225 protein-coding genes and 5 pseudogenes (1 of these 230 running past the window's edge) are annotated in these 224,789 nt (G+C 65.6%); 143 read left to right on the forward strand and 87 right to left on the reverse strand.

Features of this window, described 5'->3' with window-relative positions:
* The first annotated feature begins 223 nt into the window (after positions 1-223).
* Entirely contained in the window at positions 224-757 is a 534-nt protein-coding gene (locus tag EDM04_RS00005; RefSeq protein WP_123619146.1) for an HNH endonuclease family protein, read from the forward strand.
* Between the two features lie 386 nt (positions 758-1,143).
* Here the strand turns inward: EDM04_RS00005 and EDM04_RS00010 are convergent, their stop codons facing one another.
* On the reverse strand, positions 1,144-2,310 hold the full coding sequence (locus EDM04_RS00010; RefSeq protein WP_123619147.1) for an ISH3 family transposase: 1,167 nt from the start codon (positions 2,308-2,310) through the stop codon (positions 1,144-1,146).
* A gap of 47 nt (positions 2,311-2,357) precedes the next feature.
* A pseudogene (locus tag EDM04_RS00015) lies at positions 2,358-2,594 on the reverse strand (response regulator); the annotation flags it as partial.
* Positions 2,595-2,962: 368 nt separating this feature from the next.
* Here EDM04_RS00015 and EDM04_RS18345 point away from each other — a divergent pair.
* The 3 genes from EDM04_RS18345 to EDM04_RS18665 all read left to right on the forward strand — a co-directional run bounded on the left by EDM04_RS18345 (position 2,963) and on the right by EDM04_RS18665 (position 4,611).
* Positions 2,963-3,115 (forward strand): hypothetical protein, encoded by a 153-nt coding sequence (locus EDM04_RS18345; RefSeq protein WP_164471053.1) that lies wholly within the window; start codon positions 2,963-2,965, stop codon positions 3,113-3,115.
* Positions 3,108-3,788: a resolvase gene (locus EDM04_RS00020; RefSeq protein ID WP_123619148.1), complete on the forward strand. Its 681-nt coding sequence runs from the start codon at positions 3,108-3,110 to the stop codon at positions 3,786-3,788. The genes EDM04_RS18345 and EDM04_RS00020 overlap by 8 nt, the downstream gene beginning before the upstream one ends.
* A 385-nt stretch (positions 3,789-4,173) precedes the next feature.
* Positions 4,174-4,611 carry a helix-turn-helix domain-containing protein gene (locus EDM04_RS18665; protein WP_206424398.1) on the forward strand — a complete coding sequence of 146 codons (438 nt, stop codon included), beginning with the start codon at positions 4,174-4,176 and terminating at the stop codon, positions 4,609-4,611.
* Between the two features lie 31 nt (positions 4,612-4,642).
* Here the strand turns inward: EDM04_RS18665 and EDM04_RS00030 are convergent, their stop codons facing one another.
* The 3 genes from EDM04_RS00030 to EDM04_RS00040 are packed head-to-tail and all read right to left on the reverse strand — an operon-like array spanning position 4,643 to position 6,327.
* Positions 4,643-4,915, reverse strand: coding sequence for a hypothetical protein (locus tag EDM04_RS00030; RefSeq protein ID WP_123619149.1), 273 nt, complete (start codon positions 4,913-4,915; stop codon positions 4,643-4,645).
* Positions 4,908-5,519, reverse strand: a complete 612-nt coding sequence (locus EDM04_RS00035; protein WP_164471054.1) for a hypothetical protein — start codon at positions 5,517-5,519, stop codon at positions 4,908-4,910. Before EDM04_RS00035 ends, EDM04_RS00030 begins: the two co-directional genes overlap by 8 nt.
* Before the next feature lie 31 nt (positions 5,520-5,550).
* A complete protein-coding gene (locus EDM04_RS00040) occupies positions 5,551-6,327 on the reverse strand; it encodes a hypothetical protein (protein ID WP_123619151.1) in 777 nt (258 codons plus the stop codon).
* 93 nt (positions 6,328-6,420) lie between these two features.
* On the opposite strand from EDM04_RS00040, the gene EDM04_RS00045 reads away from it, so the two are divergent.
* Both EDM04_RS00045 and EDM04_RS00050 read left to right on the forward strand, forming a co-directional pair.
* Positions 6,421-7,197 (forward strand): ParA family protein, encoded by a 777-nt coding sequence (locus EDM04_RS00045; protein ID WP_123619152.1) that lies wholly within the window; start codon positions 6,421-6,423, stop codon positions 7,195-7,197.
* Positions 7,190-7,639 carry a hypothetical protein gene (locus EDM04_RS00050; protein ID WP_123619153.1) on the forward strand — a complete coding sequence of 150 codons (450 nt, stop codon included), beginning with the start codon at positions 7,190-7,192 and terminating at the stop codon, positions 7,637-7,639. The genes EDM04_RS00045 and EDM04_RS00050 overlap by 8 nt, the downstream gene beginning before the upstream one ends.
* Positions 7,640-7,944: 305 nt before the next feature.
* Here EDM04_RS00050 and EDM04_RS00055 read toward each other — a convergent pair whose 3' ends face one another.
* Positions 7,945-8,544: a GNAT family N-acetyltransferase gene (locus EDM04_RS00055; RefSeq protein WP_123619154.1), complete on the reverse strand. Its 600-nt coding sequence runs from the start codon at positions 8,542-8,544 to the stop codon at positions 7,945-7,947.
* 344 nt (positions 8,545-8,888) lie between these two features.
* Here EDM04_RS00055 and EDM04_RS00060 point away from each other — a divergent pair, with 344 nt between their 5' ends.
* From EDM04_RS00060 to EDM04_RS00070, 3 genes are all read left to right on the forward strand, one after another.
* Positions 8,889-10,703, forward strand: coding sequence for an ISNCY-like element ISH7A family transposase (locus tag EDM04_RS00060; protein ID WP_123619690.1), 1,815 nt, complete (start codon positions 8,889-8,891; stop codon positions 10,701-10,703).
* 505 nt (positions 10,704-11,208) lie between these two features.
* Positions 11,209-13,707: a cation-translocating P-type ATPase gene (locus EDM04_RS00065; protein WP_123619155.1), complete on the forward strand. Its 2,499-nt coding sequence runs from the start codon at positions 11,209-11,211 to the stop codon at positions 13,705-13,707.
* Between the two features lie 165 nt (positions 13,708-13,872).
* Positions 13,873-14,058: a hypothetical protein gene (locus tag EDM04_RS00070; protein WP_123619156.1), complete on the forward strand. Its 186-nt coding sequence runs from the start codon at positions 13,873-13,875 to the stop codon at positions 14,056-14,058.
* A 145-nt stretch (positions 14,059-14,203) separates the two neighbouring features.
* Here the strand turns inward: EDM04_RS00070 and EDM04_RS00075 are convergent, their stop codons facing one another.
* The 6 genes from EDM04_RS00075 to EDM04_RS00100 all read right to left on the reverse strand — a co-directional run bounded on the left by EDM04_RS00075 (position 14,204) and on the right by EDM04_RS00100 (position 21,642).
* Positions 14,204-15,406: a hypothetical protein gene (locus EDM04_RS00075; protein ID WP_233139213.1), complete on the reverse strand. Its 1,203-nt coding sequence runs from the start codon at positions 15,404-15,406 to the stop codon at positions 14,204-14,206.
* 146 nt (positions 15,407-15,552) lie between these two features.
* On the reverse strand, positions 15,553-16,710 hold the full coding sequence (locus tag EDM04_RS00080) for a multicopper oxidase domain-containing protein (RefSeq protein ID WP_123619157.1): 1,158 nt from the start codon (positions 16,708-16,710) through the stop codon (positions 15,553-15,555).
* 164 nt (positions 16,711-16,874) lie between these two features.
* Positions 16,875-17,447, reverse strand: coding sequence for a CPBP family intramembrane glutamic endopeptidase (locus EDM04_RS00085; protein WP_198951588.1), 573 nt, complete (start codon positions 17,445-17,447; stop codon positions 16,875-16,877).
* Positions 17,448-17,610: 163 nt separating this feature from the next.
* The gene (locus tag EDM04_RS00090) at positions 17,611-18,546 is read right to left on the reverse strand and encodes a cation diffusion facilitator family transporter (protein ID WP_123619158.1); all 936 of its coding nucleotides are present in this window, start codon (positions 18,544-18,546) and stop codon (positions 17,611-17,613) included.
* A gap of 50 nt (positions 18,547-18,596) precedes the next feature.
* On the reverse strand, positions 18,597-21,227 hold the full coding sequence (locus EDM04_RS00095; protein ID WP_123619159.1) for a heavy metal translocating P-type ATPase: 2,631 nt from the start codon (positions 21,225-21,227) through the stop codon (positions 18,597-18,599).
* Between the two features lie 109 nt (positions 21,228-21,336).
* Complete coding sequence (locus EDM04_RS00100) at positions 21,337-21,642, reverse strand: plastocyanin/azurin family copper-binding protein (protein WP_321166838.1); 306 nt, start codon at positions 21,640-21,642, stop codon at positions 21,337-21,339.
* A 408-nt stretch (positions 21,643-22,050) separates the two neighbouring features.
* On the opposite strand from EDM04_RS00100, the pseudogene EDM04_RS00110 reads away from it, so the two are divergent.
* Together EDM04_RS00110 and EDM04_RS00115 are read left to right on the forward strand one after the other, a co-directional pair.
* Positions 22,051-23,583 (forward strand): annotated as a pseudogene (locus EDM04_RS00110) (heavy metal translocating P-type ATPase); the annotation flags it as partial.
* A gap of 403 nt (positions 23,584-23,986) precedes the next feature.
* Positions 23,987-25,573 carry a transposase gene (locus EDM04_RS00115; RefSeq protein WP_123619160.1) on the forward strand — a complete coding sequence of 529 codons (1,587 nt, stop codon included), beginning with the start codon at positions 23,987-23,989 and terminating at the stop codon, positions 25,571-25,573.
* A gap of 326 nt (positions 25,574-25,899) precedes the next feature.
* Here the strand turns inward: EDM04_RS00115 and EDM04_RS00120 are convergent, their stop codons facing one another.
* Entirely contained in the window at positions 25,900-26,694 is a 795-nt protein-coding gene (locus EDM04_RS00120; protein WP_074878682.1) for a winged helix-turn-helix domain-containing protein, read from the reverse strand.
* 702 nt (positions 26,695-27,396) lie between these two features.
* Between EDM04_RS00120 and EDM04_RS00125 the strand changes: the two genes are divergently transcribed.
* The 21 genes from EDM04_RS00125 to EDM04_RS00225 all read left to right on the forward strand — a co-directional run bounded on the left by EDM04_RS00125 (position 27,397) and on the right by EDM04_RS00225 (position 47,522).
* Positions 27,397-28,719, forward strand: coding sequence for a transposase (locus EDM04_RS00125; RefSeq protein ID WP_123619161.1), 1,323 nt, complete (start codon positions 27,397-27,399; stop codon positions 28,717-28,719).
* A gap of 195 nt (positions 28,720-28,914) precedes the next feature.
* Positions 28,915-30,003 carry a hypothetical protein gene (locus EDM04_RS00130; protein WP_123619162.1) on the forward strand — a complete coding sequence of 363 codons (1,089 nt, stop codon included), beginning with the start codon at positions 28,915-28,917 and terminating at the stop codon, positions 30,001-30,003.
* Positions 30,000-31,661, forward strand: a complete 1,662-nt coding sequence (locus EDM04_RS00135) for a S8 family serine peptidase (protein ID WP_123619163.1) — start codon at positions 30,000-30,002, stop codon at positions 31,659-31,661. Before EDM04_RS00130 ends, EDM04_RS00135 begins: the two co-directional genes overlap by 4 nt.
* Complete coding sequence (locus EDM04_RS00140; protein ID WP_123619164.1) at positions 31,661-32,497, forward strand: hypothetical protein; 837 nt, start codon at positions 31,661-31,663, stop codon at positions 32,495-32,497. The genes EDM04_RS00135 and EDM04_RS00140 overlap by 1 nt, the downstream gene beginning before the upstream one ends.
* Before the next feature lie 140 nt (positions 32,498-32,637).
* Positions 32,638-33,399 carry a class I SAM-dependent methyltransferase gene (locus EDM04_RS00145; protein ID WP_123619165.1) on the forward strand — a complete coding sequence of 254 codons (762 nt, stop codon included), beginning with the start codon at positions 32,638-32,640 and terminating at the stop codon, positions 33,397-33,399.
* A gap of 284 nt (positions 33,400-33,683) precedes the next feature.
* Positions 33,684-34,640, forward strand: a complete 957-nt coding sequence (locus EDM04_RS00150) for a hypothetical protein (RefSeq protein ID WP_123619166.1) — start codon at positions 33,684-33,686, stop codon at positions 34,638-34,640.
* Between the two features lie 3 nt (positions 34,641-34,643).
* Entirely contained in the window at positions 34,644-34,910 is a 267-nt protein-coding gene (locus EDM04_RS00155; protein ID WP_123619167.1) for a hypothetical protein, read from the forward strand.
* A gap of 233 nt (positions 34,911-35,143) precedes the next feature.
* The gene (locus EDM04_RS00160; protein WP_123619168.1) at positions 35,144-35,809 is read left to right on the forward strand and encodes a hypothetical protein; all 666 of its coding nucleotides are present in this window, start codon (positions 35,144-35,146) and stop codon (positions 35,807-35,809) included.
* Positions 35,806-36,117: a hypothetical protein gene (locus EDM04_RS00165; RefSeq protein WP_123619169.1), complete on the forward strand. Its 312-nt coding sequence runs from the start codon at positions 35,806-35,808 to the stop codon at positions 36,115-36,117. Before EDM04_RS00160 ends, EDM04_RS00165 begins: the two co-directional genes overlap by 4 nt.
* Positions 36,114-36,731, forward strand: coding sequence for a hypothetical protein (locus EDM04_RS00170; RefSeq protein ID WP_123619170.1), 618 nt, complete (start codon positions 36,114-36,116; stop codon positions 36,729-36,731). The genes EDM04_RS00165 and EDM04_RS00170 overlap by 4 nt, the downstream gene beginning before the upstream one ends.
* Positions 36,731-37,036, forward strand: coding sequence for a hypothetical protein (locus tag EDM04_RS00175; protein WP_123619171.1), 306 nt, complete (start codon positions 36,731-36,733; stop codon positions 37,034-37,036). The genes EDM04_RS00170 and EDM04_RS00175 overlap by 1 nt, the downstream gene beginning before the upstream one ends.
* Positions 37,027-37,971 (forward strand): hypothetical protein, encoded by a 945-nt coding sequence (locus EDM04_RS00180; RefSeq protein WP_123619172.1) that lies wholly within the window; start codon positions 37,027-37,029, stop codon positions 37,969-37,971. Before EDM04_RS00175 ends, EDM04_RS00180 begins: the two co-directional genes overlap by 10 nt.
* Positions 37,968-38,219: a hypothetical protein gene (locus EDM04_RS00185; RefSeq protein ID WP_123619173.1), complete on the forward strand. Its 252-nt coding sequence runs from the start codon at positions 37,968-37,970 to the stop codon at positions 38,217-38,219. Before EDM04_RS00180 ends, EDM04_RS00185 begins: the two co-directional genes overlap by 4 nt.
* Complete coding sequence (locus tag EDM04_RS00190) at positions 38,219-38,497, forward strand: hypothetical protein (RefSeq protein ID WP_123619174.1); 279 nt, start codon at positions 38,219-38,221, stop codon at positions 38,495-38,497. Before EDM04_RS00185 ends, EDM04_RS00190 begins: the two co-directional genes overlap by 1 nt.
* A 126-nt stretch (positions 38,498-38,623) precedes the next feature.
* Positions 38,624-38,932, forward strand: a complete 309-nt coding sequence (locus EDM04_RS00195; RefSeq protein WP_123619175.1) for a hypothetical protein — start codon at positions 38,624-38,626, stop codon at positions 38,930-38,932.
* Positions 38,933-39,021: 89 nt separating this feature from the next.
* Entirely contained in the window at positions 39,022-39,669 is a 648-nt protein-coding gene (locus tag EDM04_RS00200; RefSeq protein WP_123619176.1) for a hypothetical protein, read from the forward strand.
* Entirely contained in the window at positions 39,669-40,709 is a 1,041-nt protein-coding gene (locus tag EDM04_RS00205) for a hypothetical protein (protein ID WP_123619177.1), read from the forward strand. The genes EDM04_RS00200 and EDM04_RS00205 overlap by 1 nt, the downstream gene beginning before the upstream one ends.
* Entirely contained in the window at positions 40,706-42,133 is a 1,428-nt protein-coding gene (locus tag EDM04_RS00210; protein WP_123619178.1) for a hypothetical protein, read from the forward strand. The genes EDM04_RS00205 and EDM04_RS00210 overlap by 4 nt, the downstream gene beginning before the upstream one ends.
* The gene (locus tag EDM04_RS00215) at positions 42,133-44,118 is read left to right on the forward strand and encodes a hypothetical protein (protein WP_123619179.1); all 1,986 of its coding nucleotides are present in this window, start codon (positions 42,133-42,135) and stop codon (positions 44,116-44,118) included. Before EDM04_RS00210 ends, EDM04_RS00215 begins: the two co-directional genes overlap by 1 nt.
* A 24-nt stretch (positions 44,119-44,142) precedes the next feature.
* Positions 44,143-46,572: a hypothetical protein gene (locus tag EDM04_RS00220; protein ID WP_123619180.1), complete on the forward strand. Its 2,430-nt coding sequence runs from the start codon at positions 44,143-44,145 to the stop codon at positions 46,570-46,572.
* Positions 46,572-47,522, forward strand: a complete 951-nt coding sequence (locus EDM04_RS00225; protein WP_123619181.1) for a minichromosome maintenance protein MCM — start codon at positions 46,572-46,574, stop codon at positions 47,520-47,522. Before EDM04_RS00220 ends, EDM04_RS00225 begins: the two co-directional genes overlap by 1 nt.
* Positions 47,523-47,898: 376 nt before the next feature.
* Here EDM04_RS00225 and EDM04_RS00230 read toward each other — a convergent pair whose 3' ends face one another.
* On the reverse strand, positions 47,899-49,257 hold the full coding sequence (locus tag EDM04_RS00230; RefSeq protein WP_241154824.1) for a hypothetical protein: 1,359 nt from the start codon (positions 49,255-49,257) through the stop codon (positions 47,899-47,901).
* Between the two features lie 306 nt (positions 49,258-49,563).
* Here EDM04_RS00230 and EDM04_RS00235 point away from each other — a divergent pair, with 306 nt between their 5' ends.
* Positions 49,564-51,033, forward strand: a complete 1,470-nt coding sequence (locus EDM04_RS00235; protein ID WP_123619183.1) for a lipopolysaccharide biosynthesis protein — start codon at positions 49,564-49,566, stop codon at positions 51,031-51,033.
* A gap of 162 nt (positions 51,034-51,195) precedes the next feature.
* Here the strand turns inward: EDM04_RS00235 and EDM04_RS00240 are convergent, their stop codons facing one another.
* Positions 51,196-51,450 carry a hypothetical protein gene (locus EDM04_RS00240; protein WP_123619184.1) on the reverse strand — a complete coding sequence of 85 codons (255 nt, stop codon included), beginning with the start codon at positions 51,448-51,450 and terminating at the stop codon, positions 51,196-51,198.
* Positions 51,451-52,373: 923 nt separating this feature from the next.
* Between EDM04_RS00240 and EDM04_RS00245 the strand changes: the two genes are divergently transcribed.
* Positions 52,374-53,633 (forward strand): Cdc6/Cdc18 family protein, encoded by a 1,260-nt coding sequence (locus EDM04_RS00245; RefSeq protein ID WP_123619185.1) that lies wholly within the window; start codon positions 52,374-52,376, stop codon positions 53,631-53,633.
* Between the two features lie 104 nt (positions 53,634-53,737).
* Positions 53,738-54,427 (forward strand): N-acetyltransferase, encoded by a 690-nt coding sequence (locus EDM04_RS00250; protein WP_123619186.1) that lies wholly within the window; start codon positions 53,738-53,740, stop codon positions 54,425-54,427.
* Here EDM04_RS00250 and EDM04_RS00255 read toward each other — a convergent pair whose 3' ends face one another.
* The gene (locus EDM04_RS00255) at positions 54,428-54,655 is read right to left on the reverse strand and encodes a hypothetical protein (protein WP_123619187.1); all 228 of its coding nucleotides are present in this window, start codon (positions 54,653-54,655) and stop codon (positions 54,428-54,430) included.
* 321 nt (positions 54,656-54,976) lie between these two features.
* Here EDM04_RS00255 and EDM04_RS00260 point away from each other — a divergent pair, with 321 nt between their 5' ends.
* From EDM04_RS00260 to EDM04_RS00290, 7 genes are all read left to right on the forward strand, one after another.
* Positions 54,977-55,429, forward strand: a complete 453-nt coding sequence (locus EDM04_RS00260; protein ID WP_123619188.1) for a hypothetical protein — start codon at positions 54,977-54,979, stop codon at positions 55,427-55,429.
* Positions 55,422-55,841: a hypothetical protein gene (locus tag EDM04_RS00265; RefSeq protein ID WP_123619189.1), complete on the forward strand. Its 420-nt coding sequence runs from the start codon at positions 55,422-55,424 to the stop codon at positions 55,839-55,841. The genes EDM04_RS00260 and EDM04_RS00265 overlap by 8 nt, the downstream gene beginning before the upstream one ends.
* Positions 55,828-56,085 carry a hypothetical protein gene (locus EDM04_RS00270; RefSeq protein ID WP_123619190.1) on the forward strand — a complete coding sequence of 86 codons (258 nt, stop codon included), beginning with the start codon at positions 55,828-55,830 and terminating at the stop codon, positions 56,083-56,085. Before EDM04_RS00265 ends, EDM04_RS00270 begins: the two co-directional genes overlap by 14 nt.
* Before the next feature lie 40 nt (positions 56,086-56,125).
* A complete protein-coding gene (locus EDM04_RS00275; RefSeq protein ID WP_123619191.1) occupies positions 56,126-56,350 on the forward strand; it encodes a hypothetical protein in 225 nt (74 codons plus the stop codon).
* Between the two features lie 770 nt (positions 56,351-57,120).
* Complete coding sequence (locus tag EDM04_RS00280) at positions 57,121-57,702, forward strand: DUF5806 family protein (protein WP_123619192.1); 582 nt, start codon at positions 57,121-57,123, stop codon at positions 57,700-57,702.
* Positions 57,692-58,312: an HNH endonuclease gene (locus EDM04_RS00285; RefSeq protein WP_123619193.1), complete on the forward strand. Its 621-nt coding sequence runs from the start codon at positions 57,692-57,694 to the stop codon at positions 58,310-58,312. The genes EDM04_RS00280 and EDM04_RS00285 overlap by 11 nt, the downstream gene beginning before the upstream one ends.
* A 299-nt stretch (positions 58,313-58,611) precedes the next feature.
* Positions 58,612-59,913, forward strand: a complete 1,302-nt coding sequence (locus tag EDM04_RS00290) for a site-specific recombinase (protein WP_123619194.1) — start codon at positions 58,612-58,614, stop codon at positions 59,911-59,913.
* A gap of 492 nt (positions 59,914-60,405) precedes the next feature.
* Here EDM04_RS00290 and EDM04_RS00300 read toward each other — a convergent pair whose 3' ends face one another.
* The 8 genes from EDM04_RS00300 to EDM04_RS00335 all read right to left on the reverse strand — a co-directional run bounded on the left by EDM04_RS00300 (position 60,406) and on the right by EDM04_RS00335 (position 65,033).
* Positions 60,406-61,551: an ISH3 family transposase gene (locus EDM04_RS00300; protein WP_123619196.1), complete on the reverse strand. Its 1,146-nt coding sequence runs from the start codon at positions 61,549-61,551 to the stop codon at positions 60,406-60,408.
* A gap of 25 nt (positions 61,552-61,576) precedes the next feature.
* Complete coding sequence (locus tag EDM04_RS00305; RefSeq protein ID WP_123619197.1) at positions 61,577-61,903, reverse strand: hypothetical protein; 327 nt, start codon at positions 61,901-61,903, stop codon at positions 61,577-61,579.
* The gene (locus tag EDM04_RS00310; RefSeq protein WP_123619198.1) at positions 61,875-62,360 is read right to left on the reverse strand and encodes a hypothetical protein; all 486 of its coding nucleotides are present in this window, start codon (positions 62,358-62,360) and stop codon (positions 61,875-61,877) included. Before EDM04_RS00310 ends, EDM04_RS00305 begins: the two co-directional genes overlap by 29 nt.
* A 1-nt stretch (position 62,361) precedes the next feature.
* The gene (locus tag EDM04_RS00315) at positions 62,362-62,883 is read right to left on the reverse strand and encodes a DUF4065 domain-containing protein (protein WP_123619199.1); all 522 of its coding nucleotides are present in this window, start codon (positions 62,881-62,883) and stop codon (positions 62,362-62,364) included.
* A 106-nt stretch (positions 62,884-62,989) separates the two neighbouring features.
* A complete protein-coding gene (locus EDM04_RS00320; RefSeq protein ID WP_123619200.1) occupies positions 62,990-63,466 on the reverse strand; it encodes a hypothetical protein in 477 nt (158 codons plus the stop codon).
* Positions 63,467-64,405: a hypothetical protein gene (locus EDM04_RS00325; RefSeq protein WP_123619201.1), complete on the reverse strand. Its 939-nt coding sequence runs from the start codon at positions 64,403-64,405 to the stop codon at positions 63,467-63,469. It abuts the gene before it with no gap.
* Positions 64,406-64,657, reverse strand: coding sequence for a hypothetical protein (locus EDM04_RS00330; protein ID WP_123619202.1), 252 nt, complete (start codon positions 64,655-64,657; stop codon positions 64,406-64,408). It abuts the gene before it with no gap.
* Between the two features lie 127 nt (positions 64,658-64,784).
* On the reverse strand, positions 64,785-65,033 hold the full coding sequence (locus tag EDM04_RS00335) for a winged helix-turn-helix domain-containing protein (protein ID WP_123619203.1): 249 nt from the start codon (positions 65,031-65,033) through the stop codon (positions 64,785-64,787).
* A gap of 642 nt (positions 65,034-65,675) precedes the next feature.
* On the opposite strand from EDM04_RS00335, the gene EDM04_RS00345 reads away from it, so the two are divergent.
* The 5 genes from EDM04_RS00345 (at position 65,676) to EDM04_RS00365 (ending at position 75,214) form a co-directional block, all read left to right on the forward strand.
* Positions 65,676-68,276: a PD-(D/E)XK nuclease family protein gene (locus EDM04_RS00345; RefSeq protein WP_123619204.1), complete on the forward strand. Its 2,601-nt coding sequence runs from the start codon at positions 65,676-65,678 to the stop codon at positions 68,274-68,276.
* Positions 68,273-71,209 carry an exodeoxyribonuclease V subunit beta gene (locus EDM04_RS00350; RefSeq protein WP_123619205.1) on the forward strand — a complete coding sequence of 979 codons (2,937 nt, stop codon included), beginning with the start codon at positions 68,273-68,275 and terminating at the stop codon, positions 71,207-71,209. Before EDM04_RS00345 ends, EDM04_RS00350 begins: the two co-directional genes overlap by 4 nt.
* Before the next feature lie 188 nt (positions 71,210-71,397).
* Positions 71,398-71,640: a hypothetical protein gene (locus EDM04_RS00355; protein ID WP_123619206.1), complete on the forward strand. Its 243-nt coding sequence runs from the start codon at positions 71,398-71,400 to the stop codon at positions 71,638-71,640.
* Positions 71,641-73,107: 1,467 nt separating this feature from the next.
* Entirely contained in the window at positions 73,108-73,746 is a 639-nt protein-coding gene (locus EDM04_RS00360) for a class II aldolase/adducin family protein (protein ID WP_241154825.1), read from the forward strand.
* A gap of 49 nt (positions 73,747-73,795) precedes the next feature.
* Positions 73,796-75,214, forward strand: coding sequence for a rhamnulokinase family protein (locus tag EDM04_RS00365; protein WP_241154826.1), 1,419 nt, complete (start codon positions 73,796-73,798; stop codon positions 75,212-75,214).
* A gap of 27 nt (positions 75,215-75,241) precedes the next feature.
* Here EDM04_RS00365 and EDM04_RS00370 read toward each other — a convergent pair whose 3' ends face one another.
* Positions 75,242-76,015 carry an SDR family NAD(P)-dependent oxidoreductase gene (locus EDM04_RS00370; RefSeq protein WP_123619209.1) on the reverse strand — a complete coding sequence of 258 codons (774 nt, stop codon included), beginning with the start codon at positions 76,013-76,015 and terminating at the stop codon, positions 75,242-75,244.
* A 136-nt stretch (positions 76,016-76,151) separates the two neighbouring features.
* Here EDM04_RS00370 and dgoD point away from each other — a divergent pair, with 136 nt between their 5' ends.
* Positions 76,152-77,303 (forward strand): galactonate dehydratase, encoded by a 1,152-nt coding sequence (dgoD, locus tag EDM04_RS00375; protein WP_123619210.1) that lies wholly within the window; start codon positions 76,152-76,154, stop codon positions 77,301-77,303.
* Positions 77,304-77,354: 51 nt separating this feature from the next.
* Entirely contained in the window at positions 77,355-78,386 is a 1,032-nt protein-coding gene (locus EDM04_RS00380) for an NAD(P)-dependent alcohol dehydrogenase (RefSeq protein WP_123619211.1), read from the forward strand.
* Between the two features lie 75 nt (positions 78,387-78,461).
* Here the strand turns inward: EDM04_RS00380 and EDM04_RS00385 are convergent, their stop codons facing one another.
* Positions 78,462-79,226, reverse strand: coding sequence for an IclR family transcriptional regulator (locus EDM04_RS00385; RefSeq protein ID WP_123619212.1), 765 nt, complete (start codon positions 79,224-79,226; stop codon positions 78,462-78,464).
* Positions 79,227-79,503: 277 nt separating this feature from the next.
* Between EDM04_RS00385 and EDM04_RS00390 the strand changes: the two genes are divergently transcribed.
* The 9 genes from EDM04_RS00390 to EDM04_RS00430 all read left to right on the forward strand — a co-directional run bounded on the left by EDM04_RS00390 (position 79,504) and on the right by EDM04_RS00430 (position 89,371).
* Positions 79,504-80,526, forward strand: coding sequence for a zinc-dependent alcohol dehydrogenase family protein (locus EDM04_RS00390; protein WP_123619213.1), 1,023 nt, complete (start codon positions 79,504-79,506; stop codon positions 80,524-80,526).
* Between the two features lie 48 nt (positions 80,527-80,574).
* On the forward strand, positions 80,575-82,014 hold the full coding sequence (locus tag EDM04_RS00395; protein WP_123619214.1) for an extracellular solute-binding protein: 1,440 nt from the start codon (positions 80,575-80,577) through the stop codon (positions 82,012-82,014).
* Positions 82,015-82,059: 45 nt separating this feature from the next.
* A complete protein-coding gene (locus EDM04_RS00400; protein WP_123619215.1) occupies positions 82,060-83,004 on the forward strand; it encodes a carbohydrate ABC transporter permease in 945 nt (314 codons plus the stop codon).
* Positions 83,004-83,888, forward strand: coding sequence for a carbohydrate ABC transporter permease (locus tag EDM04_RS00405; protein WP_123619216.1), 885 nt, complete (start codon positions 83,004-83,006; stop codon positions 83,886-83,888). The genes EDM04_RS00400 and EDM04_RS00405 overlap by 1 nt, the downstream gene beginning before the upstream one ends.
* Before the next feature lie 97 nt (positions 83,889-83,985).
* Entirely contained in the window at positions 83,986-85,161 is a 1,176-nt protein-coding gene (locus EDM04_RS00410; RefSeq protein WP_123619217.1) for an ABC transporter ATP-binding protein, read from the forward strand.
* A gap of 11 nt (positions 85,162-85,172) precedes the next feature.
* Complete coding sequence (locus EDM04_RS00415; RefSeq protein WP_123619218.1) at positions 85,173-86,438, forward strand: AGE family epimerase/isomerase; 1,266 nt, start codon at positions 85,173-85,175, stop codon at positions 86,436-86,438.
* A 14-nt stretch (positions 86,439-86,452) separates the two neighbouring features.
* Positions 86,453-87,397, forward strand: a complete 945-nt coding sequence (locus EDM04_RS00420) for a mannonate dehydratase (protein WP_241154827.1) — start codon at positions 86,453-86,455, stop codon at positions 87,395-87,397.
* 39 nt (positions 87,398-87,436) lie between these two features.
* Complete coding sequence (locus tag EDM04_RS00425) at positions 87,437-88,321, forward strand: NAD(P)-dependent oxidoreductase (protein ID WP_123619219.1); 885 nt, start codon at positions 87,437-87,439, stop codon at positions 88,319-88,321.
* A gap of 6 nt (positions 88,322-88,327) precedes the next feature.
* A complete protein-coding gene (locus EDM04_RS00430; RefSeq protein WP_123619220.1) occupies positions 88,328-89,371 on the forward strand; it encodes a lactonase family protein in 1,044 nt (347 codons plus the stop codon).
* An 846-nt stretch (positions 89,372-90,217) separates the two neighbouring features.
* Here the strand turns inward: EDM04_RS00430 and EDM04_RS00435 are convergent.
* Positions 90,218-90,637 (reverse strand): thioredoxin family protein, encoded by a 420-nt coding sequence (locus EDM04_RS00435; protein WP_123619221.1) that lies wholly within the window; start codon positions 90,635-90,637, stop codon positions 90,218-90,220.
* 135 nt (positions 90,638-90,772) lie between these two features.
* Here EDM04_RS00435 and EDM04_RS00440 point away from each other — a divergent pair, with 135 nt between their 5' ends.
* From EDM04_RS00440 to EDM04_RS00460, 5 genes are all read left to right on the forward strand, one after another.
* Positions 90,773-91,690 carry a PLP-dependent cysteine synthase family protein gene (locus EDM04_RS00440; protein ID WP_123619222.1) on the forward strand — a complete coding sequence of 306 codons (918 nt, stop codon included), beginning with the start codon at positions 90,773-90,775 and terminating at the stop codon, positions 91,688-91,690.
* Between the two features lie 68 nt (positions 91,691-91,758).
* Positions 91,759-92,160 carry a hypothetical protein gene (locus EDM04_RS00445; RefSeq protein WP_123619223.1) on the forward strand — a complete coding sequence of 134 codons (402 nt, stop codon included), beginning with the start codon at positions 91,759-91,761 and terminating at the stop codon, positions 92,158-92,160.
* On the forward strand, positions 92,160-92,729 hold the full coding sequence (locus tag EDM04_RS00450; RefSeq protein WP_123619224.1) for an MOSC domain-containing protein: 570 nt from the start codon (positions 92,160-92,162) through the stop codon (positions 92,727-92,729). Before EDM04_RS00445 ends, EDM04_RS00450 begins: the two co-directional genes overlap by 1 nt.
* A gap of 75 nt (positions 92,730-92,804) precedes the next feature.
* Entirely contained in the window at positions 92,805-93,977 is a 1,173-nt protein-coding gene (locus EDM04_RS00455; RefSeq protein WP_123619692.1) for an MFS transporter, read from the forward strand.
* Positions 93,978-94,074: 97 nt separating this feature from the next.
* On the forward strand, positions 94,075-94,857 hold the full coding sequence (locus EDM04_RS00460; RefSeq protein ID WP_123619225.1) for a PHP domain-containing protein: 783 nt from the start codon (positions 94,075-94,077) through the stop codon (positions 94,855-94,857).
* A gap of 613 nt (positions 94,858-95,470) precedes the next feature.
* On the opposite strand, the gene EDM04_RS00465 is transcribed toward EDM04_RS00460, so the two are convergent.
* Entirely contained in the window at positions 95,471-95,740 is a 270-nt protein-coding gene (locus EDM04_RS00465) for a hypothetical protein (protein WP_123619693.1), read from the reverse strand.
* A gap of 286 nt (positions 95,741-96,026) precedes the next feature.
* Here EDM04_RS00465 and EDM04_RS00470 point away from each other — a divergent pair, with 286 nt between their 5' ends.
* The 5 genes from EDM04_RS00470 (at position 96,027) to EDM04_RS00490 (ending at position 99,162) form a co-directional block, all read left to right on the forward strand.
* On the forward strand, positions 96,027-96,431 hold the full coding sequence (locus tag EDM04_RS00470; RefSeq protein WP_123619226.1) for an abortive infection protein: 405 nt from the start codon (positions 96,027-96,029) through the stop codon (positions 96,429-96,431).
* Between the two features lie 71 nt (positions 96,432-96,502).
* Positions 96,503-96,805 carry a hypothetical protein gene (locus EDM04_RS00475; protein ID WP_123619227.1) on the forward strand — a complete coding sequence of 101 codons (303 nt, stop codon included), beginning with the start codon at positions 96,503-96,505 and terminating at the stop codon, positions 96,803-96,805.
* Between the two features lie 94 nt (positions 96,806-96,899).
* Positions 96,900-97,820, forward strand: coding sequence for a DNA adenine methylase (locus EDM04_RS00480; protein WP_123619228.1), 921 nt, complete (start codon positions 96,900-96,902; stop codon positions 97,818-97,820).
* Between the two features lie 77 nt (positions 97,821-97,897).
* The gene (locus EDM04_RS00485; protein WP_004046580.1) at positions 97,898-98,347 is read left to right on the forward strand and encodes a universal stress protein; all 450 of its coding nucleotides are present in this window, start codon (positions 97,898-97,900) and stop codon (positions 98,345-98,347) included.
* Positions 98,347-99,162, forward strand: coding sequence for a DUF63 family protein (locus tag EDM04_RS00490; protein WP_123619229.1), 816 nt, complete (start codon positions 98,347-98,349; stop codon positions 99,160-99,162). Before EDM04_RS00485 ends, EDM04_RS00490 begins: the two co-directional genes overlap by 1 nt.
* A 14-nt stretch (positions 99,163-99,176) precedes the next feature.
* On the opposite strand, the gene EDM04_RS00495 is transcribed toward EDM04_RS00490, so the two are convergent.
* The 9 genes from EDM04_RS00495 to EDM04_RS00535 form a co-directional block, all read right to left on the reverse strand.
* Positions 99,177-99,659, reverse strand: coding sequence for a DUF456 domain-containing protein (locus EDM04_RS00495; protein WP_123619230.1), 483 nt, complete (start codon positions 99,657-99,659; stop codon positions 99,177-99,179).
* Positions 99,660-99,732: 73 nt separating this feature from the next.
* Positions 99,733-100,314, reverse strand: a complete 582-nt coding sequence (locus EDM04_RS00500) for a DUF2150 family protein (protein ID WP_123619231.1) — start codon at positions 100,312-100,314, stop codon at positions 99,733-99,735.
* Positions 100,315-100,466: 152 nt separating this feature from the next.
* Complete coding sequence (locus tag EDM04_RS00505) at positions 100,467-101,324, reverse strand: TatD family hydrolase (protein WP_123619232.1); 858 nt, start codon at positions 101,322-101,324, stop codon at positions 100,467-100,469.
* A 129-nt stretch (positions 101,325-101,453) separates the two neighbouring features.
* Positions 101,454-102,308, reverse strand: coding sequence for a class I SAM-dependent methyltransferase (locus EDM04_RS00510; protein WP_123619233.1), 855 nt, complete (start codon positions 102,306-102,308; stop codon positions 101,454-101,456).
* Entirely contained in the window at positions 102,305-102,709 is a 405-nt protein-coding gene (locus EDM04_RS00515) for a 6-carboxytetrahydropterin synthase (protein WP_123619234.1), read from the reverse strand. Before EDM04_RS00515 ends, EDM04_RS00510 begins: the two co-directional genes overlap by 4 nt.
* Before the next feature lie 76 nt (positions 102,710-102,785).
* The gene (locus EDM04_RS00520) at positions 102,786-103,793 is read right to left on the reverse strand and encodes a zinc-binding alcohol dehydrogenase (protein ID WP_123619235.1); all 1,008 of its coding nucleotides are present in this window, start codon (positions 103,791-103,793) and stop codon (positions 102,786-102,788) included.
* On the reverse strand, positions 103,793-104,557 hold the full coding sequence (locus EDM04_RS00525) for a GTP cyclohydrolase IIa (protein WP_241154830.1): 765 nt from the start codon (positions 104,555-104,557) through the stop codon (positions 103,793-103,795). Before EDM04_RS00525 ends, EDM04_RS00520 begins: the two co-directional genes overlap by 1 nt.
* Positions 104,558-104,632: 75 nt before the next feature.
* On the reverse strand, positions 104,633-105,487 hold the full coding sequence (locus EDM04_RS00530; protein ID WP_123619237.1) for a CDP-alcohol phosphatidyltransferase family protein: 855 nt from the start codon (positions 105,485-105,487) through the stop codon (positions 104,633-104,635).
* A complete protein-coding gene (locus tag EDM04_RS00535; protein WP_123619238.1) occupies positions 105,484-107,514 on the reverse strand; it encodes an aldo/keto reductase in 2,031 nt (676 codons plus the stop codon). The genes EDM04_RS00530 and EDM04_RS00535 overlap by 4 nt, the downstream gene beginning before the upstream one ends.
* A 70-nt stretch (positions 107,515-107,584) precedes the next feature.
* On the opposite strand from EDM04_RS00535, the gene EDM04_RS00540 reads away from it, so the two are divergent.
* Positions 107,585-108,700: a glycosyltransferase gene (locus EDM04_RS00540; RefSeq protein ID WP_123619239.1), complete on the forward strand. Its 1,116-nt coding sequence runs from the start codon at positions 107,585-107,587 to the stop codon at positions 108,698-108,700.
* 25 nt (positions 108,701-108,725) lie between these two features.
* The gene (locus tag EDM04_RS00545; RefSeq protein WP_123619240.1) at positions 108,726-109,094 is read left to right on the forward strand and encodes a hypothetical protein; all 369 of its coding nucleotides are present in this window, start codon (positions 108,726-108,728) and stop codon (positions 109,092-109,094) included.
* Between the two features lie 42 nt (positions 109,095-109,136).
* Here the strand turns inward: EDM04_RS00545 and EDM04_RS00550 are convergent, their stop codons facing one another.
* Both EDM04_RS00550 and EDM04_RS00555 read right to left on the reverse strand, forming a co-directional pair.
* The gene (locus EDM04_RS00550) at positions 109,137-109,661 is read right to left on the reverse strand and encodes a metal-dependent hydrolase (RefSeq protein ID WP_123619241.1); all 525 of its coding nucleotides are present in this window, start codon (positions 109,659-109,661) and stop codon (positions 109,137-109,139) included.
* A gap of 98 nt (positions 109,662-109,759) precedes the next feature.
* Positions 109,760-110,161: a DUF5830 family protein gene (locus EDM04_RS00555; protein WP_123619242.1), complete on the reverse strand. Its 402-nt coding sequence runs from the start codon at positions 110,159-110,161 to the stop codon at positions 109,760-109,762.
* 116 nt (positions 110,162-110,277) lie between these two features.
* On the opposite strand from EDM04_RS00555, the gene EDM04_RS00560 reads away from it, so the two are divergent.
* From EDM04_RS00560 to EDM04_RS00570, 3 genes are all read left to right on the forward strand, one after another.
* On the forward strand, positions 110,278-111,561 hold the full coding sequence (locus tag EDM04_RS00560; RefSeq protein ID WP_123619243.1) for a tRNA pseudouridine(54/55) synthase Pus10: 1,284 nt from the start codon (positions 110,278-110,280) through the stop codon (positions 111,559-111,561).
* A gap of 54 nt (positions 111,562-111,615) precedes the next feature.
* Positions 111,616-112,317, forward strand: a complete 702-nt coding sequence (locus tag EDM04_RS00565; RefSeq protein WP_123619244.1) for a universal stress protein — start codon at positions 111,616-111,618, stop codon at positions 112,315-112,317.
* 153 nt (positions 112,318-112,470) lie between these two features.
* A complete protein-coding gene (locus EDM04_RS00570) occupies positions 112,471-112,959 on the forward strand; it encodes an Lrp/AsnC family transcriptional regulator (protein WP_123619245.1) in 489 nt (162 codons plus the stop codon).
* Positions 112,960-113,002: 43 nt separating this feature from the next.
* On the opposite strand, the gene EDM04_RS00575 is transcribed toward EDM04_RS00570, so the two are convergent.
* The gene (locus EDM04_RS00575; RefSeq protein ID WP_123619246.1) at positions 113,003-114,019 is read right to left on the reverse strand and encodes an amidohydrolase family protein; all 1,017 of its coding nucleotides are present in this window, start codon (positions 114,017-114,019) and stop codon (positions 113,003-113,005) included.
* Positions 114,020-114,163: 144 nt separating this feature from the next.
* A complete protein-coding gene (locus EDM04_RS18350) occupies positions 114,164-114,310 on the reverse strand; it encodes a hypothetical protein (protein ID WP_164471055.1) in 147 nt (48 codons plus the stop codon).
* A gap of 192 nt (positions 114,311-114,502) precedes the next feature.
* On the opposite strand from EDM04_RS18350, the gene EDM04_RS00580 reads away from it, so the two are divergent.
* The 6 genes from EDM04_RS00580 (at position 114,503) to trpG (ending at position 122,636) form a co-directional block, all read left to right on the forward strand.
* Positions 114,503-116,005 (forward strand): proton-conducting transporter membrane subunit, encoded by a 1,503-nt coding sequence (locus EDM04_RS00580; protein ID WP_123619247.1) that lies wholly within the window; start codon positions 114,503-114,505, stop codon positions 116,003-116,005.
* Positions 116,002-118,479: a DUF2309 domain-containing protein gene (locus tag EDM04_RS00585; protein ID WP_123619248.1), complete on the forward strand. Its 2,478-nt coding sequence runs from the start codon at positions 116,002-116,004 to the stop codon at positions 118,477-118,479. The genes EDM04_RS00580 and EDM04_RS00585 overlap by 4 nt, the downstream gene beginning before the upstream one ends.
* Positions 118,480-118,607: 128 nt before the next feature.
* Complete coding sequence (gene trpD / locus EDM04_RS00590) at positions 118,608-119,672, forward strand: anthranilate phosphoribosyltransferase (protein ID WP_123619249.1); 1,065 nt, start codon at positions 118,608-118,610, stop codon at positions 119,670-119,672.
* Positions 119,672-120,316, forward strand: a complete 645-nt coding sequence (locus EDM04_RS00595) for a phosphoribosylanthranilate isomerase (RefSeq protein ID WP_123619250.1) — start codon at positions 119,672-119,674, stop codon at positions 120,314-120,316. Before trpD ends, EDM04_RS00595 begins: the two co-directional genes overlap by 1 nt.
* Entirely contained in the window at positions 120,313-122,031 is a 1,719-nt protein-coding gene (gene trpE / locus EDM04_RS00600) for an anthranilate synthase component I (RefSeq protein ID WP_123619251.1), read from the forward strand. Before EDM04_RS00595 ends, trpE begins: the two co-directional genes overlap by 4 nt.
* Positions 122,028-122,636, forward strand: a complete 609-nt coding sequence (trpG, locus tag EDM04_RS00605; RefSeq protein WP_123619252.1) for an anthranilate synthase component II — start codon at positions 122,028-122,030, stop codon at positions 122,634-122,636. The genes trpE and trpG overlap by 4 nt, the downstream gene beginning before the upstream one ends.
* A 31-nt stretch (positions 122,637-122,667) precedes the next feature.
* On the opposite strand, the gene EDM04_RS00610 is transcribed toward trpG, so the two are convergent.
* The 4 genes from EDM04_RS00610 to EDM04_RS00625 all read right to left on the reverse strand — a co-directional run bounded on the left by EDM04_RS00610 (position 122,668) and on the right by EDM04_RS00625 (position 125,566).
* Positions 122,668-123,360, reverse strand: coding sequence for a molybdenum cofactor biosynthesis protein B (locus EDM04_RS00610; RefSeq protein ID WP_123619253.1), 693 nt, complete (start codon positions 123,358-123,360; stop codon positions 122,668-122,670).
* 74 nt (positions 123,361-123,434) lie between these two features.
* Entirely contained in the window at positions 123,435-123,851 is a 417-nt protein-coding gene (locus EDM04_RS00615; protein WP_123619254.1) for a hypothetical protein, read from the reverse strand.
* Between the two features lie 124 nt (positions 123,852-123,975).
* Positions 123,976-124,164 (reverse strand): hypothetical protein, encoded by a 189-nt coding sequence (locus EDM04_RS00620; protein WP_123619694.1) that lies wholly within the window; start codon positions 124,162-124,164, stop codon positions 123,976-123,978.
* 160 nt (positions 124,165-124,324) lie between these two features.
* Positions 124,325-125,566, reverse strand: a complete 1,242-nt coding sequence (locus tag EDM04_RS00625; protein ID WP_123619255.1) for an NAD(P)/FAD-dependent oxidoreductase — start codon at positions 125,564-125,566, stop codon at positions 124,325-124,327.
* 174 nt (positions 125,567-125,740) lie between these two features.
* Here EDM04_RS00625 and EDM04_RS00630 point away from each other — a divergent pair, with 174 nt between their 5' ends.
* The 3 genes from EDM04_RS00630 to EDM04_RS00640 all read left to right on the forward strand — a co-directional run bounded on the left by EDM04_RS00630 (position 125,741) and on the right by EDM04_RS00640 (position 128,057).
* Complete coding sequence (locus tag EDM04_RS00630) at positions 125,741-126,337, forward strand: DUF6149 family protein (protein WP_123619256.1); 597 nt, start codon at positions 125,741-125,743, stop codon at positions 126,335-126,337.
* Positions 126,338-126,420: 83 nt separating this feature from the next.
* The gene (locus tag EDM04_RS00635) at positions 126,421-127,461 is read left to right on the forward strand and encodes an AI-2E family transporter (protein WP_123619257.1); all 1,041 of its coding nucleotides are present in this window, start codon (positions 126,421-126,423) and stop codon (positions 127,459-127,461) included.
* Positions 127,462-127,523: 62 nt separating this feature from the next.
* Positions 127,524-128,057, forward strand: a complete 534-nt coding sequence (locus EDM04_RS00640) for a TspO/MBR family protein (RefSeq protein WP_123619258.1) — start codon at positions 127,524-127,526, stop codon at positions 128,055-128,057.
* A 31-nt stretch (positions 128,058-128,088) separates the two neighbouring features.
* On the opposite strand, the gene EDM04_RS00645 is transcribed toward EDM04_RS00640, so the two are convergent.
* Entirely contained in the window at positions 128,089-128,697 is a 609-nt protein-coding gene (locus EDM04_RS00645; protein WP_123619259.1) for a GNAT family N-acetyltransferase, read from the reverse strand.
* 83 nt (positions 128,698-128,780) lie between these two features.
* On the opposite strand from EDM04_RS00645, the gene EDM04_RS00650 reads away from it, so the two are divergent.
* The 3 genes from EDM04_RS00650 (at position 128,781) to EDM04_RS00660 (ending at position 132,034) form a co-directional block, all read left to right on the forward strand.
* Positions 128,781-129,356: a class I SAM-dependent methyltransferase gene (locus EDM04_RS00650; RefSeq protein ID WP_123619260.1), complete on the forward strand. Its 576-nt coding sequence runs from the start codon at positions 128,781-128,783 to the stop codon at positions 129,354-129,356.
* Positions 129,357-129,486: 130 nt separating this feature from the next.
* The gene (locus EDM04_RS00655) at positions 129,487-130,491 is read left to right on the forward strand and encodes a sulfurtransferase (RefSeq protein WP_206424400.1); all 1,005 of its coding nucleotides are present in this window, start codon (positions 129,487-129,489) and stop codon (positions 130,489-130,491) included.
* A gap of 205 nt (positions 130,492-130,696) precedes the next feature.
* Positions 130,697-132,034, forward strand: a complete 1,338-nt coding sequence (locus tag EDM04_RS00660) for a sodium:proton antiporter (RefSeq protein ID WP_123619261.1) — start codon at positions 130,697-130,699, stop codon at positions 132,032-132,034.
* Positions 132,035-132,596: 562 nt separating this feature from the next.
* On the opposite strand, the gene EDM04_RS00665 is transcribed toward EDM04_RS00660, so the two are convergent.
* The gene (locus EDM04_RS00665) at positions 132,597-133,634 is read right to left on the reverse strand and encodes an NAD(P)/FAD-dependent oxidoreductase (RefSeq protein ID WP_123619262.1); all 1,038 of its coding nucleotides are present in this window, start codon (positions 133,632-133,634) and stop codon (positions 132,597-132,599) included.
* A 75-nt stretch (positions 133,635-133,709) separates the two neighbouring features.
* A complete protein-coding gene (locus EDM04_RS00670; RefSeq protein WP_241154832.1) occupies positions 133,710-134,330 on the reverse strand; it encodes a universal stress protein in 621 nt (206 codons plus the stop codon).
* A gap of 317 nt (positions 134,331-134,647) precedes the next feature.
* On the opposite strand from EDM04_RS00670, the gene EDM04_RS00675 reads away from it, so the two are divergent.
* Complete coding sequence (locus tag EDM04_RS00675) at positions 134,648-135,970, forward strand: MFS transporter (RefSeq protein ID WP_123619263.1); 1,323 nt, start codon at positions 134,648-134,650, stop codon at positions 135,968-135,970.
* A 61-nt stretch (positions 135,971-136,031) separates the two neighbouring features.
* Here EDM04_RS00675 and EDM04_RS00680 read toward each other — a convergent pair whose 3' ends face one another.
* On the reverse strand, positions 136,032-136,895 hold the full coding sequence (locus tag EDM04_RS00680) for a hypothetical protein (RefSeq protein WP_206424401.1): 864 nt from the start codon (positions 136,893-136,895) through the stop codon (positions 136,032-136,034).
* Positions 136,896-137,048: 153 nt separating this feature from the next.
* Between EDM04_RS00680 and EDM04_RS00685 the strand changes: the two genes are divergently transcribed.
* Both EDM04_RS00685 and EDM04_RS00690 read left to right on the forward strand, forming a co-directional pair.
* Positions 137,049-137,798: a molybdopterin-binding protein gene (locus EDM04_RS00685; protein ID WP_123619264.1), complete on the forward strand. Its 750-nt coding sequence runs from the start codon at positions 137,049-137,051 to the stop codon at positions 137,796-137,798.
* Positions 137,799-137,881: 83 nt separating this feature from the next.
* A pseudogene (locus EDM04_RS00690) lies at positions 137,882-137,992 on the forward strand (histidine kinase); the annotation flags it as partial.
* A 34-nt stretch (positions 137,993-138,026) separates the two neighbouring features.
* Here EDM04_RS00690 and EDM04_RS00695 read toward each other — a convergent pair.
* Positions 138,027-139,274, reverse strand: a complete 1,248-nt coding sequence (locus EDM04_RS00695; protein ID WP_123619265.1) for an AGE family epimerase/isomerase — start codon at positions 139,272-139,274, stop codon at positions 138,027-138,029.
* Positions 139,275-139,574: 300 nt separating this feature from the next.
* Between EDM04_RS00695 and EDM04_RS00700 the strand changes: the two genes are divergently transcribed.
* From EDM04_RS00700 to EDM04_RS00715, 4 genes are all read left to right on the forward strand, one after another.
* Positions 139,575-140,834, forward strand: a complete 1,260-nt coding sequence (locus EDM04_RS00700) for a 4Fe-4S ferredoxin N-terminal domain-containing protein (RefSeq protein WP_123619266.1) — start codon at positions 139,575-139,577, stop codon at positions 140,832-140,834.
* Positions 140,831-142,156: an NrfD/PsrC family molybdoenzyme membrane anchor subunit gene (nrfD, locus tag EDM04_RS00705; protein ID WP_123619267.1), complete on the forward strand. Its 1,326-nt coding sequence runs from the start codon at positions 140,831-140,833 to the stop codon at positions 142,154-142,156. The genes EDM04_RS00700 and nrfD (EDM04_RS00705) overlap by 4 nt, the downstream gene beginning before the upstream one ends.
* Positions 142,153-142,479, forward strand: coding sequence for a hypothetical protein (locus EDM04_RS00710; protein ID WP_123619268.1), 327 nt, complete (start codon positions 142,153-142,155; stop codon positions 142,477-142,479). Before nrfD (EDM04_RS00705) ends, EDM04_RS00710 begins: the two co-directional genes overlap by 4 nt.
* 105 nt (positions 142,480-142,584) lie before the next feature.
* Positions 142,585-143,736 carry an Mrp/NBP35 family ATP-binding protein gene (locus EDM04_RS00715; RefSeq protein WP_123619269.1) on the forward strand — a complete coding sequence of 384 codons (1,152 nt, stop codon included), beginning with the start codon at positions 142,585-142,587 and terminating at the stop codon, positions 143,734-143,736.
* Positions 143,737-143,780: 44 nt separating this feature from the next.
* On the opposite strand, the gene EDM04_RS00720 is transcribed toward EDM04_RS00715, so the two are convergent.
* Positions 143,781-144,716, reverse strand: coding sequence for an alpha/beta hydrolase (locus EDM04_RS00720; RefSeq protein WP_123619270.1), 936 nt, complete (start codon positions 144,714-144,716; stop codon positions 143,781-143,783).
* Positions 144,717-144,846: 130 nt separating this feature from the next.
* Here EDM04_RS00720 and EDM04_RS00725 point away from each other — a divergent pair, with 130 nt between their 5' ends.
* Positions 144,847-146,214 (forward strand): MFS transporter, encoded by a 1,368-nt coding sequence (locus tag EDM04_RS00725; RefSeq protein ID WP_123619271.1) that lies wholly within the window; start codon positions 144,847-144,849, stop codon positions 146,212-146,214.
* A 523-nt stretch (positions 146,215-146,737) separates the two neighbouring features.
* On the opposite strand, the gene EDM04_RS00730 is transcribed toward EDM04_RS00725, so the two are convergent.
* The 4 genes from EDM04_RS00730 to EDM04_RS00745 all read right to left on the reverse strand — a co-directional run bounded on the left by EDM04_RS00730 (position 146,738) and on the right by EDM04_RS00745 (position 149,352).
* A complete protein-coding gene (locus EDM04_RS00730; protein WP_123619272.1) occupies positions 146,738-147,649 on the reverse strand; it encodes a DUF106 domain-containing protein in 912 nt (303 codons plus the stop codon).
* A 112-nt stretch (positions 147,650-147,761) separates the two neighbouring features.
* On the reverse strand, positions 147,762-148,385 hold the full coding sequence (locus EDM04_RS00735) for an adenylate kinase (RefSeq protein ID WP_123619273.1): 624 nt from the start codon (positions 148,383-148,385) through the stop codon (positions 147,762-147,764).
* Positions 148,386-148,435: 50 nt separating this feature from the next.
* Positions 148,436-148,987, reverse strand: a complete 552-nt coding sequence (locus tag EDM04_RS00740) for a GNAT family N-acetyltransferase (protein ID WP_123619274.1) — start codon at positions 148,985-148,987, stop codon at positions 148,436-148,438.
* Positions 148,984-149,352 carry a universal stress protein gene (locus EDM04_RS00745; RefSeq protein ID WP_123619275.1) on the reverse strand — a complete coding sequence of 123 codons (369 nt, stop codon included), beginning with the start codon at positions 149,350-149,352 and terminating at the stop codon, positions 148,984-148,986. Before EDM04_RS00745 ends, EDM04_RS00740 begins: the two co-directional genes overlap by 4 nt.
* Positions 149,353-149,530: 178 nt before the next feature.
* Between EDM04_RS00745 and EDM04_RS00750 the strand changes: the two genes are divergently transcribed.
* Both EDM04_RS00750 and EDM04_RS00755 read left to right on the forward strand, forming a co-directional pair.
* Entirely contained in the window at positions 149,531-150,301 is a 771-nt protein-coding gene (locus EDM04_RS00750; RefSeq protein ID WP_123619276.1) for a DUF5806 family protein, read from the forward strand.
* A 2-nt stretch (positions 150,302-150,303) separates the two neighbouring features.
* The gene (locus EDM04_RS00755; protein WP_123619277.1) at positions 150,304-151,839 is read left to right on the forward strand and encodes an ATP-binding protein; all 1,536 of its coding nucleotides are present in this window, start codon (positions 150,304-150,306) and stop codon (positions 151,837-151,839) included.
* 39 nt (positions 151,840-151,878) lie between these two features.
* On the opposite strand, the gene EDM04_RS00760 is transcribed toward EDM04_RS00755, so the two are convergent.
* Together EDM04_RS00760 and EDM04_RS00765 are read right to left on the reverse strand one after the other, a co-directional pair.
* Complete coding sequence (locus tag EDM04_RS00760; RefSeq protein WP_123619278.1) at positions 151,879-152,766, reverse strand: hypothetical protein; 888 nt, start codon at positions 152,764-152,766, stop codon at positions 151,879-151,881.
* A gap of 97 nt (positions 152,767-152,863) precedes the next feature.
* On the reverse strand, positions 152,864-153,451 hold the full coding sequence (locus tag EDM04_RS00765) for a YfcE family phosphodiesterase (RefSeq protein ID WP_123619698.1): 588 nt from the start codon (positions 153,449-153,451) through the stop codon (positions 152,864-152,866).
* Between the two features lie 174 nt (positions 153,452-153,625).
* Here EDM04_RS00765 and EDM04_RS00770 point away from each other — a divergent pair, with 174 nt between their 5' ends.
* Positions 153,626-154,825, forward strand: coding sequence for a multicopper oxidase domain-containing protein (locus tag EDM04_RS00770; RefSeq protein WP_123619279.1), 1,200 nt, complete (start codon positions 153,626-153,628; stop codon positions 154,823-154,825).
* A 43-nt stretch (positions 154,826-154,868) separates the two neighbouring features.
* Here the strand turns inward: EDM04_RS00770 and EDM04_RS00775 are convergent, their stop codons facing one another.
* Entirely contained in the window at positions 154,869-155,291 is a 423-nt protein-coding gene (locus EDM04_RS00775) for a MoaD/ThiS family protein (RefSeq protein ID WP_123619280.1), read from the reverse strand.
* Positions 155,292-155,469: 178 nt separating this feature from the next.
* On the opposite strand from EDM04_RS00775, the gene EDM04_RS00780 reads away from it, so the two are divergent.
* Entirely contained in the window at positions 155,470-157,758 is a 2,289-nt protein-coding gene (locus EDM04_RS00780; protein ID WP_123619281.1) for a nitric-oxide reductase large subunit, read from the forward strand.
* Between the two features lie 7 nt (positions 157,759-157,765).
* Here EDM04_RS00780 and EDM04_RS00785 read toward each other — a convergent pair whose 3' ends face one another.
* The 6 genes and pseudogenes from EDM04_RS00785 to EDM04_RS00810 all read right to left on the reverse strand — a co-directional run bounded on the left by EDM04_RS00785 (position 157,766) and on the right by EDM04_RS00810 (position 162,241).
* A complete protein-coding gene (locus EDM04_RS00785) occupies positions 157,766-158,203 on the reverse strand; it encodes a CBS domain-containing protein (protein ID WP_123619282.1) in 438 nt (145 codons plus the stop codon).
* Between the two features lie 736 nt (positions 158,204-158,939).
* Entirely contained in the window at positions 158,940-159,335 is a 396-nt protein-coding gene (locus tag EDM04_RS00790; protein WP_123619283.1) for a hypothetical protein, read from the reverse strand.
* Between the two features lie 72 nt (positions 159,336-159,407).
* Positions 159,408-159,705, reverse strand: a pseudogene (locus EDM04_RS00795) (DUF6516 family protein).
* 132 nt (positions 159,706-159,837) lie between these two features.
* Positions 159,838-160,593, reverse strand: coding sequence for an amino acid ABC transporter ATP-binding protein (locus EDM04_RS00800; protein ID WP_123619284.1), 756 nt, complete (start codon positions 160,591-160,593; stop codon positions 159,838-159,840).
* Positions 160,590-161,312, reverse strand: a complete 723-nt coding sequence (locus EDM04_RS00805) for an ABC transporter permease (RefSeq protein ID WP_123619285.1) — start codon at positions 161,310-161,312, stop codon at positions 160,590-160,592. The genes EDM04_RS00800 and EDM04_RS00805 overlap by 4 nt, the downstream gene beginning before the upstream one ends.
* Positions 161,309-162,241: a substrate-binding domain-containing protein gene (locus tag EDM04_RS00810; protein WP_123619286.1), complete on the reverse strand. Its 933-nt coding sequence runs from the start codon at positions 162,239-162,241 to the stop codon at positions 161,309-161,311. The genes EDM04_RS00805 and EDM04_RS00810 overlap by 4 nt, the downstream gene beginning before the upstream one ends.
* A gap of 208 nt (positions 162,242-162,449) precedes the next feature.
* Between EDM04_RS00810 and EDM04_RS00815 the strand changes: the two genes are divergently transcribed.
* Both EDM04_RS00815 and EDM04_RS00820 read left to right on the forward strand, forming a co-directional pair.
* Positions 162,450-163,250 (forward strand): TOBE domain-containing protein, encoded by an 801-nt coding sequence (locus tag EDM04_RS00815; protein WP_123619287.1) that lies wholly within the window; start codon positions 162,450-162,452, stop codon positions 163,248-163,250.
* A gap of 64 nt (positions 163,251-163,314) precedes the next feature.
* Positions 163,315-163,560 (forward strand): hypothetical protein, encoded by a 246-nt coding sequence (locus EDM04_RS00820; protein WP_123619288.1) that lies wholly within the window; start codon positions 163,315-163,317, stop codon positions 163,558-163,560.
* Positions 163,561-163,662: 102 nt separating this feature from the next.
* Here the strand turns inward: EDM04_RS00820 and infB are convergent, their stop codons facing one another.
* Positions 163,663-165,456: a translation initiation factor IF-2 gene (infB, locus tag EDM04_RS00825; protein WP_123619289.1), complete on the reverse strand. Its 1,794-nt coding sequence runs from the start codon at positions 165,454-165,456 to the stop codon at positions 163,663-163,665.
* Positions 165,457-165,675: 219 nt separating this feature from the next.
* Between infB and EDM04_RS00830 the strand changes: the two genes are divergently transcribed.
* Positions 165,676-165,921, forward strand: coding sequence for a PRC-barrel domain-containing protein (locus EDM04_RS00830; RefSeq protein ID WP_123619290.1), 246 nt, complete (start codon positions 165,676-165,678; stop codon positions 165,919-165,921).
* Positions 165,921-166,379, forward strand: coding sequence for an NOB1 family endonuclease (locus EDM04_RS00835; protein WP_123619291.1), 459 nt, complete (start codon positions 165,921-165,923; stop codon positions 166,377-166,379). Before EDM04_RS00830 ends, EDM04_RS00835 begins: the two co-directional genes overlap by 1 nt.
* A gap of 40 nt (positions 166,380-166,419) precedes the next feature.
* On the opposite strand, the gene uppS is transcribed toward EDM04_RS00835, so the two are convergent.
* Complete coding sequence (uppS, locus tag EDM04_RS00840; protein WP_123619292.1) at positions 166,420-167,430, reverse strand: polyprenyl diphosphate synthase; 1,011 nt, start codon at positions 167,428-167,430, stop codon at positions 166,420-166,422.
* A gap of 64 nt (positions 167,431-167,494) precedes the next feature.
* Between uppS and lwrS the strand changes: the two genes are divergently transcribed.
* The 4 genes from lwrS (at position 167,495) to EDM04_RS00860 (ending at position 169,568) form a co-directional block, all read left to right on the forward strand.
* Positions 167,495-167,860, forward strand: a complete 366-nt coding sequence (gene lwrS / locus EDM04_RS00845) for an LWR-salt protein (protein ID WP_123619293.1) — start codon at positions 167,495-167,497, stop codon at positions 167,858-167,860.
* Between the two features lie 92 nt (positions 167,861-167,952).
* Positions 167,953-168,606: an HAD family hydrolase gene (locus EDM04_RS00850; protein WP_123619294.1), complete on the forward strand. Its 654-nt coding sequence runs from the start codon at positions 167,953-167,955 to the stop codon at positions 168,604-168,606.
* 100 nt (positions 168,607-168,706) lie between these two features.
* Positions 168,707-169,045 carry a PadR family transcriptional regulator gene (locus EDM04_RS00855; RefSeq protein ID WP_123619295.1) on the forward strand — a complete coding sequence of 113 codons (339 nt, stop codon included), beginning with the start codon at positions 168,707-168,709 and terminating at the stop codon, positions 169,043-169,045.
* Positions 169,046-169,070: 25 nt separating this feature from the next.
* Complete coding sequence (locus tag EDM04_RS00860) at positions 169,071-169,568, forward strand: CopG family ribbon-helix-helix protein (protein ID WP_123619296.1); 498 nt, start codon at positions 169,071-169,073, stop codon at positions 169,566-169,568.
* Positions 169,569-169,587: 19 nt separating this feature from the next.
* Here the strand turns inward: EDM04_RS00860 and EDM04_RS00865 are convergent, their stop codons facing one another.
* Positions 169,588-170,535, reverse strand: a complete 948-nt coding sequence (locus EDM04_RS00865) for a rhomboid family intramembrane serine protease (protein WP_123619297.1) — start codon at positions 170,533-170,535, stop codon at positions 169,588-169,590.
* Between the two features lie 9 nt (positions 170,536-170,544).
* Positions 170,545-172,806: an AAA family ATPase gene (locus EDM04_RS00870; protein ID WP_123619298.1), complete on the reverse strand. Its 2,262-nt coding sequence runs from the start codon at positions 172,804-172,806 to the stop codon at positions 170,545-170,547.
* Positions 172,807-172,889: 83 nt separating this feature from the next.
* Between EDM04_RS00870 and endA the strand changes: the two genes are divergently transcribed.
* Entirely contained in the window at positions 172,890-174,077 is a 1,188-nt protein-coding gene (gene endA, locus EDM04_RS00875; protein WP_123619299.1) for a tRNA-intron lyase, read from the forward strand.
* 27 nt (positions 174,078-174,104) lie between these two features.
* On the opposite strand, the gene EDM04_RS00880 is transcribed toward endA, so the two are convergent.
* A complete protein-coding gene (locus tag EDM04_RS00880) occupies positions 174,105-175,943 on the reverse strand; it encodes a bacterio-opsin activator domain-containing protein (RefSeq protein ID WP_123619300.1) in 1,839 nt (612 codons plus the stop codon).
* A gap of 346 nt (positions 175,944-176,289) precedes the next feature.
* On the opposite strand from EDM04_RS00880, the gene EDM04_RS00885 reads away from it, so the two are divergent.
* The 6 genes from EDM04_RS00885 (at position 176,290) to EDM04_RS00910 (ending at position 184,493) form a co-directional block, all read left to right on the forward strand.
* Positions 176,290-177,333: a 4Fe-4S dicluster domain-containing protein gene (locus EDM04_RS00885; RefSeq protein WP_186313354.1), complete on the forward strand. Its 1,044-nt coding sequence runs from the start codon at positions 176,290-176,292 to the stop codon at positions 177,331-177,333.
* 4 nt (positions 177,334-177,337) lie between these two features.
* The gene (gene nrfD / locus EDM04_RS00890; protein WP_123619301.1) at positions 177,338-178,609 is read left to right on the forward strand and encodes an NrfD/PsrC family molybdoenzyme membrane anchor subunit; all 1,272 of its coding nucleotides are present in this window, start codon (positions 177,338-177,340) and stop codon (positions 178,607-178,609) included.
* Positions 178,606-181,863, forward strand: coding sequence for a molybdopterin-dependent oxidoreductase (locus EDM04_RS00895; RefSeq protein ID WP_123619302.1), 3,258 nt, complete (start codon positions 178,606-178,608; stop codon positions 181,861-181,863). Before nrfD (EDM04_RS00890) ends, EDM04_RS00895 begins: the two co-directional genes overlap by 4 nt.
* Before the next feature lie 68 nt (positions 181,864-181,931).
* Positions 181,932-182,609 carry a molecular chaperone TorD family protein gene (locus EDM04_RS00900; protein ID WP_123619700.1) on the forward strand — a complete coding sequence of 226 codons (678 nt, stop codon included), beginning with the start codon at positions 181,932-181,934 and terminating at the stop codon, positions 182,607-182,609.
* A gap of 11 nt (positions 182,610-182,620) precedes the next feature.
* Complete coding sequence (locus EDM04_RS00905; RefSeq protein WP_186313353.1) at positions 182,621-183,703, forward strand: Mrp/NBP35 family ATP-binding protein; 1,083 nt, start codon at positions 182,621-182,623, stop codon at positions 183,701-183,703.
* Positions 183,704-183,890: 187 nt separating this feature from the next.
* Positions 183,891-184,493, forward strand: coding sequence for a hypothetical protein (locus EDM04_RS00910; RefSeq protein WP_123619303.1), 603 nt, complete (start codon positions 183,891-183,893; stop codon positions 184,491-184,493).
* A gap of 13 nt (positions 184,494-184,506) precedes the next feature.
* Here the strand turns inward: EDM04_RS00910 and serS are convergent, their stop codons facing one another.
* The 3 genes from serS to EDM04_RS00925 form a co-directional block, all read right to left on the reverse strand.
* The gene (gene serS / locus EDM04_RS00915; RefSeq protein WP_123619304.1) at positions 184,507-185,877 is read right to left on the reverse strand and encodes a serine--tRNA ligase; all 1,371 of its coding nucleotides are present in this window, start codon (positions 185,875-185,877) and stop codon (positions 184,507-184,509) included.
* 73 nt (positions 185,878-185,950) lie between these two features.
* A complete protein-coding gene (locus EDM04_RS00920) occupies positions 185,951-186,190 on the reverse strand; it encodes a hypothetical protein (RefSeq protein ID WP_123619305.1) in 240 nt (79 codons plus the stop codon).
* 93 nt (positions 186,191-186,283) lie between these two features.
* Complete coding sequence (locus EDM04_RS00925) at positions 186,284-186,811, reverse strand: hypothetical protein (protein ID WP_123619306.1); 528 nt, start codon at positions 186,809-186,811, stop codon at positions 186,284-186,286.
* Between the two features lie 116 nt (positions 186,812-186,927).
* On the opposite strand from EDM04_RS00925, the gene EDM04_RS00930 reads away from it, so the two are divergent.
* Complete coding sequence (locus tag EDM04_RS00930; protein WP_123619307.1) at positions 186,928-188,274, forward strand: dihydroorotase; 1,347 nt, start codon at positions 186,928-186,930, stop codon at positions 188,272-188,274.
* Here the strand turns inward: EDM04_RS00930 and EDM04_RS18730 are convergent.
* Positions 188,208-188,579 (reverse strand): annotated as a pseudogene (locus EDM04_RS18730) (RNA-guided endonuclease TnpB family protein); the annotation flags it as partial. The gene EDM04_RS00930 and the pseudogene EDM04_RS18730 sit on opposite strands and share 67 nt — an antisense overlap.
* Positions 188,580-188,786: 207 nt before the next feature.
* Complete coding sequence (locus EDM04_RS00940) at positions 188,787-190,193, reverse strand: ATP-binding protein (protein ID WP_123619308.1); 1,407 nt, start codon at positions 190,191-190,193, stop codon at positions 188,787-188,789.
* 174 nt (positions 190,194-190,367) lie between these two features.
* Here EDM04_RS00940 and EDM04_RS00945 point away from each other — a divergent pair, with 174 nt between their 5' ends.
* From EDM04_RS00945 to EDM04_RS00955, 3 genes are all read left to right on the forward strand, one after another.
* Entirely contained in the window at positions 190,368-190,964 is a 597-nt protein-coding gene (locus EDM04_RS00945) for an NUDIX domain-containing protein (protein WP_123619309.1), read from the forward strand.
* An 83-nt stretch (positions 190,965-191,047) separates the two neighbouring features.
* The gene (locus tag EDM04_RS00950) at positions 191,048-191,803 is read left to right on the forward strand and encodes a DUF2064 domain-containing protein (RefSeq protein ID WP_123619310.1); all 756 of its coding nucleotides are present in this window, start codon (positions 191,048-191,050) and stop codon (positions 191,801-191,803) included.
* An 87-nt stretch (positions 191,804-191,890) separates the two neighbouring features.
* Positions 191,891-192,361 carry a DUF5812 family protein gene (locus EDM04_RS00955; protein ID WP_123619311.1) on the forward strand — a complete coding sequence of 157 codons (471 nt, stop codon included), beginning with the start codon at positions 191,891-191,893 and terminating at the stop codon, positions 192,359-192,361.
* Between the two features lie 28 nt (positions 192,362-192,389).
* Here EDM04_RS00955 and EDM04_RS00960 read toward each other — a convergent pair whose 3' ends face one another.
* Positions 192,390-192,737, reverse strand: coding sequence for a hypothetical protein (locus tag EDM04_RS00960; RefSeq protein WP_123619312.1), 348 nt, complete (start codon positions 192,735-192,737; stop codon positions 192,390-192,392).
* 165 nt (positions 192,738-192,902) lie between these two features.
* Between EDM04_RS00960 and secF the strand changes: the two genes are divergently transcribed.
* From secF to EDM04_RS00975, 4 genes are all read left to right on the forward strand, one after another.
* The gene (gene secF, locus EDM04_RS00965) at positions 192,903-193,784 is read left to right on the forward strand and encodes a protein translocase subunit SecF (RefSeq protein WP_123619313.1); all 882 of its coding nucleotides are present in this window, start codon (positions 192,903-192,905) and stop codon (positions 193,782-193,784) included.
* On the forward strand, positions 193,784-195,373 hold the full coding sequence (locus tag EDM04_RS00970) for a preprotein translocase subunit SecD (RefSeq protein ID WP_123619314.1): 1,590 nt from the start codon (positions 193,784-193,786) through the stop codon (positions 195,371-195,373). The genes secF and EDM04_RS00970 overlap by 1 nt, the downstream gene beginning before the upstream one ends.
* Before the next feature lie 91 nt (positions 195,374-195,464).
* Complete coding sequence (locus EDM04_RS18900; RefSeq protein WP_277424132.1) at positions 195,465-195,596, forward strand: hypothetical protein; 132 nt, start codon at positions 195,465-195,467, stop codon at positions 195,594-195,596.
* Positions 195,593-196,327, forward strand: a complete 735-nt coding sequence (locus EDM04_RS00975; RefSeq protein ID WP_123619315.1) for a TMEM165/GDT1 family protein — start codon at positions 195,593-195,595, stop codon at positions 196,325-196,327. Before EDM04_RS18900 ends, EDM04_RS00975 begins: the two co-directional genes overlap by 4 nt.
* A gap of 32 nt (positions 196,328-196,359) precedes the next feature.
* On the opposite strand, the gene rnhB is transcribed toward EDM04_RS00975, so the two are convergent.
* Positions 196,360-197,076, reverse strand: coding sequence for a ribonuclease HII (gene rnhB, locus EDM04_RS00980; RefSeq protein ID WP_123619316.1), 717 nt, complete (start codon positions 197,074-197,076; stop codon positions 196,360-196,362).
* Positions 197,077-197,141: 65 nt separating this feature from the next.
* Complete coding sequence (locus EDM04_RS00985; RefSeq protein ID WP_123619317.1) at positions 197,142-197,513, reverse strand: 30S ribosomal protein S8e; 372 nt, start codon at positions 197,511-197,513, stop codon at positions 197,142-197,144.
* A 153-nt stretch (positions 197,514-197,666) separates the two neighbouring features.
* Here EDM04_RS00985 and EDM04_RS00990 point away from each other — a divergent pair, with 153 nt between their 5' ends.
* From EDM04_RS00990 to EDM04_RS01010, 5 genes are all read left to right on the forward strand, one after another.
* The gene (locus tag EDM04_RS00990) at positions 197,667-198,050 is read left to right on the forward strand and encodes a helix-turn-helix domain-containing protein (protein ID WP_123619318.1); all 384 of its coding nucleotides are present in this window, start codon (positions 197,667-197,669) and stop codon (positions 198,048-198,050) included.
* The gene (locus tag EDM04_RS00995; protein WP_123619319.1) at positions 198,047-198,325 is read left to right on the forward strand and encodes a hypothetical protein; all 279 of its coding nucleotides are present in this window, start codon (positions 198,047-198,049) and stop codon (positions 198,323-198,325) included. Before EDM04_RS00990 ends, EDM04_RS00995 begins: the two co-directional genes overlap by 4 nt.
* 93 nt (positions 198,326-198,418) lie before the next feature.
* Positions 198,419-199,120: a helix-turn-helix domain-containing protein gene (locus tag EDM04_RS01000; protein ID WP_123619320.1), complete on the forward strand. Its 702-nt coding sequence runs from the start codon at positions 198,419-198,421 to the stop codon at positions 199,118-199,120.
* A gap of 68 nt (positions 199,121-199,188) precedes the next feature.
* Positions 199,189-199,734: a DUF1684 domain-containing protein gene (locus EDM04_RS01005; protein WP_123619321.1), complete on the forward strand. Its 546-nt coding sequence runs from the start codon at positions 199,189-199,191 to the stop codon at positions 199,732-199,734.
* Positions 199,735-200,440: 706 nt separating this feature from the next.
* On the forward strand, positions 200,441-200,953 hold the full coding sequence (locus EDM04_RS01010) for a hypothetical protein (RefSeq protein ID WP_123619322.1): 513 nt from the start codon (positions 200,441-200,443) through the stop codon (positions 200,951-200,953).
* A 25-nt stretch (positions 200,954-200,978) separates the two neighbouring features.
* Here the strand turns inward: EDM04_RS01010 and EDM04_RS01015 are convergent, their stop codons facing one another.
* A complete protein-coding gene (locus tag EDM04_RS01015) occupies positions 200,979-202,016 on the reverse strand; it encodes a succinylglutamate desuccinylase/aspartoacylase family protein (protein ID WP_123619323.1) in 1,038 nt (345 codons plus the stop codon).
* 170 nt (positions 202,017-202,186) lie between these two features.
* Between EDM04_RS01015 and EDM04_RS01020 the strand changes: the two genes are divergently transcribed.
* A complete protein-coding gene (locus EDM04_RS01020; RefSeq protein WP_206424402.1) occupies positions 202,187-203,542 on the forward strand; it encodes a RimK/LysX family protein in 1,356 nt (451 codons plus the stop codon).
* A 51-nt stretch (positions 203,543-203,593) separates the two neighbouring features.
* Here EDM04_RS01020 and EDM04_RS01025 read toward each other — a convergent pair whose 3' ends face one another.
* On the reverse strand, positions 203,594-204,244 hold the full coding sequence (locus EDM04_RS01025; protein WP_123619324.1) for a hypothetical protein: 651 nt from the start codon (positions 204,242-204,244) through the stop codon (positions 203,594-203,596).
* A 76-nt stretch (positions 204,245-204,320) separates the two neighbouring features.
* Here EDM04_RS01025 and EDM04_RS01030 point away from each other — a divergent pair, with 76 nt between their 5' ends.
* Together EDM04_RS01030 and EDM04_RS01035 are read left to right on the forward strand one after the other, a co-directional pair.
* On the forward strand, positions 204,321-205,070 hold the full coding sequence (locus tag EDM04_RS01030; RefSeq protein ID WP_123619325.1) for a helix-turn-helix domain-containing protein: 750 nt from the start codon (positions 204,321-204,323) through the stop codon (positions 205,068-205,070).
* A 49-nt stretch (positions 205,071-205,119) separates the two neighbouring features.
* Complete coding sequence (locus tag EDM04_RS01035) at positions 205,120-205,332, forward strand: hypothetical protein (RefSeq protein ID WP_123619326.1); 213 nt, start codon at positions 205,120-205,122, stop codon at positions 205,330-205,332.
* A 4-nt stretch (positions 205,333-205,336) separates the two neighbouring features.
* On the opposite strand, the gene EDM04_RS01040 is transcribed toward EDM04_RS01035, so the two are convergent.
* Entirely contained in the window at positions 205,337-205,672 is a 336-nt protein-coding gene (locus EDM04_RS01040; RefSeq protein ID WP_123619327.1) for a hypothetical protein, read from the reverse strand.
* 102 nt (positions 205,673-205,774) lie between these two features.
* Here EDM04_RS01040 and EDM04_RS01045 point away from each other — a divergent pair, with 102 nt between their 5' ends.
* Together EDM04_RS01045 and EDM04_RS01050 are read left to right on the forward strand one after the other, a co-directional pair.
* Positions 205,775-207,655 (forward strand): ATP-binding protein, encoded by a 1,881-nt coding sequence (locus EDM04_RS01045; RefSeq protein WP_123619328.1) that lies wholly within the window; start codon positions 205,775-205,777, stop codon positions 207,653-207,655.
* 97 nt (positions 207,656-207,752) lie between these two features.
* Positions 207,753-208,205 carry a universal stress protein gene (locus tag EDM04_RS01050; RefSeq protein WP_123619329.1) on the forward strand — a complete coding sequence of 151 codons (453 nt, stop codon included), beginning with the start codon at positions 207,753-207,755 and terminating at the stop codon, positions 208,203-208,205.
* A 28-nt stretch (positions 208,206-208,233) separates the two neighbouring features.
* Here the strand turns inward: EDM04_RS01050 and EDM04_RS01055 are convergent, their stop codons facing one another.
* Complete coding sequence (locus tag EDM04_RS01055) at positions 208,234-208,521, reverse strand: transcriptional regulator (protein ID WP_123619330.1); 288 nt, start codon at positions 208,519-208,521, stop codon at positions 208,234-208,236.
* Between the two features lie 169 nt (positions 208,522-208,690).
* Here EDM04_RS01055 and EDM04_RS01060 point away from each other — a divergent pair, with 169 nt between their 5' ends.
* Entirely contained in the window at positions 208,691-209,413 is a 723-nt protein-coding gene (locus EDM04_RS01060; protein ID WP_123619331.1) for a DUF4013 domain-containing protein, read from the forward strand.
* Between the two features lie 71 nt (positions 209,414-209,484).
* On the opposite strand, the gene EDM04_RS01065 is transcribed toward EDM04_RS01060, so the two are convergent.
* The 4 genes from EDM04_RS01065 to EDM04_RS01080 form a co-directional block, all read right to left on the reverse strand.
* The gene (locus tag EDM04_RS01065) at positions 209,485-209,961 is read right to left on the reverse strand and encodes a 50S ribosomal protein L11 (protein ID WP_123619332.1); all 477 of its coding nucleotides are present in this window, start codon (positions 209,959-209,961) and stop codon (positions 209,485-209,487) included.
* Positions 209,962-210,352: 391 nt separating this feature from the next.
* Complete coding sequence (locus EDM04_RS01070) at positions 210,353-211,729, reverse strand: MFS transporter (RefSeq protein WP_123619703.1); 1,377 nt, start codon at positions 211,727-211,729, stop codon at positions 210,353-210,355.
* Between the two features lie 27 nt (positions 211,730-211,756).
* The gene (locus EDM04_RS01075; protein WP_123619333.1) at positions 211,757-212,524 is read right to left on the reverse strand and encodes a TetR/AcrR family transcriptional regulator; all 768 of its coding nucleotides are present in this window, start codon (positions 212,522-212,524) and stop codon (positions 211,757-211,759) included.
* 134 nt (positions 212,525-212,658) lie between these two features.
* Positions 212,659-212,853, reverse strand: coding sequence for a cold-shock protein (locus EDM04_RS01080; protein WP_004046659.1), 195 nt, complete (start codon positions 212,851-212,853; stop codon positions 212,659-212,661).
* A gap of 154 nt (positions 212,854-213,007) precedes the next feature.
* Here EDM04_RS01080 and sdhC point away from each other — a divergent pair, with 154 nt between their 5' ends.
* The 6 genes from sdhC to EDM04_RS01110 all read left to right on the forward strand — a co-directional run bounded on the left by sdhC (position 213,008) and on the right by EDM04_RS01110 (position 217,757).
* A complete protein-coding gene (sdhC, locus tag EDM04_RS01085) occupies positions 213,008-213,436 on the forward strand; it encodes a succinate dehydrogenase, cytochrome b556 subunit (RefSeq protein WP_123619334.1) in 429 nt (142 codons plus the stop codon).
* Between the two features lies 1 nt (position 213,437).
* Positions 213,438-213,812, forward strand: coding sequence for a succinate dehydrogenase (locus EDM04_RS01090; protein ID WP_123619335.1), 375 nt, complete (start codon positions 213,438-213,440; stop codon positions 213,810-213,812).
* 3 nt (positions 213,813-213,815) lie between these two features.
* The gene (locus tag EDM04_RS01095) at positions 213,816-214,706 is read left to right on the forward strand and encodes a succinate dehydrogenase/fumarate reductase iron-sulfur subunit (RefSeq protein ID WP_123619336.1); all 891 of its coding nucleotides are present in this window, start codon (positions 213,816-213,818) and stop codon (positions 214,704-214,706) included.
* A 52-nt stretch (positions 214,707-214,758) separates the two neighbouring features.
* Complete coding sequence (locus EDM04_RS01100; RefSeq protein ID WP_123619337.1) at positions 214,759-216,588, forward strand: FAD-binding protein; 1,830 nt, start codon at positions 214,759-214,761, stop codon at positions 216,586-216,588.
* A 220-nt stretch (positions 216,589-216,808) separates the two neighbouring features.
* Positions 216,809-217,036, forward strand: coding sequence for a TrmB family transcriptional regulator (locus EDM04_RS01105; RefSeq protein ID WP_123619338.1), 228 nt, complete (start codon positions 216,809-216,811; stop codon positions 217,034-217,036).
* A gap of 85 nt (positions 217,037-217,121) precedes the next feature.
* Positions 217,122-217,757 carry a uracil-DNA glycosylase family protein gene (locus EDM04_RS01110; protein WP_123619339.1) on the forward strand — a complete coding sequence of 212 codons (636 nt, stop codon included), beginning with the start codon at positions 217,122-217,124 and terminating at the stop codon, positions 217,755-217,757.
* A gap of 31 nt (positions 217,758-217,788) precedes the next feature.
* Here the strand turns inward: EDM04_RS01110 and EDM04_RS01115 are convergent, their stop codons facing one another.
* Positions 217,789-218,988 (reverse strand): NAD-binding protein, encoded by a 1,200-nt coding sequence (locus tag EDM04_RS01115; RefSeq protein WP_123619340.1) that lies wholly within the window; start codon positions 218,986-218,988, stop codon positions 217,789-217,791.
* 131 nt (positions 218,989-219,119) lie between these two features.
* Between EDM04_RS01115 and EDM04_RS01120 the strand changes: the two genes are divergently transcribed.
* The 6 genes from EDM04_RS01120 (at position 219,120) to EDM04_RS01145 (ending at position 224,254) form a co-directional block, all read left to right on the forward strand.
* Positions 219,120-220,406, forward strand: a complete 1,287-nt coding sequence (locus tag EDM04_RS01120) for a potassium channel family protein (protein ID WP_123619341.1) — start codon at positions 219,120-219,122, stop codon at positions 220,404-220,406.
* Between the two features lie 35 nt (positions 220,407-220,441).
* Entirely contained in the window at positions 220,442-221,800 is a 1,359-nt protein-coding gene (locus tag EDM04_RS01125; RefSeq protein WP_123619704.1) for a cation:proton antiporter regulatory subunit, read from the forward strand.
* A 23-nt stretch (positions 221,801-221,823) separates the two neighbouring features.
* Positions 221,824-222,111 (forward strand): ubiquitin-like small modifier protein 1, encoded by a 288-nt coding sequence (locus EDM04_RS01130; protein ID WP_123619342.1) that lies wholly within the window; start codon positions 221,824-221,826, stop codon positions 222,109-222,111.
* Positions 222,112-222,171: 60 nt separating this feature from the next.
* Entirely contained in the window at positions 222,172-223,272 is a 1,101-nt protein-coding gene (locus EDM04_RS01135) for a deoxyhypusine synthase (protein WP_123619343.1), read from the forward strand.
* A 569-nt stretch (positions 223,273-223,841) separates the two neighbouring features.
* Entirely contained in the window at positions 223,842-224,042 is a 201-nt protein-coding gene (locus EDM04_RS01140; RefSeq protein ID WP_123619344.1) for a hypothetical protein, read from the forward strand.
* Between the two features lie 5 nt (positions 224,043-224,047).
* Positions 224,048-224,254 carry a hypothetical protein gene (locus EDM04_RS01145; protein ID WP_123619345.1) on the forward strand — a complete coding sequence of 69 codons (207 nt, stop codon included), beginning with the start codon at positions 224,048-224,050 and terminating at the stop codon, positions 224,252-224,254.
* 37 nt (positions 224,255-224,291) lie between these two features.
* Here EDM04_RS01145 and EDM04_RS01150 read toward each other — a convergent pair whose 3' ends face one another.
* Positions 224,292-224,789: the end of an MsnO8 family LLM class oxidoreductase gene (locus EDM04_RS01150; RefSeq protein ID WP_123619346.1), read on the reverse strand. It continues 537 nt past the right edge of the window; the window shows 498 of its 1,035 coding nt (coding positions 538-1,035); its start codon lies beyond the right edge, outside the window; it ends in the stop codon at positions 224,292-224,294.

The following is a 224,789-nucleotide window of genomic DNA, read 5'->3' on the forward strand; positions in this document are numbered from 1 at the left end:
CTCAGAGGGAAACAGTGTAGTGAGTCGACGCATAATTCGAGATGAGGAGTCCTTGTCGTGCACAGACTGGACTTCCTCATTCCTTCCGAAAGATGCCTCGATAAGCCGCCGCTATCTCGCGGTTTCTCGCTTAACTAAAGACAGATGCCAGTGGCTCTGTACGTCGATTCTTAATGGGACATTCTCTGTTGGTCGAGGAGCCATCGAACGAGCACGGTCGCTGATGCAGACTGCACCTGCTATGACGTTCCCCGGGGATGAGATTCACCGCGAACTCCGAAGCGATGGTCGAGTCTCTAGATTCGACCGTGACTTACTGGAACTGCAACTCGATGGCCTTGAGTACGGGAGTCGAAAGACCTTCTCGTTCCTCTCACTACTCTACCACCCTGGACCAGCTCGAAGCAATACTCGCCACGATGTCGACCATATCTTCCCGCAGGACCAGTTCGATACGGAAACGCTAGTTCGGGATTACGGGCTAGACCCTGTTGAGGCAGAACGATATGCGGAACTCAAGGACCGAGTCGGTAATCTCCAGTTGCTTAATGAGAATGAGAATCGCTCGAAAGGCGGCCAGTCATTCCTCGATTGGCTCGAATCTCAGGATGATTCTTACTTTGAGAAGCACCATATCCCGCAAGACGAGGGCCTCTACAGGTTAGAGAAATTCCCCGAGTTCATTGAAAAGCGCGAAGAACTAATCATCGAAGACCTACTTGATAAATTCGGTCCCAAGGAGAGCCAGGACGCGTAATCTCGACCGAGCAGTATCATTAATATCGTGACAGCCATCCGATTAGATGGCGATTTTCAATGACTGATGCACCATTAGCACCGCGCCGACCGATGGATGACAACAAGGGATTAGGCGAGGGAATGACCAGTGTCGACATCTACTGTCACCGCCAGTACAAAGGCCAATGGCAACAAGAAGCCGACGAACAAGGCCTAAGCTCAGTACCTCACAAAGCATCCTCAGCTAGCTGTTTCTGAAGCCTGAGTTCTGTGGTGGAGCGGTTGTGCTGGGTGGTCTTGACGAGAAGATCGTCGACGAACCGACGGAGAGCTGTCGCTGTCGGCGGCGGCTGCCGCCGACGCGACAGCGTCGCCACTCCTGGCGGAGGCTAGCCCGGTCGGAGATTAGCGAGTAAACCGGTCGTCTGGTGGTCGGTTTGCGGGGACGGCCCGACGCGTCGCGAGGGCCGTCCACGCTGCCCGTTGAATCATGTTGATGAACTCCTTGAACGACCACTTCCAGAGGCGACGCCCTCCACGGCGGGGCGTCGCCACGTACTCCCAGTGTAAATACCGCCAGACGTTCTGTAACAACAAGCTCACCACGACGTACAGCAGCCGTACGACCGGATTTTGTGTCGAGGTCGTCGCAATACTTTGCTCGGAGAGTCGGTAGCTGGCCTCGATACCAAAGCGTTTCGCGTAGTGGTATCGAGCGTCTCGTGGTGAATTGATGAACGGCGCGTCAGCGGCGTAGCCGTGACGCGCCACTCCATGTTCGTCGTACCGTCCGTTTTGGTACGTACAGTCGATGTAGACGGGAAACTCGACGGTCCAGCTGTGACCGTCGAGTTTCGCCGTCATGTCGTGTTGAATCACGCGACTCCAGCCTTCCGAGAGTTCTTGCTTGATCGTCTGTCCCCAGCGGACGATCGGCATGACGTAGGCGTGGTTGTGTGCCTGAAGCAGCGTCAAACACTTGCTGTCGTAGAATTCGCGGTCAAGAAAGACGGCCTTGACCTCGAGGTCAAGGCCGTCGAGGATACCGAGAAACTCTGCGAGGACACTGCTGGCGGTGTCGCCGTCTTCGAGACGGCGCACCGCCAGCGTGTAGCGTTTGTTCTTCACACGCGCGTAGAGTGTGGCGTAGGCGTGGAACGCAGTCGTTCCACGCTTCGCTTGTGAGTGATACAAGCCGTCTGTCCCATCTTCGTCGCCGTAGTAGGGCCGCAGGTGGAGGTCTGAAACGACCTCCACCTGCTGGGGAAGGACGTCGAGGACGTCCTTCTGAAGGAGCGCGTTTCCGACTTGTTCGAGCGTCTCAAGATCGAACTTGGTGCGGAGATGGTAGAGAACCGAATTTTCGTGGGGAGCATCTTCGCTTTTCTCACAGAGCGTTGAGACCGAGGTCCCGTCGGCGCACGCGCCGACGAGGACCTCGTAGATGTCTTCAGCATCGAGTTCAGCGTTTTCAGCGAGTGTGAGGGCAACTTCCTCGTCAAGGGAGTTGACGAGGAAGTTAAGAAGCTGGTCCTCGTGAATTTCACCGTCTGCTTGCTTGGTATTAGACACACCTTCAGCAAGCAGACGTCTCAACTAACCGGCTTTGTGATGTACTGAGGATAGTTCTCTCGGACAGATTTGAGAAACTCGATACCGTTCTGTGTAGGCATATCGTAGTCGGAGACGATACAGTCGAACTCGCCAGAAGAGAGATGTTCTAGCCCCTCACTGGCACTCGTCGCCGTCGTGACGGTGAAGCTATCATCCTCGCGTTTCAGAAACTCCGCAGTTAACTCAGCGAAGTCTGGTTCATCGTCGACATGAAGCACGTGGATGCTTGCTTCACTGTTCATGGACGACTACAATAATGGCTGGATAATAACACTATCCAAGCATTTCTAGAGACAGAAATTCAGAGGGTTGCTGACACGCGGCATTTCACCGGGATAACGGCGGAAACTCGACGGCACAGCCGACACTCGCTGACTCCGTTAGCTTTTGCGTAGCACATTGTTGATAGACTGCGGTCTTTCGGTTTGCGGTACATGAATCAAATTGGGAGTTCACGGTAGCGATGCTTAGAAGGTCGATTAGTTCCCCGCTCAACTAGCCACGACTGTACCAACGATCTCCTACAGAAGAGCGATCGTACAGGAAACGGGGGTTTTCTGAACACCTACATTAGAACTAAGTTTAGGCCTAACTATAGACCTATACAGAGATGGCAAAAACGCGAGTCAGTCAGGGGGCGAACGGCCAGTACAAAGTGACGGTGCCGAAGGGACTCGCAGAGGCGATGGAACTCGATGGGAAACGGCTTGAGTGGAAGGTCAAGTCTGGGAGTTCGTTAGAGGTGACCGTGGTCGATGAGTAGATCCCTCGTCTGGATCCGAAAGTCGAAGGGAGATGATGACGACATCGGCCTCGAAGAACAGCGGGAGGTCGTGCCAGGTCTCGCTGCTGAGTTGGCCGACGAGGTGGAGAGGCTTGATCTCGGGGTCCACACTGGTTTTTCGACGATGACCCGCGATGACGAGTCGGGCCTACTCGACCAGAACGAGCGCGTCACCGAGCGCATCGACGAGCTGCGGTCTGGTCGATTCGACTACTTGGTCGCACTCGACGATCGCCGAGTTTGCCGTGACGAGTACCTACGCGTGATTCAATACGCCGCCGGACGGGGTAACACCGAAATCGTCTACGTCGGTGAGGTCAACGAAGACGATCTCACCTTCGATCTCAAAAGAAGAATCGAACGCGACACCAAAGAGGAGGAGATCGAAAAGTCTCGCCGCGCGATCGAGCGGCGCAAAGAGCAGGGGTACGACCACGGCCGACCGCGGTTTGGGATGACCTACGACGCGAACGGCCACTACCAGGTACCCGGTGAAGAGTTCGATACGGTGACGGAGATTTTCCAACTTGACAACGCCGGGAAGAGCCGCCGGGAGATCGCGGACGAAGTCGATGTCCCGGTGTCGACGGTACAGAACGTTCTCGACCGTCGCGAGTGGTACGTAGAGCGTGAACAGATGGCTGAAATATAGCCTTTACGAGCCGAGCCTACGGACAACCGTGTGAAACCACGTCTCAATGCGAGCAGTTTAGATTTCCAGACCGTGATTTGTAGTCGAATACCGGATTCTAACACACCCAGAGACGGCTTTATTGAAATCCGTGGTCGCTGATCGTTCGCTGACGACGTACTGACTCTATAGAAACGCTGCTACTCCATGAGAGCGTGAAACAAGACATGGGGCGCAAGAGACCGACCAGTATTCTGTGCTTCAGAGCACGTCGTGCTGACTGGTCCGTGTGCGAAAGAAGCCGAGTCATGGGCGCTACAGTCCGGATACCGCGGAGCGCGGCATCCGGGAAAGCCCGAATAGGTGAATCTCTACTTCACACACTGGCGTCCCGGGAGAACCAACCATGTACCTCGAAATCGATGTGCTCCGAGAGGAGTACCAAGTCAACCCCCGGCGCATCCGTGATGCCACGGGGTTGGAGCAGCAGCGGGTGAACGACGCCCTCAACGCGCTCGAAAATGCCGGGTGGGTAGAGAAGCCTGCGCGCGGACTCTACCGGCTCGTGTACGACGGCAACAGGTACATCGAGAGGAGATCCACCACGTTGATCATGCCTGAGTCCGGGGCGTGTGGCGTCGCTTCCAACGGTGCTCTCCTCGTCGACGTCGACGGCAAGACGTTGTGTACGAGCTGCGCCGACGGCCACTGCGAGCGTTGCGGGACGGCGACCGGGCACACGACGATCGCTGGCACCTTCGTCTGCCGGAATTGTCAGCATGTCGCTCACGGGCAGGACACGACGCGAGAGGACGGTCAGGGAGCGCTCGGTGACTTTTCTTAAATAGGCCGCTTCTCTAGTGCCAACCCGCAATCTATTCTTGAAGCTTTCCGAGTTGCTGCTTGCTGTCTACCAAACTCCTCAGTAACACAGGTGTTACTGATGAAATGAGTAAGACGAACAGTAATATAAGCAAAATACCAGTAACGAGTGCTGAGTCCCCGAATGGGACTTTTGCCCCCGCAAAGGTGACTTCAAATATGAATGGGATTGCCGCTTGTACCTCAGACTCAGCAACAAAAACGACGATGAGTGCGGCTACAAGCACATCGAGAACAACCTCGGTGTAAAACCAGCTATCAGCCATCGTTGAGCGCAATTCCGCGATTGAATGACCACACAAAGAATCCAGCTGTCAGCACTAAGATAGTGACAACTGTAATCAGCTGGTAGGCTACTGCCAAAGCGATTGCGGCTACGAGCGACACAATTGCGCCAGTGATCATAGCCCCGCGGTAGAGGAAATCTACCGTATGTAGGTTGATTTGGCTTGATTGTATCGCGCTCTCCATGTCAGATACAGACTTCTCAAGTGATGTAACTCTTTCTTCGAAGGTAGACTCAACCGTCTCTAATCTGCTTGCCGTCTCGTCTATACTCTGTGTAGCTGCTTCAACATCGCGCATGTCCTCATCTATGTTCTCAATACGAGAGAAGGCATTAGCGATTTTGTCCTGGTTTTGTTCTACTTCTGACTCGAGCATCCCAACACGAATTTCCGTTTCTTTTCCTCGCTGTATGTCTTGAACTAACTCGTCGAGCGTTGGTACATCGACATCTGCCCCCCTCCTCTTTTCATTTGGTAACTCACCAATTCCGTGTGGTCTGGGTCCAGCGGTGTTTTGACTTCCTTCAGTCTCGTTAACTCCGAATCCCATCGCCGCTTTCGCAGTGTTTTCAGATCCATCCATGCCAGAAGTCCGGATCCTACGTTGCTTGTTTTCACCCATCGTTAGCTACCTCTCCATCTTCTGAGTCTCCATCTCCAAGCAGTTCCTCTCGAGTAAGCAGATCGACGTCCATATCACTCTCTTTGACAGCCTCTTCGAAAGCAAAGACGTGCTGTCGAATCTGATTCAAACGATCTATATCCATGATTTCGTCTATGTCTACGTCGGGGCTTACTGCTGCTTGGAAGATCTCCCTAATGAAGTGTTCAACAAGAACCCAGTCAGAGAATGGTGAAGAGTCTATTTCAACTTCGTCTCTGCGGTCTATTGTAACAAAATGCTTATGTTTAACACTACCTTCATCAAAAAGACGCTCTGTTCGGATAAAACTCCACCAGTGCTTACCCTGTGTGTGGTAGAAGTTGAGCCGCTGTAGCTCTGAACCGTAGTCTAATATTAAACCAATTATAAAATCTTGAAATTCTTTTGAAGGGTCTTCTTGATCAATTAGCTCTACCATCCCGGCGTCCTTCATGATTAGGGTGTGAACGAGGGCAACGGTAGCATTAGTGAGGTCATCCCAATCATCCTCATCAAAATCATCGGTTGCGGGTGATGACGAGATTGCTATCTCTAAATTACTGAAAATGTGATTGGGCGAATTGTATGTTTGAGGGTCATCAAGAGCAGACTGGATTGCCTTCTCAATCTGCTCTTTTCGCTCTACAATTATGTGTTCATGAGCAACCAAATTTTCAACATTCTGTGATGGATCCTCCGCGGAGAATAACACGTTATCGTCGCGATCGACGTCGCGTGAGTTAGTCATACACTGATGTCAGTCGCTATTCAAGTGAAAGTTTCTGTGGTTTGATCGTCTGACGTACTTTTATCCTTGCGTGCTTTGAACGCAACTCGTTCCATGAAGTCATTCGCTGTCGCGAATCAGAAAGGGGGTGTCGCCAAGACGACCAACACGATCAACCTCGCTGGCGCGCTCGCCGACCGGGGGCACGACGTGCTCGCCGTCGACGCCGACCCGCAAGGGTATCTGACCAACACGCTCGGCTTCCGCGATGCGTACGCCGCGGACCCACCGTCGCTGTACTCGCTGTTCAACAGCCCACACGAGCACGACGCCGACGAGGTCATCCTCGAACACGCGGAGTTCGACGTGCTTCCCTCGAACGTGGACATGTTCAAACTGGAGCAGAATCTCATCGCAAGCGGCCGCCGGCCACGCCAGCGCCTCGAGGACGTCTTCGACGATCTCGGTGGCTACGACTACGTCTTCGTCGACGCTCCGCCGTCTCTCGGGCCGATCAACGACAACGTCCTCCTCGCGTGCCGGAACCTGCTCATCCCGGTGGAGGCCGCGGAGTCGTCGATGCTCGCGCTCGAACACCTCCTCAACCAGATCGAGTCGCTCGAACGCGACTACGACGTCCAACTGCGAGAGCAGGCTGTGCTCATCTCGAACGTGAACTACCCGCTCGACAACGAGCAGCGGGAGGCGATCGACTGGTTCGGCGAGACGTTCGAGGGGCGGTGCCCCGTGTTCGAGATTCGGAAGCGCGCCGCGATCAAGCGCACCCTGAACAACGGCGGGTCACTGTTCAGTGATGACGCCGAGGAGTGTGACATGCGGGCTGTGTACGAGGACGTCGCCGCGACGCTCGTGGAGGTCGCCAATGACTGACGACGACCAGAAGAGCGACCTCTCCGAGCGGTTCCGCGGTCGGTTCGACGACCCGACTGACGACCAGGAGGAAGAGGAGCTCGACGAGACGGAAGAGCGAGATGAAACTCACGCCACGCAGTCAGAGCAGTCCGAGCGTTCCATTCCCGAAAAGACTTCAAAGAACGCAAAGAACGAGATGAACGCCATGCGAGTAAAGAACGTCAAGGAGTCATGGAGCGCAACCAGCGTCTACCTCCCAGAGTTCCTCGACCGACAGCTCACAACCACGTACAAGCACGCCGATCTCGAGTTCGAGGAGGAGTTCGGGCGGTCGCTACAGAAGACACGCTACTACTACCCGCTACTCGTCGCGCTAGGCATGGAACGCATTGAAGAAATGGAAGCCCATGAACTCCAAGAACGCATTGAAGACTTGGAAGCCAATGCGGGTGAGGAGTAGCATCCTTTCCTCAGCCTGTTGAGATGCGCTTAGTCGGCATCTAACTCACACAAGAGACGCTTCTCCACCGTCTGCCTGTTGAGAAGCGCAACCGATGACGTGTTGCGAAGATAGGGAATAATGCACAGGTCTGACGACGATCACTCGTAGGATTGAGTGGCCTCGCGTACCCCTGCTCACAAGTGGATAGCCTGATTTTATCAGAATAATGGGAGAATTTGTTTCCGCTAGCAGGGCTCTGTTGAAATCCTCTTCTTTAGAGAATTGTTCGCGTGAATCTACTGCACACTACACGTGCGTATTGATTAGATGTCGAAGTATGTCTCTGCTCTTTTCAGAATGTGTTCAAGCTTGGGCGACCCTCGGATGGCAGTTAATGGCTGCGGTGGTTCCGGACCGGATGGGTGATCTGCCAGTTGTCGATACCACCACTGGACGTCGTGCCACTCTCCCTGTTTGTAGCCAACTGTGGGAAACGTACCAACCGGTTCGAACCCTATTCGCTTGTGTAACTTCACGCTTGCAGGATTCGGAAGCGTCACGACTGCGTACACGTTATAATATCCTTGCTCCTTCAGAGTCTCCAAGAGGGAGGTGTACAGCGCGGTTCCGATACCCGATTGGTGAGCGTCTTCAGCGACGTATACCGTCAGTTCAGCCGTCCATGCATACGGCGGGGTTGACCGTAACGAACTCGCAGTTGCGTATCCGAGAATTTCGTCTTCGTCTGTCTCGCAAACGAACCACGGATACTTGCGGAGAGTCGTCTTGATCCGCTCCGCCATCTCTGTAGTCGTTGGCGGTTCAACTTCAAACGAAATTGGTGTCGATTCGACGAAAGGGGCGTAGATAGAACGGATAGATGGTGCATCTTCCGGAGTGGCTAATCGGAGCTGGTATTCCATGTTCGAAGAATTTACACGCGACCACTGTATATCCTGTACTTATCGGTGTAACAGTATCGATAGAAGGGGAATGCGAACGGTTGGATGATACCCTCACTACCGGTAAGAGGTGTAGCGGATCAACGAATAGCGTACCCCCAGTAAGCGAATGCTTTTATGCCAAAACGCCAGAATTGACAGTAGTGTCACAGACGGCGCGTCCGCCCGCAAATTCCCGGTGGAAGTGGCTCGGTCCAACGAAGAATATCGAGAGTGCCAGCTACGAATCCACACCAAGAGATTACCCCGTAGACGGCCTCTACGGCTCTGACGACGGCACTCTCGTCCGCGCGGCCTCATTCGATATGACGTTCCGCGAGATGGTGGACGGCGCACTCAAAACCTACCCCCGCGAACAACAAGTCCGCCATAACCGCTCGGTCACGTTAGAGGACCTCGTCACTGAAGTGCCCGTCTCGTACCTCCGGTTCTACGACGAGTACGACCACGATCAGGGCCACCCGAAACCCTGGGGTGCCGTCTTCCGCGCGCACGTCCTCCGATGCGTCAAAGGCTGGAAGAACGCGACCGCGCTCCATCGCTACCTGAAACAGCAGCCGTTTCTCTGCACGCAGTTGGGCTTCAAAGACATTCCCGACCAGTCCACACTCTACCGCGCGTGGGACGACCGTCTCGAAGATGTCCACGACGCAGTACGAGACGCCGCCGAGGTCGTCGTGGACATCGCCCGCTACCACGACATCCCCGCGCCCGAACCCGAGTTCCTCCCCGATCAGCCAACCGATACGGTGACGAACTCAAAGAGCAAGGACACGCTCGCCCGTGAGAATGCCCGTGAGGTCTGGAAGGGCGCGAAGCCCATCGTCGAGGACGCCTTCCATCTGGACCGTAGCGACAACGCCTCGATTCCCGAGGGCGCGTTCTGGGAGCAACAGTCCTACCTCGGAATGCGAACGGATATGCACCCGAACGACGGCGCACAGTCCTTCGCTGCGGACTCCACCCGCAGAAAGACGCCATCAGGCGACTCCCACCGGTTGCAGACGAAGACGCTCGGCGTTGAGCGCATTCGGACGATGCTCCGGGAGACTGGCCGGACGCTTGTTGCGCGAGCGAAATCGAAGGATAAGATGGGGCGCAAGCAGATGACGGCCATCGACTTCACGAAGGGCAACCCGTGGAGCGGCCACGTTGAACGCGATAGCAGCGGACAGAATCAGGAGCCGTGGATTCTCGGCTACAAGGGCGATGACGGGCCGTTCTTCCAGTGGGCAGTCATCAAACTCGTCGGCCACGACGTCCCGCTGATCCTTGATGCCGTCCCGGTTGTTCGTGGTCGGAAGCGAGCGGATATCGTAGACGATCTCCTCGAAGGCGCGACCGACATCGTCCCTGGACTCGATTTGGTGATGATGGACCGCGAGTTCGCCCCGGACGGCGTCAAAGACGTCTGCGAGACGCACGACGTCCACTACCTCAACCCCGGTGTCGTCCGGTCCAGCAGCGACCACGAACACCAGATCGCTAAGCTTGCCAGTGAAGACAAAGACTTCGATGTCATCGAGCAGGAGCGCTTGGACGACGGTCCGACGCGGAAGGCGGTTTACCTCCCGAAGCGCGAGTGGGAACGTGAGGACGAAGACAACGACGGGACGGATGTGACGATCCGACAGGAACTCATCGAGGACTTCGAGGACGTCGGCAACACGACGCCGCTCTCGGAGGACCGCGACGGCGACTCGCCGCTGAGCAACCTTCTCAATGAGGTCGCCGAAGAGGAGGAGATCGACGAGCCAGCGCGGGTCGAAGCGCCGACCCTGCCCTTTGAGACGAATCTCCCGTGGGTGGATGTCGATCCCGCCGACCAGCAGGAGATGAAACACCAGATTGGGCGACTGATGGCCCGATACAAGCGGCGTTGGGGTATCGAGAACGGCTTCAAGAAACTGAAGACGTTCCTCGCAGAGACGCAGTCGCCCGACCACCGGTTCCGGTACTTCAACTTCGCGTTCGCCTGCGTGCTGTACAACTGCTGGCGACTTGTGGACATCCTCGTGCAGTTGGAACTGTACGGCGAGATCGGCGATCAGCCGGCAGTGTCCTCGAACTCGTTCCTGACGTTCGCCAAGAAAAGCTACGGCCTCGACCCGCCCGACTAACTCTCTCATTCCTCTGGGCTTGCTCGGTCGTGAGCGGCAGCGCTGTCCTAAACGCCGATTTTCCACTGGATTTGTGAGCGCTATCCGACAGGTTCCTCAGAAGCGCGTTCCGAGATTTGCTCGGCTATTTCTTTCAAACATATATCGGTGAATCCTATGCATCATGGACCTATCCTCGCAACATCCACAATCTCGGAGGATAGATTTGATGCGTGCCTTCGTTTCGTTATTAAAACATACTATTATTTATGCTTTTTGAGTCCTCCCATATAGTATAATATCGACAGGATGTACTGCATAGGCGTGGATATCATCGATCGACACGATATTTACTACAGAGTGTGTCTGAGTAGGAGAGAGCAACAACGACATAAACACGACCTGCGTACCGAAGTATAAGCGATTGATACTCTACCACTTGACCACTTTGGGAAACAAAGGGTGTACCATCATCTCTATTTATATCGATCTGATATCAGACAGACGGACTCACCGATACTGAGATATGACTGGCAACTGTGACTTGTGTGGTCGTGTGATTCAATCTTCCACATTCGAGACTGTTAGTGAGCGGTCATTCTGTTCAAGTGGGTGCCAAGATGTGTACACGACGCTTGGAGTTCCCGATTCCCTCGATACCACCCAGACAACTGAGAACGGGATCGACCAAGAGGAAGACGCGGTTCCTACTGATCAGCATCGTTCTCGGACGTTTCTCCGGATCGACGGCATGTACTCCGCGACGTGTGAGGCGTATCTTGAATCTCTCGCCGAGAAACAAGAGGGAGTGACCAGTGCCGAGGCGAGTTACGTCACGGAGACGATCCGAGTTGAACACGATCCAGACACTGCTTCGAAGGAATCGTTGCGCGAGGCGTTGAGCACTCTGGGGTACACGGCGTATCTCCGTGAGGATGCCTCATCAGACGTGGGAGAGGCCGGTGGCACGACACGTCGATCACGGGAGATGGGTGGGATTCGAAAGCGCCGAGACGACCAGCTCTTGGGGATGCGATACTCCGTTGGGTTCCTCTTCGGTGCGTTTCTGTTGGTCCCATACGTTGCGATCCTCTATCCAGCGCAGCTCGCGTCGATTTTCGACTGGCAAGTGCTCGAAATATTTGAGGGCGCATTTCGGTTAGACAGCCAAGGGGCATTCGTATTCCTCCGACTGTATTTCGTGATGACTGGTATCATTCTCGTCTTTACCGGTCTGCCAGTGTTGCGTGGCGCGTATATCAGTCTCAAAATGCGACGCCCGAACACCGACCTGTTGGTCGCACTCACCGCCGTCAGCGCGTACGCGTACAGCACGGCTGCCGTTATCCTCGGGCAAAACGACATTTTCTATGATCTCGCGATCATCGTCACGGCCGCGGTTACCGCGATGGTATTCTACGAATCGTCAATCAAACAGCGGGCACTTGATCGTCTCACTGAGCTCACCATATCACAGGTCGAGAGTGCACGAACGTACGACTCGGACGGAGAGACTGAGGAAGTTCGCGTGGAGAATCTCAATACAGGGGATATCGTGCTCGTTCGACAGGGCGAACGTGTTCCAATAGACGGTGAACTGGTTGAAGACAGCTGTACCGTCGACGAAGCGATCGTGACAGGTGAATCGCTTCCGGTGCTCAAACGCGCCGGAGACGACGTGATCGGGGGGTCGATCGTGACGGACGGTGCAGCGTTGGTCCGTGTCGGCCCAGACGTAACGAGTAGTATCGACCGGATAACGACCGCCGTCTGGGACCTACAGAGCGCGACTCACGGCGTCCAACGCCACGCCGACCAACTCGCGTCGTACGCTGTCTTCCTCGTCGTTGGAGCCGCTGTCGCGGTCGGCGGCGTCGGTGTACTCGCATTCGGGATTGGCCTGCCAGATGCCGTCCTCCTCGCGCTGTTGATCATCCTTGCTGGCTCGCCGTGGGCCCTCGGACTTGCGACGCCCCTGTCGGTCGCGAAGAGCCTCTCCAGTGCGCTCCGGCGCGGGATCATCATCTTCGACGAAACAGTCTTCGAACGGCTCCGCGATGTCGACATCGTCGTCTTCGATAAGACGGGGACACTCACAACCGGAGAGATGGAGGTGATCGAAGCGGACGCGCCTCCCGAGTTACTCGACGCCGTCGCCGCACTCGAACAACGGGCGTCACACCCCGCCGCGAACGCTATCACGACGGCGTTCGCCGGGAGTGACGATGGCGACGCCGCAGCGGCTCAGCCGGACTCGGGAGATGACGCGGTCGGAACGGAAGGCGTCGGTCAGATACGCGAGTTCACGAACCATCGGTCGGGTATCGAAGGCGTGATCGGCGACACGTCGTACCTCGTCGGGAACCTCGATCTATTCGCAGAACAGGGGTGGACCGTTAACGACGACATCCGGTCTCGGGTCGCCGACGCTCAGGGATTCGGACAGCTTCCGGTCGTCGTCGGTCGCGACGGGACAGCAGAGGGGCTGATCGTCGTCGGGGACGAGCCGCGAGAGGGCTGGGACGACACCGTCTCTCGGCTCGGGGAACGAGGCACGGAGATCGTCGTCCTGACCGGCGACGACGAGGAGGCGACAGACTTCTTCAAGCGACACGACGCCGTGACGCACGTCTTTGCGACGGTTCCGCCGGAGGGGAAGACGGCGACGATCCGGCGGCTCAAATCTGATGGGCAGGTCGCGATGGTCGGTGACGGTACCAACGACGCGCCGGCGCTCGCCGCCGCCGACCTCGGCATCTCGCTGGGCGGCGGGACGGCGTTGGCCGCCGACGCCGCCGATGTTGCGATCGTCGACGACGACATCCGCTCCGTCGAAACCGCCTTCGACCTCGCGGGAGCGGCTCGCCGTCGCGTGAAACAGAACAATCTCCTCGCGTTCTCCTACAACGGTATCGCGCTCGCGGCGTTGGCCGTCGGGTTCTTCAATCCGCTGACGGCAGCGGCCGCGGTCATTGCCGGTGGTGGGTTGATCGCGGTAAACACTCGACGGAAGCTAATCGGATAGGGGGTACGACCTCCAAACGAGCGCGGATCCGAGCCGTCTCACCGACATGGATTGAGGGTGGCTATCACGGTGCGCGCATCGTCGATCTGACTGTCGAGGTCGCAACCCGGCACCTCACCGGTTCTGTTTCTTAACGACTATCCTTGTCTAGACACTACTACGACCATGGAGCTCGACTTTACACGTTCGGTGGTTCCGCTTGCCACGATCGTCACTCTCGCAACGGTCGCGCTAACCGCAGTGATGGCACCTTCGACCGTTTTTATGATGGTTCTTCCCTCGATGATCGCGTTCTCGGTGGTCGCGTACTTCCTCGGGATGAAACACGGCGAATTCCGCGCTAGTCCGTAGCGGTCCTGTCCGGTATCGTTCCAAGCTCACAGCGTCCGTCCGTCTGAAGCGTCCTGATTCGGGTTACTACGTCCGGTGGTCCGCACTTCGTTTCAACAAAACTTGATGAGCGACCAGCAACCGAGGATCAACGTGGCCGGGATGTTTACTCGGTGACTCCCGCACTGAGCTCAGACGCGTCCTGCCGGACGGGTGTCGGGGAGTCGATCGAATACACGAGCGTTCCGGTGAACAGTGCGATGCTCCCTAACAGGAATATCGAACTGAGCGGCGACGCTGAATCGACGAAGATCCAGTATATTGGTGCCGCGATCGTCGGGCCGGCCGCGATGACAGCGACTTGGGAGACGAGGGGGCCACAACACCCACACGTACACGCACCGACGACCGTCGCCGTCCCGGCCGTACTCTGTGTCGCTCCCGCCTGCTGATCGAGACGCCACGAGTGAGCGACGGCGGCCGCGTTCAACCCCACGAGGACGCCGAGGAGTCCGAGCACGATGACTACACCGGGAGAGATAGCGATGAAAAACGGAACGTCGGGGAGCAGGACCTCGAGGGTGGGCCATCGCACGATCTGATACAGTACGTTCAGGACCGCCACGGTCGTCTCTTGCGGAGCGCCCTCCTCACTAAAGAAGGATAGGTATCCCGTCGTCGCCATAAAGAAGAGGCTCACCATGGCTCCGACGCTGAATCCGAACCGACGCGCCACCGGATCCCGAAGGATCGTCGACAGTGCCGTGCCAACGTCGTTCCAGAGGATGTAGCCGACGAGTAGTGGTGTCGCGAGGACGATCCCGTACCCGATCGGGTTGGTGTAGCCGCTGAATCCGGGCAGTAGATACGGGTACAGTATCCAGCCACCGAGCAGCATGCCGAGAGCCATGTACCGGGGACGTGTCGTCCATCGCACGAGTCCGGTGACGAAACTCGCGACCACGACTAGCAGGCCGGTTCCGATCGCGAGCGGCTGATACCACGACCGCGGGAACGGCATCGAGTCCGCCTGATACGTCGGATCCGGGGCCAGGCCTTCGAAGATGATCGCGCCGGCGATAGCAACACCGATGCCGACCGCAATTCCGTATAGAGCGGTTCTCGGCGAGACCCGCCCCCTTCGCTTGAGGAGGATGAGCGTACCGACTACGAGAGCACCGATACCAGCGATCGCCAACCCGTGCGATTGTGAGAGTCCCGACGATTCAGCGCCACCGTGGGCCGAAACTGTCGGGATCAGAGAAAGGAGACTGATCCCGACAGCAACCAAGACGAGTAGGCGGAGCGACCTTCGTCGAGGTTTCGGTCTGTCAGCACCAGCGCCCCCTTTTCCGCCTTTCTGGGTCATTGCGAGGGGTTAGTGACTCACACACAATTATCTGTCTCTCTCGTTCCCCCCGAGACGGACCTCGTGACTGCCCTCAGAGTCTGTATATGCGTGGAACCGTCCTGTAGAGTTCTTCGGGACGGTTCAGAAGTCCGTGTCAGATCGCGTCAGTTCGGTTCGTAGCCGGCGTACTCCATGAGCTGACTGAAGATGTCCGAGTCCATGACGGAGCGGTACACCACGCCGGTAAGCATGCCGCCGGGGTAGAACGACCCATTCATCACGTGGTTGACCTTGTGGCAGTGCATGAGGTAGATCCCGGGGTCCGCGTCGGCCGTGAACTCGATCGTGTGCCGTTCCGCGGGGGCGATGTTCGTGACGTCGATGTCGTGTCTGGCGGCTTCCGGAACGACCCCGCCGTCCTTTTCGACGCGCTGGAAGCGATGGTTGTGGATGTGCATCGGGTGCGACATGTACCCGCCGTTGACGAGGTGTACGCGGACCAAATCGCCTTGATCGACGATGATCGGCGACCCCTGTTCGGGGTGGAGCGTCCGGGGCGCGCTCTTCCCGTTGACGGTGAAGACGTCCGGCGTCCGCGAGGTCGTGTCGTACGTGAAGTTCCCCTCGCCGCCCCACTTCTTCGGGATCCGCGAGTCCCAGTCTTTGATCGTCATGAAGTACTCCCGGTCCGCCGGTTCGTAGCCCTCGGGATCGACCCGGAAGATCCCGTACATCCCCATATCGATGTGGCGGTGGGTCTGGAGGTGGCAGTGATACAGGTGCGTCCCCGGAACGTTCGCCGGAATCTCATAGGTGTGCTTCTCGCCCGCGGGGACTTTGATCCCGGTCGACGTCGGGACGCCGTCGTTCTTCCACGACTTGGTGACGCCGTGGAAGTGGATCGTGTGCGGCCGGCGCCCGTTCGTGTTGTCGAGCGTCACCTCCATGTCGTTCCCCTCGGTCGTCCGGAGGATCGGACCCGGGACGCTCGGGTCGTGGTCGTCGGCCTGCCACGCCCAGACGCGGGGGAACTCGACCGGCCCGCCCATCGAATCGAGCGGGTGGACGGCGTGTCGCGCCGGCTGCGTCCCCATCGTCACTGACCCGCCCTGCTCGTCGACGTTGACGACTGTCGGAGGGCTGGTGTAGGGGAGATCTGACGAAGATGTCTGTGCCTCGTTCGGAGTGTTCGTGGCCGCCGTCGGCGCGTTAATCGTCTTCGACGAACAACCCGCCAACGCCGATACGCCCGTCACGCCGGTCGCAGCAAGAAATTCTCGCCGGGACAGTCCGGTTCCGGGGGCACCGAAAGGTGTCATCATGGTTCATTCGACACATTGGGCTGTCGCGACAAACGAGGACTGCAGAATCCCTGTTTTTGAGAAGGCAAGCGAATATGTTCGACAACAATCGGACGGGTTTCACAAGCAAACTAAGGGTTTGCTGTCGAAAGAACTGAGATCTGAGACCCACAGATAGCAAACAGTTACATTCCACCTGTTGCCGTCAGATACGCGCTCGTGAATTGAATCGCATTGTACGCACCGTGAATCAGAGTCGGAACAACGAGGTTATCGGTGTACTCGTAGGTCGCACCGAGTACCAGAGCTAGAACGAATGCGATACCGACGTACACGAGCTTCCCTTCTCCACTCAACGAGAAGAGATGGATCGATGCGAAGAGGGCGCTCGCAAGAACGATTGCACGGGTTGGATGTAGCGTTTCTCGGAGTGTCCCCTGAACCAGTCCTCGGTATAACAGCTCTTCGCCCGGACCGACTAGCAGAAACGATAGAGGAATGAGAATTAGAAAGGCTGTCGGATTTTGCTGACCAACTGTTACTACTTGGTTTTCTGCTGATTCCAGTCCGAGCGAGGAGATAACGCGTGATGAGACAATGAGTAATCCGAGGAGTGTACCTACCCCCCCGATGGTTACAGCAACATCTCGCCTGTCCGGAATCGAAAGCGAAACGAATTCGAAGTCGAGATTTCGGAATCTGAGATAGAGGATTGAGAGCCCTCCGAATGTCACCCCCTGTAACAAGATCGTGCTCATTACGAGGCGCAACGATGGACGAGCGGTTACATCGACCCCGAATGCGCCCAGCAGTGCGGCAACGGTGGTGACAATTACCGACCCAATAACCGTTGAGCCGTACGTGAGCCCAACTGCACTCCCGACAGACTGAATCCGTGTCGTTATTTCTGTCATTTGAAAATCAGTGGTTGTGACTCGTGTTGTCGGCAGTCTCCGGGTCCCTCTCCATCTCACCCACTAGTTCGACGGTTGCGTGATCGATTCCATGGTCGGAAAGAAGCTGATGGACGCGAGAGCGGATCGCCTGATGTTGGTCTAGTGATGTGGGCTCATACTGAAGGCGCACTGTCGCTACGGTCAACTGACTACATACTTGCCAGACGTGTATGTCGTCGACGTCTTCAACGCCATCGACAGCTGTCAGTTCATTTCGAAGTTTATCGGGTGAGATAGGGCTCCGTTCTAAGAGGATTGAGGTGCTTCCGCGGAGTACCTTTCCTGCCGAAACGAGCACTAACACGCCGATGAGGATGGCAGCCACCGGGTCGGCGACAGGTAAATCGAACGTGACGACGGCGAGTGTCGAAATGATCACCGCGACTGATCCACCGGCATCGCCGAGAAGGTGATAGAATGCGCCGCGCTCGTTGAGGCTCATCTCGCCCCCTTGTACGATATAGACCGATCCCAAGTTGACAAGCAAGCCGCCGACGGCGATGATCAGCGTCATTGTCGGATCGATCTCAACCGGGTCCAGGAACCGTTGATACGATTCCCACAGGATGTACCCGACCATCGGAACGAGCAGTATCCCGTTGAGAAACGCAGCAACCGGCTCCAGTCGATGGAGTCCGTACGACCACTCAGCACCGCCTTCGAATCGTTCCGCGGTGTAGCTCGCGCCGAACGCCATTGCGTACGCAAGCATGTCGAATAGCATGTGGAGCGCATCGCTGATGAGAGCGACCGAACCGAAGAGGAGCCCACCAGCCAATTCGGCAAGGAAGCCAAGGAAATTGACGACCGCTACGAGGGCAAGTCGGCGCGTACTGCTGCCTGTTTCGGTTGTTAGTTCATATTCTCCCGTCTCTTCGTGAGCATGCCCGTGTTGACTCATACGTTTTGATCTGATAAATTCGTAATGTCCGGTATTACGACTCTCAAGCGTCAGTTGTTCTCTGTCTCCGGTTCGACGCGAGAGAGTCGCATTGCGTTCCCGGTCACGGCCATCGTCATCCCCGCGTCGCCGGCGAGGACGGCGAGCCAGATGGGGACGTACCCGAACGGAACCGCGAGAGCAAGTCCGGCTTTGACACCGAGGCTGGCCCAGATATTCTGCCGGATGACGCCGTTTGCGTCGTTCGCGAGCTCGTAGAGATACGGGAGCTTTGCGAGGTCGTCACCCATCAGCGCGATGTCGGCCGTCTCCAACGCGGTGTCCGTCCCGGCCGCGCCCATCGCAATACCCACCGTTGCCGTCGCGAGCGCCGGGGCGTCGTTGATCCCATCACCGACCATCGCGACGCCCTCGTGTTCCTCGATGAGCTCCTCGACGGCAGCCACTTTTTCGTCGGGGAGCAGTTCTGCCCGGTACTCGTCGACTCCGACTTGGTCGGCGATCGCGCGAGCAGTTCGCTTGTTGTCGCCGGTCAGCATGACCGTCCGTGAGACGCCGAGATCTCTGAGTCGAGCGATCGTTCGCGCTGCTTCGGGACGGATCTCGTCGGCCACGGCGACGATACCTTCCAGTTCGTCTTCAGTGCCGACGAGGATGACCGTCTTCCCTTCCGATTGAAGCTTCGGAACCGTCTCTTCGAGCAGATCAAGGCAGTTGTTCCGGTCACAGATCTGCCGGGCAGTCTGCCTGACGACACCCCCGCCGGTCGTCGCATGGACGTGTGAGAGATCGAAACCTAACTCCTCGAACAGCCCCGGCTTCCCGGCGAAGTGCGGCGTGCCGCCGAGATCGGCACGCACTCCCTTTCCGGTGATGCTTTCGAAGTCATCGATATCGCGCTCGTCGACCCCCATACTGCCGGCTTCAGCGACGATTGCCTCGCCGATGGGATGTTCGCTCCGCTGTTCGAGCCCACGCGCACACCGGAGGACATCTTCTTCGGAATTTTCGTTCAGTGGAACAACGTCGGTGACGGTGAGCTCCCCTTTCGTGAGCGTCCCGGTCTTGTCGAACGCGACGACGTCGACGCTCCCCATCGCTTCGAGGTGGTTGCCGCCCTTGATCAGGACCCCGTTCTTAGCAGCGCTCGTGATCCCCGACACCACGGAGACGGGCGTCGAGATGACGAACGCACACGGGCAGGCGAGTACGAGGAGTGTCAGCCCGTAGACGACGGCCGTCGGCCACGTGGTTCCGAGGGCGTACGGGCTCCCCACTGTCGTCAAGACCGCGAAGGCGACGACGACCGGTGTGTAGTACGCCGAGAAGCGCTCGACGAACTGCTCACGCTCGGTCTTGTTTGACTGAGCGTCTTCGACCATCTCCACGATACGCGAGAGCGTGTTATCGCCGGCCTCGGAGGTAACCTCCACCTCGAGATACCCCTCTTCGTTGATCGTACCGGCGTACACCTCGTCTCCCATCGCCTTGTCGACGGGCACGCTTTCGCCCGTGATGGGCGCCTGATTGACTGCGCTTTCACCGTCGACGACGGTCCCGTCGAGTGGGATCTTCTCGCCCGGTTTCACGACGACGACGTCACCGACAGCGACCTCGTCGACTGGAACCGTCTCCGTACTACTGTCTCGCTTGACGGTCGCTTCGTCCGGCGAGAGGTCCATCAACTCCTGGAGCGAGTTCCGGGCGCGATCCATCGAGTACCGCTCCAGCAGCTCGGCGATGCTAAACAGGAACGCGAGGGTGGCGGCCTCGAAGTAAAGCGCTTCACCGAAGGCGAGGCTCGCGACCAGCGCCCCGAGGATAGCCACCGACATCAAAAAGTCGATATCGAGGTTCAGATTCCGCGCCGAGTAGTAGCCGTTGCGAAGGATCTCTTGACCCCCGAAGGCGACGGCGACAAGGAACAGTCCGTCGGCAACGAACAGCTCTGTGCCGAGAAGGCTCGCAATCTGTCCGTTCTGCCCAGTGAGGAAGAATTCAAGGAGCAAACCGAGAGCAACGAACCCACCGCTGATCCACGTCTTGAGTGCCCGCGGACTCACCCAGATGCTCTCGCGTTCCTCGGTCGCGTTCTGACCTTCGGACTCGTCGCTCGAACTGTCTGTAACCTCGTATCCAGCACGTTCGATAGCACTGATTATCTCGGCTTCTCCGGCCTCCGAAGAATCGTACGTGACAACGACGGTTCCGTTCGTTGGCCGGGTTTTATACGCTGTAACTCCAGCTTTGTCGAGTGACTTTTCGATCTTACCCGCACACGAGGGGCAGTCCATCTCGGGAACCGTAAATTTCGTCGTTATCTCGTCGACGTCTTCGATGGTGTATCCCGCCTTTTCGACCCGATCAGCTATCTCGGTAGCGCTGGTTTGCTCGCTGTCGTATGAGACTGTCAACGTTCCCGTCGTCACTTGCGGGTCGATGCTGTTGATACCGTCCAGTTTTTCGACGCTGTTCTCAACTTTTCCTGCACACGAGGGACAGTCCATCTCCGGAACCGAGAGCTGTGCAACATTCCCTTGTCCGTGTGGTGGGGAGGTGTCATCGACATCCCTTGTATGCTGAGTGGACTCGTGACTATGCTGAGATCCCTCTTCGTGCGTGTGGGTTCGATTCGGTGGTTCGCCACGTTTGTCGTGGGAATCATCGTCAGGTGGGGTCATTACTCGCCGCTTGCCGCTACAGATTTATTAAATCTACTGCGATAAATGCTCCCTATTATGTTAAGAATTAATAAATACCATGTATTGAGTTATTAATATTCCCGTCAGATCATCTCACTCGAACTGTCCCGACCATTCCAGAACTCTCATGCGGAATACAACAGTACCCGTACGTTCCGGGTTGATCGAACGTGTGCTCGTAGTTCTCCCCCGGGGCGATGAGTCCCTCAGTAACCCGGTTCCTCGCAGCACGCTCTGACTCGAAGCCACCACTTGCGAAGTACACGGCCTCGGCAGGAATCTCGTCTTCGTACGCTGTGACCGTGTGCTGGATGTCGCTCTCGTTCGTCCACGTCACTGTCCCTTCGGTTTCGATCGTCGCAGTCTTCGGCTCGAACGTGTGATCGTCGGGCATCGTGACGGTCAGGCTCGACGATGCCTGCCCGCTCAAACATCCAGCGGTGCTCAGCGTCGCCAAGACGGCAGTACTGAGTCGCAATACCGTCCGTCGATTGTAGAATTTGAGTGTCATTGGAACAGAGATGGGTGGTGCCTATCAGAGCGCCACGAAGAGGTCGGTCACGTACATCACGCCGAGGCCGAGCAGGAACGCAAGCAGGTTCGTGGCGCTGGCCACGCGACCGCCTGCATCCCGAACCATTCCCGCGATCTCCCAGTTGACCTGTAAGATTGCGCCAACCCCGATCGCGAGGAAGAAGGCGCCGATCGTCGGCGAGTACGCGAGACTACCGATCCAACCGCCGAGGATGACGGGGGCACCGGCGATGACGCCGAGCGCAGCGAAGTGCTTGAACGACGGGCGCTCTCCGCGGGCGACCTCGTACTCGTCCGACCCGGCGCGAGCGTGCCCGCCGACGGCGTCGTCGAGGAGGGCGGTTCTGACGTCAACGAGTCGATGATCACGGGCGAGTCGAAACCGGTCTCGAAGGAGCCTGGCGACGAGGTCATCGGCGGCACCATCAACGGCGACGGCAGTCTCCGCGTCCGTGTTGGCGCGACGGGCGAGGAGACGACGCTCGCGGGCATCATGCGGCTCGTCGAGGAAGCCCAGCAGAGCAAGTCGAAGACCCAGGTGCTGGCCGACCGCGCGGCCGGCTGGCTGTTCTACGTCGCTCTCGGGGCGGCAGTCGTGACCGCAATCGCGTGGACGGTCGCGGTCTCGTTCGACGTGACCGTCATCGAGCGCGTCGTCACGGTACTCGTCATCGCCTGCCCACACGCCCTTGGACTCGCCATCCCGCTGGTCGTCGCGATCAACACCTCCCTGGCGGCGCGCAACGGGATGCTCGTTCGCGACCGCATCGCGATGGAGGACGCACGGAAACTGGACGCCATCATCTTCGACAAGACGGGGACGCTCACCGAAGGCGAGCACGGCGTCGTCGATATGGCGACCGTCGACGGCGTCGACGAGGACAACGCGCTCGCACTGGCGGCAGCTGTCGAGAGTGACTCCGAACACATGATCGCGCGAGCCATCCGCGAGGCAGCTGGCGAGCGTGATCTCAGTGCCCCCGATGCATCCAGCTTCGAGGCAATCAAAGGGCGAGGGGTCCGGGCGAACGTCGACGGCAACGAGGTGTACGTCGGCGGTCCGAATCTGCTCTCACAGCTCGATAGCGAGGTTCCGGGCCACCTCCAGCGGTTCGCTGACGATGCGGGAGAGAACGCCCAGACGGTGGTGTATCTTGTTCGTGACGGAGAGTTGATCGCCGCGTTCGCGATGGCCGACGTGATCCGCGAGGAGAGTTTCCGCGTCGTCGACGCCCTCCACGATCTGGGCATCGAGGTAGCGATGCTGACTGGCGACTCCCAGGACGTCGCCAACGCTGTCGCCGACGAACTGGGCATCGACACGGTGTTCGCGGAAGTCCTCCCCGAAGACAAGGACAAGAAAGTCCAGGAACTCCAGGACCAGGGGAAGCTCGTGGGGATGGTCGGCGACGGTGTGAACGATGCGCCGGCGCTGACGCGAGCCGACGTCGGTATCGCGATTGGGAGCGGCACCGACGTTGCTGTCCAATCGGCTGACGTCATCCTCGTTCAGAACAACCCGATGGACGTCGTTCGGCTGGTAAAACTGAGCAAGGCGAGCTACCGGAAAATGCAGGAAAACATCGTCTGGGCGGCCGGCTACAACATCTTCGCGATTCCGCTCGCAGCAGGCGTACTGGCTCCGATCGGGATTCTGCTGTCACCCGCTGTGGGCGCACTCCTGATGTCGCTGAGTACGGTTATCGTCGCCATCAACGCGCAACTGCTCCGCCGGGTGGATCTATCCATCCCCGAGCTTCCAGGAGTGACACCATCCACTAGCGCCCAAACTGTAGACTGAAACTCTGCCTGATCACTTTAGGAGGGGTTTTCGATTGCATACGGTTGGTATTCGGAATCAGAAAATCGGTGCAGTTTGGATAGATGGCACTCTTCAAACCGATTTAACGGGTTATAGATGCCAGTTTTCCCACTTACGCCGCGCCTCTTCTTGAGAAGCTGGTTGTCCTCACACGAGTTATCTCAGCATAGTTGATTCCAGAATCTCCCGACCAGTTTCTCACCCTCAACGTCGAGCAGGRTGATTGAGTCAYCATCAATGAAGGTGTTAGCTATGAGTGAACGAAGCGTAGCTGCGAGACTTACAGAGTACTTGTTTGTGCTGACCGATTCAACAGCAGCGGTTCCTGCGCAAAGAGGATGGGATCGCGCCGCTTGTGTGACTGGCTGATGGGATAGCTCACATGACTTCTCAGGAGCACCGATTGACCGACGCCTACCTTGTCGGGTTGACACTCACAGAGGCACTCAAAGCCGATCAGTCCCTCTGCACGGCTCTTCGAACTCTGGAGGGGCCGTTCGATTCGCTCAATGACGGCTACCCAGAGTGGCATCCAGCACCGCACTTGTTCGAGGGGATGGTACGCTTGTTACTCTACCGCGAACTCACTGGCGAAAGCTACCGTTCGCTCGCCCAGTATCCCGAACTCGCAGTTGTCATCGACTTGGAGAAAATCCCCGACGAATCGGTGCTCTCGCGGACCTGGCGTAACCGGTTCGACGAGGCGACCCGGGAGTTCGTCACCACAGCCGCCCACTACGTCATCAAGGAAGTCCATGATCGCGACATCTCAGCGCCAGAGGTGCGGCCTAAGGCAGAGATCGTCGACGATGAGCAAGAAGCTGCAGACCCAGTAGAAGACAAATCCTTCTCACAGGAGGAGATCATCCAGACGACGCGCCTCGCGCGTGATCACGCCTTTGGTCACTTCGACTCTGGTCGGGCGTCGAACGCCTCGTACGAGGACACACAATTCTTTGAGCTACAGACGTTCATGGGGATGGTCCACTGTGGAACTGCGCAGGGAGAGACTCGCTTCCAATATCGCCATGGCGAAGAGTACAGCCCCCATGGTGATACCCACCTCCGCGCCGTCAAGCAGTTCGATCCCGAAGAACTCGTGAACGGATTCAACGAGACAACAGATCGCTTGCTCTCCGTGATCGCCTCGGAAGCATCCTTTCGAAGGCCAGTCACCGCGGCAATCGATATCACAACTATTCCCTATTACGGAGAGGTCGAAGGAATGCCGATGGTCAGCGGGACCAAGGATAGAGACGGTCGAGCGTTCAAATTTGCGACGCTCTCGATCATCGGGCAGAACATTCCGCTCGTTCTCGCGGTCGAACCAGTGCGAGAGAGTTCTGAGTGGGATGAGAACTCGTCGAATCAGATTCATCGCACTGTGCGACGGCTCGTTCAACGAGCGAAAGAACACGTTCCGATCGAGACAGTACTCTGTGACCGAGAGTTTGACTCGATACAAGTGTTCCAGACGCTCTCAAATCTCGATGTGAACTACCTCATTCCGAAGCGGGTCTCCAGCTCCGAACGGGATGTACTTGAACAAATGGAGGAAGACGACCAAGAGGTGGCTGTTGAGTCGGCTTCTGTCCATGTGGAATCTGGATCGCATCCAATGCGGCTCCTGTACGTGCCGTCGACGAGTGGTGAGGGGACGGCCGTCTTCGCGACGAATCTCCGAGTCGATCCGGAGGAAGCCGAGTCGTTCTGTCAGCGCTACAGCCGCCGGTGGCAGATCGAGAGTGAGTACAAATCGATCAAAGGTGACTTTCTCGCCAAGACCTCCTCGAAAGATTACCGTGTTCGATTGTTCTACTTCGTGTTCGCGGTCCTCTTGTACAATATCTGGCGGCTGACCGACTTCCTGCTGAAAGCAGGTGTCGACGGAGAGATGGACTATGCACCTGTGATTACTGCGGGTGAGTGTGTTGAGCTCGTTGTCTCGGCGTTGATTCCACACGACTAATCGGCTGAGCTCTCGCTGGGTCCGCCGCTCAAGAGTGACAACCGTATTCAGCAGCGCCAAAATCCACGCAATTTCGTATGCTCGTCCGGCAGTTCGAGAGCAAGAATTCAAAACCGATGCCTGATCGGTGAGGATCACCACGACTTGATGGCGATTTGATCCGAAACTAGCCTATCCTCCGAAACTGTGAACTTCCACAATCTCGGAGGATGGAATTGATGCGTGCCTTCTATACAGAGATATAGAAAACGAATAGAAATTGGAAATTGATTTTTTTCTTAGTAATCCGTTTCAGCGAACACTAAGTGTGACTACGGGATTTCCCGTTACCGTATCCCTTTGGGACCTCCACGAAGGAAAATTTCCTCTGCATCTCGCTCAACCGAATCATACTGTTCTGTCGCCCACTCAACCGCAGTCTTAGTATCATTCAGCATACAGCCCTGAATTCCTTGTTCCGTGTAAACGACGACACCGACCTCCGTTTCATCCGCTATCCATAGCCCAAACGTCCACGGAATCGTCCCGCGAAACAACGTAACGCTCGGTTTGTCTAACGCATCTTTCGTCTCCTGTGGATTCAGTTCGTATAATCGGTCGAATACGTCTCCATCGAGCACCAACTCCAGTGTAGCAGAATCATCTGTGACTGCTGCCTCGTAGAACTCAGTCGCTGAGCCTGCGAGCGCCTTCGGGACTAGCCCTCGGACGACAGATGCTCCGCGGACTGAGCAAAGCATTACATCGAGGACTGCATCGGGAACACTGCTCTCGGCAATATGCGCAGTTGATCCCGGAAGAAACGCTTCACCGATGGGGGTCTCGGTGGGGAGCGCAGCGAGGATCGGTGCTGCGTCGGCGAGGTCGGTGAGGAACGAGGCGTACTCGTCGTGTTTGCGATATGCACACACCCCGGCGGCGGTTGCGTGCCATTCACCGTCCTGGTACTCAACGAGGTATGCGTCAGCGAGCGAGCGTAACACTCGATCAATCGTCGAGCGCGAACAGTCGAACAATTCGGTAAGGTCGCGTTTTGAGCGTGGCGCCGCGGTGAGGACACGGAGAAAACCCGACCGGTCTGCGATGAGCGCTTCAAAATCGGCGGGATCGGGTTGTTTCATTAGCGGGTTCTAGTAGCGTGAGCGTATTCAGTTCTGGGGAGGTCAATTGGCTGTACTTGAACCATATTAGCGGTTTGTGTACAGCTTGAGGGGGACCCTCAGTAAGTGAGGGGGGTGGGAGTAGTCTGGGAGGGGTACTCATCAATTAACATGAATACAAGCCGCGAAAGAATGGCAAGTGGTGTGTTACCATGGAAAACCAGACTCCGACCCAGACCAGTACCAAGCCGAACTGAACGACGCTGTCGATGATGGTGGTGGTTGTACCGAGACGTGGGAAAAATTGTCGGATATACGGAGTAGTCCCGATCCGCGCCCAGGTGTTGACCGCCGGACAGTTCTAAAGATTGGATCTCTGGGAATCGCTACAACGCTCGTGCCGGGAGTTGCCACTGCAGACAATAAAAAGGATCTTGGTGATGGAAGCGATAGCACTAACGGCGAACGAGAGGTTGTCATTCAACGACTGGCCGGGAAACGTCGTAGAGAAGCAGTTGACGACGCGCTGGGTAACAGCGATGTTCAGCAGCTCCTGAATGATGCCGCCTCTGGAGCCTGTCCGAAAAACATCCACTATCATGCTGCTCGAAGGCCTCTCCAGTTGAAACCTCTCCCAAATATTAACTAGGCAGAACCCGTCTACTGCGTAAGATTCCACCCGTGACGTCCAACTTCATCCGATACGATCAAGACCAGCAACACTTGCTGCCAAAGGACCTCTCGGAGTGGGTCGCTGAGGATAGTCTCGAACGATTCGTCTCCGACACTATCGACTACCTCGACGAGCAGGACCGGCTGGAGCCATTTTACCCAGTGGAAACCGACGAGAACCGGGGCAGACCGCAGTTTCATCCAGTTATGCTGCTCAAAGTCCTGGTCTTCGCCTACGCTCAGGGTATTCGTAGCTCCCGGAAAATCGACCGCCTGCTCGAACGTGATGTCGCCTTCCGTTTTCTCGCCGCGAACCAACAGCCCGACTTTCGTACCATCAGCAACTTTCGCAAGGATCATCGCCAGGACTTCAAGCACCTCTTCGTCGAGATTCTCCAGTTGTGTCGGCAGGCCGGGATGGCACAGATGGGCGAAGTCGCGCTTGATGGCCGCCGCGTCCAGGGTGACGCCGCCCTCGATCAGAACCGAACGAGAGCCCAGATCGAAGCGGAGATTCAGGAAGTCCTCGACGAGGCTGCCGAAGTTGATGAAGAAGAGGACGAAGAGTACGGTCCAGAGAACCGCGGCGACGAACTGCCCGAGGAACTTCAGGACAAAGAAAGTCGTCTGGAACGGCTGCGTGAGGCGAAAGCAAAACTCGACGACATAGAGCAGGAGCAGAAAGACGAACAGGCCGAGAAGATTCGTCAGCGAGAACAGGAAGAAGCGGAGTCAGGCGAAACGTTGCGAGGCCGGAAGCCCACGCCACCTGAAGAGATCGAACTCGACGAGGATACCAAGGCGAACATGACCGACCCGGAGAGTCAGACGATGAAAAGTTCCGACGGCTGGAAGCAGGGCTACAACGGTCAGGCGATGGTGGATTGTAACTCACAGGTGATCGTCGCTCAAGACGTCACGACCGACGCCAACGACACACAGCAACTCGAACCGATGCTAGATGAGTGCGAGGCGGTGATTGACGAGACTCCGTCGAAACTGCTGGCGGACGCGGGCTACTGGAGTGAAGCGAACGCTGCGCTCGAAGATGAGCAGACGGAGCTGTACATCGCCACAACGAAGGGCTGGAAACGGCGCAAGGAACTGCGAGAGAACGGGCCACCACGTGGCCCGATTCCCGATTCAGCTGGGCCAAAGGAGCTGATGGAACGGAAATTGCGGACGAAACGGGGCAGAGACATCTATCGCAAACGCGGTCAAAGCGTGGAGCCGGTGTTTGGTCAGCACGTGAATCGTGGGTTGGATCGGTTCATGTTGCGTGGGAAAGACGGGGCAGCGGCGGAGTGGTCGCTGTTCTCGGCGACGCACAACCTCTTGAAGCTCTGGCGGACACGGTGGGAGTCGGCTGGCTGATCGATTCGGTACAATCGGTCGGGCGATTTGGAGAGAACTCCGTTTTCCTCAGAGATCCATTTCAAACGAGGCGATGAGTGATCTAATTAGAGTGGGCGAGATTCGGTTTTCTTAGACGGGCTCGAAGGCTCGCTGGAATCCGGAGACCCCACCTCTGGATTTGAAGATGGTAAGGCGAGCGCCACGATCCCGTGGATGGGTGACATCGATCCGGACGCCGTATCCGTAACGGCTCACTACCCGAGCCTCGGTATTAGTCAGCCGGTCCCAGATGAGTACATCTCGGTGAGCAAGCGTATCGGCCGCGGTGACGAGGTCGAGATCGCTGGATACCCAGTCCCAGAAGACGCTGCGAGTGTCAACTTCGGCGTCACCGTAAGTGGTGAGGACGGCGAAACAGTGGGTGACACGCGCGTTGGAGCGAGAAACCCCGACTTCACCGGGGACTTCCTGCATCTGAAATCCATGCGAGTGAGCACGCTCCGCCCAGGGGCGAGCGAGGAGGTAAAGATCACGCCCCGTGTCAGTGAACAGTCGGCACTGATCGATTCGATCAGCGCGAACGTCACCGGCCCGAGCGGACAGGACATCACTACGTACTCCACAGATAACGGTGAGGGGGTTTCCTTCACAACTGATGGCGTAGGCTCTCATCGCGTTCAGTTTGACATCACGGACCAGTCCGGTAACACTTGGAGCGAAACTCTCCGAGTGAAGGCCCATGATGAAGACGTGAACCAACCGCCGAGCGTTCGGATCCGAGAGGGCTTTACTGGAACGTTCGCAGTAGTGAGCGATGGGATGGACGACGGAAGTGTGAGAACTGATGAAGGTGCGGTCAGCATTTCCGGCGTTGCTGATTCGGAGGACATCCCGAACACTGTCCACTATTACGGAAGCGAGATCTCCAACAAACACCCGTCGACCACGCTGAATGTGATGAAATCCTCGGATGGCGAGCCACAGTCGATCCGGAAGCACGTCACCGTGTTCTATCACACCGCCAGTCTTCCGTCCGGTACAATCGTTTACCGCAACGGAGATCAGCCGCTAAAGGTGGATGGAACAACCGCCTACGGGGATATCCGCTGCCCAGAGGAGAATGATGGTTGCACGGTCGAAACGTACACCGACGCGAGCGGGTCCGTTGACATGACCGTGAACACGAACCCCGACATCGTCGAACGAACCCTTTACTGGGTCCGTCTGAACACGCCGGTGGAGCTCCCGATTCTGACCATTACCCCGACCGCCGGGGGAGTGAAAGGGGGTGTCGCAGCATGAGAGGCCGCTTCCAGATGGCCTTCTCGGTTGTATTCGCGGTCCTGATGGTGACGGCGGCTGTCGGTCCTGCTGTCGCACAATCCGGCAGTCCGGGCGATCGAGTGAGTCCCCGAGCCTCAGACGCGGTCGGAACATTCGGATACGATGTTCCGGATGAAGTGGTCAGCTATGGAGCAGGTGCGAACCCTGGAATGTTCGTCTCCGTGGAATCCAGCGAGGACTTAGAATCGCTTGAATCGTGGGCGGACGCGTCTCAGGAACGCACGGTGATAACGCGCTACAACTCATCAAACACCATTCTTCTCGCCGCACCGATGGACCACGTCGGACACACGTTCGACAGTGTGGACCGATGGCTTCCTGGTGGGGAACCCACGCTGATGTCGCTCGGGTACGTCACTGGACTGTCCTTCGACTTGAACGTGGAGAACGCGAAGCCGATCCGAGATCTCCATAGCGCGGACTCGTTCACTGCTCCACGCGGCGCGTGGTGGGCAGAAGCAACCACGTCTGGGGAATACAACGCAGATCCTTTCGCGTGGAGTGAGGATGCGAACCAGACCGAGCTCGCTCGCGTGGGCGAGTTAGTCGGTGCTGATGACGTGTCGGCTACCGGTGCTGGAGTTGACGTGGCCGTAATCGACAGCGGCGTGAACTTCGCGAACGGCGAGTTGTTTGGAAATGGCACGTCAGGGTCGGATTTTCGCGTCGCGGACGCTCACGACTTCGTCGAGAACGAATCCACGAACCTGTCGTTCAGCCGCGAAAATCTGCCTGACGAGCTCGAGGCAGTAAACGACTCGAACGGGCACGGGTCGTGGGTTGCGAGCTCGATTCTGAACGCGGAGTCCGGGATCGCGCCCGAAGCCGATCTGATGGCGTACCGGGCTCTGAACGCCGATGGTCAAGGCGAGACCTCGGACATTCGCAACGCCATTTCTCGAGCGGATCGCGAGGGCGCAGACATCATCGTGATGTCTCTCGGCTCTCCGGTCTACTCAGACGCGATGGCGAACGAGCTCCGCCGGGCGCTGTCAGCGGACGGAAACGTGACCGGCGCGTTTGTGGCTGTTGGAAACAGTTACACGACCACGCGATACGTTGCGAGTCCAGGCGACGTCGACCGTGTAATCGGTGTTAGTGCGACCAACGGTGCGAATGCGTCAGAGGCCAAGAAAGCCTACTTCGCGAACACCGGCCCGGATACAGGCGTCGACGGCTCTGGCTCCGGTGAACACGACACTCGCGGTGCGCAACCTGATACCGCTGCTCCCGGCATGAAAATCACTGCACCCGTGGCTGACACGGACGGGAACCTCAAGAACCGAACTCTGTCCGGGACGTCGATGGCCGCACCCATCGCGGGCGGTGTGGGCGCGCTTCTGTTGGACGCAGACTCCGGGCTGGTTGGAAAACCGATCGAGTTCCACACTCGGATCGTAGACTCGGGCGCTCACACGCCGAACATCGGCATCACGGAATCGCGCGGCGGAATGGTAAACGCAACTCGAGCAATCAACGGATGGAACAACACTGACGCGCCGGATCGTGACCTGAACCCGGACACTCAGGGGCGAGATGACGCGAACCGGATCCTTGCCGGTGATATCGGGATGCAAATGGCCCGAATCAGCGAGTGGTCAGGGTGGATCGCCTAATGGCCTCGCCCGGGAGCCAGTCTGTTTCCAGTTCCAGCGAAACAGGCTCAAACCTCTTTGATGAGCGGCGCGTCACACGGCGTGACGCGGTCGCGAAAGCTGGGAAGGCGCTCACGGGCGGCATGGGTATTCTCGCCGTGTCCGGCTCGGCGACGGCGTCTCACGGGGATACAAAACCGGACCACGTAACGATCAGCGAAGACATCGGGTGGTTGAGTTATTACTCACCTATGTTGGACCTTCGGCACGTTCCTATCGAGAATCACCCGCAACTCCTCGGATGGCGGTTCAGTTCCCCCGAATACGAAACCGAAGTGGGCGTCTACATGGCCGAGTACGCGGTCCAAGATGACGTTCTGACGTTGACGTCGCACGCGGGCGACCACGAGTTCGTGTACGTATTTGTAGACCGGGAGACGGGCGAAGTCGACCACGTAGCGTACACTGCCTACCACTGGTTACAAGGTTACGTCACGAACCCGAACGTAAACACCGAGGACGGCGGCGCTCACCCAACGCTGATGGTCGCACCGACGTACCACAACTACGTCCCACAGTCCAGCGCGACCTCGAGCTCGATCCTCCTGGACGTTGATTCGTTAGGAGACCCCGGCGAGAGAACAGGCCCGCTGTATCAGTGGCTCTCGAACGGCGGAGAGAGTTCTCTCGCAACGGGCGCAGTCCACGAGCCATGGAACCTATCTCGACATGGCACAATGACTGATTGGTGGTCTCGAGAGGGAATCAGTGCGGTGAATTACTGGATCGTACAGGCGTGGGCCACGATCGGAATTCGTGGCGCCGACTTTGCGGATCGAGGTGATCGAGATTTATGACAAATCCAAAACCAATCTTGGAGGGAATACCATCTCTCAAATGGTGGCTGTCCGGTGGTATGCCTCCGCCTCTACACAACACGATAGAAATAGATGTATAGAAAGAGCTTATAAAGTAACAACTGATAGGTTTCCAGAAGATGCTATCTGTAACGCAGAAAATCAACAGAATTAGAGAACTTTATCAAAAGGGTGGAGTCGGTGAAGTAAGTAGTGGGATACGGAGATTCATTGCGTACCGCAAATATGTGGTTGCCACATGGTGGATCTTCAGAACGTCAGACGACAACACGGAGGCATACCGTCGATTGATGAAATACCGAATCGAGAACTTCGGTCCTGATGAATCAGTCGGTGGTTTTGAAGACGACATCGGGCAGCTGCAATTCGACTTCCTGAAGCGTCAAGGATTGTCCCCAAGTGATACTCTCCTCGATCTCGGGTGTGGTGTTCTTCGAGGAGGTCGATTCTACATCCCCTACCTCGAGCAAGGGAACTACATCGGGATGGACATCTCTCCAGATGCCATTGAAGAGGGGAAGAAGATCGTGGGCCATGAGATTGAGAAAAAGCAACCTCAATTCTACGTAAACGACGATCTCAAGTTCGCTGACGTTGCGGAAGAAGCGGACTACATCATCGCCCAAAGCGTGTTTTCACACCTCCCAAAAGAAGATATCCGCGAATGCTTCACCCACCTACACCGCGTTCTCGATACTGATGGTGTGTTCTACGCCACGTTCTCGGACGAAGAAGACGACCGAGACAAGAATTTCGCATATCCAAATGGCGAGCTCATCGATTTGGCCGAGGACTGTGGCCTGAACGCCACACTACTCACACTCGAGGAATATCCTCATCCATACGGTCAACGGATGCTTGAGATCAGTCTTCAAAACTGATACGGTAAACCTGATCGGCTGACTGTTCGTAAGACCCACCAACCGATTTCGATTCCTTCCCTGCGACCCGCAAACTACGGAGTAACCACCAATAGACCAATGTTCAGCATTAGCTATGGCGGGAGGGATAGACCACCGCCGCCCGTTCCACCCCCTTTCCCTTCTGACCAAACGACTGACGTATCGCTATCAAACAACCCGATTCCTGATTCAACATGTTCAACACCAAAACTAAGAGCGTCTTGCTCGCACTTGTGATGCTGGTTGCTGCCGTCAGCGGGGCCATGGCAGCCGCATCCTACGACAACGAAACGACATCGACTTCGACCACCAGCGATCTCGTGGGCGGTGAGACTGTCACCGACCTCGATAACTCCAGCGTCAACAAGACGCTTGAAGTACAGAGCGATAACGCAACCAGCGGCGACGACTTCACGCTGAAGTTCGCAGTCAACGACGCCGACTCCGACCAGGACGGCGAGGTCATCTACGAGACCGGCGATTCTTGGACGGCGACGAACGAGACTGAGGGCTACTACAACTACACCTTCGACCACGCGACCGTCTTCAAGAACCTCGAACGAGACGCCGGTGAGAACGTCACGCTCGACGTTCGGACGGTCGTCAACGAGTCCGAGACGAGCGAGGAGGTCGCGGAGATCCAGATCTACGCGCAGAACGATCAGAACAGCGCAGTCGGCGTTGTCGGTGATGGCGACTCCGGACTGTCGCTGGCTGACTCCGGATCTGCCTACTCGTTCAGCCTCCCGTTCACAAACAGCAGTGACGAGGCTGGTGCCGCACAGGCAAGCGAGGACGTCGGCGTCAACGCGACGAACACGACGACAGTTCGACTCGAGCTCTCGAACGCGTCTGCGAGTGACGCGGGGAGTGCGGCAATCTCCGAGCTCGAGACCGGAGCCTACGCGGCGAGCAGCTACGGTCAGTTCGATGGTCAGTTTGTCCCGGTCTTCGTCGACTCGGCTGACGCCGAGTGGCTCGACACGGAGACGGACACCTACGCGACGATCGACTCCGAAGGCGACACGATCACCTACCACAACGTCAACGAGGCGGTGGATGAGGACGGTACGGTGACCGCCAAGGCCACGGTCAACGACAACGCTGGCTTCATCCAGGCGTGGAACACGCTGGGTAACTACGACATCGGGAGTGGCGAGCGTGTGAGCCTCGCGATCGATTCGCTCGACACGAACGGCACTCCGTTCGACGACGAATAACCCATGAGCCAGCGCAAACAAGCACTGGAGCGCGTGTGGACGTTTCTCTGGCAGACTGTCGTCGGTTGGGTCATTCTGCTGGTCACGATGTTCATCGCGACGATCTGGGCGATCATCGACATCATCTGGCAATTCGTCTCGGGTCGAAATGACCTGAGCGAGAATTCAACGGCGGCAGTCTGGGTCTCGAGGGTCCTCAGTTGGAACACCGACCAGACCATCTTCGTCTTCACCGGCGGCGGTGACGGCGGCTGGCGTCCACTTCCGTAGCATCTGACTCAGCGAAGGCATAGCTCTCGATCAACCACCCGTCTTGGAGCGTACAACATGTGCGACCGGGTTCGACTCCCGGTACGGGCTTGCCCGCCTGCGGTCGCGCAGGCGGCTTACCCCTACCCGCACCCTTCGTGACTATTCCACTGTTCAATTCTGTGGGTGGTCAATCCGGGCTTCATACACAATGACACAACACAATCACACCGCAGATAACGGAGGTAGCTGAGATGCGACGAACGATCGCGCTGCTGCTCGTTGGCGTCGTCATCATCGCCGGCGTCGCAGCGCCGGCCGCCGCCCAGAGCGACTCAACGGATGATGGGCTCGTGAGCGAGCTCTTCGGCTCGACCGGGCAGTCAATCGTCGATCAGGTACGAGACGACCCGATCGGCTTCGCACAGAACGTGGTTGCGGCCGCCAGCGGTGCGGCGAGCTCTGCTAACCCGTTCGGAGGCGCGGATCGAACACCCGCCGAGTGTGCGGCAGACATCCAGACAGAGATCAACGACAACAACGCAGCGTACGCGACGTACCTCAACGACCGCGTCGAGGCGAACGCGTCGCGTGACGTCGTCGCGATCCACTGCTCGAAGGAGACACGCGATGGCTTCAGCACTGACGTCATCACGGAGACGGTCTACCTCACGGCGACCGTCAACAACAGCACCGACCCGTACACGTACGAGAACCTCTCTGTCGTCAACGAGACCTCGATGACAGTCGACGAGGAGGTGACGCTTACGGACTCTGCGACGACCGACGGCCCGGACGATCTCGTCGAGTTCCGGAAGGAGTACGTGTCGAAAAACGAAACGCCGCCGCGTAACTACTTAGCCCGCATCGGCGGGAAGTACGGGAACGACGTGAGCGGCACGTTCGACTTCCTCCAATGAGTAGTCAGAAAGGTTGGCACGGCGAGCCCGAGCGCCACCGAGAGGCACAGCTCCGAGCGATGGAGCGCCGGGATCAGACGTACAGGCGAAACGCGTCGAAGGCGATGAAGGACGCCGCGGGTGAACTGAAAGACACACCACCGAACCCCCTCCGGATCCTCTGGGAGCTCGGCGTCGCGAGTGGCTACCTGCTTCTGAGCCTCGCGGCCGTGGTTTGGTATCTACTCGTGGCGCTCGCCGGGATCGTGACGGTCTCGCTCAAATGGATCGGCGACAAGCTGGCCCAAGCATGGGGTCGCCTCCGATGACGGGTGAGCCGGTCGATCCCGCGAACGCGGGCCGCCAGATGCGGCGAGAACACGGCTGGGCGAAGACGCAGGTGCTTCTCCTGCGTGCGTACCTCGGGATGCTCGTCCAGGCCGACTCGTGGGGCCAGCGTGCGAAGCTCCTGATCTGGTCGGTCCTCTACGGGACACTCGCCGTAATCGCGATCGGCGTGTGGGCGGCCGTCGCGACGGGGCGACTCGCGTGGCGCGTGACGAGGTGGACCTGGAAGCAGATATCCGGGCTTGCGAGGAGCACGTACAGATATTTCGCGGAATTCCAGTTCGACGACGTCCTGCCACCTTCGATCCGAGACCTGATCAACTTCGTCTTCCAGATGATCCCGAGGGCGTTCGGGCTTCGGAGTACGAGCCGTCGTGAACAGATCAACGCGAACGCTGTCCTGATCGGTGTCACGTTTCTCACCGGGTTCTTGACGGGAGGACTCGCGTGGACGTTCATCGCGGTCTGGGCGGCATTGCTCCTGTTCGCGTGGTTTTTCCGAGGGACGCCGGCGGGAGAGTCGTACTGGCGACGGCTCCGCAGTCGGTTCCCGGTCGCGGACGACTATGACATCCCGTTCTGGAGGTCCGAATAATGCTCGACGGAATGAAACTCAGACGGAAAGCACAGCAAGGTGAACGCGTGGGCTGGCGGATCGCCGCCAGACTCGTCTTCGTGGCGCTGGTGGTCGGGCTCGCACTGATCGCTGCTGCCTCGAACTCGTTTTTAATCGCGATCTTCGCGGCGGTCATGCTCGGGCTACTCATCCGGTCGATCCTCCCCAGTAAACGGATACAGACGTGGGCACGAGGCTACGCGACAGGAGAGGCCGGCGATCGCTGGCGACGCCGCTGGCAGAACACAATCGACTGGCTCGTCGGAGTGATACCATGGAAATAGTCCCCTCGGTTGCAGTCGTTGGGATCATCGCCGTGCTGCTGATCTCGGCGACGGCCTCGGGAGCTCTCGCGGCCTCGACGACCGACGCCAACACGGCATCCCAGTACAGCGTAGAAGACACCTGCCAGACCGAAATCGCACACGACGCGTTTCGAGCTCACAACCAGACGGTTTCCAAGCTCCAAAACGAATCGAAAGCACAGTCGACCGTAGACAACACGCGCGTCACGGTCGCAGAAACATCTGGTTTCTACCGCGTCACTGGAGAGAACCCGAACGGGTACTGTGTGGGGATAACAGTTCAGGTGAGCGAAGACGCGATGCCGGCGGCGAAGATCCCCGGCAGCATCGAGTCGAACGACGGAAACCACTCTGCGACGTGGGATGCGATCCACGACTTCAACACCTCGGAGACGTACACCGAGGTGACGTTCGTCCTACCGCCAGATACGACGGCCACGTTCGCGCCCTCGGAGGCGCGCGTCCTCTCGCTGTCGTGGGCATCGGAACGAACAGAAAAGGCTCAAAGCGTCGCTGATCGACTCACAGAACGGTTCTTCGATAAAGACCTCGAGCAACGGCAGTACACGCTCAGCCCAGACAACGAACAGGAGGTAACTGTGCCGCTCAAGAACCCGAACACAGACGAACAGGTCGACGAGTGGCAGGCGATGTATACCACCGATGACGAACAATCGTGGAATACACTCACTCGTGAAAGCTCTGAGAAGGTCTACATCACGGAGTCGGACGAACAGCAGGTCACGTTCCGGTTTAACGATCCGGAGGCCGAGGTACGCTTTACCGCAAACCCGAACTTCAGAGAGAAGACGGAACACGAGGTTCGTGAATACCTCTCTGGCATTCCGGACCTGTTCTCTGACGGGTCAGAGCAGAGCTTCGACGCCCCGATCGCAGGGGTGACGGCGACATGAGGCCGCTTTACGTGATCGGGCTCGGCTTGATCGGGCTCGTGATGCTGCCGGCACTTCTCGCCGGCGGCGGCTTCATCGTCGCGATCCTCCTGGTCGTAGCAATCGCGGCGATCTTCTTCGGCGGTCCTGCCGCGTACGACCTCTACAAGACGAAGAACCTCGGAGCAAACGGCGGGATGCAGGCCCGTGACCTGATCGCAGGCCGCGGTGATGGAGATACCAGCGACTTCGAGAGGGAGGACAACTGATGAACGTACTACTCGGTCTTGTTGGCTTCCTTCTCGCGCTCTTCGTCGGAGAGCTGCTCTATCGCTGGCGTGAAGAACCCGCCCGATTTTGGGGCAACCTTTCACAGGCGTTCTACGCGCTTGTCGGGATCGTCCTCTTCGGGCTGATCCTGATGGGCACAGACGGGCCGATGTTCTATGCGGTACTCATTCTCATCGTGAGTTACATGTGGTTGTTCCGTGTGCGCTTCGCGGACGCCAGATACGACATTCGAGCGATGCTCGGTGATGCAGATTGATGGGAACCCAGACTGCTGAGGCCGAACTCGGCCCCACGGCGGGCGATTCTCTTAACGAGCGACGTTATAACGATGCTACAACTCTGCTACAACGGCCACTCAATCCCCCGAGAGGAGGACAGACAGATGAGTGGATGTGAGTTTCTGACCCCGACATCGAACCGTCGGGGGCTCCAACTCTACTTTCCGATTAGCATGGCGACGGACACGACGCTCGATATCGAGGCCGGAAGTGAGGTCCTCACGCAGATAACGCCCTCTGGCGGGCTCCTCTTGACCCCGTCGGACGCAATCGAGGATCAGTTCCCGCAGCGCGTGCCGGCGCCGTCGTCGACGGAGTACGACGCCGCCGTCGACGCTGCTGATATCACGACCCACTCAGTCCCGTCTCGAGACGAGCTCATCGACGAGACGCAACCTCAAACGAACCCGTAGACTCAACCAATGAAACAGACAGAATCCACGACGAGCGACAGCTACCGACGAACCCGACACCAGACTGAGACTGACGGTGGTGACTGACAGTGTCAGCGCCTTCCCCGTCCTACGGAGATGACTCCGGGACCGACCTCAGCTCTCGGCGACAGCAACTCGACTACATCCGTGAGGAGCTACTGAAGTACCGACCAGACATCCACGACGAAGAACTCCGGGAGGCGGTCTCGGAGTGGTTGATCGACGCATCAGACGTGCCTACTGCTACCGCGCGGGAGTACATCTCTTCGGAGCTTACCTCACTGCGCCGCGATAACGCGATGCGGATTAAACCCGGCGTCCGATCGCCCGAAGAGGCGTTCCCCGAGGAGTGCTCGGACTGCGAGTATTACGGTAGTGCGTGTCCGGTGTTGACGGACACGACGGAGGTAGATCGTCGGAACCGTATCATGGACCAGACTCAAGATCCGGACACGCTTCGCTACCTTCTCCGCGAGTACGCAGTCGACAATTCGTGCGATGTCCTCCTCGATCGGCTCGAGGACCTGAGCCAAGACTACGGCCCGCTACTCCGACGCGGGCAACTCCTGTTGATGCGCGTCGAGAACATCATCCTCCACGATGACGAGAGCGAGGCCGTGAAGCGAGCCATCGCGAACGAGGAAGCACTGGCTGGCGCCGTCTCGAGAGAGGAGCTTGACCGTCTCAAGAACGGTCACGACGGAGGGGATGACTGATGGCAAGTATCGAACGGATCGCCCTCGCTGCGGCGATCGCGCTACTGTTCCTCGTCGTCATCGCCTACTTCGCACGGCGCTATCTCAGTAAGGGAGAAACGAACCAGGAGAGCTCACGCGAGCGCGCAGAGCACGAAGCGGAGCAACAGGACTACTCGCTCCCACTTCGCTCAAAGTTCGGCCAGATGCAGCGGCCAACGCAGTTCATGCTGCTGGGGGCCTGTCTCGTCGGGTTCATCGTGACGTACGAGGTCTACTCGTTCGCGAAGACTGGTTCGCCGACGCAGATATGGTACGCTCAGCAGACGCAACTCATTCTCGCGGCCATGCTCACGTCTGTGGGAGCGATCGCGTACGAGCGGAAACGCAACCGTGGCGAGGGAGAGGCCCACATCAAGTTCGAGGACGACAAGGGCGAACTCCAGACGAAGAAGACGATCTACTTCAACACCGACGACATCGCCGAGACGGAAGACGGGACGGTTATCCACGAGTACAGCCGAAACCGAATCTTCGGTCTCTACCGTCGTGCGAAGGCGATCGTCGAGGACCGTGAGCTACGACAGGCGGCAGTGTTCAGGCCCCCGGACGATAAGATCGGTCACCTCGTTCCCGAACACGCGACGTGGCTCGACGACCAGACTGTCGAGTGGCGGACGAAAGGCGACCGAGTCCATAAGGCGGAGGGAAAACCCTTCGACTACCGATACAAGCCGCCGTTCACGCTGTCGAGGCGGGAGTATCGGCAGGTTCAGAACGATAACGAGATGCTCCGCGACGAGCGGCGAATGCTCGAAACGCGGATCGCCAACCTCCAAGATCAACTCAAAACGATCGAGGGCGACCTCGAGCGTGCTCGCGAGCAGAACTTCGAGGAGGTTCTTGCGCAGATCAAAGACATGAGCGATATCTTAGGAAACAGCCACGAGACACAAGTCGTTGAACAGCACGAAGACGTCGGGCGTTCCAGCCGTAGCAACGGCGAGACGCCGGAAGCACTCGCAGACGGAAGCAACTCCGGACCTGGAGGGAATCGATGACTGACACCCGTGCCCGCAGCGTCACGCTCGTCGTGCTCGGCCTGCTGGTGCTGGCGTCCGTCACGATGGCAGCGCCGGCCGCGGCCGCGAGCTCTTCACCGGCGCCGTCGGCGGGAGCGGTCGATACAGTTGCCGTGGAGAGCATCGAGACTGATGTCGCGATGCAGACCAACGAGACGAACAATACGACGGCAACAACGAACCCTGACCGGCCGAGTTTGGCCGAGCGATCGCGAATCGCACCTGTCGATATCGGCGCCGAATACGCATCCATCACCGCCAAACAGGAGGCTGACGGCTACAACGTGGTCGGCGAGTTCGCGATCTTCTCGGTGACCGAGGAGGTCGAAGCAGCTCGCATCCAGCAGCCGGGTGCGGAAGTGCGCGTGCTTGATGGTGGACAGACCATCCAGGTTGACTTCGCTGAGGACGCAGCACCGCCGGACGGCGAGAGCCTGTTCACGATCAAGCTCTTCTACACCGACGGCTCTGAGCGGTCGGTCAGCCTCTACGCGTCGGACACGAACCAGATCGTCGCCTCGGCGGAACTACAAGAGATGTCGACGTTCCTCCGAAGCGTGCGCAGCGACGCGGAAGCCAACGGCTACGAAACGACGACCGAGGGCATTCGCGCCTACTACGAGGACACGAAGGAGCAGGCAGAGATCTTCTCGAACCTACTCGGTCCCGAGCTCGCTGCCTTCTTCGCGGTGATCGTGACGGCCTCGCAGTCGTCACTGTTCATCGCGTTCGTCGGCGTCGTGATAATCCTCACCGCCCGCTACATCTACACCACGCACGGTCACAAGATCCGTGCCAAGAAGAACGCCGGGAACGCGGCCAAGGACAAGCGCGAGAAGTACCAGCGGTTCTACGAAGAGCAGCGCGAAGCGGCGGCCGAGGAGCCGCTGTCCTCGATCGACGAGATCGGCGGTCGCGATATCCTGTGGAACGACCGCTTCGGCGTGTCGACGGTCAAGCAACTTGCCGATCTTGCGGCTGTCGGCGACCCACAGCGTGACGAGAGTGGGAACATCATCATGGCCGATCCGGAGACTGATGATGTTGACCCGCTTACGGACGCGAATGGTGACGTACTCACTGACAAGAACGGAGATCCGATCGGTCCGCCGAAGCTCCGACACCACGGTGTCAGTGACCTCGTCGACGCCGAGGCGCTCACGAGTACGTGGCTCGAGCCGATCCTTCGGAGCGGCTATCTGACTGAAGACGAGGCGCTGGTTCACCTCAAGTACGTACTGAAGCGGATGAGCGCACACTACGGGCAGCGAGAGTACGATGACGCACTCGGACAGATACAGCAGCTCATCTCGGACCGGAACAGCGGCACCGACATCACCTACGCTGAGTCCGATCGTGGGAGTGGATACAGCGGCGGCACGGCGACTGGAGGGGACGACTGATGGATAAACCCAAAGAGTACCTCGGCAGCGCACGCGAGTCCACAGCGGATAGACTCGGCAGCGCACGCGACTCGACGGCGGACACACTCGATTCGACGGCCGCATACCTCGAATCCGCAACCCCGAGCGTGACCTTACGAGAGTGGGTCGAACGCGCGATCATGCGTCTCGGTGGAGGTAGCTACCGACTCCGGCTCCGACTCGCGGTGCTCCTCACGGCCGTTCTCGGAATGGTGTTCTTGGCGGCGATCGGCGCCTTCTTCTCGTCGAGCATGGAACTGGCGGCGGACTCCGAGCCCATGCTGACGTTCGTCGCGAGGTTGATGACGAACTTCTGGGCGTGGGGTATGCTGTTCCTGCTCGGTGCGCTCTTCTACGCGAAGATGACCGGGCGGATGATGGCTCGAGAAGCGGCTTCAGAAACGCGCTTTTCGGTCCGTACGGTGCGGCGGCTCGCCGCCGAGGCGCGGACGACGAACGGGACGATCCCGATCGACGGGACGACCGACCACTCGAAAGACCAACTCAAGGCGAAGCTGCTCCGAGCGTTCAGCGGCGAGCTCGATCTCGACGGAGACACTGTCGCTGAAGAGTCGGTGATCGACACCGAGAGTCGAAGCGTCGAGACGCCGGGGCTACCAGAACCGGACTTCGGCGGTGCGCTGGTGGAGGCTGGTGATGGCGATGTAGAGGACACAACCGATGAGGATGACGATACCGCCACTCCAAAGGAGGAGTCGAAACATATCGATCGGGACGCCCTGTACGAAGCGGTCGGTGTCGATCCGCTGAACGCAAAACTCTCTGGATGGGGAGAAGAGGACGTCAACGACATCACCGAGGCGATGCTCTTTGACGGAGCGTGTAAGGGGTTCGATGTCGCAGAGGCGCTCTCCGCGGCTGATACAGACGCCGAGGTTCCAGCACCACCGGACCCGAAGGATGCGGTCGTTCACGGCCTCACGCGTGACGAGGACGGCAACCTTGTCGCGGATACGGAGTCGGAACCCACCGAGTTGGTGCCGTACGAGGGTGAGGATGCGACCGATACTGATGAGACCGACGTCGACGAGCCGACGACGGTAAGCATCGCGACCCGGCTGAAGCGTGGGATCCAGACGCTACGGATGGACCTCGCGACGGGACTCAACGTTTCCGAGCTCGCATATCGGTTCGGGATCCCGGCTTCTCTCACTGCCATGCTGATCGTCGTGCTGAACCAGACGCTCTGGTTCAGCGTGTGGGTCTACCCGATCATCATCGCGGTCTCGACCCTCGTCGGCGGAGTCTACTACACTGGCTACAAATGGCGGCAGCATCGGCGTCTCGAATCCCTCCGGCACGAGACCGAGGCCGCAAGCTGGAACACGGTTCGCGTCCTCGCGAAGCGTGTCGAAACAGAGGAGATTACCGTCTACATGGCGTGGATGTCTGGGAAGCGATACGCAGACTACGACAAGGCCCGCCTCGCGAACAAACTCGCCGGCCGCTGGCACCAGTTCCTCAACTCGGGCGAGTGTTACCCCGCGATTCAGGAGAAGTTCCACCGCGACATCCGGACGTACGACCCCGCGCTGTACTACACCGAGTACGGTGACGAGGAAGACGGCCGCGCGGCGATCTACGACGATATCGTTCGCGAAGTCAAGCAAGCGCGTGATCCTGCGGGCATCGTACCGAAGGATCAACTCGCCGAGCGGGTGATGAATCGCGACTTCGGACTCGGGCACGACCCCGATCTGATCGCCGAGTGCTACGAAGATCTCTACCCTGAAGTGCTCGCCGAGCACGATGTCGACCTCGAGGACACCGATGGCAACGAGAAGACGGTGACCATCGTTCACCTTCGCTCGCGACGGATCGAGCCTGAGCTCGCGAAGCTCCGAACGCAGTTCGCTGCCTCCGTCTCCGCCGACGACGAGGGGGGCTACATGCTCCCGGATGCCGAACAGCCCCACATTCCGTGGGTCGACACCGGTGCGTAGGCAGCACTACCACAATTATCACAAATGCAAGTATCCAGCGACAGCGTCGACATTCAGGCGCGCGATGACGGGAGTATCGACGATACAGTTGAGGGGCTCCTTCGAGAGAAGCGACGGAAACGACAGCAGAAAGAGGACCTCAACGTCGAGGCAGAAGTCCGAGATCACCTGACGATCGCGAAGGAGGTCCTCGCCGAAGACAGCGAAGCGGCAAGCGAGGTCCTCGGAGAACTTCACGAACTCCTTTGGGAGGACGACGATGTCGAGGTCGTGATCGACCGTCGGGAGTCACTCCTCGAAGACAACACGGAGCTATCGGCTCGGGAGGCGACGAGCATCCGCTCGCAGTTCCGGCGTCACACCCGGCTTCGAGAGACCGGGAACCGCTCTCCGGACCCCGAGACCGAGTACAAGGTACTCTTGAACGTCGCGAAGGCGCTCAACTACTACTCGTCGGTCACGGAGATGACGCCGTACGCGCCGGTGACGATGGAGACGATCGACGAGCCGGGCTCGGAGAAGACGGAGAACCCGACGCCGGTCGGTCGGCGCCGGCTGAAGGCGGCGACGTCGCTTTCGACCGAGGACGCGGCCGTCGAGATCCCACACCAGTCGTGCGACCACATCCTGTGCGTCGCGCTCCCGCGCTCGGGCAAGGACTCGACGCTCGCGAGCATCGGGATGAACCTCTGGAACGAGCACGGCTACAAATACATCTCCATCTTCGACGACGGTCGGATGGAGACGCCGATGATCTCGATCCCGAACGACGACCCCGGCATCCGGTCGAACCTCGACCGGCTCGACCAAGACCCGAAGGCGTTCGACTCGGAGGTGTTCGTCCCGGCGATGCAGGGCGTCCCCGACACGCTCCCGAACAACTTTCGGGAGTTCACGATCGGCGTCGATAGCCTTACGCCCCACCTCATCTTGCGCCTCTCCGGCGTCAACACGAGTGACGAGACTGCGGAAGACCGCATCGAGCAGGCGCTCCAAGAGACGCTCGAGAACTCGGGCGGCATCCCTGAGCTCGTCGGACGGATCCAAGAGAAGGCCGGCAACCAGAACGCGACGATTGAGTGGACCGAGCAGGCCCAGAACGGCTCCCAAGAGACCTACACCGCTCACTACGAAATGGAGCGGTCGAAGGCGCTCAACAAGGCGGCTGCCCGACTCTCGAAACTCGCAGGGGACGGTCTCATCGCGAGCGCTGCCGCCGAGACGAACATCTCGATGCGGGATGTCGTCGCCAACCAGGAGCAAGCCGCTGTCCTCTGCTGTAACTTTATCGCGGACGGTCAGGAGTCGATCAAGTACACGATCATCGATCTGTGGCTCCGGCTCGTCTACAAGGTCAGGGACGAGTACCCGCGGCTCCCTCGGGTTGCGCTTGAGATTCGCGAGCTCAAGGACATCGCACCCTCAAAGCTCGGCGACGCCCGGTACAAAGAGCAGGTCAAGTCACTCCGGCAGACGCTCTTCACGCTCTCGACTCGGGGCGGGTCGCGGCGTATCCTACTGCTCGGGTCGACACAGAAGCTCAACGACGTTTACAAGCCAGTCCGGTCGAACATGGCGACGAAGATCCTTCTCCGACTCGGCGAGGAGGGGATCGAGACGCTCGATAACTCCTACCACTTCGGCCACGAGCAGAAGCGGCAACTCTCGGAGTTCAGCGTCGGCTGGGGGATGCTGATCGCAGGCGGCGAGAAAAAGTGGCCGATCGAGTGGCGCGGAGCTCCCTGCGGCCTCGGCCTCGGAGACCAGCACTGGCTCGACCGGTTCGGAACGGCCCGCGGCGCCCGCGTCCGGCAGAGCGAGTCCGACCGGTGGACCGATCGGCACGCCGGCGAGGACTGGTGGGTACATGTCCCGGACGCGAGTGTTCATCCGGGCGATACCTCGCCTGAGATCGGCGACACCTACAGCGAGTGGTATCTCCTCGAGTCAGACTTCCCCGACGAGATGGAACCAGACGACGTCGACGCAGAGGCCGTTGAGGAGGCGCTTGCGGAGCGCCGGGAGTATAACACTCCATCGGACATCGCACTCTCCGAAACGCTCTCCTCGGACAAGCGGCGCCGGTTGTCGATGCGCTCGGCCGATGGAGACGGCAGCGAAAACGTTGAGGCGGTACTCGACCGCCACGGACTGCCGCCGGAGCTCCGTCGCTGGGTCATCACGAAGGCGGGAGAGATACGTAAGGCGCCCACACGTCAGAAGCTCGCTGAGGCCGTCCATGTGATCGGTAGCTACGACGACCTTCACACGTACTCCGACATCGGCGAACACCTCTCGTACAGTGCGTCGACGTTTGCCAACTACATCTCGGAGGAAGACACGCCGCTCTCACCGTGCGTCACCAAAGACGGGAAGGCGTACGTCCTCACTGAGGTCGGTAAAGCCGCTCTCGACGCCGACTGGGACGTGATTATTGAGGCGATACAAGACTGATGGTCAACGAAGAACAAATGAAATCGGCCTTCAACGCGCTGTATACTGGCGCGTACGAGGGCGATTCTCAAGAAGCAGAACAGTCAGACGGGAACGTATCGATCCGGATCCAATGGTCCGATCTCGAGGCCGTCGACGAGGAGGTCGCGCAGTACACGCTGAAAAAACCCTCTGCCGTCAAAGAGTGCGCTGAGGATGTCCTCTCCAATTCGATCCAGAAAATCGAGAGCAACCTCCATGTCCGGTTCCACGATCTCCCGGACTCGCGCTCGCTTCGCGTCAGCGACTTGCGCGCATCGCACCTGGGCGAGCTCGTCTCGATCAGCGGGAAGGTCGTCGACGCCGAGAAGGTACAGCCGTTTCTGAAGAAGGGTGCGTTCAATTGCCAGCGGTGCGGAACACTGACGTATCTCCCGCAGACATACGGCGATATCAGGGAACCGGTTGAGTGTCCGGGGTGCGAAACCTCTGGACCGTTCGGGGTCATCCAACGCCACTCTGACATCATCGACTTCAAGTGCGTCATCCTGAAGACGACGAACACGAATCTGGAAGACCCGCCAGTACTCCCGATCTACCTCCTCCATGATCTTGTCGAGACCGTCGGTGAGGGCGACGAAGTGAGTGTTGCCGGCTCGTACAACATCCACCCGATGAGCCGACAGAAAGAGACTGAATTGAATACGTACGTCGAAGCGGTCGACATCGAGGTCGAGGAGTACGCCGAAGTCGATTCGGTCAACGCAGAGGACCTCACTGCGTACATCTACGAGGGCGTCAACAAGATGATGGAGACCGAAACCTCGTTCGGGGCCTCCCGTGACGACGTCGTCGAGTGGATAGGTGAGAAGTACGGCGTCCGTGAAACGGAGATTGAGAACCGAATCGACGAGCTCGTCGATGAAGATGGCGAGGATCTCAGCCAGCAGGCCGGCCAACTCATCAAGTGAGTTTTTCCAGCCTGTTCTCATTGGTTCCTTTCCCAATAGAATCGGCACTGTGAGCCCGACACAGGCGAACCTATGATACTCTGAGGAACTGTAACCGCACGTTCCGATTATCCCTGGCCCGCGCGCTACGTACCGCGTACACGTTAGAGACTCCACGACAAAGAAGAAATGGGTCAGGTGGACCGACACCGTGGCGTCCGCAGCCTGCGCCCATCTGTCCTTCACAGTACAACACAAAAGGTCGCCCACACCGGCGATACCGGTACCGATACCGTTACCGACATCGATATCGGAACCGGTACCCAAATCGATACCGAAACCGATACCGGGCGAAATAGCGGGTTAAATCGTCTCTAACTTCTATTACTGTCTCAGACTATTGTCCCTCTCGGTGGCGATCGATTCGTGCAACGTTCTCGACGTAGTCGCGATCCGTGTCGAAGAGTGGATCTTCGGGCAGTGACCCCTGCCCTTCCGGCGCCGAGACCTCGGGGAAGCACGTCTCCTCAACGGCTTGCGACGTCTCACGAAGCCACGAGCGAAACTCAGACTGATTTTTTAATTTGCGCAGTGACTCGAACGCCTCCGCCGCGGCCGTGTATTCCTCATTGAATCGATCGAGCCACACCCGTAACTCGTCGAGGTTGTCCTCGACGCCTGCCTCGTCGATCGCGGCGACGATCGCGTCGTGCGCGTCATTCTTCCATTGCTGGATCGCCTCGCGGTTCCGTTCGGGGAGCTCACGATCAACGTACGGTGTCACGCCGTCGCGGACGATTCGCTTGAAGTCTTCAGCCTTCTGCTCAAGCGCGTTCAACTCGCAGGCACCGGTTCCCTTTCGCTGCTCCCAGTCAGACACCAGGGTATCGTACGCGCGACCGCCAGTCCCCGTGTGACGAGACTCCTCGATCGGCTTTCGCGGTAGGCCGAGCTCGCGAATCTGCTCCGGCGTTACTGCGAGTTGTTCAACGACGACTCTGTGGGCGAGGTTACCGCGGATATCGAGCCACGATAGCTTCGAGCTCATGTTCGCTGCCATGTCGTCGCCCTTGGGGTCGTGGTCGGAGAGATAGAGCACGACGGCCGGCTTGTCCGCCTCGTTCACTCGCTGGACGAACTGGTGCGCGATAGTGAGTGAGAGATCCCCCTCGCCCTCCACGACGACATTCACACCCAGATCCTTCGCGAGCGTGTGGATGTATCCTGGTAGCGTTTTCTCACACCACAGTTCCACGTGATACGGCGACTGCTTCTGCCGGTCAAACCGAATCTGACTCGCGAGGTCGTCGACGATCCGGTCGGCCACGTACTCAGCAAAATCGTCCGTCTCCGCGTCGAAATCGAGCATGGCCTCCGCGTCCGGATCCGGGATCGCCGGCGTCGAGACACCCATCGGAATGGACACCTCGGCTGGGTCGACGGTGTCTTGATGGCCACCATATCGTGTGACAATTGTCTGATCATGCTTGTCGTCACGGACACCGTCTAAAGGCACGTATCCGAGGATTCTCGCGAGTACGGAAGCTTCCTCCAAGTAGTCGTAACACCGCTGTGTGTTCTGGTATATTGCCCACGAACAGTCGGTCGGTGGCTCGACATCGAGGTCGTTCATCGTGACATAGTAGTGAACACCGCGGGGATGGATCTCTTTCTCGTCGCGCCCGTCAACCGCTTCTTTCCACAATTCTGCGAACCACTCAGCCTTCGCATGGTCAGCGTCTGTCCCTCTGTACATGGGATCCCGTCGACGACTCTGAATCAAGAGATCCTCGGGCTCGACGTCGTATTCGCCAGCCTGCGACTTTATCCACTGGCGGAGTGACGATGGCTCACCGTTTTTAGACATAATCTACCCCTTTACGACATCTTTGAGATTCTCCTCGCATGTCTTGTAAAGGCCTTGAAGATGTGTATAAACCACCTATACCAACTAGGGACTCGCTTGTGTGAATCAAGAATGTTCGAGTGACAGCTACAGAACGGTGTGTTGAAGGCAACGCACTTTCTCGGTCAGGCTATCTACATCTGATACGGACCAAATATGTCCGAAAAGAGCAACCCAATAGACGTCAGTCTTGGTCAGGAGGCCCTTTCTGCAACAACAGCTAAAATAGCGTCAACAGTAGTCGGCTTCCTCGGGACTATCGTTTTTGCCAGAATCCTCGGCCCGACGGGATTTGGTGCCTTCTTTCTTCTCTTGACTATTTCGAATATTGCTATCCGCCCGCTTGTTGGGTGGGCGACAGCGTCGAAAAAACGCTTCTCAGAACGCAAAACCGAGCAACAACGGTCCGAAATTGTTGGCACACAATTCATTCTGACGGCGGTGTTCTCACTGGGTCTGCTAGGACTGTCTCTTGTAGGGGCAGAACGACTTATCGAATATACTGGCCTTGAGAATGCCCCGGTTTTGTTCGTGATGCTTGCAGCCACGAGTGGGCTGATGTCGATGCTAGAAGGGACGACCCAGGCACGTGGCAAAGTCGGTGTTACAACTTGGGCTGGAACACTTAGGGAAGGTATCGCGGTTCCAATCCAGATTGCGTTAGTTGTCTCTGGTCTCGGTGTCCTCGGGATGGTATTTGGACACGTATTTGCCTTACTGGCTACCATTCCTATCTTTCTCTATTACACGGATGCGGTCCCGTCTATGCCCTCCAGGGAGATCTTCGAGGACCTTTGGTCGTATGCAAGACATAGTATTCCGAACTCATTTATTGGAAAGATATACAATGATTTTGATATTATCTTGCTTGGTTTCCTGCTTTCCCCTGACGCAGTCGGACTCTACCAAGCTGCATTCAGAGTAGCGGCGCCGGCGACGTTCGTGAGCAACGCGTCGGCTTCGACGTTGCTGCCCCGCGTGAGCAATATCGTAGCCAGAGGGGAAGACCCTCGAGTCGACATTCGGAATACGGTCGCATATGCGAGCATTTTTGGATTCCCGATCGTGTTTGGTTCTCTCGCGGTTTCCGATAAGTTGATCGTCACGATCTATGGAAGCGATTTTGCTGGCGCCGTGCCACTCCTCATCGGACTTGCCATTCACAGTCTGTTCAGGACTCAGACACAGGTGTTGGGGAGTGTCGCGCGCGGTTTTGATCGGCCAGATGTTCTGACGCGGCTATCCTTGTTCGCGCTGGTAGTGAATATCCTACTCGGTGTAATACTTACACTCAAATTTGGCGCAATCGGGGTAGTGGTCGCGACTATCGTGGCCGAACTCATTCGATATGTAGGATTGGTTCAATTTACAAGGCAGCACGTTTCCTGGGAGTCTCTGTACCCACGGCCGATGATCGAGCAATTCGGAGCGTCGCTAATCATGTTCGGCGTGGTCATCGGCCTAAAAGAGGTACTTACGGTTGGCTCCGTCATCCGACTTGGTGTCGTGATTCTTGCCGGAGCGGCGATATACTTCGGAATCCTATTCGCGATCAGCGGCGAGCACCGGACGACGTTTCTGTCCGCGCTTGAAGGGTTTCTTGGGAGGCCCCTGCCAATGACCTAATACACACAATCGGGTAGGTTAGGAGTAGAAAGCATACCATAGCTATATCTGAGACTAAAACCGAAATCCTACGTTGTAGTAATCTACAGGTTCTCGCCCTACCCAACACGCCGTTTACTACCGTCTACACTCGCAAGCATCAGCGTTGTTGACGAGTTAGTCTCAGAGCCGAAGGGATTCTGTTGACCGAAGAGCCTGTTTCGGAGGACAAGCGCCGGGAGCATACATCGACGGACAGAAAAGCGCCGCGACGCGCCGACTTTGCGCGAGCAGCTCGTCGACGGTCGTCTCCCGGCCCATCTCCCGCTCGGCGGCGGCGATCGATTTGAGCCGCTCTGCGACGCCGGGAAAATCGGAGCCGTCGCTTACCAGCTCCGAGAATCGCACGTCATCGAGTGTGTCACGAGGATTATTCATTGGTGTTGTTACGTCGTCTCGAATACCGGTAAAATATGGCAGTGACAACTCTCACGCGAGTAACCGAACTGGCCTTTCGTGTGACACGAATGTCCAAAGTATTTATCATATAGAACCAGAAAAGCTTCGATGCGGCAACACAGCGTTGTCGCTCTGCCGGCACAACCCCCTTTACTGCCCTCATCTCGTGAGCGGCGCCGATCTCGATGAGTTCGCCGACCTCGGAGCCTCGGCTGTCGTCGGTGAAGCAAGACCAGTGCGGCGGACGTCGACGACGAGAAAAGCGCCGTCGACGCGTCGGCAGAAGCTTTGGGGGGTTGTGCCGGGAGCGACCCGTGGGCCGCGTGTCGATGTAGCCGTGTCGGGTAGTTAACCCTCAGCCTGATCCACGCTGGAAGTGAAAGTGGACGGGTGGTCGTCCTGTTCGAGACCCCACCCACCCCTCGTTCCTACTGTAAGCCGGCCTCGGTGTAGGGGCGAGAAAGAATCCATGGAGACAGTTGCTGCGGTCGATTCCTGCGGGTAGCGTTCGCGGGACGGCCGTTCGCTGCCAAATCACTCGCCGAAAGCCGCCTCGGCTTACCACTACACAGAAAGTGCGGTACGGTAGCAAACGACACATATTGTAATAAACATTGCGGGAAGAGTCGCGGTTCGGGATCGAGGCGGGTCCACCGCGATCGAGATACAGTCGGAACGAGGGGTGGGTGGGGGACAACGACTCGCGCCGGTCCGGCCGAGATACACTCGGAGCGAGGGGGGTGCGAGACACCGACTACCGGCACGATACAGTAGGAACGACGGGGGTGTACCCACGTTCCAACTGTACTCGTGTCCGGGATACGCCTACTGACGATACCTATTTCGTTAGGATACAGTTGGAGCGGGGTAGATATATGTAGGTGGACTTGAAAGGCATGGCTATGCCAGACGACGATCGTCCCTTCGCGGACGACGATCGAGACACGTCCGGCGGTGGCGACCCGCTGTTCGCCGAGGCGGGCGTGTTTAATCAGACGGAGCTGATCCGTCGCCCCGAACTACTCGAAATCTCTACCGTGCCGGGTAGCGACCGGATCGCCGGCCGCACCGAGGAGATTCAGTACGTCGCCAGAAACATCGGCCCGCTGGTGACCAACTCGGAACCGACGTCCACGATGATCTACGGGAAGACCGGGACGGGGAAGTCCCTCGTGAGCAAACACACCTCCCAGCGCGTCGTTCGTGAGGCTGAATCGCGTGGCACGAACATTGAGATGGTGTACGTCGATTGCGCGCAACACAACACGGAAGCGCAGGTGACCTCGAAGATCGCCCGCGAGTTGAACGAGCTCGCCGGCGAACCCGAGTCGATCCCGGTCACCGGGCTCGGGCCGTCGCATTACTACTCGTACATCTGGTCGCTACTGGACGAGCACGCAGATGGCGGGATCGTCATCCTCGACGAGATAGATCAGCTCTCTGACGACGGTGTCAACAACCTCCTGACGCAGTTTTCCCGAGCTGCGGAAAGCGGGAAGACGGATACGTATATCGGAGTCATCGGCATCTCGAACAAAGTCGAGTGGGGTAAAAAACTCAACTCTCGTGTCCTCTCGTCTCACGGAAACGAGGAGCACGTCTTTCCGCCGTACGACGCTGACCAACTCCGGAACATCCTCTACGCCCGCGAGGACGCGTTTCACGACGGCGCGCTCGCCTCCGAGGTCATCCCCCGGACGGCAGCGCTTGCGGCTCGCGAACACGGCGACGCCCGCAAGGCCGTCCGAATCTTGAAGAACGCCGGGAAGATCGCCGAACGCGAGGGCGCCGAACAGGTGGGGGAACGCCACGTCAACGAAGCGCAGACGAAAGCCGAGGTCGATCGCCTGCGTGAGCTCCTCGCGACCGACACACCGCACGCCCGGTACGTGCTCTTAGCACTCGCCGAACTGACGCAAAACACCGACGAGACGAAGTTTCGCACCACGCGTATCTACGACGCTTACGGAGAGGTGTGTGATCAGGAGGGCGCCGATCATCTCAAGATCGACCGTGTTCGCGACCTCCTCCGTGAACACGCCTTCAACGACACTGTCGAATCCGCACTGAAAAGCGGCGGCCGGGCCGGCGGGACGTACAAACAGCACCGGCTCCTGAAAGATCCGGAGGTCGTCGAGGAGTCGGTCAAACGGGAGATGTAGTCTCTCGGAGTTGTCGCGACCGGGCTTTTTGACCGCTGACCGGACAGTACCGGGTATGCGAGCACAACCCCCTACTCCGACCAGCGTCGCGAGCGGTGAGGCCGATGGGCGTTGACCACCCGACAGGAGCGACCGAGTCGATCGCCGTCGACGACCCGACTCGCCACGTCACCGTTCGCGAGGCCGCCGGCGAGCGCGACGCGTTCTATCTCGCGCACGTCTGGTCGCGGTGGTTTGGCACCGAGTACGAACATGGCCACCGGTACTCCTCCGGGCGCCTGCCGTACGCGCTCTGTTCCGTCGCCGGCTGGGAAGTCGACGCCGAACCGGAGCATCTCCACGGGTACGGTGTGGTCGCCGAGCACGACCCGCCCGATCGCGATGGACGCGTGCATGTCGGCGGCGGCCTCGTGACGATCGACACGGCCGCGGAGACAATCGACAATCTCCCGGACGGCAGGTTCGACGCGGACGCGCTAGTGGGCGAGCGCAACGCGTGGCTCTGGTTCGGCATCGTCGACGCCGCGTGGCGCGGGCTCGGGCTCGGTCGCCGGTTGTTCGAGGACCGACTCCAGTGGGCTCGCGATCAGGGCGCCGACATGGCGTTCGCGTACGGGTGGGAACATGACGGTCGGACGAGCCGGCCGCTGTTCGAGGACTTCGGGTTCGTCCCCGTGGAGCGCTTCGAGCGCCTGTACGAGGACGAGCGCGACGTGTGCCCTGCGTGCGGGGCGCTGCCCTCGAACGACCGGACGTGTACGTGCGCCGGCGTCGTGTGGGCGCGAGACCTGTAGCTACGCGTCGTCCTCTTTGTCCCCGGGCAGCCAGTACACCTCGTTGCGCTCGATGACGCGCCCCTCCTCGACGAGCTGATCGAGCGCGTCACTCAGGCCGCTCGTGTCCATTTGCCGGTTCCCCAGATTGATGCCGATTGCCGACTTCGGCATCCCGTTGTGGTGTTCGAGCACCCCGATGATGATCTCCGTCAACGGCTTTTCTGACGCGGGCGTGTGATCGCTCATATCGGGTTGTTTGGCTGGAGCAAAGAAAAACAGGTGGGCGACAACCTCTCGGCACCGGTATGCTTTTACGTTACTATATTATAGTAACATGCGAGCGCAGCGGGGAGACTCGCGGCGCGCAGGTGACCACACATGGACGAACCTACCGACGGCGGCGCCGTGACCAGTATTGCGGAACAACGAACCGTGCCTGATCGCCGGACGACTGACTGCCCCAACTGCCGGGGGACTGTTCGCGAACCCCGATCGGGAGACGCGTGGCTCTGTGACGACTGCGCCCGGCGCTGGCAGGCGTCAGACCTGCCGGGGGTAGACGAGTAGATGCCGAACCAACTGACCCACACCGGCGACGGGCTCGCCCTCCAAGTGACCAAACCCGTCCGGAGCGCCGGGCTCGTCGAGGAGGACGCCGACGGCGACACGACCCACCGCGCGTCGGTCGTCGCGTACGGCTTCGACGACGCGATCCTCGTGCTCGACCGCGACACCGACCGCGTCCCGATGGCCGACCGCGCCGAGCTGGTCGCGCTCGCAGCGCGCGAGACGGAGTCGATCCACCGCGGGATCGACACCCGGATTCAGTACTCCGGGAACGGCTACCGCGTGCAGGTGCCGGCCACGGGGACGGGGCTACAGTCCGGCGACGGGCTCCCGTGTCACGCCGCGCCCGGCCTCCTGGTCATGGCGCCGCTCGACGCCGGCGTTGGAACGCGACACCTCCTAGAGGCGCGCCGGACGCAGGCGCTCGATACTGAGGCCAGTGCCGATGAGTGAGAACAACACTGTCCTCTCACTCGAAGCGCACGGCGACGTTGATAACGCGACCACTGACGACGAGCCACCGTTGATGAAATCGCCGGAAGTAACGCTCGCCCGGCCGTCCGAAGATGACCATGTTGCGATCGTTCGGACCAACGCGCCGGTGTCGTTCTTGGCGATTTACGACCACGATGACCGCAAGAGTTTCAGTAGCGATCTCCACCCCTTGACGACCGGCGACGAACTACGCGAGTTCTGGCTTGACGCTGATCGGCTCACCACGGCAACCCACCTCCACGTCAACACTGACGACGGACGCAAGATCCCGGCACCCGAGATACACGTCGAGTACCGTGGGTGGCGTGGCCGCGTCGTAAAGCTACTTCGCGACTGGAAACGACGACTCCTGCCAGATGCCGACGACTGAGTACGACGCGCTCCTCGACCTGCTTGCCGCGCACCCCGGCGCCGATCGCGACGAGCTTCGTGAGCTGGCCGACGCCGCCGATCGTCTCGACACCGACGCCGTCGACGACCTCCTCGACAACGCGCTCGCTCGCGAGGACGCGCTCGAAGCGAACGAACACTACTGGGTCATGCGGACGGGGCGGTTCGCCCCGTCCGAGTACGACCACTCGCTAACGGGCGAGTGGCGGGACGACAGCCTGTAGGGCGGGGAAGCGTTTTGAGTCCGGCTTCTGTGGGGCATGTATGGGAGTCATCGTCTACGAGACCCCTGACGGCACGAATCGCGTTTCAACCCCCCTCAAACACGACGACGACCGGTCGGCGTGGAAACTCGATGTTTCTGAGGGCGGCGTCTCCGACGTGAGTGAGAACGCCGAAGACCTCCTGATCCCCGACCACCGCGTGTACTCTGTCGAACTGACGGACGCGGACAAGCCGGACGTTCCGAGCGGTTCTGGTACCTTCTAAGAAGATTCTACGCGGTCGCTCTTCGTTTCTCAAACACCCGGCCCGACCGCACGGACCGCGACTGCCCACCATGTACGATCCCATCCGCACGAGCGCTGGCAACGGCGTCGTCGGAGTTGCACCGCGACGCTTTCTGCCGGGTAAGAGGGGCTCGCTGTAGATCGTGGATCGCCACTCGTGACAGCGTTCCGGGCGCGTCGCCGGCGCCGTCGACGGCGAGTTTTCCCTCGACGTTGTTCCGGTCGCCTCGGTCGCGCGTCACTGACGGTCGCGGTACCAAGCCGCGGCGTCTCGTCGCGACGACGGGATTTCGAGACTACTGAGCGATTCGTCTTCGGTACTCCCCCGCGGCCGACGTGACCGCCGAGCGCACCGGACTGCTGGCTGATTGTGGGTCGTGTTGGTCGTGCTGGCCTACTACGGGCGCGTTTATCCAGAGGCCATCTACGTAGGTAAAAGGGATCAGTGACAACTCTACGGCGCTCTCGATCGGCACCCACCCCTTCACTTTCACTCCGGTTAACCGGGGGTTAAGGGGCGCCGGGGCGTCGGTGTAACTAAGGCGGGAAGTCGGCCACGAGAGCAGGATACTGGTCTCAGAATGGCCGCGGGCGCAGGAACGCCCCCGACCTGCCGCGCAAACGGCATGTGTACGAATTACCCCTCCGGTAAAGACAGTTCGGGTCGCCACCGCAGCGGTGGGTCCCGGAAGGCACAGTTCACGATCAGCGACGCCTCGGCCCGCAGTGCCGCGCTCGCAGGTGGTTCCGATGAGTGACGCCGAGCGCAGCGGCGGCGACGCGGACGGCGTCGACGACCAGCTCCCCAACCTCGACGAGCCGGGAAAGTACGAGCGATTCACCCGCATCGACAACGTCGAGTACGACGTTGCCAACGAGTTCCTTCGCGAGCACACGACGATCACGGCTCGCGAGTGGGCGATCGCGTGTCTCTGCCGCGACTTCGAGACCGAGACGGGCGTCCGGATGACGTTCATCGGCGAGAACCTTCCCGAATTGGTCCCGTTCATGACGGACACCTACTCGCCGCAGGCCGTGAATCAGGCGCGGTACTCGTACGACGAGAAAGCGCAGACGGCCGCCAATACGTTCTTCTACGCCGTCCTTTCGGGGCGGTATTCGATCGAGGAGATTGAAGCAATGGTCGAGGAAGCACGTGAGACGGCGGAGACACTGATTGAAGTCGAGACGGGCAACGCTCCGGAGGACAACCCGGAGGCCGACGACGCGGTCGCTGACGCTATGGCGAGCGTGTGGGAAGCGAGTCGCGCGCTCACCGAAGAGTTTGACGAGCCGACCGAACCCGAGGACGGAGGCGACCGTGCGGACTGATCGCGACGTGCGGAACGGGATCGCGTGGGGCTCGCCGTTCGACAATACCTGCGGCGAGTGCGCCCACGAGTGGCGTTCGCGTGGCGAGCCGGCGGCCTGCCCCGAGTGCGGCTCCTCGATGGACGCCGGCGAGTCGATCGACCTCTTCGCCGGCCTGCGGGACGTGACCGACGACGACCCGATCGCCGGCCTTCGTCGGGAACTGGAGCGCCGACAAGCCGATCCGAGCGCGAAAGGTCTCCCCGAGTTTACCGAGCGCGTCGCCCCGTGGGATCGCGATCTGCCGGCCGGTCGCTCGTACCGGGGCGGCGGTCACACGGGCGAGACGCGGTTGTGGAAGCGGCGACGCGAGCAGGCCCTCGAACGCGATAATCACCGCTGTCAGGTCTGTAGCATCCGGAACGCGCACCACGTAGAGTTCACCGGACAATCGCTGGAAGTCCACCATATCATCCCGAGAGACCGGTTCTCCAACCCCGACGACCGTCACGCGCTCTCGAACCTGATCACGGTTTGCTTCCAGTGTCACGCCGACGTGGAGGGGCTGTCTCGTGAGGAGCTTCGCGAGGTCGCCGAGCGAGAGGCGTGGCTCAAACCCTCGCGAGCCTAAGCGAGAGCGCCTGTATTCTATATTAGCGACATACGGTTTATGAGATTCTTGACCGGAGGTACGAACCGCCAGAACACCGAAATCGGGATTTCTGACGAAACAGTCCCGCAAATAGTCCCGAATACGTTACACCGTCTTACCTGAGTAAGACAGAGTAAGTTCTTAGTGACCCCCACCCGTGGCCTCAAACGAGGCAGATCCAGAACTATGGCCGACGCTTCCCCACACAGTCGCTCCAGCCGGAACGCCGCGTTCGCGGCGGTGTTCCGACGGCACAACCCCCACCCCTCGGAGGCTCAATGACGGGTCGCCGCTCCGTCGAGACGCCGATCGACGACACATTCACGAAGTACCTCACGGACAAGGGGAAGGGCGACGCCGGCGAGCAAGGCGCGTACCGAACTGACGCCGATCGCGAGCTGCATCGATTCCGTCGCTGGTGTCTCGGCAACACGTCCGACCCGGCGAACGCCTCTCCCCCGGAGTCATGGTCGGGCGTCGTCGACGGCGACACCGTCCGGTTCGTGGATCTTGATACGACGGTGTTCTCGGACTACGCGCGGTACCTCTCGACTGCCGGATACGCCGCTGGGACCGTGCTCACCTACTACGCCCACGTCGCGTCGTGGTGCGGGTGGGCGCACGCGCAGGGGTACATTCCGCGGCACTACGCTCGCGAGTCGGACGCCGAAGACCCGCTTCCCGAGAACGACGGCCGCCGACCGGGCGACCAGCAGGCGTGGGAACCGATCCACCGCGACCTGATCACGCAGTTTGTCGACCGCCGCGTCTCCGAGGCGTTCGACGCGCTCGGCGCGATCGAGGTCTCCCACGCCGACCGGGGCGACCCGGAGAGCGAGACGTGGCAGGCCAAACAGAAAGCGCGGTTCGAGGCCTACCAGCGGTGTCGCGAACAGGCGCTCGTGTACGTCGTTGCGTATACGGGCCTGCGCGGGTCGGAGTTCCTCTCGGCGCCGAAGGAGGACCGCGAGGGCCGCAACGGGATCCGATGGCGTGACGTGTCGTTCGCGGACAGCAGCGTGACGGTGTTCCGGAAGAGTCGCGAGTGGAAGGAGGCGTCACTCCCCGAGCCCGTCATCGGCCCGTTGAAGCGGTACGCCGAGGTGCTGGACGTACCGGAGTCGTGGCCGGTGTTCACGACGCTGCACCGTCCGTCGCTCGCGTCGCACGTCACCGGGGGGTTGGGTGACGCCGGCCTCGACGACGACGCGATCGAGCGCATCCGGGGTGGGGCGCCCGACCTGATCGTCGCCGCCGAGCACGACCTCGACGCGCCGAAGCCGCTCACCACTGATGGCGCCCGGTCCATCATGGAACGACTCTGGAACCATGACACGCTCGTCGACCGTCGCGACGAGCTGGACCTCTCACTCGACGGCGACTATCTCGAACTGCACGGCGGGCGTCGAGGCGTCGGGGAGGTGCTCGTTCGGCAGTTCGGCTACGCCGCAGCGGCGCGGTATCTCGACAACAGCGAGGAACAGGTGCGAGAGGCCTACCAGCATATCGAGGCCGCGGAACGCGCCGACATGGCGACCGAGGCGTTCTCCCAGACGGACAACCGGGTGAACGAGAAATGACCAATACAGTCCTCGATTCTGCGGGAGGGAGCGGGGTATTCAACACTACCGGCGACAATCCTCAGATGAATACTGAATGAGACGGAACGCTGTTCTCTCCGTAATCTGGTGCGCCATCCTCCTCGGCGGGCTCGTTGCTGGGGCGGCCCCTGTTTCTGGAGCTACCCAGCAGCCGACTTCGACGACAGCTCAAGCCGACCAGTGTGCCCCGGCGTACGACCGACTCAACGGCCGAACCGATCGTGACGGGCCGACTGTATCGATCGCCGCGACCGCGCCTTCCCCCGGTGTCGTCTCGTTAGAATACTCAGTCGATCACATCGACAGCTGCGTAATCTCGTCTGATGGCGATGAATCAGATGGAACTGGTCATGGAGCGTCTTCGAAGCGCTGGTGAGTGTGATCTTCAGGATGGACCGTCGCTGTCGGCGGCGCACTGCCGCCGACGCGACAGTGTCGCCACTCACGACCGCTATCTAAATCGGTGGACAGCTACCGGAAGAACCGGTTGTCGAGTGGCTGGTTCGCTGGAATGGACCTACGTACACCAAGCGCTGTCCAAGCGGCCCGCAGCACCATCTCACAGAACTCCGTGAACGACCACTGCCAGAGGCGGCGCCCCCCGTGGCGGGGCGCCGCCACGTACTTCCAGTGAAGATACCGCCAGCTGTTCTGGAGCAGCAGGCTCACCACAAACATCACCAGCCGTAGCCCAGCGTCCTGAGAACTGGTGAATGCGAGGCTCTGCTTGGCTAATCGGTAGCTCGACTCGATGCCGAAGCGCTTGCTGTAGTGTTCTCGGGCATCCCGTGGGGTGTCGATAAACGGCGCGTCAGCGGCGTAGCCGTGACGCGCCACCCCGTGTTCGTCGTATCGTCCCTGTTGGTAGACGCAGTCGATGAACACAGGGAACGTTACCTTGCCGGCGAGATCGTGTTCGATCTCGCGGCTCCAGCCGCTACTGAGTTCGTCTTGGATCGTTTCACCCCACTTGACGATCGGCATCACGTAGGCGTAGTTGTGCGTGGACAACAGCCCAAGACAGGTGCTGTTGTAGAATCCGCGATCGAGATAGACGGCCTTGACGCCGAGGTCAAGGCCGTCGAGGAGCTCGAGAAACTCACCAAGGACGTCGCTGGTGGTGTCGCCAGCGACAAGCTGGCGCACCGCCAGCGTGTACCGCTTGTTGCGTACCCGCGCGTACAGCGTCGCGTACGCGTGAAACGTCGTCGTTCCCCGTTTCGCCTGTGAGGAGTACAGCGCTTCCGTTTCGTCTTCATCGCCGTAGTAGGGGTCGAGGTGGAGGTCTGCACAGACCTCCACCGGTCGATCTGGAAGCGTCTCAAGCGTATCTCGTTGAAGTAGCGTGTCGCCAACCGCCTCAACGGAGTCAAGTTCGAACTGCTCGGTGAGATGTCCTCGGACGGTGTTGGCGTGTGGCGAGTCCTCGGTCGTTTCGCAGACGTGATTGATCGAGGTCCCGCCGGCGCTGGCGCCGGCGAGGACCTCGTACAACGTCTCTGTCGTGACCTTGACGTTCTCGTCGAGATCTATCGCAAGCTCTTCGTTGAGGCTGTTGACGACAAAATTAAGGAGGTGCTCTTCTTCTATCTCGCTGTCTGCTTCGGTAGCTTCCACACCCTTCCCAAGCAGACACTTTCACTCAAACCCGATGTGATCGACTGAAGTTACCATTCTTGGCAAGATGCCTCTCGACTGCCGGGTGAAGCTCATCAATGTAGTCGAAGTGCCATTGCTTGATACGGTCGTTGTCGCGGAAATCATTCCCAACTCTAAAATCCGGTAGAGTCGGTTCGATATAATACTCGACACCGTACTCGTCCTTCAAATTCTGGAGTCTGGCGGGAACAGCCTTCGTCGCGTGAGCGACCATTTTGCCTGAAACCAGAAGAGAGTCAAATGATTCAGCAGAGGTATCAAGGACCTCGTTGTCGCTGTAGTTATTGTACCGAACTGTCGCTTCTAACATGATTCTTAACTGTACTTATCACATTCTCCTTGCTACATAATTGTTTCCCTGTTTTACATGGTAATGAAATAAGTTCAACAGAGTTGCCAATCCCCATGAGACCAATCGATAGGTTAGATACCTCTTCAACAAGGTCTGAATCGATATCCTCCTCCCATACAGCTAAGAACGAATGATCGACAAAGTCCGTATTGCGGCTTGCTTGTTCGATTCCACGAACTATCTTCCCCGACTTTAGCTCAATGGCCATCGTTGAATCCCCGTTGATTGCAAGGATATCGATCGGATAACAGAAGATTCTCCCTTCAGTTACGTATTCAATATCCTGCTGATCAAGAAAATGAGTGAGAATTCCGAGTTGATACTTTTCAGGTACGTAGTAGGAATGAGACTCCTCCAGTTGTTCCGCCCAGAGTGATTCGTATTCGTTTTGTGATTTGAAGGAACTCGTACCCATACTATTGGCTCGTTGCTACGCTGCTATCTAATCCCAATTCAGTTAGGATTTCGGATTCAGCCGCAAATTCGGGATAAGTCCGGTAGACGTACTGCAGCAACTCACGCAGCGGCTGTTCGTTATACGTCTCTACGAGGTCCCGGAGTTCGTCATCGTATTCCGGCTCAAGCTGGTTCGACAGTTGAGCAGCGATCTTCTCACCCTTCGATGTGATCTGAAACGTCTTCTGACCGAGTTCGGAGTCTGCCATTGAAATTTCCGGCTCGTCCATGGGGTATGACGTGATCGCACCCATACTTAGGAGAAACTCGAGCTCGGTGTAGACGTTCTTAGAGAAGGGACCCATCTTATATGGAGCAAAGTTGAACGCGATGTCTTCTTCGTACTCTTGGAAAAATTCGGTCTCCTGTTCAATGAGGAATAGCAGCTTCTGTACCTTTGTGACTCCGTGAATCTCCCTCGCATGGTGAAATAGCAGAAACACCACGTCGGTGCGACGGTCGATCTCGTCAATTGGGGGCATAAATTTGGCTAGCTCGATGTTTCATTTGGTCCCGTATTAACGTTAGTAGTAGAGCAAAAGAGATTGTGTAGTCCCTCCGCTTGACTATAATTGGCGGATAAATACGCTACTCAGTATGATCTGAGACACAGTATTTCAGAATTATGTCTGTTAGATATAGTGAGATAAAACCAACTGAGACGAAGAAGAGTATCTCTGGAAGCACCCAATCCTTAGAAAAGCGCTCAAGCAGAAAGTACATGCTTACAGCCAGTAATACAACCCAAGGCAGAAACAATAGTATTGAGGCTCCTCTTTGAGTAATTTGCAAGCTGTTATCTAATTGATCATCACGGGGATCATCCCATTCGTCCGATACTTCCTCTCCCGTTCCTTCAGTACCACTATCTTTGTTAGACGCCAGAGAGCGGAGATGGTTAAACAACGCAGCACTAATTATTGATGCAGCAAGTGTAAGCCAAAAAAACAAATTCAATCCGTCACCTGATGCAATGAGGAGAAAAACATAGTTGACACCGGGGAGAAACGCAGCAATCTCAATATCCTCATTAAGTGTCTGGACCGCATCGCCTAGTAACGACATCTACAGGGTCTTATGCCAAACGCGTAGGAGGGACTGTCCATTTTCGTATTCCATCTTGATTTTTGCATTATGGTACTCGTTGATATACTCCTTCACATCGTGTACAGTCCTCCGCGCTCGATCTCCTTTTCCACGAATATCGATATATTCCAATGGAGCCAGATATTCATCAATATTAAGCGACTTACCCAGCATCTGGTCGTATATCTCTTTGTACGATGTCCCTGCTTCAACAAATACGACAAACGGTTTATTACAGACAAGTTCCTCAAAAGCATCCGCATATTCCGCATCCGACCAACCGTTGAGTTCAACTTGATTATGGTAGAGCTGCTGGAACAGACGATTGGTGTCAAAATATCCAGATGAACATAGACTTGCGATATTATACGCCTCTGGCCGTGAATGACCACGTTTCTCGTGGGCTTTCGCTGTCTGGCGCTTCCGTTTTCTTACTTCCCACTGTTCCATTGGGTTATTATCCTCCGCGACACGCAAGGCCATTCCCTGAATAAGTGGTTGACGAAACCGAGGCGGAATTTTTCCTTTATAAAAGCCAACAATTTTATTAACGCGTTCTTTACCAGATTTTCCCTTTACAGCCTCAGCAATGCCAGATACGGGAGATAGTGCGAATCCATTTGCCTCCTCCAGAAAATCATTCATCTTGTCATTCATTGCTACCCGTCTTTCGTAATCGATCTTCGCAGGGTCAACGACCAGACGAACTGTCCCATCTATTTTCCGGATTTCGGCCTCAGCGTCGCCTTCTACAGGACCCACATAAGGAGACTCATACGCTTCATCGTCAATAAGTTCCTCTAACGATCCACAGCGAGAAACTGGGCTCGATTTGCTACGATCAAGGCTCGGAATTTTGTCTCTTACACCCTTGACCGAATCGTCTATTAATCTTAAGAAGGGATCGTCATCATCCATTTATTTTCGGGGATCATCCCAACTTGAAGAATCAGTAAGATAGTTCACAATGTCAGAGATATCGTCGCGAATTGGTTCGACAGAACCGTGTGCGAGATAGCCAACATCATCAGCTTTGATCTTCTCACCAGAGGGAGAGGTCGCGATTTCTCCGGTCTCAATGTCGACAATGTAGCCGTTTTCTATTTCTTTTCCCAGCATTGGAAGAAACTCTTCCAAGCGATCGGGATCAATTGCGAATTCAGTGGACATTGGTGATTACCCCCATCCGAGTTTCCGGTTACACGTCATGATACGTCATACTGTTATAAACATGTTGTTGTATACAACAATCTTGTGAGATTTGTACCTACTGAAGCCTGTACTAGCGGTCAGGGCGTTACAATTCCTCGGCATTAATCTCACCTGCGAGGTACTCCCGACCTCGATCAGTAATCTCGTAATAGCCGCGTTTTGGTCTTTCTACAAGCCCATAATCTGTGAGTTCAGATAATCGTCGGCTTACATGGGTACGAGATTTGTCGATATTTTCGGCGATCACTGCCGGCGTGAAGCGAAATCCGCTTTCGAGAACTTCAAGGATGCGGTCGTCAGTTGGCATTTGCATCCAATCCGCCGGCTTTCGCATGGCCAACGTTCCTCAGAACAGCCGCATAGTCGTGTTGATACGATACTCTCCGGCCACTTATAAGTAGCATGAATGTAACTGATTAGTAGAAAATTTTAATACCCCCGAACCCACACCTGCCAGTCACGGACCCACTCGACCGTCGTCGACGACGCGCCGTGCCTGAAAAGGACGCGGGCCGCGTTGCTGGAACAGCCGGCCCGTATAGGGTTCCGTGCCCAAACACGAAATCCGTGCATATCGATTCATCACGAGAACCTGAAAATCCCTCCGAGAGGCGGCATCGACGCTGACTGACGACTACCCGGCAGCGCTCGCGACGCTGATCCGCGCCGATCGAGCGATCCACGACGTGGCGCAGACGACTCCGCGAGTTCCGCGGCGAGGTCGATCGCTACCCCGACGGCCGATGATCGACGCGACTGCCACCCCGTCCCGAACCACAGAAACCCGCACACGTCGTCGAGAGCGCGACCGACACCGCGCAACGACCCACCGACGACGACTGAGCGATCTACGTTCACATATTCCTGACAGTCACTATCTCGTACCCGAAGTCGAGGGGGTTGCCGAGAGAGATCGACGGCTGAGTGATCGGGAAACTCACCCAACGCTAAAGGTCCCGCCCGCTCCCCGTCTGGTGTGTCACTTCGAACCGCCCGATCGCTCGACGAGGTGTACGAGGCCGTCGAGTCGTACGACCTCGTCGTCACCGACGACGGGCCGCTGTCGCTGGCGTTGGACAACCGGATTCGCAGACCGCGGCTCGGTCGGCTCGCGGCGACCCCGCGAAGCCACGCGAGCGGCGAGTTGGTGCCGGAGAACGGCCGAGAGCTCTTCGTCCAGTTCCTCGAGGAGACTGAGTTGCCCTGGAAGTCGGCGGCCCGCGCGCTCGAACTGTGTACCGCGTGCTGGTCGGAGACGGGCGATCTCGAGCGGATTCTCGCGTATCCCGAGTTCGACACGGAGGCGATCCGCGAGGCGGTCGCGTTCCTCTCCGAGACCGAGAGCAGCTACGCCGCGGTCGAGGCCTCGTCGCTCCCCGACCACCTCGACGTGGCCGTCGTCGACGAGGGGCAGCTCAACGCCCTCGACCGGAGCTACCTCCCCGACGAGTACGACGCGGTGTCGTCGCTCGTCGACGAGGGGGAGGGGGAACCGCTCCCCACGCTCCACGTCTACCCGTCCGCGACGGCGATCGTCGACGCGGTCTTGGAGGCCATCGACGCGGAGAACGCCGCGGACGTCGGGGTCGTCGTCCCGACGGGGAGCCGGTACGCGTCGCTGATCGAGGCCGGGCTCGCGGCGCGGGGAATTCCGAAGCGGAGCGGAACGGAGTTCGCCGACGACCCGGCCGTCCGCGCGTTCTGCCGGCTCGTCGAGTCGGCGTTCGCCGGAACCGCTCAGCGGGTCGAAGAGCTCCGACCCGCGCTGTCGGCGGTCGGCGTTCACCCGCCGCGCTCGGTCGACGAACGACGGGTCGACGCGGTCTCCGGTGAGGACCTCGGAGGGTACGACGAGTTCCGTCGAGCGGTCGCGGAGGGCACGTTCCGCGACGCGCTCCGGGCGTTCGAGTCGGTGAGCGGGTCGTCCCCGACGGGGATGCGCGATCAGCTCGCGACGCTCGGCCTCCTCGACGACCCCCTCACGGAAGCCCGGTTCGCGGACGTCCGCTACTACCTGGAGGCGTTCGACGTTCCCGGGACCGGGGACGGCGCCGGAGACGGGGTCCTCCTCACCGGAGCGACGGAGACGGCGTACGTCGATCGACCGGTCGTGTTCTACCTCGGCGTCGGTCCGGACTGGGCGCGGTCGCCGCCAGCGTACCCCTGGATCGATTCGGCGGAGTTCCTCCGGCGGGACGTCCGCCGGTTCGAGCGGTTGCTCGGCAACGGCCGACAGCGGTACGTTCTCGTACAGGAGACGCGCGCCGGGGAGGACGTGCAGCCCTGCGTCTATCTGCGCCGGCTGCTCGACCGGGAGTTCGACTCGTTCACCGACCTCGACCACGTTCGCCACCGCGGCGAACCGGGAACCGAGCCCGACCGCCCCTTCACCGGACCGACCTCGGCGATCGCCGACGCCGAAACGGTCGAGACCGTGAGTCAGTCGCACCTCAACGCGCTGGCCAACTCTCCCCGAGACGCGTACTTCGATCGGCTCGTGGAGACGCCCGCCTCGCTGCCCATGGAACGCGGGCGGGTGCTGCACGAGGCGGCCGAGATCCACGTCGCGGACCCGACCGTGATCCCGGAGCGTCGCGAGGCGGTGCTCGACGCGATGTGCGAGCTCCTCGACCCGTATCTCGACGGGGCCCGACGCCCGGTTCAGCGGACGGAACTCGACGTCGGATTGGACGCGGTCGTCGAGACGCTCGATCGAGACCCGCCCGAAGAGGCCGCATACGAGACCTACGACGTCCGCGAGCGGGAGAACGAACTCGCGGAGGCGCTTGGCGTGGAGGCGAACTCGCCGCTCGCGGAGCGCTGGTTCGAGTCGCCCGCGGTCGGGGTGCACGGGTACGTCGACCTGCTCGCCGGTCCGACCGCGGTCGTCGACTACAAGACCGGCGCGGCGAAGGACGCCGGGGACCACCTCGCGGCCGCGTCCGTCGACCCGGTCGCCGACCGGCCCGATTTCCAGGCGCTGGTGTACCTCGCGAAACACCGCGAGGAACGTCCCGGAGAACGCCTCTCCATCCGGTTCGTCTACCTGCTGGACGACGATCACGTCGCCGCAGCGATCGCCGGCGACCCCCCGGTCCCCGAGGAGCGCGTCACGACGATCACCTACGTGCCCGCCTCGTTCGGCGAGTTCGTCGCCGGGCGCGAGGCGTTCGAGTCGGTGACGGACTACGCCGACTCCAACCCCCGGGTGAAGGCGCTCTCGAAGCTCGGATACGACGCGTACCGTCGGTTCTTCGAGGCGCACGAGCTGCCTCGCGAGGGCGTCGATCCGGAGCGCAGAGAGCGGGTGACCCGCGAGTTCGTCGCGTACGCCCAGGAGCGCGTCGGGGAGTACGCCTACGTCGAGGAGGGCTGTACGTCGGTGATCGACGACCTCGCGGACGCGCCCGAGGGGTACGTCCTCCGGAGCGACCTCGACGCGGTCGAGGCGTTCGTCGAGGACCGGATCGCCGAGTTGAACGCGTACCGGACGAGCAGGTTCCCCGTGGCGTTCCGTAACGACGGCCCGACGTGGGACCGCGTCGACCACCGCGACCTCATTCTCACGGACCGATGACCGACCTCACACCCAATCCGGCGCAGCGGCGGCTGATCGAGAACACCGAGGGCACCTACGTCGTGGACGCCGGCGCGGGGACGGGGAAGACCTTCGCGATCACCCGGCGGTACGCGCGGATCCTCGAAGCCGACGACGTGACGCCGGAGGACGTGCTCCTCGTCACGTTCACCCGGAACGCGGCGGGCGAGATGGTCGACCGGATCGCCCGGCAGTCCCCGTACGATCCGGCCCGACTACAGGACGCTCCGATCGACACGTTCCACGGGTACTGCTTCCGGTTGCTCAAACGATACGGGCACGACGCGCCGACCCACCTCGGCATCGACGAACGCGTTCCCGCGTCCCTGGAGCTCGTCGAGGACGAGGTCCGCGAGGCGGATCTGTTCCGGACGTTCATCGGGCAGTTCGCGGACCGACACCCCGAACACGAGGAGCGGTTCGCGGCGATGCGAAACCCCGGCGCGTTGCGGTCCCTCATCGCCGAGCTCGCGGCCAAGGGCGTCATTCCCGCGGCCGACGGGTGGTACCGCGGCGGCGACGAGCCGTTGAGCGGCGACCGCGAGGCGTTCTTCGAGGCGTTCGACGAGGCGAACGAGCCGAACGAGGGCGCGAACGGTCCGACCCAGTCCGACGCGCGAGCGGGGGTGAGCGACTGGGACGCAGTCGGATACGAACCCGACGCCCCGACGTCCGACGAGCTCGTCGGCTATCCCGCGATCGAGCGCGGTCCCGTCGAACGGGCGTTCGACGAGCCACGGGAGGAGCTCTTCGAGTTCGTCCGCGACGTGTATCACGAGTACCTCCGGTTCGCGCTGCGGCGGAACTACCTCACGCAGGGGCTGATGCTCGCGCTCGCGTTCGTCACGCTCTGTGACGACGCCGGCGTTCGCGAGGCGGTGCGCCACGACTACGTGATGGTCGACGAGTTCCAGGACACGAACGAGCTCCAGTTCAAGCTCACGCTGCTGCTCGCGGGAACGGATAACATCGCGGTCGTCGGCGACTGGAAGCAGAGCATCTACGGGTTCCAGTACACCAGCGTCGACAACATCCTCGAGTTCGACGAGCGGATCGCCGCCTACCGGGACGCGCTGAACCGAGACGCGGCTCGCGTCCCGTACTCCGTCGACGAGGTCGAGTCGATCACGCTCGCGACGAACTACCGCTCGACCGAGTCCCTCTTGGAGTTCGCCCCACAGACGCTGACGACGCCGGCGACGGGGAGCGAGCGCGTCGACCTCGACCGCGACGTCGAGCCGTTGGAGACGGCGCTCCGCGTCGACAACTCGCGGATCGAGGCGTTCACGCCGGCGGGGGAATCCGACGAAGAAGCCGCGGAAGGGGACGCCGACGAACTCGATCTGGTCTTAGATCGGCTCCAACACGTCGTCGGGAACCCGTCGTACGCCGTCGAACGGGACGCGGAACCGGCACCGACTCCGGAGCTGTCGGCCGAAGAGCGAACCGCGGCCGAGCGCGAGCGGCTGGCTCCCCCGGAGTACGGCGATATCGCCGTGTTCACCCGGACGCGGTCGTTCGCGCGGGACCTCATCGAGCGGGCCGCGGAGCGCGGCGTCCCGCTCGCGTACGAGGGCGGGATCGAGCTGTTCGACACCGACCAGGCGAAGCTCCTGCTCGCGTGGCTCCGGATCGCGGAGTCGGACGCCAGACGCGGGTGGGCCGTCGTTCTGGAGGAGGCCGGCTACGCGCTTCCGGACGCGAAGGCGGTCCTCGACGACGAGCGGGAGACGCCGGCGGAGATGCTCCGGTTCCGCGATCGGCTCCGGAACGCGGAGACCGTCGGGTCGTTCGCGCGGGTCGCGCTCGACCGCTACGGGTACGCGGGCCCGTTCGCCGACGCGCTCGTCGCGGAGCTCTCCGCCGCCCACGACGACTCGCTCGCGACGCGGTCCGACGCGATCGCGACGATCGAGTCGCACCTCGAGGCGGGGACGACCGTCGACGTGGACACGAACCCCGGCGGCGACTCGGCGACCCTACAGACGATCCACGGGGCGAAGGGGCTGGAGTACCCGATCGTCCTCCTCGCGAACGTCAACTACCGGGCGTTCCCCTCGTTCGGGCGACCCGGGTCGGGGCCGATACGGTTCGACGAGACGATCGGGCTCCGCCAGCGCCGCGTCTGCGCCGAACCCGGAGGCCGGCCCTACGTCCGCCCGAACTGGCGGTACGACCTGCTCACCGGCGTCCTACCGAGCGACTACGACGAGGAGCGTCGACTCCTCTACGTGGCCGTCACCCGGGCGAAGCGACACCTCCTCTTCACGGCCGGGCGCTCGCCCAGTCCGTTCTTCACGGAGCTGTTCGACGAGCCGACCGCCGTCGAGCCGGCCGTCAGGTCTACCGAGGAGCCCGCCGACGAGGACGAGCGCCTGACTCTCCGCGTGCCCGCGTCGAGATCGCCGCGGCGGATCGGCGTCCACGATCTCATGGACGACTCGGTCTACGACGAGGCCGAGGGGGGACGGGGCCCGGCGTTCGGGACCCGCGTCCACGACTTCGCGGAGGCGTACGTCGACGGCGAGGCCGTGACGCCGTCGAACGAGGACGAGCGGAACGTCCGCGACCTTCTCGACTCGCTTCCGGGCGAGCTCCGCGCGGAAGTCGACGCGTTCCTACCGATGGATCTCGGGGACGACGCACCCGTCACGATCGCCGGCGTCGTCGACCTCCTCGCCGTCACGGACGAGGCCGTCCGGATCGTCGACTACAAGACCGATCTCGGCCGGCACGCCGAGGGCGAATACCGGAAACAGCTGAGCGTCTACGCACGGGTCGTCGGCGACGTCTACCCGGACAGGGAGGTCACGACGAGCGTGTTCTACACGGCCGACGACGACCTCGTGGAGTTGGCACCGATCTCGATGGCGGAGGTCGGGGGGCTCGTTCGCGAGCGGCTTCGAGAGTGAGTGGTCGTTTGGGATCTTCGTACTCGAACTTCTCACTAGACAGGACGGCAAATACCGATTCTGGACGGCGTAGTGCCTCCGAAATATGGCATTCTCTCCGAAATCGGGGGCGACGTACAGACGCGAACCGCACTGAGAGCCCCGATCAGTCACACGCGCCCCGTCGTGTTCGAGGGGATCGGCGTCGTGTGACTCACCTCGCCACGGTCCCTCGACGCGGTTTACCCTTCGGCCTGCTGGCTTTCTTGGTACACCTGCCGCCGGAGAGGCTCTGTGAGCACTTCCTGCACTTCGTCGTCGTCCATGAACTCGACGCACAGCTCTCGGTTCTGGTCCATTCGATCTTCTACGCCAACGATGACGACCGTCGTGAGATCAACCCTCTCAGTAAATCGGGGCTCAAAGAGCCAGTCCGAACCCACAGAGAGTGATCTGTCTTGAGTGGCACTACAACCCCACTAGTGTTAACTAACAACATACCATTCTCTGGGGAACACACCTCCAGACGGAACGAACAACCTGTCTCTCAGGCGTAGTTTCGATCACCGCAACGGCGACACCGGTCGGATCGAGTTAGATTGTTGGAGCAAGAAGAAACGCAAGTCGTCGATGAAGCTCGATATCCAACTCTATCCAAATATATCAAAATTATATACATTTATGAATATTGGAGTGTCTGGTGCCGATAGCTATCGAACTACCGCACCTCGGTGGATACAGCAGACCGATCTGGAGCCGAAAGACCGTGCCAACCCGAATCACGCCACGGCCGATGAAACTGTGATTCGGCTACATTCTGATCGATCTTGGCTGTCGCCGCTGTGGGTTCAAAAATACAACTTTGGCCCTTATTCATCTGGATCTGGTTAGAAAATATCGCCATCTTTCGCTGTTTCTTTCAGAGATGCGCCAGAAACAGTAGGTCGACGATGTCGATGATCTCGTCGACAGAGCCACGTGATTCAAGCTGGCTTCCCAGTGTCACGAGATCCGATCTTAACCGTCACACATCCGAATCGAAACAGGATCGAAAACATAAGTAGTACTATAAAATGATAGAAAGGCCAGTTTGAATAAGTGATTAGCCATATCGACCCGAGACCCGTCGAAAATTAGTACGAGCGTTCGCCTTCACACGGAATCAGCTTATTTGACCACTACTGGATAGACAGACTAAGTCTGAAAGAAGAACTATAAGAGCTGGGTGGTGTGCTTTACAAAAGTATTGTTGTAATTGTATTCGAGATCATGGACAGATTGCGATCGACCCGGTTTCGTTCTGTCACCCTATTCAACTGTAGGATGGAACAGCAGCAGTTCCTATTGTTTTCCATAGAAAAACAGTGTATTGGCACTTTTGGCAATTACGTTGGCAAGTACGATATTACCCACAACGTCTGGCCATTTCCTTCATTTACTATGGTCCACTGGTATCTCACGTCTCTACTGTAGTGATGCTGCTATCGAGATCACTCCGATTTGTTTCATAGTAGAGAACGATTATGACCCATAGTAGTTAATTCAGCTCTCAATTTCGCGTATGAATTACTATCATTTATTTAGACTATGTTCTGACCCATCGCAATTCGATTGTTTTCTTTAGAAGAACACCAGTTCCGAAATCCCTCCTCACGGTTACTATTTGAATATAAATGTATGTTATCTGATTAGTGCCGGTGATTTAATGATAGACCAAAATTGTGCTAGAACTAGATCCAGTACTCACCAAACAAAACCCGTGGATCCGAATCTTGCTGTTGAGTGACTATCTCTGATTCAGCCATCAGAACGCAAGGCAATCAGCGAGATTCGACAGGCGCGACAGGATAACTTGCAAGATAACCCACGACCGCGAGACCACAGATCAGAGCATACAACCCGACATGACTTCACAAAATATGCCCCATTACGACACGCGTAGCGCTATCTGCCAGTACGGACGGAGCCTGCTGGAAGATGACTTAACGACCGGGACGGGAGGAAATATTAGCGCTCGTCTCACCGATGACCGAATCGCGATTAGTCCGTCCGGAGTTCCGTATTCGGAGATCGAGCCGTCAGATGTGATCGTCGTCAAAACTGACGGCACCGTGATCGAAGGAGCCGTGGAGCCGTCTTCGGAACTCCCGATGCACCTCTCCGTCTACAATCAACGACCAGACGTGGGTGGCGTCGTTCATACTCACTCTCCGTACGCGACGACGTTCGCTTCGCTCGGAGAAGAAATTCCAGCCTCCCACTACCTTCTCGCTTTCGCGGGCTCGAAGGTTCCCGTTGCCGAGTACGAAACACATGCGACGCAGGAGCTGGGTGATGCTGCAGTAGACGCCCTCAGTGAATCGTTCAATGCGACTCTCCTCCGGAACCACGGCGTTCTGACGGCTGACGGATCTCTTGATGAAGCGTACACGGTTGCATTGATGGTCGAGTACTGTGCTCGGATTCACCATCAGGCCCGTGCCATAGGCGAACCGGAAATCCTTCCCGACGAAGAGGTGGACAAAATCAAAACGAAACTCGAGAGCTATGGAGAGTAACGATAGCATGAACCACCTTGCTATCGATCTCGGCGCTAGTGGCGGGACAGTGAGCCTCGGAACGATAACGCCTTCAACGTTCGAGTTTCAAGAGGTCCACCGGTTCAACAACCGGCCAGTCGAGCAGGATGATCGATACGTCTGGGACGTTGATGCCCTCATCGATGGGATCGTCTCCGGAATTGAAGCTGCTACCGAGTTCGAATCGGAGATCGACACGGTCGGTATCGACACGTGGGGGCTTGATTTTGGACTCCTGGCTGACGGTGAGATGCTTCGAGATCCGATCTCGTATCGAGACCCCAAAGTAACGGAAACGCGTGAGTTACTGTTCGAACAGGTCGACCGAAAGCGGATATTCGAAGCGACTGGCATCTCCAATTGGGATACCCCGAATACGCTCTGGCAGTTCCATACACTTGCGCACAACGAACCGGAGTTGCTCGGCGAAGCGGACCGGTTACTCATGATGCCCCAGTTGCTGGCGACTCTCCTCGGTGGAAAGGCAACTGGGGAATCGACCGTCGCTTCCACCACCCAGATGGTTGACCCGGCCGATCGGGAATGGGCGACTGACCTGCTCGAGGAGCTGTCGTTGCCGACCGATATCCTCCCGGATCTCGAGGAACCCGGACAACGACTCGGTCCGCTCGACGCCACTGAGATCGATGGGCTCTCTTCCACACCCGAGCTCATCATGCCCGCCAGCCACGACACCGCATCCGCCGTCGCCGGACTCCCGCTCTCGGAGGACGCCGCCTTCCTGAGTACCGGCTCGTGGTTTATAATCGGCTGTGAGCAACCCGAGCCCATTCGGACCGATGGGGCGTTTAATTCGTCCGTCTCGAACGAGCTCGGGGCCGATGGGACGATTCGACTACTCAAGAACATCAACGGGTTCTTCTTGCTCGAGGAGTGCCGGGAGGCGTGGGCGGAGACGGACGTCTCAGCTGATTACGACGATCTCCTGTCCGCCGCCCGCGAAGCCCCCGCTCGATCGTCGCTCGTCGATCCCGACGCCGACGAATTCGGTATCGACGGGCAGATGCCGGAACAAATCCGCGCGTACTGTCGGAAAACGTCTCAGCCGATTCCGGATGGTCCCGGAGAAATCGTCCGCTGTATTCTCGAGAGTCTCGCAACCAAGGCCGCGTATGCACTCGATGAGCTGGAGGCTGTAGCTGACGGGGACTTTTCTTGTATCCACTTGGGAGGCGGCGGCGTGCGAAACGAGTTATTCTGCGAGCTGCTCGCGGATTCGACGGGCCTGCCGGTTATCGCCGGCCCAGTCGAGGCGACGGCGGTCGGAAATCTCCTCACGCAGGCCGTCGCAGTTGGAACTCTAGCAGATATCGAATCGGGGCGGAATCTGGTAGAAACGGAGTTCGGAGTGGTAACGTATGAACCCACCACGACAGACGGATGGGAACAAACGAAGCGCCGACTAGCCGAACTCACGGCCTCCTAGGTACATTCTCCACTTTCGGGTGTCGTCCTACCTGGATGTGTATCCTCCGTCCATCACGACCGTCGATCCGGTCATATACGACGATGCATTCGAAGCGAGATATCCGACCAGCTCACGAAGCTCTTCGGGACGGCCGAGCCGACCCATGGGCACGTTTTCCAGCCAGGTCTCCTCCATCTCCGGGTTCTCTTCGAGGACCTCGTCCACGAGCTCGGTCCGCATGTACCCCGGTGCGATCGCGTTCACTCGAACTCCGCGATCCCCCCACTCAACGGCCAACGACTTAGTCAGCATGGAGACGCCGGCTTTTGTGGTGTTGTAGCTGGCCTGTTTCTGCGGAACGTTCACGTCTATCCCCGACATCGACGCGATATTGACGATTCGTCCCCCGTCGCGGTTTAACATTTGTTGACCGACATGCTTCGCGCAGAGGAAGACGCCGTCAAGGTTGACGGCGACGACCCGCTGCCACGAATCGAGCGTGGTCTCTTCCGCCGGCGAGTTCTCAACGATACCTGCGTTGTTGACCAACACGTCGATCGGTCCGAGAGCGTCGGTGACCTCCTCGACCATGTTCTCGACGGACGTCTCATCCGTCACGTCGACCTCAGTAGCAATTACGTCGGTCTCGCCGTCGAACTCCGCGGCGGTCCGTTCCGCCTTTTCGACGTTTAGATCGGCAATTGCGACGTCTGCCCCCAATTCAGCAAGCCCGCCCGCCATCTCTTTACCGAGACCCTGTGCTGCACCCGTGACGATAGCCGTCTCTCCTTCCAGAGAGAATCGCTCTGGCAGACTCATGCGAACGCCGGGACAGTCTCAATCATTGGTTATAAATCTATGTCCTCACATAGAGACGGACTCTTTCTCGACACCTCCACTCTAAACGGCGGTCTAAACCCTGTATTTCAAATACTATCGTATATATGCAACAATCATGAATATCGTTGACTACGAACTATTCGCTGTTCCCCCGCGGTGGTTGCTCTTGAGGTTAGAAACGGACGAGGGAATCGTCGGGTGGGGAGAGCCCATCGTCCAGGGGAGGCTGGAAACGGTTCGAACCGCGGTATCAGAACTCGTGGAGGGACACCTCCTCCAAGAAAATCCGCTTCGGACGGCGTACCACTGGCAGAAAATGTATCAAAGCGCCTACTTCCGCGGAGGACCCGTGTTAATGAGCGCGCTCTCCGGTATCGATCAGGCCCTTTGGGACATAAAAGGGCGATATCACGACGTGCCCGTCCACGAGCTTCTCGGCGGACACGTCCGCGACCGAATGCTCGTGTACAAATGGATCGGCGGCAACAACGCCAACGAGCTCGCGCAAGTGTCCATCCAATGCAGGGAGCAGGGTTACCGGGCGTTCAAAACGAACCTGCCGAACGAAGTCTATCCGATATCGGCGCCCGTGCAGACCGATCAGATCGTCGATCAAGTCGCCGCGATCCGGAATACGGTCGGTGACGAAGCACTCGTCGGCTTCGACTTCCACGGCCGCGTCTCGAAGCCCACGGCGCTCAACCTCATACAGAAGCTCGAATCGTATAATCTAGCGTTCATCGATCAACCGTTGCCACCGGAACAGATAGACGGGTTCAAGACGCTCAGCGATCGCACCACGATCCCCCTATCGACGGGCGAGCGGCTCTATTCTCGCTACGATTTCAAACCGCTGTTCACGAACGACGCGGTCTCGATAATCCAACCGGACGTTTCTCACGTCGGTGGGATCACCGAGATGTCGAAACTCGCTTCGTTGGCCGAGGTCTTCGACGTGTCCGTCGTTCCGCACTGTCCGTTAGGTCCGGTCGCGCTCGCTGCGAGCCTTCAGGTCGGATTCAGCTCGCCGAGCGTCGTGCTCCAAGAGCAGGACCTCGAGGTTCACGATCCCGAATCGAGCCAGTGGCTCACCTACTTAGAGGATCCGACCGTGTTTGAGTTCGAAGACGGATACATTGAGCGGCTGACCGAGCCGGGTCTCGGCATCGAGGTCGATGAAGACGAGATTCGGAAGAAGGCCCAGACACACGTCAACTGGCACAGCCCGATTTGGCACCACGAGGACGGTAGCCTCGCCGAATGGTGATCTGACACCACCTCACAAACTTATTACTATCCGTCCGGAATAGGGTGCACGATGCGAACTGCAGTACTCACAGAGGCCCTTCAGTTCGAGCTAGAGAATCGTTCACAACCGTCACTCGGCGCGAACGATGTCTTGGTCGCGGTAAGAGACGTCGGGATTTGCGGGTCTGACGTCCACTATTACGAACACGGACGAATCGGTGACTACGTCGTCGAGAGCCCGATCGTGTTAGGCCACGAGAGCGCCGGTGAGGTCGTTGAAACGGGCGCGAACATATCCGGGCTCGAATCCGGGGATCGGGTCACTCTCGAACCCGGCGTGCCGTGCCGTCGGTGTGCGCACTGTAAACGCGGTGACTACCACCTCTGTGAGGAGGTCGAGTTTATGGCCACGCCCCCGCATGACGGGGCCTTTTCCGAGTTCGTCGCTTGGCCTGCGGATTACGTCTATGAGCTTCCAGAGACCGTCTCCACAAAGGAGGGGGCGCTCTGTGAGCCCCTTTCTGTCGGTATCCACGCTTGTCGCCGGGGTGACGTCGGGACGGGCGATTCAGTGCTCATTGCCGGGGCCGGTCCGATCGGATTGCTGGCGATGGAGACGGCCCGAGCCGCGGGCGCCACCGACGTGATCGTGACCGACGTCATCGATGCGAAGCTCGCATTTGCGGAAGAGCGCGGTGCGGATCGCACCGTTAACGTGGCGAACGAGTCGCTCCCTGAGGCCGTTGACGAGTATACTGATGGGACGGGCGTCGACGTGGTCATCGAGGCGTCCGGTGCGAAGCCGTCCGTCGAATCTACCCTCGATGTCGTTCGGCGAGGTGGAACGATCGTCCTCGTCGGACTCGCCGACGAGGCCACCGTTCCATTCGACGTCCTCGACGTAATTGACAACGAGCTCGATATCCACGGCTCATTTCGGTATAAGAACACGTACCAAGCAGCCGTCGACCTGCTAAAGACGGAGGCGGTTGACGTGGAGGGAATCATCGATTTCGAGAGTCCCCTCGAGGACATCGACGACGCCTTCCAGCGTGCCACGGAACCGGAGGTAGTGAAAGGTATGATCTCTTTCGACGCGTAATATTCTATAGAAGTAGGTATCTCCTCCGTGTGAGCCGATCTGGGTTTTCGGGTTCGTCGAGTTCGGGGTATCCAGTCATCCCGATAACTCGATCTCGATGGACTTCGCAGTACTGATGACTTGGCCGGTGATGTCTTCTTCGAGATACCTCCCACTCAGTCTTCCACTCGGTCCGCAGACCCCGATAGCCATCCGCGGCCCGCGCTCGTTTTGCTCGATCGCTGTGGCGACTCCGATCATGTCCGAGAATTGTTCGCCTCTGGAAAACGATATCCCGCTATCACGGATCGTCCGAAGTTCTGAATGGAGCGTTTCGGAGATCGTTATCGTTTCGTTGGTCAGCCGATTGAGCCCGTGTTCTTCGATGATATCGTCGACACGGTCCCTGTCCATGGAGGCGAGAATAGCCTTTCCGGGCGCATTGACGTGGAGTGGTATTTGGCTCCCACAGGTGTAATCGGGCATCCACGAATTCGTCCCCAACGCGATATAGACGCAGACGCCATGCCCGTTCTCCTCGATGAACAGCGTCGAAACTTCGCCAGTCACCCGGGCGAGGTTCTCCACGTGGTGTCTCACCTCCGTGAACTCGGTCAACCGTTTCCGCGCCCCTTCTCCGAGACTGAGTAATCCAAACGACGGTACGTATTTCCGGTCCTGTTTCTTCACGTAGCCCAGGTCAGAAAGCGTACTAAGGTGGGTGTACACGACTCCTTTCGATAGCCCAACTGCATCCGAAAGCTCGGTGACGCCCATCGGGTGGTCGGCGTTCAGTAAGCGATCCAAGATCTGGAACGAGTTGATCGTCGCTTGAACCCTTTTCCCGTTGTCCCCAGACATCTGTGCTTCGTGTGGACTAGTTACACACACATAGTTTTTGTTCTTCATCGCAAAACGCTGTCCTATTTTGAGATCTGTGATGGTCGTATAATTCCGTCATGAACGACCAAACGCCCCGTGTATCTAACGAATAATTATGTGCGTATAGATCGTTTTTCTCTAGCGAACAATCCTTTCCCTTCGATATCGGGTGTTTGAACCCCTCTACCTCTATAGTAGCGTTCCCGAGCAGTACATTTATATATGGGATTGTTGTGTCACGGGATGTCGCAGATCGATGAAAACTGCTACGCTAACTGACGCTCAAACGGTAACCATCGACGACGTGGAAAAGCCGGAACCCGATCCCGGCGAACTGCTCGTCGAAGTGCGCGTGTGCGGCGTCTGTACGACCGACTTGCACATGTACAGCGGCAACCTCACCGTCGATTATCCGCTGGTACCGGGCCACGAGAGCGCCGGTGAGGTCGTCGCGGTCGGTGGCGAAACGAACGACTTCCAGCCGGGAGACCGAGTAGCGATCAATCCGTCGGTCCCGTGTAACGAATGTCGGGCCTGTAAGTCCGGCCGTGAGAACCTCTGTCACGACCTCACGTCGATCGGCGGGGCGGCCACGCACATCATCGACGGTGCATTCGCGGAATACGTGACCGTCCCCGTCGGTAATGCCGAGCGGATCGGCGAGCTCGACTACCGGACGGCGTCGTTCGCGGAACCGCTCGGCTGCGTTATCAACGGGATCGACCAGACCGGTCTGTCCAGCGGTGAAACGGCCGTCGTCATCGGCGGGGGGTTCATCGGCCAACTGCTCGTCCAGATGCTCCGGGCGAGCGGCGCCGGGACGATCGTCCTCTCGGAACCGATCGCGGAGCGGCGCGAGCTCGGTCTCGAGGTCGGCGCCGACTACGTCGTGGATCCAACGGATGAGGACCTGTCAGCGGCCGTTTCGGATCTCGTCGATACCGTCGACATCGCCATCGAGGCCGTTGGATTTCCGGAAACGATCGAACAGGCCACGGACCTGGCGGGACCGGGAGGGCGCACACTCGTCTTCGGTATTCCACCCGAAGACGCCACCGTCGAAATCTCCCCGTCGAACCTCTTTTTCGACGAAAGAGAGATCGTCGGGAGCTACTCCCTCACGCCGGATGCGTTTGCGAGGGCGGTGACACTCCTTCAAAACGACCGGATCGACGTCGACTCGCTCGTTACCGACGAGTTCGAACTCGACGGGCTCGAGACGGCGTTCGAGGAGATGGAGTCCCGAGAGGGACTCAAAAAGGTAATATACCCGAACTAGTAGTATCAGACAGAACACAAACACACCGACGACACAACCACCACATCAATGACAAAAAAACTTGATCGGCGGAAGTTCATCGAAACGGCTGCAGGCACCGCACTGGCGACGAGCATTGCAGGCTGCACTCGCGGCGGCGAACAGGACAACAGCGGCGGAGATGGCAACAGCGGCGGAGATGGAAATTCGAGTGATGACGGGAGTGACGGCTCCGATGAACTCGCTATCCCGCTTGCGGAGTACGAGAACGCGGATATCGATTGGAGACAGTTCGAAGGCACGAAAGTCAACGTTAGCGCGGTCCAGCATCCGTGGGTTGATGCTATTCAGCCCGCGGTCCCCGTGTTTGAGGAGCTGACGGGAATCGATGTCGAGTGGAATATTCTTCCCGAACAGCAGTTCCGCACGCAGCGTCAGACAGACGTGAGTACTGGTGCTGGCCAGTTTGACGTCTTCTTCATGGACCAGGTTGTCAACCAGTTCCGGGAAGAGGGCTGGCTCCAGACGCTCGACGAGTTCTTCGATGACGAGAGCCTCTACGACGAGAGCTGGTGGAAACCGGACGATCTCTTCGAGTCCTCGCGACTGCAGGCTCACGGTGGCGGGTACACCGATCAGTGGACCGGGATTCCGATCACCGTCGAGGTGCAGACGCAGTTCTACCGGACGGACTTGTACGAGAAACACGGGCTCTCGGTCGCGGAGGACCTCGAGACCTTCGTCGAGAACGCGAAAACGATCCACGAAAACGAGTCCGAGGTCGTCGGTACCGTCGGTCGCGGCCAACAGGGGTACGGGATGAACATCTACATCCTCAACACCTTCCTTCGCCAGAACGGTGCCGAACTCTGGACCGACTTCCCAGACGATTCCGGCCTCGACACGGACGGAGTCATCAACGCGGCGGAGTGGTACACCGATCTGCTCCAGAGTTACGGTCCGGACGGAGCCTCCACGCAGAACTGGTCAGAGGTCCTGTCGACGATGCAGGAGGGGCGAGCCGGCCACATCGTCGCCGACGCGAACCTGTTCTGGCCCGACCTGACTGGCGAGGACTCGGACATGGGCGACTCGATCGGCATCGCGAAGGTCCCATCACCGGCCGACGGCGAGTTCGGACCGAACGCCTACAACTGGCAGATCTCGACGTCGAAGAACGCCGAGAACTCGGAACAGGGCTTCCTGTTCATGCTTTGGGCCTCCTCGCAGCCGACGAACACGTGGATGCACCTCGAGAACGAGGCCGCGTTTTCGGTGCGTCAGTCGGTCTGGGAGAACGACGAGTTCCGGTCCCGCGTCGGCGAAGACTTCGCACAGGTCACCCTCGAATCGCTCCAAGAGGCGAAGCCGGACCCGTTCGACCGCAAGTATCCCGAGTGGGGACAGCGCTACTCCGAAGAGCTCCAGCGAGCGATCAACGGCCAGATCTCGGCCGAAGAGGCGATGGTCCAGGCCGCGGAGAACGCCGAAGCCATCTACGACGAGTGACGTAGCCATGTCTGGTACCGCATACAAAAATTCGGTCACAGGCCAATGAGCACACCTGAACAAACCCAAAAAAAAACTGAGCCAACGCGGGAGGCGAGCAACGGTAGGCTGAGCCAGCTGTGGAACGACTACCTCCCGTACTGGTTCGTCGCACCGATGGTAGTGGTGATGGTGCTGATCACCTTCTTCCCCGGTGCGTACGACCTCTATCTCAGCGTCATCGCTGAGCCCACGGTGAACATCTTCGAGGCCGAATTCGTCGGCCTGAGTAACTACCGAACCGCGTTCTCGCGCGGCGGCGTGATCCACTCGTTCGGCATTACGATCACCGTGGTCGCGAGCGCCCTGTTGCTCGAGAGCCTCCTCGGGTTCTTCCTCGCGGCGCTCGTTAGCGGCGTGGATTCCTCCCGGATGAAGTCGTTCTACCGGGTCTTGTTCATCGTCCCGATGGCGGTCGCGCCCGTCTCGCTCGCGACGATCGGCCGCATTATGCTCAACAACGAGATCGGCGTCATTCCGTATCTGATAGAGGCGGCTACGCCGTTCTCCGCACCGGTGTTCCTCTCGGAGATCCCGCTGTTAACCGTGATTCTGCTGGACACGTGGAACTGGACGCCGTTCATGTTCATCATCTTCTACGCCGGCCTCTCCTCGGTTCCGAAAACGCTGATCGAGGCGTCGAAAGTTGACGGAGCGCCGCTGTGGCGGCGCTATATCCACATCATCATCCCGTACATGAAGCCGGTCGTCTTCGTCGCCGTCCTCATCCGGATGATCGACTTATTCCGCACCTTCGGCGTCGTCTACGGCCTGACCCAGGGCGGGCCGGGGACGGCGACGCAGCTCGTGAGCATCAACATCTACGAGCAGATGTTCATCAACAACGCACCGGGAGTCGCAGCGGCCATCGCGATCATCTACCTCGTCTTCGTGGTGGCGATCGCGAACATCGTCATCGCGAAGGTCGGCTTCGAGGGGGTGTGGGACTGATGGCGGCAGACGACGCGTCCTTCGACGCGGAGAACGGCTCCCAGCGGTTGGACAAGGACACGAAGGAGTCGCTCGTTCGAGTCGTTCGCCACGGCGTCCTCTTAGGCTGGTCGTTTGTCGTTCTGTTCCCGCTCTACTGGCTGGCGTCGATGTCGCTGAAACCGCCGGGAGTGGCGAACCAGCTTCCCCCCGAGTGGGTCTTCCTCCCGACGGTGTACAACTACATACAGCTTGTCCAAGACGGGGAGTTCCTCGCGGCGTTCGCCAACAGCCTCATCATGGTCGGAGCGTCGGTGATTCTCGTTCTGATCATCGGCGTGCCCGCCGCGTACGTCCTCTCGCGGTACGATCTCCCGATGGAGCGGGACATCCTCGTGTGGATCCTCTCCTCACGGATGCTCCCGCCGATCGCGGTCGTTCTCCCCTTCTTCGTCATCTTCCGGGCCCTGAACCTGTTCGACACCCGGATCGGCATGGTGTTCATGTACGTGAGCATCAACATCTCTCTGGTCGTGTGGGTGATGAAGGCGTTCTTCGACGGGATTCCCGAGACGCTCGAGGAGGCTGCTCGCGTCGACGGCGCGACGCAGTTCCAAGGGTTCACCAAGGTCGTTCTTCCGGCGGCGAAGCCGGGGATATTCTCGGTCGCCATTATCAGCTTCATCTTCGCGTGGATCGAGCTGCTCTTCGGCTTAGTGCTCACGAGCTTCGAGTCCGTCCCGGTGACGCTGTTCGTGTACTCGTTCATCGGGTCTCGATCCATCGAATGGGGGATGCTCGCGGCCGCCTCGATGGCGATGATCCTCCCCGTCGTCGTCTTCCTGATAGTGGTGAACAAGTACCTGGCGGCCGGCCTCAGCTTCGGTGTGGTGATCAAGGAATGAACACGCTTTCAACCGAGAACTCGGAACGCAACGGCGTACAGCCCGCTAACGAACCCCTTGCGGCGGGGATCAACGGCCGCACTACGGAGGGACACTAATGGCCCGAATTACGCTAGACGACGTGACGAAACGGTTCGGAGACGAAGGCGAGTCGATCATCGCCGTCGACGACGTCTCACTGGAGATGAAAGACGGCGAATTCATGGTCTTCGTCGGACCGTCGGGGAGCGGGAAATCGACGCTCATGCGGATCGTCGCCGGACTCGAAACGCAGAGCGAGGGCGACGTCCTCATCGATGACACGGTAGTCAACCAACTCGGGCCGCGTGCGCGGGACATCGCGATGGTGTTCCAGAACTACGCGCTGTACCCGAACATGACCGTCGAGGAGAACATGTCGTTCGGACTGAAGATGTCGACGGAGATGCCCGAAGACGAGATCGAAGAGACGGTTACGTCGACCGCGGAGATGATGGGCATCTCGGACTTGCTGGACAATAAACCGGGAGAGCTCTCGGGCGGCCAGCAACAGCGCGTCGCGCTCGGCCGCGCGATCGTCCGCGATCCGAACGTGTTCCTCATGGACGAGCCCCTGTCGAACCTCGACGCGAAGCTCCGAACGGAGATGCGGACGGAGATCAACCGCCTCCAACACGACCTCGGGGTGACCACGCTGTACGTCACACACGATCAGACCGAAGCGATGACGATGGGGGACCGTCTCGTCGTCCTGAACTACGGCGAACTCCAGCAGGTCGGAACCCCGCTCGAGTGTTTCTACCGGCCCGCCAACCGGTTCGTCGCGGGCTTTATCGGATCGCCGTCGATGAACTTTTTCGGCAGGAAGGTCGAGGATGACACGTTGCAGTGTGACGGCTTCGAGTACGAACTCACGGAGCCGATGCGCGAGAGCGTTGGCGATCACAAGCGAGTGGAGCTCGGTATTCGGCCGGAAGACGTGGAACTCCACGACTCGCCGGTCGACGGGAACGATTTCGAGGTCGTCGTCGACGTCGTCGAGCCGATGGGCAGTATCGCGTACGTGTATTGCCGGGCCGCCGGACAGGAATCGGACGAGACGTTCGTCGTCGAAGCGGACGGCAAGCGCGCGATCAGCGAAGATCAGTCGTTCTACGCACACATCCCCCCGATGGACGCCCACCTCTTCGACGTCGTCACCGGCGAAACGATCCATCAACGCGAGCTCGACGGGGACCTCGGGGTCACCGCCGACGAACGCGAACAGAGCGCCGACGTGAGCCCGAACTCGTAGCGTCAGTCACCATGAGCGATTTTACCGCGGCGAGCCACCGGGGCCGACTGCTCGCTACGCTCCGGGTACAGTACCCGGACGTGCTCGCTAGCAACGGGTTCCGGCTGCTCCATCCGACGTCGGGGGACCACTACACGGGGCGCCAGCGGCATCTGGTCGCGACGTGTCGGTCGATCTCGAACTTCGCCGTCGGATCCCTCGCAGACGGCCCGGAGTGGTGTCTCGACGCCGCGAAACACGGGATATCGTTCCTTCGACGGGCGCATCACGCGGCCGACGGAGAGGGGTACCATCTCGTCGCCGACGCGGACGGCGAGCCGGTCGACCGGACGCGATCGGCGTACGGTCACGCGTTCGTGCTCCTCGCGTACGCCCGCGCGACCGAGGCCGGAATCGACGGGGCCGAAGACCGCCTCGCGGCGGTCCACGAGTTGATCGAGGACCGGTTCCGCGACGAGGCCGGCATGCTCAGGAGCGACTGCTCGCCCGAGTGGGCCGAACGGGAGCCGTACCGCGGTCAAAACGCGAACATGCACGCCTGTGAAGCGTATCTCGCCGCCTACGAGGCCACTCGAGACGAAGCGTATCTCGATCGCGCACGCCACCTCGCACGCACGATCACGGTGGATCTCGCTGCCGAGACGGAGGGGTTGTTGTGGGAACACTACACCGCCGACTGGGACCACGACTTCGCGTACAACGCGGACGAACCACGGCACCAGTTCCGTCCGCCGGGATACCAGCCCGGTCACCACGCCGAGTGGGCGAAGTTCCTTGCACTGCTCGATCGGTACGACGACGGGACCACCGACGGTTCGGACGGGGACGCCTCCGCCTCTGCGGGGAGCTGGTACGCCCGCGCGTTGGAACTGTTCGAGGCCGCCGTTGACAACGGCTGGACCGACGGGGGGTTCGTGTACACTCACGACGAAGACGGGGAACCGATCGTGTCCGATCAATACGGCTGGACGCTGGCGGAGGCGATCGGGGCTTCGGCCGCGCTCACCGAACGGGCGCTCGCTCACGGCGACACCGACGCGGCCGAGTGGCTCCGCGATCGAAACCGAGAGTTCATCGAGTGCACCGACAGCTACCGAGGGCCTGCAGGGGTTTGGTACGAAAAGCGACTCCCGGCCGACGAGGGCGGGGAACCCGTCGCTCCGGACCCGCCGGGCGTCGAACCCGACTACCACCCTGTAAGCGCGTTCTACGAGTGCTGGCGCTCTACGCGGGACGTACAGTCTGACCAAACGGCTTATCCACACGGAAACAAATGACGAACCAGTCTGACATGGATCCGACCGTAATGCTCCCGCCGAAGCCGGACCGGCGGTGGACGATCGCAAAACAGCTCGGCTTAGACACCGCCGTCGTTCGGTTCTGGGGCGTCGACGACTGGTGGGAGTACGACACCCTCCAGCGAACGGTCACCCGCTTTTCTGACCACGGCCTCTCGCTGGACGTCGTCGAGGATCGTCCCCCGATGACGAAGACCGTGCTCGGGGAGGACGGTCGCGACGCGGAGATAGAGACCGTCAAAACGCTGATCGAGAACATGGGGCGGCTCGGGATCGACACCTACTGCTGGGTGTGGACGGAGAACCCGCTCGGCGTCATCCGCACGTCCGATTCGCTGCCCGGACGCGGGGACTCACAGCGCATCGGTTACGACCACGAGTGGATGGAGCGAGCTCCCGACCACGAGGCCGCCGACATCTCCGAAGCCGAACTGTGGGAGAACCTGGAGTACTTCCTCGACGAGGTCGTCCCCGTGGCCGAGGAGTACGGGGTCAACCTCGCACTCCACCCCGATGACCCGCCGACCTCGCCGGTCCGCGGGGTCCCGCGGATCGTCCAATCGGTCGACGATTACCGCCGGATCCTCGATCTCCACGACAGCGAGCGTCACGGGGTCACCTTCTGTCAGGGGAACTTCTCGGCGATGGCCGGCGACACGATCGAGGCGATCCGCGAGTTCGGCGACCGGATCCACTTCGTCCACTTCCGCGACGTCGAGGGCGACGAGCGAAACTTCGTCGAGACCTGGCACGACGAGGGGCCGACCGACATGAAGGCCGCCATCGAGGCGTACCGAGAGGTCGGCGTCGATGGACCGATCCGCCCGGACCACGTCCCGCGGATGGTCGGGGAACAGGACCGCGACGACGCCATGGCCGGCTACACGGACATGGGGCGGCTGTTCGCTATCGGGTACCTCAAGGGACTGCTGGAGTAGCACCGACTCGACGACCGCGAAATACGAACGACACAACCGATGACTCTCGACACGATCGCCGTCACGGGCGGTAACGGAAAAATCGGCGAAGCGATCCTCAACCACCTCTCCGATCACGGCTACGAGACGGCGAACATCTCTCGCGGGAAGCGACGCGAGGAGGTCTCGGACACCTACGTCACCACCGATTTACTCGACGCGGGCGAGACGTACGGCGCCGTCGCGAAGACGGACGCAGACGCCGTGATCCACATGGGGACGATACCGGACCCCTATCGCACACCGGACTTCCGCACCTACGAGAGCAGCGTGATGTCCGCAGCGCACGTGCTCGAAGCGGCCGACTCGCTCGACGTCGAGTCCGTCGTGCTCCCCTCCAGTATCAACGCGCTGGGGAGCGAACACCAGGCTCGGCCGGCGGACGTACGGTACCTCCCGATCGACGAAGCCCATCCGCGCACGCCCGACGACCCGTACGGGATCGCGAAGCACGCGATGGAAGTTACCGCCGACGGGTTCGGTCGCCGGCCCTCCTCCGACTTAACGATCGCGTCGCTCCGGTACCCGTGGGTCACGACCGACGAGGAGATGCGTGAGTATTTCGTAGAGCCGGATCGATCGCTGGAGGCGCTCCACGATGTGCATTCCGCGACCGGTCGGGACGTGCTGTTCTCGTACCTCGCGATCGAAGACGGAGCGCGGATCGCCCGGAAGGCCGCGGAAGCGGCGTTCGAGGGCCACGAAGTGTTCTGGGCGGTCGCGGGCGACACGACGGCCGACGCGCCGACTTCCGAGGTCGTCGACGAGTTCTTCCCAGAGGCGTCGGTCAACCAATCGTTTTCGGGACACGAGACGATCGTCGATCTCTCGAAGGGAAAGGAGCTGCTCGACTGGGAGCCCGAAATCAGCTGGCGGGACCTGTAACACCTCATGAGCGAGTCAACGCTTGCCGTCGTCGGATCATACACTCAAGAGGGAGGTGACGGGCTCTCCACGTACCGCGTTACCGGCGGATCGCTCACGTCGTGTGACTCCGCCTACGAGGAAAACCCCTCTTTCGTCGACAGCCATCCCACCGAGGACATCTTTCTGGCGGTGAACGAGCGGGAAGACGGATCGGCGGTCAGCTATCGCGTCGATCGGCGGGACGGGTCGCTTCACCGCCTCGATTCGACGGAGACCGGTGGGGCCGGCCCCTGCCACGTCGCAGTCGGTCCGCGCGGGGAGTACGCCGTCGTCTCGCACTACGATGGCGGTTCAGTCGGACTGTTGTCGGTTGCTCCGGACGGGTCGCTTGCGGGTCCGCTGCATGTGCGTGAACACGAGGGAACCGGTCCGAACACCGACCGGCAGACCGCCCCCCATCCACATTCAGCGTGGTTCGTCACTGACTCGCTCGTGTACGTCCCCGATCTCGGCGCCGATCGAGTGGTGGTCTACGAACTCGATCGAAACGCGGAGCGGCTCGATCCGCTGCCTGACGCGAGTTTCGACTGCCCACCCGGTTCCGGGCCGCGACACATCGCTTTCCACCCGTCCGAGCCCGTGGGGTATCTCGTGAACGAACTCCGTCCGTCCCTTTCGGTGCTCGATCTGTCCGAACCTGAGCGCCCCGCTATCGATCAAACCCACTCGACGCTGCCGGCGGCCGCGGACCCGACGGAGACGATAGCGGCGGACGTTCACGTCCATCCCGCTGGCACGCACGTGACGGTCTCGAACAGGGGCCACGACTCGCTCGCGACGTTCGCTGCGGAGCAATCACCGCTGGATCTCGTCCGTACCGATGTCACCGAAACCGGAGGAACGTGTCCGCGGAACTTCGCGATTCATCCGGACGGAACGCGGATCTACGTTTGTCATCTACAGAGCGATGACATCACACCGTTCACGGTCGATCCGAAGACCGGAGGCCCAGACAGGGCTGAAACACGGATAAAAGTCGGCGCTCCAGCCTGTCTTCACTTCATGTGATCGGATGGGTTCCTCTGAGTGAGAGGACGTCGCTAGAGTCCAGCAATCTGTAACTCCCTGAAGACCTTAATAGAGTCACCTCACGGTAGGCAGAGACAATCACTCGTCCCGATTCTGATCATCGACCCGTTCACCTACGAGCCAGAGAATCAGTCATGATCGTCTAATCATAATTCATAGATAATATACGATTCACAGATAATTTGGTGTTGAATGGGTTCCAACTTCCCTATTAACTGGCTACAGTAGAGCGATCGTTAGCTGAGAACTGATTCGGTTTCGGAACCCCCTGTCGTTTGTACGTCTGAGATTTGTCTTCCAACGAACCGGGTCACCGAACGCCCCATCGCATAGGTTTCGGATGTTTCGACTCTCATTCGCGGTTTCTCTCCCGGCGTTACAAATTATGGAAACCGGTGGTCAGTTTGCTATTTTTATAACAGAACTGTGTGGTATATACCAGATTTTCCAATCAATCACATGTGAAATCGGGGTCGTCTGCGACAATAGCGCTGAAGTGGACGGCTTCGTCGGCAGGAACGATCGCGTTATCCGGGTGGTGGTAACTGAAGCGTCAATTCCAACGGACGCCGGAGGTTCGGAGTCGTGATTCTGTCGTCGTCGGCCCCGCACTTATAAATATATGAAATCGAGTATATTCGGTGTGTTGTATTTCTACGGACACTTTCATGGCATCACGATTTCTCCGGCGATCGATTTGGAATCGGAGCGAGATTCGCGAGGATGTACCTGTGGGATTTCCGCCCGCATCGACGAGAATGCCGCGCATAAGACTCCACCCGGCGTCGTGCGGGTCGCTCCGGGCGAAACTGTTACCGAGCCGCCTCAGGCCCGAACGTCCACGCCTGCAAGCTCACGCGCGAGGAACTCCGCGATCGACACGTCCGCCTCCTCGACGAACCGCGCGACCTCCTCGCCGTCGGGAGTCACGACGACGACCGTCGGGATCAGCTCGATCCCGTACTCCTCGACGCCCTCGCCCTCCTTGCCGTCCGGGCCCTTCGTCACCGGGAACTCCTCGATCCGGTCGTCGGGGACGCCGGCCGCGTCGAGCGCCGCGCCGAACGCCGGCAGCTGTCGCTGACAGTCGCCGCACCAGTCGCCGCCCCACACCTTGAACCGGTAGTCGTGGCTCCCGAGCGCGTCGAGCACGGCGGGGTCGAGCTCGTCGGCGTCCGGGGAATCGGAGGCGTCGACGTCATCGGCGGCGTCGTCGAAGTCGGGATCGAGCGTTTCGAGCGTCATACCCGCACCTACGCCGGCGACGCTTGTAAACGCCGCGTCGGTGGCAACCGGTCGGCACGGGACCGGCGGGCGTCCCCCGGACGCGATTTGCCGGTGTCCGCGGGGCCTTTGGGTGGCGCTCCCCTCGGGTCGCACATGGACGACGACGCGTTGGCGACGCTCGGCTCGCCGCTCGTGCGGGTCGACTCGCCGCCGGCGACGACGGTGGCTGCGAAGGTCGAGTCGCGCAACCCGGGCGGCTCCGCGAAGGACCGCCCGGCGCTGTACATGGTCGAGGCCGCCGAGGAGGCCGGCGAGCTGACTCCCGGCGACGGGATCGTCGAGCCCACCTCCGGCAACACGGGCATCGGACTCGCGATGGTCGGCGCGGTGAAGGGGTACGACGTGACGCTCGTGATGCCGGAGGGCAAGTCGATCGAGCGCCGCCGGCTCATGCGCGCGTACGGCGCCGACGTGGAGCTCGTCGACGGCGACATCTCCGACGCCAAAGAGCGCGCAGACGCGCTCGAACGCGAGGATGGGACGGTCCAGCTCCGCCAGTTCGAGAACCCCGCGAACCCCCGCGCCCACTACGAGACGACCGGCCCCGAAGTCCTCGATCAGGTTGGCGACCGGGCCGTCGACGCCCTCGTCGCGGGCGTGGGGACGGGCGGTACTATCACCGGGGTCGGGCGGCGGCTCCGCGAGGCGTTCCCCGACGTGCGGATCGACGCGGTCGAGCCGAGCGACAACGCCGTCCTCTCCGGCGGCGAACCCGGCATCGACGAGTTCCAGGGGATGGGACCCGGATTCGTCGCGCCGAACCTCGACACGAGCCTGATCGACGAGGTGCATACGGTCGACATCGAGAGCGCGGAGGCGGAGTGCCGCCGGCTCGCGCGCGAGGAGGGGCTTCTCGTCGGGCAGTCGTCCGGCGCCTCCAACCTCGCGGCCACGGACGTCGCGGCCGAGCTCCGGGAGTCGGGCGACTTCGCCGGCGACGAGCCCCTCGTCGTCACCGTCTTCTGGGACAGCGGCGAGCGCTACCTCACCGCCGGCACCTTCGACGAGTAGCCGATCGACGATCCTCACGATTCGCTCGCGACCCGAACGTTGAGTACCAGCGGCCCCCTACTCGACCCGTGAGCACGCACGCCACGGCTTCCGCTGACGACCCCGACGACCCCGACGCGCCGGCCGCCGAGCCCTCCGCCCGACGCTTCGACGGTCCGTGGCTTCTCGTCCTCGCCGTCGCTACCGGTGGCTGGACGCTCCTTTACGCGCTCGACTGGGCACTGCTCTCGGCCGGCACCCCGGCCGGCGCCGCCGTCGCGTTCGCCCACGGCTACCTCCTCGCGCCGCTCGCGACCGCGGCGATCCTCCTCGATGCCCTGTCTCTGGACGAGCGCGGTGTCGCCGACTTCGGCCTTTTCAAATGGCTATACGCGCTGGGTTCGCTGGTCGCGCCCCCGGTCGCGGTCGTCTACTACGCGCACCGCGAGTGGCTGAAGCCGGGCGATCCCGCTCTCCTCGGAGGCCCCTGATGACGGACGACGACGCGGCGACCGGTACGGTCCGGAGCCTCGTCACCGCTCCCGAGAGCGGTGCCCCACCGGAACTCCGGGAAAGCGTGAGGGTCCACTCCGACGGGCTCGACGGCGACCGCTACCGGCTCGGCGAGGGCACCTTCCAGCTCGACGGCTGCGCGGTCACGCTCGTCGCCGCCGAGGCGCTCGACGCGGTGCGCGAGGAGACCGGAATCGACGTCTCTGACGGTCGCCACCGACGGAACGTCGTCGTCGAGGGGTTCGGAACGGGCATGGACGATTTGCTGGAGGCGACGGTCGCGGTCGGCGACGCCCTCCTCCGACCGACTCGCCGGCGACCTCCCTGCGCCCACGTCGAAGAGCTTGCGGGCGCAGACGGGCTGGCTACAGCCCTTCGAGACCGCGGCGGACTCTGTTGTGACGTGATCGAGCCCGGCCGCGTCGTCGTCGGCGACCCGGTGGCGGTCCGCGAGGCCGACCCTCGGACGGCGGGGGCCGCGATCGCGGAGCGGCTCAGGGAGGGAGCGTCCGACCGACGCCCTCGATCCGATTCGCACGGCGAGTGACCCTCGGCCGCGATGTCGTCCGGAACCGAAAGCGTTGACCCCGAACCGGACCGACGAGTCGCCAGTGACGACCGGATGAGCTGGGAGTACCGCCACACGGTGCTGTCGCTGTGTATGCTCGCGTTCCTCGTGACGTACTTCGCCCGGCTGGCGATCAGCCCCGTCGTCCCGCTCATCGTCGACGACTTCGCGGTGTCGAACACCGCCATCGGGGTCGCGCTCTCCGGGATGTGGCTGGCGTACGGCGCCGCCCAGTTCCCCTCGGGCGTCCTCGCGGACCGGTACGGCGAGCGGATCGTGATACTCGTCGCCGTCGGCGGCACCGCGGCGATGAGCGTCGTGCTCGCGCTCGCGCCGGTCTTCCCCGCGTTCGTGCTGGCGGCGGTACTGTTGGGCCTCGTCGCCGGCCTCCACTACGCAGTGGCGACGACGCTGCTCTCGCGGACCTTCGACGACATCGGCACGGCGTTCGGGCTCCACTCGGTCGGCGGGCCGCTCGCCGGGCTCGTGGCGCCGGTCGCCGCCGCGTGGGTCGGCTTCCGCTACGGCTGGCGGCCCGCGGTCGCGCTGGCCGCGCTGGTCGACGCGCCGGTGTTCCTGCTGTTCGCGTGGCGCGTCCGACCGACCGAGCCGCGGCGCCCCGACCAGCCGATGCGCGAGCGGTTCGCGCTCGCCCCGCTCGTCGAGCTCCTCTCGCGGCCGAGCGTCCTCCTGCCGCTGTTCGTCGCGATGACCGGGACGTACGTGGTCCAAGGCGTGATGTCGTTCCTCCCGACGTTCCTCGTGGAGTTCCGCGGGCTCTCGCCGTCGGTCGCCGCCGGGGTGTTCTCGGCCTTCTTCGTCGTCCGCGCCGTCGCGCAGGTGGGGCTCGGCCGGCTGTCGGACAGCGCGGGCCGCGACGCCGCCATCGGCGCGGCGATGCTCGCGGGTGCGGTCGGGACCGCCGCCTTCGTTCTCGCCCCCGGGATCGCGGGCGTCGCGGTCGCGGTTCCGCTGACCGGCGCCGGCGCGAGCTTCTTCTCGGCGATCGACCCGCGGTTCATGGACGCGCTCGGCGACGCGGAGCGCGGGGCGGGGTTCGGGCTCGTCCGCACCGTCTACACCGTGATCGGCTCCGCCGGCTCCGTCGGTGTCGGACTCGCGGCCGACCTGTTCGGCTGGGGCGTCTCCTTCGCGATCCTGGCGGCGCTGTTCGGCGTCACGTTCGCCGTGCTCGTCGCGAACTGGGCGCTCGGAACGGGCTACTGACGCGGGGACGCGAAGGATACTGACCGGAGGCGGCGGACTGTGAGACGAACTCACACCCGACCCGAAACTACGAGTCGGTCCGGGACGAACTCGGGGTGTGCACGACTACCACGTCCACTCGAACTACTCGGACGGCGCGTTCCTCAGCGGGATGGTGGACGCCGCCGCCGACGCGGGGGTCGAAGGGGTGGGTATCGCCGACCACTGCAACGTCTCGCCCGATCCGAGCGCGGAGCGGTTCAAGCGCGTGCTCGGCTTCAACCTCGACCTGACCTACGAGCGGCGGCGCGAGGCGATCGAGGCGGTCCGCGAGGACCCCGGCGTCGAGATCGACGTGTACGACGCCGTGGAGATGGACTACGACCCCGACCACGAGGGGGCGATCGCGGAGTTCCTCGCCGAGGCCGGGTTCGACTACGCGATCGGGAGCGTCCACGAGCTCGACGGCGCGAACGTCCACACCCGCCCGCACTTCGCCGACAAGCCGGCCGCGGAGCGACGGGAACTCGTCGACCGATACTTCGAGAAGCTGGTCGCGCTGATCGACTCGGAGCTGTTCGCGATCGCCGCGCACCCGGACCTGATCGAGCGCAACCCCCACCTCCGCGGGTTCGCGACCGAGGACCACTACGCCGCGGTCGTCGAGGCGTTTCGGAGCTCGCGGACGATCCCCGAGATCAACGCCGGTCGCCTGCTCGACGACTACGGCGAGTTTCACCCGGCGCCCGACTTCCTCGACCGGCTCGTCGACGCCGACCTCCGGGTGAGCGTCGGCACCGACAGCCACGCGCCGGCGGTCATCGCGCCCCGGTTCGACGAGATCGAGGCCGAGCTGGACCGGCGCGGGCTGGAGCCCGTTCGACCGGAGGAGATCCGTTGAAATCCGTAGCATGCGACACGTTCTAGCCGAGGTGCGGTCAGTATAGGAACGGTAGTGAGCGATGCCGGGAGTGGGTATCGCAGATCGGTGGCGGCGAGAGAGTATTTAAACAGTCGCGAGCGACGCCGACGATCGCTTATAAATGGGATGCGGTGGCGCGTGCCTCCGAGCGGCCGACAGGCCGCGAGGAGCACGCGCGAGGGAGCCCGCGGCCGCCTGTGGCGGCCGCGGCGAGGCTGGGGAGGTGTGAGGCTGTGCGGTTGGGTGGGATTCAAAGGGGCAGYCGCTGTGGGCGGCGCAGGGGACGCAAGCACCGCAACGAGGGAGCGAACACCGTGAGCGACCGAGTGAGGCGCGCAGCGAGCGTGCGCCGTCCACAGCGGCTGGGGCTTTGGAAGTGTTCACCCCAGAGTGGTCGATCACTTATAAACAGCCGACAGCAACGCCACTCGATCGCTTATAAACAACCACTCCACCATATCGATATACCCACTCCCGCTATCGATCAAAAAGGACCGTTCAGCGATCGATCATCTCGGCGGGAAAGGGTTGGAAAAAACGGAGTTCAGCCGAGGCGAAAAAGCGTGTTCGTTCGTCCGGTATCGACGCGTCGTTAGCTTCGGGTGAAGCGGTACTCGACCGTGCCCAGTCCCGGGAGGCTCACGCGGCCGACCGTCTCGCGGTCGACGTGGCGGGCGAGCGAGCGCGCGAAGATCGCGAGCGCGACGACGCCGGTCAGAGCGGCGAGCGAGGCGAGCGGGTACGCGGCCACGAGAACGCCCAGAGCGATGAGCGCGAGGAACGCGAGCGAGCCGCGGACGCTGCCGGCGGGCGAGGCGTTGGGCCCCGGCGATCGACCGGCGGCCGGGAGTCCGTCTTTCATCGGTTGCATGGATACGGGTAGGAGACGGGTCGATAAAAAACTTTCATATTACAAATATGTTTTGAGAATAGTTCACACACGACACTCATCCAGACGGTCTAAAACGGTCGTTAATGCGGTGTAACTGTTGGCATGGTAGCTGTTCGTACACTCGTAACAGATCTAGTAAGTGTGCCGCGCTCGGAGGTTATCGAGGCCGAAATCCGGTCCGAGGTGAGGGCGGAACGAAACCGATCCCACGTCGGCGATCGGAGGGCTTCTCTCGCTCGCTCGCCACGGTTCGTCCATGACCACGAGTCCGGCGGCCGGCGGACGAGGGAACGCCCCCTACTGGACGACGGTCCTCGTCGCCGCGCTGTACCTGCCGGCGTCGATCGTCGCCCGCGCGCTCGCCGACCCGGCGTACGCGGCCGGGCGGCGGGGCGTGCCCCGAGCGATCGTCGACGCGGCGGGCACCGTCCCAGCGATCGCCGTCGCCGGGGCGCTGTGGCTCACGGTCGCCGGCGGGTTCCTGTACGCCTTCGCCGCGGAGCTCGACGCGATGCGAACCCGGACCGCGTGGTCGCCGCCGGACAGGGGATACCTGATCCTCGCGGCCGGCTCCCTGCTGGCGCACCCGATTACGGGGGTTCCCTTCCTGTTCCTGCTCGTGCCCGGGTACACGCTTCACCGCGGGCTGCGAGTCAGATAACGGGACGTCGTCGACGCCCGCGGCCCGTACTTTTATTTCGACGCAATACGTCACGTAGATACGAACAGTCAATGTCAGTGACACACCACACACCCTCCGAGGGAACGGAGACGCTCTCGACGCCGGATCGACGCCGAGTCATCGCCGGGCTCGCGGACGAGACGGTCGAGACGGTCGCGGACCTGCGGGTTCGCGGACGAGTCGACGAGATCGCCGACGAGCTCCGCGAGATCCACCTCCCCGCCCTCGAAGCGGCCGGGTACATCGAGTGGGACCGGGAGGAGGGGACGATCGAGCCCGGACCGAACTTCGAGGAAGCGGCCGAGCACATCGACGACCTCCCGAACCCGGACGGGGAGCCCGCCGACGACTGACCCCGTCGGCGCGGGGGTCGCGCCCGTCTCACCGAATCCCTCCGCGTCGCGCCCGAGACGTTTTTACGCCCCGGCGGGCGACCCCAGACATCGCATGGCCGAGCCGATACTGAAGTGGGCCGGGGGGAAGCGGCAGCTCCTCGACGAGCTGTACGCCCGGTTCCCGGCGGCGTACGGCCGTTACCACGAGCCGTTCCTCGGCGGCGGCGCGGTGTTCTTCGACCTGGAACCGCCGGACGCGACGCTTAACGACGCGAACCCGCGGCTGGTGAACTTCTACGAGCGGGTGCGCGACGAGCCAGAGGCCCTGATCGAGCGGCTGGAGTCCTTCGACGACCCCGAGGCCGACCCGGATCCGGACCTCCCGTACGCCGACGAGACGGTCCGCGGCCGCGACGTGGAGAGCTACTACTACCAGCAGCGCGCGCGGTTCAATAAGCGTCCGTACGAGGGCGAGTTCGACCCCGTAGAGGAGGCCGCGCTCCTCTTGTACCTCAACCGCACCTGCTACAACGGGCTCTACCGCGAGAACGCCGACGGCGGGTTCAACGTCCCCGTGGGTCGGTACGCGAACCCCGACTGGGTCCAGCGCGAGCGGATCCGGCGCGCGAGCGACGCGCTCGCGGACGCGACGATCCGCAACGGCGACTTCGGGTACGTCCTCGACGCCGCGGATCCGGGCGATCTGGTCTACTTCGATCCCCCCTACGAGCCGATGAGCGCGACCGCGAGCTTCAACGAGTACAGCGCCGAGGGGTTCGACCGCGAGGACCAGCGCCGGCTGCTCGACGTCGCGGCCGCGCTCGACGAGGCGGGCGTGTGGGTCGTCCTCTCGAACAGCGGCGTGATGTACGAGCCGTACGCGGAGGCGGGCTTCCGCGTCGAGATCGAAGGGGCGACCCGCGCGATCAACAGCGACGCGGGGAACCGCGACGAGGTCGACGAGATCGTCGCCACCAACGTGCCGCCGGGGGAGCGGCGCGAGGCCGGACAGCGCGACCTCGCGGAGTTCTGAGGGGCGGGCTTTTTGTTCCCCATCGCGAGCGACCGCAGAGGGCGGGCTTTTTGCCCTCCCCCGCCGACGACCCGGGTATGACCGATCTCGACATCGACCTCGTCCTCGTGTCCGTGGACGGCAGCGAGGAGTCCCACGAGGCGGTCGACTACGCGATCGCCGTCGCCGCCGAGTACGGCGCGAGCGTCCACGCCTTATACGTGCTCGACGAGGACGTGGTCCGCGCCATCGACCACGGCGTGGTCGACGAGAGCGACGTGGCCGACGACACCGAGGCGTTCACCGACTCCGTGGCGCGGCGCGCGGAGGCGGCCGGCGTCTCCCACAGCAACTCCATCGCCTACGGGTTCTCCACGACGGTGAAGACGGTCCACCCCGGCAGCGTCGTGCTCGACACCGCGGAGGAGCTCGAGTCGGACTTCATCGTCGTCCCGCGCGAGCCCGTCTCCGGCGACCCCGGCGAGGTGCTCGGGAAGGCGGCCGAGTACGTCCTCCTGTACGCCAGCCAGCCCGTGCTGTCCGTCTGATGGCCGGCGGTCTCCCCTTCCTGCCGGCGGGAACGACGCTGCCGCCCGCGCCGTACCTGGTCGCCGTCCTGCTCGCGACCGCCGGGATCGTCGCCGCGCTCCGCCGGCGGCGCCCGCGAGTCACCGGCCGTCGCGTGCTCGCGCTCGCCCCGTGGATGGCGCTCGGCTCGGCGGCCCACGTCCTCTACGTCGTCGACGCGCTCCCGCCGCTCCTCTCCCCGCTCGCCGGCTCGCCGACCGTCTACCTCACGGTGGGGTCGATCGCGGGAGCGGCGTGGCTCGCCGCCGACGCCGCCCGCCCGGACCGGGTGGCGGAGACACTCGCGGTCGCCGGCGCGCTCTGCCTCGTCCCGGTCGTCGCGGTCGCGGTCTCGACCGGGCTCTCGCCGGCGGGCGCGCGCTGGTCGACGATTGCGCTCGCGCTCACGGTACCGATCGCCGGCGCCGTCTGGCTCGGCCTGACGCGGCTCCGGCCCGAGACCGCGATCACCGGCGGCGTCGGCGCGCTCGCGGTGTTCGGTCACGCGCTCGACGGCGTCTCGACCGCGGTGGGGACGACCCAGCTCGGCTTCGGCGAGCGGACGCCGGTCTCGCGGATCCTGCTGGAGCTCGGCGGCCTCCCGTCGCTCCCGGTGCTCGGCGAGGGGTGGCTGTTCCTGCTCGTGAAGCTCGCGGTCGCGAGCGCCGTCGTCTGGCTCTTCGCGGCGTACGTCCGGGAGACGCCCGCCGAGGGGTACCTCCTGCTCGGGTTCGTGGCCGCCGTCGGGCTCGGCCCCGCGGCGCACAACCTGCTGCTGTTCGCGGTCGCCGGGTGAGGAACGGGGCTGGATCAGATGACCGCCAGCGCGAACGCGACGGTGACGCCGGCGAGCAGGACGGCCTGTACGAACGCGCTGGCGAGGGCGCCGACGACCGCGTAGGTCGCCTGCCGAGCGGCCTCGCGCGTGTCGCCGTCGCGTTCGTTCAGCGCGGCGAGGAAGACGGTGCCGCCCAGTCCGACGACGAGCCCGATCGGGCCGAGCGGGATCAGGAGCGCGATCCCCACCAGCGTCCCGACGACGACGGTCCGGGTCGAGGCACCGCCGATCCGCCCGGAGACCATTCCCGACGCGAGGTCCGCGGCGGAGGCCAGAAGCGAGACGAGAACGAGCGCGAGCAGCACGGCGAGGCCCGGCTCTGTGAAGCCGGTGGTGTACGCGTACCCGACGACGGTCAGCGACGCGAGGACGCCGCCCGGCACGAGCGGGACGAACGAGCTGGCCGTCCAGACGACGAGCAGCGCGATCGCCAGTCCGGCCGCGAGAGAGGCCATACGAACCGGACGCTACGCGCGCTGAAAACACTTCACCTCGATCGACCCGGCGGGGGCGGGTCCGCCGCCGACGTCAGTCTTCTTCCTCGACGACTTCCGGGTCCTCGATGGCCGACTGCAGCGAGTCGAGCCCGTTCACCCACTCGGAGACGAGCCCGTACTCTAAGTCCTCGACGAGGTCGATGTCGAGGACCTCGCCGTCGATGACCCGGGTGCCGGCCTGCACGACGTAGCCGAGCGCGGCGTCGAGGTCGTCGTCGGCCTCGGCGTCGGCGGCCGCGCGCACGAACTCGCTCACGTCGCCCTCGACGACGCCGCCGACGACGTACTCCTCGGCCGCGTAGAAGACGGGGACGAGCGAGGTCTGGACGCCGTCGATCAGCATGACCTTGTCCTCGTCGTCGAACTCCACGTCGGCGAGCACGATGTCGCGGACGTCGCGGATCTCCTCGACCGCGCGGTCCTCGTCGATGCGCCCGTCGTCGAGCGCCGCGAGCACCTTCACGATCGCGATCGCGGCGTCGTCCTGAAGGTTCAAGAGGAGCCGCGCGGAGTCCTCGTTCTCGGGGTCTAAATCCTCTTCTTCGAGCCTGTCGAGCCAGTTTTGCCACCGTTCGTCGGTATAGAACGTTTCGACGGCGTCGTCGTCGGTCATGTCCCGTACGTCGCCCGGACTACTCAAATGCCTTTCCTATCGATCGCCGAGAGAGAGGACGTCTCACCCGCTCGACGGCGGGATTCGGGCGACGCGACTCGGGCGCCGCGACGCGGGCGGCGAGATTCGGGCGCCGCGACGCGGGCGGCGACTCACGCCTCCCGATCCAGCGTCGCCTCGGTGTCGATCCCGTAGACCGCGCGGGGAGTCTCGACGTGAGCCGTGCGGACCGCGTCGTCGTACCCCTCCTCCAGCAGCCAGCGGACGCGGCGCGGGACGGTCTTCGGACCCATCACCATCCCCGGCTTCTCCGGGTCGTCGACGAAGTCGGTCTCCATCAGGAACGGCTCGCCCGCCTCCGCCGCGCGCTCCAGCCGGTCCTTCTCGCTCATGACGCTCGGGGTCGGGCCCGCGAGCCGCCCCTCCGCGTAGTGTTTCACGACGTTCGTCGGGTCGAGCCCGGACTCCTCGGCGACGGCGGCCAGATCGGTGAGGTCCTCGCTCGCCTCGGTGTGCAGTTGGACGGCGCAGTCGAGCGCGGCGCCCAGCTCGAACGCGCGCCGCGTCACGGCGTTCGAGGCGTCCCAGACCGCGTCGCTCACGTCGTAGTGCGGGCGGCCCGACTTGAGCGCGAGCGCGTCGCCGTCGGCGACGAACTCGCTCGCGACCTCCAGCCCCCCGCACATCAGGTCGCGGGCGTCTTCGGGTGAGAGCCCCCGCTCGTCGACGAGCCGGCTGATCAGGCCGGGGTGAACGCCGAGCACCGGCCACGCCCGCCCCGGGAGGACCTCGTTCGCGTCCGCGACCGCGTCGAGCGTCTCCTCGAAGACCGGCCGGAAGTCGGCGGGCTCGTCGGGCTCGACCCCGAGGTGCCACGACGGTTTGTTCACCACGAGCAGGTGGGTACCGCCGAGCCGGACGAAGTCCTCGACGGCGTCGGTCCCGCGGCCGTGACGCGGGTCGAGGTGGAGGTGATTATCGAGCACCGGCGTGTCGAGGTCGTCGGTCATGCGTGAGGGAGGGGCCGGGCGACGGTTATAAACAACGGCTGCGGGCGTCGCGGCGTCGCGGCATCGCGATCCCCGCCGAGTGCCGCCGGTAGCGCTCAGTCGCCGGTAGCGCTCAGTCGCCGGTAGCGCTCAGTCGCCGCCGGGCGCGCGGTACAGGAGGTCGTACTGGTGCGCGACGTAGGTGAGCTCGCCGTCGCGTAACTGCCCGCGCCGGGATTCGACCCAGTCGTCGCCGCGGTCGACGTCGGCGTCCGCGAGCGCGTCGGCGACGAACTCGAGGATCCGTCCGAGGAAGTACGACTCGTCGGCGAGGTAGTCGCTCCCCCGGGGGCGGACGATCCAGTCGGAACTCGCCATCGCGAGGAGCGTCCCCGCTCGCCGTCGACACAGGTCGGCGAGGTGGCGCCCCGCGCGGACGTCCCGACCGGGTCGGGCGTCGATGGCCGCGTGGTACGCCCGTTCGGCCGCGCGGTCGGCCGGGTGGTCCGGCTGGAAGATGGTCCCGCCGTCGAAGGTTATCGGGAGGTACGCGAGCCCGCCGGGTCGGAGCGCCGATTCGGCGGCGTCGATCAGCGCTTCGGGATCGACGAGGTCGGCGAACGCCTGCGCGACGACGAGGTCGACCCCCGATTCCGCGCGGAGCGCCGCGAGCGCGTCGCCCGTCTCGAAGGCGGCGGTCAGGTCCCCCACCGAGACCGTTCCGTTGGCGACTCGCGCGTCGTACCCGCGGCGACGCAGCTCCCGGGGTCGCACGGCCCGAGCGAACTCGACGACGCCGGGGTCGCTGTCGACGCCGCGGTACGTCGCGGCGTCGACGCCCCACTCGAGCAGGGTCGGGACGGTGACGCCGGTCCCGCAGCCCGCCTCGACGACGCGCGGCGCCTCGGGGAGCGCGGCGAGCAGCCGGTCGCGCACCCGCGGCGAGCGGGCGCGCTCGTCGACCGACCGCTTGGCCTCCAGGTACCGCGTCGCCGCGTGGTTCATCGGTCGAGCGCGCGGCGGTGGCTGGCCCACGCGGAGTCGTCCTCCCAGACCCGGACGACGAGCTCCTCGGGGTTCGGATCGTCCATCGCGGCGGCGACCCGATCGCCGAACAGCCTCGCGAAGTGCTCGACGCTCGGATTCAGCCCCTCGAACTCCGGGAGGTCGTTCAACAGCGCGTCCCGATACCGCTCCTCGAGGTCGTCCAAGATCGACTCGACGGCGTCGATATCGACGAGGTAGCCGTACTCGCCGAGTTCGGGGCCGGCGAAGCGGACCTCCGCGGTAAACCGGTGGCTGTGGACCTCTCCCTCCGGCGGCTCCGGATCCGGAACCGTGAGGTAGTGCTGTGCGACGAACTCGCGCGTGACGGTCAGTCGGTACGGGTAGTGGGGGTCTGTCATGGTCGGTGTATGGCGCTTCGATGACCGGTGCGATCTCGGTTCGATGGCCGGTGCGGTCTCGGCCGATACCGGTCGATCAGTCGTAGGTGAGCAGCACCTGCAGGGGGTCGTCAGTCCGCTCGTGGAGCAGTCGGTAGGCCGTCTCGGCCTCGTCGAAGGGGACGCGGTGGGTCACGAGCGAGTCGAGGTCGAGGTCACCGAAACGCGACAGCGCGGTGTCCATCCGACGGCCCTTCGTCCACCGGCCGCGGGTCTCCGGGGCGAGCGTGCTGACCTGGCTGGACTCGACGGCGACGCGGCCGCGGTGGAAGTCGGTTCCCAACTCGACCGTCGCCTCCTTCTCGCCGTACCACGACCCGACGACGACGCGCCCGTCGTACCCCGCCGCGTCGATCGCGCCGTCGAGCGTTTCCGGGTGGCCGGACAGCTCGTAGACGAGGTCCGCCCCTCCGGGCTCGGGCCAGTCGGCGACGAGGCCGTCGACCTCGTCCGGCCGGACCGCGCGGTCTGCGCCCATGTCGACGGCGCGCTCGCGGCGCGAGGCGATGGGATCGACGGCGACGAGCCGGTCCAGCGGGAACGACGACAGGACGCCGACGGTGCAGAGCCCGATGACCCCGGCGCCGAAGACGACGACGCGCTCGCCGATCCGGGGGCGGCCGTCGAGGGCGAGCGAGGTCGCCGTCTCGACCGAGGGGGCCATGGCCATCGCCTCGGCGCTCACCCCGATCGGAACGGGGACGAGCGCGTCCGTCGCCGCCGCGAACCGCGACTCGTGGGGGTTGAACGCGAAGACGGTGCGGTCGAGCCACTCGTCGGCGACGGCGTCCCCGGTGGCGATCACGTCGCCGACGGCCGCGTACCCGTACTTCACCGGATACGAGAGGTCGCTGTCGAGCGCCTCCAGCGTCTCGTCGGCGGGGACGTCGGTCGGCGCCTCGCCGCGGTAGATGAGCAGTTCGGTCCCCGAGCTGATCGCCGAGACCCGCGTCTCGACGACGACCTCGTCGGCCGACGGCTCGACGGGCGTCCGCCGTCGGTCCACGGTTCGCGGTCCGGTGAAGTACAGCGACGTGCGGTCCATCAGTCGTCGGCGCTCACCCCGTCGAGGCCCTGGACGCGCGTCCCGGTCTCTCGGCAGACTTCGAGGGCCTCCTTGGCCCCCTGACCGGCCTCGTGGGCCGTTTCGCCGCGGCCGATCCCGACCTGTAACTCGGTTCCGGTCGCCTCGCGGACCCGCGAGACGGCGCGATCGAACGCGCCCGCGTCCAGGTCGGGACAGACGGCGATCACGTTGTCGCCGCCGACGAAGTGAGCGATGCTCTCGTGCGCGTCGCGCAGGTGGGTCGCGAGCTCCAGCGTCGCCCGCCGGACGGCGAGCGTCGCGTCGACGGCGTTCTCGCGGTCGGTGAGCGACCCGGTCGCGTCGATCACGTCGAAGTGCGCCACGGTCACGCCCTCGCGGGCGTCCGCGACGGCGTCCGCCTCGCCCGACGCGAACGCCTCGCGGCGGTCGGCCGACTGCGCGCTCCCGGCGGCCTGGAGCCGATCGCTCGCGAGGCCGAGCGCCGCGACCGGGGTGGCCGCGCGGCCGACGCCGACGCTGACCGTCACCGGGTAGCGGTTCCGGACGCGCCGCTGGAACCGGCGGTGGCTCTCCGTGTCGCGGCCATTTGTCACGGCGACCATGTTGTCGAATCGGTTGTAGAACGCGTAGCCGTCCCGCTCGCCGACGAACGAGGCGAAGTCGGCGTACAGGTCGGCCTGAAGCGACTGGAGGTCGGTCTCCCGACGGACGCTCGGCGTGACCGTCCACGGTCCGTACTCGTCGATCTGGACGAGCGCCATTTGTATCGCGTCTGTCACTGAATACGGATCATGGGGGTTGCTACCCCATTACTGTTCGGGCCGTTCGCGCGGGACTCAACCGTCGTCGTCGCCCGACGACAGGCGGCCCGAGACGACGAGGTAGTCCCGGGCGAACACCGCGAGCGACGGAGCGAGAACGACGGCCGCGAGCGGTCGCAGGGTCGCGGCCGGCAGGACCGGCGCGAGGGCGACCGAGATGAACGCCATCTGGACGCCGGCCAGCGGGCGACGGACCGCGCTCGGCGGGAGGTCGTACACCGGTCGCTCGCGGGCGCGGCGGTAGCCGCGCCCGGCCTTGAACAGGTAGCGAGCGGCCGACAGCGACAGGTACCAGACCGGGAGGCGGCCCCAGACGACGGCGACGACCGGCGCGACCAGGAACCCGAGCGTGTCGACGGCCATGTCGAGTCTCGCGCCGAGGACCGTCGTGCGGCCGCGCCGCCGCGCGACGGCGCCGTCCGCGAGGTCCAGCACGCAGCCGGTCCCGTAGCAGACGGCGGGCAACCAGGCCACCCGGCCCGCCGGTTCGACGGCCGCGAAGCCCGCGATCGCCGCGAACAGCCCGCCGCGGGCGACCGTCACGCCGTTCGCGACGCCGAGCGTGGCGTACGATCGCGGGCGTTCGACCTCGGTAACCGACCCTTCCTCGCTCGCCCCCGCCGCCGCGTCGCGACGGTTCGCATCGTGGTGGTTCGCGTCGAGGTGACGCCGGCAGAACCAGACGACGAACCCGCCGGCCGCGGCGGTCGGGACCGCCCACTGGACCGCGGCGCTGTCGGTCGGTCCGGGCAGCCGCGGTAGCGCGGGCGACGCGTCGAGGGCGACGCCGACGGCGATCAGCGCCGCCGCCAGCGCGACGGTGACGCCGCGCCACTGTCGGCGCAGCCGCGGTGACCGCCCGTCGGTCATCGTTCGAAATCGGGGTCGGCCAGCGACGCGAGACGCCCGCGATCCGCCGTCGAGAGATCGACACGCGTTGCCCCCAGGTTCTCGGCGACGTGCCCGAGATCGTTGCTCGCCGGGATCGGGACGACGCCGCGGTCGACCTGCCAAGCGAGCGCGACCTGCGCCGGGGTGGCGCCGCGGTCGGCGGCGACCTCGCGCAGAATCGGTTCGTCGAGGAGTCCGGGCGCCGAGAGCGGGGAGTGCGCCACGACGCGGATCCCCCGCTCGTGACACCACTCGACGAGCTCCCGCCGGGGCAGATACGGGTGCGACTCGACCTGGACGACCGCCGGGAGGACGTCGGCCGTCGCCGCGATGCGTTCGAGCTGGTCGACGTCGACGTTGCAGACGCCAATCGTCCGCGCGAGGCCGCGCTCGTGAACCTCCTCCAGCCGCGCCCACGTCTCCGTCAGGGACGCGTCGACCGTCTCCGGGTCGCCGTCGTCGTCCGTGGGGAACGCCAGCGCCTCCTGCTCCGCCGGGGGTCGGTCGGCCAAGTTCCGCAAGGGGCCCTGGTACGCCCAGGCGGTCGGCCAGTGGAGCATGTAGCAGTCGAGGGCGTCGACGCCGAGGGCCTCGAGGGTCCCCTCGCACGCCTCCGCCACGTGTTCGTGGTTCGTGTTCCAGACCTTGCTCGCGAGGAACAGCCCCTCGCGGTCCGGGCTTCCGGGCGCGTCGAGCAGGTCGCCGATCCGCGCTTCGTTGCCGTACAGCTCGGCGGAGTCCAGCAGTCGGTATCCGGCGTCCAGCGCGGTCGCGACCGAGTCCATGCGGTCGACGTACTCGCCGTCGCGGTACCGAGAGCAGCCGAACCCGACGGGCGGGAGCATGACCGCCGCCGCGCGGGACGCGCCGTCTCCCGCCGCGCGGGACGCGCCCTCGCCCGCCGTGCCGGCCGTCCCCCCGCGACGGGCGGACGACCGGTCGAGGCGGGGTCGGACCGGCGGCGGAGAGAGGTCGGGGGAGGCGACCCCGTGCGCGTCGACGGTCGCGGGCCCGCCGTCCGCGGCCGCGGACTCGACGGCGTTGCAGACGGCGACGACGTGGGCCGACCGCCGCGCGCTCGCGACCGGCCGGCGGCCGGACGCCACGGCGGCCGCGACGCGCGCTGGCCCGTCGACGTACCGTCTCTCCCGTCGCGGCGCCGGGTGCGGCGCGTCGACGTATTCGCGGCCGTTACCTCCCACTCTCACGGTGTCGGAGTCGGCGGCGAGCGCGCCGCTGTCCGCGAGGTAGATCGACCCGTCGTCGCCGTGGAGTTCGAGGCTGTTGAACTCGCGGCTCCGGTGGGGCGCGTACAGGCTCGCGGTGAGGCGGACCGTCGGCCCGGCCCGGAACTCCAGCGTGGCTTCGACGTGGCTGTCTCGTTCCGGCGTCTCGGTCTCGCGGTCGGGCCAGGGAGCGAGCCCGTCCGCGACTCTGACGCGTCCGACCGGTCCGAACCAAGAGACGAGGCAGTTCAGCGGGTAGACGGCGCCGTCGTACAGCGGCCCGACCGCCAGGAACGACGCCGGGTCGTCGTGCCACTCCGTGACCCGGCCGACGTGCGCGTGAGCGTAGCCGAGGCGGACCGGTCCGAGTCGCCCGTCGCCGAGCAGCCAGCGGGCGTGACGCTGCGCGTCGCAGCGGTGGTTGATCGGCGCGCAGGCCAGCGCCAGCCCGCGGCGTTCGGCGGTCGCGACGAGGTCGGCGGCCTCCTCGGCGTCGAGCGCGAGCGGCTTCTCGCTGAAGACGTGCCTGTCGGCCCGAAGGGCTCGTCGGCTCACCGACGCGTGGGCGCCGTGGCTCGTCAGGTTGACCACGAGGGGCGCCTCGACCTCGGCGAGCATCGCGCCGAGGTCCGCGTAGGCCGTCGCGTCGTGACGGTCCGCGAGGTCGTGCGCCCGGCCGGCGTCCAAGTCACACACCGCCGTCAGTTCCAGCCGCGACCCGTCGATCCCGGCCGCGTACCGGCGCGCGACCGAACCGGCGCCGACGAATGCGCATTCCATTGGCGGACCTTCGGCTAGACCGACAAAAGCGTACGGGAGGGATTAACACGAGGTAGCCCGTAATCGGTCCATGGCTCGGGTGGCGGTGTTGCACAACACGCTCGACTTCCAGGGGGGCGCCGACGCCGTCTGCCTCGCGACCTGCGAGGCGCTCGCGTCCGCGCACGACGTGACCCTCGTCACCGCCTCCGAGACGGAGCCCGCGGCCCTGGCCGACCGGTTCGGCTACGACCTCGACGGCGTGACGGTCCGCGTGCCGCCCGCCGGGCGGGCGGTCGCCCGGGCGCTGTCGGCCGCGGCCCCTCGGGTCGGACCGCAGCTGGCGGCTCGGAGCGCCTTCCTGCAGCGCTCGTTCGAGCGGATCGCCGACCGGTTCGACGTCGCGGTCAGCACCGCGAACGAACTCGACCTCCCGGTCCCGTCGGTCCAGTACGTCCACTACCCGCAGTTCCGGCTCGATCGGCTCCCCGACGGGGACCCCGGTCGCCTCGACCGGCTCTGGAGTCGCCTGTCCGCGCCCTCTGACGCCGCGCTCGCGGGTCCGGACGTGACGCTGCTCGCGAACTCCGCGTGGACCGCCGCCGTCGTCGACCGACTCTACGGCGCGCGCCCCGCGGTCGTCCACCCGCCCGTCGACCCCGTCGAGTGCGACACGGCGTGGGAGGACCGCGAGAAGGGGATCGTCGCGGTCGGTCGCCTCGCGCCCGATAAACGACTGCTCGACGCGATCCGCATCGTCGACGGGGTCCGCGAGCGCGGTCACCGCGTCCACCTCCACGTCGTCGGGTCGGCGCCGCGAGCCTACCGCGACTACGCCGCCCGGATCGCGGCCGCGGCCGCCGAGCGACCGCACGTCACCGTCGAGCGAGACGTCGACCGCGATCGGCTGGAGACGCTCCTGTGTACGCATCGCTACGGGCTCAACACGAAACCGGAGGAGCACTTCGGGATGTCCGTCGCCGAGTACGTCGCGGCGGGGATGGTCGCGTTCGCCCCCGACAGCGGCGGCCAGCGCGAGGTACTCGACGAGCGCGGGGACCGCCTGTTCGACTCCGTCTCCGACGCCGCGGATCTCGTGAGCAAGGCGGCGAGCGAGGGCGAACCGCCGTCGACCGCCCGCGACCGGTTCGCCCGCGACCGCTTCGGCGCGGCGCTCCGCGACGCCGTAAACCGAACCGTGGATTGAATAGACGCGTGCACCATAGGCCTCTATGTCAAACAATATCACGACCCAGTCGCGCGTCGAAACCGGATCGCTGTCGAGGCTGCATCTGATCGGAATCCTGCTGGCGGGGGTCTCCGGGGTGTTGCACCTCTACCTGGGCGCGCTCTTCGTCCCGAGCCCGATGGGGATATCGTTCGTCGTCGCCGGGATCGGCTTTCTGGCCGGTTGCGCGGCCGTCGTCGCGAACTACCGGCGGCCCCTCGTGTACCTCCTCGGGATCCCGTTCACGCTGGGGCAGGTCGTCGCCTGGTACGTCGTCAACGCGCCGGACTTCTCGGCGCTCGGGTACGTCGATAAGGCCGCACAGATCGGGCTGATCGCGGTGCTCGTGGTGCTCTACCGGCGCGAGTCCTGATCCCGTCGCAACTCTGTCGGCGCGGGGAGGGCCGATAGGGCGCTACCGATCGGCCTCGTCTCGGTCCGAGCACGGCTCGGGCCGCCGGGGCGGCGGGTCCCACAGCTCTCGGAGCGGACGGCCCGAGCGGACCGCCCGCAAGAGGGACACACCGACGACCGCCCAGAAGACGCATTCGAGGACGAACGACGGGGACCAGAGGTAGTAGACGAGGAACTCGCCCGGCGGCATCGCGAGCGGGTCCGGCGGGACGACGAGGGGCCAGCCGAGGAACAGCGCGTCGCCGGGGCGACCGTTGAGGACGACGTGGAGGGCGTCGAGGAACAGGTGCGAGCCCCACCCGACGGCGACCGCCCGACCGGCCGGGGACGCGAGCGCGACCGCGACGGCCGCCGGCGCGAGCAGCGCCGTGTGTCCCACTGTGTGATACAGGTCGACGACCCCGAGCGTGGCGAGCGGCTTGTCGACGAGGTCCGGGAGGGCGGCGCCGACGACGAGCCACGGGGCGGACAGCCGCGACCACCGGCCGAGGAGCGCCGCGGCGGCGAGGTGCGTCGGGAATAACATGGCGAACGGTAGGCTTACAGCACTCATCTCTCTTCCGCCGATCCCCGGCGGCGGGCGTCTCGGCTACACGATCGCGCGTTCGACGACGCCCGCGACGGCTACTCCGTCCCGGAGTCCTCGCCGTCGCCGTCCCGACCGGTCACCTTCCGGATACACGAGGAGCCGAAGGGGCCGAGTTCGCCGGCGTCGAGTTTCACGAAGTGACCGGTCGAGATCGTCGTCCCGCAGCGGCGGCACTCGAACGAACCCTCGCGCCGGACCACTTGGCTCTCGTAGTTCACGTACGTCCCGCCGCGTCGGACCCGGAGGCGGGCGTCCTCGCGCTCGACGACGCCGCGCTTCTCGGCGGCGTCGAGGATCTCGCGGGTGAGCGAGGGGCTCGTCGTCACCGTCTCGATCCGGTCGATCGCGTCCGGCAGCGCCAGCTCCTCGTGTTCGAGGTGGGCCAACAGCTCGACGCCGAGCTCCAGCTTCTCCTCGCGCGAGGCCGGCTCGTTCACGCCCGGCGAAACGACGCGGACCGCCTTAAGTCGGCCGGGAGCCCGCCGAGCGTCACGCAGCACTGGGCCGCTCACGATGTAGTAAGACAGTTACCACGGGGGACGCTGGGGACCGTATGGACGTACTCGATGTCGCGGCGCGGGCGACCGCGACGGGGCCGGTGTGCGACGCGTGTCTCGGCCGCCTCGTCGCCGACCGGAGCTTCGGGCTGTCGAACGCGGACCGGGGGTCGGCGCTGCGGACCGCGCTCGCGCTGCGCGACGACGAGGACCACGAGCCGGTCGAAACGGCCGACTGCTGGGTCTGCCAGGGGCGCTGTACCGAGTTCGACGAGTGGGCCGAACGCGCCGCGGAGGCGGTCGAAGGGGTCGAGTTCGCCACCTACAACGTCGGCACCCGCCCCCCGCCGCTGATCGAGGAGAACGAGGCGCTGCTCCGCGAGGAGGCCGGGCTCGACGACGACGCGGGCGAGCCGTTCAAATCGGAGTTCAACCGGGAGGTCGGCAAGCGGGTCGGCCGGCTCACGGACGCGGAGGTCTCCTTCGACCGGCCGGACGTGCAGTTCACGATCGATCTGGCCGAGGACGCGATCGACGCGAAGGTGAACTCCACGTTCGTGTACGGCCGGTATAAGAAACTGGAGCGCGACATCCCCCAGACCGAGTGGCCCTGCCGGGAGTGCAAGGGCTCGGGGCGGCAGGGCGCGGACCCCTGCGACCACTGCGGCGGCTCCGGCTACCTCTACGACGACAGCGTCGAGGAGTACACCGCGCCGATCGTCGAGGACGTGATGGACGGCACGGAGGCGACGTTCCACGGCGCGGGCCGCGAGGACGTGGACGCTTTGATGCTCGGCACCGGGCGCCCGTTCGTGGTCGAGGTCGAGGAGCCGCGTCGCCGTCGGGTCGACACCGACCGGCTGCAGCGCGACGTCAACGCGTTCGCCGACGGCGCCGTCGAGGTCGAGGGGCTCCGGCTCGCGACGTACGACACCGTCGAGCGCGTGAAGGAGCACGACGCCGCAAAGCGCTACCGCGCGCAGGTGGCGTTCGACGCCGACGTGGACGCCGACGCGCTCGCGGACGCGATCGCGGAGCTGGAGGGGACGACCGTCGAGCAGTACACCCCGAACCGGGTGGACCACCGGCGCGCGAGCATGACGCGCGAGCGCGACGTGTACGAGGCGACCGCCGAACTCGACGACCCGCGCCGCGCGACCGTCGAGATCCGCGGCGCCGGCGGGCTCTACATCAAGGAGCTGATCTCCGGCGACGAGGGCCGGACGGAGCCGAGCCTCGCCGGCCTGCTCGGCGTCGGGGCCGAGGTCACCGCGCTCGACGTGGTCGCCGTCGAGGGCGAATCGGAGCCGTTCGAGCGCGAGGAGTTCTTCCGGGACTGACACGTCCGGTTCGCGACCAACGGGATTTATCAGACGCACGTCTGACGGTAAGGCATGAACGGGAGCGACGCCGACGAGGGGAGCGGGGGCGGCGGAGCGACTGACGCGGGGGTCGACGGCGAGCCGAGTTCGGGCGACGCGACCGCCGGAACCGCGGGGCCCGACGCCGCGGTCGGCGAGCCGATCGTCGGGTCCGCCGTGGCGGAGGCGGTCTCGGCGGCGCCGGCCGCGGCCGACGCGACGCTGGAAGGCGCCGACCGCGCGGCCCGCCCGGACCGCGTCTCCTCGGTCCTCGTCGCCGTCGGACCGGGACCGCACTCGGGGGCGACCGTCGACGTGGCGCGGGAGATCGCGGACGCGACCGACGCGTGGCTCGAGCTGTTCCACGTCGTCCCCACCGACGACGCCCTCGCCGACGGCTCGGCGGGAACGGGGGAGAGCGACGCCGGAGACGCTCGACCCGAGGCCGGCGACCGCGACGAGTACGCCGCGGCCGGGGAACGCCTCCTCGACGCCGCCCGCGACCGCCTCGGCGGGTTCGACCGGGCCGACCGCTGGCTCGTCGAGGACCGGTCGGCCGCGGGCGCGATCGTCGAGCAGTCCCCGTACTACGACCTCGTCGTCGTCGGCGCCCCCACGACGGGGACCGTCGGGCGCTTCGTCTTCGGCTCCACGACAGACACGGTGGTCGACGACGCCGAGGTCCCCGTCGTCGTCGTCGAGGGAGACGGCGAGGCCGCCCTCGACGCGGCGTAGGTCCGGCGAGGTCCGATCGTCCCGCCCGCGCCATCCGAGAAGGCGCCCGCGCCACCCGAGAAGGCCCCCCGAGAAGGCCCCCGTCCGCTCGGCGTTTCCAGGAGTTCCACCCGATATACAACCATAAAGTGGCTATGCCACGGAGTCCCCGGTATGGCCGACGAAGCGATCGACGACGTTGACAGGGCGATCCTGTACGCGTTACAGCAGGACGCCCGAAACAGCTCGTCCGGAGACATCGCGGAGCGAACCGGCACGTCGGACAGCACCGTCCGCAAGCGCATCCAGCGCCTCGAGTCCGACGGGGTGATCAAGGGATACAGCGCCGAGGTCGACTACCAGCGGTCGGGGTATCCGCTCCGGATGCTGCTCTACTGCACCGCGTCGATCCCCGAGCGCGGCGAGCTGATCCCGGAGATCCTCGAGATCGACGGCGTCGTCTCGGTCCAGGAGCTTGTCACCGGCGAGCAGAACCTCCTCGTGACGGTGGTCGGCGAGTCGGACGACGACATCACGCCCGTGGCACAGGAGCTGCTCGACATGGGGCTCACCGTCGCCGACGAGGTCCTCGTGCGGAGCCACGAGACGACGCCGTTCGGGACGTTCGACGCCGAGACCGACTCGGATTCATCCCCGCGCTGAAGCGCGAGGCTTTCTCCTCGGTTCCCCGTAACCCGCGGTCGTGTTATATGACGACGCGGTCGACGTCGAGCGCGCTCGCGCGTCGGACGACCGCCCGCACCGGGTCCTCGGTGTCGGCCAGGTTGTTCGAGGCGCCGTCGAGGACGACGAGGGCCGCCCGGCGACCGGGCTCGATGACGCCGCAGTCGAGCCCCGCGATCTCGGCGCCGGCGGCGGTCGCCATCCGGAGCACCTCCCGGTCGGTCACGTCGAACCGCTTCGCCGCGTCCGCCATCTCGCGGAACATCGACGGGGAGTTCAACATGACGTTGTCCGTGCCGAGCGCGACCGTCGTGTGATCGAGCAGCTCGCGGATGGGCGGGTCGCCGACGCCGAGGACGGTGTTCGCGCGCGGACACACGGCGATCGGCACCGACTGCTCCGCGACGCGGTCGAGGTGCTCCGCCTCGGCGTGTACCATGTGGACGAGCAGGTCCGGGTCCAGGTCGAGCGCGGGGTGGATGTCGGTCGCGTTCGGCTCGCCGGCGTGGATGGCGAAGGGAACGCCGCGGTCCGCGCACGCGGCGCGCTCCTCGTCGAACCGGTCGTCGTTCGCGCCGGACGCGCCGTACCCGTCGGCGACGTCGAGGACGGCGGGGCCGTCGCTCCCGAAAATGAACGGGTCGACGTCGACGGGCGCCGCCGCCTCGCGGAGCGCCCGCGCTCCGGACGCCCCGTTCTCGCGGAAGTCCAGACAGGATATCGTGCCCGTCTGCCGCATGAACTCGAGCGTTCGGCGCATCGCCGACACGAGCTCGGCGCGGTCGGCAGCCGCCAGCCGTCGGTGTTTCAGGCTCTCCGGCGGCGCCACCGCCTCGTCGAGCGACAGCCCGACGGCCGCTTCCTTCGCGACGGAGTCCCCCAAGTGCGTGTGCGCGTTGACGAACGCGGGCACGACGATGTCGGTCGACTCCGTATCGGCCTCCTCGACGGCCTCGATCCGGCCGTCCTCGACGACGAGCCGGCCGCGCGTCGGCTCGAACGACTCCCCGGCGAGGACGGTACCCGTTATCTCCTCCATACCGACACTGCGGATCGGAGAACGATATGGTTTTCTGAACGCGGATATCGAACGCTCCGTGAACTCGATGGGGTTCGGCAGCGGATCGGCCGCGGAAACGTCGCTCCAGTTCTCTCCGTCGGACTTTCGGCCGCGCTCTCCCCTCTAACCCCCCTCCCTCTCCCCCCCTTCTCCTCTCCACTCTCTCTTCCTTCTCTTCTCCCCCCTTTCCTCCTTCTCCTCCTTCTCCTCTCCACTCTCTCTTCCTTCTCTTCTCCCCCCTTTCCTCCTTCTCCTCCTTCTCCTCTCCACTCTCTCCTCCTTCTCCTCCCTCCCCTTTCCTCCCAGTCGATAATTATAATGTTCTATAATGCGGTTATATCGAACGTTTTGTGAAGATAAACAGATTTAATACACAATCTGTTCTCTAAGTGGAGTAGAGACGACCAGTACCGGCCCGACGAGCTCGCGTCGGCTGCCGAGGGTGGTCGCACGGACTGAACGATGGCAGGACGCACCTCGAAACAGACGGTCGGAGCGCTCCCGGACGCGACGGCGGACTCGCCGTTCGCGCCCGTCGCACTCACGTGGCTCGTGTGGTCGCTGTTCGCCGCGAGCCTCGCGGCCCTCGTCGCCCGAGTCCGACTCGGGTTCGCCCCGGAGCTCCCCGGCGTGTTCGCCGTCGACGGACTGACCGTCCTGCTGTGGGTCGTCGTCGCCTTCTTCGCCGGCGTCGTCCTCAGCTACTCGCGCCGCTACATGGCGGGAGACGCCCACGAGACGGAGTTTTCCCTCGCCGTGTCCGGGTTCGCGGCGATCGTGATGACGCTCGTCGCGGCCGACCACGTCGTCCTGTTCGGGCTCCTGTGGCTGGCGATGGGCCTCGTGATGGCGGAGCTGATCGGCACCGTCGACGAGTGGGAGCAGGCGCGGACGGCCGCGTCGGTCGCCCGGCGGTACTTCGTCGCCAGCAGCGCGCTCCTCGGCGTCGCGCTGGCGGCGCTCTGGTGGGCGACCGGCGCGACGACGATATCCGGCGTCGCCGCGAACGCCGACGCCCTCGGCGGTCCGGTGTGGCTCGTCGCCGCCGTCGCGCTCGTGCTCGCGGCGATGATCCAGTCCGCCTTGGTCCCGTTCCACGGCTGGCTGCTCTCCTCGATGACCGCCCCGACGCCCGCGTCGGCGCTGATGCACGCCGGGTTCGTCAACGCGGGCGGGGTTCTCCTGCTCCGGTTCGCGCCCGTCGTCACCGTCGACGGCACACTCATGCTCGCGATCGTCGCGGTCGGCGCGACCAGCGCCCTCCTCGGAAAGCTCCTCAAGGCCACCCGCCCGGACGTGAAGAGCAAGCTCGCCTGCTCGACGGTGGGGCAGATGGGATTCATGATCATGCAGGCCGGGCTCGGGTTCTTCGGGGCCGCGATCACCCACCTCGTCCTGCACGGGTTCTACAAGGCGTACCACTTCCTCGGTGCGGGCGGCGAGGTCGAGCGGACGACCCCGGGGAAGAAGGCGGGACGCTCGACCGGCGGTTCCGGCCTCGTCGACGTCGTCGTGACGCTGGCGACCGGGCTGGCGGGCGGCGCGGCCTTCGTCCTGCTGACGGGGAAGGGAGCGAGCGCCGACACCGGGCTCCTGCTCGCCCTGTTCGTGACGTTCACGACCCTCCACGCGGCGCGCGGCACGGTCCGGAACGCGTCGCTTCCGGCGTCGGTCCGCTACGGCGCGGTCCCACTCGTGTTCCTCCCGGCCATCGCCGTGTACGCGCTCGTCTACGAGGCGATCTCGGCGGTCCTGTCCGGGCTTCCGGTCGTCACGGCCCCGACCGAACTGAGCGCGCTCCACGCCCTCGTGGCCGCCGTCTTCCTCGCCGCGTACGTCGCGATCGAGGCGGGCGTCCACGAGCGCAGCCGGCGGCTCTACGTCGCGCTGCTGAACGCGGGCCAGCCCTCGCCCGACACCCTGCTGACGAACGCGGAGGAGTACGACGACGGAGGAGTCCAATGAGCACCGAATCCACCATCGACGACGCGACCATCCAAGACGGCATCGACAGCGCGGCGAAGACGGTCGGCTCGGTCTGGCCGATCCACTCGTTCGTGACGGCCAACCCCCTCTCGGGGTTCGAGGACGTGCCGTTCGGCGAGGCGGTGACGCAGGCGGCCGACCTACTCGGCGGCCGCGGTTACCCGAGCTGCGAGACGTTCCGCGCGGCGCTCGACGACGGGCGGATCGACCGCGAGACGCTCGAGTCGGAGCTCGCCGACCGCGGCTACGACGCCGATCCGGAGGCCCTGATCGAGCGTCTGGACGCTGACACCGAGCCGGAGACGCCGGATCGCGAGGCCGACGCCGACGCCGAGCGGGTCGACCGCGTGCTGACGAAGTGGCTGTCGGCCTTCCTCGACGAGGGACACGCCAAGTGGTCGATGCCGAACCGCGACGAGGGGTTCTACGCCGCCTTCCGCGGGGTGGCCGCACACGATAGCGAGATCCCCGACGGGGTCGCCGAGTCGCTCCCCGAGAGCCCGATCGAGGCCATCGAGGACGCCTTGGAGTCGTACCCGGAGAGCCAGCGGGTGCCCGTCTTCGAGGAGCAGCTGGCGGCGCTTCCGGGATGGACCGGCCTCGTCAAGCAGCGCGTCGACGACGAGGGGGCGTGGCAGTCGGCCCACCCGATCACGCTGGCGGACTACCTCGCGGTCCGGCTCGCGCTCTGCGACGGGTTCGGGGTCGACGTCGAGCCGTCCGTCGGTCCCGGCACCGCCGACCTCGACCCGGCCGACGAGATCGCCGAGGCGTTCCTGAGCGCGTGGGAGGCGAGCTACCGGTCCGCGGTCGTCGACCGCGTCGCCGCCGAGAGCCGGGAGCTGGCCGACGAGCGGTCTGCGGTCGAGAGCGGGGACTCCGGTCGGCCCGACGCGCAGCTGGTGTTCTGTATCGACACCCGCTCGGAGGTGATCCGGCGTCACGTCGAGGCGACGGGCGACTACGAGACCCACGGCTACGCCGGCTTCTTCGGCGTCCCGATGGAGTATCAGGGGTACGACGCGGAGGCGTCGGTCGACGCCTGTCCGCCCATCCTCGACGCGCAGCACCGGGTCAGCGAGGTCCCGACCGACGGGGGCGCCAAAGAGCGTCACGACCGGTGGTCGAGCGTCCGCGAGGCCGCGGGCGAGGTGGTCTCGAAGCTGAAGACGAACCCCGCCAGCGCCTTCGGCTTCGTCGAGAACGCCGGGAGCGGCTACGGGCTGGCGCTCGCGGCCCGCACGCTCGTGCCCGGCCGCGTCCGCGATCTGTTGACCACCGCCGACGACGCGGCGCCCGACGGACGCGAGTTCTGCGAGCCGACCGTTCAGCACCAGCACACCCACGCCGACGGGCTCCCGGTGGGCCTGACCCGCGAGGAGAAGGTCGAGTACGCCGCGACCGCCTTCGAGCTGATGGGGTGGACGGAGTTCGGTCGGCTCGTCGTGTTCACGGGCCACGCGAGCGAGACGGCGAACAACCCCTACGACTCCAGCCTCGACTGCGGCGCGTGCGCCGGCAGCCCCGGCGGCCCGAACGCCCGCGTCTTGGCCGAGATCTGCGCCGACCCCGACGTGCGGGCGGCGCTGCGCGACCGCGGCTTCGAGATCCCCGAGGACACCGTCTTCCTCGCCGGCGAGCACAACACGACGACCGACGAGATCGAGGTCTACGGCGACGCGCCCGAGAGCCACGCTGACGACCTCGACCGGCTGCGCGCCGACCTCGACATCGCCCGCGAGAACGCGACCGCCGAGCGCGTCGAGTCGATGGGCGGCGACCCGTCTGAGGGCGTCGCCGAGGCCGAGCGTCGCGCCGCCGACTGGGCCGAGACGCGTCCCGAGTGGGGGCTGGCGGGCAACGCCGGCTTCGTCGTCGGTCCGCGCGAGCTGACGAGCGACCTCGACCTCGACGGCCGCGCGTTCCTCCACTCGTACGACTGGTCGACCGACCCCGAGGGCGACGCGCTGGAGGGGATCCTCGCGGGGCCGATGGTCGTCACCCAGTGGATCAACGCCCAGTACTACTTCTCGACCGTCGACAACGCGGTTTACGGGAGCGGGTCGAAGGTGACGCAGAACCCCGTCGGCAACGTCGGCGTCTACCAGGGCAACGGCGGCGACCTGATGACCGGCCTCCCGCTCCAGTCGCTGATGGCCGCCGCGGACGAGCCGTACCACCAGCCGCTCCGGCTCTCGACGGTCGTCCACGCGCCGGTCGAGCGCGTCACCGACGCCCTGGCCGGCCTCGAGGAGGTCGTCCAACTGCTGGACAACGACTGGCTCTCGCTGACGGTCGTCGACCCGACGCGGGAGCACCGCGCGTTCGAGTACGAGCGCGACTTGGCGTGGCGGCCGCTCTCCGAGTCGTCCGCCCCCGAGCCGGAGTCGCCGGAACCGGAGGCGCCGACCGCTCCCGAGCGCGAGCCCGCGCCCGCGACCGCGGACGACTGATACGGTCTCAAGATTTCTCGTCCCGCGATCTTCCTCGCCGCGTGCTATCGGTTCGCAGGCCGGCGACAGCGTTATACCGATGTACATACTTGTACATCACAACGCGAAACACTACATCGGTGTACACAATGAATATCAACGACACGGTCGAGCACGTGACGGAGGGGGCGGATCTGACGGTCGACGAGGCGCGCGAGGCCGCGCGGCTCGTCTTCGAGGAGGCGACCGAGGCGCAGATCGGCGCGCTGCTCGCCGCGCTCCGCGCGAAGGGTGAGACCGAGGCGGAGATCGCGGGGTTCGCACAGGGGATGCGCGACGCCGCCCGGACGATCGAGCCCGACCGGGAGCCGCTCGTCGACACCTGCGGGACCGGCGGCGACGACTACGACACGATCAACGTCTCGACGACGAGCGCGATCGTCGCGGCGGGCGCGGGCGTGCCGATCGCCAAGCACGGCAACTACTCGGTGTCCTCCTCCTCCGGGAGCGCCGACGTGCTGGAGGTCGCGGGCGCCGACGTGGAGGCCGAGCCGCCGGCGGTCGAGGAGGCGATCGAGGACGACGGGATCGGGTTCATGCTCGCGCCCGTCTTCCACCCGGCGATGAAGGCCGTCATCGGCCCGCGCAAGGAGCTCGGGATGCGGACGATCTTCAACGTGCTCGGCCCGCTCACGAACCCCGCGGGCGCCGACGCGCAGGTGCTCGGCGTGTACGACCCGGATCTCGTCCCCCTCATCGCGCGGTCGCTCGCGCACATGCCCGTCGAGCGCGCCCTCGTCGTTCACGGCGCGGGGATGGACGAGATCGGGATCCATTCGGAGACGGTCGCCGCCGAGGTCGAGGGCGACGAGGTGCGGGAGTTCACGATTACGCCCGAGGACTTAGGGCTCGACCGTGCCCCGATCGAGGACGTCGCGGGCGGGACGCCCGAAGAGAACGCCGCCGACCTGCGGGGGATCGTCGACGGCTCCGTGACGGGCCCCAAACGCGACCTCATCCTCGCGAACGCCGGCGCGGCGATCTACGTCGCCGGCGAGGCCGACACGCTGGCGGCGGGCGTCGAGCGCGCGGCCGACGCGATCGACTCCGGCGCGGCCGCGACGAAATTCGCGGCGCTGTGCGGCGACGGGGAGGCGGCCGAGGGCGGCGAAGCGGCCGTCTCGACGACCGCCGCCCCGGAGGACGACGACTGATGGCGCGGGTGAAGATCTGCGGGCTCACGCGCGGCGCGGACCTCCGGGCCGCGGTCGACGCCGGCGCCGACGCGGTGGGCGTCATCTCCGAGGTACCGGTCGACACCCCTCGCGAGGTCGACCCGGCGACGGCGGCGGAGCTGCTCGCCGACGTGCCGCCGTTCGTCACCGCGACGCTCGTCACCATGCCCGAGTCGGCCGAGCGCGCGGTCGAGCTCCTGCGGACGGTCACGCCGGACGCCGTCCAGCTCCACGGCGAGTGGACGCCCGACGAGATCCGATTCATTCGCGCGGAGACCGAGCGGAAGGTGCTGCTCGCGGTCGACGCCGACGACCCGGCGCGCGCCGAGGAGTTCGACCGGGTCGTCGACGCGCTCGTGATCGACTCGACCGACGACTCCGGCGCGGGCGGGACCGGCGAGACCCACGACTGGGAGCGGGCCGGCGACCTCGCCGACCGGCTCACCTCGCCGGTGGTCCTCGCCGGCGGGCTGACGGCCGACACCGTCGCCGAGGCGGTCCGCGCCGCCGACCCGTTCGCGGTCGACGTGGCCTCCGGCGTCGAGCTGTCCGACGGGCGGAAGGACCACAACGCGGTGGCCCGGTTCGTGGCGAACGCGGGCCGGGAGATGGAGCTGGCATGACCGACCGCGACGACGCCGGAGAGGCCGATTCCGCGGGATCGGTCGACCCAGTTCTCGACCGCTCGAAGGCCGAGTTCGTCGAGCTCGCGGCCGACGCCGAGAGGCCGGTCGTGGTCCGCGCGTCCGCGTCGCTGGACGCCGACGTGACTCCCCTCGCGGCGTACGCGACGCTGGTTGGCGAGGGGCCGTACGGGTTCCTCTTAGAGTCCGGCGAGAAGGTCGCCTCCAGCGACCCCGACGGGGCGTTCACCGCCGACGGCGACGCCGACAAACACGCGCGCTACTCGTTCGTCGGCTACGACCCCGAGGCGATCGTCTCGGTCCACCCCGACCGGACGGACGTGACGCGATTGGGTCCGGCGGCGGAGTTCGTCGGGAACGAGTCCGGAGGCGATCTGGGCCCCGACGCCGGCGACGCGATCGACCGGATCCGCGCGGCGTTCCCGGACGTGAGCCTGCGCGGCTTCCCCGACACGGACCGGCAGATCCTCTCCGGGGGCTTCGTCGGCTTCCTCGCGTACGAGGCCGTCTACGACCTCTGGCTAGAGGAGGTCGGCGTCGACCGCCCCGAGACCGAGTTCCCGGACGCCGAGTTCGCGTTAACGACCCGGACCGTCGTCTTCGACGACAAGGAGGGGACCGTCGAACTCGTCTTCACCCCCGTCGTCGGCGTCGACGACGACCCCGCGGTCGTCTACGACGACCTCGTGAGCGAGGCGGAGCGGGTCGGCGCCGAGCTCCGCGAGGCCGCGCCGCCGGAACCGGACGGGATCCGCGTGGACGACGAGTCCGCCGACCCCCGCGACGAGTACGAGGAGGCGGTTCGGACCGCCAAGCGGCACGTCCTCGACGGCGACATCTACCAGGGCGTGATCTCGCGGAGCCGCGAGCTCCGCGGCGAGGTCGACTCGCTGGGGCTGTACGCGGCGCTCCGCGAGGTGAACCCCTCGCCGTACATGTACGTCCTGCGCCACGACGACCGCAGCATCGTCGGCGCGAGCCCCGAGACGCTGGTGTCGGTGCGGGGCGACCGGGTCGTCTCGAACCCGATCGCGGGCACCTGTCCCCGCGGGACGAGCCCGGTCGAGGACCGCCGACTCGCGGGCGAGATGCTCGCGGACGGGAAGGAGCGCGCCGAGCACACGATGTTGGTCGACCTCGCGCGCAACGACGTGCGGCGCGTCTCGGAGGCGGGCTCCGTCCGCGTCGAGGAGTTCATGAACGTGCTGAAGTACAGCCACGTCCAGCACATCGAGTCGACCGTGACGGGGACGCTTTCGAGCGACGCCGACGCCTTCGACGCGACCCGCGCGACGTTCCCGGCCGGCACCCTCACGGGCGCGCCGAAGGTGCGCGCGATGGAGATCATCGAGGCGCTGGAGACGACCCCGCGGGAGGCGTACGGCGGCGGCGTCGGCTACTACGCGTGGACCGGCGACGCCGACTTCGCCATCGTGATCCGGACGGCGACGCTCGACGAGTCGCCGCCGGGCGCGAGCGACCCGGACGAGACCGCGGTGACCGTCCGCGCCGGCGCGGGGCTCGTCGCCGACTCCGACCCGGCCGCCGAGTACGAGGAGACCGAACAGAAGATGGACGGCGTGTTGACCGCGATCGACCGGATCCGGGAAGACGGCGGGGGCGACGGCGACCACTCCTCGTCCGCCGACGCCGCGGACGACCCCCTTCCGGCCGGCACGGAGGTCGACGAATGAGGGTCGTCGTCGTCGACAACTTCGACTCGTTCACGTACAACCTCGTCGAGTACGTCTCCGACCAGCCGCTCGGCGGCGAAGGGGCGGACATCGAGGAGATCGACGTCGAGGTGTTCAAGAACACCGCGTCGCTGGCGGAGATCCGGGACGCCGACCCCGACGCGATCCTCGTCAGCCCCGGCCCCGGCCACCCGAAGAACGAGCGCGACGTGGGCGTGACGATGCCGGTGTTGCGGAACCTCTCCCCCGAGGTGCCGACGCTCGGCGTCTGTCTCGGCCTCGAGGCCGCCGTCTACGAGTACGGCGGGACGGTCGGCCACGCCCCCGAACCGATCCACGGCAAGGCGTTCCCCGTCGACCACGGCGGCGAGGGGGTGTTCGCCGGGCTCGATCAGGGGTTCCGCGCCGGGCGCTACCACTCGCTGGTCGCCACCGAGGTCCCCGACGGCTTCGAGGTGACCGCGACCACGGACCACGAGGGCGAGGCGATCGTGATGGGGATCCGCCACCGCGAGCACCCGATCGAGGCGGTGCAGTTCCACCCGGAGAGCGTGCTGACCGCGGCGGGCCACGACCTGATCTCGAACTTCCTCGCGTCGGTTTGAACGGGGGCGCGCCGCCGCTCCGTCCCCGGCGTCACTCCGACTCGTCGTTCCCCACGGCGTCCGCGCCGCTGGGCAGTTTGTCGGTCCCGTCCGAGTCGTCCGCCACCCGTCCCTCTCCGTCCTCCGCGTCCTCCGCGTCTCGCCCCGCGAGCCCGACGAGGTGGCCGATCTCGGGGAGGATCACCTCGTCGACGCCGAGGCGGACCGCGTTCTCGGAGCCGGGCAGACAGAAGACGGGCGTGGCGGAGACGACGCCCGCGATCGCCCGCGTGCCGACCGTGCGCGTCCCGATCTCCTCGTAGGAGAGCCGGCGGAACAGCTCGCCGAATCCCGGGAGCGTCTTGGCGAACACGCCCCTCACGGCCTCGGGAGTCACGTCGTCGGGCGTCACCCCCGTTCCGCCGGTGGTCACGACCGCGTCGGTGTCCTTCCGGCGCGCGAGCCGGTCGACGGTTCCCTGCACGCTGTCGTACTCGTCGGGGACGAGCTCGCGGACGGCGACCTCGTGGCCGGCCTCTTCGAACGCCGAGACGAGGTACTCGCCGGAGGGGTCGTCGTCCAGCGACCGCGAGGAGGACACCGTCACGACGCCGAAGGCGACGGAATCGACGTCGTGATCGTGGTGGTCGTGGTGGTCGTGGTGATCGTGAGTGCCGTGAGTGCCGTCGTCGTGGTCGGGATCGTCGTGGTGACCGTGATGGTGATCGCTGCCGTCGTCGCTCATGGCCGATCGTTCGGCGGGGACGGTCAAAACACCCGGCGGTCTCGGCGAGTAGGCGGGACTGTAGGGTCGGCGCGCTAGGGCCAGTCGTCGCGCGAGGTGTCTTGGGTGGATTCGGCCTCGGACTCGCCGCTCGCGAGGGTCCAGCCCGCGGCGTCGGCCGCGTCCTCGACGTGGAGGAACTCCCAGCCGGTCGCCTCGGCGAGCGCCTCGTCGTCCTCGTCGACGCCGACGAACACGTGTCGATCCGTGTCGAACTGCTGGGCGATGTTCTCTAAGCTCTCCTCGACGCCGCGCGGTCCCGAGAAGAAGTCCTGCCGCACGCGGTGCTTGCGGGTGAAGTTCGTGACGACGTAGGTCGGCTTCTCGCTGACGACGCCGACGTACTCCGTCCACTGTCGGGCGTTGTTGAACACGTCGTTGGGGTCCGCGAGGGCCTTCAACGCCTCCAGCTCGAACGCCAGCGTCATGTCGGTAGATCCGCCACTGTCCATGGATCGGTGTTCTCGCGGCGGGCGAAAACAACTTCGCTTCCGCGACCGCCCGCGTTCCGCGGAAAACGGGCGGCGAGCGAGACGACGGCTCCGCGACCACCAGATACCTCACCGAATCCCCGACTCAGCGCGCGCGGACCTCGTAGTAGTCGGTGAACTTCACCACGTCGCCGTCGTCGAGGTCGTCGGCCTCCGGCGCCGTCCGCGGTCGCCCGGCGAGCTCGCGGACTGTCACCTGCGTCTCCTCGCCGAGCTCGTCGTAGTGGCGGACCCGTGCGTCCGCCGGAATGATACCCGTTCGTCGGAGCCGCATCCGTCTGTTCGACTCTCGGAGTGACATACGGTAACATACACCATTATTCGTGATAAACTTGTCGCCGGTGGGTGTCTCGAGCACGGCGGATCGCGGTCACAAGTCGTCGAGAAGAACGCTGCCGGCCGAGACAAGGGGAGCGGGGAGCGTCGAGGGACGGCTACTGCTGTTCGGTCGCGGCCGCGAGGTCGTCGACGGAGAAGCCGGGCTCCATCAGGAGGTCCGTCTGGTCGCTCACGTCGCGGCCCTCGCGCATCAGCTGTTTGAACGCCGACTGCGGCGAGAGGTCGCCGATGAGCACGCCGCCGACGACCTTGCCGTCCTTCAGCGCGACGCGACGCCATTCGCCTTCGGCCGTGGTCGCCTCGACCGACTCGTCGCCGATCGTCGGGTGGCCGAAGGAGAGGAACGGGAAGTCGAAGTGGGTGATCGAGTACGAGGAGACCCACTCGAACTCGTCGCTGCCGTACTCGAGCATGTTGCGGGCGGCGATCGTCCCCTGCTCTTTGGCCGACCCCCACGAGCCGTTCTTCGCCTGCTCGCCGAGGACCAGGTCGTTGAACGTGGTGATGTCGCCCGCGGCGTACACGTTGTCGACGGTGGTGCGCATGAACTCGTCGACGACGATCCCGTTCTCCGTCTCGATCGACGTGTCCTCGACGAGCTCGGTGTTGAAGTTCAGCCCGATGGCGACGCCCGCGAAGTCGCACTCGTAGCGCTCGCCGTTCGGGTCGACCGCGGCCTCGACGTGGCCGTCGTCGTCGACCTCGAAGTGATCGACGCCGGAGTCGAAGACGGGATCGACGCCGCGCTCGCGCATCGCCTCGTGCATGATCTCCGCGCCCTCCTCGGAGAGCGCGTAGCGCCACCAGGCGTCGCCGCGCATCAGGTACTTCGCCTCGACGTCCTGCGCGCCGCAGATGGCCGCGAAGTCGATCCCCAAGAGGCCGGCCCCGACGATGACGGCCCGTTCGGCGTCCTCGACGCTCTCCTTGATGTTGCGGGCGTCTTGGAACGTCCAGAAGTGGTGAATCCCGTCGGCGTCGGAGTTGTCGACCGGGAGCTGCTGCGGGGTGCCACCGACCGCGAGGAGGAGGGAGTCGTACTCGAACGTCTCCCCCTCGTGGGTGTGGACCGCGTCGTTCGCGACGTCGATGTCGACGACGACCGTGTTGAGCCGGAGGTCGACGTCGTGGTCGTCGTACCACGATTCCTGATGGATCGAGATCGGGGCCTCGGGGAGCTTCCCCTTCGCGTACTCCTTGATCAGGATCCGGTTGTAGAGGGACTCACCCTCGTCCGTGAGAACCGTGATCTCGGCGTCGGGGGCTTCCTGGCGGAGCGTCTCGGCCGCCGACGCGCCCGCGATACCGTCACCGATGATCACGTACGAATCGCTCATACGCGGGCGTTCGGATTCATGGTTAATGTGGGTTGTCATCCGCGTGCGAAGCCGTGCTACACTCCCGCAAAGCCGGGTCGAGGACGCGATCGACGACCGATCCGCGCGAGCCCGAGGGATCGAGAAGCGCTCGCCTCGCCACAGATTCAAGGTCGTCGCCACCCAACCGACCCCATGAAGATCCGGCAGAACATCCGCCACTGGGCCGCCAAGAAGGCGTTGACGACGCCGGTCGTCGGCGACGTGGCGAACGACAAGCTCGTCGACCTCCACACGAGCATCTTCCTCAACAAGGCCGACGAGGACCGCCGCGAGGAGCGCCGCGACCACCTCGACAGCTTCTTCGACGCGACGATGGACGCCTACGTCGCCGCCCTGGAAGCCGGCTTTCCGGAGGCGGAGGCCCGCGAGATCACCCACGTGCAGGCCAACTTCGACTTCTTCAATCACGGCTGGACGGAGATGATGGAGATCCCGGGCGACGAGCTGGAACAGCACTACCGCCGCTACGAGTCCTTCTTCGGCGAACACGGGATCACGATCGACGACCCGCTCGGCGAGTTCGTCCCCGCGGGAGGCGTCGTCGAGGCCCCCGAAACGCCCGAGAAGCTTGAGACGCCGGAGTACGAGAACGCGCGGGCCGGCTTCGCCGACGACGTGTACGTCGAGACCGACGACGGGGAGACGGTCGCCGGCGGCGACCGGGAGGAGCCGGACGAGGTCGACCCGTCCGCCGCGCCGGGGCTCGACGACGACGAGGCGAGCGCCTGATCGGGAGTCCGCGGGCCGGACACGGACCGGTCGCGTTCGGACTCGCCGGCCACGTTTATACGTCGACGGCGCGACCGGCCGACATGAACCGCGGGCAATCGTTCCTGCTCCTCCTCATCGGCTCGGTCGCGCTCCTGACGCTCTTCGTCATCAGTCCGTTCGTCGAGTACGTCATCGCCTCCGCGATCCTCGCGTACGTCCTCTACCCGTTCCACGTGCGGCTCTCGCGGCGGTTCCGGGGGGTGCTCTCCGACCGGCTCCGCGAGTCGCTGTCGCGCCGAGTGGGCAATATGCTGTCCGCGCTCTTTTTAATCCTCTCGTCGATCGTCGCCGTCATCCTCCCGCTCGGGTACATCTCGTGGGTGTTCGTCCGCGACCTCACGGAGATCGCGCGGGGCGACTCCGACGTCGACGTCGCGGCCATCGAGGCGGAGATCGCGGCGCTCACCGGCGAACAGGTCGAGGTCGGCGAGGTTCTCGCGACGGCCGGGCAGGCGATCGCCAACACGCTGTTCGGCGGCGTCGGGGGGATCGTCACCACCGCGATCCGCGCGTCGGTCGGGCTCTCGCTGGCGCTGTTCTTAGTCTACTACACCCTGCTCGACGGGCCGGCGTTCGTGAAGTGGATCCGCCAGACGAGCCCGCTCCCGTCGAACGTCACCGCGGACCTCGTCGACCGCGTCGACGCGATGACCCGCGGGGTCGTGATCGGTCACATCGTCGTGGCGCTGTTACAGGCGCTGGTCGCGGGCGTCGGGCTCTGGGCGGTCGGGATCCCCAACGTCGTCTTCTGGACGTTCGTGATGGCGGTGTTGGCGCTGTTGCCGCTGATCGGGGCGTTCTTCGTCTGGGGGCCGGCGGCGGCGTACCTCGTCGCGGTCGACCAGGTGACCGCGGGGGTGTTGCTCGCGCTGTACGGCGTGTTCGTGGTCGCGATGGTGGACAACTACGCGCGCCCGATCGTCATCGACCAGCAGGCGCACCTGAACCCGGCGGTGATCCTCCTCGGGGTGTTCGGGGGGATCTACTCCGTCGGGTTCACCGGGCTGTTCGTCGGTCCCATCGTCATCGGAGTGCTCGCGGCCACGCTGGAGACGTTCCGGGAGGACTACGACGTGATCTGACTCGACGGCGCCGAGCGGCGCGCTGAGGGCCTTTTAAGCCGCTCGCGCGCGTACCGTCAGGCATGACCCCCTCAGCCGCTGCGCGCCCCTCCAACGGTCGCGACGCCCTCCTCCTCGTCGCCGCCGCGGTCGCGGTCAACCTGATCGGCGCGCTCGGCGTCCCCTTCACCGCCACCGAGAGCGCGTGGTTCGCCGGGCTCAATCTCCCCGCTTACTACCCGCCGAGCTGGGCGTTCGGCGTCGTGTGGCCGGTCCTGTACGCGCTGATCGGCGCCGCGGCCGCGCTCGTCTACCTCGGCGGCCGCGAGGGTGACGGACGCGCCGGCGGGTCGGGACGGCTCGCCCGCGCCGCCCGGGTCGCGCTCGGGCTGTTCGCCGTCCAGCTCGCCGTCAACGTCGCGTGGTCGCCCGTCTTCTGGGGCCTCGAACGCGCCGACCTCGGGCTCGTCGTCCTCGGGATCCTGCTCCCGCTCGTCGTCGCGACGATCGCCGCGTTCGACCGGGTCGACCGGCGGGCCGCCCTCCTGCTCGTCCCGTACCTCGCGTGGGTCTGCTTCGCGACCGCGCTCAACTACGGGATCTGGGCGCTGAACTGACGGCGGGGCTCCGCGGCGAGCGGAGGTCCGGCTACTCCTCGCCCTCCCCGAGGCGCGCCGCGACGAACTCCCGTTCCACCGGGTCGAGCTTGCGGTCGGCGTCGCGGAAGGCGCGGAGTCCCGCGCGGTATCGCTCCTCCCCGATATCGCTCCCCGCCGCCGGCTCGTCCGCCGGGCGCTCGAGCTCCAGCTCGGCGATGCCGGTCTCCTCGCCCGTGTACGCGAAGCCGCACTTCGAGAGCGCCGCGTAGGCGAACGGGTTGTTGACCGCGATCCGCACCCGGTCGTACCCGTCGGCCGCGAGCCGGGAGACGGTCCGGTCGATCAGCCGCGGGCCGAGCCCCTCCCCGCGACGCGCGGCGTGAACGGTGACGTACCGGAGACGACAGCGGTCGGAGTCGGTCCGGTCCGGCGAGAAGGAGACCGCCGCGACCACGTCGTCGTCGAACTCGCTCGCGTCCACGGTCGGCGGGAGGGGATCGTCCGGCTCCCACTCGGGGACCGCCGGCGAGCCGTCGGGAGTCCGCATCACCGCCTTGCCCGGCGCGCCGACGACGAACTTGCCGGCGTACGCGAACGCTCGGTAGTCGAGCCGCAGCGTCGCCCCCGAGCCCGGGCCGCCGAGGAACGCGTACTCCATGGCGGGCGGTACGGCGCGCCGAGGTAAATGACCGGGGGCTCCGCGCTGCCGGTTTTTAAGTTCCGTCGCCGCCGATCGCCGCCATGTACGGCCTCGGCGACGTTCGCTTCTTCGACCGGATCGCGCCGCTGTACGACCGCGTCATGCCGCCGGCCGACGGCGAGGCGCTGGCCGCGGGGCTCGACCACGCGACCCGCCCGATCGACCGACTGCTCGACGTGGGAGGCGGCTCCGGGCGCGCCGCTGCCGCGCTGACCGGCCCGGAGATCACCGTCGTCGACGCCTCGCTGGGGATGCTGGCGCGCGCTCGGGAGCACCGCGATCTCTCGGGCGTCGCCGGGGACGCGGGGCGACTGCCGTTCCGCGACGGGTCGGTCGACGCCGCGACGGTCGTCGACGCGTTCCACCACCTCTCGGACCAGGCGGCCGCCATCGAGGAGGCCGCGCGCGTGCTCGCTCCCGGCGGCGCGCTCGTGGTCCGGGAGTTCGACCCGACCCACCCACTGGGGAGGGCCCTCGCCGCGAGCGAGCACGCGATCGGAATGGAGTCGCGGTTCCGCACGCCCGCGGACCTCGCCGCCGACCTCGCCGAGGCGGGGTTCGACCCGCGGATCGCCGACCGCGGGTTCGCCTACACGGTCGTCGGCGTGCGGGAGTGAACGTCGACGAGCGGTCGGCCTCGCAAATCTGTCCGGTGACGGGGACGCCGACGCGACTCGCGTCGGAGCCGACGGTAACACGGGCCTCGAGTAACAGGGTTATCGGGACCCCGCCGCAATCGGCGATCGAATGGACGACAGATCCGTGCGGACCTCTCGGCGATCGGTGTTGGCTTCGGCGGGCGCGGCGCTCGCGGCGACGGCCGGCTGTCTCGGGTCGAGCGACGGCGGCGAAGAGCCGGCGGCGTACACGACGCCCGCGGCCGCCGAGTTCGACGGCGTCGTCGACGGCCAGTGGCTCGAATCGAACCTCGACGACGTGCACCTGCTCGACGCCCGCGACGAGGAGGCGTTCGGCGAGAGCCGGATCCCCGGCGCGTACCACTTCCCGGACTCGGAGATGCTGGACACCTACGCCGAGGAGACCGCGGACGGGTTCCAGGTCTCTCCCGAGGCGATCGCGTGGACGCTCTCGGAGGCGGGGATCGAGCCCGACGACGACGTGGTGGTGTACGGCGCGGAGGCGAACCTCTGGGAGACGTACGCGGTCTACACGCTCAACGCGCTCGGCCACGAGGGGCAGGTGAGCCTGCTCGACGGCGGGTTCACCGTCTGGGACGCCGCCGGCGGCGAGACCGTCTCGGAGGAGCCCGAGACGCAGGAGGCCACCTACGAGCCCGATCTGAACCTCGACGTGGTCGCGACCCGGGAGTTCGTCGCCGACAACGTCGACGAGGACGGCGCCGCGGTCCCGATCCTCGACATGCGCTCGCCCGAGGAGTACTGGGGCGTCGACGAGCGCGGCGACCTCGACCGGTTCGGCCACGTAACCGGCGCGACCAACCTCAACTTCGTCCAGAGCGTCGACGACGAGGCCGGGCGGCTCCGCTCGCCCGAGGAGCTGGAGACGCTGTGGATCGACGACGCCGGCCTCTCGGCCGACGAGACGACGATCGCTTACTGTCAGACCGCGATCCGAGCGTCGGTCGGCTGGTTCGTCCTCGATCAGCTCGGCTTCGAGGACGTCCGCAACTACGAGGGGAGCTGGGCCGACTGGGGCGGCCTCTCGGAGGAGGGCGGCTACTACTACACCACCGGTGAGGACACGGGGACGATCGTCGACACCTTCGCGTAGGGGATTTCGCCGGGGTATTACCGCCCGTTTTCGGCCGTGATCGCGACCACGGCCGGTGCCATCGACCGGTAGTCGATCGAAACGCACTCTGTTCTTTTCCACGTTCATGAGTGGGTGACGTATTCGAATTTAAGATATTCACGTACCTGAGAATATAAGTAGCCAACCTTGGTTTTTTCATAGCCTGATACTCAATAATAATGAAATGGCTGCGTATGAAGTCGGGTTGCTTATCATCGGCGTCGCGATCCTGGGGACGGCCATTCTGCCGCGGCTGCTCGAACACCGCCCGCTGTCGTTTCCGATCATCTACGTCGGGTTCGGACTCCTCCTGTTCGGGGTTATTCCCGGGACGCCGTCCATCGATCCGATCGGGAGTTCCCATCTAACCGAACGGCTCACCGAACTCGTCGTGATCATCTCGCTTATGGGGGCCGGGCTGAAGATCGACCGCCCGTTTTCCGTCAAGGGATGGTCCGCGGCGTGGCGGCTGCTCGTCATCGCACTCCCTCTCACGGCCGGGGTGATGGCGGTCCTGGCGTGGGGGGTCCTCGGCCTGTTGCCGGCCACGGCCATCCTGCTCGGCGCCGTGATCGCGCCGACCGATCCGGTGCTCGCGTCGGACGTCGCGGCGAACGCGCCGCTGACGGAACTCGAAACGGAGCAGGGCCCGACGCAGCGGGAGGGGACGGTCCGGTTTTCGCTCACCGCCGAGGCCGGCTTCAACGACGGGTTGGCGTTTCCGCTCACGAACTTGGCCATCGCGGCGGCCGGGGCGGCGCTCGTGGAGGGAGCGTCTCGGGCCTGGCTGATCGACTGGTTCCTCGTCGACGTCCTCTACAAGATCGCGGCGGGGGCCGTCCTCGGCTACGTGATCGGCGAGATCACGGGGCGATTTCTGTTCCGGCTGCCCGCGACCGAGAGCGTCGCCGAGATCATAGGAGACGGTCAGGAGGTGATGGCAGGAGTCGAGGCGCTGGCCGTGACGCTGATCGCGTACGGCGTGACCGAGCTGCTGGGAGGGTACGGCTTCATCGCCGTGTTCGTGGGGGCGCTGACGCTCAGGCACTTCGAGTGGAAACACGACTACTACGTGGAGCTTCACGACTTCGCCGTCGTCGCCGAACGGCTCCTCATGGCGACGGTTCTCGTGCTGTTCGGGGGCGCTATCGCCGGGGGACTGTTAGGGCCCTTAACGTGGATCGAAGCGCTGGTCGGGGTGGTCTTTCTCCTGGTAGTTCGACCGGTGGCCGGGATCCTCAGCTTTGTCGGGACGGCCGCTTCTTGGCCCGAGCGAGCCGTGATCGGGTTCTTCGGCATTCGCGGGATCGGCTCGTTTTACTACCTCTCTCACGCCTTGGCGGAGTCGTCGTTTCGGGAGATCGAGCTCCTCGTCGCGGCGGACCAGCTCTGGGCCCTCGTCGGATTCATCGTCCTGCTGTCGATCGTCCTGCACGGAATGAGTGCGAGTCCAGCCATGAACGCCCTCAACCGATGGCAGCAGCGTCAGGAGAGCGAGGAGAGACCGCCTCCCGATCGATAACGGGAGTGGGTATTGCAGATCGGTGGCGGCGAAACAGTATTTAAACGAGCTACGAGCGACAGCGACGATCGCTTATAAATGACGTGCAGTGGCGTCGCCGGCGGCAGAGCCGCCGGCTGCAAGAGGCGCGTTGCGCCTCCCTGCGTGCCTCCGAGGCCGCTTCGCGGCCGAGGTGCACGCGCGAGGGAGTCGCTGGCGCTGCTGCGCCAGCGACAGGGCGAGAGCGAAGCTCTCGCTAGCAACCGGACGTAGTCCGGTGACGAGGCTGGGGAGGTGTGAGGCTGCGGTGCTGAGCGGTCGGGTGGGACTCAAAGGGGCAGCCGCTGTGGACGGCGCAGGCGACGCGAGCACCGCAACGAGGGAGCAACGCGACCGAGTGAGGAGCGCGGCGAGCGTGCGCCGCCCTCACGGCTGGGGCTTTGCAGGTCTTCACCGCAATACCGTCGATCACTTATAAACAGCCGCCAGCAACACCACTCGATCGCTTATAAACAACCACTCCACCATATCGATATATCCACTCCCGCTATCCCTCACCACGGTTCTCGTATCGGTTCGCGACTCAGATCCCGTACGCAACCCGCTCGCCGGTGTCGAGGCCGTTCGCGAGCGCGGCGTGGAGCCGCCCCTCGCCGGCGACCCAGTCGCCGAGGAGGTACAGCCCCTCGCGACGCGCGGAGTCGACGGGGCCGCGATCGACGCCCCCCTCGGGTTGGGCGTACCGCCACCCCTGGTGGTCGGTCCAGACCGGGTCCGCGAGGCGGTCGTCGCCGACGACTTCGGCGGCGTGGTCCGCCAGCGCCGCGACGTTCTCGGCCGGGTCCGCGTCGTAGCGCTCGACCGACCACTCGTGGTTCGCCTGCACGACGAGCAGGCTCTCGACGTCCGGGACGTGGCCGGGCTTGCACTCCTCGCGGGAGACCCACCCGACCGCGTGCTCCTTGTCGGTGTTGACGAGGCCGTAGTAGGGCACGTCGAGCGAGAAGGGGTAGCGTAACACCGCGGTCCAGACCGTCCGATACGCCACGTCGCCGACCGCGTCGACGAGCGCCTCGCGGACCGGCGAGTCCCACTCCGCGTCTCGGAGGAGCGCCGCGGTCTGGGGCGCCGGCGGGTTCAACAGGAGGGCGTCGAACGGCCCCCGCGTCTCCCCGTCGGCGTCGTCGACCTCCCACCGGTCGCCGACCCGACGGACCGCCTCGATCCGCGTCCGGCGGTGGACCGTCGCGTCGGTCCGCCCGAACAGCCGCTTCGCGATCTGCGTGAGCCCCCGCCGGTAGCTCCACTTGTGCTCGTCCGCGTCGCGGCCGGGCGAGACCTCGCCGTCGGCGTCGAAGACGTGGATCGGCTCGGTCACGTCCACGAGCCCCTCGTCGTCGAGCGTCTCCGTGATCAGCTCGACGACGCGCTCGTGGTCGGCCTTCAGGTAGTTCGCGCCGTAGTCGTACGTCAGCTCGCCGCGGCGGCGGGTCGCCGCGCGGCCGCAGAGCCCGCCGGACTTCTCGAAGACCGTCACGTCCGCGTCCGGGACCGCGCCGTCGACGGCGAACGCCGCGGCCGCCGCCCCCGCGCCCGCGCCGACGATACCGATGTGTGTCACGGTCGAAGGCAGGGGACGGAGTCACTTAATCGGTCGCTCGGAACCGGGGTCGATCAGTCTCGGGGCCGGTCAGTCTCAGGCGTCGTCGGGACCGACGACCATCACGGGCGCCGAGGCGCCGCGCTGGACCCGGACCGGGACCGGCTCGGGGTGGACGAGCCGGTCGAGTCCCGTCCGGCGCGCGGAGCCGACGACGATCAGGTCCGCGTCGTGCGCGTCGGCGAAGTCGAGCACCTGCTCGTAGGGGGTGCCGTAGCGGAACCGCTTCTCCACGTCGACCCCGGCGTCCGCCCCGCGCTCCGCGGCGTCTTCGACGAGTCGCTCGCCGGTGCGCTCGCGCCGCTCGACGACCACGTCCCACCCCTCGGTGTCGTCGACGACGTACAGCGCGTCGACGGCCGCGCCTTGGGCCGCCGCGAGGTCGATCCCCGTCTCGACCGCGGCCCGGCCAGCGTCGTCGTCGCGGGTGACCACGAGGACGCGCTCGAAGCGGCCGGCGGCGGGCGATTCGGCGGCGGCTGACTCGAGGACAGGTGATTCGGCAGCGGGCGACTCGGCGACGGTCGATTCGGGGACGGACGAGTCGGCGGCGGACGATTCGTGGGTCGTGTCGGCGGTGTCTCGGTCGGCGGACATGAGTTCGTGCTCTCGGCGCCCCGGGTCCGGGACGCCGACGTTCTTGGTTTCACGTTGCACGGGACGCCTCTTAACGATTTTCGACAGGATAGACGATTATCATTATTCATCCGCAGATACGATCGATCCGTCAAGATTCGGGAGCGATAGATCGGCAAACGATTTCTTCCGAAACGATGTAGTGAACTATCGTGATAGTGCCTTTCGTCGACGGGGGGGACCCGTTCGGATCCCTGATGAGGGGGCAAGAACCTCCCCGACGGCGCGTTTTATTCCCGCGTGCCGACAGCGTCGGAACACGAACCGCCGGTCCGGGGGACGGGCCGGCCTCGCACTCATGACTCACGACACGACCCGACGCGCGACGGACGGTGAGGATGGCTGACGACGGCGACGGCGTCGATTACGCCGGCCGGGCCGCCGAGATCCTCGGCTTCTCGCGCTGGTGGCAGATCGTCGCCGCGGCGGGGATGATGGCGGCGGTGAGCCCCTATCAGTACGTCTGGTCGTCGATCGAACAGCCGCTGGCCGAGAGCCTCGACATCGCCCTGCCGGCGCTCGGCGCGGTGTTCTCCTTCTACGTCGTCTTCCAGTCGCTCTCGCAGTTCCCGGCCGGGAAGTGGCGCGACAGCCGCGGGCCGGGCGCGCTCACGTTCCTCGCCGCCCTGCTCGCCGGCGGGGGGTACGTCGGGCTCGCCTACGCGACGGCGCTCTGGCAGCTGTACCTGCTGTACTCGCTGGGCGCGATCGGCGTGGGGATCGTGTATACGGTCGCGGTCAACACCGCGGTCAAGTGGTTCCCCGACCGGACGGGGCTCACCACCGGGGTCGGGACGATGGCGTTCGCGGGCGGGAGCGCGCTCGTGGTCCCGTACGTTCGCGCGAACGCCACCGTCGCCGCCTACAGCGACGTGCTCCGGAACGTCGGGCTCGGCATCCTCGTCGTGACGCTCGTCGGCGCGTTCCTCCTCCGGGACCCGCCCGACGACTGGCTCGGGTTAGACGACGGGGAGGGGGCGGAAAGCGACGACGAAAAGGGCGAGGACCGAAGCGACGACCTCGCCGCGTCGCTCCGCGGTCGCGCGTACACGACCCGCGAGATGCTCTCGACGTGGCAGTTCTGGCTGCTGTACGCGATGTTCGTCGCGGCCGCCGCCGCCGACCTCGTCGTCATCGCGAACGTGGTCCGGTTCGCGGAGCAGTTCGGGCTGGCGGCGGTCGTCGCGACCGCGTCGGCGACCCTCCTCCCCGTCGCCGCCGGCGTCTCGCGGATGATCCTGGGCGAGGCCTCGGACCGCTTCGACCGCAAGCGGGTGATGGCCGTCTCCTTCGTCTTAGCCGGACTCTTCCGCCTCGCGCTCATCGCGGCGGGCTCGTCGGGGTCCGGAGTCGCGTTCGTCGCGCTCGTGTTGGGCGCGATGTTCTTCTCCTCGCCGCTGTACGTCTACTTCCCCTCGCTCTTGGCCGACTACTACGGGGCGCGGAACTCCTCGGGCAACTACGCGGTCCTCTACACCGCCAAGGTCGGCGGCGGGGTCTTCGCCGGCACCGTGACCGGCTACCTCGTCGCGACCGCCGGCTGGGTCCCGACGTTCGCGCTCGGCGGTGGGCTCGCGATCGCCGCGGGGCTGGCGGCACTCCTGCTCCGACCGCCGATCGGGTCGGGGCTGGAAGCGGACGCGGCTGCCGCGGGCGAGTAGGCTGCGACCCGTCGGTTCGGGCGCCCGAGTCGATCGCCGAACCGCTCGCGCTCTCGGTCGCCTACGCCTCGGCCATCGCGCGTTCGATCCGTCGCTTCAGGTCGTCGAGCCGGTCGCCGACGGCGCCGACCGTCGCCAGTACCGGGTACGTCGCATCGAGGCGCTGGTAGAGGTACGAGGGAACGTCGACGTCGCCGTCGATCGCGAGGTCGCGCTCGTGGGACGCGAGCTCTCGCTGGCGGCGCGCGGCGATCCGGTCGCAGTCGTCGATCAGGGCCTCGGTCCGGGCGCGGTACGCGTCGAGCGTCCCGAACCCGTCCTTCGAGAACTCCGTCCGCGCGGTCGACGCGACCTCGCTCCGGATCGGCGCGAGCCGGGACGCGGCCCGGTCGACCGACTCCGCCTCCGACTCGACGGTCCGGACGAACCGTTCGCGCTCCTCGATCGCGGTCTCTGCCGCGTCGATCAGGGACCGCTTGCACTCGGCGTGGAACCGCGAGCACCGAGTGAGCGCGTACGCGAGCTCGGGGCCGAACTCCTCCGCCACGCTCCGCTCGTAGGTGTCGTCGTACTCGACCTCGTAGTGGGGGACGGACATCACCGTCTCGCGGTACGCGTCCCGCACCGCGACGAGTCCGGAGCCGGCCGGCGGCCCCGAGGCGGCGGTTCCGGCGTGCCCGGCGGGTCCGGCGGGTCCGATCCCCCCGGATCCGCCGGTGGCCCCGATCGGTCCGCGACCGCCCGCGACGGTCCCCGCCCCGCCGTCGGTTCGGATCGGTTCCGACGGGACGGACGCGACGCGTCCGCGGAAGGTGCGGAGCGCCTCGCGCTCGTCGGCGACGCGCCGGCGCTCGATCCGGACCGCCTCCCCCGCGTCGTCCAGCAGCTCCGGGCGCCCGTCCGCCGGATCGGTCGTCGTTGCCATACCGCATCGGTCGCGCACGGGGCTCGTAAACGCTTATAATAGAGGTACCGGACGCGCGGGACCGGTATTGTGGGCTCAATAGGGGTCCGGAGACGCGTCGGGGTCGCGTCCGACGGGAAACGCACATCCGTGCGCCGACCCTCCGATCGGGTAATGGAGGTCGCGTTGATCACGATCGGCGACGAACTGCTCGCGGGCGACACGGTGAACACGAACGCCAACTGGCTCGCCGCGGAGCTGAGCGACCGCGGCGTCGCCGTGAAGCGGATCCTCTCCGTGCCCGACGACCGGGCGGTCATCGCGGAGCGGGTCCGGAGCTACGCCGACGCGTTCGACGCCGTGATCGTCACCGGCGGGCTCGGCGGGACCCCCGACGACGTGACGATGGAGGCGGTCGCCGACGCGTTCGACCGCGAGCTGGCCCCGACCGACCTGACGCGCGAGGCGGTCGAGCGACGGCTGGCCGAGGTCCGCGAGCGGCTCCCCGACAGCGACGTCGACGTGGACGTCGAGGCCGAGGCGTCGATCCCGACCGGGAGCCGCCCGCTGCTGAACGATCCCGGGCTCGCGCCGGGGTGCGTGATCGAGGGCGTCTACGTCATGCCGGGAATCCCCGAGGAGTTGAAGGCGATGTTCGGGTCGGTCGCCGACGAGTTCGCGGGCGACCGGCGGTCGCGGTTCCTCTACACCGTCGAGCCCGAGTCGGACATCGTCCCCGCGCTGGAGACGGCGGGCGAGCGCTTCGACGTCGCCGTCGGCTGTTACCCCGACCGCGAGGCGGAGCACAACCGGCTGAAGGTGACCGGGACCGACGGAGGCGCGCTCGACGAGGCGACCGCGTGGCTGCTGGCGAACGTCGACGCCAGCGAGACGCCGGTGCGGCGCGACTGGGACGGGGAGTGACGGGCGATTTCGGTTCGGGGCTTTCCGCTCCCGGCGGCGCTGCGTCGACGCCGGCCGTCCCGGGACTCGTCGTGCCGACGGCACACGCCGCGCTCGTCGCTCTCGGGGACGATCCGAACGTGTGGGACGGATTCTGGACGTTCTGCCCGGAACTTGTCGACCGGATCGACCGTCAGATCCCGACCGCGCTTTGACACCGTCGGCGAGGGGTCCCGGTTTTTCCCCGCCTCACCCGTCCGACAGCTCCGTCCGCGCGGACCGCCACCCCTCGAAGAACGCGCCCGCCGGGTGGTAGTCGGGCTCGACCCCCGGCGGGTCCTGCGCGACGAGGTCGCCGTCGGCGTCCGCGGGCAGGCGCTTCTCGTACCAGACGCCCGCCGGCCCGCGGAACAGGTCGGTTCGGACGAGGAACCGTCGGTGCCAGCCCCGGAGCCGGTCGGCCTCGTCGGCGTCGCCGCGGGCCGCCGCGCGCTCCGCGAGCGCCGCGGACGCGCCGATCGCCTCCGCGAGCGCCCAGCCGTATCGGTCCTCGACGATCGGCGACCCGTCCGCCGCGTGGGTGTAGACGAACCCGTTCTCCGACCAGCCGTGGTCGACGGCGGCGTCGAACAGCTCGCGGGCGCGGACGTACCAGTCGGGACTCCCGGACGCATCGCCCCCGCCCGCTCCGCCCCCGTGCCGGTCGAGCAGCGCGAGCAGCTTCGCCCACTCCGCGTGGTGGCCCGGCTGGTACCCCGGCGGTCGGAACTGGTGGCGCGGCGCGTCCTCGTTGTACGCGAAGTCGTGCTCCCAGTCCGCCGTGTAGTGTTCCCACAGCAGGCCGTTCGTCTCGGCGGCGAGTTCGACCGTGATCGCCTTCGCGACGCGACGCGCGCGGTCGAGGCATTGCTCGTCTCCGGTCGCCTCGTAGGCGGCGAGGTACGCCTCGCAGGCGTGCATGTTCGCGTTCTGACCGCGGTACGGCTCCCGCTCGGTCCAGTCCGCGTCGCAGTCGCTCCGGAAGAGCCCCCGGTCGTCGCGGAAGCGGTCGTCGATCAGCGCGCGAGTCTCGTCGAGGCCGCGCTCCGCTCCCTCGATCCCGGCGTCCACCGCACGGGCGTACGCCAGCAGGACGAACGCGTGGCCGTACGCCGACCGCGTCCGGTCGACCGGCTCGCCGTCAGCGTCGACGACGAGGTGATACCCCCCGTCGCCGGCGCGGTGCGCCTCGCGGAGGAACCGCAGGCCGTGTTCGGCGGCGTCGAGACACCAGTCGGGGCCGTCGGCGAGCGCACCGGTCGCGAAGTTGGCGACCGACCGGCAGGTCGCGACCAGGTGCCGCCGCTCTCCGGCGTACGGGTCCCCCGTCGTCGGGTGGAGCAGGCGGTAGCCGCGGTCGGCCAGCGCGTCGGGGTACTGCACGCGCAGGACCGAGAGCAGCCGCGCCCGGTGCGATTGCGCTCGCGTTCGAACCGCCTCGCGCGTCGTCTCGTTCATCGGGAGCAATTGGTCCGCCACCCGGTAAAGTTGGTCCGCTCCGGCCGTCGTTTATTACGCTCTTGGCGAACCCGTTCGGACGCCTTCCCACGGGGTTGGAACGCGAGGAACGATTCAGGGGGCTGGTCCCCTGCGATCGACAACGGGGTCGTCACGCCGTGTCCGCCGACAAACCGCGACCGCGAACGCCGACGCACGCGCTGATCGAGAGCGGTGGCGCGGGGTCGACGCCGGTCCCTCGGCTGGGAGCCGCACTCGCGGCCGGAGGCTGACGCAAACGCGATCACCACAACACAAGTTATGAGCACGGACGAGTCACCACCTCCCGGAGACGACGAGGAACGGAACAGGCGCCTCCTCGACGAGACGGAGTACGACACGGAGCTCGGCTTGGAGATGGGCCGCGACGCGCAGCGCGTGTCGGCCGGCGAGCTCTCCGAGCTCGAGTTCTACCGGCGGTACCACGACCGCATCGTCGAGGAGTTCGACATCGACGATCGCGAGATCGACCTTCCGGACCCCGACGAGGCCGACCCGGACGACGTGGGCTTCCTCGACCGGATCGGCTCCGCGCTGCAGGGGATCGACCCCGACGGCGAGGAGTCCCGGCGCTCGGTGATGAAGAAGGGCGCCGCGGCGGCCGGCGCGATGGGGATCGCCGGCTGGGGAACCGCGCAGAACGCCGCGGGCCAGGGCGACGGAGAAGGAGGCGGCGCCGGCGGCGGCGACGAGGGCGAGGGCACCCGTTGGGGGATGACGATCAACCTCAACAACTGCGACGGGTGTCTCGCCTGTATGGCCGCGTGCGACCAGGAGCACAACCTCTCGCGCGGGGCCAACTGGATGTACGTCTTCGCCTTCGAGGACGAGGGCCAGGGCGACGAGACGAACTTCCTCCCGCGCACCTGCCAGCACTGCACCGACTCCCCGTGTACGAAGGTGTGTCCCGTCGGCGCCCGGCACACCCGCGAGGAGGACGGCCTGGTGCTCACCGACTACGACATCTGTATCGGCTGTCGGTACTGCGAGGTGTCGTGTCCATACGGCGTCAACTACTTCCAGTGGGGCGAGCCCGACGTGCCGGAGTCCGAGGTCGACGACGACCACCAGATCGACGATCGCGGCCGATGGGTCGGCTCCCGCCCGCCGGAGGGCGTCATGGGCAAATGCACCTTCTGCGTCGACCGGCAGGACGGCCAGATGGGCGAAGACAAGATCGGCACCACCGCCTGCGAGGAGGCGTGCACGATGGACGCGATCCACTTCGGCGACCTCAACGACCCGGAGAGCCCGCCGAACCAGCACCTCGACGAGTACCGGGAGGGTCAGGACAACGACCTCTCGGAGTTCCCCAACCGCAAGGAGCACACGACCTCGACGTTCAAGCTGATGGAGGAGCGCGGCACCGAGCCGAACGTCCGGTTCGTCGGCAACGAACCCTCGCCGCACGCGGAACAGGTGGAGGGCCCCGTCGCCTACGAGGACATGGGTCTCACCGACGACCGGAAGGAGGTGCTCGACGAGGGGGCGTCCGCGACCCAAGGGGGTGAGAGCGCGTGAGCGTCGACGTGACGGGCGTCGACCGCGACACGCTCGTCCGGCCGATCCAGACGTTCTCGAAGCGGTACCTCGCCGCGCTGGCGGTGGGGCTCGGCCTGATCGGCGTGTGGCTGGTCTTCTACTACCAGCAGCTCCGGCACGGGCTGATCGTCACCAACCTCTCCGACTGGGGCTCCGGCGGCGGCGTCCCGTGGGGGCTGTACATCGGCGCGTTCATCTGGTGGGTCGGCATCGCTCACGGCGGGATCATCCTGTCGGCGGCGGTCCGCCTGCTGGGGATGGACACCTACCAGCCGGTCGCTCGGCTGGCCGAGCTGTTGACCATCGCGGCGCTGACCTGCGCCGGCCTGTTCATCCTCATCCACGTCGGTCGCCCGGACCGGCTGGTGACGAGCGTGGTCCCCGCGTGGCCAACCCGCGTCCAGTGGTCGCCGCTGATGTGGGACGTGACCGTCATCACGGCCTACTTCGTGCTGACGGCGACGTACCTCGCCCTGACGATCCGCTACGACATCCACCGGCTCCGCGACCGACTGCCGAGCCCGCTCGACCCGCTGTACGACGCGCTGATGGTCGGCTACTCCGAGAAGGAGGACGAGGTCGTCGAGCGGATGGTCTGGTGGATCGCGTTCGCGATCATCATCATGGCGCCGCTGTTGCTCCACGGGGGGGTGATCCCGTGGCTGTTCGCGCTGCTGCCCTCGATGGCCGGCTGGGCCGGCGGGGTCCAGGGGCCGTCGTTCCTCTCCATCGCGCTGACCTCCGCGGTCAGCGGGATCATCATCATCGCCGCGGCGTTCCGGTACGCGTACGGCTGGGACGAGCTCATCCCGGACGCGGTGTTCCGGGGGCTGAGCCAGTGGCTCGGCTTCTTCAGCCTCATCTTCCTGTGGCTGCAGCTCCAGCAGGTGATCACCGGGATCTTCGCCGCGCCGACGACGCTCCAGCACGCGACCGAGGTGAAGATCGCGACGCCGCTGTACTGGGTCGCGATCGGGCTCGTCGCGCTCGCCATGCTGTACGCGTTCGCGACGTCGCTGCGCCCGGACCTGTTTGACATCCGGACGATGGTCGCCCTCTCCGTCGGCGTGCTCGCCGGCACCCTCGCCGAGAAGGTGCTGTTCGTCGTCGAGGGGCTCCAGCACGCGCACTTCGCCCTGTACGACGGGGTCCCCGGCGCGTACGTCCCCTCGCCCACCGAGCTGTCCGCGCTGCTCGGGACGATCGGGATCGTCGTGCTGTTCTTCCTCGTCGTCTCGAAGGTGATCCCCGTCGTCGAACTGCACGCGATCGAAGACGACCACGAGGAGGTGAACCCATGACGCTCGCCGCGACCGCGTTCGCGTCGACCGTGTCCGCGTTCGCGTCGACCGTGTCCGCGGCGGCGTCGACCGCGCTCGCCGCGTCCCCGGTTCCGCTCGCCAGCTCCCCGGAGTACACGCTGCCGTTCGTCGGCCCCGGGACGTACCTCATCTTCGGGATCGTCCTCGCGCCGGTGTACGCGATGGTCGCCGCGTGGTTCGTCGGCGACCCGAGCGACCGCGCGAAGGGACTGCTCGGCGTCGGCTACCTCGCCGGCCTGACGACTGTGCTGTGGGGCGGGCTGTTCGTCGCGACGCTCGTCATCGGGGCGGTGTTCTTCTGAACGCTGCCCTCACCGCCCCCGTCGCTCCCGAGGAACCGCTCGCCGATCAACCGACTACCGATCGCCGCTGCGCGACTGACCACACCACCGCCAACCGACACCACCATGACCGACTCAGACACCGACACCGCCACCGAATCCGACCTGCTCGACCGACTCGCGACCGTCGAGGACCCGCGCAACGACGACGATATCGTCTCGATGGGCCTCGTGAACGACGTGACCGTCGACGGCGACGCCGCGGAGGTGTCGCTGGCGTTCAACGCCCCCTACGCGCCCGCCGAGATCGAGATCGGCGACGCGGTCCGCGAGGTCGTCTCCGACGCCGGTCTCGACCACGATCTCCGCGCGCAGTTCGGCGAGGAACACGGCTTCGAGGCCGACGTGTTACCCGGCGTCCGCAACGTGATCGCCGTCGCCTCCGGGAAGGGCGGCGTCGGCAAGACCACCGTCGCGTCCAACCTCGCGGCGGGGCTCAAGGAGCGCGGCGCCCGCGTCGGAATCTTAGACGCCGACGTGCACGGCCCGAACGTCCCGCGCCTCCTCCCAACCGAGAACGAGCCGGGCATGCTGCCCGAGGGGGACATCGTCCCGCCGCGCTCGGACGGGGTCATGGTGATGAGCACGGAGCACCTGCTCCCCGACGGCGACGACCCGGCCGTGCTCCGCGGGCCGATGGTGAACAACGTGATGATGAAGTTCATCAACGACGTGGAGTGGGGCCAGCTCGACTACCTGATCGTCGACCTCCCGCCGGGGACGGGCGACGCCTCGCTGAACCTGCTCCAGACCCTGCCGATCGCCGGGGTCGTCGTCGTGACGACGCCACAGGAGATGGCGGTGGCGGACGCGCGAAAGGGGCTCCGGCTGTTCGCGGACCACGACGCGCCCGTCCTCGGCGTCGTCGAGAACATGAGCGCGTTCCGCTGCCCCGAGTGCGGCGACACCCACCGGGTGTTCGGCGAGGGCGGCGCCGACGAGATTCACGCCGACTACGACGTGCCAGTGGTCGGAACGCTTCCGGTCCACCCGGACTTCGACACGGAGACCGCCGACGGGCCGACGGTCCGCGACGACGACAGCCCGGTTCAGGCCGACCTCGAAGCGATGGTCGACGAGGTGGCCGACCGCGTCGGCGAGGTGAACCGCCGGCGGGTCGCGGAGCGCGTCGGCGAGTGGGAGCGCGACGACGACGAGGGCGACGAGGTCGGCGGAGACCCCGCCGATCGCGTCCCCGCCTGTGCGGAGCCGGAGTAACCGGCGTCGACCGTCACGTGTCAATCCGCCCGAAACGCCGCCACTCAGCCCTCACGAAGCGCTCCGGCGAGGTCGTCGGCCACGTCCGCGATCGCCTCGGTCGCCCGGTCGACATCGCGGAGGGTCATGAAGCCGTGGACCTGGTCCGGGTAGTTCTCGTAGCGCGTCGGCACGCCGTCCCGGACCAGCTGCTCGGCGTACGCCCGCCCCCCGTCGCGGAGCGGGTCGAACCCCGCCGTGACGACCGTGGCGGGGGCGACGCCGGACACGTCGCCCGCGTTCGTCGGGTCGGCGTACGGGTTGCGCTCGTGGATCTCGTCGCCGTAGTAACACTCCGAGAACCACTCCAAGTCCGCCTCGTCGAGGACGATCCCGGCGTGCTCCTCGACCGACGGCTGGCCGGGCTCGACGCCGACGCCGGGGTAGAGAAGCGCCTGATGCGCGATATGGGGGCCGTCGCGCTCGGCGGCCATGAGCGCGGCGACGGCGGCGAGCGCGCCGCCGGCCGAGTCGCCCGCGACCGCGACTTCTCCGGTTCCCGCGATCGCGTCCGGGTTGTCGGCGGCCCACTCGACCGCCGCGTAGGCGTCCGCGACCGCCGCGGGGAAGGGGTGTTCGGGCGCGAGCCGGTAGTCGACCGAGAGGACGGCACAGTCGCTCTCCCGCGTGAGGTGGCGGCAGAGCCAGTCGTGGGTGGCGACGCTCCCGAGCACGAACCCGCCGCCGTGGAAGAACGCGACCGTCGGAAACGGGCCGTCGCCGTCGGGGAGGTACAGCCGGGCGTCGAGGTCGCCGGCCGGTCCGGGGACCGTCCCGTCCACGGTCTCTCCGACCGCGGGCGGGTTCCGATTTCGGGCCCACATCGCCGGTCGCGTGACCAGTCGCGCGAGCTTCAGCCCCCACCGGCTGTGCGGCAGCGAGAACCGCTCCTGGCGCTCGACCGCCGCCTTCGCCTGCGGGTCGATCTCGTCCGCGTGCATGGTCGACCCTGTGGCGAGTCGGGAGTAAGCCTTGGGGGAGAGCGAGTGCGCGCGTCGGATCGTGAGAACCTATTTGACGGCGCGAGCGAACACACCGACACGAACGGTTCGTCGCCTTCCCACGCCCCCGATGAGCAAGACCCAATCGACCGCCGACCCGAAGGAGGACAGCCCGTTCGAGACGTTCCGACGGTTCTTCGCCTTGGAGCGGGACGTGCTGGTGGTGTCGCTGGCGATGTTCGCGTTCAGCCTCGGCTTCCAGATGACGAACCGGTTCCTCCCGGAGTACATGGTTGCGCTCGGCGCCTCCGGGTTCGTCGTCGGGCTGTTCGGGACCTTCGGCAACGTCATCTCCGCGCTGTACCCGTACCCGGGCGGCGCGATCTCCGACCGGATCGGATCGCGGTACGCGCTGACGCTCTTCGGACTCGTTTCGACCGTCGGTTTCGTCGTCTGGCTCGTCGCGCCGAACGTCGGGGCGTTCGCAGTCGCGGGCGCGACGATCGAGCCGTGGGTCTGGATCTTCGTCGGCCTGGTGCTCGCGCAGGCGTGGAAGTCGTTCGGCCTCGGCGCGACCTTCGCCGTGGTCAAGCAGGCGACGGACCCCTCGCGGCTGGCGGCGGGGTTCGCGAGCACGGAGACGTTCCGGCGCACCGCGTTCCTGATCGGGCCCGTCCTCGCCGCGGTCCTTATCGGTCTCCACCCGGCGTTCACGGTGAGCTTCCGGTACGTGCTCGCGACCGCGGTCGCCTTCGGCGTCGTCGGGACGCTCGTGCAGCACGTCCTCTACGACGCGAGCGGGGACACCGTCGGCGGCGGGCGGTTCGAGGGCGTCGCCCAGATCCGGCGGGACCTCCGCGAGATGCCCGACCCGCTCCGCCCCCTCCTGATCGGCGACACCCTCGTCCGCTTCGCGAACGGGATGGTGTACGTCTTCTTCGTGCTCGTCGTCACGCGGATCTTCTCGGTCGGACTGGAGACGACGGTCGGCGTCGGCGGGTTCTCGTACGCCGTCGACCTCTCGCCGCAGGCGTTCTTCGGCTACCTGCTGGGCGTCGAGATGGTGATCGCGCTGATCACGATGGTCCCCGCGGCGAAGCTGGCCGAGCGGGTCGGGCTCAAGCCGGTCGTCGCGCTCGGCTTCTTCGTGTACGGCGCGTTCCCAGTCGTCTTAGTCTACGGCCCCGACCTCCTCTCGCCGGTCGTCCCGCTCCAGTGGGCGCTGGTCCTCGTGTTCGCGTTCTCCGGGCTCCGGTTCGCCGGGCTCCCCTCGCACAAGGCGCTCATCGTCGGTCCCGCGGAACAGGGCGCGAGCGGTCGGGTCACCGGGACGTACTACCTGCTGCGGAACACGCTGGTCATCCCGAGCGCGGCGATCGGCGGGTACCTCTGGGACTTCGTCAGCCCGGAGGTCGCCTTCACCGTCGCCGCCGTGATCGGCGTCGTCGGGACCGGGTACTTCCTCGTCTTCGGCGAGGAGTTCGAGGCGTACGCGTGAGATCGGTGCGAGCGTGATGGATGACGGGAGTAGGTATATCGATATGGTGGAGTGGTTGTTTATAAGCGATCGAGTGGTGTTGTTGTCGGCTGTTTTTAAGCGATCGGCGACACTGCGGTGACGGCCTCCAAAGCCCCAGCCGCTGTGGACGGCGCACGCTCGCTGCGCGCCTCACTCGGTCGCGTTGCTCCCTCGTTGCGGTGCTTACGTCGCCTGCGCCGTCCACAGCGGCTGCCCCTTTGAGTCCCACCCGACCGCTCAGCACCGCAGCCTCACACCTCCCCAGCCTCGTCGCTGGCGCAGCAGCGCCAGCGACTCCCTCGCGCGTGCACCTCGGCCGCGAAGCGGCCTCGGAGGCACGCGCCACCGCCTGTCATTTATAAGCGATCGTCGCTGTCGCTCGTAGCTCGTTTAAATACTGTTTCGCCGCCACCGATCTGCAATACCCACTCCCGGTATCGATAGATCTCGCAGACAGATATCTCCGGCTGGCTGCAAAAACGGTCGAACGGGGAACGGACTCTTACGACGTCGACGGCGACATCTCGATGTTGAGGCTCTTCTGGACGAGCTGGGTGAACGCCATCGAACACAGGAAGTACCAGACGATCCACATCTGGATCGGGCCGACGATTCCCGTGTCCCACGTGACGGTGCCGGCGATCGGGACGACGAGTTCCTGTGCGGCGATGGCGGGGTACGCGGCGTCGGAGCCGCGGTAACCGATCACCCAGAACATCCAGAGGAACGCCGGGATCGTGAGGAACATGATCCACACCATCGGGCGGAACTGCTCTTTGAACATCCCGAGCTGGTCGCCCATCGCGTCCATCTGCTCCTCCTGAATGGCGTCGAGCGCCTCCTGGTCGTCGCGCTCCTTCGCCTCCTTGCGGCGGTCCTGGATGTCCTTCATCCGCTCCTGGTACACGCTCATCTTCTCCATGTCCATGAGCCCCGCGCGCAGCAGGGTCGAGTACAGCCCCGTCGCGAGCGCGATCACCATGACCACGACGTAGAAGGGAACGACGTTGAGAAGCGGCCCCAACACCAGATCGAAGGCGCCGGCGATCGCGTTCCGGACCGGGTTGACGGCGTAGCCGACGAACGCGCCCAGCGTCGCGACCCCGGCGATCTTGTCCCACTTGGTCCACGAGGTCGTCTCGGGGGTCTCGACGTCGCCGCCGCCGGTCAGGTCGTCGTCGTCCTCCAGCCCGGCCTCGATCCCCTCTCGGTCCGCCAGCGCGAAGCCGCGCTCGCCGTCGACGAGGACCTCCTTCTCGATGAGCCGACCCCACTGGCCGCTCGTGATCTCGTCGCGGACGTCGACCCACTGAACCTCGCCGTCAGCGGCGTTATCGAGGACGACCTCGACCGCGTCTCGCATCTCGCCGTCGCCGCTGACAAGCGAGCGGACTCTCCGTTCGACCTTGCTCATTACCGCTCGGTTGTCGGCGGACGGTTAAGAACCTTGCAGGATCGCCGGCGATCGGGTCGCCGTCGAGAATCGGGCGAGAACCGCGAGAAGGCCGGCCGATCGCGGCCGAACTCTACTCGTCGAGAACGCCGCGGATGCGATCGAAGACCTCGTCGGGCGCCGCCTCGCCGTCGATCTCGACGAGGTCGCCCTCGTCGCGGAAGTGCTCGATGACGGGCTCGGTGTTGTCGTAGAACACCTCGAGCCGCTCGCGGGCGGTCTCCTCGGTGTCGTCGTCGCGCTGGATCAGTTCGCCGCCGCACTCGTCGCAGACGCCCGGCTCCTCGGGCGGCTGGAAGTCGACGTGGAAGTTCGCGCCGCAGTCGTCACAGACCCGGCGACCGGTGAGCCGGTCGACGAGCACCTCCTCGTCGACGGCGAGGTAGATCACGGCGTCCAGGTCCGTAATCGAAGAGAGGTACTCCGCCTGATCGAGGTTTCGCGGGTAGCCGTCGAGCACGAACCCGTCGGCGTCGGCCAGCGCGGCCTCTACGATCTCGTTGACGACCGGGTCGGGGACCAGCTCGCCGGCCTCCATGAACGATCGGGGCGTGCCGTACTCGGTCTCCATGTCCTTGTTCGCGCGGAGCGCGTCGCCGGTGGTGACGTGTTCGACGCCGTACTCCGCGGCGAGCTTCGCGCTCTGCGTGCCCTTTCCGGCGCCCGGCGCTCCCAGCAGAAGGATCCGATGACTCATACCCGAGGGCTCTCCCGCCGCACGTAAAGGCTTGAAGATCCCGGCCAACGCTACCCGGCGTCCTCCCCGTCCGCGTTCAGCCGGAGCCCCATCTCCAGTTCGAAGCTCTCGGCGTCGGAGGTCTCGAACCCGATCTTCTTGTACAGCGAGACCGCCGCTCGGTTCCAGCGCTCGACGGTGAGCCACACCTTCCGGATCCCCTCGGCCTGCCCGTGGCCGAGCAGTCCCCGGATGAGATGCGTGCCGATGCCGGCGCGCTGGTACTCCTGATGGACGAAGATCGCCAGCTCGTAGGCGTCGTCGTCGGGCACCAGCGTCGCGTGCCCGGCGACCTCGTCGCCGCACCACGCGATCACGTTGTAGCAGTCGTCGCCGAGGATCGCGTCCAGCCACTCGCGGATCCGCTCTTCGCCGCCCGGCGGGATCCCCTGCGCGCGGTCGGCCGGATCGAAGGCGTCGTACATCTCGACGAGCGCCTCGTACCCCTCCTCGGTGTCCTCGTAGGGGCGGACCTCGACGGTGCGCCCCTCCCGATCGGTGAACTCCGTGGGGGGAACGGGGAACTCGTCGGCCACCGCCTCCGGGTATCCACGGTCGCTCATCTGACCAGCGTGACGGACGTCTTGGCGTTCAACAGGACGAACTCGGCGATGGACCCGATCGTGATCTTCCCCATCGGGCTCGTGTGGCCGCCGCCGAGGACGATCTCCTCGAACCCCTCCGTCTCGGCGAGCTCCACGAGCCGACTCCCCGGATCGCCCTCGACCAGCCGGACCTCGGCGTCGAGCCCCGCCTCCTCGACCGCCGACTCGGCCCGCTGTACGATCTCGTCCGGATCCACCGACGAGTCCGGGTTCTCGACCACCGCGACCGTGAGGTCGTCGTCCGCGACCGCCGCGCGCTCGACCGTTCGGTCGAGCGCGCGGAACGAGTCGTCGCTGCCGCCGATCCCGCAAAGCACCTTCATACGTCTCACGTCCGCACCCCGGTACAAAAATGGATCTCCGATCGCGCTCCGAGGCGCTCCCGATCGCCGGCGGCTCTCGGATATCCCCGCCAGCGACGACGGCGAACCCGTCGAGGCGCTCGCGATCCCCGCGACGCCACCGACAACCCTTTTGTTCGGTGGTGAAGTTACTAACGGCATGAACGAATCAACCGATCCCGCGTCGGACGAGGGATCGGACGACGCCCCCCGGACCGCGGACGCCGCGGCGGAGGAGTCGGAGCCGGCCGACGAGTCCTCGACGACCGGAGACGCCGCCAACGACCTCGAAGAGGCCGCGAGTGGCGACACCGCCGACGCCGCCGACGCCACCGACGCCGGGGACGCCACGAGCGACGCCGACGCGGGTGGGAGCGATCAGGAGCCGGACCAACCGCACGTCCCCCCCGAGATCCGCAAGTACGAGCGGTTCAAGAAGATGGACGGGGCGCGCTACGAGCGCGTCAACGAGTTCCTCCGCGACCGGACGTACATCACGGCCAGAGAGTGGGCGATCGCACGGCTCTGCGCCGACTTCCGCACCGAGACCGGCGTCGAGATGACGAAGATCGGCGAGAACCTCCCCGAGCTGGTCCCCTTTATGACCGACACGTACACGCCGCAGGCGGTCAATCAGGCGCGCTACTCCTTCGAGGAGAAGGTGACGAAGGCGGGAGCGACGTTCCTCTACGGCGCGATGTCCGGCTTCTTCACCGCCGAGGACTTAGACGAGATGATGTACGAGGTGACGGAGGTCGCGAAGTTCCTCCTCGAGGTCGAGGGCGTCGACCTCGCGGTCGCCGACGAGCTGGAGGCCGAAGACCGGATCAGCGAGGTGATGCGCGAGGTGCGCGCCTCCTCGGCGGACCTCCGGGGCGAGGAGGTCCGGTGCCCCGAGTGCGGGCACGTCCACGAGCCGAGCGAGGAGTAGCGATGGAGCGATTCCCGGAGGCGTTGGAGGGAATTCCGGACGCGGTCGTGATCGTCGACGCCGACGGCGTCGTGCGCGCCGGCAACGGGCGGGTCGAGACGGTCCTCGGGCACGCGCCCGCGGCGGTGGAGGGGACGGAGTTCGAGACGCTGGTGTACGACCCCGACGAGGGCGCGGCCGGCGAGGAGCTCCACCGCTACGTCGTCGACCCCGAGCCCCGCTCGATGGCGGCGAGCCTGGACCTGCACGCGCGGCGGGCCGACGGGAGCGAGGTCCCCGTGACGCTCAGTCTCGGGCCGTTCGACCACGACGGGGAGACGTACCTCGTCGCCACGATCGTCGACGTGAGAGAGGAGCGCGCCCAGCAGGCCGAGCTCCACCGCCGAACGCGGACGCTGGAGGCCCTCCACGAGGCGACCCAGGACCTGCTGAAGACGACCGATCGGGAGTTCGCCGCGGAGGCCGCGGTCGAGTACGTGGAGGGGGTGCTCGGCCACCCGATCGCGGCGATCTGGCTGTACGACGAGAAACGGGACCTCCTCGATCCCGTCGTCTGGACCGACGCGGCCGACGAGCTCGTCGGCGACCATCCGACGTTCGGCCCCGACGGGTCGAGCATCTCCTGGGAGGTGTTCGAGTCCGGCGATCCGGCGTACGTGGCGGACACGCACGACGACCCCGAGCGGCATAACCCGGACTCGCCGATCCGCAGCGAGCTGATCCTCCCGCTGGGTCGGTACGGGCTCATCAACGTCGGGTCCACGGAGCGGGACGCGTTCGACGAGTCGGACCTCGCCGTCGCGCGCCTCTGGGCCGCCACCGTCACGATGGTGTTCGTCCGGATCGAGCGCGAGCGCCAGCTCCGGGTCCGCGAGCGGGAGATAGCTCGCGAGCGCGACCGTCTGGAGGAGTTCGCCAGCCTCGTCTCCCACGACCTCCGGAGCCCGCTCAACGTCGCGGCGGGGAACCTCGAGCTGGTCCGCGATCGGCTCCGATCGGAACACGAGGACCTGACCGAGATCGACACCGTCGCCAGCTCGCTCGACCGGATGGAGGCGCTGGTGGAGGACATGTTGACGCTCGCGCGGCAGGGCGCCGCCATCGACGAGACGGAGCCGGTCTCGCTCGCCGACCTGGCGGCCGAGTGCTGGGACGGCGTGGACACCGCGGCCGCCGAGATAGCCGTCGGCGACGACCTCCGGTTCCGCGCCGACAGGAGTCGGCTGCGGCAGGCCGTGGAGAACCTGTTCGCCAACGCGATCGCTCACGCCGGCGACTCGGTCCGCGTCGGGGTCGGCGCCCTCCCCGACGGCGACGGGTTCTACGTCGAGGACGACGGCCCCGGCATTCCGGACGACCGCCGCCAAGAGGTGTTCGACGCCGGCGTTTCGACCGATCCGGCGGGGACGGGATTCGGACTGAAGATCGTCGCCGAGGTGGCGGACGCGCACGGGTGGACCCTCGACCTCGCCGACGCCGCCGAGGGCGGCGCGCGGTTCGAGTTCCGGGGGGTCGAGCTCGCGGACGCCGACGCCTGAAGCGCGGACGCCCGACGTCCGATCCCGCGCGGCGGCGGCTCAGATCTCCTCGAACGACGGGAGGTGTCGCGTCGAGACCCCGTCTCCGCCGACCACGACGTCGACGTTCGGGGCCCGGTCCGCGCTCGGGAGGCCGACTTCGATCCGTCCCTCGCCGGTCACCCCGTCGTCCTCCATGCGAGCGGTCACCCCGTAGGTGCCGCGCACGTCCGTGACCGACCGCACCTCGACGGCGGTCTCCGGGTCGATCGCGACGTCGACGTCGGCGACCGTCTCGTCGGTCCCGTCCCCGTCCGTCGCTCGTCGCGTCACGGTCAGCGCGAGCTCTCGCGCCTCCCCGGTGACGTTGAGGAGGCGGACGCCGAGCGGCGGCGACGCGCGCTCGTCGTCGGGGGCGGCGGCGGCGTCGGAGCCGGTATCGTCTCCCCCGCTCTCGCCGTCTCCCCCGCTCTCGCCGTCTCCCCCGCTCTCGCCGTCTCCCCCGCTCTTGCCGTCTCCCGCGTCCCGTCGCCGCACGTCCAGCCGGAGGGTCCGGTCCGGCGTCACCAGGTACGGGACCGGATCGCCGAGCAGTTCCCCCACTGAGCGGTCGCCGTCGTCGTTCTCGTAGTATACCGATCCGGCGTGCTGTGCGGTCGCGTAGTGGTCGTCACCGGAGGCGTGATCGAAGGTCGCGACCGCGTCGATCGACACTTCGACCGCACCGTCCGCCGCGTGTCGGTTGTGCGCGCGGACCTCCTCGCAGGCGGCGGCGTACGCCGCGACCGACTCGGGGCCGAGCTCGTCCGGCCGCTCCGGCGGGTCGCGCTCCGCGACCGCTCCCTCGTCTCCGCTGCCGACGAGGTCCGCACAGCCGGCGAGTCCGCCGCCGACGCCGATCGCCCCGACCGCCCTGCTTGCCCGCTGGAGGAACGCGCGCCTGTCCATACGGCCTCTCTACACGGACCGTTCAAAAGGTCAACGAAAGAACAAACTCGCGTTTGTGTGTCGAGAGCGATCAGGGCCTCCCGGATCGCTCGCGGTCCTACGCGTCGAGCTCGTAGTGCGTCACCGCGTCGACGCTCCCGGACGCGTCGCCGGCGTCGGTGTCGAGGACCGCGACGCGGAAGGCGTCGTCCGCGCCGTCGACGGGGATCGGGAGCCCACCGGGGTTCACGCGCACCGTCCCGTCGCGCTCCTCGACGCCGTGCGCGTGGGTGTGACCGTGGAACACGTAGTCGTAGTCGCCGCAGTCGACGAGGGCGTCGACGACGACCGCGCTCGTCCCGTGCGTGACGGCGACGCTGACGTCGTCGCCGGCCTGGGAGCCGCCGTCGAACGAGAGCGTTCCCGCCTCGCCGAGGTAGGCGCCGAACGAGTCGACGGTCGACTCGACCGCCCACTCCCCGTCGTTGTTGCCGCGGACGGCGTAGAAGTCGAAGCCGGCGTCGGCGTCGGAGTCGCTGCCGCCGGCGTCGGGAGCGCCACCGACGTCGAACGGGGTCACGGAGAAGGGCGCGACGAAGTCGCCGCAGTGGACGACGGCGTCGACGCCCTCGCGGTCGAACAGCGCTACGGCCGCCTCGACGGCGGCGAGGTCGTCGTGGGTGTCGGAGACGATGCCGATCCGCATTGTCACCTCGGGGATGGCGCCGCTCGTGTATAAAAGGCGGTCGTCGGCTGCGACCGATCGTCTGTCGCCGTCGACGGCACTCGAACGTATATAAACGAAGCGACCGCCGACCGCGTTCTCAGAGTCCGTGGATCCTGATTCCGGTTTATATGTGTTCCCCGTTCATGTTCGGATATGACGAGAGACGGCGACAACGCCGGTCGGCGCACGGCTTCCAGACGCGGGTTCCTCTCCGCGGCCGCGGCGCTGGGAACGGTCGGGCTCGCGGGCTGTGGCGCCCCGCGCGCTGACGCCGGATCGGGCGCGGAGAACGCGGCCGGCGGCGGCGGAGAGGCGGCCGAACAGGTCGAGGAGTGGTCCGGGAGCGACGCCACGGGCGTCGAGACGGACCACCCGTACACGTCCCCGCGGACGACGATCGACTTGGACGAGACGGACGGGGCGGTCACGATGTCCACGACCCCGTGTCGCCACAAGTTGCTCGGCGACGAGACGAAGGGCGGCCCGTGGGAGCTCCCCGAGGTCTGGGCGTGGCAGACGCCGGACACCGACCCGAGCGTCCCCGGCCCCCTGCTCCGCGTCACCGAGGGCACCGAGCTGGCGATCACCTACGACAACTCGGAGCACAACCGCCCGCACACGTTCCACGTCCACGGGCTCTCGAAGAGCTGGATGGACGACGGCGTCCCGACGACGACGGGCCGACAGGTCGCGCCGGGCGAGGAGTACACCTACGAGATCACCGCGAACCAGCCCGGCACCCACCTCTACCACTGTCACTACCAGACGCAGAACCACCTCGACATGGGGATGTACGGGATCCTCCGCGTCGACCCGGAGGGGTACGAGGCACCCGACAAGGAGGCGTTCATGACGGTCAAAGACTGGGACAGCCGGCTGTCGGCGTCGACCGCCGGCGGCGACGTCGACTTCAGCCACCGCGACCGCAACCCGGACGTCTTCACCGTGAACGGGCGGTGCGCGCCGTACACGTTCCACCCCGAGGAGGGATCGCCCCTGATCGTCGAGGAGGGCGATCGGGTGCGGATCCACTACGTCAACGCCGGCTACGAGTCGCACGCGATGCACACGCACAACCACGGCTTCACCGTCGTCGAGAAGGACGGGGGCGTCATCCCCGAGTCCGCCCGCCACCGCGAGGACGTGGTCCCCATCGCGCCCGCCGAGCGCAAGACGATCGAGTTCACCGCCGACGCCGACCCGGGCGTCTACGCGCTCCACTGCCACAAGGTGAACCACGCGATGAACGGCGAGAGCTACCCCGGCGGCATGATCGGCGGGATGGTCTACGAGAGCGTCACGGACTCCGAGCAGTTCGCCTCCGTGATGGAGATGGCGGGCTACGAGGGCTGAGCCCTTTACGTTCGTCGTCGACGGAACCGGGCCTTTCGCCCGACTAACAGCAGAACATGAACGGGTACACCAGCGCGACCCGGTCGCCGTCTTCGATCTCGGTGTCGAACCCCTTCTCGTTCTCGTTGAAGTGACCGTTCACGAGGATCCGGGCGTACGCGATCGTCTGCTCGCCGACCGGGTTCTTCGACCACGTTCCCGGCAGCTCCTCGGGCGTCGGCGCCCAGCCGCTGTGAGTCGACTCCGCCTCGCTCTCCGCGATCAGCATCTCCTGTAGCTCCGGGTACTCCGCGAACAGCTCGTCGAGGAACTCCCGGAGGGTGTCACCCTCGAACGCGTACTCGAACTCGTACTTCCCGAGCTCCGTCCGGACGTGACCGGTGCACCGCACCGTGACAGTGGTCTCGGCGGTCGTCTCCGTCGCGCTCTCCGATTCCGCCGGCGTCGCCTCGCTGGTCGTTGGCATACCCCTTCGTACGCGGCGGTTTCCGGTAAGCCACGCCGCGAACATGTTCGTGTCGCCGGACTCGCGCGGTCGGTAACGATCGATTATTCCGCAACCGACAGCGGTTTCAATTACTGGGAACGGCGTCCGAACATGTTGCCGCCAAACTGATAGTCCGTCTGGGGGCAACGTCGACGTGATGGAGCTGACACGCAAGACGATCGCGAAGGTCATCGTCGCGGCGTTCCTGCTCAACCTGGTCGTGATGGGCGCCGGGGCGTGGTTCGCGTATCAGGAGGCGCCGCCGATCCCCGAGGAGGTCGTCGGCTCCGACGGCGAGACGATCGCCACCGGGGAGACGGTCCAGGACGGGAAGGCGGCGTTCCAGCAGTACGGGCTGATGAACCACGGGTCGATACTGGGCAACGGCGCGTACTACGGCGAGGACTACACCGCCGAGACGCTAGAGCTGAAGACCGAGCACATGCGCGAGTACTACGCGCAAGAGGAGTACGGGGCCGGCTACGACTCGCTCGACTCCTCGGAGCGCGCGGCGGTCGACCAGACCGTCCGCGACGACCTCGACGAGGCCCACGACGGGAGCGACACCGTGCAGTACTCGGCCGCGGAGGCGTACGCCCACGAACAGGTGCGCGAGACGTACGTCGAGCGCTACCACGAGGGCGACCACGACCGCGGCGTCCCGGTCGAGATGATCGAGTCGACGGAGGAGGCCCAGGACTTCGCCGACTTCGCGCTGTGGACGGCGTGGTTCTCACACACCGACCGCCCCGACGGCGACAACTCCTTCACGAACGAGTGGCCCCCCTCGCCGGCCGCCGGCAACGACGCCACCGGCGCCGCGATGACGTGGAGCGTGATCGCGATGGTACTGCTCGTCGCCGCGGCGGGCGCGGCGATCCTCCTCTACAAGTCGGTGACGCTCCCCGAGCCGTCCGCCGAGGGGATCGCCGTGCCGGAGCCGGGCGACGTGAGCGTCTTCCCGAGCCAGCGCGCGGCGCTCCGGTTCGTTCCGATCGCCGCCGGGCTGTTCCTAGCGCAGGTGCTGTTGGGAGGGTTGCTCGCGCACTTCTACATCGAACGGGCCGGGTTCTTCGGGGTCGAGGAGCTGTTCGGGGTCCACATCCTCCAGATCCTGCCCTTCTCGATCGCGAAGACGTGGCACATCGACCTGGGCATCCTCTGGATCGCGTCGACGTGGCTCGGCGCCGGCCTGTTCCTCCCGCCGCTGCTCACCGGCCACGAGCCGAAGCGCCAGTCGACGTACGTCAACGTCCTCCTCGGTGCGTTGGTGACCGTCGTCGTCGGCGGGATGGGCGGCATCTGGCTCGGCGCGAACGGCTACTTCGACGGTCAGCTGTGGTGGCTCCTCGGCAACGAGGGACTGGAGTATCTCGAAGTCGGGAAGGTGTGGCAGGGCGGCTTACTCGCCGGCTTCGTGCTCTGGGCGATCCTCGCGGTCCGGGGGCTCAAGCCGCTCTTAGACCGCGAACCGATCTACGGGCTCGCGCACATGATCCTCTACGCGGGCGGGTCGATCACCCTGCTGTTCGTCGCCGGCTTCCTCTTTACGCCGTCGACGAACATGGCCGTCACCGAGTTCTGGCGGTGGTGGGTCGTCCACATGTGGGTCGAGGGCGCCTTCGAGTTCTTCATCGTCGCGATCATCGGACTCACGCTGGTCTCGATGAACCTCCTCACCCGGCGTAGCGCGGAGAAGGCCGTCATGCTACAGGCCCTCCTCGTGATGGGGACCGGCGTCATCGGCGTCTCGCACCACTACTGGTGGGTCGGGATGCCCGACTACTGGGTCCCGATCGGGAGCGTCTTCTCGACGCTGGAACTGCTGCCGCTGATCTTCATCCTCTACGAGGCGATCGGGCAGTACCGGGCGATGACCGAGACCGGCGGGTTCCCCTACAAACTCCCCTTCATGTTCATCGTCGCCAGCGGGGTGTGGAACTTCGTCGGCGCCGGGGTGCTCGGCTTCTTCATCAACCTCCCGCTCATCAACTACTACGAGCACGGCACCTACCTCACCGTGGGACACGCCCACGCCGCGATGTTCGGGGCGTTCGGCTTCCTCGCGCTCGGCATGGTGGCGTACATGCTCCAGCTGTCGATCGACCCCGAGCGCTGGGACGGCTCGTGGCTCCGGGCGTCGTTCTGGCTGTGGAACGTCGGGCTCGCGCTGATGGTGTTCGTCTCGGTGCTCCCCGTCGGCTTCCTCCAGCTGGAGGTCGCGTTCACGGAGAGCTACGCCGCGGCGCGCAGCCTCGCGTTCTACAACGGCGATCTCGTCCAGACGCTGTTCTGGGCGCGGCTCCCGGGCGACACCCTGCTCATCCTCGGGACGGTAGTCTACTTCGCGGACCTGATCCGCAAGCGGTTCGTCCTGCGGAGCTCCGCGGAGGACCCGACGATCGACGACATGGCCGTCGCGGAGGGGGTCCTCGACGACGACTGAGGGCGGTTCACTCGTCGTCGGTCCCCTCGTTCGACCAGTGGTCCGCGTCGGCTGCGATGTCGCGCACCTCCTGTCTGATTCCGGCGTAGTTGTCGACGACGTTCCCCGCGGTGATGATCCCGACGGGAGTCATTCCCTCGACGACGACGAGCTTCTTCACCCGCTGGGTTCGCATGCGCTCCGTCGCGGCCCGAAGGGTCTTTCTCGAATTGATCGTCGGAAGCCGTCGCATCGCTTTTCGGACCGGGATCGCCGAGAACGGGTCGTCGGTGACGTACCCGGCGTGAAGCACGTCGGCTTCGCTGGTAAGTCCCGCCGGCGACCCCTCGTTCGTGACGACCACGCTGCCGACGCGGTTCCGGAGCATCAGATCGGCAGCGTCTCTGACTGAGGCGCTGACGTCGCAAGTGACGAGTTCGGTCGACATCACCTCCTCTATGAGCATGCACCCCGCTACTCAAGGGGAGCACTTGAGAACGAGGGTCGGTTCAAACCCTCTTCTTCAGACAGATTCTCCCCTGAAACAGCTAGTCGCTGACGAGTGCTTCTTGAGCAATTGCGGGAGTAATTATTGCAGATCGGTGGCGGCGAGAGAGTATTAAAACGACCGAGAGCGACGGCGACGATCGCTTATAAATGACGTGCGGTGGCGCGTGCCTCCGAGCGGCCGACAGGCCGCAAGGAGCACGCGCGAGGGAGCCCGCGGCCGCCTGTGGCGGCCGCGGCGAGGCTGGGGAGGCGTGAGGCGCGGTTGCGGCGTTGTGCGGGTGGGATTCAAAGGGGCAGCCGTGAGGGCGGCGCAGGCGACGCGAGCACCACAACGAGGGAGCAACGCGACCGAGTGAGGAGCGCGGCGAGCGTGCGCCGCCCTCACGGCTGGGGCTTTGCAGGTCTTCACCGCAATACCGTCGACCACTTATAAACAGCCGCCAGCAACACCACTCGATCGCTTATAAACAACCGATCAACCAATGTGCTATACCCACTCCCGTCATCAATCAAGAAGCAGGTTCGTTCTCCCGGGAGATTAAAACAATACGTTGTGAAGTGTTCTTCGACACCACCCGAAACAGTGCTCTCCGCTATTGAGGGGGTCCAACTCCCGTCTCGATCGGCGCGACAGCAATCGTTCGGCCGGGAATCTCGGGACCGCCATCCCAAACGATCGCGTCCGTGGTGGCTCAGGCGTTGGCCTTCCGATCGCGTTTCGGCCGGTCGGTGAGCGGGATGTCGACGTCGATCTCGTCGTACCAGACGACCGGCCGCTTCGCTCGACCGTTCGCTTCGAGTTCGACGAGGCCGTAGTCGGCGAGCTCGTTCACGTTGTCGAGGACCTCCGGCGGGTTCCGATCGACGAGACGCGCCAGTTCGCGGATGCTCTCCGGCTCGTGTTCGACGATCGCCTCCAGCAGTTCGAGGTTGGTCGAGCGGAAGACGCGACCGAACGTTTCGAGGTCGTCGATGGAGAGCGTCGGCTGGCTCGGTTCGACGTCCTCGTCGGCGTCGATCGCTTCCAGACGCTCTTCGAGGTCGTTACGATCAGCGGACGTGATCTGGACGTGGAGTGTTCCGGTCATGAGTCGTGGGGTGTTGGGTGGTCGTCCGAGAGCGATCGCGGGTCCGTGTGTCGGCTCCCGTACTCGGACGGGCTACCAGTCGTCGCGCTTCTCCGGGGGAAGCGCCGCCCGCCAAGCACGGAAGATCTCCGCCAGGCCGGGGTAGTCGATCTCGACGGGCTCCTCCCCGAGGTGGAGTTCGTGGGTGCCGTGGTGGTTGTCGAAACGGATGATGGGGGATTCTGCACCGGCTTCGCCGTAGTAGTAGGCGTACTTGATCCCCTCCTCGAACCGATCCGAAGTCGGGACCGAGAGCACGCGCACCCGCGCAACGGTAACCGTCAGCGTAGGCTTCGATCTCGTCTTCGAGCACGGTGACGTCATCGCTCATCCACACCTCTGTTGACGCCTCCGTCCCAATTAGGTGTTAGGTGAAACCCTAACAATAGTGGAGCGGTAGTTCATCGGCTTACGGAGAATCGAGGAGAAAGCCTCGATTCTCCGTAAAACACGCGATCCGCGCTCAGTACACCAGCTCTCCGGAGATGAACTTCCGGGTGCGCTCGTCTGACGGGTCCTCGAAGATCCGTTCCGTCGGCCCAATTTCCGTGATCCCGCCGTCGAGCAGCACCGCGACGCGGTCCGCGACGCGCTCGGCCTGATGCATGTCGTGCGTCGCCACGACGACGGCGATCCCCCGGCTGCGGGCCTCCTCGATGGCCTCCTCGATGACCGCGGTGTTCCGCGGGTCGAGGTCGGAGGTGGGCTCGTCCAACAGCAGCACGTCCGGGTCGTACGCCAGCGCGCGGGCGAACGACACGCGCTGCGCCTCTCCGCCCGACAGCGAGTCGGCGTGTTGGTTCGCCTTCTCGATCAGCCCGACGACGTCGAGCGACTCGCGGACCGCGTCGGGGGTCTCGGCGAGCCCCAGCGCCGCGGCGATCCGGTCGCTCCACGGGCTTCGGACCCGGAGCCCGTACTCGACGTTGCGCCCCACCGACGCGTCGAAGAGGCTCGCCTCCTGAAAGACCATCCCAACCCGCCGCCGCAGGGCGAGCCGCTCCGACTCCTCGGCGGCCCACGCGTCCGTGCCACCGAGGGCGACGGTCCCCGCGTCGGGTTCGATCGAGAGCGCGAGCGTCCGGAGCAGCGTCGTCTTGCCGACCCCGGAGGGACCGATGACGCCGAGGACCTCCCCTTTGTCCACCTCGACGGAGAGGTCGTCGAACACCCGCTCGCCGCCGAACGACTGCGAGACGCCGGTCGCGCGGAACGTCACCGCGTCACCCCGCTGTCGCCGAAGTGCACGACCACGGCGTTGACGGTCAACACGAGCGCGACGAGGACTGCTCCGAGGATCATCGCCGTCTCGTACTGCCCCTGACGCGCCTCCAGCTGGATGGCGGTGGTCAGCGTCCGGGTCTTCGAGACTCCGTCCGCGCTCGTGATGTTACCGCCCACGATGAGCACCGAGCCGACCTCGCTTATCGCCCGGCCGAAGCCGGCGAGGATCGCGGTCGCGATCCCGTAGCGCGCCTCTTTCAAGACGACGAGCGCCGCGTCGAGGCGCGTGCCGCCGAGCGCGCGCGCCGCGTCGCGGACGCCCTCGTCCACCCCCGAGACCGCCGCGAGGGTGATCGCCGTGATCGGCGGCGTCGCGAGCACGAACTGCGACGCGATCATCGCCTCCCTCGTGAAGACGAGGTTCAGCGATCCGAGCGGCCCCTGATTGGAGACCGCGAAGAGGACGACGAGGCCGACGACCACGCTCGGGAATCCCATCCCCGTGTTGACCACGGACTTCACGAACCCCTTCCCGCGGAACTCGGCGAAGCCGAGCAGGACGGCGACCGGCACGCTGAACAGCGTGCTCAGCGCCACGGCGGTGAGGCTCACGTACAGCGAGACGTAGATGACACTGGAGACGTAGCCGTCTCTGAACGGGAGGTCGAGGAGCGCGGACGCCAGCTCCGGAATCGCCGCGAGGGACACGCTCACTCGTCCGCGGAGTCGCTACTCCAACCTTCCGGAACGTACTGCTGGAAGTCCGGGTCCTCGGAGACGGCCTCCGGGAAGAACAGCTGCTCGCCGTTCACCTCGTAGCCCGAGATCGAGTCCTGCGTCTCGGGGCTCGTGATCCATCCGATGTACGCCATCGCGAGGTCGTAGTTGGCGTTGTCGTGGACCCCGGGATTGACCGCCATGATCCCGTAGGGGTTCGCGAGGATCTCCGGTCCGTCCTCGATCGGACCTTGGACGAGGATCGCGAGGTCGACCTCGGAGCGCTGCGAGATGAACGTCCCGCGGTCCGAGAGCGTGTACGCGCCCTGTTGGCTCGCGTTGTTGAGCGCCTCGCCCATCCCGCTTCCCGTCTCTTGGTACCAGTCGCCGCCGGGTTCGGTGCCGGCCGCCTCCCAGAGGTTGAGCTCCTTGGTGTGCGTCCCGGAGTTGTCCCCGCGTGAGACGAACGCCGCCTCCGCCTCGGCGATCGTCGCGAGCGCTTCGGTCGCCGAGGACATCCCCTGAATCCCCGCCGGGTCGCTCTCGGGGCCGACGATCACGAAGTCGTTGAACATCAGGTCGCGTCGGTTCACGCCGTACCCGTTGCGCAGGAACTCGTCTTCGAGCCCGCGGGCATGGACCATCACCACGTCGGCGTCGCCGTTGCGGGCCGACTCCAGGGCCGCGCCGGTCCCCTGCGCGACCGCGTCGACGCTCACGCCATACATGTCCTCGAAGCCGGTGTGGATCTCGTCGAGCAGCCCGGTGTCGTAGGTGCTGGTCGTCGTCGTGAGCGTGAGCGTCTCCCCGGCCACGGCGGGCCCGTCGTCGTCGTCGCTACCGGCGATGAGTTGCGTACAACCCGCGGTGCTCGCGACCGCGCCCGCGCCGAGCGCGGCCAGGAATCCCCGTCGATGTATCGTCATAGATACACCGAAGGGATGGCCTCGGATATAGCTTCTGCCGAGACTGTGCCGGGAACCGGTTACTCGTGGACAGGTACGGCCCCGGAATTTCTCAACCGAACCCGAAACCGGTTACGCCCGAGCGACGGAGCCACAGAGACCGGAACCGATTGCCGTCGGGCGGCGACCGGAGGGAAAACGCCAACACCTCCGGGGTCGACACGCGGGTATGGACGAGTCGTCGGAACGCGACGGAAACGGCGGCGAAAGCGTCGAGTCGGGCGGCGCCGCGGGCCGTGGCCGGGCCGCGCTCATCGAGGACGGCGTCGAGTTCGACGGCCGCGACGCCGCGCTCCTCCGGGCGGTCCACGAGGCGGGGTCGGTCGCGGGCGCGGCCGCGGAGCTGGGTCGGTCCCGCGCCCGCGCGCTCGCGAGGATCGAGGCGTTAGAGGAGGCGTTCGGCACCCTCGTCGAGCGTCGGCGCGGCGGCTCCGGCGGCGGCGGGAGTCGGCTCTCGGCGGGCGGCCGCGACCTCCTCGACCGGTACGACCGCCTGCAGGCCGTGCTGGCCGCGACCGCGAGCGTCCCGGAGACGGTGCTCGACGGGACGGTCGCGAGCGTCGACGGCGAGCTGGCCGACGTCGACACCGCGGTCGGCACGGTGCGCGGGCTCCGCGGCGGGGTGGATGAGCACGGCGACGCCGGCGACGGCCGCGAGGGGGTGGCCGTCGGCGACGCGGTGCAGGTCCGGATCGGCGCCGACGCGGTGACGATTTATAAGGACACCGCGGAGGTGGACCCGGACGCGACGAGCGCCCGGAACCGGCTGCGCGGTATGGTCGCCGGCGTCGAGGCGGGCGAGACGGTGTCGACGGTTCGGGTGGCGGTGGACGGGGTGGAGTTCCGGGTGCTGATCACGGCCGAGAGCGCGGCGCGCTTGGCCCTCGACGCGGGCGACGAGGTGGCGATCCGGTGGAAAGCGACCGCGACGCGGGTCGTCAGGGGGTCGACGACGCCGGGACGCGAGTAGCCGAATGGGGCGATTTGGTTTATGTAGGGCGAACTAACTTAACAGCGGAGAGAAATTATGACTCGTGACTGAATCATCCAAAGCGGTAACGAACGATACCGTGGCCGGGATCGACACGGGCAGCCTCGGACCCGCAGCACTGGCGTCCCTCGGCTCCGTCGGCCTCGCGCTGTACTTCTACTACGTGCGCGGGGACAAGCAACGCGGGCAGTTCGTCGGGCTGTGGCCGAGCACCATCCTCGCGCTCGCCACCTACCTGCGACTCGAGCAGATCAAGCAGACGCTCGACGAGCACGCCGACGACGACTGAGATCGAGGTAGACTGCGGCGCTTTTTCGCCCGAGAACGACGGTAGTCACCAGCCCGTGGCGGAGTCACCGATGCCGCCGGCATCGGTTGCCGGCGCTTCGGCTCACTTCCCCCAGAAGGGGTCCCGCTTCCGCTTGGTCTCTAAGTACGCCGACAGCGCCTCGCGCTCGTCGGCCGTGATCTCCTCTTTCAGCTCCTGTTCGAGGATCTTCGCGTGCTTCTCGGGGACCTCCGTCCAGAGGGTGTCGCCCTCCTCGATGTCGCGGCCGACGGTGGGGCCGTCGATGGCGATGCTCACGCGCTCGCCGGCGCGCGCCTCGTCGACGTCGTCGCCCTGCTTTTGAATCCCGGAGAGCTGGCCGGCGCGCTGGAACTCGTTGCCCTCGAAGTACCCGACGTTGCGGTTGTTCTGGACCGTGCCGGAGATGACCTCGACGCCGACGACCGCGGGGTCGTTCTGGCGGAAGGTGTGGTCGGGGAGGATGCGGAAGCGCGCGGGGCGGACGACCTTGTCCAGCACCGTCTCCTGCTGGGCGCGCTGCTTCTCCTCGACGTACGTCTCGTAGTCTTCGATCAGCTGGTAGATCACGTCGTTCGTGAACAGCTTGATGTCCGCGTTCTCCAGTTCCGTCTCGGCGTTCGCGAGGAGATCGACGTTGAACCCGAGGATCGACTTGTGCTCGTCCTGGTTCGCGGTCTCTGCCACGGCGATGTCGCGCGGCGCGATGTCGCCGACCTCCGCGCGCAGGATCGGGACCTCGGCCTCGCGGAGCGCGTTCGCCATCGCCTCTAAGGAGCCGAGCGTGTCGGCCTTGACGACGACGCCGTCCTCGGCGGTGTCCACCTCGATCTCCGCGAGCTCGGCTTTCACCTCCTCGACGACCTCCTCGACCGGGCGGTCGCGGACGACCCGCACCGGCGCGCCCGCCATCGCGCGATCGAGGTCGGGCGCGGCGATCTTCACGCCGGCGGCGGCGCCGACCTCGCCCACCTTCTCGAACTTCTTCTCCGTCCGGATCTCCTCGAGCGGTCGCGGCTGGAGCAGCGCCCGGATCTCGGTGACGATCGGCTCCTCCTGCCCGCCGACGACGATCTGGTCGCCGTTGCGGACCACGCCGTCGTACACGACCGTGTCGATGGTGGCGCCGAAGCCGCGCTCGTCTTTGACCTCCAGCACCGTCCCCTCGCCCGGACCCTGCACGTCGATCGCCATCTCCTCTTTCATGAACCGCTGGGAGAGGCCCATCAGGACGGTGAGCAGGTCGGGAACGCCCTCGCCCGTGATCGCCGAGAGGGGGGCGACGCCGATGTTCTTCTGGAAGTCCTGCACGCGCCAGTAGAGGTCCGCGGAGAAGCCGGCGTCGGAGAGCTGGCCGATGATCTCGTAGAGGTTCTCGTTGAGCATCGACTCGGCGCGCTCCGACTGCGCCTCCAGGCTCTTCTGGATCGGCTGGCCGTCCTGCGGGTTCCATCCCGGCGTCGTGTCCACCTTGTTGGCGGCGACGACGAAGGGGGTACCGGTGCGTCTGAGGATGTCGATCGCCTCCTCCGTCTGCGGCTGGAAGCCGTCGTTCACGTCGACGACGAGCACCGCGATGTCGGCGAGCGCGCCGCCGCGGGCGCGCAGCGTCGAGAAGGAGTGGTGGCCCGGCGTGTCGATGAAGAGGAGCCCGGGCAGGTCGAAGTCGGTCGGGTCGATGAGCTCGCCCGCCATCCCGGAGATGGTGTCGAGCGGGATGTCGGTCGCCCCGATGTGTTGGGTGATCGCGCCGGCTTCGCCCTCGCTGACGGCGGAGCCGCGGATCGTGTCGAGCAGGCTGGTCTTGCCGTGATCGACGTGGCCCAGCACGGCGACGATCGGCGTCCGAAGGGTGTCCGCGTTTGTGTGGTCGGTCATCAGTGATCGCCCCGAAAAGGTCGGTTGTCTACCGTTCCGCCCGGGCGTCAGTTAAGCCTTTCAAAATGCGTGCGTCTCGCGGGCGTCCGTTTCGGGGGGACAGAGGCGCCCGAGACCGTGACGTCTCGCCGCGCTGACCGGCCTCGTCACGCTCAGACTCGTCTGTCACCCGTCCGACGGCCCGTGGAGTTTAAGACCGTTGCCCCGGACGGTGCGAACATGGTCGACATCCTCGCGGAGAACCTCTCCGGGAAGGCGGTGATGAGCGCGGACGGAACGGAGCTCGGGGACCTGTACAACATCACGATGGACCTCAAGTCGGGCGAGCTCTCCGACCTGCTGGTGAGCCCCCACGAGCACCTCAGCACGGAGCGCTCGGGCTTCGACGTCGACGAGATGGGCCGTCTGAAAGTGCCGGTTGCGAACGTGCAGGCGGTGAAAGACTACATCGTCGTCGCCCGCTGATGGAAGTCCTCGACACCTCGGCGTTCATCCACGAGTACACCACTGACGACGACGCGGTCTCGGTGCCCGAAGTCCACGAGGAGCTCACCGGTGAGGGGGCGCTCCGGTTCGACGCGATGGAGGGCTCCGGCATGACGATCCACGTCCCGGCCCCGGAGGTCCTCGACAACGTCCGGCGCGCCGCGCGCGGCTCCGGCGACGCCGCGGAGCTGTCCGACACCGACACCCGGCTGATCGCGACCGCGCTCGAACTCAGCGCGACGCTCGTCACCGACGATTACGCCATGCAGAACGTCGCCGAGCGGCTCGACATCGCCGTGGAAGCCATCGCGCGCGACGGAATCACCGAAGAGCGAGAGTGGCGGTTCCAGTGCGTCGGCTGTAACCGCACCTTCGAGGAGAACAAGGAGCGGTGCCCGATCTGCGGGAGCGACCTGACGCGGAAGAACCCGGCGTAGCGCGGAACTTCGCTTTTCTCTCCCCTTCGATTTCGAACCCTCAGTCCGCCGACTCCGGCTCCGCGTCGCGGTCGGCGGACGAGGGCTGGAGGTCGCTCCCCGCGGATGATTCCTGTGAGGGCCCGCTCTCGTCCGCGTCGGCGTCGTCGCCCGGAAGCGCGGTGGTGAGCGCGTCGGCGTCGATCGGGAGCCGGTCGCGGAGCCGCCGCGCGACCGCGTGCGCCTCCGCGATCTCGACCTCGGCGACCGCCCGGACGAGCGCGACCGCGCGCTCCGCGCGGGCCCGCCGCCACGACTCCTCGCGCGACTGGTACGTGCGGATGGCCCGGAGGAACTCCGCCTGCGAGAACTCCGGCCAGTACGGGGCACAGAAGTAGACGGCCGCCTCGTTTCCGTTCGCGTGCCACGGCAGGAAGTTCGAGGTGCGCTCGTCGCCGCCGGTCCGGACGATGAGGTCGACGTCGCGGACCGGTCGGTCGTACAGCCGGTCCTCGACGGTCTCGACGTCGACGTCGTCGGGGGCGAGGTCGCCGGCGTCGACGTCGCGCGCGATCGCCGACGCCGCGTCGAGCAGCTCCGTCCGGCCGCCGTACGCCAGCGCGACGTTCAGCGTGAACCGGTCGTTGTCCGCGGTGCGGCGCTCCGCGTAGGTCACCGCGTCGCGCACGCGCTCGGGGAGGCGCTCGACGTCCCCGATCGCGCGGACGCGGACCCCCTGCTCGTGGACGCGGTCGGCGTCGGCGAAGTCCCGGAGCTTGTCCTCCAAGAGATCGAACAGCGGCTCTAACTCCTCGTCCGGGCGATCGAAGTTCTCGGTCGAGAAGGCGTACAGCGTCAGCTCCGCGACGCCTAAGTCCGCGCACCAGTCGAGCACGCGCTCGGTGGTGGCGGCGCCGGCGCGGTGGCCGTCGGGCGCGTCGTCGCCGCGCTCGCGGGCGTACCGCCGGTTTCCGTCCTGAATGATCGCGACGTGCGCCGGTACGTCCTCGATCTCCCGGCGGAGGTGCCGGCGGTACGCGCGCTCGGTGAGGTCGCGGAGGCGGTCCAACATATGTGCCAACTGACTCGACCGAGGGATATGTACTTTTACCCTCAGGCCGCGCAGATCGCGGCCGATGGACGCCGCCTACGTCTTCGCCGTCGCGTTCCGGCTCGATCCGGACGAGGCGACGGTCGACCCCGACCGGTTCGAGACGACGCTGGAGATCCCCGCGAGCGAGCCCGACGCCGAGGGGTGGCTGTTCTTCCGCGACCGCCTCTGGCGCGGCGAGATCGGCGACGACCCCTCGTTCCGGGAGCTCGCGAGCGACCGCCTCGGCGCCGAGGTCGTCGCCGCCGACTTCCGCGAGCTCCGGACCGACCGCGAGTACCTCGACGCGCTGCAGTCGGCGATCGCCGCGGACCTCGACCGGTTCAACGCCGACTCGGTCGACGAGGCCCTCCACAAGTACCTGGGGTCGTCGGTCCACGTGCGGGAGTGAGTTCGGCGCGGGACGCGGCGGTCCGCGCGCAACGGTGCCGACCCCCGAGACCCCACAACGCACTTATCGCCCGCCCGCCTACGGGCGCCCCCATGGCCGTCGCCGACTACGACTTCCACCTGTTCGACCTCGACGGGACGCTCGTCGACGCCGAGTGGTCGTACACCCGGAACGTCTTCGACCGCGTTGGTGACCGGCTCGGCCGCCCCTTCTCGGACCGGGAGGCGTACGTCCTCTGGCACGGGCTCGGCGGCGCCCGCGGCGGCACCCTCCGCGAACTCGGGGTCGACCCCGACGCGTTCTGGCCGGCGTTCCACGCCGAGGAGGACCCCCTCGCTCGCGCGGAGGCGACGTACCTCCACGACGACGCCGCCCGGCTGCTCGACAGCGTCGACGAGGCCGGCGGGCCGACCGGGCTGGTCACGCACTGCCAGCGGTTCCTCGCCGAGCCCGTCCTCGACCGGCTCGACATCGGCGACCGGTTCGACGCGGTCGTCTGCTGTACAGACGAGACGGGCTGGAAGCCCGACCCCGACCCCATCGAGCTGGCGATGACGGACCTCGGCGTCGACCCCGGAACCGACCGCGGCTACTACGCCGGCGACGGCGAGAGCGACGTGGGCGCCGCGTGGAACGCGGGCCTCGACGCGGTCCACGTCGAGCGCGTCGGCCACGAGGACCGCGGGCGGTGCGTGCTCGGCGACCGACGCGTCAGCCGGCTCGACGAGCTGCTCGCGTCGGCGTGAGGGGACCGCGATCGACCGCGACCCCGGATCCGGGTTTCCGATCGCGGCCCCCCTCGCTCGCGACCGAAACGGTCGTGAGGCGCCGGGCGAAACCGGGCGTATGACGAAGTGGCTCCACAGCGGCCGCCGCCGCGACCTGTGCGCGCTGCTGTACGAGGCCGGCGAGCTGCGGGCGCAGTCGCTGAAGAGTCGGCTCGAATCGCACTACGACGAGCGGATCGACCCCCGTTCGTTTTACGCCACGCTGAGATCCCTCGTGGAGTCGGGGCACCTCGACCGGCGGACCGAGGGGCTCGCCGACGTGTACGCGCTCACCGACGCCGGCGAGGACGCGCTCTTCGATCACTACGACTGGCTCTCGGAGCGGGTCGGGGTCGGGCCCTCGGAGGACCCGTCGAGCGACGACGCCGAGGTCGGCGGCCCCGACCTCAAGGATTAACAAGATCGGCGCGTTCGATTAATACATGACAGTCGTCAGCGTCTCGATGCCGGAGGAGCTGTTGGAGCGGATCGACGGGTTCGCCGACGAACACGGCTACACCGGGCGCAGCGAAGTCGTCCGGGAGGCCTCCCGGAACCTCCTCGGCGAGTTCGAGGACGCGAAGCTGGAGGACCGCGACCTGATGGCGGTGGTGACCGTGCTCTTCGACTACGAGACCACGAGCGTCGAGGAGCGGATGATGCGGCTCCGCCACGAGCACGAGGGGCTCGTCGCCTCCAACTTCCACAGCCACGTCGGCTCGCGGTACTGCATGGAGCTGTTCGTGCTCGAGGGACGCTTGGAGGACATCTCGGCGTTCGTCGGGAAGATCCGCGCGACGAAGGACACCCTCACGGTCGACTACAGCGTGACGCCGGTCGACGAGTTCGGCGCCGAGGACGGGGTCGCGGCCGCAGAGGGGAACGGTCACGGAGACGGGCACAGCCACGCCCACGACGGCGGACACGGCCGCGACGACTGATCGGGATCGCCGCCGCCTCTCACTTTCGATCGCCGCCGCGACCCGCCTCGACGTCCGCGAGCACCCCGACGAACGGGACCGCGAACCCGACGACGTAGCCGGCGAGGTGCGCGAAGACGTTGCTGCCGAACGGAACGAGCACCAGCGACCCGATCACGCCGGCGGCCGCGACGCTCGCGCCGGTGACGTACAGCAGTTCGCGCTCCGGGGGCAGATCGAGCCCCGCCACCCGCGGGCGGCCGACCGCGGCGTACAGCCCGGCCGCGGCGAGGACCGCTCCGACCGCGAACAGCGACCCCACGGCCGGCAGCGGCGGGAAGTAGCCGGCGCCGCTCGGCGCGAGGTACGCGACCGCGAGCGACGCGAAGACGGCGACGACCGACCAGCGCGGGTCGACGCCGGCGGGGCCCTCGCTTCGGATCCGGCGGCAGCCCTCCGAGCGGTCGCTCTCCGCCGCGAGCGCGGCGAACCAGACGGCGACGAGGTAGCCGAGGAGCGCGCTGTTCACGTCCGAGAAGCCGGCCGTGGGGGCGTCGGTCACCCCGCCGAGCGCGACGACGGTCGCCCACGCGGAGACGAGCGGGACGACCGCGAGGGAGACCGCGACCGACCCGAGGAGTCGCCGGCGCCAGCCGGCGACGACCGAGAGGGGGTACGCGACCGCGACGAGCAGCCAGTAGTTGACGACGTTGTCGGCGAGGTGCGCCGGGTCCGCGTGGACGAAGCTCGACGCGAACGCGGTCCACAGCGCCCAGCGGCTCTCGAAGACGCCCTCGGCCGCCAGCGAGAACCGCCACTCCTCGACGCCGGGGAGCAGGCTCACTCCGACGAGCAGCGCCGGCAGCGGCAGGGAGACGAGCGCCAGCTCCGCCGCCGGCCGGGACCGGACCGCGGCGAGGACTGCACCCAGCAGGCCGCGGAGGGTAGGGGGATCCGAATTCGGGGAATCGCCGCCGTCTCCCGGCATTCGGTCCTCCTACGGCGTCGCCGGGCGGACGCTCTCCAGCGCCGCGGCGAAGTCGTCGGCGGTGATTCCGATCTCGTCGGCGTGGTCGTTGGCCGCCTCGCCGTGCTCGTCGGCGACCCGCTCGATGGCGATCAGGGCGGCCTCCCGGCACAGCGACGCGATCTCCGCGCCGGAGTACCCCTCGGTCTCGTCGGCGAGGTGCTCCAGGTCGACGCCCTCGACGAGGGGTTTCGAGCGGGTGTGGACGTCGAGGATCTTCCGACGCGCCTCCCGGTCGGGCTCGGGGACCTCGACGTGGGTCTCCAATCGTCCGGGGCGGAGGAGCGCCGGGTCGAGCGCCTTCCGGCGGTTCGTCGCCGCGAGCACGACGAGGTTCGGGTTGTCGCCGGCGCGGTCCAGCTCGGTCAGGAGCTGCGAGACGACGCGCTCGCCGACGCCGGAGCCGTCGCCGCCCGCGCCGTCGCGGTCGGCCGCGATCGCGTCGATCTCGTCGAAGAAGACGATCGCGGGCGCCGCCTGCCGGGCGCGGTCGAACAGCTCCCGGACCGCCTTCTCGGACTCCCCGACGTACCGGTCGAGCAGCTCCGGCCCCGCGACTTGGATGAAGTTCACGCCGCTCTCGCCCGCGATCGCCCGCGCGAGGAGGGTCTTCCCGGTGCCGGGCGGTCCGTGGAGCAGGACCCCCGTCGGCGGGTCGGCGTCGGCGGCCTCGAAGAGCGGGCCGTACGTCAGCGGCCACGTCACCGCGCGCTCCAGCTTCTCCTTGGCCCCTGTCAGCCCGCCCACGTCCGAGAAGTCGGTGGTCGGCTGCTCGGCGACGTACTCGCGCATCGCGCTCGGCTCGACGCTCGCGTGGGCCGCCTCGAAGTCGGCCTTCCCGACGGTCACGTCGTCGAGCGCTTCGGCGTCCGACTCGCGGGCGCGCCGCAGCGCGGTCATCGCCGCCTCCTGCGTGAGCCCCTCGATGTCGGCGCCGACGAACCCGTGGGTTCGGGCCGCGATCCGGTCGAGGTCAACGTCGTCGGCGAGGGGCATCCGGCGCGTGTGCACGTCGAGGATCTGCCGGCGGCCGGCCTCGCCGGGGACGCCGATCTCGATCTCGCGGTCGAACCGGCCGCCCCGCCGGAGCGCGGGATCGAGGGTGTCGACGCGGTTGGTCGCGCCGATGACGATCACGTCGCCGCGGGCGTCGAGCCCGTCCATCAGCGAGAGCAGCTGCCCGACGACGCGGTTCTCCACGTCGCCGCCGTCGTCCCTCTTTCCCGCGATCGAGTCGATCTCGTCGAAGAAGACGATCGCGGGCGCCTCCTCGCTCGCGCGGTCGAACACGTCCCGCAGGCGCTCCTCCGACTCGCCCTTGTACTTGGACATGATCTCCGGGCCGTCGACGGTGATGAACGTCGCGTCGACCTCGTTGGCGACGGCGCGGGCGATCAGCGTCTTCCCGGTGCCCGGCGGCCCGTGGAGCAGGACGCCCTTCGGCGGGTCGATCCCGAGCCGGGTGAACACGCCGGGCTCCGAGAGCGGGAGCTCGATCGTCTCGCGGACTAACTCCAGCTCCTCGTCGAGCCCACCGATGTCCTCGTAGGTCGCGCCCGCGGTGTGCTCCGCCGGGGGTTCGGCGGCGCCGCCGGCGGGTCGGGCGTCCGTTCCGGAGGTGTCGGTTCCAGTGGACCGGTCGGTCGAGGGGTCACTCCTCGTCGGAGATTCGGAGGTCGATCGACGATCCCGCCCGGCGCTCGTGTCGGAGCGCGACCCGGTCCCGTCCCCGTATCTCACCGACACGTCGGTCCGGTTCGTGACGCGCACCGTGCCCGTCGGGTCGGTCTCGGCGACGACGAACCGGATCCCGCCGAGCCGCTCGACGTGGACGGCTTCCCCCTCGGTGACGGGGCGGTCGCGGAGGTCGCGGGCGAGCGCGCGCTCGACCACCTCGCGGCTCACGTCGACGTCGGCGAGCTCCGCGGGCGCGCCGAGCACGACGCGGTCTGCGTCCTCGACGTCGACGGCGGCGACAGTGACGGTGTCGCCGACCTTCACGCCGGCGTTCGCGCGGGTGTCGGCGTCGATGAGGACGGACCCCTCTCGGGCGTCCGCGCCGCCGGGCCACACCTTCGCGACCGCGGTGCGCTCGCCGCGGATCTCGACGGTGTCGCCGCTGAGGAGGCCGAGTCGCTTCCGGGAGGGTTCGGGGAGGCGGGCGATGCCCCGGCCCGCGTCCCGCTTCTCGGCGGCACGCACCGTAAGCCGGAGGCCGGCGGTGTCGTTCATACGCTCCGTTCCCGCCACTGACCCTTTATCCTTGCCCGCCGCCGACCGCAACCCCCTTACCCCGCCCGAACCCGTCGTTCGGTATGCAACCGACAGGGCACCTGCGCGGCGACGCGGTCCGCGTCGCCGGCGACGCCCGCCAGCGGTTCCACGACTCCGGCGGCTACGGTCGCCCGCTCGGCGGCGACGAGATCGCGCTCTCGCGGGTCGAGGCCGCCCACCTGCTGTTCCGCGGCGACCTCTCGGGAGTCACGATCGGTGAGGACGACGGCACCGGCGAGGTCGGCTTCGAGCGCTTCTTCGTCGAGAGCGCGGCCGCGGCCGATCGGTTCGCCGTGCGCTACCTCGTCTACGCCGACCTGCGCGACCGCGGCTTCTACCTCTCGCCCGCTCGCGATCCGTGGCCCGGCGGCGACGTCGACGCGCCCGACGCGGTCGACTTCGTCGCCTACGAGCGCGGCTCGACGCCGGACACGGGGAACGTGAAGTATCCCGTACAGGTCGTCGGCGAGCGCGAGTCGCTGCCGGCGGCCGGGCTCGCCGGGCGCACTCTCGCGGTCGTCGACGAGGAGTCCGACATCACGTACTTCGCGGCGACGAGCAGGGAGATCGCGGGCGCGACCGACTACGAGCCCCCCGACCGGCTGACGGGCGTCCTCCTCGCCGACCGCGTCGTCGTCTGGGACGCCCCCGAGGGGCTCTACGAGCGCGGCTTCTACGGCCAGCCGCTCACCGGCCGCGCCGCCGCGGTCGAGGGCGCGGTCCAGCTCTCCCTCGTCGAGGCGGCGTCGCTCGCGGCCGACGGCGTGCTGTCGCTGTCGGCGTCGGTGGACGCGGCGGGCGAGGCAACCGGCTCCTCCAGCGACGGGGCCGCGGAGACGGACGCCCCCGCCGCCGCGGTCGTCGCCCGCGGCCGCGACGTGGAGGGCGAGCGCTTCGACCGTCGGCTCGCCGCTTATAAGCGCCTCCGCGACGCCGACGCCGTCCCGAAGACCGGGTTCAAGTTCGGCGCGGACTTCCGGACCTACCTCGACGTGGAGACGGTCGAGGACCTGCCGCACTCCGAACACCTCGTGCGTGTCGTCGAGGCCGACCATCGGTTCTCGCCGCGCGAGCTGTCGCTCGACGTGCGGCTCGCGGGCGGCGTCCGCAAGGAGATGGTGTTCGCGCTGACGGCGGTGGGCGGTGACGGGCGCGACGACGCCGACGGACACGACGCGGTCCGCGACGCCGCCGTGGAGTGGCTCTCCGTCGGCCGATTGACGCCGTAGCCGAGTGAAACCCCTCCCGCGAACCGTTCACGACACCGTCACGGTGTCGTCGAACAGCGCGGAGAACAGCTTGTTCTCGGCCGCACGGAGGTGCTGTGTGAACGTCGTTTGCGAGATGTCCATCATCGACGCCACCTCCTCGCCGGTGTGTTCGCGGGGCCACTCGAAGAACCCGGCGAAGTGCGCGGTACGCGCCGCTTCGCGCTGTCGGTCCGTTAACGCTCCCGACAGCTGCTTCCGGAACCCGGCCTCGGTCTGTACGTCTCGCTCGCGCTCGCGCTGCGCGACGAGCGTCAGTCCGTCGTACGCCGTCTGAAGGGCGTCGACGACGGTCCGGATGTCGTTCGAGCTGGCGACGTGTGCGACCAGCGTCCCACTCGTACCGGTGACCGAGAGGGATTCGATGCCCGCCCCGTACTGCGCCAGCGTCGCGACGATCGACCGCTCGTCGATCGAGAACCGGAACAGGGAACGTGCCTCGTGGGTGTAGACGTGCTGTGCCGCGTCGACGTGGTCGGCCTCGGCGGCGTACTCGGAGACGGCTTCCGGCTCGGCGTCCGCGACGGTGACGTACTGGACGCGATCGCTGTCGCCGCCGCCGACGTGCTCGACGGCGACCGTGCAGTCGAGTCGCGCCGCCATATTCGCCAACGGCTCGTCGATCCCCGTCAGCTGGAACTCCAGTTCGGTGACGCTGTCCGCGGCGAGCGTCTGCTTGCTCTCGACGGCGCTGATCGCGTCCGCGACGGTGCGACCCAGTTCGGCGAAGATATCGCGCTCGATCAGGTCGAATGCGTCGGCGTTACGGGTCATTACGACGAGAACGCCGTACTCCGCGCCGCGGTACGCGAGCGGCACCACGACGCAGTGCGCCTCGCCGGGCGTCTCGGCGAGGTCGTCGTCGATCTCGGTGAACACCGGACGAGAGTCGTCGAGCGCCGCTTCGATCGGCGTCGGATCGGTCGCACACAACGTCTCGATATGGCCGTCGAGCGAGTCGATGTCGGTCCCCGCACACGAGCGCGGGCTGACCGTGCCGTCGACGAGCCCGCGTCCACCGGTCCAAGCCACGTCGAAGAGGTCGGAGGAAGCGAACTGCTCGCACACCTCCGACTCGATCTCCTCTCGCGTCGACGCGGCGACGAGCTCCCGATTGACGTCGCGGAGTACCTCGTTCGTGTTGTTCAGGAGGGCCAGTCGCTCGTTCTGATCTTCGATGCGCAGCTCGCGCTCCTTCCGTTCGGTGACGTCGCGCTCGATCGCCACGTAGCGTTCCACGTCCCCGTCTTCGGTAATCGGCGCGATCGTCGCGTCGATCCAGCAGAGCTCTCCCGACTTCCGGCGGTTCGTCAGCTCTCCCTCCCAGACAGACCCGGACGCTATCCGTTCCCAGAGCTCCTCGTAGAACTCCTCGTCGTGTTTCCCCGACTGCCAGAGTCGCGGATTCTCTCCGACCACCTCGTCCGGCTCGTATCCCGTGACCGTCTCGACGGCCGGGTTCGCGTACTCGATGGTGCCGTCAGGGTCGGTGAGGAAGATCGCGTGCCCGGCGTGTTCGATGGCTTTCCGATAGCCACGGAGCCGCTCGTTCGCCGTCTGCAATTGCGTTTTGACGGCGTCCTCCTCGTCGACGTACTCGGAGAGGTAATACACCGTCAACAGGGTGAGCGCGCTCACGAGGAGCCCGGGAAGCTCCTCGATCCCGGTGGTCGCCGTCCGCACGGTGAGCAGCTGCCGAAGCGTCATGAAGGTCAGAAGCAGCGTCAGGAAGCCGAACCGCCGATCGCGAGTGCTCACAAGCAGCAGGATCGAGTAGCCGACGCCGAGCAGCCGCAGCCCGATCGAGAGGGCGATGATCCAGTTCATACGACCACTCTCCTCCCCAGGCGGACCGGCGTCGGTGGCCCGCCGACCGTTTGTCCGTCTCGGCGCGACCCGTTCATAGCCGAGAGGAGTCCGTTCTCGTTGATAATGTCGGCGGTCGCTGGCGCGCAGTGCGGAACGGACCGATCCGGGGGAGTTATCCCCCGATCCAAACAGTATTGGTACGCGCAATATGGGGTGTCTCCCCGGGGAGCCCCCGGGTCAAACTGTATTGGTATCACCCTTTCCACCGGACTCCGCGTACATCCACGTGTATGACCTCCAGGACCAACCGGTCGGTACGGAGCCGGCCGCACGTCGGCGAGACGACCAGCGACGGGTGGTGGCGATGAGCACCGCTGACGACGGAGACACCCTCCCCGGCATCCCGAACGTCGGGAAGGCAGACCTCGACGCGATGGTGGAGAACGAGCGACCCGACCCGCGAGAGGAGCTCGCGGACGTCGAGGCGGACACGGACCTCGGCGTTTCGATGGCCGAAGACGCGCAGCGCGTCGCCCGCGGTGAACTCTCGGGCGACGAGTACTGGGAGAAGTACGACGAGGCCGCCGCCGCGGAGTTCGGCGAGGCGTACCGCGAGACGCCGAATCCGGCAGTCGACGCCGGCGACCAGACCGTCTCGACGGAGACGGCCGAGTCGCTGAGTTGTGCCGTCGGATCGATGGACACCGTGTCGGCGGAGTCGGCGCAGATCGACGGCGAGGGCGGAGGCGAGTCGGACGGAGGGATCGGCGCGGGCGACGAGAAGTGGGGGATGGTGATCGACCTCCAGAAATGCGTCGGCTGCGACTCGTGTACGGTCGCGTGCAAGTCAGAGAACCGGACGCCGCCGGGCGTCTCGTACAACGTCGTGATGGAGGAGGAACACGGCGAGTTCCCGAACGTCACGCGGACGAACGTGCCGCGACCGTGCATGCAGTGCGACAACCCGCCCTGTGTGCAGGTGTGTCCCGTCTCTGCGACGTACAAGATGGACGACGGCGTGGTCAACATCGACTACGACCGGTGTATCGGCTGCCGGTACTGCAACATCGCCTGTCCGTACGGCGCGCGGTACTTCGACTTCGGCGAGAACTACGACGACGAGGTCGACGAGGCGGGCGAAATCACGAGTCCGGAGTACGGCGTCGACCGCGGTCCACGCGAAGAGGGGAAGTCGCCGATCGGCAACATCCGCAAGTGCAGTTTCTGTACGCACCGGTTAGAGCGCGGCGAAGAGCCGGCGTGCGTCGAGACGTGCGTCGGCGACGCCCGCAACATGGGCGATCTCGAGAACCCCGACAGCGACGTCGCACGGATGGCCGACTCGTCGCGCGCGTTCCAACTGAAAGAGGACGAGGGGACCGACCCCAACGTCTACTACCTCAAATAGACCGATGTCGACACAGAGTTCACGCTTCGAGTTCGATCCGGGGTTCGAAGACGACCGGCTGCGAATAGCCTGGTACGCGGTCGTCGGCGTCCTCGTCGCCGTCGGCGCGTACGCGACATACCTGCGGCTCACGGGGGGGATGGCGAGTACCAACCTCACGAGCATCGTCCCGTGGGGCGCGTGGGTCGCCTTCTACATCTACTTCGTCGGCCTCTCCGCCGGCGCGTTCCTCGTGAGCACGATGGCCAACGTCTTCGAGGTCGAGGGGATGCACAGGATCGACCGCGACGCGCTGTTCGCGGCCGTCATCAGCATGGCGGTGGCGCTGCTGTTCGTCTGGATCGACCTCGGGCGGATGGACCGGATGTACTTCCCGTTCATCTGGCGCCAGCTGACGTCCGCGCTCTCGTGGGAGGTCCACGCGTACGTGGCCTATATCGGAATCCTGGTCACGGAGCTGTACTTCTCGATGCGGATCGACCTCGCGCGAGTCGCCGAGCGGACCTCGGGGCTCCGAGAGACGTTCTACGCGGCGCTCGCGCTCGGTCGACTGGACACGAGCGAGGAGTCCCAAGCGTTCGACCGGCGCTGGCTCAAGCGAGCCGGCGTCGTCGGAATCCCGCTGGCGATCTTCATGGTTCACGGCGGCACCGGCGTGCTGTTCGCCGTCTCGAAGGCCCGCCCGTACTGGAACAGCGGACTGTTCCCGGTGATCTTCGTCATCTCGGCGCTGCTCAGCGGGACCGCGCTCGTGATGATGATCTACGTGCTTCGGACCCGACTGTTCGACGGCGACTCGGTCGATCCGGATCTGCTCGACCGGCTCGCACAGCTGCTGATCGGCTTCATCATCGTCGACGCCGCCCTGACCGCCATCGAGACGTTCATCGCGATCGCCAGCCTCCACCCCCACGAGATCGAGACCTGGCAGGTGATCATGTACGGTCCGATGTCGTGGTCGTTCTGGTGGTTCATGGTCGGCTTCAGCTGGGTGTTCCCGATGGTCCTGCTGAGCAAGAAGTCGTGGCGACGCACGCCGTCGGCGATGGTGCTCGCCGGACTGAGCGTCGTCGTCGGGATCGTCGCGGTGCGGTTCAACATCGTCGTCCCGGCGCAGGTCATGCCGGTGATGGAGGGGCTCCCCCACGGGTCGTACTTCCCGACGCTCGTCGAGTGGGGGACGAGTATCGGCATGATCGGTGTCGGCCTGCTGTTGTACACGCTGGGTGCGGAGACGCTTCCGTTGACCCCGCTTTCCGGAGGTGACCACGAATGAGTACCGACGATTCGGGCGAGGACGGCGCGGGCGTTTCGCGCCGCGACTTCGTCAAGGCGGCCGGGAGTATCGGAGTCATCGCGGCGGCGAGCAACGCCGCGGTCGACGTGGACGTCGACGACCTGTGGACGGACGACCAACACCACTACGTCGGAGACGACTACGGCGAGTACGGCGCGAGCGACGTGATACACACCACCTGCGGACAGTGTAACACGTTCTGTCCGATCAAGGTGCAGCTCGCGGACGGGAGCGGCACCGGCGAGTACAGCTCGCTCGTCCGGAAGCTCGCCGGGAACCCGTACTCGTTCCTCAACACGCAGCCGTTCTCGCAGGTGCCTTACGAGAGCGACCCGGAGGACGTGGCGATGGGCGACGTCGAGGGGAGCGGCGACGTCGACACCGACCGCTGGTCGCTCTCCGGCGGCCGGATCTGTTTAAAAGGACAGGCGGGCATTCAGACGGCCTTCGACAGCTACCGCGTCCGACAGCCGATGAAGCGCGTCGGCCCGCGCGGCTCGGGCGAGTGGAAGACCGTCTCGTGGGACCAGGCGATTCGGGACATCGTCGAGGGCGACGACGAGCTCGGCCACCCCGGACTCGAAGACATCTGGGGATACGCCCCGCAGGAGGCGGTGATGAGCGACTGGGAGGCGGTCCAGAACGGCGAGCTCTCCAAGTCCGCGTTCGACGAGAAGTACGCCGACGACCTCATCGACACCGACCACCCCGACCTCGGCCCGAAGTCCAACCAGATCGTCGACGTCGGCGGGTTCCGCCGCAACTTCATTCGGAACCGACTCTGGCATCAGGGACTGGGGTCGATAAACAGCATCCACCACGCCGGGACCTGCGGCGTCTCGAGCGTGATGGGCAACGTGCGCTCGCACGCCGCCCAGAAGAAGCGACAGTATCCGGACATCGAGAACTGCGAGTACCTCCTCGCGTGGGGGACCAATCCCATGGTCGCCAACAAGGGGCCGACGTGGCTCGCGCCGAAGCTGACGAACGCCATCGAGGACGGGATGCGGATGGACGTCGTCGACCCGCGGCTGTCGAAGACCGCGGAGAAGGCCGACACGTGGGTCCCCGTCGAACCCGGCGCGGACGGGGCGCTCGCGCTCGGGATGGCGCGGTGGATCATCGAGAACGACCGCCACGACCTGGCGTATCTCCAGAACCCCTCGCGGTCGGCCGCGAGCGACGACGACGAACCCACGTGGAGCGACGCGACGCACCTCGTCCTCGTCGACGAGCCGGCGGGACCGAAGGCGCGCGCCGGCGACCTCGGGCTCGTTCCGGAGGGCGACGAGGCCGCCGACGACTTCGTCGCCGTCGACGCGGCGACGGGCGAGCCGCGACCCGCGAGCGAGGTCGAGACGGCCGTTCTCGACGTCGACGTGACGATCGACGGGACGGCGGTTCGCAGCGTCTGGAGCCAGTACCGCGAGCGCGTCTTCGAACACACCGTCGAGGAGTACGCCGAGATGGCCGGCGTGCCGGCCGACCAGATCGCCGAGATCGCCGACGAGTTCACCAGCCACGGCAAGCGGGCGGCGATCATGGCCTACCGCGGCCCGGCGAAGCACACCAACGGCTTCTACAACACGCGAGCGATAGCCACCCTCCAGCACCTCATCGGGAACTACGACTGGAAAGGCGGCCAGATCACGCCCTACGCGGGCTACGACACTATGTCCGGCCGGTACGAACTCGGCTCGGTCCCGGACGGATACTCCCCGTGGGGGATCCCCCTGCTCCGCGGCGGCGTCAACTACGAGGACACATCGTTGTTCGAGCGCGACGACGGCTACCCGGCGAAGCGGCCGTGGTTCCCCGTCGCGCCGCCGCAGGCGACCCAAGAGCTCTACGGCAGCGCCGCCGACGAGTACCCGTACGGCGTCGAGGCGCTGTTCATCCGGCCGTACTCGAACAACCACGTGATGGCGGTCGCCGGCGGCGACGAGATCCCGGCGATCCTCGAAGACACCGACGCGATCCCGCTGATCGTCGCCTCGGACACGGTCATCGGCGAGACGAGCCAGTACGCCGACTACATCCTGCCCGAGCCGACGTACCTCGAACGGTGGGAGAACTTCGGGACGTACCCGAACAAGCGGCTGGCCGACGAGAAGGTCAGCCAGCCGGCGGTCTCGGTCGTCCCCAACGCGCGTCCGTTCGAAGACGTGCTCATCGAGCTGTGGTCGGAGCTTGACCTGCCCGGCGTCGGTGAGGAGGCTATCCCCGACGCGGACGGCGACTTATGGCCCCTCGAACAGGCCGAGGACTTCTACCTGAAGCTCGCGGCCAACATCGCGTACGCCCGCGACCCGGTCGCGGACGCGAGCGAGGACGAGCGGCGGGCGTTCCGCGAGAGCCACGAGAACGGCCTCGGCGAGCAGTTCGACCTCGACCGCTGGCGGGCTGCCGTCACCGACGAGGAGTGGCCGAAGGTCGTCACGGTGTTGAACCGGGGCGGCCGCTTCGAGGAGCCGACCGAGGGCTACGACGAGGCGTTCGCCGAGCACGGTCACGGGTACGACTACGCCGAGCGCGGCGAGGAGTCGAACGCCTACGACGGCGAGCACATGCGGTACAAGCTCGAGTCGCGCGTCGACTTCTACAGCGAGGTCGTCCCGAAGGGGAAACACTCCTACACCGGCGAGCGGTTCGACCCGCTCCCGCGGATCGACGACGTCGAGCACTACGACGGGACCGTCCAGGCCGCGGTGAGCGGCGACGACGACCCGGAGCGCCCGCTCCGGCTGATCAACTGGAAGCCGCGGACGCAGGGGATGCACCGCACCCAGAACAGCCCGTGGCTCCGCGAGACACGCCCGGAAAACCCCGTCTGGATCAACCCGCGGGACGCCGAGGAGCGGGGCATCGAGAACGGCGACGAGATCGTCATCGACGCGGGTCGCGGGACCGCCGACGCGGTCGCGATGGTCACGAGCGGGATCCGACCCGGCGTCGTCGGTGCGATGTGGGGCTGGGGTCGGACGGGCGACGGCGCGACGGCCGACACGATCGACGGCGAAACGCGGCCGGCGGTCGAGGCGGACGGCCACAGCGACTACCAGTTCGACGAGCCGATGACCGAGGAGGCCGGATACGCGAAGGGGCGCGACGCCGGCTTCGCGATCAACCACATCCAACCGTTAGACGAGGAACTCGGCGACACCGGCCTCTCGGATCTGGTCGGCGGGAGCAACGCGCAGTACGACGCCTTCGTCGACGTGGAGCGGCGGTGAGACGCATGTCCGGACACACAGACCCAGACGCGGACACAGACGCAGGCGCCGCCCGCGACGAGGCGGCGATGGCGACGGCCCGCGCACGGCTGTACGGACTGCTGGCCGCGACCTTCGACGGCGAGGCCGAGACGATCGCTGCCGCGCTCGATCGGGAGGCCTTCGCGGCCGTCGCCGACGTGTTCCCGATCGACATCGAGACGGCCGACCTGCGCGGTGACGATCACGACGCCGACTCGCTGAAGATCGGGTACGACAACCTGTTCGTCGTACCGGGAAGCCACTACGTACCGCCGTTCGCGTCCGCCCACGCGGTCGATCCGAGCGAGGCGTTCGAGTCCGACTCCCGGTATCACACCGCCGGGGAAGCCGGCGAACTCCTCGGCGATCCGGCCGCCGACATGGCGCAGCTGTACGCCGCCGCCGGGTTCTCGCCCGAACGGGGCGACGACATCCCCGACCACGTCGCCGCCTGTTTCGAGTTCATGCGCGCGCTCTGCGAGCGGGAGGCGGCGCTCCTCGACGGCGGCGGACGCGAGGCGAACCTCGACGCGGTCCGCGACCTCCAAGCCCGGACGCTCTCCCAGTTGGGGTGGATCGACCGGTTCGAAGACGCCGTCGCGAGCCGCGACACCGTCGAAGGCGTCTTCGCCGCGATCGCTCGTCTCGCTCGGACGTTCACCGCATGGGACGCACAGGAAGTCGTCGACGCCGACCGGCGGTCGTCCGAAATCACCTCCACGTAACCACTTCACCGATGACAACAACAGACATCTCAGACGCAGACCTCCGTGATCGCCTCCGCGCCGTCGACGACCCGGCGCTCGATACAGACATCGTCAGCGCCGGCCTCGTCACCGACGTCACGGTCGACGGCGGGACCGCCGCCGTCGAGCTCGCACTCGGCGCGCCGCACGCGCCGGACGAGGCCGCCATCGCGGACCGCGTCCGCGAGGTCGCCGCCGACGCCGGGATCGACGTCGAACTCTCGGCGAACGTGCCGCTGTTCGACTCGGCCGAGTCGTCGGTCCTGCCCGGCGTGAAAAACGTGATCGCCGTCGCCTCCGGGAAAGGCGGCGTCGGGAAAAGCACCGTCGCCGTCAACCTCGCCGCCGGCCTCGCCGACCGCGGAGCGAACGTCGGGCTGTTCGACGCCGACGTGTACGGCCCGAACGTTCCCCAGATGCTCGGCGCCGACGCCGACCCCGACGTGACGACGGTCGACGGCGAAGACCGGATCGAACCGCCGACCGCCCACGGGCTCGAACTGATGAGCGTCGGACTGCTGATCGACGACGACGACCCTGTCGTCTGGCGCGGTCCGGTGGCGCAGAACACGCTCACGGACCTCTTCGACGACGTGTCGTGGGGATCGCTGGACTACCTCGTCGTGGATCTCCCGCCGGGTACCGGCGACGTCCAGTTGACGGTGCTTCAGAACCTCCCCGTCACGGGGACGGTCGTCGTCACGACCCCCCAATCCGTCGCCGTGGGAGACACCCGCCGAGGCGTGCAGATGTTCGGGGAGTACCAGACGAACGTGTTGGGCGTCGTCGAGAACATGAGCGGGTTCGTCTGCCCCAGTTGTGGAGACACGCACGACATCTTCGGCGAGGACGGCGGCCGGACGCTCGCCGATGCGGTCGACGTCCCGTACCTCGGATCGCTGCCGCTGGATCCGGCCGTCCGCGCGGGAGCCGACGACGGTGAACCGATCGTGTTCGGTGACGAGGGCGACACCGCAGCGGCGTTCCGGGAGTTGGCGGCGACGGTCGCAAACAAAGTCGGGGTCCTCCGACGTCACCACCAACAGCAGCGGCGAGAGCCGGAGCCAATGTGACGCGGGAGTCGACGCCGAGCTGAAAAACCGTGGTGGTGCCGGTAGAGCGGAACCGGAAGCGATCGACACCGCCTCCGCTCCCACTCAGCTTCGTCTCCACGATGATCGCTTTGGACTACCGCGTCCGGACGCGGGCGTCGTCGGGAGAACGGAAGGATTTTTCCGGCGGTGACGCGCTTCGGCACCCATGGACGATCCCTCCGCCTTCCCGTCCGGGTCGAGCGCGTACGACATCTCCACGGTCGACCTCGACGACGACCGCTACGAGGTGACACAGTCGATGGTCCGGAACAAGTACACCGTCCGCGACAGCGCCGGCGACGTCGTCTTGCGCGGGAAACAGAAGATGTTCAAGCTGAAAGAGGAGTTCCCGTTCGTCACCGGCGACGACGGTGACGCGTTCACGGTGAAGGCTGGCGGAATCATGGACGTCGCGGGCAACTACGCAATCACCGACGCGGGCACCGGCGAGGAGGTCGTCGTCCTCGACGAGGACTACTCGCTGTTCACCGAAAACTGGACGATCCGCGACCCCGACACGGGGGAGGCGCTGGCGACCATTCGATCGAAGAACAAGCTCCTCTCGGCGCTCCGCCACCTCGTCGGCGCGGCGAACCTCGTCCCGAACAAGTACGAGATATTCGACGCCGACGGCGGTCACGTCGGCGACATCGAGGGGCAGTTCTCGCTGCGCGACGCCTACACGGTCACCATCGACGACGCGAGCGGCGTGCCGAAAGAGGCGGTGATCGCCGCCGCGTGCATCCTCGACGCCTTAGAGAACCAGTAGCGACGCTCGACGCCTACTCCCCGCCCAGCTTCGTCTCGCCGACCGCGTCGTGGCCCTCGATCACTTCTGTCCCGCCCATGTACGGGCGCAGCGCCTCGGGGACGGTGACGGTGCCGTCGTCGTTCTGGTAGTACTCTAAGATCGCGACGACGATCCGCGGGACCGCGAGCCCCGAGCCGTTCAGGGTGTGGAGGAACTCCGCGGACTCGTGGTGCTCCTCGCGGTAGCGGATCCCGGCGCGACGCGCCTGGAAGTCCTCGAAGTTCGAGACGGAGGAGACCTCCAGCCAGCGGCCGCCCCGCTCTGGGCCCTCGTCCATGTCGTCTGCGGGCGCCCACACCTCGATGTCGTACTTCTTCGCCTGCGTGAACCCGAGGTCGCCGGTACACATCTCGAGGATGCGGTAGGGGAGTTCGAGGCGACGGAGCACCTCCTCGGCCTCGTCGACGAGCCCCTCGAAGCGCTCGTCGCTCTCCTCGGGCCGGACGAAGTTCACCATCTCAACCTTGTTGAACTGGTGGACGCGGACGATCCCGCGCGTCTCGGTGCCGTGCTCGCCCGCCTCCTGCCGGAAGTTCGGCGTGTACGCCTGGTACTTGAGCGGGAGGTCCTCACCCAAGAGGATCTCGTCGCGGTGGAGGTTCGTGACGGGCACCTCCGCGGTCGGGAGCAGCCAGAGGTCGTCGTCGTCGTAGTCGTCCTCGTTGGTCCCCTCGACGCGGTAGGCGTCCTCGGTGAACTTCGGGAGCTGGCCGGTGCCGCGCATCGACGCGGAGTTGACTGGGATCGGCGGGAACACGTCCTCGTACCCCTGCTCGCGGTGCACGTCGAGCATGAACTGGATCAGCGCGTGCTCCAGCCGGGCGCCGTCGCCCTTCGCGACGTAGAAGCCGCCGCCGGCGACCTTCGCGCCGCGCTCGAAGTCGAGGATCTCCAGCTCCTCGCCGAGGTCGTAGTGCGGCTCGACGCTCTCCGGGAGCTCCCGGAGAGCGTCGAACCCCTCGCGGCGCCGCTCGACGTTCTCCGACTCGTCGGCGCCGACCGGCACCGACTCCTGCGGGATCTGGGGGAGTTCGAGCAGCGACTCCTCCAGCTCGGCCTCCAGCTCGTCGGCGCGCTCCTCGATCTCCTGTAGCTCCGACTTGAGTTCCTGTGAGCGCTCGATCGCCTCTTGGGCCGCCTCCTCGTCGCCGGCCTGTTTGAGGTCGCCGATTTTCGAGGAGACCTCGTTGCGCTCGTGACGCAGGTCGTCGCCGCGCTGTTTCAGCTCCCGCCACTCCTCGTCGACGTCGAGTATCCGGTCGAGGTCCACGTCGACGCCCTTGTTGGCGAGCGCCTCGCGGACGACCTCGGGGTTCTCCCGGACGAACTGTCGAGACAGCATTTATCGGGGATTCCGCGGGGCGACCCAAAACCGTATCGGAGCGTCGGCATCGGTTGGCACGGGGGACGTAATCTCAGGGGAGGATCGCGGAGCTCGCGAACAGCGTGAGCAGCGCGAGGCCGGCGACGACGACGCCCGTTACGCGCATCATGAGGATCCGCGTCTCGCTCGGCTCGATCGTCCGGGTCGATCCGTCTGACGATCGGGTCTGCCAGCTCGTCATCCGACGCGGGAACGCCGCCATCGCCAGCGCGCCCGCGGCAACGAGGAGGGGGACGACGACGAAGAACAGCCGGAGGGGTGCGGGGAGCATGTCGGAGAGACTCCCCGCGGATCTACAAAAAGTTACGATGCGGGACGAGGGCTCAGATTCTCGGGACGGCTTCGAAGGGGCGTCACCCCGCCGTCAGTATCCGCCCGGCAGCGCCATCCCGATCGCGAGCGCGACCAGCGGCACTGCGGCGACCACCGCGTACCACAGCCCCGCAGCCACGAGGAGGAGCCACGTCGAGGCGTCGTACCCGGTCGGGTCCCAGTCGACGCCGAGCCGCGGCAGCCCGAGCGCGGCGACCGCCGGGGCGGCGACCCCGACGAGGATCCCGCCGAACAGCGCGGTGTCGAGGAACCCCTCGCTCCACCCGGGCCCCGCCGAGTCGACGAGCCCGACCGTGAGCAGGACGCCGGCGAGGTAGGGGACCGAGAGCGCCAGCGAGACGCCGACGTACGAGGGGACGAGCCGGCCCGCGGGCGGGAGCGCGCGGAACAGCGCCCGGAACCGCGACGCGATCAGGAAGGGGGTCCAGAGGACCGCGGCGACGACGCCGGGGAGCGCGAACAGGACGACCGTCCAGAGCCACGCCGCGATCGTACCGACGAACGCCGGGACCGCGGGGGACGAGGGAGACGACGAGAGGACGACGGGGACCGAGACCATGGCCGACCGACGCGCCGGGACCGGCAAACGTCTTGTGGTGGCGCTGGCGCTCGCCCCGGACCGGTCGGCGCCGTCCGAACCACACGGTTTAAGCGGCACGCCGCGAGCGCGTACCCATGCTCATCACGGGTGCGGAGCTGGCCGACGGGCGGGTCCGAGACGTTCGAGTCCGCGGCGGGACCGTCGACGCGGTCGAACCGACGAACGCGGGGCTCGACGCCGACGCCGGCGAGCGCGTCGTCGACGCGCGGGGGCGCCACCTCCTCCCCGGCGCCGTCGACGTGCACGTCCACTTCCGCGAACCGGGCGCGAGCCACAAGGAGACGTGGACCTCGGGCTCGCGGGCCGCGGCCGCGGGCGGGGTCACGACCGTCGTCGACCAGCCGAACACCTCGCCGCCGACCGTCGACGGCGACGCCTTCGACGAGAAGGCCGCCCTCGCCGCGCCGTCGCTCGTCGACTACGGGATCAACGGCGGCGTCACGGGCGACTGGGACCCCGAGAGCCTCTTCGAGCGCCCTCTGTTCGCACTCGGCGAGGTGTTCCTCGCGGACTCGACCGGCGACATGGGGATCGCCGTGGACCTGTTCGAGGAGGCGCTCGCCGAGGCCGCCGCCCGCGACGTCCCCGTCACGGTCCACGCCGAGGACGAGACCCTGTTCGACGATGGCGCGCTCAGAGGGGACCTCGGCGGGGTCGGCACCGCCGCGAACGCCGACGCGTGGTCGGCCTACCGGACCGCGGAGGCCGAGGCCGCCGCGGTCGAGCGCGCCCTCGACGCCGGCGCCGCGAGCGACGCGCAGGTGCACATCGCGCACACGTCGACGCCCGAGGGGATCGACGCGGTGAGCGAGGCTCGGGCGGACGCGACCGGGGACGCGCCGCCCACCTGCGAGGTGACGCCGCACCACCTCTTCCTGTCGCGCGAGGACGCGGGGCGGCTCGGCACCTTCGGGCGCATGAACCCCCCGCTCCGCTCCGAGGAGCGCCGCGCCGCCGTCTTCGAGCGGCTCCGCGACGGTGAGGTCGACGTCGTTGCCACCGACCACGCGCCCCACACGGTCGCCGAGAAGCGGCAGGGACTCGTCGACGCGCCGAGCGGCGTGCCGGGCGTGGAGACCCTCTATCCGCTCCTCTTGGAGTCGGTCCGGAAGGGGAACCTCTCCTTGGAGCGCGTCCGCGACGCGGTCGCCGCCAACCCGGCGTCGATCTTCGGGATCGAGGGGAAAGGACGGATCGAGCCGGGCGCCGACGCCGACCTCGTGGTAGTCGACCTCACGAACCCCCGCGAGATCGAGGCCGGTGCGCTCCACGGCGCGGCCGGGTGGACGCCCTTCGAGGGGCTTTTGGGCGTCTTTCCGGAGCTGACGACGATCCGCGGCGAGGTCGTCTACGAGCGCGATCCGGTCACCGGTGCGGAGTCGTTCGGCGAATCGGCCGGCCGGAACGTGCGGGTGTCGTAGGCGATCGGCCGGTGTCGTGGAGTCGCAGCCGTTGACCCCCCGTTTTTCAAGCGGTCTCGTTCGAGACAGCCGGTGATGGCTTGTGCGGCTTGGTGGGTGGCAAGGATCGCGTGCTGACTCCCGAGGTCGGTTTCCTCGCGCACGTCGTCGTAGGCGAGGGGTTGTACGTCGCTCTTGGCGTTACACTTCCCCCACGCCATGTCGGTGGCGATTTGGCAACCGCGCTTCCACTCGGAGATAGTCTCTTCGAGGAGGTCGCGTTGCTCGTCCGTTACCTCAAGACGAGTGATTGCCGTCCGACGCACGTAGTCGTCTGCTACGTATTCAATGTAGTCACTGGGATAATTATACTTTAGTGGTTGTAACCAATACCAACGCGCTCCTCCCCTCCCTACTCGCTCCCTTTGGTCGCTCCTTGAGGAAGGGGACTCCGCGCTACCGATTCAGTTGATCGCGACCGGGACGGACCGGACTACCGGGTACCCCCGTCGAAAAGATCGTTTCGCCGGGTGTCAATCGTGCGTGTGCCCGTGCGCGGCGTCGTCGTGCGCGGCCTCGTCACCCGACTCGTCGTGGGTGTGGTCCTGCTCGCCCGAATCCGTCTCGCCGAGTACCTCCGCGCCCTCGCCGTCGATCATGTCCATGTTCTTGAGGTTGTCGCGCTCCTCGAAGTCCTCGACGGCCTCCATCACGTCCTCCTGGGTGATCGTCATCCGGTCCTCCGTGAGCGCGCCGAGGACGGCCTCGCGGAGCACCATCCGGAGGTCCGAGCCCGTGAGCCCGCTCGTCCGGTCGGCGACCTCGTCGGGGTCGAAGTCGGCGATCTGCATCTCGCGGGTGACGACCCGGAGGATGTCGGCGCGCATGTCGCGGTCGGGCTTGGGGAAGTTGACGATCTCGTCGAACCGGCGCCACGCGGCGGCGTCGAGCTGGTCCGGGTGGTTGGTCGCGCCGATGAGGAGGACCTCGTCGCGCACGAGGGACACCTCGTCGATCGACTTGAGGAGGGTGTTGACGGCGCGCTTCAGCGCGGCGTGCTCGTCGGAGCGCCGGGTCTTCGCCACCGAGTCGAACTCGTCGATGAAGAGGATACACGGGGAGAGCCGCTTGGCCACCTCGAAGGTCTTCTCGACGTTCTTGGCCGTCTCGCCGAGGTACTGGCTCGTGATCATCGACATCTTCACCTCGACGAGGGGAATACCGAGCTCGTGGGCGAGCGCCCGCGAGACGGTCGTCTTCCCGGTCCCCGGCGGCCCGACGAACAGGAGCTTCCCGATCTCTCGGAGCCCGATGCTCGCGAGGTACTCGCGGTGTTCGATCGCCTTGACGATCTTCTGGATCTCGCCCTCCTGATCGCCGGTGAGCACGAGGTCGGCGAGCGTCGTCTCGATCTCCTCGGGGGCCTGGACGTTGACGAGATCGAGCATCTCGCCGTCCTCGTCCTCGTCGAAGTACTCCTCCAGCAGGGCGTCGATCCAGACGCGGTCGGCCTGAATCGGTCTGACGTTGTCGCGCGCCTCCTCGTGGGTCACCGGCCCGTCGAGGTCCTCCGCGAGCTCGAGCGCGGCGACGATCGTCGGGTTCTGGGCGATCCGATCGTCGTCGGCGTGGTCGCGGTACCACTCCAGCGCCATCGCGGGCTGGGTCAGGGATATCTCGCCGGAGAACTCCGTCCGCTGGGTGAAGAGGAGGTCGGAGACGGCGTCCCACGGGTGGTCGACTCCCGTCGCGGTGCGGGTCGTCTCGCTCGTCGCCTTGAGCGGCCGCTCGACGCCGCCCGGAGCGTCGTCGGCGGCGTCGTCGGACCAGAACACCTGCCGGAAGCGCGGCGGCAGGTCGTTCTCGTCGAGGTCGCGGTTCTCGGTGTAGAGGTGCGTCGTCAACACGAACTCGACGACGTCGAGCGCCGGGTCACTCATCCGCGCGACGTAGCCGCGGGACGCGGTTAAGCGCGTCGAACCGCGGCCGCGAACGGCCGCGGCGAAGTAGGGTCGACGCGTGGGTCGAGGCGCGGATCCGCCGCCCGATACGCCGGTCGGGGACCCGGGCGGCGTATCGAACGCTTATTAGCCCTGGTGATCGACCTACCTCCCATGAGCTCCGAGGACGCGGCCGCGACCGGGGATTCCGCCGGGCAGGCCGACGCCGACGCGGACCACGAGAACGCGCTCCAGGACGTGATCGCCGTCGACCCCGACGACGTCGAGCAGGGGACGGTGAACCGCCTCGACGCCCACACCGGCGACGGGATCCGCCACCGGGCGTTCACCTGTCTCGTGTACGACGCCGACGGCCGGATCCTGCTGGCCCAGCGCGCGCCCACGAAACGGCTGTGGGACGGCCACTGGGACGGCACGGTGGCCTCCCACCCGGTCGAGGGGCAGTCGCAGGAGGACGCGACCGAACAGCGCTTAGAGGAGGAGCTGGGGATCACCCCGGACCAGTACGACGACCTCCGGGTGACGGACAAGTTCGAGTACAAGCGCTACTACCCCAACGAGGGCGTCGAGTGGGAGGTCTGTTCGGTGCTGAAGGTGACCTTAGACGACGCCTCGCTCGACCCCGACGAGGCGGAGATCGGCGGAATGTTATGGGTCGACTACGAGCACCTCCACGAGAACCCGTCGCTGTACCGGCAGCTCCGCCTGTGCCCGTGGTTCGAGATCGCGATGCGACGCGACTTCTCTTGAACGATAGCCGGCCGACCGCGCCTTCCCCTTCGCCCGCGACCGAAGCGGCGAGTTGAAGGCGCGCGGGCGATTCGGTTCCAGACATGACCGTCGTCGCCGTGCTTGCGAAGCCGCCCCGCGAGGGGCTCGTCGCGACCGGGCTCGCGGAGTCGACCCCGCTGTCGACCGCCGAGGCCGCCGACCTGTACGAGGCGCTGTTCCGCGACGCCGTCCTCGCGGTCGACCGCTCCGGCGGCGAGCTCCTCGTGAACTACCCGGTCGACGACGACCTCCCCGCCGAGCACCGAACCGACACCGCCCCCGAGGCCGAACTGCGCACCCTCGTCGCCGACACCCTCGGCGGCACCGACGAGGTCCGGTTCGAGCGGCAGGTCGGGTCGTCGTTCGGCGCGCGCGCCGGTAACACCGTCACCCACCTGCTCCGCGAGGAGAACGCCGACTCGGTCGCGGTGGTCACCCCGCAGGCGCCGCTGCTCTCGCGGACCGTGATCGACTCGGCCGCGATGAAGCTCCGGACGAATCAGGTCGTGCTCGGCCCCTCCACCCGCGGGCGGGTCTACTACGCCGGCTTCACCGCGCCGATCGACTTCGACGGCGCGTTCAAGGACCCGAGCCTCCCGACGCTCGCGTCCCGCGGCGCCGACGCCGGCCTCGACGTGGAGTTCCTCGAGTCGTCGCCCTCGATGGTCGACGGCGACGACCTGCTCGACGCGGTCCCCCTCCTCCGCGCCCGGTTCACCGCCGAGCGCGTCGTCCCCGACTACACCGCCGCGTTCGTCCACGAACACGGGCTGGACGTGGTCGTCGAGGACGGGGAGCCGCGGGTCGTCCGGGACTGAGCACTCGGTCGGTCCGGGAGCGACGCGGCTCGAAGCCGCCCAGCGCGGCTCGAAACCCCGAAAAGGCTCGGTCGCGTACGACCGGCAATGACCGACGAGAAGGAGAGCACGTTCCTCGTCACGCACGTCGAGAGCGACTCCGCGGTGCTGAAAGACGTCCGCGACGGACAGGTGCACACGCTGAGCTCGAACCCCGGGCTCTCGGTCGACGACGCCGTGGAGGCGACCGTCGCCCCCGACCCGCCGATGAAGGTCACGTATCAGGTCGTCGAGGTCGCGGAGCGGCGGTCCCTCTCGATCGAGGAGAGCGAGGAGCCGCCGACCGTCCACGAACGCGAGCTCGCGGCCGAGACGGAGACCGGCGAGCTCGCGCGCGAGGAGCGCGCGGGGATCGGCGAGGTCCACGTGCTGACGCCGCCCGAGGAGGACACGGCCGACGCGGTCGCGGACGTGCTCGACGACCGGGAGGCGACGCTGTCGCGGGCGGCGCGGCTCGGCGTGAACCGCGTCGAGGTCCGGTCGGAGCCGGGCGTGGTCAGCGTGCGGTACATGCCCTGAGCCCCTGCGGAAAACGGGGGGAAGCGAACTACTCCCGCTCCGGCGCTGCACACGTCGGGCCGGCCGCGCTCTGGACCCGCCAGCCCCCGTCGACGTCGCCGGGCCGCGTCTCGTAGTCGATCGCCGTCGCGTCCGTCACGGTCGCCGCCTCGACCGGGTCCCCGTCGGCCTCGATCCGCTCGACGCGGAACGGCACGTCGAGGCTGTCGCCGCAGCAGCCGACGTCCACGAACTCCTCGCGGGCGTCCCCGACGGCGACGCGGTCGAGGACCCGAGCGAAGTAGCCCCGGTAGCGGTCCGTCTCGATCTGGTCGCGTCCCCAGTCGCTGAGCCCCTCCGGGTACGAGAGGACGACCCGGGTGGCGGTCGGTTCCATGTGGCACGGTACGGCGTCCGGCGGTTAAGCCGTTGCGGCGCGACGCGTCGCCTCGCAGTTGATCGCCGATGGGAAAAGCGTGGATCGCGGTCGCAGGCGAGTGAGAGCGGCGACGTCGCAGATGAGTAAGAAGGCTTATTCGCGCCCGCGCAGGAAGCGGTATTTATGGTAGCGATCGAGGTACCGGAGGTCAACTACACCGAGTACTCGAACCGGCAGCTCGTGGCGGTCCCGCTCGCGGTCCTCGTTCTCGCGCTCGCGATCATCGGCGGGTGGTACCTCGTCACGGGAGCGCCGGCGAATCTCGGGTTGGAGTTCACGGGCGGCGTGGAGCTCCGGATCGCCGACGACGGCGACGACGTAGAACAGCAGATCGAGACCGCGTTCGACCGACAGCCGGACTCGGTCCGATCGATCCCCGCGGACGACGTGTACGTCGTGACGTTCCGGGCGGCCGACGAGGACCCGGGAGGCTTGGCCGACGACCTGTCGACGCAGGCCGACGAGGCCGGGCTGTCCACGAACGCGATCGATCAGGTGTCACCCAGCTTCGCGGCCGACACGGCTCGGACCGCGATCTTCGGCGTCGCGCTCGCGTTCCTCGGGATGAGCGTGCTCGTGTTCGCGCTGTTCCGGACGTTCGTCCCGTCGATCGCGGTCGTCGCGTCGGCGTTCTCCGACCTGGTCATCCCCGTCGCGGTGATGAACCTCCTCGGGATTCAGATGACGCTCGGGACTATCGCGGCGCTCCTGATGATCATCGGGTACAGCGTCGACTCCGACATCCTGTTGAACAACTCCGTGCTGCGCCGGACCGGCGAGTTCTACGAGTCGGTGAACCGCGCGATGCGGACCGGGGTGACGATGACGCTCACGTCGATGGCGGCGATGATCGTCATGGCCGTCGTCGCGGCGCTGTTCGGCGTCGACCTCCTCCGGAACATCGGGATCATCCTCTCCGTCGGGCTCTGTGCCGACCTCATGAACACGTACCTACTGAACGTCTCGCTGCTTCGCTGGTACAAGTTCGAGGGGGTGAAACGCTAATGCTCGAACCGATCAAGAACAACTGGCGGATCCTCCTGTTGGTCGTCGTCGTGATCGGCGCGACGGTGGCGCTCTTCGCGCCGCAGTTCGGTCCCCAGACCGCGCCCGGCGAGGACTCCTCCGAGGCCCAACAGGGAATGACGAACCTCCAGTACGGGCTCGATCTGGCGGGCGGGACGCGGGTCCGCGCCCCGCTCCTCGGCTACACCGCGACCGAGGTGGACTTCGACGGCGATCGGCCGGACGACGTGGCCCGCGCCGTCGCGGACGAACTCGACGGCGCCTCGGCGCGGGACGTCGGGGCGGTCGCCGAGGAGAACGCGGTCGAGGTCACCGACGCGTCGGTCTCCGAATCGGAGTTCCGCGCGGCGATGGACGCCTCGGGGTACGCCTACGACGACGTTCGCCCCGGCGTCACACAGGAGACCCGCGACGTCGCCCAGAGCGTCATCGAAGGCAAGATCAACGAGGCGGGGCTCTCCGGCGGGAGCGTCCAGCAGGTCCAGTCGATCACCGGCGAGTACTTCATCCTCGTCGAGGTGCCGGGCGAGGACCGCAGCGACGTGATCGAGCTCCTCGAAGAGCGCGGGACCGTCCAGATCGACATCGCGTACCCGACGGAGAACGGGACCGCGATCCAGGAGGAAGTGCTGATCCAGGACCACTTCGAGGACATCGGCACCGCCGCCCAGAGCGAGCAGGGAACCGGGGCGTACGTCCCGGTGACGGTTCGAAACACCGCGCCGGAGGGAGAGCAGTCGCCCGCCCACGGCTTCCAGCAGGCGGTCGCCGACCGCGGGTTCGACTCGGCGTACAACTCCAATCAGGACCGGTGCGACTACGGCGAGAACCCGGACGACGTGAGCAAGCCGTGCCTCCTGCTCACCGTCGACGGCGAGGTCGTCAACTCCTTCGGGATGGACCCGGACCTCGCGAACAGCATGGCCAGCGGCTCGTGGGCCACGGACGGCGGCTTCCGTCTCACGACGACGGAGTTCAGCGAGGCGCAGCGGATCTCCATCAACCTGCGCGCCGGCGCGCTCCCGGCCGAACTCGACATCAGCGGACAGGGGACCTCCCGCTCCATCTCGGCGGCGCAGGGTGAAAACTACAAGAACTACTCGCTGGTGACCGGCCTCCTCGCGGTGTTCGCGGTCGCCGGTATGGTGTTCCTCCGCTACCGCGAGCCCGCGGTGGCGCTGCCGATGATCGTCACGGCGCTCGCCGAGGTGTACGCGCTGCTCGGCATCGCCGCGCTGTTGAGCTATCCGCTCGAACTGGCCGTGATCGCCGGCTTCATCGCGGTCGTCGGGACCGGCGTCGACGACCTCGTGATCATCGCCGACGAGGTGATGAGCGAGGGCGAGGTGAACTCCAAGAAGGTGTTCGACTCCCGGTTCCGCCGCGCCTTCTGGGTGATCGGCGCGGCCGCGGCGACCACGATCATCGCGATGTCGCCGCTGATGGTGCTGTCGCTCGGGGACCTCTCCGGGTTCGCGATCTTCACCATCCTCGGCGTCCTGATCGGCGTCCTGATCACCCGCCCCGCGTACGGCGACATCCTGCGTCGGCTGTTGACGATTCGGTGAGGTCCCGACGCGGGAGGACGCCGCGCCGTTCGGTTTGCCACGAGCGATGAAGAGGCGACAAACTATTAATTTAGACTCCGCTAAATCGACCATGACGATCGACGACTTCCTCGAGCAGAGCGACCCGATCGACCCGCAGATCGGGACGACGGTCGCGGGGTGGGCGGGCGTTCTCAGGGGGCGGGGTCCGACCGGCGATCGGAGGAGAACCGGAGACGCATGACCGCCTACGCCGAGATCGTCGTCGTCGCGTTCGTCGCCCAGCTCGCGGTGCTGCCGGGCGAGAAGGTGCAGTTCATGATCGCCGCGCTGTCGACCCGGTACGACCCGAAAGTGGTCGTCGCCGCCGCGGGCTCGGCGTTCGCCGGCTGGACGGCGGTGGAGATAGCCTTCGGCCAGGCCCTGCAGTCGTCGCTCCCCAGTATCGCGCTCGACGTGGTGACCGCGACGCTGTTCTTCGTCTTCGCGTACCTGCTGTACCGGTCGATGCCGGACCGGGGGTCGGGCCGGGTCGTCGACGACGACGCCGAAGCGGCCGACGCGGAGCCGGAGCCCGACGACGCGACCCTCGCAGCGCTGGAGTCGGTGACGCTCCCTGGGCCGCTCGACCGATACGCCGGCTCGTTCGGCGGCTTCCTCCCGATATTCGTGCTCATGGCCACCGGCGAGTTCGGCGACAAGACCCAGCTGGTGACGATCGGGCTGGCCGTCCAGTACGGCGCGACCTCCGCCATCTGGGTGGGGGAGATGCTGGCGATCATCCCGATCAGCCTCGCGAACGCCTACTTTTTCCATACCTTCGCCCACCGGTTCGACATGCGGCGGGCGCACCTCGCGTCCGCGGCGCTGTTCGCCTTCTTCGGCGCCGACACCGTGCTCTCCATCGCCACCGGGTTCTCCGTCTGGGAGACGTTCATCGAGGCCGTGAGCGCGTCGGCGTCCGGGCTGTTCTAGTGGTCTCCGACTCCAGTGGACTCGTTTGGCCGCTAAAACTCGTCTAACCCGGACTGCTCGGCGGCCGCCAACACGTCGTCGCAGGTCGCCCACGAGCGCCGCGCGCAGTCGGGCACGTCGCCGTGGTCGTCGACGTACGCCCGGAGAAACTCCCGCGTCGCCGGATCGCTCGGATAGCCGCTGCCGAGCCCGTCGTAGGCGGGGTAGTCGGCGTCGATTTCGGTCATCCGCTCGTCCCGAGCGACCTTCGCGACGACGCTCGCGGCGCTGACGACCGGGTCGTCCTCGTCGGCGCCGTGAGCGGCCGACACGTCGACGTCGGGGGTATCGGCGTCGCTAGCGGCGGCGTCGGTGCCCGGATCCGCGACGAACTCCCCGAGCCGCCGGGCGAACCGCGCCTCGCTGGTGTCGCCCGCGTCGGCGACGATCCGGATCGATTCGTCGAGATCGGCGATAACGCCGCCGCCTCCGTCGAGCGCGGCCCGGACCGCCCGCGCCTGTCCGCGCACGGTGAGCGTGTTCATGTCCGTGTCCGGCCGGTCGATCTCGCCGGGCTCGACGAACGCGACGCCGACGGCGACGGCGTCGGTCCCCCGGATCGCGGCGTCGATCGCCTCGCGGCGCGACGGGGCGAGCCGCTTCGAGTCGTCCGCGTCGGGCGGGAGGGCCGCCGGGTCGGCGAGCACCGCCGCGGCGACCATCGGTCCGAGCACGGGGCCTTTACCGGCCTCGTCGACGCCGAGGTACACGCGTCGCTCGTCGGCTCGGACGGGTAAATAGGTTCAGAAAGCGGTCGACCGGAACGGGAGGCCGTTCAGTCGAGGAGGACCGCGTTGACCTGACCGGTCTGACCGGGACGGGACGTGACGCGGGCGCGGCCCGCGGACGTCTCGATGACGGCGCCCTTGGTGATGATGTTCCGGCGGGCGTAGTTGACGTTCGAGGGGTTGTCGACGACGTTCTCGATCTCGGCCTCGCTGACCTCGTCGCCGTCGGCGACCTGCGCGACGTTCGTGGCGAGCGCGCGGACCTTCTTCTCGGTGCCGCGGGAGTCGATGTACTGGACCCGCGTCTCGCCGAGGGTCGTCTCGGCCGGTTCGCGGCCGAGCTGGTGGCGCTTCTTGTTCGAGGCGTGCTTGAGTCGGCCGCCCGTCCGCTTGCGCGTGGAGCGTCCCTGGTCTTTCATACAGGCATGAACACCCAGCGAATACTTGAAGCGTTCGACTCGTCTCGGTGTCGAGCCCGGCGAGACCGACGGCGTGACGAGCGGGACGCCCCGTCACGGCGCGGCGCGAGTCGAAGTTCGATGCTTTAAGTCCCGGGGAGCGAACGGACACGTATGGTGCGGGACCCGTTGCGCGAGGAGGATCCGCCGTCGGTAGACGACGTGCTGGACGCGCTCGCAGACGACGACGCACGGCGGATCGTGTCCGCGCTCTCCGAGCCGAAGACGGCCAGCGACATCTCGGAGGAGTGCGACATCCCCCTGTCGACGACCTACCGGAAGCTGGAGCTGCTCACCGAGGCGTCCCTGCTGGCGGAGTCGACGGACATCCGTCGCGACGGGCAGCACACGACCCGCTACTCGGTCTCGTTCGAGACGGTCACCGTCTCGATCGACGAGGAGGACGACCGCGAGTTCGAGGTCGAGTTCACGCGCCCGGAGCGCAGCCGGGACGAACGACTGGCCGACCTGTGGTCGGAGCTCCGCGAGGAAACATGAATACGTACATCAACCTGTTCGTCATCGTCGCAAAGACCGCCATCCTGGTGCTCGGTGGCAGCATCACCTACTACGCGCTCCGAGCGTACGGCCGGACCGGCAACCCCTCGCTGCGCGCGCTCGGAATCGGCTTCGGTATCGTCACCATCGGGGCGCTGATCGGCGGCGTCTCCCACCAGATCATCGGATCGAGTCTGGCGGTCGGGATCGCGATAAACAGCCTGCTGACGGCGATCGGGTTCGGCGTCATCGTCTACTCGCTGACCGTGGAGTGACGTCTTCCGACGCGGACTCCCCGTTTCGTTGTCGACGTTCGACGAACCCGGCTTTCGGTAGCCTTTTGCGGCGTTCCGTCTTCTGATCACGTCATGAGCGACGCACGCGAGGAGCTCTCTCGCCGGATCGCCGGCGAGATAACGCTCAGCGACGACCCCGGAGCGACCCTGCGGAAGTGGCGGACCGACTTCGACGTCTCCCAGACCGAGCTGGCCGACCAGCTCGACGTCTCCTCCTCGGTCGTCTCGGACTACGAGAGCGGGCGCCGCGAGAGCCCCGGAATCGGCGTCGTCCGGCGGACGGTCGACGGGCTCTTGGACATCGACGAGCGGCGCGGCGGCGGACGGCTCCGGCAGTACGCGCGGGTGCTCTCCGCCGGCTTCGAGAGCGACATCGTTCACGACCTCCGCGAGTACTCGACGGCGGTCCCCTTAGCGGAGTTCTACGAGGCGATGGGGGCGACCGAGATCGTGCGCGGCGAGCAGGACCACGTGAACGGCCACACCGTCATCAACTCGATCGAGGCGATCACCCGCCTGTCGAGCGAGGAGTTCTACCGGCTGTACGGCCAGTCGACGAACCGCGCGCTCGTGTTCACGCGCGTCACGCGCGGCGAGTCGCCGCTGGTCGCGCTGCGGGTGGTGAGCCCGACGCCGAACGCGGTCGTGCTCCACGGGATCGAGGACGGCGACCTGTGGGACCACGCCGCCGACCTCGCCCGCGTCGACGGGTTCTCGCTGGCCACCTCGACCCGCGATCTGGACGACTGTCTGGCCGACCTGCAGGCGCTCTGAACGGTGAGTCGAGAGGGGTCCGCGGACGGACCGCGACCCTGAAACCCCCGGCGGCCCTCTCACCGGGTATGAGCGACGACTACGCCGAGCGGCTCCGCGCGAACCGCCGCGAGAAGGACGAGTTCTTCGCCGAGCACCCGCAGTCGCCGATCCCGCCGGAGCACCGCGACGGCTTCGACGGGCTCGACTACTTCGAGCCGGACCCCGACTACCGGGTCGAGGCGACCGTCACCGTCCACGACGACCCCGAGCCGGTCGAGATGGAGACCACCGCGAGCAACCCGGTGCGGTACCTCCGAGTCGTCACCTTCGCGTTCGAGGTCGGCGGCGAGGAGCACGCCCTCGCGGGCTACCGGCAGGAGGGCGACGAGGGCGCGATCTTCGTCCCCTTCCGGGACAAGACGACCGGCCAGCAGACCTACCACAACGGGCGGTACATGGAGCTGGAGCCGGACGGCGATCTGACCGACGGCGACGCGGTGACGATCGACTTCAACCTCGCGTACAGCCCCTTCTGCGCGTACAGCGAGACGTTCTCCTGTCCGCTCCCGCCCGAGGAGAACTGGCTGGAGATCGTCGTCCCTGCAGGCGAGAAGACGCCCGACGTCGAGTAAGCGGGAGACTTCGAGTAGATGAGGGTGTCATAGAACTATTCGGAAGGATTTTATTTCACCCGTGATTAAATGAATCAACCGTTAGAATTGACCTGCTTTTTGATCGATAGCGGGAGTGGGTATAGCACATTGGTTGATCGGTTGTTTATAAGCGATCGAGTGGTGTTGCTGGCGGCTGTTTATAAGTGATCGACGGTATTGCGGTGAAGACCTGCAAAGCCCCAGCCGTGAGGGCGGCGCACGCTCGCCGCGCTCCTCACTCGGTCGCGTTGCTCCCTCGTTGCGGTGCTCGCGTCGCCTGCGCCGCCCTCACGGCTGCCCCTTTGAATCCCACCCGCACAACACCGCAACCGCGCCTCACGCCTCCCCAGCCTCGTCGCTGGCGGCGATCGCCGCCAGCGACTCCCTCGCGCGTGCTCCTCGCGGCCTGTCGGCCGCTCGGAGGCACGCGCCACCGCACGTCATTTATAAGCGATCGTCGCCGTCGCTCTCGGTCGTTTTAATACTCGCTCGCCGCCACCGATCTGCGATACCCACTCCCGCCATCGCTCGCCGCCGTGTCTGTACTGAGCGAGTCACGGATCAGTCATTGAGGTGTGTAAACTGTTCTATGGCGCCGTCTCGAATAGGCGGGAACCGCTCCGCGCGCCCCAGTTGGTGAGGAGGGCGCGGAAAGCCTCAAATCCTCCCCCGCCGAAGCCCGCCCATGCGCACCCGGCTCGCGGTCGCCGGCCTCCTCGCCGTCGGCGTCCTCCTGATGGCGAACCCGCTGTACCTCCCGGTTCCGATCGGCGAGCCCGATCCCGCCTACACGCACACCGTCCAGCCGGTTGAGAGCGGGTCGCCCGTGGCGGGCGTCGACGCGTCCGCGGAGGGGAACGAGACCGCCGAGGGCGTCGTCGACTACGCCGACCTCGACCCCGAGGCCCGCGAGGCGTTCGACCGCGCGCTCGACGCGGAGGCCGGCTTCGGCGTCGAGGACCCGGACGAGCGCGCCGACTCGCTGGCGTATCCCACCGATCCGACGCCGGGGGACGGCCTGCTCGTGGTCGCGTACGAGGGCGAGCGCTACGAGTTCTGGACGCGGACCGTCGAGCGCGAGCCGGGGGCCGTCGTCGCCCAGCGGGTCGCGGTCCAGCCGGTCGCGTTCCTCGCCGGCTTCTTCGCCGTGCTCGCGGCCGGTGCGCTCGGGTTCCGGGGGCGGCTCGACCGGACGTGACCGCGAACCGGTCGAGGGTCCGCGCTCACTCCGCGCCGTTCGGCTGTCCCACGGGCTTCGGCGCGTCGCCGGCCTCGATGGCGCGGCGGGTCGACTCGTCGATTTCGACCACGTGACACAGCGGGTTTCCGGGATACACGACCGGGTTCTCCAGAAGGCCGATCAGCAGCCCGGTGAAGGGCGCTTCGACCCCGACCTCGTCCTTCTTGAACGGGTTCGTGATCGTCGCGATCCGCTCGCCCTCCCGGACGAGCGAGCCGCTCTCGAAGTGCGTGTCGACGATCCCGCCGGAGTCGGCGCGGAGCCACGTCTTCTCGCCCGCGCCGGCGACGATCGTCCGCCAGCCGGGCCAGCGCACCGTGTCGGTGTCCAGCAGGCCGTACTCGGCGAAGACGGAGCGCACGCCCGCGAGCGCGTCGTCGATGAGCGGGCGCTGGAACCGGTGAGCCTCGCCCATCTCGATCGTGATCGTCGGGATCCCGTCGTCGGTCGCCTCGCCGCGGAGGGTGCCGCTCGGCCCGTCGCTGTCGATGACCACCTTCGAGCCGAACGCCAGCGCGAGCCGGTGAACGCCGTCGTTGGTCATGTCGCCGCGGACGTGGAGCATGTTCGTCCGGCCGCGGGTGGAGGTGTGGAAGTCGAGCCCGAAGTCGCAGGGTGCGATGAAGTTCGAGTAGATCTGGTTCGCCATCCGCTTCGAGCTGGTCGAGCCCGCCTTCCCGGGGAACGACCGGTTCAGGTCGCGGTCGTAGACGGGGAGGTAGCGCTGCTGTGCGAGGAATCCCGGGACGTTGAGTACGGGGAGACAGACGAGGGTGCCCGCGAGCGCCGAGAGGTCCCACTCGTGGGCGACCTCCCGGACCACCTCGATCCCGTTGAGCTCGTCTCCGTGGGCCGCCGCCGTGAGGAACGCGGTGGGGCCGTCGCGCTCGCCGTTGACGATCGTCACGGGGATCCGGACCGGGTCGCCGAGGTACGTCTCGCTGATTCCGTAGCGGATGTTCTGCGTCTCGCCCGGCGGCACCGCGCCGCCGTTGTACGTGAACACCCGATCGTCGCTCATGCCAGACCGGAGCAGGGCGGGGAGTATATATATGGCGACCCGGGTGTCGGTCGAATCTCCGTGGCGGACGGAACGGATCGTTGCAGCGATCCGAACGGACGGAACGGATCGTTGCAACGATCTGAAATTCGATCGGGCGACCTTTTAGGTCGGCACACGGAGGTAGCTCCATGAGTTCGGATTCGGTACGGGTGGGAGTGCTGTCGTTACACAACAGCAAGGAGACGAAGGCGATCTGCAACGCGGTCGAGGACCTCGGGCACGAGCCGGTGTGGCTCCGCGAGGAGAACGCCGCCATCAGCGTCGACGACGGCGACGTGTCGGTCGAGCCCGCGGTCGACGTGATCGCGAACCGGCTGCTGTTGTCGAACACCGACCAGCCCGCGGAGCTACTGGGGCTGGCGACGACCTTCGAGCGCATCCGGCCGATGTTAAACGAGCCGAACGCCGTGCTCGCGTCGATCCACAAGTTCGCGACCGCGGCGACGCTCGCCGACTGGAACATCCGCGTGCCCGACGCGCTGCTCGCGCTGTCGAACGACCGGCTCAACGAGGGGCGCGAGCGCTTCGGCGAGGTCGGCGTGTACAAGACCGCGATCGGCACCCACGGCGGCGGGACGTGGAAGGTCGACCTCACGGAGCGCGTGAACCCGAAGGTCGGGAACCGGCAGGCGTTCCTCCAGAAGCTCATCGACCGCGACGACGAGAAGCACCGCGACCTGCGCGTGTACATCGTCGGCGACGAGATCATCGGGTCGATGTACCGCTACGCGCCCGAGGGCGACTGGCGGACCAACGTCGCGCTCGGCGGCGCGGTCGAGGACGCGACCGACGACATGCCCGACGAGGCGGCCGAGACGGCGCTGTACGCGGCCGACGTGATGGACTTAGACTACGCCGGCGTCGACCTCGTCGAGGGGTACGACGGCTGGTACGTGCTGGAGGTGAACCCGACGGCCGGGTTCAAGGGGCTGTTCGAGGCCACCGGCACGAGTCCCGCGCCCCACATCGCGAAGCTCGCGATCGAGACGGTCGGCGGCGAGGTCGACGACGACGACATCGAGCGGGTCGCTGCGAGACTCGACGACTCGCGACCGTCCTGTGCGCCGATCCCGACGACGACCAGCTCCGAGCAGCCGGACATCGGCTACATCGAGGAGGTCGTCGTCACCGGCACCTCCGGCTCCACGCAGGCGCTCGCGAAGTCGGACACCGGCGCGACCCGGACCAGCATCGACACCCAACTCGCCGCCGAGATCGGCGCCGGGCCGATCAAGAGCATGACGCGCGTGAAGTCGGGCAGCGTGAAGGGGGGGAAGGCCCGGCCGGTGGTCGACCTCGTCATCGGTATCGGCGGCAACCAGCACACCGTCACCGCGAGCGTCGAGGATCGGGGACACATGGAGTACCCGCTCCTCTTGGGCCGCGACATCCTCACCGACTACCGGGTCGACGTCCGCCGGCGCGCCGACACGGACGAGGCGGAACGCGACGAGGCGGGCGAGATCCTCGAAGAGGAGGAGTAGGCGGGGCCGCCGCCGCTCGACCGGTGAGCCCGCGTCCGATCGCAGGCGCGCTCAGCCGTACAGGGCGATGACGATCGCCACGAACAGCAGCTCGCCGCCGACGAGGATCCCCGCGAACAGCCAGTAGCGGTACGTCCAGAGCCAGTCCCGAGAGCGCGCCCACGCCGACGGCGAGCGAGAGTTCTCCCTGTCGATTGCCCCGTCGCTCCCCGCGTTGCCGTCGCTGTCTCCGTTAGGGCGATCGGGCAGATACGACTCCTCGAGCCGCCACTCGCCGCCCTCGTACGTCGCCGGCACGCGAGCGCCGACGACCTCGTCGACGTCGAGCGGGGAGACGCCGACGGCCTCGAGGAACGCGAGGAACGCCTCTGATTCCTCCAGCGAGCCGTTCCGCGGGGCGGGGAACCGCTCGGCGTGCGTCGCGTCGCCGTGCGGAGTCCGGAGCTCCACGACGACCTCTCCGTCCGCCGACCGCACCCCGGTCACGATCAGTTCACGCTCCGCGTCGTTGAGGTACGCCTCCCGGAGGCGGCGCTGTACTTCCTCGTCGACTTCGGAGGCGTCGGGTTCGGAGGCGTCGAGGTCGACCGCGGCGTCCGCGGCCGATTCGGGAGCGCCGTCGCGCTCGGCGTCGGCGGTCTGCGACTCCGGATCGGCCGAAGGATCCGCCTCTCGGCCCCCGCTGGAGGGTCGGTCGGGCATCCACGACCCCTTGGCGGCGCGACGCAATAAGCGCGCTGTCGGAAACCGTTTGAACGCCGGCGACCTCCGGACGTCCATGCGGGAAGTGACGCTGCGAGTCCGCCACCGCGGGGGACCGGAGTCCGAGGTGAGCGCCCGGCACCCGGAGGTGACGCTCCGTTCGGTCTCCTCGATGACCGGCACGGGCGCGGAGCGAAAGCGGATCGTGGAGCTGCGCGGACCGACCGACGAGATCGAGTCGTTCCTGACCGAGTTCCGCCGCGCCGACCCCGTGGTGTCGGCGGAGCCGATCTCGCCGATCGACGGCGGTCGCGTCTACGTCGCGCTCATCATCGACACCGACGACTGGGAGGGGATCGGCGAGCGGCTCTCGGACCTCGGCGTCCACTTCCGGATGGGAACCACCATCTCCGGCGGGATCGAGCGCTGGACGGTGTACCTCGACGCCGACGCCGACCTCTCGGCGCTGATCCGCGGGCTCGAACGCGGCGGAAATGACGTCGAGCTCGCGCGCAACGTCGAGCTCTCGACGCTCGATCGCTCCCCGAAGCTGCCCGCCGCGGGCATTCTCGACGGGCTCACCGACAGGCAGCGCGAGGTGCTCGCGACCGCCATCGCGATCGGGTACTACGACCACGGCGGCGGGGTCGGCGTCGAGGATGTCGCGGCGGAGCTCGGCATCGGGTCCACCACCGCGTGGGAGCACCTCTCTCGGGCGGAGTCGACGGTGATGAACGCCCTGTTCGACCGGTTCGAGGAGTGGGGCCTGCCCGGGGAGCACGGAGCGGAGCGCGACGGCGGAGCCGGGGGCGACGCGCGACGGTAGCGTCGGCTCCCGAACAACGCTTTTGTACCTCCGGGTCGGAGCGGCGCGTATGAACGAGGGGACGGTGTCGGTGCCGGACGAGCAGTACGAGCGGCTCGCGGCGCTCGCGGCCGCCCGCGGCGTGAGCCCCGAGACCCAGCTGGCCCGGCTCATCGACGACGCCTACGAGGGGCTCGACGGCGACGCAGAGCCGCCGGAGACCCTCCCGCTCGGGGTCGCGTACGCCGAGGACGTCGACGAGGCCGACGACTGCGGGAAGTAGCGGTTCAGGCCGGGTCTTCCTTCGTCACCGTGATCTCGACTCCCTCGGGGTCGACGCCGATCCGGGCGAACTGCGTCCGGACGTGCTCTTTCGCCGCGGTCAGCGCCTGCTCCCGGGTGTCGAACCCGCGGGGCATCGGCTCCTCGAAGGCGACGCGGATCTCCTCGCCGTCGACGCGCAGGGCCGACCCGCCGCTCTCGACCTCGTAGAAGGCGTCGCACACCCACACGTACGGGGCGTCCTCGTCGGGCGCGCCCTTGTAGGCGGGCGGCTCCTCACCGCGCTCGAACACCGTGCCGGTGAGCTCCGTCCCGCCGCCGCTGCCGCGAACGAGTATCATGTCTCCGATACGGTCCGGACACTCAAAAGGGGCCCGCGAGGCGGGCCCGAAGGCGGACGGCGAGGGGGAAACGCTTTCGGCGTCGGAGCCGGTGGGTCCGCCATGACGCTGGAGGACTTCACCGAGTTCGGCGACAGGGAGGGCGACGGCGGCGGAGACGCCGACGCGGCGAGCGCCGAGTCCGGTGGCACCGAGGGCGGCAACGACGAGCCGGTCGACGACGGCGGCGGCGCGACTGACGGCGGCGGTGCGATCGCCGAGGATTCGGCCGCACCCGACGACGAGTTCGCCGCGTACGACGTGGAGCCGACCGGCGAGGACGCGGGGCTCGGCGTCGTCTCCGTCTCGCAGGGGCTCCGCGTGGCGGAGGACGCCGAGGAGACGACGCTGAAGGCGTTCGTCACGGCCGGGAACCGCGAGGCGGTCCGGCTCGGGAAGTACCTCCTGATCCCGTACCCCGACGGCGAGCGCCTGTTCTGCCGGATCACCGGGCTGGAGTACGCACAGGAGTTCCGGTCGGACGACGCCACCGAGATCCACGCCCGCCGGCAGATGCGCCGCGACGACTTCGCCGAGCGCGACTACAAGTTCATGGCCGAGCTGGAGCCGATGTCGGTCGTGTACGGCGAGGGCGACGAGATGAAACGCCGGATGACCGACCGGGTGCCGAAGCCGGGCGCGGTCGTCGAGGAGGCCTCCGACGACGCCGAGATCAAGACCGGACTGAAGATCCCCGAGGACGGCGTGTTCCTCGGTCACCTCTCCGTCGGCGGCGAGAAGGTGCGAACGGCGGCCGAACCGCCCACCGTCGACTACCGCGTGAAGGACGACTACGCCGACGGCGACCCCCTGGCGTTCCGGCACACCCTCGTCGCCGGCGGGACGGGGTCGGGGAAGACCCACGCCTCCAAGAACGTCCTCCGGCAGTACCTCGACGCGGATCGCACCTACCCGACCGGAGACGGGCGGGAGTCGCGGATGGCGGTCGTCCAGTTCGACCCGCAGGACGAGTACGCGCAGATGCACGACGACAACGCCGACCTCGACGCGGACTTCTCCCGGCGGCTGGACCGCGAGGGGATCGCGCACGGCGGTCACGACGACACCGTCGCGCTGGTGCCGCGGGCCGCGAACGCGACGTATCCCGGCGAGGGGCACCGCGCCGAACGCGTGGAGTTCACGATCCCCTTCTCGCTGGCGCGGGACATGCCGTGGCTCGTCGCCGGCTCCGGGCTCAACGAGAACCAGTACCTCGCCCTCCTGACACTTCTCAACCGCTTCTTCCGCGATTACGGGGACTCGGGCACCTACAGCCAGTTCCTCTCGTACCTCGACGACCCGGCGCTCAAAGAGGAGCTCGACGAGAGCGGTCGCGTCCACGAGGCGACGTTCGACGCGGTCAAACGGCGGGTCCGCGGCGTCCCCGGCGGGATATTCGATCAGGACGCGAAGCCGATCACGGAGCTGGACCACACCCTCGTCCGGCCGGGCGGACTCTCCGTCGTTCCCACGTATCACCTCCCGACCTCCCGACAGAAGGAGATCGTCGTGCTCGCGGTCGCGGGGCTGCTCGTCGACGACAAGCTCTCGAACGACCCCGACAGCGACCGGATCGAGGAGACGCCCCTCCTCATCGGGATGGACGAGGCGCACAACTTCCTCGCCGACGCAGACACGGTGCAGGCCCGGAAGGTCGTCCAGAAGTTCACGGAGGCGGCCAAGCAGGGCCGCAAGGAGCGGCTCGGCCTCTTCCTCATCACGCAGGACCCGCAGGACGTGGCCGAGTCCGTGTTCAAACAGGTCAACACCAAGATCGTCTTGAACCTCGGCGACGAGGACGCCATCTCCAGCGTCAACATCCCCGCCAACCTCGCCGGGAAGGTGCCGTACATGGAGAAGGGGCAGATGGTCGTCTACTCGCCGGACAACTCCGAGCCGGTGGAGCTGATCGGGCTCTCGGAGTGCGTGACCCGGCACGATTGACCGGCGCGCTCCGTTCCGGCGAATCGGTTCGGGGCCGCGTTGCCGCCGCGTCGGAGCCGCCGCCGCCCTTTTAACCTAAAGTGAGAGAAGCGTCCACATGGCCAAACGGATTCTCGTCGCGGTCGACGGATCGACGGAGGCGGCCGAGGCGCTCCGGTTCGCGGCGTCGGAGTGGCCCGCCGCCGAGCTGACGGCGCTGCACGTGATCAACCCCGCCGACTCGGCGACGGGCGCGGAGGGCGGGTTCCCGGGCGCCGCCGACCAGTGGTACGACAGCGCCAAACGGCGCGGCGAGCGAATCTTGGACGAGGCGACCGCGGCGGTCGACCGCGACGTGGAGACGCGGCTGGAGGTCGGGCGGCCGACGAAGACGATCCTCGCCGTGGCGGGCGGCGAGAAGCGGGTCGGCGAGGACGACGATCCGGGCGAGCCGTTCGACCACGTGGTGTTGGCGAGTCGGGGTCGGACCGGGCTCTCTCGGGTCCTGCTCGGGAGCGTCGCCGAGGGCGTGGTGCGCCGCGCCGAGGTCCCGGTCACCGTCGTTCGGTGAGGCGATCGGCGGGCTCGCCGCGGTCCGCTCACTCCGCCGCGCGCTCCGCCCCGACGACCTCGCCGACGACGGCCCACCCCTCCTCGTCGGGACCGGATCGCCCGAGCAGCACGGACTCGTGGTCCTCAGAGGTGATCAGTCGGAACTCGGCGTCGGCGTCGGCGTCGGTGCGGACGCCCTCCCCGCGGAACTCCCGCTGGAAGAACTCCGTCGAGGAGAACTCGTAGACCCCCGTCTCTCCGGCGTCGAGGGTGAGCCGAACGGGTCGCGGTTGGACGTTGTGGATGCGCTTGGCGATCGGATTGAGGTCGGGCATATCGGAAACGTCCGGGTGATTCGGGGATAAAAGCGCCGTCCGACGTTGTTCGCGTTCCGCGTCGCTCGCGCCGTTTCGGCCGTTCGATCGGGGCCCACAGCCGTGCAACTCGTGCGAAGCGACCGTATGAGGTTAAGACCTCACGGCGCGTTCGTACAAGGGATCACTCATGTTGTCAGAATCGTTAAACTACCTCCGTGACGGCGACGACGCCATCGTGACGGTCGCGATCGGCGGAGTACTGCTGCTCGCGAGTCCGCTCCTGATCCCCTCGTTCCTCGTGCTCGGGTACCTCACGCGCGTCATCCGGCGAACGGCCGACGGCGACACCGAGCCGCCGGTCTTCGAGGCGTGGGGGGACCTCCTCGTCGAGGGGGTGAAGGCGTTCGCGGTCACGCTCGTCTACTCGCTCCTGCCGCTCGCGGTGCTCGCGGCCGCCGCCGTGTTCGGTGTCGGCGCGGCCGTCCTCGGATCCGGTGACGGCGCCGGCGGCCTCCTCGGCGGACTGATCGGCGGACTGTTGGCGCTGGTGCTCGCCCTCGTCGCGCTCGTCGTCTCGCTCGCCGGCATCTACGTGACGCCGGCCGCGCTGGCCGCGGTCGCCGACTCGGGACGCGTCGGCGACGGATTCGCGGTCGGCACGCTCTGGGGCGTCGTCACGAAGCGGGCGTACGCCGTCGGTTGGCTCACCGCCCTCGCCGTGGTGCTCGCCGGTTCGTTAGCGATCGGCGTGCTCTCGGTCGTGCCGGTCCTCGGTACGATCGCCGGGCTCTTCGTCCAGTTCTACGCGATCGTCGCCGCGGCCGCGGTCATCGGCTGGACGTGGACTGACGTGCGGCCGATCGCGACCGAGACGGCGGAGGTCGAGCCCGCGGAACGGCCCGTGGTGTAGGGTGAGTAACGGACGGGATGAAAAGCCGCGGAACGCCGCGGAAAAACTGCGAAACACCGCGGAAAACCGCGTTACGCTTCGAGGACGTCGTCGTAGTCGCCGGCGTCGACGCGGTCGTCGAACGTCCGGGCGTCCTCGCCCTCGATGGTGACGCCGAGGGAGGCGCAGGTGCCGCCGACCTCCTTGGCGGCGTTTTTCACGTCGTACGAGAGCAGGTCGGTCGACTTCTGCTCGGCGACCTTCTTCACCTGTTCGATCGACATGTCCGCGACGAAGTCCTCCTGGGGCTCGCCGGAGCCGGTCTCGAAGCCGGCCTCGTCTTTGATCAGTTCGGCCGTCGGCGGGACGCCGACCTCGATCGTGAAGGAGCCGTCGTCGTCGTACTCGATGGTGACGGGCACTTCCATGCCGTCGAACGCGGCGGTCTCCTCGTTGATCTGCGACACGACGTCCTGAACGTCCACCGGCGTCGGTCCGAGCTCGGGACCGAGCGGCGGACCGGGGTTGGCCTGCCCGCCGGGGACGAGCGCTTCGATAGTTCCAGCCATATCCGTACGAACCCGGCCGCGACTTTTAACGGTTGTTCTTTCGGGTAGGGGGCGCCAGCGGTTCGCACACCTCCGATATCGGCCTCGGGGCGGCGATTATGTTGCATACCGAGACGGGCCGGGGTGCAGGTCCATTTATAAGTATCTCTCCGCGACGAACGCCGCCAAAGCCCCAGCCGCGAGGCGCTTCGCGCCTCTGGAAGCCGGCGGCTTCGCCGCCGGCGACTTCCCCTTTGAGTCCCGCCCCGCGCAGCGCCGCTCCGCACCTCAGGCCTCCCCAACCTCGGTCGACGGCGGCCGCGGACCGCAACGCGGCCGCCGCCGACCTCCCTCGCGGTCACCTCGCGCCCTTATCAGGGCGCTCGGAGGCGCGCCACCGGCCGGATCCGTGTTACGACTCCGCGGAGATCGACCCCTCGCCCGGTCCCGTATCTCCCGCGGTGCGCCCGGGGAGGAACGTCCCGGTCTCGCGGCGGACGCCGAGGAGGAGCACGGCGCCCGCGGCGAGCGGGAGGACCGCGCAGGCGGCGTAGATGGGCGCGAACCCGACCGCCTCGATCAGCGGCAGCGACACCATCGGACCGAGGCCGCCGCCCACGTCGCCGAGGACGTTGTTCGTCCCCGAGGCCCGACCCATCCGCTCGTCCGGGGTCAGGTCCGCGAGCAGGGCCATCATCGGACCGCTCGTCCCGCCCTGCCCGGCGCCGATGAAGACGCAGGCGAGCCCGAGCGAGACCACCGATCCGGCCCGAGCGAGCAGCAGGAACCCGACGAACGAGACCACGAGAAAGGTCAGCAGTATCGGGGTCCGGGAGTCGCGAGTGTCCGATATCCGCCCGCCGACGAACATGAAGAGCGCGGCGGAGAGGACCGTGCCGGCCATGAACAGCCCGGAAGTTCCCTGCGGGGCGAGGCCCAACAGCGAGATGTCGTTCTCGCCGAGGAACAACACGAGCGTGGAGAACAGCGCGCCGATGTACGCGAACATCAGCCCGAAGTTGACCAGCCCGACCGTCACGGCGGGGACCGCGGTGTCGACGTCCCACGGCTTGATCGAGTCGCCGGAGCGGTCGCCCGTGACGTGCGTCTCCGGGACGTACCGGTAGGCGACGACGCTGGCGGTGAGCGCGAACGCGGCGGCGACGACGAAGGCGGCAACGTTGCCCGCGAGCGCGGAGACGACCCCGCCGAGCACGAGTCCGGCCGGGAACCCCATCGTGATCCCGCCGCGGACGACGCCCATGTTCGTCCCCCGCGAGCCGCTGTCGGAGAGGTCGGCGGCGATCGTGTAGGCGGTCGCGAACACCGCGGCGGAGCCGAAGCCCCAGAGGACCCGCGCGATCAGGAACCACGTCTCGGGCGCGGCGACGACCGCGATCGCGGCGAACCATCCCTCTACCCCGACGGCCAACGGGCCGGCCGCGAGCGTCGGTAGCGACGCCGCGAGGGGACGGAGCGACTCGGCGGACGGCATCGCGAGCGCGACGACGTAGCCGAGGGTGGCGACGCCCTCGACGAACAGTCCGATCACGAACGGCCTGCGCGTCCCGTACCGGTCGACGAGGGCGCCCGCGGGCGCGTTCGCGACCAGCCGCACCCAGCGGTTCGCGGAGAGGATCACGCCGACCATGAACGCCGAGATGCCGAGCACCGCGCCGAGGTTCGGCAGGATCGGGAAGACGACGCCGCCGCCGAAGCCGACGAAGAAGGTGCTGGCGATCACCGCGAGCAGCACGGTCGGCGGGCGGTCGATCCCGAACAGCCCCACGTCAGCCACCTCGTCTCGGACCGCCGGTCATTCGATTCCGGTCTCGTCGACGGGGTCCATCGCCGCGATCCCGGCTTCGAGCGACGGCAGCTCGGCGCCCTCCGCGAGCAGCGGCTCGACGATCCGCCGGAGGGTCGCCTCCGCGACCGCCCGCGTGTACGCCGGCTCGGGGCGGTCGGCGGTTTCGGCGGTCCCGGAAGAGTTTTCGCTCGGATCGTGACCGGAACCGTCCGCGTCCGAACCGTCCGCGCCAGAGTCGTCGCCGTCGGCCGCGCCCCGGCTCAACGTGATCTGTCGCGTCCGCGCCCCGTCGAGGGTCGCGACGAGCAGCGCCGCGGTCTCCTCGACGTCGACGTCGCGGAAGACGCCCTCCTCGATCCCCGATTCGAGGATGTCGACGACCGTGCCTCGGAGCAGCCGGTCGCTCCGCGCCAGCTGCTCGCGGATGGGCTCGTTGAACGGTCCCTGCGTGCGGAGTTCGAGGAGCGCGATGTGGAACGCCTCGCGGTCGGTCGCGTCGGGATCGAAGACGAACCACCCGATGAACCCGGCGAGCCGCTCCGCCGGTGGTACGTCGGCGTGGGCGGCGACCCGCCGCTCCGAGTCGGTGATGACCCGATCGAGGAAGGTGACGAGTAAGTCCTCCTTCGTGTCGTAGTGGTAGTGGAGCAGCGATTTGCTCTTCGAGCACTCGTCGGCGATGTCCTGCATCGTCAGGTCGGCGTAGCCGTGGGCGCGGAGAGCGCGGTAGACTCCGTCCATGATCTCGTCGGCCGCGCTCGGCTGGTCGCTCATTGACTGACCGGTCAGTCAGCCATCAGTAAATCCCTATCGGTCGGGGAACGATCGGCCGCTACGCCGGACGGCGCAGCGGCTCAAAGGGGTAGAACAGTCGAAAAGCCGATACACCCTGAACGTCGTCGCCGGAGTTACAGGCGGGTGACGTTCGTCGCGCGCGGACCCTTGTCCGCTTCCTCGATGTCGAACTCGACTTCCTGACCTTCCTCCAGGTCCGGGCCGCCGACGTCCTCCATGTGGAAGAACACGTCCTCGTCCGCGTCGTCAGTCTCGATGAATCCGTAGCCGCCAGTGTCGTTGAAGAAGTCAACTTCGCCTTTCGCCATTGCGTCCGTACTGGCGGGAGGAGCACATAAAAGGCTTCCGCGAGCGAGATGGGTGTGTCACGGGAGACCACACCCGAACGGAACGGGAAATCCGACGGGGTGGATCCCGCCGTGTTAGTAACTACTATACGACCCCGGTTCAGAACCGTTAGATATGAGTCAGTCGTACAATCGAGGCCTCATCGAGGACTTCAGCCGCTGGCGGGAGTTCGAGGCGGGGATGTGGGCCTGGATCTTCCATAAGTTCACGGGGTGGGTGCTGATCGGCTACCTGTTCACGCACATCGCCGTGTTGAGTACCGCGATCCCGGCAGCCGACGGCGCGACGATGATGTTCGAGGGGTCACAGACCGACGTGTTCACGGGGACGATCGTCAGCCTCGAAGGGCTGCTCTTAGTGCGCATCCTGGAGGTCGGCCTGCTCGCGGTCGCCGTCTTCCACATGCTCAACGGCACCCGGCTCCTCCTCGTCGACCTCGGGGTCGGGCTGGAGGCACAGGACAAGAGCTTCTACGCGTCGCTAATCCTGACCGGAGCGATCACCGTCGCGTCGGTTCCGACCTTCATCGCGGGGGCGTTCTGAGATGGCGGAGCGCTACTCCTCGTTCGAGTCAGGCGGTCGGATGTGGCTGCTCCAGCGCGTCACGGCGGCGTTCCTGCTCGTCGTGTTAGCGTTCCACTTCTTCCTGCTCCACTTCGTCCACCACGCCGACGAGGTCACGCTCGCGGCGAGCTCGGCGCGGATGGAGCAGCTGAGCTACTACTCGCTGATGGTACTTTTCCTCGTGACCGCGACGTTCCACGGGGTCAACGGCGTGTACAACGCCCTCATCAACCAGGGGCTGACCGGAACCAAGCGCACGGTCGTCAAGTGGACGCTCGTGGCCGCGAGCGTCGTGCTGCTGTTCCAGGGGATTCGGACGGCGAACGCGTGGGCAGGCGGCTTCCCGCTTCTCTGAACTATGAGTACGCAGACACCGACACAGACGGAGGAATCGAGCGAGACCGACGCCGAGACGGACGTGCCCTCGAAGGGCGACGAGCGTCGAGACGAGAAACGACGGCGCGCCGCGGAGAAGCGCGCGCGCCGACAGGCCGAGGAGGCCGAAAAGGCCGCCGCCGACGAGGAGACGGTCGAGCTGAAGGTGTTCCGGTACGACCCCGAGGTGGAGGGGAAACAGGAGCCCCGGTTCGACACGTTCCACGTCCCGTTCACGAAGGGGATGACCGTCCTCGACGCGCTGATGTACTCGCGGGACACGTACGACTCCTCGCTCACGTTCCGCCACTCCTGCCGACAGGCCGTCTGCGGGTCGGACGCGATGTTCGTCAACGGCGGCCAGAAGCTGGCGTGTAAGACCCAGATCTCGGAGCTCGAAGAGCCGATCCGAGTGGAGCCGCTCCCGCACGCCGAGGTCGAAAAGGACCTCGTCGTCGACTTGGAGCACTTCTACGACCAGATGGAGGCCGTCGAGCCGTACTTCCAGACGAACGAGTACCCCGACGGCGAGCTGGAAGAGCAGCGCCAGACGCGGGAGAACCGCGAGAAGATCAAGATGTCGACGCGGTGTATCTGGTGTAGCGCGTGTATGTCCTCGTGTAACATCGCCGCCGGCGACAACGAGTACCTCGGTCCCGCCGCGATCAACAAGGCGTACCGGTTCGCCATGGACGAGCGCGAGGGCGAGGACATCAAGCAGAAGCGGCTGGAGATCATCGAACAGGAGCACGGCGTCTGGCGGTGCCAGACCCAGTTCTCCTGTACCGAGGTGTGCCCGAAGGACATCCCCCTCACCGAGCACATCCAGGAGCTGAAACGCGAGGCCGTCAAGAACAACCTGAAGTTCTGGTGAGCGCGGTAGACACGCTCAAGGGACTCCGAATCTAACGAGATACCATACAACAATGCACGAACACGACGTTATCGTTGTCGGCGCCGGGGGGGCTGGACTCCGGGCGGCGATCGCGGCACAGGAAGCGGGGGCCGACGTGGCCATCGTCTCGAAGCTCCACCCGGTCCGCTCGCACACGGGCGCGGCCGAGGGGGGAATCAACGCGGCGCTGCGCGACGCCGACTCCTGGGAGGACCACGCCTACGACACGATGAAGGGGTCCGACTACCTCGGCGACGCCCCGGCGGTCGAGGCCCTCTGTCAGGAGAGCCCGGAGGAGGTCATCCAGCTCGAACACTGGGGGATGCCGTTCTCCCGCGAGGAGGACGGCCGCGTCTCCCAGCGGCCGTTCGGCGGGCTGTCGTTCCCCCGGACCACGTACGCCGGCGCGGAGACCGGCCACCAGATGCTTCACACGATGTACGAGCAGGTGGTCAAACGCGGAATTACGGTGTACGACGAGTGGCACGTGATGGAGCTCGCCGTCACCGACGAGGAGGACCCGGCCGACCGGACCTGCCACGGCGTCGTCGCCTACGACATCCAGAGCGGTGAGGTCAGCGGATTCCGCGCCGAGAACGGCGTCATCCTCGCGACCGGCGGGATGGGGCAGGTGTTCGATCACACCACGAACGCGGTCGCGAACACCGGCGACGGCGTCGCGATGGCGTACCGCGCGGGCGTCCCGATGGAGGACATGGAGTTCATCCAGTTCCACCCGACGACGCTGCCGTCGACGGGCGTCCTCATCTCCGAGGGGGTCCGCGGCGAGGGCGGAATCCTCTACAACGAGGACGGCGAGCGGTTCATGTTCGAGCACGGCTACGCGAACAACGACGGCGAGCTCGCCTCCCGCGACGTGGTCTCGCGCGCCGAGCTGACCGAGGTCAACGAGGGGCGCGGCATCGAGGACGAGTACGTCCACCTCGACATGCGTCACCTCGGCGAGGAGCGCATCCTCGACCGGCTTGAGAACATCCTCCACCTCGCGGAGGACTTCGAGGGCGCCGACGGGCTCACGGAGCCGATGCCGGTCAAGCCCGGCCAGCACTACGCGATGGGCGGCATCGAGACGAACGAGTTCGGCGAGACCGTCATCGGCGGCCTCTACGCCGCGGGCGAGTGCGCCTGCGCGTCGGTCCACGGCGCGAACCGCCTCGGCGGCAACGCCTTACCCGAACTCATCGTCTTCGGCAAGCGCGCCGGGCGCCACGCCGCCGGCGAGGAGATGGGCGAGGCCGAGGTCACGACCGGCAAGCAGGGCGACTGGGAGCCGGCCGACTACGAGTTCGAGGCGGAGGTCGGCGAAACCGGCGGGCAGGGACCCGCCGCGGCCGACGGCGGCGCGGTGGCGACCGATCCCGACGGCGTGCTGGAGGCCGAGGTCGAGCGCTCCGAGGCCCGCGTCGAGGAGCTGCTCTCGCGGGAGGGCCGCAACCACGCCGAGATCCGCTCGAAGGTCCAAGAGACGATGACCGCCAACGTCAACGTGTTCCGCGAGGAGGGTCGGCTCGAAGAGACGCTCGACGACCTCCACGAGGCCCGAGAGGCGTACACGGACGTGGCCGTCTCCGATCCGTCCCGGACGTTCAACACCGACCTCATCCACACGATGGAGACCCGGAACATCCTCGACATCGCCGAGGCGCTCACGGTGGGCGCGCTCGCCCGCGAGGAGTTCCGCGGTGCCCACTGGCGGAAGGAACACCAGGAGCGGAAAGACGAGGACTGGCTGAAACACACGCTCGTCTCGTGGAACGACGGCGAACCCGAGCTCTGGTACAAGCCTACGATCCTCGAAGGGGAGAGCAAGACGTACGAGCCGAAGAACCGGTCGTACTGAACGGGAGTCCGACACGATCGATCCGGATCGATAACGGTCTCCTATCCGTCGTCGGTCGAAATCGGGCGGCGGTCGCGGGGACCGACGCGATCGGAGCCGGCCATCACGATCGGACCCTCGCGCTTTTTCGGCCTGTTCGGCCCGATTCCGGCCCTTTGCGTTGTTTCGACGATCGTTGAATGGGGGGTTTATTATCGTCGAATTCAATGGATCGGACAAGATGTTAGAGACGCAGACCGCACCCACCGCGGCGCCGGCCCTGCCGCCGGAGCTGCAGTCCCCCCGCGCGAAGCTCGTGTACCTGTACCTGACGACGAACGGCGACGCCACCGTCTCCGAGATGGGCGACTCGCTCGGGATGAAGAAGCTCTCGCTGTACAGCATCCTGAAGACCCTCCGAAAGGAGGGCATGGTCGACTGCGACGGCGACACCTACGCGCTGAACTGACGGTACCGTCGTTCGTTCTCCCCGCTTTCGATCCCACCGCACCCGCCAGCGGAGCGTTTACCAGTCCGCGGGACCCAGTGAGGCCGTGGACGCGAACCAGAACGAGCTCCGGAACCCGTTCGGGATGGACACGGACTGCGAGAACTGTCCCGAGCTGTGCGAGGCCCGCGACCGCGTCGTCCACGGCTACGGCGACGTGGGCGGCGAGTTCCTCGTCGTCGGCACGCGGCCGAGCGCGGGCGCCGAGGCCAACGGGGTCCCGTTCACCGGCGGAGACGCCGGCGAGCGCGTGCAGTCGATCTTCGCCGACCTCGGGTTCGTCCGGTCGGCGCCGGACGCGACGGAGCCCGACGTACAGAACGTCTTCTTCACGAACCTGACGCGGTGTCGCCACCCCGAGCGCGAGCCGACCGACCTGGAGATCGAGACCTGCGAGCCGTTCCTCAACGCCGAGATCCGGATGATCAACCCGCAGATCATCGTCCCCGTCGGCGAGCGACCGCTCCGCGAGCTCGCGATCGAGTACACCACTCGCCGCCCGGACTCCTTCGACGTCGACGCCGAGCACGCGACGACGATCCGCGGGCGCGGCTTCGAGCTGGTGCCGATGAAGGAGCCGGAGGAGATGACCGACGCCGAGGCCGACGCGTTCCGAGAGCACATGCGCGAGAACGTGTTGAGCCGGGACTACCGGCAGACGAAGGGGCGGCAGAGCCGCTGAGGGACGGTCACAGCGGGGACCCGCGGTACTGTCACTCGGCCGCGTCGTCGAGGTTCTCCGCGTCGTCGATCGCGTCGCCGAGGAGGTCGGTCGTCGCGTCCTCGCTGTCCGCGCCGAACGCGCAGTCGATGAGGATGTGTCCCCCGAGCGTCGACGGAGAGATGACCTGGTCCGCTCCGGCGCGCCGAAGTTTGTTGACGTTCTCGCGTTGAGTCGCCGCCGCGACGATCCGCACGTCGGGGTTGAGCTGGCGAGCGGTGAGGATCGAGAGCGCGTCGCGCGCGTCGTCCTCGGTGGCGACGACCACCGCGCGGGCCTCCTCGATGTGGGCGTGTTCGAGGGGCTCGACGTCGCTTGGATCGGCGGTGAGCACGGGAACTCCCCGATCGTCGAGTCTGCGCGACGCGGCCTCGTCGCTCGTGACGACGGCGAACATGACGCCGTCCCGTTCGTTCAGTTCTTCGAGGATCGGTTCGGTCAGGTCCCCGTAGCCGAGGACGAGGACGTGGTCGTCGAGGAGGTCGATCTGTTTGTCGGTCATTTTTCCGAGCGCCTTGGAGAGCTGCGCCTCGATGGCGGGCGTGAGGAGGACCCCGAGCGCCACCGCGAACGCGGCGACGTTCATCACGAGCGAGGAGAGCACGAACAGCTGCGCGATGTCGGCGGCCGCGCCGGTCTCCGGGGTCACGTCTCCGTAGCCGACCGTGGAGGCGGTGACGACGGTGAAGTAGAACGCGTCGACGATGGTCTCGACCCCGTTGAACTGGTCGCGGAGCGCGTACGTGCCGACCGTCCCGTACGAGATGGCGGTGACGAGCGCCGCGCCCGCGGCGAGCTGGGTCGGCGAGGGAGAGAAGGTCCTGTCGAACCGCCCGCGGTTGTAGACGAGCGCCGGCATCGACAGGACGGACAGCGCCACGAGGGGGAACGACAGCACCGACGCCTGCATCAGCCCCTGAAGGGCGGTCAGGGGGAGCAAAACGGCCGTGGAGTACCAGCCGACGCGGTAGCCGTTCTTCAGCGCGAACCCGCTTCCCAGCATCGAGAAGCCGGTGATCGTCCCCGTGAACCCGACCGTCTGCCGGACGACGTCGGGGACGTAGGGAGTGAGGGGTCCGGCGACGCCGACCCCGCCGATCTGTGCGAGCCCGGCGAGGATCGACAGGATCGCGACCGCGAACGTCAGGGCGATGGACGCCCGGACGGTCACCCAATCGCGGGTCAGCTCCATGGGAACTCGTCGCCGACGGCGGACTTAAACCCCGCGAGCGAGGTCGACGGCCCCTCCGAGGGAGTCGGCGGGCGGTCCGTGACATCCCCGACGCCGACACACGTTTAACCCCGCCGTCGGTTGAGGGGCGTATGTCACTGCCCGTCGAGATCCTCTTCGGGATCTACCTCGGCGTCATCACCGGGATCGTCCCCGCGCTGGTGGCCGGGGTCCTCGGGTTCGTCTTCAAGTACGTCACCGACGTGACGATCCCCGGGCTCGGGGTGGTCGTGCTGTCGCTCGCGATCGCCGGCGTCAACGGCGGACTGCTCGCGCTCAACGACGAGACGATCCGGTCGTCGGAGCGCGCGCCGGCGATCCTCACGGCGATAATCGTGGTGTTGATGCTCTCGCTGTACGCCCACGCGCAGGGCGACCGGCTCGGCGCCAGCGTCCCGAAGCGGATCTCGCTCAGACAGCTCCGGGACCGGACCCTCTCGACGGACGTGATCGAGCTCGTCGGCGGTCGCGGGCGGGTCTCCGTCGAGGTGAGCGGCGAGGTGGGAGACATGGAGGGGTACCCGCCGCTGCCGGCCGAGACGCGCCGGGCGATCCTCGACGGCGACTGGACGTTCCCGGCGGACCTCCCGCTCGCGGAGCTGGAAGAGCGGTTCGCGGAGCGGCTCCAGACCGAACTCGATCTGGCCGACGTCGCGGTCCGGATCGACGAGCAGGCGAAGGCGACGGTGGCGGCCGCACCGCCGACCGGAGCGCTCTCGAAGCGGGTCCCGGCCGGGAAGCGCGCGGTGTCCGTCTCGGCGCTCGTGCCGACCGGCGTCGCTCGCGGCGACGTGGTTCGAGTGATCACCCCGGACCGCTCCGTCGAGGGGGCAGTGCTCGCCGCGCGCTCGAGCGGGAAGCCGGAACCGGGGGCCGCCGCGGCGCCCGCCCCCGCCGCCTCCGCCGGCGGCGACGACCCGGAACGGGAGGACGCGCGGGCCGACGGAGACGCTCGAACCGACGGCGGGGCGGAGGCCGTCGCCTCCCCGCCGGCGGCGACCGCGCCCACGACGACCGGCGGCGAGGGGCGGGTGACCGTCGCCGTCGACCGGTCCGAGGCGACGGGGCTCCTGCGCGCCGACCGGGGGCGGGTGCTGGTGCTGTCGCGGGGCACCCGCCGCGAGTACGAGCTCACGGCGCTGTTGCGTCGGACCGGCAAGCGGTTCCGGAAGGTCTCCGTGATCGCCGGCGGGCCGCTGGACGGGCACACCATCGGCGAGGCCGAGATCCGCGAGGCGTACGACGTGGCCGTGCTCGCGGCGCGCCACGAGACGTGGACGATCGCGCCGAGCGGGTCGCAGTCGCTGTCGGCGGGCGACGAGCTGTTCGTCGTCGGGAGCCGCGACGCAATAAACCGGTTCGCGGAGGTGGCCGCGTGACCGCCGCGGTCGCCGCGGCCGCCGGCGCGGAGGCGGTGACGGCGAGCACGGGCGCGACGGGCGTCGCCGCCGTCGCCGCGACCGTCGTCGACGTCGGCTTCGCGCGGCCGCGGCAGGCGGCGGTCACCCTCGTCACGTTCGCGGTCGTCGCCGCGCTGGTCGCGGGGAGCGCGGCGCTGACCTACCGCTGGTACTTCCGCACGGAGATCCCCGAGGGGGTGACCGGCCTGCTCGGCGTCGCGGTCGTCGCGCTGTACCTCAACACGACCTCGCTGGGGTCGGTGGCGGTCGGCGACAACCCGGCGCTTCTGGCGCCCGAGAGCGTGTTCTTCAACCTCGTCTCGCTCGGCGTCGCGGCGGTGATGGCGCCCGTCGGCCGGTACGCGGGCGACCGGCTCGCGGTCGACGTGTTCGCGCTCTCCGGGGCCAAGCAGCTCGAGGGCGAGCTGAGCGGCGTCGTGCGCGCGGTGGGTCGGTTCACGGCGGTGACGCTCCCGGCGGCCGACGAGATCGGCGACATGGACACGTACGACCCGGTCTCGCCGGAGAAGAAGGAGGAGCTCGCCGAGACGACTCTGCTCTTCCCGCGGAAGATCTCGGAGGAGGACCTCCGTCAGCGGCTCGTCGCGCGGCTCAAAGAGGAGTACGGCGTCGGCTACGTCGACGTCGACCTCGGCGCGGACGGGACGGTCGAGTACTTCGCGGTCGGCTCCCGCGCCGCCGGGCTCGGGCCGACGCTCGCGCCGGGATCGGCGGCGATCGCGGTGACCGCGGACCCGCCGAACAACGCCACCGCCGGCGACACGGTCCAGCTGTGGCGGGACGACCCGGCGCCGAAGCGCGTCGCGACCGGCGAGCTCCGCGGGGTCGCCGCCGACGCCGTCACCGTCGCGCTCGACGAGTCGGACGCCGAGCGCCTGACCGACGAGGGCGGGTACCGGCTCGTCACGCTCCCCGCGGAGCCGCAGGCGGACCGGGAGTTCGCCTCCCTGCTGCGGAACGCCGACGAGACGATGGCGTCCGTGACCGTCGAGTCGGGCAGCGACCTCGACGGGAGCACCGTCGGCGAGGTCGACACCGTCGTCGCCGCGGTCCGGCCGGAGGAGGGTTCCGTCCAACCGATCCCCCGGCGATCGTACGCGTTCGGCGCGGGCGACCTGGTGTACCTCGTGGGGCGGCCGGACGCGATCCGCCGGTTCGAGACGGCCGCGGCGGGGACCCCCGAAAACGCGTCCGTGCCCGCCGAAGGGAGAGGCGACGCGGGCGACGGGGGCGGAGGCGAGAACGGCGGAGGCAGCGACGACACCGAGACCGCCGACGGCAGCGACACCGAAGCCACCGACGCCGACGCGACCGAGCCCGCCGAGAACCCGGACGGGGCGCAACGCTCTTGAGTCGCCCGCGCGCGGATCCGCGTATGGAGTGGAAGCTGTTCGCCGATCTCGCGGAGATCGCCGGCGGACGCGAGGTCGACGTGGCGGCGGAGTCGGGAGACACGGTCGGCGACGCGCTCGACGCGCTGTTAGAGGCCCGCCCGGGCCTCCGCGACCGGGTTCTCGACGGTGACGACGAGGTCGCCGACCACATCAACGTCCTCCGGAACGGCCGCGACGTCCGCCAGGACGGCGGGATGGAGACGACCCTCGAAGCCGACGACGAACTGGCGCTGTTTCCGCCCGTGAGCGGGGGCGCCGCCGGGCGGTGAGCTGATCGATAGGGGCCGACAGATCGGTCGTTTCAAACGGTCGCGCACCGCACCTCCGCTATGAGCGACAGCGACGACGACGGCCACGGGGGACCCGAATCCGACGCCGACAGCGGCTCCGGCCACGAGCCGGAAGACGCCGGCGGCGACCCGCCGCGCGAGGAGTTCCACGAGGACCCGGTCGGGCACACCCGCGCGACCGCCGACATGACCGTCGGGCAGCTGGTCGAGGGGTACGGCGACGCCGGGATCGGCGCGGCGTCGGTCAACGAGGCGGGCGACGTGCTCGCGGAGATGTTCGCGAACGACGACTGCACCGTGTTCCTCTCGCTGGCGGGCGCGATGGTGCCCGCGGGGATGCGCCGGATCGTCTCCGACCTCATCCGGGACGGCTACGTCGACGCGCTGGTGACGACGGGCGCGAACCTCACCCACGACGCCATCGAGGCCATCGGCGGGAAACACCACCACGGCCGGACCCACGACCCCGAGAAGAGCCTCCGCGACCACGACGAGGGGCTCCGCGACGAGGGCGTCGACCGCATCTACAACGTCTACCTCCCGCAGGAGCACTTCGCCGCGTTCGAGGGCCACCTGCGCGAGGAGGTGTTCCCGGCGCTGGAGGCCGACCCCGACGCCGAGGGCGCCGATCCCGTCTCCATCGCGGACCTCACCCGCGAGCTCGGCCGCGCCAACGCCGCGGTTAACGAGCGCGACGACGTGGCCGAGGGCCCGGGTGTCGCCGCCGCGGCCTACGAGTGCGACGTGCCCGTCTACTGCCCCGCCGTGCAGGACTCCGTGCTCGGCCTCCAGGCGTGGATGTACGCCCAGACCGCCGACTTCACGCTCGACGCCCTCGCCGACATGACGGAGCTGACAGACCTCGCGTTCGACGCCGACGACGCCGGCTGCCTGCTCGTCGGCGGCGGCGTCCCGAAGAACTTCACCCTCCAGACGATGCTCGTCACCCCGCGCGCCTACGACTACGCGGTCCAGATCACGATGGACCCGGAGGCGACCGGCGGGCTCTCCGGCGCCACCCTCGAAGAGGCCCGGTCGTGGGGAAAACTGGAGAAGGACGCGCGCAACGCCTCCGTCTACGGCGACGCGACCGTCATGCTGCCGATGCTGATCGCGGCCGCCCGCGAGCGCGTGGAGTAGCGATCCGAGCGACGGCGACGTTTGTTTATAAATCGATCTGCGGTGGCGCGTGCCTGCGAGCGGCCGCCCTCGGCGGCCGGGAGTCAGCACGCGCGAGGGAGCCCGCGGCCGCCGCTGGCGGCCGCGGCGAGGCTGGGGAGGCGTGAGGCTGCGGTGCGGGCGGGGCGGAACTCAAAGGGGCAGTTGCCGGCGGCTTTGCCGCCGGCTGCCAGAGGCGCGAAGCGCCTCGCTGTCACCGGCGCATAGCGCCGGTTTCAAGCGAGAGCTTCGCTCTCGCCCTGCCGCGAGGGCGAAGCACGGCGACGCGAGCGACTGAGGAACGCAACGAGGCGCGCGAGCCGTTGCGGCTGGGGCTTTGGAGGAGTTCACCGCAGATACACCATCAACCACTTATAAGCGAGCAGTTGGAGCTTTGGTATCGTTCACCGGGTCCACTGCCGCCAATCATTCACGACTACGTTCACACCGTCATCAGCGCTCTCCAGACGCGCGCCCGCCGAAACCGCGCGTCCATAACCCGTAATTACATGTAATTAGATTTTTCACCTCGGAGCGAGTCACCCGAGGCAATGAGCGACTACACCACTATCTCGCTGCGCAAGGAGTTCGTTTCGGACGTCGAGGAGTACATCGAAGACGAGCCGTTCGGCTCGGTCAAGGAGTTCGTGAAACACGTGGTCGTCCAGGAGATGGAGTCGGACGACGTGATCAGCGAGGCGGAGGCCCGGCGGATCGGTCAGAAGCTCCGGGACCTGGGGTACATGGAGTGACCGGAATGACCGAGAGCTCCGCCGTCGGCCTCCCGGAGCGGTTCTCGCGGGCGGACCTGATACTCGCGTGCATGCCGCTGCTGTTCGCGGGCGGCTACGCGGTCGGGGCGGCGGCGTTCGGCGCGTGGCCGGCCGCCCTCGCGCTCGCGGCGATCGCGGGCTGTCTGCCGATGGTCGACGGGCTGTTCTGGAACCCGCCGCGGGTCGAGTGAGCGGCGCACTCGCGTCCGCGGAACCGGCTACCGTCCGCTATCTATCGACGCCCTCCAACCCGACCGCCTCCGCCAACAGCGCGTGCGACTCGAGCGCGTCCCCGTGGTCGGGCACCGCGTGCTGGATCATCGTCTCGTCGGCGCCCACCCGGTCCGCGAGCTGTTCGAGGAGGTCAGATATCGTCGACGGGCTCCCCGAGATCGCTCGGGGCCACTCGTCCGGGTCGAGGGTCGCGGGCGTCGGCTCGGGGGCGCCGCCGAGCTCCGCGATCGACTCCTCGATAGAGGGGATCGACCCCACCACGCCGCGCTGCATCCGCTTGAACGTCGCTTCCGCGGGCGCGCGGCGCCGAGCCGCGGCCGCGTCCGTCTCGGCGGCGACCGCGTTGACCGCGACCATCCCGTACGGCTCCTCGAGGCCGTCTCCGAGATCCGTCGGCTCGAACCGCTCCCGGTAGGCTTCGAAGGCGCGCTCGGCGAGTTCCGGCCTGATGAACGCCGCGAAGCAGAACCGGACCCCGAGCTCGCCCGCGAT

Origin of the sequence: Halorubrum sp. CSM-61 (assembly GCF_003781945.1) — an archaeon.
In the GTDB taxonomy this organism is placed as follows: domain Archaea; phylum Halobacteriota; class Halobacteria; order Halobacteriales; family Haloferacaceae; genus Halorubrum.

Coding starts and splice junctions, on each gene's coding strand:
- EDM04_RS00005 (WP_123619146.1), top strand. CDS start 224: ATGCAGACTGCACCTGCTATGACGTTCCCCGGGGATGAGATTCACCGC.
- EDM04_RS18345 (WP_164471053.1), top strand. CDS start 2,963: ATGGCAAAAACGCGAGTCAGTCAGGGGGCGAACGGCCAGTACAAAGTG.
- EDM04_RS00020 (WP_123619148.1), top strand. CDS start 3,108: ATGAGTAGATCCCTCGTCTGGATCCGAAAGTCGAAGGGAGATGATGAC.
- EDM04_RS18665 (WP_206424398.1), top strand. CDS start 4,174: ATGTACCTCGAAATCGATGTGCTCCGAGAGGAGTACCAAGTCAACCCC.
- EDM04_RS00030 (WP_123619149.1), bottom strand. CDS start 4,915: ATGGCTGATAGCTGGTTTTACACCGAGGTTGTTCTCGATGTGCTTGTA.
- EDM04_RS00035 (WP_164471054.1), bottom strand. CDS start 5,519: ATGGATGGATCTGAAAACACTGCGAAAGCGGCGATGGGATTCGGAGTT.
- EDM04_RS00040 (WP_123619151.1), bottom strand. CDS start 6,327: ATGACTAACTCACGCGACGTCGATCGCGACGATAACGTGTTATTCTCC.
- EDM04_RS00045 (WP_123619152.1), top strand. CDS start 6,421: ATGAAGTCATTCGCTGTCGCGAATCAGAAAGGGGGTGTCGCCAAGACG.
- EDM04_RS00050 (WP_123619153.1), top strand. CDS start 7,190: ATGACTGACGACGACCAGAAGAGCGACCTCTCCGAGCGGTTCCGCGGT.
- EDM04_RS00055 (WP_123619154.1), bottom strand. CDS start 8,544: ATGGAATACCAGCTCCGATTAGCCACTCCGGAAGATGCACCATCTATC.
- EDM04_RS00060 (WP_123619690.1), top strand. CDS start 8,889: ATGACGTTCCGCGAGATGGTGGACGGCGCACTCAAAACCTACCCCCGC.
- EDM04_RS00065 (WP_123619155.1), top strand. CDS start 11,209: ATGACTGGCAACTGTGACTTGTGTGGTCGTGTGATTCAATCTTCCACA.
- EDM04_RS00070 (WP_123619156.1), top strand. CDS start 13,873: ATGGAGCTCGACTTTACACGTTCGGTGGTTCCGCTTGCCACGATCGTC.
- EDM04_RS00075 (WP_233139213.1), bottom strand. CDS start 15,406: ATGACCCAGAAAGGCGGAAAAGGGGGCGCTGGTGCTGACAGACCGAAA.
- EDM04_RS00080 (WP_123619157.1), bottom strand. CDS start 16,710: ATGATGACACCTTTCGGTGCCCCCGGAACCGGACTGTCCCGGCGAGAA.
- EDM04_RS00085 (WP_198951588.1), bottom strand. CDS start 17,447: ATGAGCACGATCTTGTTACAGGGGGTGACATTCGGAGGGCTCTCAATC.
- EDM04_RS00090 (WP_123619158.1), bottom strand. CDS start 18,546: ATGAGTCAACACGGGCATGCTCACGAAGAGACGGGAGAATATGAACTA.
- EDM04_RS00095 (WP_123619159.1), bottom strand. CDS start 21,227: ATGACCCCACCTGACGATGATTCCCACGACAAACGTGGCGAACCACCG.
- EDM04_RS00100 (WP_321166838.1), bottom strand. CDS start 21,642: ATGCCCGACGATCACACGTTCGAGCCGAAGACTGCGACGATCGAAACC.
- EDM04_RS00115 (WP_123619160.1), top strand. CDS start 23,987: ATGACTTCTCAGGAGCACCGATTGACCGACGCCTACCTTGTCGGGTTG.
- EDM04_RS00120 (WP_074878682.1), bottom strand. CDS start 26,694: ATGAAACAACCCGATCCCGCCGATTTTGAAGCGCTCATCGCAGACCGG.
- EDM04_RS00130 (WP_123619162.1), top strand. CDS start 28,915: ATGGGTGACATCGATCCGGACGCCGTATCCGTAACGGCTCACTACCCG.
- EDM04_RS00135 (WP_123619163.1), top strand. CDS start 30,000: ATGAGAGGCCGCTTCCAGATGGCCTTCTCGGTTGTATTCGCGGTCCTG.
- EDM04_RS00140 (WP_123619164.1), top strand. CDS start 31,661: ATGGCCTCGCCCGGGAGCCAGTCTGTTTCCAGTTCCAGCGAAACAGGC.
- EDM04_RS00145 (WP_123619165.1), top strand. CDS start 32,638: ATGCTATCTGTAACGCAGAAAATCAACAGAATTAGAGAACTTTATCAA.
- EDM04_RS00150 (WP_123619166.1), top strand. CDS start 33,684: ATGGCAGCCGCATCCTACGACAACGAAACGACATCGACTTCGACCACC.
- EDM04_RS00155 (WP_123619167.1), top strand. CDS start 34,644: ATGAGCCAGCGCAAACAAGCACTGGAGCGCGTGTGGACGTTTCTCTGG.
- EDM04_RS00160 (WP_123619168.1), top strand. CDS start 35,144: ATGCGACGAACGATCGCGCTGCTGCTCGTTGGCGTCGTCATCATCGCC.
- EDM04_RS00165 (WP_123619169.1), top strand. CDS start 35,806: ATGAGTAGTCAGAAAGGTTGGCACGGCGAGCCCGAGCGCCACCGAGAG.
- EDM04_RS00170 (WP_123619170.1), top strand. CDS start 36,114: ATGACGGGTGAGCCGGTCGATCCCGCGAACGCGGGCCGCCAGATGCGG.
- EDM04_RS00175 (WP_123619171.1), top strand. CDS start 36,731: ATGCTCGACGGAATGAAACTCAGACGGAAAGCACAGCAAGGTGAACGC.
- EDM04_RS00180 (WP_123619172.1), top strand. CDS start 37,027: ATGGAAATAGTCCCCTCGGTTGCAGTCGTTGGGATCATCGCCGTGCTG.
- EDM04_RS00185 (WP_123619173.1), top strand. CDS start 37,968: ATGAGGCCGCTTTACGTGATCGGGCTCGGCTTGATCGGGCTCGTGATG.
- EDM04_RS00190 (WP_123619174.1), top strand. CDS start 38,219: ATGAACGTACTACTCGGTCTTGTTGGCTTCCTTCTCGCGCTCTTCGTC.
- EDM04_RS00195 (WP_123619175.1), top strand. CDS start 38,624: ATGAGTGGATGTGAGTTTCTGACCCCGACATCGAACCGTCGGGGGCTC.
- EDM04_RS00205 (WP_123619177.1), top strand. CDS start 39,669: ATGGCAAGTATCGAACGGATCGCCCTCGCTGCGGCGATCGCGCTACTG.
- EDM04_RS00210 (WP_123619178.1), top strand. CDS start 40,706: ATGACTGACACCCGTGCCCGCAGCGTCACGCTCGTCGTGCTCGGCCTG.
- EDM04_RS00215 (WP_123619179.1), top strand. CDS start 42,133: ATGGATAAACCCAAAGAGTACCTCGGCAGCGCACGCGAGTCCACAGCG.
- EDM04_RS00220 (WP_123619180.1), top strand. CDS start 44,143: ATGCAAGTATCCAGCGACAGCGTCGACATTCAGGCGCGCGATGACGGG.
- EDM04_RS00225 (WP_123619181.1), top strand. CDS start 46,572: ATGGTCAACGAAGAACAAATGAAATCGGCCTTCAACGCGCTGTATACT.
- EDM04_RS00230 (WP_241154824.1), bottom strand. CDS start 49,257: ATGTACAGAGGGACAGACGCTGACCATGCGAAGGCTGAGTGGTTCGCA.
- EDM04_RS00235 (WP_123619183.1), top strand. CDS start 49,564: ATGTCCGAAAAGAGCAACCCAATAGACGTCAGTCTTGGTCAGGAGGCC.
- EDM04_RS00240 (WP_123619184.1), bottom strand. CDS start 51,450: ATGAATAATCCTCGTGACACACTCGATGACGTGCGATTCTCGGAGCTG.
- EDM04_RS00245 (WP_123619185.1), top strand. CDS start 52,374: ATGCCAGACGACGATCGTCCCTTCGCGGACGACGATCGAGACACGTCC.
- EDM04_RS00250 (WP_123619186.1), top strand. CDS start 53,738: ATGGGCGTTGACCACCCGACAGGAGCGACCGAGTCGATCGCCGTCGAC.
- EDM04_RS00255 (WP_123619187.1), bottom strand. CDS start 54,655: ATGAGCGATCACACGCCCGCGTCAGAAAAGCCGTTGACGGAGATCATC.
- EDM04_RS00260 (WP_123619188.1), top strand. CDS start 54,977: ATGCCGAACCAACTGACCCACACCGGCGACGGGCTCGCCCTCCAAGTG.
- EDM04_RS00265 (WP_123619189.1), top strand. CDS start 55,422: ATGAGTGAGAACAACACTGTCCTCTCACTCGAAGCGCACGGCGACGTT.
- EDM04_RS00270 (WP_123619190.1), top strand. CDS start 55,828: ATGCCGACGACTGAGTACGACGCGCTCCTCGACCTGCTTGCCGCGCAC.
- EDM04_RS00275 (WP_123619191.1), top strand. CDS start 56,126: ATGGGAGTCATCGTCTACGAGACCCCTGACGGCACGAATCGCGTTTCA.
- EDM04_RS00280 (WP_123619192.1), top strand. CDS start 57,121: ATGAGTGACGCCGAGCGCAGCGGCGGCGACGCGGACGGCGTCGACGAC.
- EDM04_RS00290 (WP_123619194.1), top strand. CDS start 58,612: ATGACGGGTCGCCGCTCCGTCGAGACGCCGATCGACGACACATTCACG.
- EDM04_RS00305 (WP_123619197.1), bottom strand. CDS start 61,903: ATGTTAGAAGCGACAGTTCGGTACAATAACTACAGCGACAACGAGGTC.
- EDM04_RS00310 (WP_123619198.1), bottom strand. CDS start 62,360: ATGGGTACGAGTTCCTTCAAATCACAAAACGAATACGAATCACTCTGG.
- EDM04_RS00315 (WP_123619199.1), bottom strand. CDS start 62,883: ATGCCCCCAATTGACGAGATCGACCGTCGCACCGACGTGGTGTTTCTG.
- EDM04_RS00320 (WP_123619200.1), bottom strand. CDS start 63,466: ATGTCGTTACTAGGCGATGCGGTCCAGACACTTAATGAGGATATTGAG.
- EDM04_RS00325 (WP_123619201.1), bottom strand. CDS start 64,405: ATGGATGATGACGATCCCTTCTTAAGATTAATAGACGATTCGGTCAAG.
- EDM04_RS00330 (WP_123619202.1), bottom strand. CDS start 64,657: ATGTCCACTGAATTCGCAATTGATCCCGATCGCTTGGAAGAGTTTCTT.
- EDM04_RS00335 (WP_123619203.1), bottom strand. CDS start 65,033: ATGCGAAAGCCGGCGGATTGGATGCAAATGCCAACTGACGACCGCATC.
- EDM04_RS00350 (WP_123619205.1), top strand. CDS start 68,273: ATGACCGACCTCACACCCAATCCGGCGCAGCGGCGGCTGATCGAGAAC.
- EDM04_RS00360 (WP_241154825.1), top strand. CDS start 73,108: ATGCCCCATTACGACACGCGTAGCGCTATCTGCCAGTACGGACGGAGC.
- EDM04_RS00370 (WP_123619209.1), bottom strand. CDS start 76,015: ATGAGTCTGCCAGAGCGATTCTCTCTGGAAGGAGAGACGGCTATCGTC.
- dgoD (WP_123619210.1), top strand. CDS start 76,152: ATGAATATCGTTGACTACGAACTATTCGCTGTTCCCCCGCGGTGGTTG.
- EDM04_RS00380 (WP_123619211.1), top strand. CDS start 77,355: ATGCGAACTGCAGTACTCACAGAGGCCCTTCAGTTCGAGCTAGAGAAT.
- EDM04_RS00385 (WP_123619212.1), bottom strand. CDS start 79,226: ATGTCTGGGGACAACGGGAAAAGGGTTCAAGCGACGATCAACTCGTTC.
- EDM04_RS00390 (WP_123619213.1), top strand. CDS start 79,504: ATGAAAACTGCTACGCTAACTGACGCTCAAACGGTAACCATCGACGAC.
- EDM04_RS00395 (WP_123619214.1), top strand. CDS start 80,575: ATGACAAAAAAACTTGATCGGCGGAAGTTCATCGAAACGGCTGCAGGC.
- EDM04_RS00400 (WP_123619215.1), top strand. CDS start 82,060: ATGAGCACACCTGAACAAACCCAAAAAAAAACTGAGCCAACGCGGGAG.
- EDM04_RS00405 (WP_123619216.1), top strand. CDS start 83,004: ATGGCGGCAGACGACGCGTCCTTCGACGCGGAGAACGGCTCCCAGCGG.
- EDM04_RS00410 (WP_123619217.1), top strand. CDS start 83,986: ATGGCCCGAATTACGCTAGACGACGTGACGAAACGGTTCGGAGACGAA.
- EDM04_RS00415 (WP_123619218.1), top strand. CDS start 85,173: ATGAGCGATTTTACCGCGGCGAGCCACCGGGGCCGACTGCTCGCTACG.
- EDM04_RS00420 (WP_241154827.1), top strand. CDS start 86,453: ATGGATCCGACCGTAATGCTCCCGCCGAAGCCGGACCGGCGGTGGACG.
- EDM04_RS00425 (WP_123619219.1), top strand. CDS start 87,437: ATGACTCTCGACACGATCGCCGTCACGGGCGGTAACGGAAAAATCGGC.
- EDM04_RS00430 (WP_123619220.1), top strand. CDS start 88,328: ATGAGCGAGTCAACGCTTGCCGTCGTCGGATCATACACTCAAGAGGGA.
- EDM04_RS00435 (WP_123619221.1), bottom strand. CDS start 90,637: ATGACGCTCGAAACGCTCGATCCCGACTTCGACGACGCCGCCGATGAC.
- EDM04_RS00440 (WP_123619222.1), top strand. CDS start 90,773: ATGGACGACGACGCGTTGGCGACGCTCGGCTCGCCGCTCGTGCGGGTC.
- EDM04_RS00450 (WP_123619224.1), top strand. CDS start 92,160: ATGACGGACGACGACGCGGCGACCGGTACGGTCCGGAGCCTCGTCACC.
- EDM04_RS00455 (WP_123619692.1), top strand. CDS start 92,805: ATGAGCTGGGAGTACCGCCACACGGTGCTGTCGCTGTGTATGCTCGCG.
- EDM04_RS00465 (WP_123619693.1), bottom strand. CDS start 95,740: ATGAAAGACGGACTCCCGGCCGCCGGTCGATCGCCGGGGCCCAACGCC.
- EDM04_RS00470 (WP_123619226.1), top strand. CDS start 96,027: ATGACCACGAGTCCGGCGGCCGGCGGACGAGGGAACGCCCCCTACTGG.
- EDM04_RS00475 (WP_123619227.1), top strand. CDS start 96,503: ATGTCAGTGACACACCACACACCCTCCGAGGGAACGGAGACGCTCTCG.
- EDM04_RS00480 (WP_123619228.1), top strand. CDS start 96,900: ATGGCCGAGCCGATACTGAAGTGGGCCGGGGGGAAGCGGCAGCTCCTC.
- EDM04_RS00485 (WP_004046580.1), top strand. CDS start 97,898: ATGACCGATCTCGACATCGACCTCGTCCTCGTGTCCGTGGACGGCAGC.
- EDM04_RS00490 (WP_123619229.1), top strand. CDS start 98,347: ATGGCCGGCGGTCTCCCCTTCCTGCCGGCGGGAACGACGCTGCCGCCC.
- EDM04_RS00495 (WP_123619230.1), bottom strand. CDS start 99,659: ATGGCCTCTCTCGCGGCCGGACTGGCGATCGCGCTGCTCGTCGTCTGG.
- EDM04_RS00500 (WP_123619231.1), bottom strand. CDS start 100,314: ATGACCGACGACGACGCCGTCGAAACGTTCTATACCGACGAACGGTGG.
- EDM04_RS00505 (WP_123619232.1), bottom strand. CDS start 101,324: ATGACCGACGACCTCGACACGCCGGTGCTCGATAATCACCTCCACCTC.
- EDM04_RS00510 (WP_123619233.1), bottom strand. CDS start 102,308: ATGAACCACGCGGCGACGCGGTACCTGGAGGCCAAGCGGTCGGTCGAC.
- EDM04_RS00515 (WP_123619234.1), bottom strand. CDS start 102,709: ATGACAGACCCCCACTACCCGTACCGACTGACCGTCACGCGCGAGTTC.
- EDM04_RS00520 (WP_123619235.1), bottom strand. CDS start 103,793: ATGGACCGCACGTCGCTGTACTTCACCGGACCGCGAACCGTGGACCGA.
- EDM04_RS00525 (WP_241154830.1), bottom strand. CDS start 104,557: ATGGCGCTCGTCCAGATCGACGAGTACGGACCGTGGACGGTCACGCCG.
- EDM04_RS00530 (WP_123619237.1), bottom strand. CDS start 105,487: ATGACCGACGGGCGGTCACCGCGGCTGCGCCGACAGTGGCGCGGCGTC.
- EDM04_RS00535 (WP_123619238.1), bottom strand. CDS start 107,514: ATGGAATGCGCATTCGTCGGCGCCGGTTCGGTCGCGCGCCGGTACGCG.
- EDM04_RS00540 (WP_123619239.1), top strand. CDS start 107,585: ATGGCTCGGGTGGCGGTGTTGCACAACACGCTCGACTTCCAGGGGGGC.
- EDM04_RS00545 (WP_123619240.1), top strand. CDS start 108,726: ATGTCAAACAATATCACGACCCAGTCGCGCGTCGAAACCGGATCGCTG.
- EDM04_RS00550 (WP_123619241.1), bottom strand. CDS start 109,661: ATGTTATTCCCGACGCACCTCGCCGCCGCGGCGCTCCTCGGCCGGTGG.
- EDM04_RS00560 (WP_123619243.1), top strand. CDS start 110,278: ATGGACGTACTCGATGTCGCGGCGCGGGCGACCGCGACGGGGCCGGTG.
- EDM04_RS00565 (WP_123619244.1), top strand. CDS start 111,616: ATGAACGGGAGCGACGCCGACGAGGGGAGCGGGGGCGGCGGAGCGACT.
- EDM04_RS00570 (WP_123619245.1), top strand. CDS start 112,471: ATGGCCGACGAAGCGATCGACGACGTTGACAGGGCGATCCTGTACGCG.
- EDM04_RS00575 (WP_123619246.1), bottom strand. CDS start 114,019: ATGGAGGAGATAACGGGTACCGTCCTCGCCGGGGAGTCGTTCGAGCCG.
- EDM04_RS00580 (WP_123619247.1), top strand. CDS start 114,503: ATGGCAGGACGCACCTCGAAACAGACGGTCGGAGCGCTCCCGGACGCG.
- EDM04_RS00585 (WP_123619248.1), top strand. CDS start 116,002: ATGAGCACCGAATCCACCATCGACGACGCGACCATCCAAGACGGCATC.
- trpD (WP_123619249.1), top strand. CDS start 118,608: ATGAATATCAACGACACGGTCGAGCACGTGACGGAGGGGGCGGATCTG.
- EDM04_RS00595 (WP_123619250.1), top strand. CDS start 119,672: ATGGCGCGGGTGAAGATCTGCGGGCTCACGCGCGGCGCGGACCTCCGG.
- trpE (WP_123619251.1), top strand. CDS start 120,313: ATGACCGACCGCGACGACGCCGGAGAGGCCGATTCCGCGGGATCGGTC.
- trpG (WP_123619252.1), top strand. CDS start 122,028: ATGAGGGTCGTCGTCGTCGACAACTTCGACTCGTTCACGTACAACCTC.
- EDM04_RS00610 (WP_123619253.1), bottom strand. CDS start 123,360: ATGAGCGACGACGGCAGCGATCACCATCACGGTCACCACGACGATCCC.
- EDM04_RS00615 (WP_123619254.1), bottom strand. CDS start 123,851: ATGGACAGTGGCGGATCTACCGACATGACGCTGGCGTTCGAGCTGGAG.
- EDM04_RS00620 (WP_123619694.1), bottom strand. CDS start 124,164: ATGCGGCTCCGACGAACGGGTATCATTCCGGCGGACGCACGGGTCCGC.
- EDM04_RS00625 (WP_123619255.1), bottom strand. CDS start 125,566: ATGAGCGATTCGTACGTGATCATCGGTGACGGTATCGCGGGCGCGTCG.
- EDM04_RS00630 (WP_123619256.1), top strand. CDS start 125,741: ATGAAGATCCGGCAGAACATCCGCCACTGGGCCGCCAAGAAGGCGTTG.
- EDM04_RS00635 (WP_123619257.1), top strand. CDS start 126,421: ATGAACCGCGGGCAATCGTTCCTGCTCCTCCTCATCGGCTCGGTCGCG.
- EDM04_RS00640 (WP_123619258.1), top strand. CDS start 127,524: ATGACCCCCTCAGCCGCTGCGCGCCCCTCCAACGGTCGCGACGCCCTC.
- EDM04_RS00645 (WP_123619259.1), bottom strand. CDS start 128,697: ATGGAGTACGCGTTCCTCGGCGGCCCGGGCTCGGGGGCGACGCTGCGG.
- EDM04_RS00650 (WP_123619260.1), top strand. CDS start 128,781: ATGTACGGCCTCGGCGACGTTCGCTTCTTCGACCGGATCGCGCCGCTG.
- EDM04_RS00655 (WP_206424400.1), top strand. CDS start 129,487: ATGGACGACAGATCCGTGCGGACCTCTCGGCGATCGGTGTTGGCTTCG.
- EDM04_RS00660 (WP_123619261.1), top strand. CDS start 130,697: ATGGCTGCGTATGAAGTCGGGTTGCTTATCATCGGCGTCGCGATCCTG.
- EDM04_RS00675 (WP_123619263.1), top strand. CDS start 134,648: ATGGCTGACGACGGCGACGGCGTCGATTACGCCGGCCGGGCCGCCGAG.
- EDM04_RS00680 (WP_206424401.1), bottom strand. CDS start 136,895: ATGGCAACGACGACCGATCCGGCGGACGGGCGCCCGGAGCTGCTGGAC.
- EDM04_RS00685 (WP_123619264.1), top strand. CDS start 137,049: ATGGAGGTCGCGTTGATCACGATCGGCGACGAACTGCTCGCGGGCGAC.
- EDM04_RS00695 (WP_123619265.1), bottom strand. CDS start 139,274: ATGAACGAGACGACGCGCGAGGCGGTTCGAACGCGAGCGCAATCGCAC.
- EDM04_RS00700 (WP_123619266.1), top strand. CDS start 139,575: ATGAGCACGGACGAGTCACCACCTCCCGGAGACGACGAGGAACGGAAC.
- EDM04_RS00710 (WP_123619268.1), top strand. CDS start 142,153: ATGACGCTCGCCGCGACCGCGTTCGCGTCGACCGTGTCCGCGTTCGCG.
- EDM04_RS00715 (WP_123619269.1), top strand. CDS start 142,585: ATGACCGACTCAGACACCGACACCGCCACCGAATCCGACCTGCTCGAC.
- EDM04_RS00720 (WP_123619270.1), bottom strand. CDS start 144,716: ATGCACGCGGACGAGATCGACCCGCAGGCGAAGGCGGCGGTCGAGCGC.
- EDM04_RS00725 (WP_123619271.1), top strand. CDS start 144,847: ATGAGCAAGACCCAATCGACCGCCGACCCGAAGGAGGACAGCCCGTTC.
- EDM04_RS00730 (WP_123619272.1), bottom strand. CDS start 147,649: ATGAGCAAGGTCGAACGGAGAGTCCGCTCGCTTGTCAGCGGCGACGGC.
- EDM04_RS00735 (WP_123619273.1), bottom strand. CDS start 148,385: ATGAGTCATCGGATCCTTCTGCTGGGAGCGCCGGGCGCCGGAAAGGGC.
- EDM04_RS00740 (WP_123619274.1), bottom strand. CDS start 148,987: ATGAGCGACCGTGGATACCCGGAGGCGGTGGCCGACGAGTTCCCCGTT.
- EDM04_RS00745 (WP_123619275.1), bottom strand. CDS start 149,352: ATGAAGGTGCTTTGCGGGATCGGCGGCAGCGACGACTCGTTCCGCGCG.
- EDM04_RS00750 (WP_123619276.1), top strand. CDS start 149,531: ATGAACGAATCAACCGATCCCGCGTCGGACGAGGGATCGGACGACGCC.
- EDM04_RS00755 (WP_123619277.1), top strand. CDS start 150,304: ATGGAGCGATTCCCGGAGGCGTTGGAGGGAATTCCGGACGCGGTCGTG.
- EDM04_RS00760 (WP_123619278.1), bottom strand. CDS start 152,766: ATGGACAGGCGCGCGTTCCTCCAGCGGGCAAGCAGGGCGGTCGGGGCG.
- EDM04_RS00765 (WP_123619698.1), bottom strand. CDS start 153,451: ATGCGGATCGGCATCGTCTCCGACACCCACGACGACCTCGCCGCCGTC.
- EDM04_RS00770 (WP_123619279.1), top strand. CDS start 153,626: ATGACGAGAGACGGCGACAACGCCGGTCGGCGCACGGCTTCCAGACGC.
- EDM04_RS00775 (WP_123619280.1), bottom strand. CDS start 155,291: ATGCCAACGACCAGCGAGGCGACGCCGGCGGAATCGGAGAGCGCGACG.
- EDM04_RS00780 (WP_123619281.1), top strand. CDS start 155,470: ATGGAGCTGACACGCAAGACGATCGCGAAGGTCATCGTCGCGGCGTTC.
- EDM04_RS00785 (WP_123619282.1), bottom strand. CDS start 158,203: ATGCTCATAGAGGAGGTGATGTCGACCGAACTCGTCACTTGCGACGTC.
- EDM04_RS00790 (WP_123619283.1), bottom strand. CDS start 159,335: ATGACCGGAACACTCCACGTCCAGATCACGTCCGCTGATCGTAACGAC.
- EDM04_RS00810 (WP_123619286.1), bottom strand. CDS start 162,241: ATGACGATACATCGACGGGGATTCCTGGCCGCGCTCGGCGCGGGCGCG.
- EDM04_RS00815 (WP_123619287.1), top strand. CDS start 162,450: ATGGACGAGTCGTCGGAACGCGACGGAAACGGCGGCGAAAGCGTCGAG.
- infB (WP_123619289.1), bottom strand. CDS start 165,456: ATGACCGACCACACAAACGCGGACACCCTTCGGACGCCGATCGTCGCC.
- EDM04_RS00830 (WP_123619290.1), top strand. CDS start 165,676: ATGGTCGACATCCTCGCGGAGAACCTCTCCGGGAAGGCGGTGATGAGC.
- EDM04_RS00835 (WP_123619291.1), top strand. CDS start 165,921: ATGGAAGTCCTCGACACCTCGGCGTTCATCCACGAGTACACCACTGAC.
- uppS (WP_123619292.1), bottom strand. CDS start 167,430: ATGTTGGACCGCCTCCGCGACCTCACCGAGCGCGCGTACCGCCGGCAC.
- lwrS (WP_123619293.1), top strand. CDS start 167,495: ATGGACGCCGCCTACGTCTTCGCCGTCGCGTTCCGGCTCGATCCGGAC.
- EDM04_RS00850 (WP_123619294.1), top strand. CDS start 167,953: ATGGCCGTCGCCGACTACGACTTCCACCTGTTCGACCTCGACGGGACG.
- EDM04_RS00855 (WP_123619295.1), top strand. CDS start 168,707: ATGACGAAGTGGCTCCACAGCGGCCGCCGCCGCGACCTGTGCGCGCTG.
- EDM04_RS00860 (WP_123619296.1), top strand. CDS start 169,071: ATGACAGTCGTCAGCGTCTCGATGCCGGAGGAGCTGTTGGAGCGGATC.
- EDM04_RS00865 (WP_123619297.1), bottom strand. CDS start 170,535: ATGCCGGGAGACGGCGGCGATTCCCCGAATTCGGATCCCCCTACCCTC.
- EDM04_RS00870 (WP_123619298.1), bottom strand. CDS start 172,806: ATGAACGACACCGCCGGCCTCCGGCTTACGGTGCGTGCCGCCGAGAAG.
- endA (WP_123619299.1), top strand. CDS start 172,890: ATGCAACCGACAGGGCACCTGCGCGGCGACGCGGTCCGCGTCGCCGGC.
- EDM04_RS00880 (WP_123619300.1), bottom strand. CDS start 175,943: ATGAACTGGATCATCGCCCTCTCGATCGGGCTGCGGCTGCTCGGCGTC.
- EDM04_RS00885 (WP_186313354.1), top strand. CDS start 176,290: ATGAGCACCGCTGACGACGGAGACACCCTCCCCGGCATCCCGAACGTC.
- nrfD (WP_123619301.1), top strand. CDS start 177,338: ATGTCGACACAGAGTTCACGCTTCGAGTTCGATCCGGGGTTCGAAGAC.
- EDM04_RS00895 (WP_123619302.1), top strand. CDS start 178,606: ATGAGTACCGACGATTCGGGCGAGGACGGCGCGGGCGTTTCGCGCCGC.
- EDM04_RS00900 (WP_123619700.1), top strand. CDS start 181,932: ATGGCGACGGCCCGCGCACGGCTGTACGGACTGCTGGCCGCGACCTTC.
- EDM04_RS00905 (WP_186313353.1), top strand. CDS start 182,621: ATGACAACAACAGACATCTCAGACGCAGACCTCCGTGATCGCCTCCGC.
- EDM04_RS00910 (WP_123619303.1), top strand. CDS start 183,891: ATGGACGATCCCTCCGCCTTCCCGTCCGGGTCGAGCGCGTACGACATC.
- serS (WP_123619304.1), bottom strand. CDS start 185,877: ATGCTGTCTCGACAGTTCGTCCGGGAGAACCCCGAGGTCGTCCGCGAG.
- EDM04_RS00920 (WP_123619305.1), bottom strand. CDS start 186,190: ATGCTCCCCGCACCCCTCCGGCTGTTCTTCGTCGTCGTCCCCCTCCTC.
- EDM04_RS00925 (WP_123619306.1), bottom strand. CDS start 186,811: ATGGTCTCGGTCCCCGTCGTCCTCTCGTCGTCTCCCTCGTCCCCCGCG.
- EDM04_RS00930 (WP_123619307.1), top strand. CDS start 186,928: ATGCTCATCACGGGTGCGGAGCTGGCCGACGGGCGGGTCCGAGACGTT.
- EDM04_RS00940 (WP_123619308.1), bottom strand. CDS start 190,193: ATGAGTGACCCGGCGCTCGACGTCGTCGAGTTCGTGTTGACGACGCAC.
- EDM04_RS00945 (WP_123619309.1), top strand. CDS start 190,368: ATGAGCTCCGAGGACGCGGCCGCGACCGGGGATTCCGCCGGGCAGGCC.
- EDM04_RS00950 (WP_123619310.1), top strand. CDS start 191,048: ATGACCGTCGTCGCCGTGCTTGCGAAGCCGCCCCGCGAGGGGCTCGTC.
- EDM04_RS00955 (WP_123619311.1), top strand. CDS start 191,891: ATGACCGACGAGAAGGAGAGCACGTTCCTCGTCACGCACGTCGAGAGC.
- EDM04_RS00960 (WP_123619312.1), bottom strand. CDS start 192,737: ATGGAACCGACCGCCACCCGGGTCGTCCTCTCGTACCCGGAGGGGCTC.
- secF (WP_123619313.1), top strand. CDS start 192,903: ATGGTAGCGATCGAGGTACCGGAGGTCAACTACACCGAGTACTCGAAC.
- EDM04_RS00970 (WP_123619314.1), top strand. CDS start 193,784: ATGCTCGAACCGATCAAGAACAACTGGCGGATCCTCCTGTTGGTCGTC.
- EDM04_RS18900 (WP_277424132.1), top strand. CDS start 195,465: ATGACGATCGACGACTTCCTCGAGCAGAGCGACCCGATCGACCCGCAG.
- EDM04_RS00975 (WP_123619315.1), top strand. CDS start 195,593: ATGACCGCCTACGCCGAGATCGTCGTCGTCGCGTTCGTCGCCCAGCTC.
- EDM04_RS00985 (WP_123619317.1), bottom strand. CDS start 197,513: ATGAAAGACCAGGGACGCTCCACGCGCAAGCGGACGGGCGGCCGACTC.
- EDM04_RS00990 (WP_123619318.1), top strand. CDS start 197,667: ATGGTGCGGGACCCGTTGCGCGAGGAGGATCCGCCGTCGGTAGACGAC.
- EDM04_RS00995 (WP_123619319.1), top strand. CDS start 198,047: ATGAATACGTACATCAACCTGTTCGTCATCGTCGCAAAGACCGCCATC.
- EDM04_RS01000 (WP_123619320.1), top strand. CDS start 198,419: ATGAGCGACGCACGCGAGGAGCTCTCTCGCCGGATCGCCGGCGAGATA.
- EDM04_RS01005 (WP_123619321.1), top strand. CDS start 199,189: ATGAGCGACGACTACGCCGAGCGGCTCCGCGCGAACCGCCGCGAGAAG.
- EDM04_RS01010 (WP_123619322.1), top strand. CDS start 200,441: ATGCGCACCCGGCTCGCGGTCGCCGGCCTCCTCGCCGTCGGCGTCCTC.
- EDM04_RS01015 (WP_123619323.1), bottom strand. CDS start 202,016: ATGAGCGACGATCGGGTGTTCACGTACAACGGCGGCGCGGTGCCGCCG.
- EDM04_RS01020 (WP_206424402.1), top strand. CDS start 202,187: ATGAGTTCGGATTCGGTACGGGTGGGAGTGCTGTCGTTACACAACAGC.
- EDM04_RS01025 (WP_123619324.1), bottom strand. CDS start 204,244: ATGCCCGACCGACCCTCCAGCGGGGGCCGAGAGGCGGATCCTTCGGCC.
- EDM04_RS01030 (WP_123619325.1), top strand. CDS start 204,321: ATGCGGGAAGTGACGCTGCGAGTCCGCCACCGCGGGGGACCGGAGTCC.
- EDM04_RS01035 (WP_123619326.1), top strand. CDS start 205,120: ATGAACGAGGGGACGGTGTCGGTGCCGGACGAGCAGTACGAGCGGCTC.
- EDM04_RS01040 (WP_123619327.1), bottom strand. CDS start 205,672: ATGATACTCGTTCGCGGCAGCGGCGGCGGGACGGAGCTCACCGGCACG.
- EDM04_RS01045 (WP_123619328.1), top strand. CDS start 205,775: ATGACGCTGGAGGACTTCACCGAGTTCGGCGACAGGGAGGGCGACGGC.
- EDM04_RS01050 (WP_123619329.1), top strand. CDS start 207,753: ATGGCCAAACGGATTCTCGTCGCGGTCGACGGATCGACGGAGGCGGCC.
- EDM04_RS01055 (WP_123619330.1), bottom strand. CDS start 208,521: ATGCCCGACCTCAATCCGATCGCCAAGCGCATCCACAACGTCCAACCG.
- EDM04_RS01060 (WP_123619331.1), top strand. CDS start 208,691: ATGTTGTCAGAATCGTTAAACTACCTCCGTGACGGCGACGACGCCATC.
- EDM04_RS01065 (WP_123619332.1), bottom strand. CDS start 209,961: ATGGCTGGAACTATCGAAGCGCTCGTCCCCGGCGGGCAGGCCAACCCC.
- EDM04_RS01075 (WP_123619333.1), bottom strand. CDS start 212,524: ATGAGCGACCAGCCGAGCGCGGCCGACGAGATCATGGACGGAGTCTAC.
- EDM04_RS01080 (WP_004046659.1), bottom strand. CDS start 212,853: ATGGCGAAAGGCGAAGTTGACTTCTTCAACGACACTGGCGGCTACGGA.
- sdhC (WP_123619334.1), top strand. CDS start 213,008: ATGAGTCAGTCGTACAATCGAGGCCTCATCGAGGACTTCAGCCGCTGG.
- EDM04_RS01090 (WP_123619335.1), top strand. CDS start 213,438: ATGGCGGAGCGCTACTCCTCGTTCGAGTCAGGCGGTCGGATGTGGCTG.
- EDM04_RS01095 (WP_123619336.1), top strand. CDS start 213,816: ATGAGTACGCAGACACCGACACAGACGGAGGAATCGAGCGAGACCGAC.
- EDM04_RS01100 (WP_123619337.1), top strand. CDS start 214,759: ATGCACGAACACGACGTTATCGTTGTCGGCGCCGGGGGGGCTGGACTC.
- EDM04_RS01105 (WP_123619338.1), top strand. CDS start 216,809: ATGTTAGAGACGCAGACCGCACCCACCGCGGCGCCGGCCCTGCCGCCG.
- EDM04_RS01115 (WP_123619340.1), bottom strand. CDS start 218,988: ATGGAGCTGACCCGCGATTGGGTGACCGTCCGGGCGTCCATCGCCCTG.
- EDM04_RS01120 (WP_123619341.1), top strand. CDS start 219,120: ATGTCACTGCCCGTCGAGATCCTCTTCGGGATCTACCTCGGCGTCATC.
- EDM04_RS01130 (WP_123619342.1), top strand. CDS start 221,824: ATGGAGTGGAAGCTGTTCGCCGATCTCGCGGAGATCGCCGGCGGACGC.
- EDM04_RS01135 (WP_123619343.1), top strand. CDS start 222,172: ATGAGCGACAGCGACGACGACGGCCACGGGGGACCCGAATCCGACGCC.
- EDM04_RS01140 (WP_123619344.1), top strand. CDS start 223,842: ATGAGCGACTACACCACTATCTCGCTGCGCAAGGAGTTCGTTTCGGAC.
- EDM04_RS01145 (WP_123619345.1), top strand. CDS start 224,048: ATGACCGAGAGCTCCGCCGTCGGCCTCCCGGAGCGGTTCTCGCGGGCG.